Annotated in this window: 200 protein-coding genes, 2 pseudogenes and 3 riboswitches (2 of these 205 running past the window's edge); of the genes and pseudogenes, 101 read left to right on the top strand and 101 right to left on the bottom strand. The window is 67.5% G+C overall.

What is annotated here, in order from left to right:
- Both JTE92_RS02715 and JTE92_RS02710 read right to left on the bottom strand, forming a co-directional pair.
- On the bottom strand, positions 1-26 hold the start of the coding sequence (locus tag JTE92_RS02715; protein WP_063241984.1) for a DUF2628 domain-containing protein. 484 nt of this gene lie to the left of the window's left edge; only the first 26 of its 510 coding nucleotides appear in the window; it begins with the start codon at positions 24-26; the stop codon falls past the left edge of the window.
- A gap of 154 nt (positions 27-180) precedes the next feature.
- Positions 181-648, bottom strand: coding sequence for an MgtC/SapB family protein (locus JTE92_RS02710; protein WP_063241985.1), 468 nt, complete (start codon positions 646-648; stop codon positions 181-183).
- A 514-nt stretch (positions 649-1,162) separates the two neighbouring features.
- Here JTE92_RS02710 and JTE92_RS02705 point away from each other — a divergent pair.
- The 5 genes from JTE92_RS02705 to JTE92_RS02685 all read left to right on the top strand — a co-directional run bounded on the left by JTE92_RS02705 (position 1,163) and on the right by JTE92_RS02685 (position 6,752).
- Positions 1,163-2,332 (top strand): acyl-CoA dehydrogenase family protein, encoded by a 1,170-nt coding sequence (locus tag JTE92_RS02705; protein WP_063241986.1) that lies wholly within the window; start codon positions 1,163-1,165, stop codon positions 2,330-2,332.
- Positions 2,333-2,342: 10 nt separating this feature from the next.
- Positions 2,343-3,542: a CaiB/BaiF CoA transferase family protein gene (locus JTE92_RS02700; protein ID WP_063241987.1), complete on the top strand. Its 1,200-nt coding sequence runs from the start codon at positions 2,343-2,345 to the stop codon at positions 3,540-3,542.
- Between the two features lie 87 nt (positions 3,543-3,629).
- Entirely contained in the window at positions 3,630-5,012 is a 1,383-nt protein-coding gene (locus JTE92_RS02695; protein ID WP_063241988.1) for an MmgE/PrpD family protein, read from the top strand.
- A 10-nt stretch (positions 5,013-5,022) separates the two neighbouring features.
- A complete protein-coding gene (locus tag JTE92_RS02690; protein WP_063241989.1) occupies positions 5,023-5,847 on the top strand; it encodes an HpcH/HpaI aldolase/citrate lyase family protein in 825 nt (274 codons plus the stop codon).
- A gap of 38 nt (positions 5,848-5,885) precedes the next feature.
- Positions 5,886-6,752: an HTD2 family dehydratase gene (locus JTE92_RS02685; protein WP_063241990.1), complete on the top strand. Its 867-nt coding sequence runs from the start codon at positions 5,886-5,888 to the stop codon at positions 6,750-6,752.
- A 245-nt stretch (positions 6,753-6,997) separates the two neighbouring features.
- On the opposite strand, the gene JTE92_RS02680 is transcribed toward JTE92_RS02685, so the two are convergent.
- The 4 genes from JTE92_RS02680 to JTE92_RS02665 all read right to left on the bottom strand — a co-directional run bounded on the left by JTE92_RS02680 (position 6,998) and on the right by JTE92_RS02665 (position 12,352).
- Positions 6,998-7,348, bottom strand: a complete 351-nt coding sequence (locus JTE92_RS02680) for a hypothetical protein (RefSeq protein ID WP_063241991.1) — start codon at positions 7,346-7,348, stop codon at positions 6,998-7,000.
- A gap of 1,097 nt (positions 7,349-8,445) precedes the next feature.
- Positions 8,446-9,471 carry an IS110 family RNA-guided transposase gene (locus tag JTE92_RS02675; protein ID WP_063242165.1) on the bottom strand — a complete coding sequence of 342 codons (1,026 nt, stop codon included), beginning with the start codon at positions 9,469-9,471 and terminating at the stop codon, positions 8,446-8,448.
- A 288-nt stretch (positions 9,472-9,759) separates the two neighbouring features.
- Positions 9,760-10,731, bottom strand: a complete 972-nt coding sequence (locus JTE92_RS02670; RefSeq protein WP_063239637.1) for a Bug family tripartite tricarboxylate transporter substrate binding protein — start codon at positions 10,729-10,731, stop codon at positions 9,760-9,762.
- Between the two features lie 100 nt (positions 10,732-10,831).
- On the bottom strand, positions 10,832-12,352 hold the full coding sequence (locus tag JTE92_RS02665; protein WP_063239636.1) for a class I adenylate-forming enzyme family protein: 1,521 nt from the start codon (positions 12,350-12,352) through the stop codon (positions 10,832-10,834).
- A 312-nt stretch (positions 12,353-12,664) separates the two neighbouring features.
- Between JTE92_RS02665 and JTE92_RS02660 the strand changes: the two genes are divergently transcribed.
- From JTE92_RS02660 to JTE92_RS02645, 4 genes are all read left to right on the top strand, one after another.
- Positions 12,665-13,858 (top strand): acyl-CoA dehydrogenase family protein, encoded by a 1,194-nt coding sequence (locus tag JTE92_RS02660; protein ID WP_063239635.1) that lies wholly within the window; start codon positions 12,665-12,667, stop codon positions 13,856-13,858.
- Positions 13,859-13,871: 13 nt separating this feature from the next.
- Complete coding sequence (locus JTE92_RS02655; protein WP_063239634.1) at positions 13,872-14,999, top strand: acyl-CoA dehydrogenase family protein; 1,128 nt, start codon at positions 13,872-13,874, stop codon at positions 14,997-14,999.
- Positions 15,000-15,189: 190 nt separating this feature from the next.
- Positions 15,190-16,569: a DUF1329 domain-containing protein gene (locus JTE92_RS02650; protein ID WP_063239633.1), complete on the top strand. Its 1,380-nt coding sequence runs from the start codon at positions 15,190-15,192 to the stop codon at positions 16,567-16,569.
- A 535-nt stretch (positions 16,570-17,104) separates the two neighbouring features.
- Positions 17,105-17,995: a hypothetical protein gene (locus tag JTE92_RS02645; RefSeq protein ID WP_232353381.1), complete on the top strand. Its 891-nt coding sequence runs from the start codon at positions 17,105-17,107 to the stop codon at positions 17,993-17,995.
- 178 nt (positions 17,996-18,173) lie between these two features.
- Here the strand turns inward: JTE92_RS02645 and JTE92_RS02640 are convergent, their stop codons facing one another.
- The 19 genes from JTE92_RS02640 to JTE92_RS02550 all read right to left on the bottom strand — a co-directional run bounded on the left by JTE92_RS02640 (position 18,174) and on the right by JTE92_RS02550 (position 39,170).
- Positions 18,174-19,259: a 3-ketosteroid-9-alpha-monooxygenase, oxygenase component gene (locus tag JTE92_RS02640; RefSeq protein WP_063239632.1), complete on the bottom strand. Its 1,086-nt coding sequence runs from the start codon at positions 19,257-19,259 to the stop codon at positions 18,174-18,176.
- Between the two features lie 71 nt (positions 19,260-19,330).
- Entirely contained in the window at positions 19,331-20,572 is a 1,242-nt protein-coding gene (locus JTE92_RS02635; RefSeq protein ID WP_063239631.1) for an NADH:flavin oxidoreductase, read from the bottom strand.
- A gap of 28 nt (positions 20,573-20,600) precedes the next feature.
- Positions 20,601-23,033: an efflux RND transporter permease subunit gene (locus JTE92_RS02630; protein WP_063239630.1), complete on the bottom strand. Its 2,433-nt coding sequence runs from the start codon at positions 23,031-23,033 to the stop codon at positions 20,601-20,603.
- Between the two features lie 41 nt (positions 23,034-23,074).
- The gene (locus JTE92_RS02625; protein WP_063239629.1) at positions 23,075-24,046 is read right to left on the bottom strand and encodes a WD40/YVTN/BNR-like repeat-containing protein; all 972 of its coding nucleotides are present in this window, start codon (positions 24,044-24,046) and stop codon (positions 23,075-23,077) included.
- Between the two features lie 85 nt (positions 24,047-24,131).
- Entirely contained in the window at positions 24,132-25,337 is a 1,206-nt protein-coding gene (locus tag JTE92_RS02620; RefSeq protein WP_063239628.1) for an acetyl-CoA C-acyltransferase, read from the bottom strand.
- A gap of 14 nt (positions 25,338-25,351) precedes the next feature.
- The gene (locus JTE92_RS02615) at positions 25,352-25,807 is read right to left on the bottom strand and encodes a MaoC family dehydratase (protein WP_063239627.1); all 456 of its coding nucleotides are present in this window, start codon (positions 25,805-25,807) and stop codon (positions 25,352-25,354) included.
- Between the two features lie 152 nt (positions 25,808-25,959).
- Positions 25,960-26,763 (bottom strand): SDR family oxidoreductase, encoded by an 804-nt coding sequence (locus JTE92_RS02610; protein WP_063239626.1) that lies wholly within the window; start codon positions 26,761-26,763, stop codon positions 25,960-25,962.
- The gene (locus JTE92_RS02605; protein ID WP_063239625.1) at positions 26,760-27,962 is read right to left on the bottom strand and encodes an acyl-CoA dehydrogenase family protein; all 1,203 of its coding nucleotides are present in this window, start codon (positions 27,960-27,962) and stop codon (positions 26,760-26,762) included. The genes JTE92_RS02610 and JTE92_RS02605 overlap by 4 nt, the downstream gene beginning before the upstream one ends.
- Positions 27,959-29,107: an acyl-CoA dehydrogenase family protein gene (locus tag JTE92_RS02600; RefSeq protein ID WP_063239624.1), complete on the bottom strand. Its 1,149-nt coding sequence runs from the start codon at positions 29,105-29,107 to the stop codon at positions 27,959-27,961. The genes JTE92_RS02605 and JTE92_RS02600 overlap by 4 nt, the downstream gene beginning before the upstream one ends.
- An 11-nt stretch (positions 29,108-29,118) precedes the next feature.
- The gene (locus tag JTE92_RS02595; RefSeq protein ID WP_063239658.1) at positions 29,119-29,994 is read right to left on the bottom strand and encodes an SDR family oxidoreductase; all 876 of its coding nucleotides are present in this window, start codon (positions 29,992-29,994) and stop codon (positions 29,119-29,121) included.
- Between the two features lie 129 nt (positions 29,995-30,123).
- A complete protein-coding gene (locus tag JTE92_RS02590) occupies positions 30,124-31,275 on the bottom strand; it encodes an acetyl-CoA C-acetyltransferase (protein WP_063239657.1) in 1,152 nt (383 codons plus the stop codon).
- A gap of 29 nt (positions 31,276-31,304) precedes the next feature.
- Positions 31,305-32,384, bottom strand: a complete 1,080-nt coding sequence (locus tag JTE92_RS02585) for an acyl-CoA dehydrogenase family protein (protein ID WP_063239623.1) — start codon at positions 32,382-32,384, stop codon at positions 31,305-31,307.
- Positions 32,385-32,404: 20 nt separating this feature from the next.
- Positions 32,405-33,571, bottom strand: coding sequence for an acyl-CoA dehydrogenase family protein (locus JTE92_RS02580; RefSeq protein ID WP_063239622.1), 1,167 nt, complete (start codon positions 33,569-33,571; stop codon positions 32,405-32,407).
- Positions 33,561-34,346: an enoyl-CoA hydratase family protein gene (locus JTE92_RS02575; protein WP_063239621.1), complete on the bottom strand. Its 786-nt coding sequence runs from the start codon at positions 34,344-34,346 to the stop codon at positions 33,561-33,563. Before JTE92_RS02575 ends, JTE92_RS02580 begins: the two co-directional genes overlap by 11 nt.
- Positions 34,347-34,556: 210 nt before the next feature.
- Positions 34,557-35,636 carry an NAD(P)H-dependent flavin oxidoreductase gene (locus JTE92_RS02570; protein ID WP_084254653.1) on the bottom strand — a complete coding sequence of 360 codons (1,080 nt, stop codon included), beginning with the start codon at positions 35,634-35,636 and terminating at the stop codon, positions 34,557-34,559.
- Between the two features lie 8 nt (positions 35,637-35,644).
- Positions 35,645-36,535 (bottom strand): enoyl-CoA hydratase, encoded by an 891-nt coding sequence (locus tag JTE92_RS02565; protein WP_063239619.1) that lies wholly within the window; start codon positions 36,533-36,535, stop codon positions 35,645-35,647.
- Positions 36,536-36,542: 7 nt separating this feature from the next.
- The gene (locus JTE92_RS02560) at positions 36,543-37,343 is read right to left on the bottom strand and encodes a CoA-transferase subunit beta (RefSeq protein ID WP_063239618.1); all 801 of its coding nucleotides are present in this window, start codon (positions 37,341-37,343) and stop codon (positions 36,543-36,545) included.
- Positions 37,344-37,377: 34 nt separating this feature from the next.
- Positions 37,378-38,268, bottom strand: a complete 891-nt coding sequence (locus JTE92_RS02555) for a CoA transferase subunit A (protein WP_063239617.1) — start codon at positions 38,266-38,268, stop codon at positions 37,378-37,380.
- A gap of 5 nt (positions 38,269-38,273) precedes the next feature.
- Positions 38,274-39,170 (bottom strand): VOC family protein, encoded by an 897-nt coding sequence (locus JTE92_RS02550; RefSeq protein WP_063239616.1) that lies wholly within the window; start codon positions 39,168-39,170, stop codon positions 38,274-38,276.
- 189 nt (positions 39,171-39,359) lie between these two features.
- On the opposite strand from JTE92_RS02550, the gene JTE92_RS02545 reads away from it, so the two are divergent.
- A complete protein-coding gene (locus JTE92_RS02545; protein ID WP_063239615.1) occupies positions 39,360-40,226 on the top strand; it encodes an SDR family NAD(P)-dependent oxidoreductase in 867 nt (288 codons plus the stop codon).
- A 96-nt stretch (positions 40,227-40,322) separates the two neighbouring features.
- Here JTE92_RS02545 and JTE92_RS02540 read toward each other — a convergent pair whose 3' ends face one another.
- The 9 genes from JTE92_RS02540 to JTE92_RS02500 all read right to left on the bottom strand — a co-directional run bounded on the left by JTE92_RS02540 (position 40,323) and on the right by JTE92_RS02500 (position 50,797).
- Entirely contained in the window at positions 40,323-40,769 is a 447-nt protein-coding gene (locus JTE92_RS02540; RefSeq protein ID WP_063239614.1) for a nuclear transport factor 2 family protein, read from the bottom strand.
- 16 nt (positions 40,770-40,785) lie between these two features.
- Complete coding sequence (locus tag JTE92_RS02535) at positions 40,786-42,426, bottom strand: FadD3 family acyl-CoA ligase (protein ID WP_063239613.1); 1,641 nt, start codon at positions 42,424-42,426, stop codon at positions 40,786-40,788.
- A gap of 1 nt (position 42,427) precedes the next feature.
- Positions 42,428-43,471 carry a ferredoxin--NADP reductase gene (locus tag JTE92_RS02530; protein ID WP_063239612.1) on the bottom strand — a complete coding sequence of 348 codons (1,044 nt, stop codon included), beginning with the start codon at positions 43,469-43,471 and terminating at the stop codon, positions 42,428-42,430.
- A gap of 29 nt (positions 43,472-43,500) precedes the next feature.
- Positions 43,501-44,265 carry an SDR family oxidoreductase gene (locus JTE92_RS02525; protein WP_063239611.1) on the bottom strand — a complete coding sequence of 255 codons (765 nt, stop codon included), beginning with the start codon at positions 44,263-44,265 and terminating at the stop codon, positions 43,501-43,503.
- Positions 44,249-45,949, bottom strand: a complete 1,701-nt coding sequence (locus JTE92_RS02520; protein ID WP_063239610.1) for an FAD-binding protein — start codon at positions 45,947-45,949, stop codon at positions 44,249-44,251. The genes JTE92_RS02525 and JTE92_RS02520 overlap by 17 nt, the downstream gene beginning before the upstream one ends.
- Before the next feature lie 17 nt (positions 45,950-45,966).
- Complete coding sequence (locus JTE92_RS02515; protein WP_063239609.1) at positions 45,967-46,491, bottom strand: flavin reductase family protein; 525 nt, start codon at positions 46,489-46,491, stop codon at positions 45,967-45,969.
- Positions 46,488-48,242 (bottom strand): FAD-dependent oxidoreductase, encoded by a 1,755-nt coding sequence (locus tag JTE92_RS02510; protein ID WP_063239608.1) that lies wholly within the window; start codon positions 48,240-48,242, stop codon positions 46,488-46,490. The genes JTE92_RS02515 and JTE92_RS02510 overlap by 4 nt, the downstream gene beginning before the upstream one ends.
- Before the next feature lie 27 nt (positions 48,243-48,269).
- Positions 48,270-49,460: a flavin-dependent monooxygenase gene (locus JTE92_RS02505; RefSeq protein WP_063239607.1), complete on the bottom strand. Its 1,191-nt coding sequence runs from the start codon at positions 49,458-49,460 to the stop codon at positions 48,270-48,272.
- A gap of 185 nt (positions 49,461-49,645) precedes the next feature.
- On the bottom strand, positions 49,646-50,797 hold the full coding sequence (locus JTE92_RS02500; protein ID WP_063239606.1) for an LLM class flavin-dependent oxidoreductase: 1,152 nt from the start codon (positions 50,795-50,797) through the stop codon (positions 49,646-49,648).
- Positions 50,798-51,013: 216 nt separating this feature from the next.
- Between JTE92_RS02500 and JTE92_RS02495 the strand changes: the two genes are divergently transcribed.
- On the top strand, positions 51,014-51,358 hold the full coding sequence (locus tag JTE92_RS02495; RefSeq protein WP_063239605.1) for a VOC family protein: 345 nt from the start codon (positions 51,014-51,016) through the stop codon (positions 51,356-51,358).
- A 9-nt stretch (positions 51,359-51,367) separates the two neighbouring features.
- Here the strand turns inward: JTE92_RS02495 and JTE92_RS02490 are convergent, their stop codons facing one another.
- On the bottom strand, positions 51,368-52,555 hold the full coding sequence (locus tag JTE92_RS02490) for a helix-turn-helix transcriptional regulator (protein ID WP_063239604.1): 1,188 nt from the start codon (positions 52,553-52,555) through the stop codon (positions 51,368-51,370).
- Positions 52,556-52,975: 420 nt separating this feature from the next.
- On the opposite strand from JTE92_RS02490, the gene JTE92_RS02485 reads away from it, so the two are divergent.
- Genes JTE92_RS02485 through JTE92_RS02475 form a run of 3 tightly spaced genes read left to right on the top strand, consistent with a single transcriptional unit; the run spans position 52,976 to position 55,927 of the window.
- Positions 52,976-53,785: an SDR family NAD(P)-dependent oxidoreductase gene (locus JTE92_RS02485; protein WP_063239603.1), complete on the top strand. Its 810-nt coding sequence runs from the start codon at positions 52,976-52,978 to the stop codon at positions 53,783-53,785.
- Between the two features lie 58 nt (positions 53,786-53,843).
- On the top strand, positions 53,844-54,797 hold the full coding sequence (gene lipP1, locus JTE92_RS02480) for a LipP1 family hormone-sensitive lipase (protein ID WP_063239602.1): 954 nt from the start codon (positions 53,844-53,846) through the stop codon (positions 54,795-54,797).
- Entirely contained in the window at positions 54,794-55,927 is a 1,134-nt protein-coding gene (locus JTE92_RS02475) for a 3,4-dihydroxy-2-butanone-4-phosphate synthase (RefSeq protein ID WP_063239601.1), read from the top strand. Before lipP1 ends, JTE92_RS02475 begins: the two co-directional genes overlap by 4 nt.
- Here the strand turns inward: JTE92_RS02475 and JTE92_RS02470 are convergent.
- From JTE92_RS02470 to JTE92_RS02455, 4 genes are read right to left on the bottom strand one after another with little or no spacing between them, the layout of a single operon-like run.
- Entirely contained in the window at positions 55,872-56,888 is a 1,017-nt protein-coding gene (locus tag JTE92_RS02470; RefSeq protein ID WP_063239600.1) for a hypothetical protein, read from the bottom strand. The genes JTE92_RS02475 and JTE92_RS02470 overlap by 56 nt on opposite strands.
- A gap of 16 nt (positions 56,889-56,904) precedes the next feature.
- Positions 56,905-57,696: an SDR family oxidoreductase gene (locus JTE92_RS02465; RefSeq protein ID WP_063239599.1), complete on the bottom strand. Its 792-nt coding sequence runs from the start codon at positions 57,694-57,696 to the stop codon at positions 56,905-56,907.
- A 29-nt stretch (positions 57,697-57,725) separates the two neighbouring features.
- Positions 57,726-58,895 carry a sulfotransferase family protein gene (locus JTE92_RS02460; RefSeq protein ID WP_063239598.1) on the bottom strand — a complete coding sequence of 390 codons (1,170 nt, stop codon included), beginning with the start codon at positions 58,893-58,895 and terminating at the stop codon, positions 57,726-57,728.
- The gene (locus tag JTE92_RS02455) at positions 58,892-60,001 is read right to left on the bottom strand and encodes a DUF1214 domain-containing protein (RefSeq protein ID WP_063239597.1); all 1,110 of its coding nucleotides are present in this window, start codon (positions 59,999-60,001) and stop codon (positions 58,892-58,894) included. Before JTE92_RS02455 ends, JTE92_RS02460 begins: the two co-directional genes overlap by 4 nt.
- Positions 60,002-60,212: 211 nt before the next feature.
- Between JTE92_RS02455 and cysD the strand changes: the two genes are divergently transcribed.
- From cysD to JTE92_RS02435, 4 genes are all read left to right on the top strand, one after another.
- A complete protein-coding gene (gene cysD, locus JTE92_RS02450) occupies positions 60,213-61,109 on the top strand; it encodes a sulfate adenylyltransferase subunit CysD (RefSeq protein ID WP_063239596.1) in 897 nt (298 codons plus the stop codon).
- Entirely contained in the window at positions 61,109-63,028 is a 1,920-nt protein-coding gene (gene cysN / locus JTE92_RS02445; protein ID WP_063239595.1) for a sulfate adenylyltransferase subunit CysN, read from the top strand. The genes cysD and cysN overlap by 1 nt, the downstream gene beginning before the upstream one ends.
- A gap of 252 nt (positions 63,029-63,280) precedes the next feature.
- Positions 63,281-64,420, top strand: coding sequence for a helix-turn-helix transcriptional regulator (locus JTE92_RS02440; RefSeq protein WP_063239594.1), 1,140 nt, complete (start codon positions 63,281-63,283; stop codon positions 64,418-64,420).
- A 357-nt stretch (positions 64,421-64,777) separates the two neighbouring features.
- Entirely contained in the window at positions 64,778-65,248 is a 471-nt protein-coding gene (locus tag JTE92_RS02435; protein ID WP_063239593.1) for an SRPBCC domain-containing protein, read from the top strand.
- A gap of 332 nt (positions 65,249-65,580) precedes the next feature.
- Here JTE92_RS02435 and JTE92_RS02430 read toward each other — a convergent pair whose 3' ends face one another.
- From JTE92_RS02430 to JTE92_RS02415, 4 genes are read right to left on the bottom strand one after another with little or no spacing between them, the layout of a single operon-like run.
- The gene (locus tag JTE92_RS02430; protein ID WP_063239591.1) at positions 65,581-66,210 is read right to left on the bottom strand and encodes a TetR/AcrR family transcriptional regulator; all 630 of its coding nucleotides are present in this window, start codon (positions 66,208-66,210) and stop codon (positions 65,581-65,583) included.
- 20 nt (positions 66,211-66,230) lie between these two features.
- Entirely contained in the window at positions 66,231-66,608 is a 378-nt protein-coding gene (locus JTE92_RS02425) for a nuclear transport factor 2 family protein (RefSeq protein ID WP_063239590.1), read from the bottom strand.
- A 17-nt stretch (positions 66,609-66,625) separates the two neighbouring features.
- Entirely contained in the window at positions 66,626-67,411 is a 786-nt protein-coding gene (locus JTE92_RS02420) for an SDR family NAD(P)-dependent oxidoreductase (RefSeq protein ID WP_063239589.1), read from the bottom strand.
- A gap of 40 nt (positions 67,412-67,451) precedes the next feature.
- Positions 67,452-68,324: an alpha/beta fold hydrolase gene (locus JTE92_RS02415; RefSeq protein WP_063239588.1), complete on the bottom strand. Its 873-nt coding sequence runs from the start codon at positions 68,322-68,324 to the stop codon at positions 67,452-67,454.
- Between the two features lie 127 nt (positions 68,325-68,451).
- Here JTE92_RS02415 and JTE92_RS02410 point away from each other — a divergent pair, with 127 nt between their 5' ends.
- The 16 genes from JTE92_RS02410 (at position 68,452) to bcsR (ending at position 90,415) form a co-directional block, all read left to right on the top strand.
- Positions 68,452-69,243 (top strand): SDR family oxidoreductase, encoded by a 792-nt coding sequence (locus tag JTE92_RS02410; RefSeq protein WP_063239587.1) that lies wholly within the window; start codon positions 68,452-68,454, stop codon positions 69,241-69,243.
- A gap of 122 nt (positions 69,244-69,365) precedes the next feature.
- The gene (locus JTE92_RS02405) at positions 69,366-70,928 is read left to right on the top strand and encodes a DUF1302 domain-containing protein (protein ID WP_063239586.1); all 1,563 of its coding nucleotides are present in this window, start codon (positions 69,366-69,368) and stop codon (positions 70,926-70,928) included.
- Between the two features lie 63 nt (positions 70,929-70,991).
- On the top strand, positions 70,992-71,774 hold the full coding sequence (gene dmpE, locus JTE92_RS02400; RefSeq protein WP_063239656.1) for a 2-oxopent-4-enoate hydratase: 783 nt from the start codon (positions 70,992-70,994) through the stop codon (positions 71,772-71,774).
- A 59-nt stretch (positions 71,775-71,833) separates the two neighbouring features.
- Entirely contained in the window at positions 71,834-72,733 is a 900-nt protein-coding gene (locus JTE92_RS02395; RefSeq protein WP_063239585.1) for an acetaldehyde dehydrogenase (acetylating), read from the top strand.
- An 11-nt stretch (positions 72,734-72,744) separates the two neighbouring features.
- On the top strand, positions 72,745-73,770 hold the full coding sequence (gene dmpG / locus JTE92_RS02390) for a 4-hydroxy-2-oxovalerate aldolase (protein WP_063239584.1): 1,026 nt from the start codon (positions 72,745-72,747) through the stop codon (positions 73,768-73,770).
- Positions 73,771-73,850: 80 nt separating this feature from the next.
- Entirely contained in the window at positions 73,851-74,837 is a 987-nt protein-coding gene (gene surE / locus JTE92_RS02385) for a 5'/3'-nucleotidase SurE (protein WP_063239583.1), read from the top strand.
- 10 nt (positions 74,838-74,847) lie between these two features.
- A complete protein-coding gene (locus JTE92_RS02380) occupies positions 74,848-75,513 on the top strand; it encodes a hypothetical protein (protein ID WP_063239582.1) in 666 nt (221 codons plus the stop codon).
- A gap of 218 nt (positions 75,514-75,731) precedes the next feature.
- Complete coding sequence (bcsB, locus tag JTE92_RS02375; RefSeq protein ID WP_084254647.1) at positions 75,732-78,059, top strand: cellulose biosynthesis cyclic di-GMP-binding regulatory protein BcsB; 2,328 nt, start codon at positions 75,732-75,734, stop codon at positions 78,057-78,059.
- Position 78,060: 1 nt separating this feature from the next.
- Entirely contained in the window at positions 78,061-79,311 is a 1,251-nt protein-coding gene (bcsZ, locus tag JTE92_RS02370) for a cellulose synthase complex periplasmic endoglucanase BcsZ (RefSeq protein WP_063239581.1), read from the top strand.
- Positions 79,296-83,201, top strand: a complete 3,906-nt coding sequence (locus tag JTE92_RS02365) for a cellulose synthase subunit BcsC-related outer membrane protein (RefSeq protein WP_063239580.1) — start codon at positions 79,296-79,298, stop codon at positions 83,199-83,201. Before bcsZ ends, JTE92_RS02365 begins: the two co-directional genes overlap by 16 nt.
- 16 nt (positions 83,202-83,217) lie before the next feature.
- A complete protein-coding gene (bcsE, locus tag JTE92_RS02360) occupies positions 83,218-84,954 on the top strand; it encodes a cellulose biosynthesis protein BcsE (protein WP_063239579.1) in 1,737 nt (578 codons plus the stop codon).
- Positions 84,955-84,976: 22 nt separating this feature from the next.
- On the top strand, positions 84,977-85,189 hold the full coding sequence (locus JTE92_RS02355; RefSeq protein ID WP_063239578.1) for a hypothetical protein: 213 nt from the start codon (positions 84,977-84,979) through the stop codon (positions 85,187-85,189).
- Entirely contained in the window at positions 85,186-85,998 is an 813-nt protein-coding gene (gene bcsQ, locus JTE92_RS02350) for a cellulose biosynthesis protein BcsQ (protein WP_063239577.1), read from the top strand. Before JTE92_RS02355 ends, bcsQ begins: the two co-directional genes overlap by 4 nt.
- A complete protein-coding gene (gene bcsA / locus JTE92_RS02345) occupies positions 85,995-88,589 on the top strand; it encodes a UDP-forming cellulose synthase catalytic subunit (protein WP_232353382.1) in 2,595 nt (864 codons plus the stop codon). Before bcsQ ends, bcsA begins: the two co-directional genes overlap by 4 nt.
- A 42-nt stretch (positions 88,590-88,631) precedes the next feature.
- A complete protein-coding gene (gene bcsG / locus JTE92_RS02340; RefSeq protein ID WP_063239576.1) occupies positions 88,632-90,221 on the top strand; it encodes a cellulose biosynthesis protein BcsG in 1,590 nt (529 codons plus the stop codon).
- Positions 90,218-90,415 (top strand): BcsR/BcsP family cellulose biosynthesis protein, encoded by a 198-nt coding sequence (bcsR, locus tag JTE92_RS02335; RefSeq protein ID WP_063239575.1) that lies wholly within the window; start codon positions 90,218-90,220, stop codon positions 90,413-90,415. Before bcsG ends, bcsR begins: the two co-directional genes overlap by 4 nt.
- A gap of 388 nt (positions 90,416-90,803) precedes the next feature.
- Here the strand turns inward: bcsR and JTE92_RS02330 are convergent, their stop codons facing one another.
- From JTE92_RS02330 to JTE92_RS02305, 6 genes are all read right to left on the bottom strand, one after another.
- Positions 90,804-91,007: a CsbD family protein gene (locus tag JTE92_RS02330; RefSeq protein ID WP_063239574.1), complete on the bottom strand. Its 204-nt coding sequence runs from the start codon at positions 91,005-91,007 to the stop codon at positions 90,804-90,806.
- Positions 91,008-91,170: 163 nt separating this feature from the next.
- Positions 91,171-91,782, bottom strand: coding sequence for a hypothetical protein (locus tag JTE92_RS02325; RefSeq protein WP_063239573.1), 612 nt, complete (start codon positions 91,780-91,782; stop codon positions 91,171-91,173).
- Between the two features lie 296 nt (positions 91,783-92,078).
- Complete coding sequence (locus tag JTE92_RS02320; RefSeq protein ID WP_063239572.1) at positions 92,079-95,201, bottom strand: efflux RND transporter permease subunit; 3,123 nt, start codon at positions 95,199-95,201, stop codon at positions 92,079-92,081.
- Positions 95,202-95,214: 13 nt separating this feature from the next.
- On the bottom strand, positions 95,215-96,453 hold the full coding sequence (locus tag JTE92_RS02315) for an efflux RND transporter periplasmic adaptor subunit (RefSeq protein ID WP_371136895.1): 1,239 nt from the start codon (positions 96,451-96,453) through the stop codon (positions 95,215-95,217).
- A gap of 39 nt (positions 96,454-96,492) precedes the next feature.
- Positions 96,493-97,887 (bottom strand): TolC family protein, encoded by a 1,395-nt coding sequence (locus tag JTE92_RS02310; RefSeq protein ID WP_116386955.1) that lies wholly within the window; start codon positions 97,885-97,887, stop codon positions 96,493-96,495.
- Between the two features lie 444 nt (positions 97,888-98,331).
- Positions 98,332-99,489, bottom strand: a complete 1,158-nt coding sequence (locus JTE92_RS02305; protein ID WP_063239570.1) for an acyl-CoA dehydrogenase family protein — start codon at positions 99,487-99,489, stop codon at positions 98,332-98,334.
- A gap of 239 nt (positions 99,490-99,728) precedes the next feature.
- Between JTE92_RS02305 and JTE92_RS02300 the strand changes: the two genes are divergently transcribed.
- Positions 99,729-99,983, top strand: coding sequence for a hypothetical protein (locus JTE92_RS02300; RefSeq protein ID WP_063239569.1), 255 nt, complete (start codon positions 99,729-99,731; stop codon positions 99,981-99,983).
- Between the two features lie 15 nt (positions 99,984-99,998).
- Here JTE92_RS02300 and JTE92_RS02295 read toward each other — a convergent pair whose 3' ends face one another.
- On the bottom strand, positions 99,999-100,859 hold the full coding sequence (locus JTE92_RS02295) for a LysR family transcriptional regulator (RefSeq protein WP_063239568.1): 861 nt from the start codon (positions 100,857-100,859) through the stop codon (positions 99,999-100,001).
- 140 nt (positions 100,860-100,999) lie between these two features.
- Between JTE92_RS02295 and JTE92_RS02290 the strand changes: the two genes are divergently transcribed.
- Positions 101,000-101,233: an antitoxin gene (locus tag JTE92_RS02290; RefSeq protein ID WP_063239567.1), complete on the top strand. Its 234-nt coding sequence runs from the start codon at positions 101,000-101,002 to the stop codon at positions 101,231-101,233.
- A gap of 26 nt (positions 101,234-101,259) precedes the next feature.
- Here JTE92_RS02290 and JTE92_RS02285 read toward each other — a convergent pair whose 3' ends face one another.
- From JTE92_RS02285 to acnB, 6 genes are all read right to left on the bottom strand, one after another.
- Positions 101,260-101,565 (bottom strand): hypothetical protein, encoded by a 306-nt coding sequence (locus JTE92_RS02285; protein ID WP_232353383.1) that lies wholly within the window; start codon positions 101,563-101,565, stop codon positions 101,260-101,262.
- 304 nt (positions 101,566-101,869) lie between these two features.
- The gene (locus JTE92_RS02280; RefSeq protein WP_063239565.1) at positions 101,870-102,694 is read right to left on the bottom strand and encodes a class I SAM-dependent methyltransferase; all 825 of its coding nucleotides are present in this window, start codon (positions 102,692-102,694) and stop codon (positions 101,870-101,872) included.
- Positions 102,695-102,927: 233 nt separating this feature from the next.
- On the bottom strand, positions 102,928-104,271 hold the full coding sequence (locus tag JTE92_RS02275; RefSeq protein WP_063239564.1) for a PQQ-dependent sugar dehydrogenase: 1,344 nt from the start codon (positions 104,269-104,271) through the stop codon (positions 102,928-102,930).
- Between the two features lie 133 nt (positions 104,272-104,404).
- On the bottom strand, positions 104,405-105,109 hold the full coding sequence (locus JTE92_RS02270; protein WP_063239563.1) for a glutathione S-transferase N-terminal domain-containing protein: 705 nt from the start codon (positions 105,107-105,109) through the stop codon (positions 104,405-104,407).
- Positions 105,110-105,254: 145 nt separating this feature from the next.
- Complete coding sequence (locus JTE92_RS02265) at positions 105,255-106,025, bottom strand: hypothetical protein (protein ID WP_063239562.1); 771 nt, start codon at positions 106,023-106,025, stop codon at positions 105,255-105,257.
- A gap of 99 nt (positions 106,026-106,124) precedes the next feature.
- Positions 106,125-108,716: a bifunctional aconitate hydratase 2/2-methylisocitrate dehydratase gene (gene acnB / locus JTE92_RS02260; RefSeq protein ID WP_063239561.1), complete on the bottom strand. Its 2,592-nt coding sequence runs from the start codon at positions 108,714-108,716 to the stop codon at positions 106,125-106,127.
- Positions 108,717-109,785: 1,069 nt separating this feature from the next.
- On the opposite strand from acnB, the gene fliL reads away from it, so the two are divergent.
- From fliL to nadC, 8 genes are all read left to right on the top strand, one after another.
- Positions 109,786-110,280, top strand: a complete 495-nt coding sequence (gene fliL, locus JTE92_RS02255) for a flagellar basal body-associated protein FliL (RefSeq protein ID WP_063239560.1) — start codon at positions 109,786-109,788, stop codon at positions 110,278-110,280.
- 167 nt (positions 110,281-110,447) lie between these two features.
- The gene (gene fliM / locus JTE92_RS02250; protein WP_063239559.1) at positions 110,448-111,467 is read left to right on the top strand and encodes a flagellar motor switch protein FliM; all 1,020 of its coding nucleotides are present in this window, start codon (positions 110,448-110,450) and stop codon (positions 111,465-111,467) included.
- Positions 111,460-111,894, top strand: coding sequence for a flagellar motor switch protein FliN (gene fliN / locus JTE92_RS02245; protein ID WP_063239558.1), 435 nt, complete (start codon positions 111,460-111,462; stop codon positions 111,892-111,894). Before fliM ends, fliN begins: the two co-directional genes overlap by 8 nt.
- Positions 111,891-112,397, top strand: a complete 507-nt coding sequence (gene fliO, locus JTE92_RS02240) for a flagellar biosynthetic protein FliO (protein WP_063239557.1) — start codon at positions 111,891-111,893, stop codon at positions 112,395-112,397. The genes fliN and fliO overlap by 4 nt, the downstream gene beginning before the upstream one ends.
- The gene (fliP, locus tag JTE92_RS02235; RefSeq protein WP_063239556.1) at positions 112,394-113,215 is read left to right on the top strand and encodes a flagellar type III secretion system pore protein FliP; all 822 of its coding nucleotides are present in this window, start codon (positions 112,394-112,396) and stop codon (positions 113,213-113,215) included. The genes fliO and fliP overlap by 4 nt, the downstream gene beginning before the upstream one ends.
- A gap of 46 nt (positions 113,216-113,261) precedes the next feature.
- Positions 113,262-113,531: a flagellar biosynthesis protein FliQ gene (fliQ, locus tag JTE92_RS02230; protein WP_063239555.1), complete on the top strand. Its 270-nt coding sequence runs from the start codon at positions 113,262-113,264 to the stop codon at positions 113,529-113,531.
- Positions 113,532-113,571: 40 nt separating this feature from the next.
- Positions 113,572-114,369, top strand: a complete 798-nt coding sequence (gene fliR / locus JTE92_RS02225; protein WP_063239554.1) for a flagellar biosynthetic protein FliR — start codon at positions 113,572-113,574, stop codon at positions 114,367-114,369.
- A 238-nt stretch (positions 114,370-114,607) separates the two neighbouring features.
- A complete protein-coding gene (gene nadC / locus JTE92_RS02220) occupies positions 114,608-115,441 on the top strand; it encodes a carboxylating nicotinate-nucleotide diphosphorylase (protein ID WP_063239553.1) in 834 nt (277 codons plus the stop codon).
- 127 nt (positions 115,442-115,568) lie between these two features.
- Here nadC and JTE92_RS02215 read toward each other — a convergent pair whose 3' ends face one another.
- The gene (locus tag JTE92_RS02215; protein WP_063239552.1) at positions 115,569-116,114 is read right to left on the bottom strand and encodes a MarR family winged helix-turn-helix transcriptional regulator; all 546 of its coding nucleotides are present in this window, start codon (positions 116,112-116,114) and stop codon (positions 115,569-115,571) included.
- Positions 116,115-116,463: 349 nt separating this feature from the next.
- On the opposite strand from JTE92_RS02215, the gene phnN reads away from it, so the two are divergent.
- From phnN to JTE92_RS02200, 3 genes are all read left to right on the top strand, one after another.
- Positions 116,464-118,269: a phosphonate metabolism protein/1,5-bisphosphokinase (PRPP-forming) PhnN gene (gene phnN, locus JTE92_RS02210; protein ID WP_063239551.1), complete on the top strand. Its 1,806-nt coding sequence runs from the start codon at positions 116,464-116,466 to the stop codon at positions 118,267-118,269.
- A gap of 43 nt (positions 118,270-118,312) precedes the next feature.
- Complete coding sequence (locus tag JTE92_RS02205) at positions 118,313-119,305, top strand: tripartite tricarboxylate transporter substrate binding protein (protein WP_063239550.1); 993 nt, start codon at positions 118,313-118,315, stop codon at positions 119,303-119,305.
- A gap of 247 nt (positions 119,306-119,552) precedes the next feature.
- A complete protein-coding gene (locus JTE92_RS02200) occupies positions 119,553-120,650 on the top strand; it encodes a porin (RefSeq protein WP_063239549.1) in 1,098 nt (365 codons plus the stop codon).
- A gap of 60 nt (positions 120,651-120,710) precedes the next feature.
- Here JTE92_RS02200 and JTE92_RS02195 read toward each other — a convergent pair whose 3' ends face one another.
- The 7 genes from JTE92_RS02195 to JTE92_RS02165 form a co-directional block, all read right to left on the bottom strand.
- Positions 120,711-121,940: an RtcB family protein gene (locus tag JTE92_RS02195; protein WP_063239548.1), complete on the bottom strand. Its 1,230-nt coding sequence runs from the start codon at positions 121,938-121,940 to the stop codon at positions 120,711-120,713.
- A 95-nt stretch (positions 121,941-122,035) separates the two neighbouring features.
- Positions 122,036-123,010, bottom strand: a complete 975-nt coding sequence (locus JTE92_RS02190) for a threo-3-hydroxy-L-aspartate ammonia-lyase (RefSeq protein WP_063239547.1) — start codon at positions 123,008-123,010, stop codon at positions 122,036-122,038.
- Between the two features lie 127 nt (positions 123,011-123,137).
- Entirely contained in the window at positions 123,138-124,763 is a 1,626-nt protein-coding gene (locus tag JTE92_RS02185) for a methyl-accepting chemotaxis protein (RefSeq protein WP_063239546.1), read from the bottom strand.
- Positions 124,764-124,971: 208 nt separating this feature from the next.
- Positions 124,972-127,095: a catalase gene (locus tag JTE92_RS02180; protein ID WP_063239545.1), complete on the bottom strand. Its 2,124-nt coding sequence runs from the start codon at positions 127,093-127,095 to the stop codon at positions 124,972-124,974.
- A 255-nt stretch (positions 127,096-127,350) separates the two neighbouring features.
- Positions 127,351-128,853: a tripartite tricarboxylate transporter permease gene (locus JTE92_RS02175; protein WP_063239544.1), complete on the bottom strand. Its 1,503-nt coding sequence runs from the start codon at positions 128,851-128,853 to the stop codon at positions 127,351-127,353.
- A 10-nt stretch (positions 128,854-128,863) separates the two neighbouring features.
- Positions 128,864-129,325, bottom strand: coding sequence for a tripartite tricarboxylate transporter TctB family protein (locus JTE92_RS02170; protein ID WP_063239543.1), 462 nt, complete (start codon positions 129,323-129,325; stop codon positions 128,864-128,866).
- A 375-nt stretch (positions 129,326-129,700) separates the two neighbouring features.
- Positions 129,701-130,684 (bottom strand): aliphatic sulfonate ABC transporter substrate-binding protein, encoded by a 984-nt coding sequence (locus JTE92_RS02165; RefSeq protein ID WP_063239542.1) that lies wholly within the window; start codon positions 130,682-130,684, stop codon positions 129,701-129,703.
- A gap of 366 nt (positions 130,685-131,050) precedes the next feature.
- On the opposite strand from JTE92_RS02165, the gene JTE92_RS02160 reads away from it, so the two are divergent.
- Positions 131,051-133,063, top strand: coding sequence for an alkaline phosphatase D family protein (locus JTE92_RS02160; protein WP_063239541.1), 2,013 nt, complete (start codon positions 131,051-131,053; stop codon positions 133,061-133,063).
- Between the two features lie 56 nt (positions 133,064-133,119).
- On the opposite strand, the gene JTE92_RS02155 is transcribed toward JTE92_RS02160, so the two are convergent.
- Complete coding sequence (locus JTE92_RS02155) at positions 133,120-133,920, bottom strand: DNA-binding transcriptional regulator (RefSeq protein WP_063239540.1); 801 nt, start codon at positions 133,918-133,920, stop codon at positions 133,120-133,122.
- 141 nt (positions 133,921-134,061) lie between these two features.
- On the opposite strand from JTE92_RS02155, the gene JTE92_RS02150 reads away from it, so the two are divergent.
- From JTE92_RS02150 to dmpG (JTE92_RS02120), 7 genes are all read left to right on the top strand, one after another.
- Positions 134,062-135,000 (top strand): alpha/beta fold hydrolase, encoded by a 939-nt coding sequence (locus tag JTE92_RS02150; protein WP_063239539.1) that lies wholly within the window; start codon positions 134,062-134,064, stop codon positions 134,998-135,000.
- Between the two features lie 91 nt (positions 135,001-135,091).
- Complete coding sequence (locus tag JTE92_RS02145; protein ID WP_063239538.1) at positions 135,092-136,975, top strand: bifunctional 3-(3-hydroxy-phenyl)propionate/3-hydroxycinnamic acid hydroxylase; 1,884 nt, start codon at positions 135,092-135,094, stop codon at positions 136,973-136,975.
- Between the two features lies 1 nt (position 136,976).
- Positions 136,977-137,921, top strand: coding sequence for a 3-carboxyethylcatechol 2,3-dioxygenase (locus tag JTE92_RS02140; protein ID WP_063239537.1), 945 nt, complete (start codon positions 136,977-136,979; stop codon positions 137,919-137,921).
- 178 nt (positions 137,922-138,099) lie between these two features.
- Positions 138,100-138,891: a 2-keto-4-pentenoate hydratase gene (gene mhpD, locus JTE92_RS02135; protein WP_063239536.1), complete on the top strand. Its 792-nt coding sequence runs from the start codon at positions 138,100-138,102 to the stop codon at positions 138,889-138,891.
- 53 nt (positions 138,892-138,944) lie between these two features.
- Positions 138,945-139,961: a Bug family tripartite tricarboxylate transporter substrate binding protein gene (locus tag JTE92_RS02130; protein ID WP_084254646.1), complete on the top strand. Its 1,017-nt coding sequence runs from the start codon at positions 138,945-138,947 to the stop codon at positions 139,959-139,961.
- A gap of 20 nt (positions 139,962-139,981) precedes the next feature.
- Positions 139,982-140,932 (top strand): acetaldehyde dehydrogenase (acetylating), encoded by a 951-nt coding sequence (locus JTE92_RS02125; RefSeq protein ID WP_063239535.1) that lies wholly within the window; start codon positions 139,982-139,984, stop codon positions 140,930-140,932.
- A 14-nt stretch (positions 140,933-140,946) separates the two neighbouring features.
- On the top strand, positions 140,947-141,996 hold the full coding sequence (gene dmpG, locus JTE92_RS02120; protein ID WP_063239534.1) for a 4-hydroxy-2-oxovalerate aldolase: 1,050 nt from the start codon (positions 140,947-140,949) through the stop codon (positions 141,994-141,996).
- Here the strand turns inward: dmpG (JTE92_RS02120) and JTE92_RS02115 are convergent.
- The 3 genes from JTE92_RS02115 to JTE92_RS02105 form a co-directional block, all read right to left on the bottom strand.
- Complete coding sequence (locus JTE92_RS02115) at positions 141,974-142,870, bottom strand: GntR family transcriptional regulator (RefSeq protein WP_063239651.1); 897 nt, start codon at positions 142,868-142,870, stop codon at positions 141,974-141,976. The two genes, dmpG (JTE92_RS02120) and JTE92_RS02115, sit on opposite strands and share 23 nt — an antisense overlap.
- A 140-nt stretch (positions 142,871-143,010) precedes the next feature.
- Positions 143,011-143,619: a glutathione S-transferase gene (locus JTE92_RS02110; protein WP_063239533.1), complete on the bottom strand. Its 609-nt coding sequence runs from the start codon at positions 143,617-143,619 to the stop codon at positions 143,011-143,013.
- Positions 143,620-143,787: 168 nt separating this feature from the next.
- Entirely contained in the window at positions 143,788-144,741 is a 954-nt protein-coding gene (locus tag JTE92_RS02105) for a LysR family transcriptional regulator (protein WP_063239532.1), read from the bottom strand.
- Positions 144,742-144,861: 120 nt separating this feature from the next.
- Here JTE92_RS02105 and JTE92_RS02100 point away from each other — a divergent pair, with 120 nt between their 5' ends.
- The 8 genes from JTE92_RS02100 (at position 144,862) to JTE92_RS02065 (ending at position 154,252) form a co-directional block, all read left to right on the top strand.
- Positions 144,862-146,691 carry a gamma-glutamyltransferase family protein gene (locus JTE92_RS02100; protein ID WP_063239531.1) on the top strand — a complete coding sequence of 610 codons (1,830 nt, stop codon included), beginning with the start codon at positions 144,862-144,864 and terminating at the stop codon, positions 146,689-146,691.
- Positions 146,692-146,752: 61 nt separating this feature from the next.
- Positions 146,753-147,730: a Bug family tripartite tricarboxylate transporter substrate binding protein gene (locus JTE92_RS02095; RefSeq protein WP_063239530.1), complete on the top strand. Its 978-nt coding sequence runs from the start codon at positions 146,753-146,755 to the stop codon at positions 147,728-147,730.
- A gap of 1 nt (position 147,731) precedes the next feature.
- On the top strand, positions 147,732-148,280 hold the full coding sequence (locus tag JTE92_RS02090; protein WP_306431067.1) for a GAF domain-containing protein: 549 nt from the start codon (positions 147,732-147,734) through the stop codon (positions 148,278-148,280).
- A gap of 81 nt (positions 148,281-148,361) precedes the next feature.
- Positions 148,362-148,513: riboswitch (FMN riboswitch) on the top strand.
- Between the two features lie 75 nt (positions 148,514-148,588).
- Entirely contained in the window at positions 148,589-149,098 is a 510-nt protein-coding gene (locus tag JTE92_RS02085) for a 6,7-dimethyl-8-ribityllumazine synthase (protein WP_063239529.1), read from the top strand.
- Between the two features lie 182 nt (positions 149,099-149,280).
- The gene (locus JTE92_RS02080; protein WP_063239528.1) at positions 149,281-150,033 is read left to right on the top strand and encodes a DUF3348 domain-containing protein; all 753 of its coding nucleotides are present in this window, start codon (positions 149,281-149,283) and stop codon (positions 150,031-150,033) included.
- Positions 150,034-150,043: 10 nt separating this feature from the next.
- On the top strand, positions 150,044-152,920 hold the full coding sequence (locus JTE92_RS02075) for a DUF802 domain-containing protein (protein ID WP_063239527.1): 2,877 nt from the start codon (positions 150,044-150,046) through the stop codon (positions 152,918-152,920).
- Positions 152,917-153,567, top strand: a complete 651-nt coding sequence (locus JTE92_RS02070; protein WP_063239526.1) for an OmpA family protein — start codon at positions 152,917-152,919, stop codon at positions 153,565-153,567. Before JTE92_RS02075 ends, JTE92_RS02070 begins: the two co-directional genes overlap by 4 nt.
- Positions 153,560-154,252, top strand: a complete 693-nt coding sequence (locus JTE92_RS02065; RefSeq protein ID WP_063239525.1) for a DUF2894 domain-containing protein — start codon at positions 153,560-153,562, stop codon at positions 154,250-154,252. Before JTE92_RS02070 ends, JTE92_RS02065 begins: the two co-directional genes overlap by 8 nt.
- Here JTE92_RS02065 and JTE92_RS02060 read toward each other — a convergent pair.
- Positions 154,249-155,109, bottom strand: coding sequence for an amidohydrolase family protein (locus tag JTE92_RS02060; protein ID WP_063239524.1), 861 nt, complete (start codon positions 155,107-155,109; stop codon positions 154,249-154,251). The genes JTE92_RS02065 and JTE92_RS02060 overlap by 4 nt on opposite strands.
- A 122-nt stretch (positions 155,110-155,231) precedes the next feature.
- Here JTE92_RS02060 and JTE92_RS02055 point away from each other — a divergent pair, with 122 nt between their 5' ends.
- The 3 genes from JTE92_RS02055 to JTE92_RS02045 are packed head-to-tail and all read left to right on the top strand — an operon-like array spanning position 155,232 to position 158,079.
- Positions 155,232-155,981 carry a GntR family transcriptional regulator gene (locus JTE92_RS02055; RefSeq protein ID WP_063239523.1) on the top strand — a complete coding sequence of 250 codons (750 nt, stop codon included), beginning with the start codon at positions 155,232-155,234 and terminating at the stop codon, positions 155,979-155,981.
- A 49-nt stretch (positions 155,982-156,030) separates the two neighbouring features.
- Positions 156,031-157,035 (top strand): tripartite tricarboxylate transporter substrate binding protein, encoded by a 1,005-nt coding sequence (locus tag JTE92_RS02050; protein WP_063239522.1) that lies wholly within the window; start codon positions 156,031-156,033, stop codon positions 157,033-157,035.
- Between the two features lie 54 nt (positions 157,036-157,089).
- Complete coding sequence (locus JTE92_RS02045) at positions 157,090-158,079, top strand: Bug family tripartite tricarboxylate transporter substrate binding protein (RefSeq protein WP_063239521.1); 990 nt, start codon at positions 157,090-157,092, stop codon at positions 158,077-158,079.
- Between the two features lie 104 nt (positions 158,080-158,183).
- Here the strand turns inward: JTE92_RS02045 and JTE92_RS02040 are convergent, their stop codons facing one another.
- From JTE92_RS02040 to JTE92_RS02030, 3 genes are all read right to left on the bottom strand, one after another.
- Positions 158,184-159,170 (bottom strand): Bug family tripartite tricarboxylate transporter substrate binding protein, encoded by a 987-nt coding sequence (locus JTE92_RS02040; protein ID WP_063239520.1) that lies wholly within the window; start codon positions 159,168-159,170, stop codon positions 158,184-158,186.
- A 182-nt stretch (positions 159,171-159,352) separates the two neighbouring features.
- A complete protein-coding gene (locus JTE92_RS02035; protein WP_063239519.1) occupies positions 159,353-159,574 on the bottom strand; it encodes a DUF4147 domain-containing protein in 222 nt (73 codons plus the stop codon).
- 53 nt (positions 159,575-159,627) lie between these two features.
- The gene (locus tag JTE92_RS02030) at positions 159,628-160,713 is read right to left on the bottom strand and encodes a tartrate dehydrogenase (protein WP_063239518.1); all 1,086 of its coding nucleotides are present in this window, start codon (positions 160,711-160,713) and stop codon (positions 159,628-159,630) included.
- Between the two features lie 122 nt (positions 160,714-160,835).
- On the opposite strand from JTE92_RS02030, the gene JTE92_RS02025 reads away from it, so the two are divergent.
- Entirely contained in the window at positions 160,836-161,777 is a 942-nt protein-coding gene (locus tag JTE92_RS02025; protein ID WP_063239517.1) for a LysR family transcriptional regulator, read from the top strand.
- Between the two features lie 184 nt (positions 161,778-161,961).
- On the opposite strand, the gene JTE92_RS02020 is transcribed toward JTE92_RS02025, so the two are convergent.
- The 4 genes from JTE92_RS02020 to JTE92_RS02005 are packed head-to-tail and all read right to left on the bottom strand — an operon-like array spanning position 161,962 to position 166,944.
- Positions 161,962-162,267, bottom strand: coding sequence for a hypothetical protein (locus JTE92_RS02020; RefSeq protein ID WP_147318588.1), 306 nt, complete (start codon positions 162,265-162,267; stop codon positions 161,962-161,964).
- A gap of 32 nt (positions 162,268-162,299) precedes the next feature.
- Complete coding sequence (locus JTE92_RS02015) at positions 162,300-163,589, bottom strand: hypothetical protein (protein WP_063239516.1); 1,290 nt, start codon at positions 163,587-163,589, stop codon at positions 162,300-162,302.
- On the bottom strand, positions 163,586-166,462 hold the full coding sequence (locus JTE92_RS02010; RefSeq protein ID WP_084254645.1) for a metallophosphoesterase: 2,877 nt from the start codon (positions 166,460-166,462) through the stop codon (positions 163,586-163,588). Before JTE92_RS02010 ends, JTE92_RS02015 begins: the two co-directional genes overlap by 4 nt.
- A complete protein-coding gene (locus JTE92_RS02005) occupies positions 166,420-166,944 on the bottom strand; it encodes a contractile injection system protein, VgrG/Pvc8 family (protein WP_084254644.1) in 525 nt (174 codons plus the stop codon). Before JTE92_RS02005 ends, JTE92_RS02010 begins: the two co-directional genes overlap by 43 nt.
- A gap of 445 nt (positions 166,945-167,389) precedes the next feature.
- Between JTE92_RS02005 and JTE92_RS02000 the strand changes: the two genes are divergently transcribed.
- Positions 167,390-167,842, top strand: coding sequence for a DUF3597 domain-containing protein (locus tag JTE92_RS02000; protein ID WP_063239513.1), 453 nt, complete (start codon positions 167,390-167,392; stop codon positions 167,840-167,842).
- A 29-nt stretch (positions 167,843-167,871) separates the two neighbouring features.
- On the opposite strand, the gene JTE92_RS01995 is transcribed toward JTE92_RS02000, so the two are convergent.
- The 3 genes from JTE92_RS01995 to JTE92_RS01985 are packed head-to-tail and all read right to left on the bottom strand — an operon-like array spanning position 167,872 to position 171,910.
- Positions 167,872-168,372, bottom strand: a complete 501-nt coding sequence (locus tag JTE92_RS01995) for a TlpA family protein disulfide reductase (RefSeq protein ID WP_063239512.1) — start codon at positions 168,370-168,372, stop codon at positions 167,872-167,874.
- Complete coding sequence (locus tag JTE92_RS01990; protein ID WP_232353384.1) at positions 168,369-169,619, bottom strand: sialidase family protein; 1,251 nt, start codon at positions 169,617-169,619, stop codon at positions 168,369-168,371. The genes JTE92_RS01995 and JTE92_RS01990 overlap by 4 nt, the downstream gene beginning before the upstream one ends.
- 5 nt (positions 169,620-169,624) lie before the next feature.
- The gene (locus JTE92_RS01985; RefSeq protein WP_063239511.1) at positions 169,625-171,910 is read right to left on the bottom strand and encodes a TonB-dependent receptor; all 2,286 of its coding nucleotides are present in this window, start codon (positions 171,908-171,910) and stop codon (positions 169,625-169,627) included.
- A gap of 252 nt (positions 171,911-172,162) precedes the next feature.
- A riboswitch (glycine riboswitch) is annotated at positions 172,163-172,264 on the top strand.
- A riboswitch (glycine riboswitch) is annotated at positions 172,265-172,402 on the top strand.
- 54 nt (positions 172,403-172,456) lie between these two features.
- On the opposite strand from JTE92_RS01985, the gene JTE92_RS01980 reads away from it, so the two are divergent.
- The gene (locus JTE92_RS01980; protein ID WP_063239510.1) at positions 172,457-173,722 is read left to right on the top strand and encodes a D-amino acid dehydrogenase; all 1,266 of its coding nucleotides are present in this window, start codon (positions 172,457-172,459) and stop codon (positions 173,720-173,722) included.
- Between the two features lie 237 nt (positions 173,723-173,959).
- Here JTE92_RS01980 and JTE92_RS01975 read toward each other — a convergent pair whose 3' ends face one another.
- The 3 genes from JTE92_RS01975 to JTE92_RS01965 are packed head-to-tail and all read right to left on the bottom strand — an operon-like array spanning position 173,960 to position 176,046.
- Entirely contained in the window at positions 173,960-174,358 is a 399-nt protein-coding gene (locus JTE92_RS01975) for a Zn-ribbon domain-containing OB-fold protein (protein ID WP_063239509.1), read from the bottom strand.
- A 24-nt stretch (positions 174,359-174,382) separates the two neighbouring features.
- Positions 174,383-175,549 carry a thiolase family protein gene (locus JTE92_RS01970; protein ID WP_063239508.1) on the bottom strand — a complete coding sequence of 389 codons (1,167 nt, stop codon included), beginning with the start codon at positions 175,547-175,549 and terminating at the stop codon, positions 174,383-174,385.
- A gap of 38 nt (positions 175,550-175,587) precedes the next feature.
- Positions 175,588-176,046, bottom strand: a complete 459-nt coding sequence (locus JTE92_RS01965) for a MaoC family dehydratase (RefSeq protein WP_063239507.1) — start codon at positions 176,044-176,046, stop codon at positions 175,588-175,590.
- Between the two features lie 186 nt (positions 176,047-176,232).
- Here JTE92_RS01965 and JTE92_RS01960 point away from each other — a divergent pair, with 186 nt between their 5' ends.
- Entirely contained in the window at positions 176,233-177,156 is a 924-nt protein-coding gene (locus JTE92_RS01960) for a LysR family transcriptional regulator (RefSeq protein ID WP_063239506.1), read from the top strand.
- 11 nt (positions 177,157-177,167) lie between these two features.
- Here the strand turns inward: JTE92_RS01960 and JTE92_RS01955 are convergent, their stop codons facing one another.
- On the bottom strand, positions 177,168-177,686 hold the full coding sequence (locus JTE92_RS01955) for an Lrp/AsnC family transcriptional regulator (protein WP_063239505.1): 519 nt from the start codon (positions 177,684-177,686) through the stop codon (positions 177,168-177,170).
- A gap of 183 nt (positions 177,687-177,869) precedes the next feature.
- On the opposite strand from JTE92_RS01955, the gene mdeB reads away from it, so the two are divergent.
- Complete coding sequence (mdeB, locus tag JTE92_RS01950) at positions 177,870-180,572, top strand: alpha-ketoglutarate dehydrogenase (RefSeq protein ID WP_063239504.1); 2,703 nt, start codon at positions 177,870-177,872, stop codon at positions 180,570-180,572.
- A 144-nt stretch (positions 180,573-180,716) separates the two neighbouring features.
- On the opposite strand, the pseudogene JTE92_RS30315 reads toward mdeB, so the two are convergent.
- A pseudogene (locus JTE92_RS30315) lies at positions 180,717-180,977 on the bottom strand (MerR family transcriptional regulator); the annotation flags it as partial.
- A gap of 127 nt (positions 180,978-181,104) precedes the next feature.
- Here JTE92_RS30315 and JTE92_RS01940 point away from each other — a divergent pair.
- On the top strand, positions 181,105-181,323 hold the full coding sequence (locus JTE92_RS01940; RefSeq protein ID WP_063239502.1) for a DUF2188 domain-containing protein: 219 nt from the start codon (positions 181,105-181,107) through the stop codon (positions 181,321-181,323).
- 120 nt (positions 181,324-181,443) lie between these two features.
- On the opposite strand, the gene JTE92_RS01935 is transcribed toward JTE92_RS01940, so the two are convergent.
- Entirely contained in the window at positions 181,444-182,700 is a 1,257-nt protein-coding gene (locus JTE92_RS01935) for an oligosaccharide flippase family protein (RefSeq protein WP_063239501.1), read from the bottom strand.
- A 163-nt stretch (positions 182,701-182,863) separates the two neighbouring features.
- Positions 182,864-183,217, bottom strand: a complete 354-nt coding sequence (locus JTE92_RS01930) for a hypothetical protein (RefSeq protein WP_063239500.1) — start codon at positions 183,215-183,217, stop codon at positions 182,864-182,866.
- 455 nt (positions 183,218-183,672) lie between these two features.
- Between JTE92_RS01930 and JTE92_RS01925 the strand changes: the two genes are divergently transcribed.
- The 5 genes from JTE92_RS01925 to JTE92_RS01905 all read left to right on the top strand — a co-directional run bounded on the left by JTE92_RS01925 (position 183,673) and on the right by JTE92_RS01905 (position 188,578).
- Positions 183,673-184,236: a BON domain-containing protein gene (locus JTE92_RS01925; RefSeq protein WP_063239499.1), complete on the top strand. Its 564-nt coding sequence runs from the start codon at positions 183,673-183,675 to the stop codon at positions 184,234-184,236.
- Positions 184,237-184,587: 351 nt separating this feature from the next.
- Entirely contained in the window at positions 184,588-185,433 is an 846-nt protein-coding gene (locus JTE92_RS01920) for a TauD/TfdA dioxygenase family protein (RefSeq protein ID WP_063239498.1), read from the top strand.
- Positions 185,434-185,465: 32 nt separating this feature from the next.
- Entirely contained in the window at positions 185,466-186,524 is a 1,059-nt protein-coding gene (locus JTE92_RS01915) for a beta-keto acid cleavage family enzyme (RefSeq protein ID WP_063239497.1), read from the top strand.
- A 67-nt stretch (positions 186,525-186,591) separates the two neighbouring features.
- Positions 186,592-187,593 (top strand): tripartite tricarboxylate transporter substrate binding protein, encoded by a 1,002-nt coding sequence (locus tag JTE92_RS01910; RefSeq protein WP_063239496.1) that lies wholly within the window; start codon positions 186,592-186,594, stop codon positions 187,591-187,593.
- 13 nt (positions 187,594-187,606) lie between these two features.
- On the top strand, positions 187,607-188,578 hold the full coding sequence (locus JTE92_RS01905) for a quinone oxidoreductase family protein (RefSeq protein ID WP_063239495.1): 972 nt from the start codon (positions 187,607-187,609) through the stop codon (positions 188,576-188,578).
- Here the strand turns inward: JTE92_RS01905 and JTE92_RS01900 are convergent.
- Together JTE92_RS01900 and JTE92_RS01895 are read right to left on the bottom strand one after the other, a co-directional pair.
- Positions 188,565-189,665, bottom strand: coding sequence for an AraC family transcriptional regulator (locus JTE92_RS01900; protein WP_063239494.1), 1,101 nt, complete (start codon positions 189,663-189,665; stop codon positions 188,565-188,567). The genes JTE92_RS01905 and JTE92_RS01900 overlap by 14 nt on opposite strands.
- Positions 189,666-189,843: 178 nt before the next feature.
- Positions 189,844-190,014, bottom strand: coding sequence for a ribbon-helix-helix protein (locus tag JTE92_RS01895; protein ID WP_063239493.1), 171 nt, complete (start codon positions 190,012-190,014; stop codon positions 189,844-189,846).
- A gap of 161 nt (positions 190,015-190,175) precedes the next feature.
- Between JTE92_RS01895 and JTE92_RS01890 the strand changes: the two genes are divergently transcribed.
- The 11 genes and pseudogenes from JTE92_RS01890 to JTE92_RS01840 all read left to right on the top strand — a co-directional run bounded on the left by JTE92_RS01890 (position 190,176) and on the right by JTE92_RS01840 (position 199,911).
- On the top strand, positions 190,176-190,439 hold the full coding sequence (locus JTE92_RS01890) for an HPr family phosphocarrier protein (RefSeq protein WP_232353385.1): 264 nt from the start codon (positions 190,176-190,178) through the stop codon (positions 190,437-190,439).
- Between the two features lie 14 nt (positions 190,440-190,453).
- Positions 190,454-191,284: a fused MFS/spermidine synthase gene (locus tag JTE92_RS01885; protein WP_063239648.1), complete on the top strand. Its 831-nt coding sequence runs from the start codon at positions 190,454-190,456 to the stop codon at positions 191,282-191,284.
- Between the two features lie 39 nt (positions 191,285-191,323).
- The gene (locus tag JTE92_RS01880; protein ID WP_063239491.1) at positions 191,324-192,469 is read left to right on the top strand and encodes a DUF1275 domain-containing transporter; all 1,146 of its coding nucleotides are present in this window, start codon (positions 191,324-191,326) and stop codon (positions 192,467-192,469) included.
- A gap of 122 nt (positions 192,470-192,591) precedes the next feature.
- Positions 192,592-193,017, top strand: a pseudogene (locus tag JTE92_RS01875) (MotA/TolQ/ExbB proton channel family protein); the annotation flags it as partial.
- A complete protein-coding gene (locus JTE92_RS01870; RefSeq protein WP_169834826.1) occupies positions 192,965-193,426 on the top strand; it encodes a DUF1772 domain-containing protein in 462 nt (153 codons plus the stop codon). The pseudogene JTE92_RS01875 and the gene JTE92_RS01870, both read left to right, overlap by 53 nt.
- Before the next feature lie 294 nt (positions 193,427-193,720).
- Positions 193,721-194,665, top strand: a complete 945-nt coding sequence (locus JTE92_RS01865) for a histone deacetylase family protein (protein ID WP_063239489.1) — start codon at positions 193,721-193,723, stop codon at positions 194,663-194,665.
- Positions 194,666-195,195: 530 nt separating this feature from the next.
- Positions 195,196-195,975 carry an ABC transporter ATP-binding protein gene (locus JTE92_RS01860; RefSeq protein ID WP_063239488.1) on the top strand — a complete coding sequence of 260 codons (780 nt, stop codon included), beginning with the start codon at positions 195,196-195,198 and terminating at the stop codon, positions 195,973-195,975.
- Positions 195,976-195,977: 2 nt separating this feature from the next.
- Positions 195,978-196,682 carry an ABC transporter ATP-binding protein gene (locus JTE92_RS01855; protein WP_029043246.1) on the top strand — a complete coding sequence of 235 codons (705 nt, stop codon included), beginning with the start codon at positions 195,978-195,980 and terminating at the stop codon, positions 196,680-196,682.
- Between the two features lie 21 nt (positions 196,683-196,703).
- The gene (locus JTE92_RS01850; RefSeq protein ID WP_063239487.1) at positions 196,704-197,591 is read left to right on the top strand and encodes a branched-chain amino acid ABC transporter permease; all 888 of its coding nucleotides are present in this window, start codon (positions 196,704-196,706) and stop codon (positions 197,589-197,591) included.
- A gap of 14 nt (positions 197,592-197,605) precedes the next feature.
- On the top strand, positions 197,606-198,634 hold the full coding sequence (locus tag JTE92_RS01845) for a branched-chain amino acid ABC transporter permease (RefSeq protein ID WP_063239486.1): 1,029 nt from the start codon (positions 197,606-197,608) through the stop codon (positions 198,632-198,634).
- A gap of 56 nt (positions 198,635-198,690) precedes the next feature.
- The gene (locus tag JTE92_RS01840; protein WP_063239485.1) at positions 198,691-199,911 is read left to right on the top strand and encodes an ABC transporter substrate-binding protein; all 1,221 of its coding nucleotides are present in this window, start codon (positions 198,691-198,693) and stop codon (positions 199,909-199,911) included.
- A 254-nt stretch (positions 199,912-200,165) separates the two neighbouring features.
- On the opposite strand, the gene JTE92_RS01835 is transcribed toward JTE92_RS01840, so the two are convergent.
- Entirely contained in the window at positions 200,166-201,044 is an 879-nt protein-coding gene (locus tag JTE92_RS01835) for a LysR family transcriptional regulator (protein WP_063239484.1), read from the bottom strand.
- A 162-nt stretch (positions 201,045-201,206) separates the two neighbouring features.
- Between JTE92_RS01835 and JTE92_RS01830 the strand changes: the two genes are divergently transcribed.
- The 6 genes from JTE92_RS01830 to JTE92_RS01805 are packed head-to-tail and all read left to right on the top strand — an operon-like array spanning position 201,207 to position 208,397.
- Positions 201,207-202,328: a glycoside hydrolase family 88 protein gene (locus JTE92_RS01830; RefSeq protein ID WP_063239483.1), complete on the top strand. Its 1,122-nt coding sequence runs from the start codon at positions 201,207-201,209 to the stop codon at positions 202,326-202,328.
- A 27-nt stretch (positions 202,329-202,355) separates the two neighbouring features.
- Positions 202,356-202,796 carry a MaoC family dehydratase gene (locus JTE92_RS01825; protein WP_022538176.1) on the top strand — a complete coding sequence of 147 codons (441 nt, stop codon included), beginning with the start codon at positions 202,356-202,358 and terminating at the stop codon, positions 202,794-202,796.
- A 37-nt stretch (positions 202,797-202,833) separates the two neighbouring features.
- Complete coding sequence (locus JTE92_RS01820; protein ID WP_063239482.1) at positions 202,834-204,402, top strand: acyl CoA:acetate/3-ketoacid CoA transferase; 1,569 nt, start codon at positions 202,834-202,836, stop codon at positions 204,400-204,402.
- A 26-nt stretch (positions 204,403-204,428) separates the two neighbouring features.
- Positions 204,429-205,559, top strand: a complete 1,131-nt coding sequence (gene gbd / locus JTE92_RS01815; RefSeq protein ID WP_063239481.1) for a 4-hydroxybutyrate dehydrogenase — start codon at positions 204,429-204,431, stop codon at positions 205,557-205,559.
- A gap of 38 nt (positions 205,560-205,597) precedes the next feature.
- On the top strand, positions 205,598-206,713 hold the full coding sequence (locus tag JTE92_RS01810; protein WP_239477795.1) for an acyl-CoA dehydrogenase family protein: 1,116 nt from the start codon (positions 205,598-205,600) through the stop codon (positions 206,711-206,713).
- Positions 206,714-206,741: 28 nt separating this feature from the next.
- A complete protein-coding gene (locus JTE92_RS01805; protein ID WP_063239479.1) occupies positions 206,742-208,397 on the top strand; it encodes an acyl-CoA synthetase in 1,656 nt (551 codons plus the stop codon).
- Positions 208,398-209,422: 1,025 nt separating this feature from the next.
- Here JTE92_RS01805 and JTE92_RS01800 read toward each other — a convergent pair.
- From JTE92_RS01800 to JTE92_RS01765, 8 genes are all read right to left on the bottom strand, one after another.
- On the bottom strand, positions 209,423-209,740 hold the full coding sequence (locus JTE92_RS01800) for a Rieske (2Fe-2S) protein (RefSeq protein ID WP_063239477.1): 318 nt from the start codon (positions 209,738-209,740) through the stop codon (positions 209,423-209,425).
- Positions 209,741-209,744: 4 nt separating this feature from the next.
- A complete protein-coding gene (locus JTE92_RS01795; RefSeq protein ID WP_063239476.1) occupies positions 209,745-210,059 on the bottom strand; it encodes a YciI family protein in 315 nt (104 codons plus the stop codon).
- A 107-nt stretch (positions 210,060-210,166) separates the two neighbouring features.
- Positions 210,167-211,234, bottom strand: coding sequence for a maleylacetate reductase (locus JTE92_RS01790; RefSeq protein ID WP_063239475.1), 1,068 nt, complete (start codon positions 211,232-211,234; stop codon positions 210,167-210,169).
- A gap of 41 nt (positions 211,235-211,275) precedes the next feature.
- Positions 211,276-212,739, bottom strand: coding sequence for an aldehyde dehydrogenase family protein (locus tag JTE92_RS01785; protein WP_063239647.1), 1,464 nt, complete (start codon positions 212,737-212,739; stop codon positions 211,276-211,278).
- A 43-nt stretch (positions 212,740-212,782) separates the two neighbouring features.
- Entirely contained in the window at positions 212,783-213,808 is a 1,026-nt protein-coding gene (locus JTE92_RS01780; RefSeq protein ID WP_063239474.1) for a hypothetical protein, read from the bottom strand.
- 50 nt (positions 213,809-213,858) lie between these two features.
- On the bottom strand, positions 213,859-214,347 hold the full coding sequence (locus tag JTE92_RS01775; protein WP_063239473.1) for a cupin domain-containing protein: 489 nt from the start codon (positions 214,345-214,347) through the stop codon (positions 213,859-213,861).
- A gap of 127 nt (positions 214,348-214,474) precedes the next feature.
- Positions 214,475-215,455 (bottom strand): Bug family tripartite tricarboxylate transporter substrate binding protein, encoded by a 981-nt coding sequence (locus tag JTE92_RS01770; protein WP_063239472.1) that lies wholly within the window; start codon positions 215,453-215,455, stop codon positions 214,475-214,477.
- A gap of 61 nt (positions 215,456-215,516) precedes the next feature.
- A complete protein-coding gene (locus JTE92_RS01765) occupies positions 215,517-217,094 on the bottom strand; it encodes an alkaline phosphatase family protein (protein ID WP_063239471.1) in 1,578 nt (525 codons plus the stop codon).
- 177 nt (positions 217,095-217,271) lie between these two features.
- Between JTE92_RS01765 and JTE92_RS01760 the strand changes: the two genes are divergently transcribed.
- The gene (locus JTE92_RS01760) at positions 217,272-218,081 is read left to right on the top strand and encodes an IclR family transcriptional regulator domain-containing protein (RefSeq protein ID WP_084254643.1); all 810 of its coding nucleotides are present in this window, start codon (positions 217,272-217,274) and stop codon (positions 218,079-218,081) included.
- Positions 218,082-218,103: 22 nt separating this feature from the next.
- Here JTE92_RS01760 and JTE92_RS01755 read toward each other — a convergent pair whose 3' ends face one another.
- Positions 218,104-219,069, bottom strand: coding sequence for a LysR family transcriptional regulator (locus JTE92_RS01755; protein ID WP_063239646.1), 966 nt, complete (start codon positions 219,067-219,069; stop codon positions 218,104-218,106).
- A gap of 188 nt (positions 219,070-219,257) precedes the next feature.
- Here JTE92_RS01755 and JTE92_RS01750 point away from each other — a divergent pair, with 188 nt between their 5' ends.
- Positions 219,258-220,772 (top strand): CoA-acylating methylmalonate-semialdehyde dehydrogenase, encoded by a 1,515-nt coding sequence (locus JTE92_RS01750; protein WP_239477793.1) that lies wholly within the window; start codon positions 219,258-219,260, stop codon positions 220,770-220,772.
- Between the two features lie 79 nt (positions 220,773-220,851).
- On the opposite strand, the gene JTE92_RS01745 is transcribed toward JTE92_RS01750, so the two are convergent.
- A complete protein-coding gene (locus JTE92_RS01745; RefSeq protein WP_063239469.1) occupies positions 220,852-222,210 on the bottom strand; it encodes an MBL fold metallo-hydrolase RNA specificity domain-containing protein in 1,359 nt (452 codons plus the stop codon).
- Positions 222,211-222,564: 354 nt separating this feature from the next.
- Between JTE92_RS01745 and JTE92_RS01740 the strand changes: the two genes are divergently transcribed.
- The 4 genes from JTE92_RS01740 to JTE92_RS01725 all read left to right on the top strand — a co-directional run bounded on the left by JTE92_RS01740 (position 222,565) and on the right by JTE92_RS01725 (position 226,195).
- Positions 222,565-223,020, top strand: a complete 456-nt coding sequence (locus JTE92_RS01740) for a universal stress protein (RefSeq protein WP_063239468.1) — start codon at positions 222,565-222,567, stop codon at positions 223,018-223,020.
- A 31-nt stretch (positions 223,021-223,051) separates the two neighbouring features.
- Complete coding sequence (locus JTE92_RS01735; RefSeq protein WP_063239467.1) at positions 223,052-224,062, top strand: zinc-dependent alcohol dehydrogenase family protein; 1,011 nt, start codon at positions 223,052-223,054, stop codon at positions 224,060-224,062.
- Positions 224,016-225,401 (top strand): phosphoribosyltransferase family protein, encoded by a 1,386-nt coding sequence (locus JTE92_RS01730; RefSeq protein ID WP_232353386.1) that lies wholly within the window; start codon positions 224,016-224,018, stop codon positions 225,399-225,401. The genes JTE92_RS01735 and JTE92_RS01730 overlap by 47 nt, the downstream gene beginning before the upstream one ends.
- A gap of 302 nt (positions 225,402-225,703) precedes the next feature.
- Positions 225,704-226,195 carry a molybdopterin-binding protein gene (locus JTE92_RS01725; RefSeq protein WP_063239465.1) on the top strand — a complete coding sequence of 164 codons (492 nt, stop codon included), beginning with the start codon at positions 225,704-225,706 and terminating at the stop codon, positions 226,193-226,195.
- 263 nt (positions 226,196-226,458) lie between these two features.
- Here the strand turns inward: JTE92_RS01725 and JTE92_RS01720 are convergent, their stop codons facing one another.
- Positions 226,459-227,073 carry a nitrogen fixation protein NifQ gene (locus JTE92_RS01720; RefSeq protein ID WP_063239464.1) on the bottom strand — a complete coding sequence of 205 codons (615 nt, stop codon included), beginning with the start codon at positions 227,071-227,073 and terminating at the stop codon, positions 226,459-226,461.
- Positions 227,074-227,200: 127 nt separating this feature from the next.
- Here JTE92_RS01720 and JTE92_RS01715 point away from each other — a divergent pair, with 127 nt between their 5' ends.
- Complete coding sequence (locus JTE92_RS01715; RefSeq protein ID WP_084254642.1) at positions 227,201-227,584, top strand: winged helix-turn-helix domain-containing protein; 384 nt, start codon at positions 227,201-227,203, stop codon at positions 227,582-227,584.
- Positions 227,585-227,600: 16 nt separating this feature from the next.
- On the opposite strand, the gene JTE92_RS01710 is transcribed toward JTE92_RS01715, so the two are convergent.
- Positions 227,601-227,933, bottom strand: the 3' portion of a protein-coding gene (locus JTE92_RS01710) for a TOBE domain-containing protein (protein WP_063239462.1). The gene runs 96 nt beyond the window's last position; only the last 333 of its 429 coding nucleotides appear in the window; its start codon lies beyond the right edge, outside the window; its stop codon occupies positions 227,601-227,603.

Genomic DNA, 227,933 nt, shown 5'->3' with positions numbered 1-227,933 from the left:
GCATCGTCACGGATCGATGATTTCATGCCACCCTCCCCTGCCTGCTGCCTGCCCCGTCATCGCGGAACAGTGTCTGCACAGCATAGGCCGGTGCGCGCCGGCGCTGCGTGCGCTGGCGCGCATTGAAAGGAGATTGGGGCAAGCCGGTGGGAGAAGGCCGGCGTGCTGTCTCCCGCAGCGCTATTTCAAGCGCAGCAGGATCTGCAGGATGACCAGCGTGAAGATCGTGGCGATCACCGCCGTGGTGTCGCGCCCGAGGCCGGCTGCCACGCCGATTGCCGCCACCATCCAGACGCTGGCTGCCGTGGTCAGGCCCTTGATGTCGGCTTCGCTGTTCTGTTTCAGGATCGCACCCGCGCCCAGGAAGCCGATCCCGGCGATCAGCCCCTGCAGCACGCGGCTGATGTCCGCCAGCGGCACGCCCGCCTGCAGCGGCACCAGCACGAACAGCGCCGAGCCGAGCGCCACCAGCATATGGGTGCGCAGCCCGGCGGCCTTGCCCGAGGCCTCCCGCTCATAGCCGATCAGCCCGCCCAGCACCACCGCCAAGGTCAGCCGCACCAGGAGGCGGGTGGCTTCGCCGGCGTCAGGCAGATCGCTGAACTCGGCGCGGATGGCACTGTAGATTTCCGACCAGACCCCGTCCATCGCTCGCCTCCAGGTGCTTGGGTACAGACCTGAGCGTAGCACGCGCCGCAAGCCTATGGCGCCGGCCGCACGCCGATGCGGCTGCGCCTTACCGGTCCGTGCGGCGGCGTCCTACACGGCAAGCGGAACCTCCCCGACAGTCCCGCCGCGGCGCCGACCCTATATTGGAATCACCACGACTAGTGCAAAACAGGAGCTACACCATGCCCTACATCCTCGCCTGGCTACTTGGTGTCCCGGCCTTTGTCCTGATCCTGATCTGGCTGTTCGTACACTGATACCACCCCGCGGGGCCGCGCGCCCTGCCCTTCGAGCGCCCCGGAAACGGCCCCGAAACGCCCCCGCAACACCCCTGAAACGCCCGGCAGAGCCGGGCGTCTTGCATTGCGCAACCAGGTGCATAGCGCGCCGCAAGCGCTTCCGGCGGCCCTAAGCCGCTCTTTCGCAAATCCGAATTTCAGTGAGCAAGGGGGTCGGGAATAATGGCCCCATTCGAAATGGACGGGGCCTCCCCATGCTTGCAGAACAGGATCCGGAACTGCTGTATCCCGAAATCCGCGAGGCCGTGCGCGACCTTTGCGCCGGCTTCGATTCGGCATACTGGCAGCGCGTGGAAGCGCAGGAAGCCTTTCCCGAGCGCTTCGTGCAGGCGCTGACCCAGGCCGGCTGGCTGTCGGCCCTGATTCCCGAGACCTACGGCGGCTCGGGCCTGTCGCTGACCGCAGCCTCGGTCATCATGGAAGAAATCAACCGCAGCGGCGGCAATTCCGGCGCCTGCCACGGCCAGATGTATGTGATGGGCTGCCTGCTGCGCCACGGCTCCGAGGAGCAGAAGCGCCGCTGGCTGCCCGGCATCGCCTCGGGCGAGCTGCGCATGCAGTCGATGGCCGTGACCGAGCCCACCACCGGCACCGACACCACCAAGCTCAAGACCACCGCGGTGCGCCAGGGCGACAAGTACATCGTCAATGGCCAGAAGGTATGGATTTCGCGCGTGCAGCACTCCGACCTGATGCTGCTGCTGGCGCGCACCACGCCGCTGGACCAGGTCAAGCGCAAGTCCGAGGGGCTATCGGTGTTCGTGGTTGACCTGCGCGATGCCATCGGCAAGGGCCTGACCGTCAAGCCGATCCGCAACATGGTCAACCACGAGACCAACGAGCTGTTTTTCGACAACCTGGAAGTGCCGGCCGAAAACCTGATCGGCGAGGAAGGCAAGGGCCTGAAGTACATCCTCGACGGGCTCAACGCCGAGCGCATCCTGATCGCCGCCGAGTGCGTCGGCGACGGCTACTGGTTCGTCGAGCGCGCCAGCAACTATGCGCGCGACCGCATCGTGTTCGACCGCCCGATCGGCCAGAACCAGGCCGTGCAGTTCCCGATCGCGCGCTCGTACGTCAATGTCGAGGCCGCCAGCCTGATGCGCTACAAGGCGGCGCGGCTGTTCGATGCCGGCAAGGCGTGCGGCAAGGAAGCCAATATCGCCAAGCTGCTGGCCGCCGATGCTTCCTGGGAAGCGGCCAACGTCTGCCTGCAGACGCACGGCGGCTTCGGCTTTGCCGCCGAGTACGACATCGAGCGCAAGTTCCGCGAAACGCGCCTGTACCAGGTCGCGCCGATTTCCACCAACCTGATCCTGTCCTACGTGGCCGAGCACGTGCTCGAACTGCCGCGTTCGTTCTGAGGCTTTTTGCATGTCCCCCAATAACTCCAACGGCATCCGCCCGCTCGACGGCATCCGCGTGGTTTCGCTCGAACACGCGGTTGCGGCCCCCTTCGCCACGCGCCAGCTTGCCGATCTTGGTGCCCGCGTCATCAAGATCGAGCGTCCCGGCGTGGGCGACTTCGCGCGCGGCTATGACCAGTCCGTGCACGGCCAGGCCTCGTACTTTGTGTGGCTCAACCGGGGCAAGGAAAGCCTGACCCTGGACCTGAAGGATCCAGAGGCGCAGACCATCCTGCACCGGCTGCTGGCCGATGCCGATGTGCTGGTGCAGAACCTCGCCCCCGGCGCGGCCGCGCGCATGGGCCTGGACTTCGACAGCCTGCACGGCAAGTACGACAAGCTCATCGTCTGCGACATCTCGGGCTATGGCGACTCCGGTCCCTATCGCGACAAGAAGGCCTACGACCTGCTGATCCAGGCCGCCGCCGGCCTGGTGGGCCTCACCGGCGGCCCGAATGAGCCGTCGCGCGCCGGCGTTTCGATTGCCGACATCTCGGCCGGCATGTACGCCTACAGCGGCATCCTGTCGGCGCTGCTGCAGCGTGGCCGCACCGGCAAGGGCCTGCGCGTGCAGGTGACCATGCTCGAGGCGATGGCCGAGTGGATGAACCAGGTGCTCTACTTCGGCCACTACGGCGGCAAGGCGCCGGCGCGCTTCGGCGCTTCGCATCCGACCATCGCCCCGTATGGCGTGCATCGCACCGGCGACGGCAGCGTGATCTTCAGCGTGCAGAACGAACGCGAGTTCGCCAGTTTCTGCGAGATCGTGCTCGGCAACCGCGAACTGGCGCAGGACGAACGCTTCTCCAGCAATACGGCCCGCGTGCGCAATCGCCCCGAACTCACCGCCATCATCGAAGCGCGCTTCGCGTCGATGACCGTGGCGCAGGCCGAGGCCCTGCTGGACGAGGCGCAGATCGCCAATGCCCCGATGAACGACATCGAGGGCGTATGGAACCATCCGCAGTTGCAGGCACGCCAGCGCTGGCGCGAAGTGGCCACCCCGGGCGGTCCGATCGGCGCGCTGCTGCCGCCCGCCAACCTGTCGGGCGTGGAGCCTGTCATGGGCGACGTGCCGGCGCTCGGCGCGCACAGCCGGCAGATCCTGGCCGAACTCGGCTATGCCGAGGGCGACATCGCCGCGCTGGCCGACAAGCAGGCCATCTGAAATCCGAACACACGACGCCCGGCCATCTCGCACAGAGCGCCGGGCTTTTTCCCTTTCCACGAAACCCAATTCCGCATCGGAGCCTGCATGAGCCAAGCCGCAGACACCAACTACCCGACCCGCCAGCTGTGCCAGTTCCTGGCCGATTTCAAGCTGGCGGACGTGCCCGCGCCCGTGATCGAGCGCGCCAAGGACCTGTTCCTTGACTGGATCGCCTCGGCCATCGCCGGCAAGGACGCCCCGGCCGTGCGCCGCCTGCAGGAATTTGCCGCCGCCATGGGGCCGGACCAGGGCGACGCCGAAGTGCTGGTCGACCGCCGCCGCACGTCGCCCTACTTCGCCGCGCTGATCAACGGCGCTTCGTCGCATGTGGTCGAGCAGGACGACGTGCACAATGGCTCGGTGCTGCACCCGGCCGCGGTGGTGTTCCCGGCGGTCGTCGCCGCGGCGCAGGCCGAAGGCAAGACCGGTGCCGAAGTGCTGCTGGCATCGATCGCAGGCTATGAGGCCGGCATCCGCATCGGCGAGTTCATGGGCCGCTCGCACTACACCGTGTTCCACACCACGGGCACGGTCGGCACGCTCGCCGCCGCGGCCGCCGTGGCCAAGCTCTACAACCTGGATGCCGAAGGCATCAACCAGGCGCTGGGTTCGGCCGGCACGCAGGCCGCGGGCCTGTGGGAGTTCCTGCGCGACGCCGCCGATTCCAAGCAACTGCACACCGCCAAGGCCGCCGCCGACGGCCTGCAATCGGCGTGGCTGGCGCGCGCGGGCTTCACCGGCGCGAAGCAGATCCTGGAAGGCAAGCAAGGCATGGCCGCCGGCATGTCGAGCGACGCCGATCCCGCCGCGCTGACCGACGGCCTGGGCACGCGCTGGGCCACCGCCGAGACCTCGTTCAAGTTCTTTGCCTCGTGCCGCCACACGCACCCGGCCGCCGACGCGCTCAAGGTGCTGATGCAGCGCGAAGGCATCAGCGCGGACCAGATCGCCAGCGTCACCACCCACGTGCACCAGGGCGCCATCGACGTGCTCGGCCCGGTGGTCAACCCGGTCACCATCCACCAGGCCAAGTTCTCGATGGGCACGGTGCTGGGGCTGGTCGCCGTGCATGGCCATGCCGGCCTGGCGGAATTCGAGCAGCACGCGCTGCCCGACGCCAGGGTCGTCGACTTCCGCGGCAAGGTCACGATGGAACTCGACCAGGAAATCAACGCCGCCTACCCGCGCCAGTGGATCGGCCGCGTCACGGTCAAGACCACCGACGGCCGCACGCTGGCCGCCCGTGTGGACGTGCCCAAGGGCGACCCGGACAACACCCTGTCGCGCCCCGAGCTGGAAGCCAAGGCGCTGCAGCTGGGCGCGTTCCGCAACGGTGCCAGCGAGGCCGAGATGCGCGCCATCATCGCGCGCGTGTGGGCACTGGAGCAGGCGCCCAACGTCAATGACTGGCTGCCCGCCGCACGCTGAGGAACGCTGCATGACCACTGCCGTCACTTACCTGTTCGTTCCCGGCGACCGGCCGGAGCGTTTCGACAAGGCCGCCGCCGCGGGACCCGACGTGATGATCCTCGACCTCGAGGACGCCGTACACCCCGACGCCAAGCCCGCCGCGCGCGAGGCGATCGGCGCCTGGCTGGCGGGCAAACCCGCCGCGCGCGCGATGGTCCGCATCAACGACAGCGCCTCGCCCGCGTTTGCCGCCGACCTGGCCTGGCTGCGCTCGCTGCCGGCCGGCACGGCGCTGGCCGGGCTGATGGTGCCCAAGGCCGAAGACGCCGCCGCGCTGGCGCAGATCGCGCAAGCGCTGCACGCCATCAATCCGCAAGGTGAACTGGTCGCCATCATCGAGACCGCACTCGGCCTGCACCAGGTCGACACGGTGGCCACGGCCAGCGGCGTGGCGCGGCTGGCGCTCGGCTCGCTCGACTATGCCGTCGACCTGGGCTGCAGCCATACCCGCGACGCGCTGGCGTTCGCGCGCGCCCGCATCGTGCTGGCTTCACGCGTGGCCGGGCTGCCGCCGCCGGTAGATGGCGTCACCACCGCGCTGAAGGATGAAGCCGTGCTGGCGAGCGACGTTGCCTACGCGCGCGAACTCGGCTTTGCGGGCAAGCTGTGCATCCACCCGGCGCAGCTGGGCGCGGTGCGCGCGGGCTTCCTGCCCAGCGCGGAACAGCTGGACTGGGCCCGCCGCGTGCTCGAAGCCACCGCCAGTGGCAGCCATGCCGTGCAGGTCGATGGCAAAATGGTCGACCGGCCCGTGATCGAGCAGGCGAAACGCCTGCTGGCGCTGGCGCAATAGCGCCCCGCCTTTTCTGTCCAACCCGAACCCGCAAGCTCATGACTGACGCCACTTCCGAACTCGAACGCCTGCGCGGCTGGATCGGCCGCAGCGAAGCGCGCACCGAAACGCTGTCGCCCGAACCGGTGATCGGCCTGGCCGCGACCTTCGACCTCGACCCCGAGGCGGTTGCCGCCGGCCCGCTGCCGCCGCTGTGGCACTGGCTGTATTTCCTGCCGCGCGCGCAGCAGCGCGACATTGGCCGCGACGGCCACCCGCACCTCGGCGGCTTCATGCCGCCGGTGCCGCTGCCGCGACGCATGTGGGCCGGCAGCGAGCTGACCTTCAGCCATCCGCTGCATATCGGCGATACCGTCACGCGCACCTCGACCATTGCTGACGTGCAGTACAAGACCGGCCGCAGCGGCGAACTGTGGTTCGTCGCGGTCGACCATGAGCTGACCGTCAACGGCAAGACCGCGATCAACGAGCGCCACGACATCGTCTACCGCGCCATGCCGGACCCGTCCAAGCCGCAGCCGCCGCGCCCGCGGCTGGAGCAAACCGCGCAATGGCAGCGCACGCTGCAGGCCGACCCGGTCATGTTGTTCCGCTATTCGGCGCTGACCTTCAACGGCCACCGTATTCACTACGATCGCAGCTATACGCGTGACGTCGAAGGGTATCCCGGCCTGGTGGTGCATGGGCCGATGCAGGCCATGCTGATGCTGGACCTGGTGGCACGCGAGCAGCCGCAGGCGCGCGTGAAGCGCTTTGGGTTCCGGGGGCTGGCGCCGCTGTTTGACCAGGACACCATCACCGTTGGCGGCGCGGCCGATCCGGCGCAGGCTGGCCGGCTGGTGCTTTGGACGGGCGATGATGCTGGCGGGCAGGCGATGCAGGGGTGGGCGGAAGTGGAAGGTTAAGAGCCTGAAGCCTTATCCGCACCGCAGGTTTGCTCCCCTCTCCCGCTTGCGGGAGAGGGGCAGGGGGTGAGGGCAGGCGGTGGCATACCGCAGGCCTTACTTCGTCAGACACGCCCACCCTCACCCCAACCCTCTCCCGCAAGCGGGAGAGGGAGCACACAAACGGTCGGTCCAGTCCGGCGGTACCCACAATTGACACCAGCAGCGCCTGCCATCTCAGGGAATCAGCGCCCAACCTCGATTGGTTACCCGACCATCGCCTCCTCAATTCCCTCCGCGACTTGTTCTACCCTGTCGGCCAGCAATCCAAGTGAGGTCCGGCAGAGCTCTCGCAAGGCATCCAGCGTAGTCGCCTGCAAGGCTACGCTTCCTTCTTCCTGTGCGTCGCAATCGCTGTGTGTCACCAATGTCAGTACGCAGGCCGCGCCTCGCACAATCGCATCGGCTTGATCCAGCAGATTCAATAACAAGAGTTGCCGGGGGACAGGTAGCGCGTCCTCACGCGCTGCGCGCCGGGTTTCGGGACTGAAACGCGAAAGGGAATCATCTAGTCGAGGGGGAATGAAGGCGTCGGATTCGAGGGTGGATTGGAGCATTACTGACCTCCGTAAGGTAGTAGAGGTAACGTTATCCAGGTTCTCACTCCCGGCTCCTGCTGTGTCAGGAGCCCAGCCAGTCTAGAGCCGCTTGCCGTTCACAATCAAGGCGCAGATTGTGAAGGATCGATACATCAAGGCAATTGACTATGCCTGGATGGCATTCAATGAGGTTCTTGTCGTCTGCTTGTGGTGCTGGTGACATGTTGTCGCAGTTTGAACCGCCTGGTTCCGCCCTCCTGGGCGGGTCACTTTTTGGCCGAGCGCCAAAAAGTAACCAAAAAGCGCGTCGCCTGCGGCTGGCTGAGCCAATTTGGTGCTTCTGGTGATATTGGCGATTTTGGTCTCAGTGAGGCGTGGTCGCGATTCCAGCCTGCTACGCCAAGTGAGTGAGTGTGGGTGCCTGACGAATCCCCACTTTGAACAATCCCCAGGACGGGCGTAGGCCGCCTGCTGCCTGCGGTATCGCGTCATCGCCTACGGCTGCGCTGCGCGCGGCTCAGTCTCGCGGGTGAGGTGCCCGGGCACAAACCCGCATCGCTTCGCTCGCTAGGAGTGGCGGCAATGGCCGGGGCGAGATCGGCCGCTCTGCCACCTTGGGCCCGCGCACAGCGCAGCCGAAGGCGTCTCACCGATATCCCGGGTAGCAGGCGGCCTACGCCCGGCATGGGGATCGTTCAAGAGCCGGTTAACGCCAGGCACAGGCCCTGAATCACCTGGCGTTAGCAGGTTCGAACGGGCACCCAAGCCAAACGGAAATCACCACCGCCTGAACCACCCACGCCGCCAAATTGATAGCCAGCCGCTCAGGCGACGCGTTTTTTGGTTACTTATATGAACGCGCCCCGGTTTGCAAGGTAACGCCAACATCAGGCTTGGACAGGATTGGCTGCAGACTTATATCCGGCCTTGCGATGCAGGCCATGCCTGCGGGCCCTGATGGATTTCACCGGGGAGTGTCCCTATCTTTTTGCCGTGCTTTGAGCACCAGTAACCAATTGAGCTTGCACTCCCGCGGTCCAACCTGTTTTGCCATCACGCTGACATTACCGTCGCAACCTGTGGACGGGTTCCTTCCTTGCTAGCTCAGCCTGCCGTCAGGCAGGCCTGACCGAGACGTAGTCTCGGTCATAGGCCCGATCGTGGGTCAACAGGGCCCAGATGGTACGCACCGTCTTGTTGGCCAAGGCAACCGCCGCGACGTTCTTCGGCCGTCGCTGCGCGAGCAGCAGGCTCCAGCCCGGCTGGTTCTTTCTGCGCAGGTGACTCAGCACGACCCGAGCGCCATGAATCAGCAAGGTGCGCAGGTAGGGGTCGCCGCGTTTGCTGATGCCGCTCAGCCAGACCTTGCCCCCGGTGCCGGTCTGTTTGGGCACCAGGCCAAGATACGCCGCCAGTTGCCGCCCGGACTTGAAGGTGCGCGCGTCGCCAATGGTGGCGACCATGGCCGTGGCGGTCAGCATGCCGATGCCAGGAATGGCCAGAATCGTTTTGCAGGCCCGATTCTGCCGACCCCAGGCATCAATGCGTTGATCCAGGCGAGCTATCTCTCGATCGAGCCCTTCGATGCTTTGCAATTGCTCATGCACGAACTCGAACAGCAGGGGCGGCACGCCCCGTTCGATTTCGTCCATCCCTTGTACGATTTCCTTCAGGCCAGCTCGCAGCCCGGGACGGATCCGGATCCCGAATTCGAACAACATGCCGCGCAGCTGGTTGACCAGCATGGTGCGCATCTTCACGCGCAGTTGGCGCATGGCGTGCAGGCCGAGCACACATTGTTGGGACTCGGTCTTTGCTGCCACGACCGGCATGCCCGGCTGCTGGACTGCGGTCCAGATAGCACGGGCGTCGGCCGCATCGGTCTTGTTCGTCTGCACGAACGGTCGCACGTACCGGGCGTGCAGCAGCACCGGCTCATGACCCAAGGCTCGCACTTGGCGGGCCCACCAGTGCGCACTGCCACACGCCTCCAGCGCGATGCGTCCAGGCTCGCGATTCGCGAGGAACTCCAGCAGCTTGGACCGACTGAAGCGACGATTGAAACACTTGCCCGAAGGCTCGACCCAATAGAGCTGGAAGACAGTCTTTGCAATGTCCAGACCGTAAGTCGTAGTATTCATCTCGGGTCCCTCCATCCTCGCGTGGTTGGTCACACTCCCACTCTGGCACATCGATGCCGTTTCGTGAGGGGGGACCCACCTACCCTGTCACGTTTCCCGGATGCATAACCGACTACCGGCACCTTTGATCGCAGGCCGGGGCGCGTTCATTCCATCTTTTTGGCGCTCGGCCAAAAAGTGACCCGCCCAGGAGGGCGGAACCAGGCGGTTCAACGGCCGACAACATCAAATCAAAGGCGCCATGCACGGGCACGGCGAAAGGACGCCGAGCTAACCGTAGCGCCCCCTTCAATCCGCCTGAATCCCCGCCTTCTTCACCACCCCGCCCCACAACGCCAGCTCCCGCTGGATCCGGTCCCCCAATTGCTTCGGCGTGCTGACATTAACGTCATAACCGCCCGCCGCCATGCGCTGGCGATAAGCCGGATCGTCGCCGATGGCCTTCTGCGCCTTGACCAGCTTGTCCACCACATCCGCCGGCAGCTTCTGCGGCCCCACCAGCGCATACCAGCCAGTCAGGTCATAGTCCTTCTGCCCCGACTCGATCATGGTCGGCACCGTAGGCAACGCAGGATTACGCGTCTTCGACGTGACCGCCAGCGCCCGCACCTTGCCGCCGTTGATATGGCCGATGGCGGTACCGGTGATATCGAACATGAACGTCACCTTGCCACTCATCACGTCCGCCATCGCCGGCGAGTTTCCCTTGTACGGCACATGCAGCATCTTCACGCCATTCATCTGCGCCAGCAGCTCCGCCGACAGGTGGTTCGACGCGCCCACGCCGGCCGAGCCGAACGAAACGTCCTGCGGATGCTTGCGCGCGTAGTCGACCAGTTCGCCAACGTTCTTGGCCGGGAAATCCTTGTTCACCAGCAGCACATTGGTGTAGTCGGTGATCAGGCCGATGTAGGTAAAGTCCTTGACCGGGTTGAAATTGACCGAACGCTGGATCAGCGGAGTCATGGTCATGGTGGGGCTGGCGACGAAGTACAGCGTATAGCCGTCCGGCGTTGCCTTGGCGGTCATGTCGGCGGCGATGGCGCCGCTGGCGCCGGCGCGGTTGTCCACCACCACCGGCTGCTTGAGCACGCGGCCGAGTTGCTCGGCGTAGATGCGCGCGGCGGTGTCGACCGGACCGCCAGGGGCGTAGCCCACCAGCAGCTTGACCGGCCGCGACGGATAGGCGTCCGCCGCCCAGGCCGCGCCCTGCAGCAGCAGGGTCGTGGTCAGTGCCGCGAGTGTGGTCCAGGTCTTCATTGTTGTCTCCTCCAGATAGGGCTGAAATGCCCGGGCTGGCGTATCGAACCAGCCCGGTAAAAGAATTCGGGTAAATGAATTCGGGTAAAGGGATTCGGGCTCAGTCCAGCAGCGCGCGCAGCGGCTGCTTGAGCAGCTTGCCGCTGGCAGTGGTCGGAATGACGTCGACGGTGCGGATCTCGGCCGGGCGCTTGTACGGTGCCAGGCTTTCGCGCAGGTAGGCGTCGAGCGCCTTGGGATCGACACTCGCGCCTTCCTGCGTCTCGATAAAGGCGACCACCTCCTCATTGCCGTCGCTGGCGGGGCGTCCCACCACCGCCGACTGGCGCACGCCGGGGAAGGCGTTGATCACCGACTCGACCTCGATCGGATAGACGTTGAAGCCCGAGCGGATGATCAGGTCCTTGGAACGGCCGGAGATAAACAGCGCGCCGTCGGCGTCCAGGTAGCCAAGGTCGCCGGTATTGAGCCAGCCACCGGGCAGCAGCGCCTCGGCGGTCTGCTCGGGGTTGCGGTAATAGCCGAGCATCACGCCCGGGCCGCGCACGCGGATCTGGCCGCGCTCGCCGGCAGGCAGCAGCGTGCCAGCATCGTCGGTGATCTCGATCTCGACGCCTTCGACGATATGCCCGGCCGAGCAGTCGGCGCGCGGCGCGTCCATGCGCGTGATGAACAGCGAGCCGGCATATTCGGTGATGCCATAGCCGTGGTGCAGCGGCTGGCCGAACAGCGCCTCGACGTCGCGCTTGAGCGTGGGATCGAGCGGCGCGCCGCCGGTGTAGAGGTAGCGCAGGCGCGGATACCTGCCCGGGCCGGCGCCATGCGCCGCCGCCACCGCCAGGATGCGCGTGAACATGGTCGGCACGCCCTGCAGGATGGTGACGCCCGGCGACGCCAGCGCCTCGAACACGTCGTTGCCATCGAAGCGCGGGCGCATGAACAGGCTGGCGCCGGCGTACAGCGTGGCCATCAGCACCGTGGCGATGCCGAAGATATGCGACATCGGCAGTGCCCCGTAGGCCACGTCCGCCTGCCCCATGTCGCGCGAGGTGGCGGAGATGCGGGCAAAGTGCGTCAGGCCGGCGTGCGGCACCATCACGCCCTTGGGCGCGCCGGTGGTGCCCGAGGTATAGATCAGCGTGGCGACCTGGCGCGCCTGTGCGCTGGCCACACGTTCCGGCGCGCTGGCAGCGCGCAGTGCGAGCACGCCGTCGGCAAAGACGGGGCAAGCGCTGGCTTGCGCGCCGAGCCGCGCACCATGCGCGGCGGCCACGTCGGACACGTGGCCGGTGAACAGCATCAGCGCCGGCTGGGCGTGGTCGCGGATATTGTCGATCTCGCGCGCGGACAGGCGCGCGTTGACCTGGATCGGCCAGGCATGCAGCACGCTGCAGGCGAACAGCGTCACCACCATCTCGTTGCAGTTCTCGCCGACGACCATGACCCGGTCGCCCTCGCCCACCCCCTGCGCCACCAGCCAGTCGCGCGCTGCTTCGATGCGCTGCCACAACTCGCCATAGCTGATCACGGCGCCGCTCTCGAACAGGCAAGGCGCGGCCGGCGTCTGCGCGGCCCAGTGGCGGGGGATATCGTGGATATATTCGGGGCGGAAGGACGACATGCGGCTGGGCTCGTTCGGGATACGGCTGGGTTAGCGATGCTTGCCGGCGGCAAATGCGCGGGAATGCACCCCGACGCACTTGAGCAGGCCGTGCCAGTTTGCGCCAAGGCCGCGCGCCGCGGTATTTGGAATTGGCTAAGGCCGTGTTCGTCCGCGCCCCACCCGGCTCAGGTGGTTCCGCCGGCACGAAGGGCGACTTTATGATTGATAAAGCAATGAAGAACGCCCGCGTCCTACAATCGGCCGGCACACCTAGGGCTGCAACCAGTAGCTTGCCGCAACGGGCCGCCCGCGTAACAAGGGGACATTCAGATGGATTTGCGTTTCACCGCCGAGGAACAGGCCTTCCGCGAGGAAGTCCGCGCTTTCGTGCAGGCCAAACTGCCGGAAGACATCCGCAACAAGGTGCTCAACCACCAGCGCGTGGAAAAGGACGACTACGTCCGCTGGCACCGCATCCTGCAGGCACAAGGCTGGGGCGCCCCCACCTGGCCCACGCAATGGGGCGGCACCGGCTGGACCGCGCTGCAGCGCCTGATCTTTGAAATCGAGACCTTCCGCGCCGGCGCCCCGCGCCTGCTGCCGTTCGGCCTGACCATGATCGGCCCGGTGCTGATGAAGTACGCCAGCCCCGAGATGCAGCAGCGCTTCCTGCCGCGCATCCCGGGCGTGGAAGACTTCTGGTGCCAGGGCTACTCCGAGCCGGGCTCCGGCTCCGACCTGGCCTCGCTGAAGACCCGCGCCGTGCGCCGCGGCGACAAGTACATCGTCAACGGCCAGAAGACCTGGACCACGATGGCCCACTTCGCCGACTGGATCTTCTGCCTGGTGCGCACCGACCCCGAGGCCAAGGCGCAGGAAGGCATCTCCATGCTGCTGATCGACATGAAGTCGCCCGGCGTGACGGTGCGCCCGATCAAAACGCTCGACGGCGGCCACGACGTCAACGAGACCTGGTTCGAAGACGTGGAAGTGCCCGTGGAGAACCTGGTCGGCGAAGAGAACCGCGCCTGGACCTACGCCAAATACCTGCTCGGCCACGAGCGCACCGGCATTGCCGGCATCGGCCACTGCCACCGCGAGCTGCGCCAGCTCAAGCACTACGCCAGCCAGGCCACCGACGGCGCCGGCCGCCCGCTGATCGAAGACGTGCGCATGCGCGACAAGATCGCCCGCGTCGAGATGGACATCATGGCGCTGGAAATGCTGCTGCTGCGCGTCGCCACGCAGGCCGCCGGCACGCCCGGACCGGAAGCCTCGATCGTCAAGATCCGCGGCTCGGAGGTGCAGCAGGACCTGGGCATGCTGATGATGGAAGTGGCCGGCCCCAACGCCTGGCCGTATTCGCCGGACTGGCTCGAGGCCGGCGCGACGCAGCCGGTGTCCGGCCCCGAGTGGGCCGCCCCCGCCGCCTCCACCTACTACGACATGCGCAAGACCTCGATCTACGGCGGCGCGACCGAAGTGCAGAAGAACATCATCTCCAAGATGATCCTGGGTTTCTGAAGGGATAGCTGACATGGACTTCACCTACAGCGAAGAGCAACAGATGCTGGCGGACAGCCTGCGTCGCTTCATCGATACCGAATACACCTTCGAGGCGCGCCGCAAGAGCGCGCGCCAGGGCGAAAGCCTGGATCGCGGCGTGTGGAACAAGCTCGCCGAAATGGGCGTGCTGGGCCTGACCGTGCCGGCGGATTTCGGCGGCTTCGGCGAAGGCCCCGCCAGCCAGCTGGTGGTGCAGCGCGAACTGGGCCGCGGCCTGGTGCTGGAGCCGGTCACGCCCAGCGGCGTGATGGCCGCCGCCACCCTCAACGCCTACGGCAGCGACGCGCAGAAGCAGGAATGGCTGCCCGCGATCGCCTCGGGCGAGCGCATCGTCACGCTGGCCTACCTGGAGCCGACCACGCGCTACCGCCCGGAATCGGCCCGCGCCAGCGCCGAACGCAGCGCCGACGGCTACGTGATCAGCGGCACCAAGAGCGTGGTCTGGCACGGCGCGGCCGCCGACGCCTACCTGCTCACTGCACGGGTATCCGGCAGCAACGAGATCGCGCTGTTCCTGGTCCCGCGCGACAGCAAGGGCCTGGACGTGACCGCCTACCCCACCATCGACGGCCTGCGCGCCGCCGACCTGTCGCTGCAGGATGTCACCGTGCCGGCCAGCGCCCTGGTGGGCCAGGCTGCCGACGGCCTGGCAGCGCTGGGGGTCGGCCTGGAGCACGGCATCGCCGCGCTGTGCGCCGAAGGCGCGGGCGCCATGGAAAAGCTGATCGAGATCACCGGCGAATACCTGGGCACGCGCCAGCAGTTCGGCAAGCCGCTGGCCACCTTCCAGGCACTGCAGCACCGCATGGCCGACATGCTGGTGCAGAAGGAACTGGCGCTGTCGATGGCCTACGTGGCGGCGCAGGCGCTGGACGAAACCGATCCTGCCGCGCGCCGCCGCATGCTGTCGGCCGCCAAGGTAACGGTCGCGCGCGCCGGGCGCTTTGTCGGCCAGCAGGCGGTGCAGCTGCACGGCGGCATGGGCATGACCGACGAGCTGTCCGTGGGCGACTACTTCAAGCGCCTGACCATGCTGGACCAGCTGCTGGGCGACAGCGACTACCACCTGCAGCGCTTCGGCGAAGTGATGGAAGCCTGATCCCCGCGGCCGCTGGCCGCAACGTTGCAATGAGGCCGGGTAATTCCCCGGCCTTTTTTTGTTTACACCTCGCTCCGCAGGCTAGGGAAATCCACTAGTCCGTTCCAACGATTCCCGGCCGCGGCGCCATCACTACCCTGTGAGCACAGGCACGGGCGTCGCCGGCCATTCCCCTAGGAGCGAGACTGCAATGACATCCACTACACATAGACTGCTGCGCGGCAGCCTGCTGGTGACCAGCATGGCACTGGCCGCGGCATCGTGGGCGAAGGTCACCCCGGAAGACCTCAAGCAGCTTGACGGCAACCTGACGCCGATGGGCGCGGAGCGGGCCGCCAGCAAGGACGGCGACGTGCCCGCATGGGCCGGCAAATGGCTGGGCACGCCGCCGCACGTCAAATACCAGCGCGGCGAACGCTATCCCGACCCGTACGCCGACGAAAAGCCGCTGTTCGTCATCACCGCGCAGAACATGGCGCAATACGCCGAACGCCTGACCGACGGCCAGAAGGCGCTGTTCAAGAAGTACCCCGACACCTTCAAGATGCCGGTGTATCCGAGCCATCGAGACTTCCGCTACGAGGAAGCGGTTTACAAGGACATCCGCACCTACGCCACGACCGTCACCATGACGGGCGATGCCAACGGTCTCAAGGACGCCGGGCCGCAGGTCCCCTATCCGATTCCGAAGACGGCCATGGAGCTGCTGTGGAACCAGCGCTTCTCGTCGGCCGTCGGCACCGAGAAGGCGCAGTACGACCAGGCCGTGGTCTACCCCAATGGCTCGATCGCGTGGGGACGGGTCTCGTACAGCATCCTCTCGCCGCGCAACAACGGCAAGTTCGACCCGCACAGTGCACTCAACGAGCGTTCCTTCTTCCGCACGGCGACCGACCTGCCGCTGCGCGACCGGGGCCAGGTAATCGTGGGTTATGCCGTGTGGGACCAGGAAGGCTCGGACACCAACCGCACCTGGATCTACAACCCGGGCACGCGGCGCGTGCGCCAGGCGCCGGAATTCGGCTTCGATCAGCCCCAGGGCCCCGGCGGCTTCCGCACCGTGGATGACGATCGCCTCTTCAACGGCTCCGGCGAACGCTACAACTGGAAGATCGTCGGCAAGAAGGAGATCTATGTCCCGTACCACAACTACAAGCTGCTGAGCACGTCGATCAAGTACAAGGACCTGCTGACGAACGGCCACGCCAGCCCCGACGTCATGCGCTATGAACTGCATCGCGTGTGGATCCTGGAAGCAACACTCAAGTCCGGCTTCCGTCACCAGTATGCGAAGCGCGTGCTGCATCTCGACGAAGACGGCTGGCAAGCCCTCGCGGCCGACAACTACGATGCCCGCGGCCAGCTGTGGCGCACCAACCTGCAGGCCTCGGTCTACGCCTACGATGCGCGCCGCTATCATCCGACCGCGGTGTTCTACCACGACCTGATTTCCGGCGCCTACTTTGCGGACCGCCTGACCAACGAAGGCCCGATGTTCCAGCTGAACAACAGTCCCGAGTTCACCGAAGCGTTCTTCTCGCCGGACGCCGCGCGCGGGTCTGGTACCTGATCGCATCGCTACTGCCAGCCAGGTGCGCATTCGTCGCGCCCGGCGCCGTCCCAAAGGGCCCGCGGGCCCTTTCGTGCCTCTCCGCCGCGCCTCTCCGGCGCACACACCCGCCGCAACGGCTCACGCCCCGCCGCCATTCCCAACGCGTCGCTGCCAGCAGCGTTCCGTTCGATGTCAAAGCCTGGCGGCTCCGACTGGCCAGGGCAGACATGTGCTGCGGGCTGATCCGCTCAGACAAGCTTACGCCCGCCTCCCCATCGCCGTTGTGACAGGACCGTGTTGGTGGCCTCGCCACGTAGGGCGTGGATGAACCAAACAAAAACAGATATTTCGGTTCCGCTTTGAGAATCTTCTGACCGAATTTCCGTGCGTTCTTGTACAGGATGAAACTCAAAAAGGCATGACAAACACCTTCCTGCCTTCGATGCGATCGGGAGAGTACTTCATGAAGCCATCCAGAAAATGTATGCTAAAGCGACACCAAAAAGCGCTTTATTGCCGACATCTGGCTTGAACAATTTACGAGCCAGCCCGCATGATCCCAATGACTATCACTCAGGCAACCATATTAATGGCCTTGCTTTCAGCTTTGGCAAGAGCTGGCCTGAATGTCATAGACCGACACCAGATAGGCATCAACAACATCTCAATCCGCACCATCAATTTCTGGAACAACGTCATTCCCGGCATAATTCTTACTGCCGCCTCAATAGCAACTGTTGGCTCGGAATTTCTGGTGGCCCTCTTTGACTGGCGCCCCATGCTGTTTGCCGCTTTGGCGCAGGGAGTAGCGTACGCTTTCTCGTACGGATTTCGGAATCTGAACGTAAACCAAGTTACGGTAGCGGCAAAATTCTCCGACCTGGGAATCCCGCTCGGATTATTCCTGACGACCGGCGATTGGAGCTGGCATTCGTACTGGTTCTCCGTCGCAACGACGCTGGTTTGCATCCCGATCCTGTGGGTCGGAAATGCAGCGAGAGCTGGTTCGATATTGGTGGTCGGCATGGTTCTATGCGTGGCGCTGGTAGCGCAAGCAAGCCTTTCGCCCCTGCTGACAGGCACCCTGGATGACTACGATTCAGGAAAATTCCTGGCCTTTACTACGGCGGTCATTGTTTGGCGGGCACTCTGGAGTCTGGCGCCAGCCTTTCATTTGGCACGAAGTCGAGATTTCTGGCACACCCGTTTGCTAGCTAGTCCCGCATTCATTCTGAGATGCATCCTGACGATTGCCACGCAAGTATCATTTGTCGCGGTGATGACCAGCCCGGCCTCGGCGGTAGCCTGGCCAATCCTGAACTCGACAGGCCTGCTCGCAATGCTCATATCAGCCAGCGTATTGAAAGACCAACAACCGGCGAATGAAAGAATAATAGTAGCGTTGATTTTTGTTCTGTCGGTCTTTCGATTTTCGAGTCAGTAGCCCGGATGGCTGCCCAGGTTCAGCGCTACGCTGTCCGGGCCAAGACGTCATCATCATCTGCCTGGCGCTGGGCCGGTGGCGCGCCAGCAGCATGCGCCACCAAACCCAGGCATTGCGCCAGATGGCAAGCCCAGGCACTACGGCACGGATGCCCCCAAGCAAGCCAGGAAAATTCGCTTCACCCCTCGAACACGTGCCGAAGCACCGGCGGCTCGATATTGCCCGGGTTCAGCTCGAACACGCGCCGCGCCACGCTGGTGGGCCGCACCTGCTCCACGTCCGTGTAGAACTGCTGGTACCAGTCGCGCATCTGGTAGATCGGCCCGTCGCCCTCGCACAGCAGCGGGTTGTCGATGCGGATCTTGCTGTCCCAGATCGCAACGTCCTCATAGAAGGCGGCGCGGGCCTGGTCGACGTAGGCTTGTGCCATGGCGCGGTTCTGTTCGTCGCCCAGCCCCGGGATCTTCTTCACCAGCACACCGTAGCGCAGCACGAAGCTGTTCAGGTCGATCGGCACATGGCAATTGAGCAGGACAGAATGAATCTCCTGGTCGCCCATGCGGCCGCTCATATCTGTGATGTGGTAGGCCGGACCGAAGTACGTGGACAACGCCGTCAGCTGCGCATCGCCCGAGAGCCGGGCACTGCGACCGATCATCAGCTGCGTGGCCTTGTGGTCTTCGAACAGGTTGGCGAAGTAGTCGACCGGGGAGCCGTGGACGGTGCCGAAGTGCGCCATGTCGGAGATGTTGTCGACCAGCTCCCTGCAGTTGGTTCGGATCACCATCTCGTCCATGGCCCATTCCGACCACTCCGGCGAGAAGCACGCGTCGATGCGCGGGATCGCCACCTCCGGCGGCGCCGGGCGGCCCTCGGGGTCGTGCCAGATAAACAGCAGCCGGTTCTGCTCGCAAGTCTGCCACGCGCCGACGCGCGCCTTGGGCGGCACGCGCTTGCAATAGGGGATCGACTTGCAGCCGCCGTCGCCGCCCCACTGCCAGCCGTGGAACGGGCATACCAGGTTGTCGCCCTGCACGGTGCCGGTGCTGAGGTCCGCGCCCATGTGCGGGCAGAAGCCATCGATCACGCGGATGGCGCCGGTCGAGTCGGCGAACGCCGCCAGGCGCCGGCCGAAGATGTCCAGTGTGTGCGGCTTGCCGTCGCGGTAGGCGTCGGCGAGGCCCAGGCAATGCCAGCCGCGCGCGTACCGGGCCTCGGGCGGGCGCGATTCGATCTTGTAGCCGCTGATGCCGGTTTGGCTCATGGTGTCTCCTTGAAATCCCGTGGGAACTTCAAGATAAGAGCCTCCGGCCACAGCCTCATCGTCCCATCGGACTACTGCAGTGCGACCAGGCGCGTCAGCGCCGGATCGTTGCCCGGGCCATGCACGCAGCTGACGCCGGCGGGATCGTAGATCCTGGCCACGCAGCCATTGCAGCTGTCGCAGGCCGAGCGCCGCACCGTGCCGCCGCGCCAGTTGTCGACCAGCGCGGGATCGTGGATCAGCGCGCGTGCCAGCGCGATGCAGTCGAATCCTTCCGCCATCAACTGCGCCACGTTGTCGAGCGACTTGACGCCGCCGACGTAAGCCAGCGGCATGCGCACCGCCTGCCGCACCACGCGCGACGCCTCGATGAAATACAGCTCGCGGAAGGCCAGGTCGCGCGGCGTGCTGCGCTCGAGCATGGTGATGCCGAAGCGCGCCAGCGCGGTCGGGGCCGCGGCCTTCATCTGCGCCGTAGGCATCGGGCTGCCGAACAGCACCCACGGGCTTTCCACGTTGCGGCCGCCGCTGAGCGTCAGCAGGTCGGCCCCTTCCGCCTCCAGCATGCGCGCGGTCACGGCGGAATCCGCGGGCTGGTTGCCGCCCGGCACGCCGTCGCTGACGCTGAGCTTGCAGCAGACGGCCAGTCCGTTGCCAACGGCATCCTTGACCTGCCGCAGCACCGCGGCCGGAAAGCGGGTGCGGTTCTGCACGCTGCCGCCGAACGCGTCGCGCCGCCGGTTGCTCAGCGGCGACAGGAACTGGTTGAGCAGGTAGCCGTGGCCCATGTGGATCTCGACCGCGTCGAAGCCGGCCTCGCGCGCCAGCCGCGCCGCCGCGGCAAACTGGCCGGCCACGCGCGCCATGTCGGCCTCGCGCATGGCGCGCTGGAAATACACGCCGTGCATCATGCCGAAGGCATTGATGCCGGACGAGGCGCTGACCGGCGCGCGGCTGCCGCCGTGGCGCATGGTGGTGAACGAGCCCGCATGCGTGATCTGCAGGCAGGCCGCCGCGCCTTCGCGATGCACGGCGTCGGTCAGCACGCGCAGGTGCGGGACTTGTTCAGGCCGCATGCTGAGCTGGTGCGCGAAGGTCAGTCCGTCGTCGGCCACGGCGGCGTAGGCCACCGTGGTCATGCCCACGCCGCCGGCGGCGAGATCGCGATGGTGCCTGACCAGCGCCTGCGTCGGCAGGCCGTGCGGCGTCATGCCCTCATTGGCGCCCGCCTTGATGAAGCGGTTGCGCAGCGTCAGCGGGCCGAGACGCAGCGGCGTGAATGCCGGCGCAGCGGATGCCTGGCTATCGTGCATGCTGTCTCCCCGGATTCTTCCGCGACGTTCAGGCCGCATCGGATTTGAGGGCATGCGCCGGCGGCGTCGTGTCTGCGCCTGCTGCAACACCTGCCGCCACGCGGGCGCGCTCCTCCTGCTCGACACCCAGCCACGCGGCCAGCGCCGGCAGCAGCGACACCGCGCCGAACAGGTTCACCAGGAACATGAAGGCCAGCAGGATTCCCATGTCGGCCTGGAACTTGAGCGCGGCAAAGGCCCAGGTGCCGACCCCGATGCACATCGTCAGCGCCGTGAACAGCGCCGCCGAGCCGCGCTGGCGCATCGCCTCGGCGAAGGCCTGCGGCAACGCCTGTCCTTCCTCGCGGATCTGGTGCTGGATGCGCTCGTACAGGTAGATGCCATAGTCCACGCCAACGCCAACGCCCAGCGTGATGACCGGCAGCGTCGATACCTTCAGGCCGATGCCGAGGCGCGCCATCAGCGCGTTGCACAGCACCGACACCAGCGTCAGCGGCACGATGATGCACAGCACCGCGCGCCACGAGCGGAATGTCAGCAGGCACAGCAGCGTGATCGCGCCAAAGATCGCCAGCAGCATCGCCACCTCGGCCTCTTCCACGGCCTCGTTGGTGGCGGCCATCACGCCGATATTGCCGCCTGCCAGCCGGAACGCGACATTGGCCGTCTTGTCGGCGGCGGTAAAGCGGCGGATCTCACGGACGATATGGGCAATGGTCGCGCCCTCATGGTTGGCGGTGTAGATCAGCACCTGGATCGCCTGGCAGTTGGACGTGTTCATGCCGTTGTCCGGGTCGTAGGCCTTGGCGCCCTGGCTCAGCCCCTCGGCGCTGCGCGGCAGCGCCTCCCAGCGCGGGTTGCCCTCGTTGTAGGCGCCGATCACCACCTTGGCCAGCGACGACACGCTCACCACCGACTGCACGCCGGACACGCCGCGCATATGCATCTCGAAGCGCTCCACCGCGCTCATCACCGGGTAGTGCAGGCAGCCGTCGTCGAAGCCGGTCGGCTCCACCACCACGGTGAGCGCATCCGAGCCGATGTTGTACTGGCTCACGATGCTGGCGCTGTCGCGGTTATAGCGCGAATCCGCGCGCAGCTCCGGCGCGCCGCTGCCGACATCGCCGATCTTCAGGCCGCGCGATTCGATCGCGCCCGCCGCCAGCAGGGCGAGCGCGGCGACGAAAACGCCGAGTGCCGGTGCCGGACGCGCCAGCGCGCCGAACTTGTGCCACAGCCCGCCGCCACCGTGCGCGCGCCGCGCCTGCGACCGTGCCAGCGCCGACGGCTCGAGCCGCGTGTACGACAGCAGGATCGGCAGGAACACCTTGTTGGTCACGATCATCAGCAGCACGCCCAGGCAGGCGGTGATGCCAAGTTCGCGCACGATATCGATCTCGATGCGCATGATGACCATGAAGCCCAGCGCATTGGTCAGCAGCGCCACCGTACCGGGGATGAACAGCTTGCGGAAGGCCGCGTTGGCGCTCTCCAGCGGGCTGTGCCCCTGCACCACCTCCTGCTTCCAGGCATTGGTCATCTGCACCGCGTGCGAAACCCCGATCGAGAAGATCAGGAACGGCACCAGGATCGACATCGGGTCGATGCCATAGCCCAGCAGCGGCAGCAGCCCCAGCAGCCAGCCCACCGGCAGCAGCGCCACCACCAGCGCCAGCACGGTGATGCGCAGCGAACGCGTGTACAGCCACAGCAGCAGCGCCGTGACGGCAAACGCCAGCGCGAAGAAGCCCATCACGCCGGCGATGCCCTCCTCGACATCGCCCACCAATTTGGCGAAACCGACGACATTGACTTCCACGTCCTGGCCGCTGAACTGCGCGCGGATCTTCTCCAGCTGGCGCGCGACGGAGCCGTAGTCGATGGTCTTGCCGGTGGCCGGATCGGTCTCGCGCAGCTCCGCGCGGATCAGCGCGGACCTGAGGTCATTGCTGACCAGCCGGCCGATCTGCCCGGAGCGCGCCACGTTGCGCCGCACCTTGTCGAGCTCGTCCGGCGCGCCGGAGAAGCGCCCCGGCACCACCACGTCGCCGCGGAAGCCTGCCTCGGTCACCTCGGTGTAGCGCACGTTGGGCGTAAACAGCGAGAACACGCGCGAGCGGTCCACGCCCGGGATGAAGAAGACTTCATCGGTGGCGTGGCGCAGCTTGTCCATGAAGGCGGCGTTGTAGATGTCGCCGTCGCCCTTCCAGCGCAGGCTCACCAGCACCGTATTGGCACCGGAGAAGGTGTTCGCATACTTGGTGAACACCTGCATGTACGGATGCTGCAGCGGGATCATCTTGTTGAAGCCGGGATCGAGCCGCAGGCGCGTGGCCGAGCAGCCCAGCGCCACGGTCACGGCCAGGCACAGCAACAGCAGCAGGCGGCGCCGGTGCATCAGCACGCCGGCGCAGGCATCGACGAAGCGGCCCAGGCGGCCGGAGGATTGGGGGCGGGTCATGATCGTTCTCGCGTTCGGTCAGGCGGGGTTCAACCGGGGGTTCAGCGATTTGCGGCGAGCGTGGCGCCGGCAAGGCCGCTGCTGCCCCCCAGCGCCAGCGCGTCCTTGCCGGCGGGCACCAGTGCGGCCAGCGTCTGCGGACTGCCGGCCGGCAACGGCGCGAAGTGGCGTCCGCCATCCGCGGACATCACCAGCGTGCCGCCCTGCCCGGCCAGCACGATGCGGCCATCGGGCAACTCGGCGCCACCGAAGAACGAGGTCCGCAAGCCGGTCTCCGCGGCCTGCCAGGTGGTGCCGAAGTCGTCGCTGCGCAGCGCATTGCCGCGCATGCCGAAGGCCAGCCAGGCGCCGTCGCGCAGCGGCAGCACGCCGTACAGCGAGCCTTCATATGGGGTCTTGACCGGCTCCCAGCGGCTGCCGCCATCCGCGGAGCGCAGCACCAGCCCGGCTTCGCCGACCAGCATCAGGCGTCCCTGCCCGTCGCCGGCGATGGCGTTGAGGTGGCGGTCCTGCATGGCCGAGTTGACATTGAGGGCAGCCTCTTCCCAATGCCTGCCCTGGTCGCGCGAGACCAGGAAACGGCCGAAGCTGCCCACGGCGAACCACGGCCCATTGCGCTGCGCCAGGGCACCCAGCAACGGGTCGGACGATTGCGCGTCGAAGGCGACCTGCTGCCAGTGCGTGCCGCCATCTTCCGTGCGCAGGATCAGGCCGCTGTGGCCGACCGCGATGCCATGGCGGCTGTCGGCGAAGGCCACCTGCGTCAGCGTGGCGCCCTGCGGCTTGTCCACGGCGGCCACGCGCCAGTCGCGGCCCTGGTCATCGCTGAACAGGATCTTGCCGCGCTCGCCCACGGCCACCAGGCGCTCGCCGGCGCGGGCGATGCCGTTGACCTGCAGGCCGTCGGGGCGCAGTGCGGTGGCCGGGAACGGCGGCAGCGCGCGCGGCGCGAAGGCCCAGACCGCGGTGGCCAGCACCGCCAGCGACATGGCGAGGCCGATCAGTCGTTTCATGATGTCTCCTCCGTGTGGAGTGGTGTGCGGATTGTTTGCTCCCCTCTCCCACTGGCGTGGGAGAGGGGAGCAAACCGGCGGGTCGCTAAGGCAATACGTCAAACAGCGCAGCAGCACCCATGCCGCCACCGATGCACATCGTCACCACCGCCTGCTGCACGCCGCGGCGGCGGCCCTCGACCAGTGCATGCGCCGTCATGCGCGCGCCCGACATGCCGAACGGATGCCCAACCGAGATCGCGCCGCCATTCACGTTCAGCCGCGCATCCGGGATACCCAGTTTCTGCTGGCAGTACAGCACCTGGCAGGCAAAGGCCTCGTTCAGCTCCCACAGGCCCACGTCCGCCACCGTCATGCCATGGCGCGCGAGCAGCTTCGGCACGGCAAACACCGGACCGATGCCCATCTCGTCCGGCGCACAGCCCGCCACCGCCATGCCGCGATAGCGGCCCAGCGGGCGCAGGCCACGGCGGCGCGCCTCGTCCGCGCTCATCAGCAGCACCGCGGCGGCGCCGTCAGACAGCTGCGAGGCATTGCCGGCGGTGATGTGCTCGCCCTCGGCCACCGCCTGCCCGCCGCTCCAGACCGGCTTGAGCGCCGCCAGGCTTGCGGCCGTGGTATCGGGCCGGTTGCATTCGTCCTGCGCCAGCGTCACGGTCTCGTGCCCGGTCAGTGCGCCGGCCTTGTCGAACAGCGCGCGGCGCGTTGCCAGCGGCACGATCTCGTCGTCGAAGGCGCCGCGCCGCTGCGCCTCGGCGGTGCGCTGCTGGCTGCGCCAGGCGTAGGCATCCTGCTCGGCGCGGCTGATGCCGTAGCGGCGCGCCACCACCTCGGCGGTCTCGATCATCGCCATGTAGGCGGCCGGCTGGCGCGCCAGCACCGCTTCGGACTGGGCGCGGTAGCCGTTCTTGTGCTTGTTCTGCGTCAGCGAGATCGACTCCGCGCCGCCGGCCACGATGATGCCGGCCTCGCCGCACTGGATCGCGCGGGCGCCCGCGGCGATCGTCATCAGGCCCGAGCCGCACATGCGGTCCATGGTCATGCCGGGCACGCTGTCCGGCATGCCGGCCGCGACCGCGCACAGGCGGCCCAGGTTGTAGCCCTGCGTGCCCTGCTGCGCGGCCGCGCCGATCAGCACGTCGTCCACCTCGGCCGGGTCCACGCCGGCGCGCTCGACCACCGCGCGCACCACGTGGCCGCCCAGCACCGGGGCTTCGGTATCGTTGAAGGCGCCACGGAACGCCTTGCCGATGGGAGTGCGCGCGACGGCGACAATGACAGCTTCATTCATGCTGGATTCCTGTTTCAGAAGTAGTAGCGGCTGATCGTCTCGGCCACGCAGGCGGGCTTGGCTTCGCCTTCAATCTCCACCGTCATGCGCACCACCGACTGCACGCCGCCCTGCAACGGCTCGGCTCGTATCAACTCACCCACGCCGCGCACGCGGGCGCCCACGCGCACCGGCGCCGGGAAGCGCACCTTGTCGCAGCCGTAGTTGACGCCGAACTTCATGCCTTCGACCGTGACCAGCTCGGGCAGGAACTGGTTGACCAGCGCGAGCGTCAGGTAGCCGTGGGCGATGCAGGCGCCGTAGGGGCCTTGCGCGGCGCGTTCGGGGTCGACGTGGAGCCACTGGTGGTCACCGGTGGCGTTGGCAAACTGGTTGACCTGGTGCTGGGTGATGCGGGTCCAGGGGCTTTCTCCGAGAGGTTGGCCGACGGCGGCGTGGATGTCCTGTGCGGAGCGGAAGATTCTTGGCATTGCTGTTTCCAACTGTGTTTCCCCTGCCCATGGGCGCGAGGCTTACCGACAAGCCCCGCATCCCGCTTGTTTGCTCCCCTCTCCCGCACGCGGGAGAGGGGAGCCTTTGCCAGCGGTGGTGGCTAGCGTCAGCGTTTTTACGTACCGCCGACTCAAGCCCGCTGACTACTCACCGGCAGCACCTCCCCCGTCATGTACGACGCATAGTCACTAGCCAAAAACACCATCACATTGGCCACCTCCCACACCTCCGCCGCACGCCCGAACGCCTCGCGCTCGCTCAGCTGGCGCAGCAGGTCCGCCGGCGCCGACTTCTTCAGGAAGTCGTGCAGCGCGATGCTCGGCGCCACGGCATTGATGCGCACCCCAAACTCCGCCGCCTCCATCGCGCTGCAGCGCGTCAGCGCCATGACCCCGGCCTTGGCCGCGGCATAGTGCGACTGCTCCTTCTGCGCGCGCCAGCCGAGCACCGACGCGTTGTTGACGATGGCGCCGCGCCGGCGCGCCTGCATATGCGGCAGCATCGCGCGCGTCATGCGGAAGGTGCCGGTGAGGGAAATATCGATCACGCGCGACCACTCGGCATCGTCCATATCAACTAGGCGGCGCGAGCCGCCCAGGCCGGCGTTGTTGATCAGCACGTCGGTACCGCTGAGCGCTTCTTCGGCGGCGGCCACGAGTGCGCGTACCTGCGCTTCGTCGGACACATCGCACAACTGGCCGTGGATGGCTTGCAGGCCGGTTTCCGCGCGCAGGCGTTCGACCGCCTCGTCCAGCCGCTTCGGATGGATGTCGGAAATCATCAGCGCCCGGCAGCCCTCCTCCGCACAGCGGCGCGCGGCGGCAAAGCCGATGCCGGCACCCGCCGCGGCGGTGATCAGGACGCTCCTGCCCTCGAGCAACTGGTGGCCGGGCACATAGGCCGGGACTGCGGTGGTTTCAGTGTTCAGGATCATGACTGTCCTCGGGCCTCGCGCGGCATGCCCAGCCCGCGTTCGGCGATGATGTTGAGCTGGATTTCGTTGGTGCCGGCGTAGATGGTGTCGGCGCGCGAGAACAGCGCCATCTGCTGCAGCCGCGTGCGGCGCGTGTCACCGTGGTCCAGCACGTTGGCGAGCGGGCCCAGCACGTCGAGCGCGAGCTGGCCCAGGTCGCGGTGCCAGTTGGACCAGTAGTACTTGTAGATCAGCGCCTCGCGCTGCAGCGCGGTGCCGCCGTCCTGACCGGCCTGCGCGGCGCCGGCCAGCATGCGCAGCGCATTGGCGCGCATCACGCGCAGGCCGGCCCAGGCGCGCGCGATGCGCTGGCGCACCAGTGCGTCGCGGCTGCTGCCGTTGTCGCGCGCGGCCTGCGCCACCCATTCCAGCTCATGCGTAAACTGCATCTGCTGGCCGAGCGTGGAAATGCCGCGCTCGAAGCCGAGCAGCGCCATGGCGATGCGCCAGCCGTCGCCGGGCTCGCCCAGCACGTCGGCGGCCGCGGCGCGCGCACCGTCGAAGAACACCTCGTTGAATTCGGCGCCGCCGCCCATCTGCCGGATCGGGCGGATCTCGATGCCGGGCTGGTCCAGCGGCAGCATCAGGAACACCAGCCCCTTGCTGCCGTGCGAGCCCGGCGCGCAGCGCGCCAGCACGAAGATCCAGTCCGAATCGTGCGCGAGCGAGGTCCACACCTTCTGGCCGCTGACCAGCCAGTCGCCGCTGGCGGCGTCGCGAACCGCGCGCGTGCGCACATTGGCCAGGTCCGAGCCCGCGCCGGGTTCCGAATAGCCCTGGCACCAGAAGGTGGTGCCGTTGCGGATGCCCGGCAGCAGGCGCGCCTTCTGGTCTTCGGTGCCGAACGCGATCAGGGTCGGGCCGATCAGCCCTTCGCCGATATGGCCCATGCGGCCCGGGCCGCCGGCGCGCGCATATTCCTCGTGGAAGATCACCTGCTGCATCACCGGCAGCCCGCGCCCGCCATGCGCGCGCGGCCAGCCCAGCCCGGTCCAGCCGCCCTCGGCCAGGCGCCGTTCCCACGCCTTGCGCAGTTCGGGGAAGGCCTCTTCGTCGCCGGGGCCGCCGCGGTGCTTCAGGCAGGCGAACCCGCCGGCCAGGTTGGCGGCCATCCACTGCGCCACCTCGGCGCGGAATGCCTGCTCTTCATGCGCGCTCATGCTGTCCTCCAGGCTTGCGGGCCATGGTCCGCGAGATATGCGAGCGCCGCGCGGGCGCCGCCCAGCCAGTGGCCGGCAGCCTGTGCGCGCTTGAAATAGAGCTGGGGGTCGTATTCCCAGGTGAAGCCGACCCCACCATGCAGCTGGATGGCCTCCTGCGCACAGAAGCGCAGGGCATCGTCGGCGGCGACGGAAGCGGCGGCGATTTCGAGGCGGGCATGGTCGGCAGGCTCCGATTCCCACGCCTGCGCCGCGCCATACACCGCCGAGCGCGCGGCCTCGACCAGCACCATCATCTGCGCGCAGCGGTGCTTGACCGCCTGGAACGAAGCGATCGCGCGGCCAAACTGGATGCGCTCCGACGCATAGGCGACGGTCAGGTCCAGGCATTGCTGGGCCGCGCCGAGCTGCTCCGCCGCGAGCATCAGCTTGCCGTGCCACCAGGCCCGGGCCAGGCCCTGCGCCGCGTCGTTCCCGCGTGCCAGGCAGGCACCTGGCGCAACGGACAGGCCGTCCAGTCGCAGCGACGCCAGCGGCCGCGTGCGGTCGAGCGTGTCCAGCGGCGCCAGCACGAAACGCACATCCCGCGCCAGCGCAGCGGGTTCCAGCAGGAACAGCGCGGGCGAGCCGTCATCGAGCCGTGCCGGCACCAGCAACCAGTCGGTGCCGCAGGCATCGGCGACCTGGGCGGCGCTGCCGTGCAGCACGAAGCCGTCCGCGCCTGCTTGCGCGGTGATCGCGACACCGTCGTAGTGCCAGCCGCCATCGTCCGGCAGCACTGCCGCGGCGCGGCACTCGCCAGCAGCCAGGCGTTCCAGCCGCTGCGCGCTGTGTGCGGCGCTGCCCTGCAGCCACGGCGCCGCCACGCAGGCGGTGGACCAGAACGGCACGCAAGCCAGGCGCTGTCCCAGTTGCTCCTGCAGCAGCACCAGCCCGGGCGCGCCCAGGCCGGCACCGCCCGCAGTTTCGGGCAGCGCGATGCCGCACCAGCCAAGCTCGCCCGCGATCGCGCGCCACAGCGCGTCGTCGTGCGCCGGCCCTGCCTCGGTCACTCGCCGCACCGCCGCCGGGTCGCTGTGCGCGGCAAGGTAGTCGCGCGCGCTGTCGCGGACCATCTGGTGTTCGACAGAAATGGAGAAGTCCATGGCCGTCGCGCTCAGGTTCCGTAGACCGGCTGGGGCGGCTGGGCCTGCGCCAGCAGTCCGGCCACCGCCGCGCCGACTTCCGCCGGCTGCCAGCGTGCGCCCTTGTCGGCCTTCGGCCCGGTGCGCCAGCCGTCGGCCATGGACACCATGCCGCCAGCCGCCTCGAACATGCGCCCGGTGACCTGCGCCGAGTCCGCGCTGCCGAGCCACACCACCAGCGGCGCAACGTTGGCCGGATCGTAGTAGTCGAAGCCGCCTTCCGGCGCCTTCATCATGGCGGCGAACACCTGCTCGGTCATGCCGGTGCGCGCGGCCGGCGCCAGCGCGTTGGCGGTGATGCCGTAGCGGCCCAGTTCGGCGGCCTGCACCAGCGTCAGTGCGGCAATGCCGGCCTTGGCGGCGGCGTAGTTGGACTGCCCGACCGAGCCCTGCAGGCCCGCGCCGGAGCTGGTGTTGATGATGCGCGCGTCGACGGCGCGGCCAGCCTTGGCCGCATCGCGCCAGCGCCTGGCCAGCAGGTTGGCCAGGCAGAAGTGGCCGCGCAGGTGCACGCGCATCACGTCGTCCCAGTCCGCCTCGGTCAGGCTGACGAACATGCGGTCGCGGCAGATGCCGGCGTTGTTGACCAGCACGTGTACCTCGCCGAAAGCTTCGACCGCCGCATCGACGATGCGCTGCGCGGTGGCCAGTTGCGTGATGTCGTCATCGCTGGCCAGCGCGGTGCCGCCGGCCGCGCGGACTTCCGCGCAGACCGCCTCGGCCGCCTCGCGCCGGATGTCGTTGACGACCACGTTGGCGCCCTCGGCGCCGAAGGCCAGCGCATAGGCGCGGCCCAGCCCGCCGCCGGCACCGGTGATGATGACGGTGCGTCCGTCGCAGATTCCCATGTCCATACCCCTTGCGATCAGGCAAAAATGGCAATCGTCATTCCCGCGCAGGCGGGAATCCAGCGTCTTTCAGGCCATCCGATAGCCGTTGAAAGTCACTGGGTCCCCGCCTGCGCGGGGACGACGACCTTACAGCCGTTCGATGATGGTGACGTTGGCCAGGCCGCCGCCCTCGCACATGGTCTGCAGGCCATAGCGGCCACCGGTGCGTTCGAGTTCGTGCAGCAGCGTGGTCATCAGGCGCGCGCCGGTGGCGCCCAGCGGGTGGCCCAGCGCAATCGCGCCGCCGTTGGGGTTGGTGCGCTCGGGCGCGTAGCCGGTCTCGGCCAGCCAGGCCATCGCCACCGAGGCGAAGGCTTCGTTGATCTCGACCACGTCGATATCCGCCAGGCGCAGGCCGCTGCGCTCCAACGCGCGCTTGGTCGCGGGAATCGGCGCCGTCAGCATCCACAGCGGGTCATCGCCCATCACGCTCATATGCGCGATGCGTGCGCGCGGCTTGAGCTGGTAGCGCTTGAGCGCATCCTCGGAAACGATCAGCAGCGCGGCGGCGGCATCGGCGGTCTGGCTGGACACCGCGGCGGTCAGCGAACTTCCCGGCATCAGCGGTTCCAGCGCGGCCATCCTGGCCAGCGTGGTATCGGGGCGCGGCGTCTCGTCATGCTTCACGCCCTCGCACGGCACGATCTCGCGGGCGAAGCGGCCGCCCTCGATCGCGGCCGCGGCGCGCTGGTGGCTTTGCAGCGCATAGGCTTCCATCGCCTCGCGCGAAAGCTTCCAGTGGTCGGCAATGCGCTGCGCGGCGTGGAACTGCGATACCGGCGCATCGCCGAAGCGCGCCTGCCAGCCCTTGCTGCCCGAGAACGGATCGGCAAAGCCCAGCGCCTGCCCGGCCAGCATGGCCGACGAGATCGGGATCTGCGTCATGGTCTGCACGCCGCCGGCGATCACCACGTCCTGGGTGCCGCTCATGACCGCCTGCGCGGCAAAGTGCACGGCCTGCTGCGACGAGCCGCACTGGCGGTCCACGGTCACGCCCGGCACCGTCAGCGGCAGGCCGGCGGCCAGCCACGCGCTGCGCGCGATATTGCCGGCCAGCGGGCCGATGGTGTCGACGCAGCCGAACACCACGTCGTCGTAGTCTTCCGCGGGAATGCCGTTGCGGCGCACCAGCTCGGCCAGCACGAAGCCGCCCAGGTCGGCGCCGTGCACGTGCGACAGTCCGCCCTTGCGGCGCCCGGTGGGCGTGCGCAGGGCATCAACGATATAGGCGTCTTTCATGGTCATGGTTCTCCTTGGGATCGGGCAATTCAGGCAAACGTGGCGCCGGCGCCGAGGGCATGCTCGCCGTCCAGGATGTGCGCGCCCAGGCGCGCCTTGTGGAAGGCCCGGTCGCCCCAGCTTCCCGCCAGGGCCCAGGCACGCTTGGTGAAGATCTGCAGGTCCAGCTCCCAGGTGTAGCCCATCGCGCCATGCACCTGGATGGCCTGGCGCGCCGCGGTCCATGCGCAGCGCGCGGCCGCGACGCGGGCATGCGAGACATGCATTCCTGCGTGTGGCAAGCCATGCGCCAGCGCCGCGGCGGCGCGCAGCAGCACCGGCTTGGCGAACTCGAGCTGGATCGCCACGTCGGCCAGCAGGTGCTTGACCGCCTGGTAGGCGCCGATGGCCTTGCCGAACTGCTTGCGCTGCGCGCTGTAGTCGATTGCCAGGTCGAGCATGCGTTGCGTCAGGCCGAGCTGCTGCGCGGCCACGCCGAGCGCGCCGCGGTTCAGCGCCATGTCCCACAGGCCAGTGCCGGCGGGGATCAGCTCGGTGTCCGGGGCCGGCGTCCACGACAGCTCGAACAGCCGGCGCGACGGATCGAGGCCGGTGCGCGCCGTCAGCGTGGCCTGGTCCGGCCGCAGCAGGTGGACGGCGCCTTCGTGCGCGCACAGGATGGCGTCGGCGACATGGGCGTCGGCCACCAGCCGCTCCTGCGGATGGGCGACCGCGATGCGGGCATCGCCGGCGGCGATGCGCTCCAGCAGCGTGGCGCAGCGCTCGCGCGCCGATGCATGCGGCGCCGAGTGTGGCCCGAGCGCTAGTGCATCGCGCAGCAGGCCGGCCGCCACCAGCGCCGTGTCAAGCAGCGGCTCAGGCAGCGCGAAATAACCGCAAGCCTGCGCCAGCGGCGCCCATTCCACCTCGCCCAGCCCCAGCCCGCCCTGCTCCTGCGGCACCATCAGCGCGGTCAGCCCCTGGTCGGCAAGCTGGCGCCACAGCGCGTCGGAGCGGCCGGTACCGGTGCTCCACAGCTCGCGCGTCAGCTCGGGCGTCATCTCGGTCATCAGGAAGCGCCGGATCGCCTCGGCAAACTGTTCCTGCTCTTCGGTCAATGCGAAATCCATGGTGTTTCCCCCGGGTGCCGTCATGCGCGCGGCATGCCGAGCAGGCGCTCGGCGACGATGTTGCGCTGGATCTCGTTGGTGCCGGCATAGATCGGCCCGGCCTGCGAGAACAGGAAGCCATCCAGCCAGTGGCCGAGCGAACCCGGGGCTTGCCCGGCGGGCGCGACTTCTGCGGCCTGCCCCAGGATGGCCAGCGCGGTATCGTGCATATGGATGTCCAGCTCGGACCAGAACACCTTGTTGGTGCTCGACTCCGCGCCGATATGGCCACCCTGCACCAGCCGGCTCGCGGTGGCGTAGGTGGACAGCGTGTAGGCTTCGGCGTCCATCCACGCGCGCAGCACCGCGTCGCGCAGCGAGGGATCGCGGTCCGCCGCCTCGCGGTTGGCCTGGTACAGCCTGACCAGCGCGCGTGCGGTCTCCTGGAAGCGGGCGGGCGAACGCAGCATCAGTCCGCGCTCGAAGCCGGCGGTGGCCATGGCCACCTGCCAGCCGGCGCCTTCGGCAGCCAGCCGGTTCTCCACCGGCACGCGCACGTCGTCGAAGAAGATCTCGGCAAAGCCGGTCTGGCCGTTGAGCTGGCGGATCGGGCGCACGGTGATGCCCGGCGTATCGAGCGGCACCAGCACGAAGGTCAGCCCGTGGTGGCGCGTCGAGGCCGGGTCCGTGCGGAACAGCCCGAACAGCCAGTCCGCCCAGACCGCCCGCGTCGACCAGATCTTCTGGCCGTTGATCACATAGTCATCGCCATCGCGGATCGCGCTGCAGCGGATCGCGGCCATGTCGGAGCCGGCGTTCGGCTCGGACCAGCCCTGCGCCCAGATATGCTCGCCCGAGGCCATGCGCGGCAGGAAGCGCGCCTTCTGCGCCGCAGTGCCGAACTCCATCAGCGTCGGCCCGAGCAGGAAGATGCCGTTCTGGTTGACGCGCATCGGCGCGCCGGCGCGCCAGTACTCTTCCTCGAAGATCAGCCACTCGATCAGGTCGCAGCCGCGCCCGCCCAGTTCGGCCGGCCACGTGACCATGCTCCAGCGGCCCTGGTTGAGGGTGGCTTCCCAGGCGCGGTGCTGCGCAAAGCCTTCCCCGGTGTCGAAGCTGGCCAGCGGCGAGCGCGGCACGTGGGCGGCCATCCAGTCGCGCACCTCCGCGCGGAAGGCGCGCTGGGCGTCGGTGTATTCAAGCTGCATCGCGCTCTCCCTGCGCAAAACTGGCTTCGCGGCCTTCGACAAAGGCGGCGCGCGCCTCGCCGGAATCGGCGCTCATATAGGCCTGCAGCGTGAAGCCCTGCTCCCAGCGGTACTTGTCCTCCAGGTTGCCGTCTTCCACGCCGTTGAGCGCTTCCTTGGCGAGCTGCAGCATGGCCGGGCTCTTTGCCGCGATCTGGCGGGCCAGCGTCATGGCCGCGTCGCGCAGCTCGGCACGCGAAACCACGCGCTCGACCGCGCCGAGCCGGTACGCCTCGGCGGCATCGATCATCTCGCCGGTGAAGTACATCGCCCTGACCTTCTGCACGCCGAACATGCGCCGCAGGTGCGCGCCGCCGCCCATGGCGCCGCGGTCGATTTCCGGCACGCCAAAGCGCGCGCAGTCGGACGCAACGATGATGTCGGCGGCGCCGCAGATGCCGATGCCGCCGCCCAGCACGAAGCCGTGCACGGCCACGATGACCGGCTTGGGGTTGCGGTGCACGGCGCGGAAGGTGGCGTAGTTGCCGGCGTTGACCTCGACGATGCGCTCGGGGTGCGCGGACAGCTCCTTGATATCGACGCCCGCGCAGAAGCCGCGCCCTTCGCCGCGCAGCACGATCACGCGCACGGCGGGGTCGGCGCCGAGGCGGTCGATGGCGGCGGCCAGCGCGTGCCAGCCGGCGTTGTCGAGCGCGTTGACGGGCGGATGGTCGATCACCAGTTCGGCGATGCCGTCGGCGGTGTCGATGCGGAAGGGTTGGTCCTTCGGTTGCATGGTGGATTTGCTTGTCATGTTGTTGATGCGTTGGTTCGACTTTGACGGCTCGCTGCGCCGGAAGCGCCTGCCCTCACCCCCTGCCCCTCTCCCGCATGCGGGAGAGGGGAGCAAACCAGTGGCGCTTGCAACGCTTACTGTCCTGTTCGATTCCGCCGGGGTTCTCCCTCTCCCGCGCGCGGGAGAGGGCCGGGGTGAGGGCCGGGCGCATCAACGAAGCGCAGCCTGCCGCAGTGCCAGCGCCTCCATCCGGGCTCGCGCCTCGGTGACCATCCCTGCCACGATCCGTTCGCACGACTCGATCGCCCCGATTGCCGCCGCTGCCTGCCCGCTGGGCAACACGCCTTCATCCGGGCACCCCTCCACCATCGCGCGCTGGATCAGCACCGGCGCGTTGGCGGCCATCAGGGTCTGGGCGGCGCTGTAGTCCTGCGCGCGCATCGCGCGCCAGGCAGTCGCCAGCATCTGTGCGCTGCGCATGCCGGTGCGCGCCTGCCATTTGCGCGCGGCCGACAGCGCCAGCCAGGTGCGCCGCCACGGGCCGGCTTTCTCCAGTTCCAGCAGCAGCGTGTTGTCGATCATCCGCTGCGGCAGCCCGTCAATGGCCAGCGACACGCGGATCTGGCCCGGATCGCGCACCTTGACGTAGCGCTCCAGCGTCTGCGCCGGCACCGGCGATTCGGCCGACATCAGGAAGCGCGTGCCCATGGCCACGCCGGCCGCACCGTAGGCCAGCGCCGCGGCCAGCCCGCGGCCGTCGAAGAAGCCGCCCGCGGCCACCACCGGCACGCTGACGCTGTCCAGCACCTGTGGCAGCAGCAGCGTTGTCGGCGTGCCGCCGGTGTGGCCGCCACCCTCGCCGCCCTGCACGGTGACCACGTCCGCACCCATCTCCACGGCCCTGGCCGCATGCTTGGCGGCGCCGACCGTCGGCATGCAGACGATCCCCGCCGCTTTGAGCCGGCCAACCATCTTCGCGTCCGGGCCGCGCCCGTAGCTGACCGCGCGCAGCCGGTGGCGGATCGCCATCTCGATCACTTCGTCCGCGTTCGGCTGGAACATGTGGAAGTTGATGCCGAAGGGCCGGTCGCTGAGCGCCTTGACGCGCAGGATCTCCTGCTCGACCTCGCCGGGCGGAATGGTTGCGCCGGCGAGGAAGCCGAACGCCCCGGCATTGCCGCTGGCGGCGACCAGCTTCGCGTCCGCCACCCAGCCCATCGCGGTCTGGACGATGGGGTAGCGGCAGCCCAGCAGGTCGCACAGCACGGTGTGCAGGCTCGCGTTGCTCATGCCCGTGCTCATGCTTTCTCCTCGCCGCCGGTGCGTTGCGACGCCGCCATGGCGCGCGCGTCATAGCCGCCGAGCTTGTCGCCGCTGACCAGCTCGTTGTGCGCATGCGCGAAGTGGTGCCAGGCAAAGACCGCATCCATCGCCGTGCGCTTTCCCTGCAGGTCTTCCACATGGTTGACCGCCTGCTTGGTCAGCGTCAGGCCCAGCCGCGGCATCTGCGCGACTTTGGCGGCCATGCCGTAGGCGGCGTCCTCCAGTGCGTCGCGCGGCACCACGCGGTTGACCATGCCCATGCGCTCGGCGCGCTCCGCGCCCATGCGCTCGCCCAGGAACAGGAACTCCTTGGCGATGCGCGGGTGCAGTTCGTAGGCATGCGCGAAGTACTCGACGCCCGGAATGCCCATGCGCACCACCGGATCCGCAAAGAAGGCATCGTCCGAGGCGACGATCAGGTCGCACACCCAGGCCAGCATCAGGCCGCCGGCAATGCAGGCGCCGTGCACCATCGCAATGGTCGGCTTGGGCAGTTCGCGCCAGCGCCGGCACATGCCGAGGTAGACCTCCTGCTCGCGCGCATAGAGGAACTCGCCGCCCGGCTTGTTGACGTGGTCGTACCAGAGCGAGGCGCGCTCGAACGACTCGTTGATATCGCGGCCCGGCGTGCCGATGTCGTGCCCCGCGGAGAAATGCTTGCCGGCGCCGCGCAGCACGATCACCTTGACCGCGTCGTCCGCGGCAGCACGGCGATACGCCTCGTCCAGCGCATACGTCATTTTGGAGTTCTGCGCGTTGTGGAATTGCGGCCGGTTCATGGTCACGGTGGCGATGCCGTCCGTCACCTGGTAGAGCACCTCGGCGTTCGGGCCCAGGCTGATGGGTTCGATGGCAGGCGATTTCATGTCAGTCTCACGCGCGTCCGGAAGGGTTGCCACGCACGATCGTGGCGCGCAGGTTGTGCGGATCGAGCTGGGCCATCAGCCGCAGCTCTTCCGGCGTCGGTGCCGCCGTTTCCGACAAGGCTTCGCCGGCGGCATTCGCCAGCGCAAAGCCGGTGGCCGCCTGCACCTGCTCAAACCTCACGCCGGGGTGCAGCGAGCGCACGCGGATGGCATGGGCAGGCCCGCTGAAATCCATCACGCACAGGTCGGTGACGATCACGCGCAGGTCGACGAAACTGCGCATGCCTTCGATCTGGCGCGCCGGGTTGTAGCCCGCGCTGCAGACCATGTCGACTTCACCGCCGACAAACGCGCGCGTGCTGTGCCCCGGCACGAAGAAGGAGTTTGCGTGGTGGATGCTGTTGCCCGGGAAACCGCGCGCGCCGAGCAACTGCGTCTTAGGCTGCGCATGCGTGCCGCCCAGGCAGGAGATATTGGCCTGCCCGAAGCGGTCGATCTGTGTCGGCATCACCAGCGCGTGGCGGCGCCCGCCCCACAGGCAGTCGAATACGCGCGCATAGCTCATCCAGCCGCTGGCGCGGACCTTGAAGCCGGCCTCGCGCGGACCCAGCGGCACCGGCGTTTCCACCAGGTAGGCCTCGCCGTCGGTCATCAGCAGCCCGGGGTTGTGCGCAAGCCGCGCCAGGCCGGCGGCGATGCGCGGGCCGGTGCCGATGCCGGTGGCCAGCACCTCGCCGTCGTCGCTCCAGGCGCGGGCGGCGGCGGCGATCATCAGCTCGGCGCGGGTGAATTCATAAGTGGCGCTCACGGTCGCTCCTTGGTTGGCGAGTTGGTTGGCGAAGTCAAAGAACCGGCAGCGGCAGGTCGTGCACGTGGCCGAGCCCGCCGATGCGCTCCAGGTAGGCCGCTTCGCTGGCGCCCACCACCTCGTCGCGGTACGCGCGGAAGCCGTCCTCGGCCTCGGCGCTGGCGCAGTACGCCTTCAGCGCCGGCAGGTCCCAGCCATAGGCGGGTGCGCAGGACGTGGGATGGGCACCGGCGGGCGCGTGCACCACGCCCGTTACCAGCGAGCGTTCGAAGGGGTTGTTGCGGGCGTGCGCCAGGTCCTCCTCTTCAAGACGCGGATGCAGCGTTTCACAGCTCACATAGCAGCGCCGCGCGGCGCGGGCGAACCATTCATCGAAGAACGGATCGGGCCCGTCGATGCGGGTGTTGCCGAGCACATCGCTCTCGTTCACATGCAGCAGCGCCGCGTCGAGCTCGATCGCCGGCATCGCCACCAGCACCTCGCCATCGGCATAGGGCGAGCGCACGGTCTTCAGCCGCGGATTCCTCGCCAGCACGTCGGTGCCCAGCGATGCGCGCGTCGGCAGGAACGGCAGCCGCGCCGCCGCCGCGCGCAGGCCGAGCTGCAGCATGCCTTCGTCAAGCTCGGTCACTTCCAGCGCGCCGCGCTCGCGCGCCTGGCGGAAATATGGCTCGAGCGGGATCACGTCGAGCGAAACAAAGCCGAATACCAGCCGGCGCACCTTGCCCGCGGCGCACAGCATGCCCACCTCGGGGCCGCCATAGGCGACCACGGTCAGGTCCTTCAGCGGCGAGCGCAGGATCTCGCGCACCAGCGCCATCGGTTTGCGGCGCGGGCCCCAGCCGCCGATGCCGATGGTCATGCCGTCGGCGAGCTGGCCGACCACGTCGGCCGCGCTCAGGGTCTTGTCCATTGTCTTGGTCATGGTGTTTAGCGGTATCCGATGCTGAAGTCGTGTCCCCACAGGCTGACGCGCGTGGCTTCGTAGGCGGCGTGGTGGCCCCAGTCCACCACCAGTCCGCCGTGTCCGTATTCGAGGTCGAAGCCGCCGGGGGTCTTCATGTAGAAGGAGGTCATGCGGTCGTTGCAGTGCTGGCCCAGCGTGGCGGACAGCTTCACGCCGTGCTGCTGCACGCGGTCGAGCGCGCGCCCCACCTCGGCCATGTCAGGCACTTCGGCCATCACGTGGATGCAGCCGGCCTCGGACGGCATCTCGAAGATCGCCAGGCTGTGGTGGCGGCCGTTGGCGCAGTGCAGGAAGTGGATGCGCTTCTCCGGCTCATTGGGATCGCTGGTGAAGCGCACGCGGTAGATGTCGGACAGGCCGAAGCCCATCACGTCGCGCAGGAAGGCGTAGGTCCGGTCGAAGGCCGGCGCGGGCAGCACGGTGTGGCCGGCGCCCATCGGATCGGTGATGAAGCGCGGCACGCCGACCGGCGAGACGAAGCGCAGGAAGTCCGAGCGCATGCCCCACGAAATCTCGTGGCGGTTGCCCGACGGATCGGCAAACCAGGCCATCGCCTGCACGCGGCGCTGGGCCAGTTCGTCGGCGCTGGCATGCACCACTTCCACGTTGGCCTGCCGCAGCGTGTCGAGCGCGTGGCGATAGGCCAGCTCGTCGGCCAGTTCCCATCCCGATGCGAAGTAGCGGTCGCGCGCACCCGGCACCACCAGGTAGCGGTAGTCGCGCTCATCCATCTTCACGTACAGCGCGCCGCCGGGGGCGCCGGAGCAAGTCATGCCAAGCACCTGCTCCGCATAGTGCCGCCATTGCCCCAGGTCGGTGGACTCGACCACGATGTAGCCAAGTGCACGGATATCCAACATGCCGGTCTCCACTGGTTCGTTGCGATGGAGCCGATTCTTTCGCTTGCAGTCCGGCGACGCATCGTCCTGGCGGACTAGCCGGGATTTCCTGCCACAGGCGCTGTGGGGTCTAGTCCGAACATGTGATGCGCGGTGTCGCTATGCGCCGCACGCTTGAGGCGGCACAAGCCGCTTACAGGAGGAGCAGACATGAAGGAGTCAGGACAACCGTGCGTTGCCGTGGTGACCGGCGCATCGCGCGGCGCCGGACGGGGCATTGCACTGGCGCTCGGCGCGGCAGGCGCTACCGTGTATGTCACCGGGCGCACCGAGCTGGAAGGCAGTACGCCGCTGCCGGGCACGATCCACGCCACGGCGCGCGAGATCGATGCGCTGGGTGGGCGCGGCATCGCTGTCGCTTGCGATCATGGCGACGACGAGCAAGTGGCGGCGCTGTTCCGCCGGGTGCGCGACGAAGCAGGCCGGCTCGACATCCTGGTCAACAACGCCACGTTCTTGCATGACGAGCTGATCGTGCCAGGGCCGTTCTGGCAGAAGCCGCTGGAAATGGCCGGCATCCTCGACGTGGGCCTGCGTTCGGGCTACGTGGCAAGCTGGCATGCGGCTCCGATAATGGCGGCGCAGGGGCGCGGGTTGATCGTGTTCACCTCGTCGTTCGGCGCCAATTGCTATATGCATGGGCCCGCGTACGGAGCGCAGAAGGCCGGCATCGACAAGTTCGCCCATGACATGGCGGTCGACCTGCGCCCGCATGGCGTGGCGGCGGTCTCGGTGTGGATGGGGCCGCTGCGCACCGCGCGCACGCAGCGCGTGTGGGAACAGCATCCCGACAAGTACGCGTCGTTCGCCACCGTGGCGGAGACCCCTGAATTCACCGGGAAAGTCATTGCAGCGCTGTATCGCGATCCTGGGCTGATGGAGAAATCGGGCCAGGTGCTGATCGCGGCGGAGGCGGCGCTGGGGTATGGGATTGTCGATGCGCAGGGGGTGCAGCCACCTTCGTACCGGGAGGTGCTGGGTGGCCCGCCGGCGGTGCATCCGGCGATCGTGGAGTAAATGGCGATCGGGCTAGCCATCACCCCACGCATACGCTCCCCTCTCCCGCAAAGCGGGAGAGGGGAGCAAACAAATACAGCGCTACCTGCCGCAGCATTAACTGCCCTGCGACAGCAACCCCGTCGTAAACACCGTCGAGCGGATCAACCACGCCCTATCCACCCGCACATACTCATCCGCATAGCGCCCGGTCAGGAACGTACGCGAGCCATTGGCATCGTCCAGCGCCAGGTACGCCAGATCCCAGCTGCCCTGCGCCGTATCGGCATCCAGCACACGGATCTCCGACGCCCCCGCAAAATGCATCTCCCGCAGCGTAGTCCGGCACGCCAGCTCCACAAAACACTGCACCAGCGCATCACGCCCGGGAAAGCTGCCGATGCGGTCATAGTGGATATGCGCGTTGTCCGGCACGAAGCAGGCCCGCATGGCTTCGGTATCTTTGTCATCGCACGCCCGCAGGTAGCGCAGCTTGAGCGCCCGGATCGCATCCGCGGCTTCCAGCCGTGCAAGGCGGTCGGCAATGCCGGCAATCTCGGTCATGGTCAGTCCCCGTTGATCAGGCTTCACGCAGCTGATACTTCAGCACCTTGCCCGCCGCGCTCACCGGCAGCGATGTGACGAACTGCACCTCGCGCGGCACCTTGTAGTTGGCCATGTGCCTGCGCGCCCAGACGATCAGGGTCTCGGCATCGAGGCGCGCGCCATGTCGCAGCACCACGTAGGCCCGACCGACTTCGCCCAGGCGCTCGTGCGGCATGCCCACCACCGCCACCTGGGCCACCGCCGGATGGGCCGTCAGCAGCTTCTCCACCTCGGCCGGATAGCAGTTGAAGCCGCCGACGATGAACATGTCCTTGATGCGGTCGGTAATGCGCAGGTAGCCGCGCGCATCGAGCGTGCCGACGTCGCCGGTATGCAGCCAGCCGTCGGCGTCGATGGCTTCCGCCGTCGCCGCCGGCAAGCCGAAGTAACCCTGCATCACGTTGTAGCCGCGCACCAGCACCTCGCCCGGCTCGCCGGTCGCGACCGGCTGTCCCTGCGCATCGACGCAGCGCAGCTCGATCCCCGGCATGGCGCGGCCGGAGGTGCCCGCCACCGTTTCGGCATCGTCGCCGGCGCGGGTCAGCGTGGCAAAGCCGCACGATTCAGTCAGGCCGTAGCCAGTAATCACGGTGTCGAAGCCCAGTTCCTCGCGCATGCGTTCGATCAGCACCGGCGCGATCGCCGAAGCGCCGGTCACCGCAACCCGCAGCGATGACAGGTCGAACTCGCGCAGCCGCGGCGCGTTGAGCAGCGTCTGGTAGAGCGTCGGCGGCCCCGGCAGCACCGTGATGCGCTCGTTCTCCACGCGCGTCATCACGGCATCGGCATCGAACACCAGGTGCGGCAGCACCGTGGCCCCGCGCGACAGCGCGGCAAGCCATCCTGCCTTGTAGCCGAAGGTATGGAAGAAGGGATTGACGATCAGGTAGCGGTCCCCGGCGCGCACGCCCGTGATCGCGGCCCAGCCGTCGATGGCGCGCAGGTTCTGCGCGTGCGCGCTCATCACGCCCTTGGGCCGCCCGGTGGTGCCCGAGGTGAACATGATGTCCATCGGCGTGTCGCCGCGCACGCCGGCCTCGCGCTGCGCGAACGCCGCCATGTCCACCTGCTGCGCCAGTCCAAGGAAGCCATCCCACGCCAGCTCGCCGTCGGCCAGCGCCCTGCCCTGCCCCGGCCGCAGGATCACCAGCCGCTCCAGCGTGGCGGGACGATGCGGCGCCAGCATCTGCGGATAGCTTTCGCCGAGGAAGTCGTCGACGCAGACCAGCAGCCGCGCGCCGCTGTCGGCCAGCACGGCGCCGGCTTCGGCGCCCTTCATGCGCGTATTGAGCGGCACCAGCGCGGCACCCACGCTGTGCGTGGCCAGCGCCGCGATGATCCATTCGGAGAAATTCGGCGCCCATACCGCCACGCGGTCGCCCGGCTGCACGCCGAGCGCCATCAGCGCGCGGCCCGCCTCGATCCGGCAGGCATCCAGCGCGGCGTAGCTCAGGCGCAGCCCGTCCTCCTGGATGGCGATACGCTCGCCGTGGCGTAGCGCCGCGCGCCGCACCAGCTCGGGTATGGTCGCGGGGATATCCTCGTTGGCGGCTGCTTCCGGGGCGTCCTGGCCGGCCAGCACCGCAATGTCGTCGATGGTGTCAGATGGGGTCATGTCAATCCGGAAACTTCAGGTGGAGTTCGTCGCTCGCGGGGCGCGCCTGGCAGGCCAGCGTCCAGCCCGCGTCGAGGTCGGTGCGGTCGAGCACATGGTTTTCGCCGAGCGTCACGTCGCCCTGCGTCACCTGGCACATGCAGGCGCCGCACAGGCCCGCGCGGCAGGAACTGGGCGCGGACACGCCTGCGCGCTGCAGCGCATCGAGCACCGTCTCGTCGGGCGCGACATTGAGCTGGTGGCTTGCGCCGTCGAGCTGCACGGTCAGCGCCGCGCCGCGCATGGCGGCGGGCTCGAGCGGGACAGGCGCCACCGCCGTCTTCGCCGCCGCTACATCCGGCAGGGACACGAAGCGTTCCACATGCAGCTTGCCGCGCGGCACGCCAAGCTGCTGCAGCGCCGCCTGCGCCGCGTCCATGAACGGGCCCGGCCCGCAGACAAAGCACTCGGCCAGGCTCCACGGCCGCACCAGTTCCTCGATCTGGCGCTGCGTCGGCGGCCCCTGCACGCTGTCCAGCCAGTGGATCACGCGCAGCCGGCCGGGGTGGCTGTTCGCCAGTTCGCCGAGCGCCTCGCGGAAGATGACGGAGCGCTCGTCGCGGTTGGCATAGACCAGCGTCACCGCGCCGCGCCCGTGGCGCAGTGCCGCCCTGGCGATCGACAGCACCGGCGTGATGCCGCTGCCGCCGGCCAGCAGCAGGAAATCGCCATGCAGCGTGGGCGGGGTGAACACGCCGGCCGGAGGCATCACCTCGACCGTATCGCCCGCGCCAAGGTGGTCGCAGATCCAGTTGGAAACGCGCCCGCTTTGCACCCGCTTGATCGTCACGCGCAAGGCATGGTCGACCTCGGGCGTGCTCGACAGCGAATAACAGCGCTGCAGCGGCACGCCGTCGACGGGCACGCGCAGCGTCAGGAACTGGCCGGGACGGTAGGCAAAGGCGTCGCGCAAGCCGTCAGGCAGCGCGAAGACCAGCGAATGCGCCTGCTCCGTTTCCGTGATGACTTCGGCGATCTGCAGCCGATGGAATTGCACTGGCGCCATGGATGTCCTTCTATAGCTGAGGTGCGGCGTCAGGCCACGCCCATGATGGTCTGCGCGTTGTCGATGCGCAGTTCCGCGCCGTTGATGAAGCGCGATTCGTCCGACGCCAGGAACAGCACCAGGTTGGCCACGTCGCGCGGATGGCACATGCGCTGCATCGGCTCGGCGCCGCCAACCTCTTCCGGCAGGGCCGCCGCGCCGCCCGGCAGGAAGGCAGCGGTCATCGGCGTGAGGATGCCGTCGGGATGGATCGCATTGCAGCGGATGCGGTAGCCGCTCTGCTTGCAATGGCCTGCGACGGCACGCGTCAGCGCCGCCACCGCGCCCTTGCTGGCGCTGTAGGCGCAGAACGCCCCCATGCCGCCCAGTGCCGCCACCGACGACATATTGACGATGCTGCCGCCGCCCGCCTTCATCGCAGCCACGCCGTACTTGCAGCCGAGGAAATAGCCGTCGGCGTTGATGCGCATGACGCGCTGCCATTGCTCCAGCGTGGCGTCCTCGACCGAGCCCAGCATCAGGATGGCAGCGTTGTTGACCAGCACGCTGGGCGCGCCGAAGCGCTGCCCGGTGCGCGCCATCACCTGCTGCCAGCCGGCTTCGCTGGCAATGTCGTGCGGCACGAACAGCGCGGTCTCGCCGATCTCGCGCGCCAGCGCGTGGCCCGCTTCCTCGTTCAGGTCGGTCAGCACCACGCGCGCGCCTTCGCGGGCCAGCAGCAGGGCGTCTTCCTTGCCGACGCCGCTGGCGGCCCCGGTGACGATCGCGATCTTGCCTTCAGTACGTCGGCTCATGGGTAATCTCCTCGTTGGTGTGTGCCTGCCGCTCGCCGGCGGGCTGTTGTGTCAGGTGGCGGCCGGCATTGCGCCCCGACCAGATGCAGTCGGCAAGCGACAGGCCGCTTACGTAATGATTGGAGGCGATGCCCACCGCGGTCCGGCCGACGGCATAGAGGCCCGAAATGGGGGCACCGCCTGCGACGGCCAGCACACGGCCGCTCGACTCTTCCACAGACAAGCCGCCGAGGGTGATCGCCGGACAGGGGAAGACGCGAGAGTTCGCCGAGATGTCGATGGCGAGCCATGGCCCGGCCTCCAGCGAGGCGCACATCGGCGCGGACTTGCCGGCCGGGTCGGGAATCTCTCCGCGGGCAGCGGCGCTGTAGGCGTCGACAGTGGCGCGCAGTGCGGCGGGCGGCATGCCCAGCTTGCCGGCCAGCGCCTCGATGCTGGACGCACGCCTGGCGCCGGCGAGCAGCAGCATCGCCGCGGGCACGGCCTGGAACGCCCACAGGCGGCCGCCCAGGCATTCACGCAGTGCGGCGCGCGCCAGCGCGCGGTTCAGGATCAGCCAGGCACGCCCTCCATGCCGCTCGCAGATGGCGTGGCCCAGCGTGGCGCCATAGGTTTCCTCGTTGCCGATGCGCGTGCCCTGCGCGTCGACCACGCAGCCGCGCGCCCACTCGAACGGCGGATTGATAAAGCGCCAGGCCGACACACGCTCCAGGTGCCGCGTGGCCGCGCCCGCCGACTCGCCGAGCCGGATGCCGCTGCCATCGCATCCGGTCGCGCCCAGACGCCAGTTCTGCAGGTACTTGCCGGCGTGGCGCGCCACCATGGTGCGGTTGAAGATAAAGCCGCCGGTGGCCAGCACGACGGCGCGGGTGCGCACTGCCACGGGTTGCGCATGGCGCAGCTCGAGCTGCAGCAGGCGCTGGCGCAGCAGGTCGGCAACGCCCGGCATGGCGTTGTGCAGGCGCTCGGCCAGCCGCGCCAGGCGCGCGTGGCGCCTCTGGTGGCGTCCAGGCGGCACCTGCCACAGCTCGATGCCGATGACTGCGCCGTCCTTGCCGACGATCAGCCGGCGCGCCGCGGCCTGGCGCATGACCGTGATTTCCGCCCGGGCCTCCACGGCAGCGCGCAGCGCGCCATACAGCGTGCGGCCGGACATGCCGGGGCCTTTCACGCGGTGCCCGCGCGGCGCCGGCGCGGCGTGCTGCGCGTACGCGGGCACGGCTTCGTTGCCGGAGTAGTAGAGGTAATACGGCTGCGCCGGATACGATGTCTTGCGCGGCGGCACGGTGGCGGCAAAGCGCACGCCCACGTCTTCCAGCCAGGCCAGCATGTCGCGGCTGCGCTCGCAGAAGGACTGCAGCGTGGCCTCGCTGACGACGCCGCCGGTCTCCTGGCGCAGGTAGTCCGCCATCGCCTGCGGCGTATCGGCATAGCCCGCGGCGGCCTGGTAGGACGTGCCGCCGCCCGCATACACCACGCCGCCGCTCTTCGCGCTGGCGCCGCCGCCTTCGAAACGCTCGGCGACGATCACGCGCGCGCGGCCGCGCGCCGCTTCCAGCGCCGCGCAGGCACCCGCGGCGCCGAAGCCCACCACCACGGCATCGCAGGCGGCCTGCCACGGATGCGCGTCGGGGTCATCGAGCCGCAGCGGCGCGTAGACCGGCGTGACGGAATCGGGATGCATGCTGGCGCCTCCGGGGCTCAGGCGGAACACAGCGCGCGCAGCGGCGCGGAAGTCGTATAGGCGCCATCGACATAGACCAGCGGCGACACCTCGCCCGCCAGCCGCACCTCGCGCAGCCGGCCGATGAAGACGGCGTGGGTGCCATAGTCGAAGCGGCCGTCCTGCCGGCACACCAGGTTGGCCTGTGCATTGCGCAGGCATGGCACGCCGAGCAGGTCGTCCTCCCACTCGCCGCTGGTGAAGCGTTCCTCGCCCTTGAGGCGGCCGCTGCAATCGACCGCGATGTCCTGGTGGTCGGCGGCCAGCAGGTTGATGCAGAAGTCGGTGCCGGCATCGAGCGGCGGGTAGATCGACGAGTTGCGGTTGATGCAGATCAGCAGCGATGGCGGATCCGCCGACAGCGAATCGACCGCCGTCACCGACATCGAATAGCGGCGCTCGCCATCGCGGCAGCTGACGACCGCCACCGAGCGCGCCATGCGGCGCATCGCCTTCAGCATGTCGTCGCGCAGGGTCGGGCTGGTTTCCGGATTGGCGCTCATAGGGCCTCCTGTACGGGTTGAGCGTGGGGCGCGGCGGTGGGCTGCCGCGCTTGCTGCGCGATCGCGTCCGCAGCGATATAGCCGAAGGTCATCGCGGGCCCGAGCGTCGAGCCCGCACCGGGATAGCTGGTGCCCATCATCGAGGCACTGGTATTGCCGATGGCGAACAGCCCGGCGATGGCGCTGCCGTCCTCGCGCAGCACGCGCGCGCTGGCGTCGGTCACCAGCCCGCCCTTGGTGCCGATATCGCCGGCATCGAGCCGCACGGCGTAGAACGGTGCCTTGCCGATCGGCGCCAGGCACGGATTGGGGCGCACCGCCGGGTCGCTGTAGTAGGTATCGAACAGGTTGTCGCCCTTGCCGAATTCCTCGTCCACGCCGGTGGCGGCGTAGCGGTTCATGCGGGCGACGCTGCCGGCGAGCCCGTCGGCGTCCACGCCGATCCGCTGCGCCAGGTGCGCCAGCGTGTCGGCGCGCACCAGGATGCCGGACAGGCCGGCCGGAATGCTGCGGTCCGGCATCACCGAGCCGGGCAGGATCGGCCCGCACGGGTACTTGTGGCGGAAGGTGGCGTCGAACACCATCCATGCCGGCACGCTGCAGCCGGTCTTGTCGTGGTCGCGGTACATGGCCGGCACGAACTCGGAATACGGCGCGGCCTCGTTGACGAAGCGCCGGCCCTGCCCGTTCACCACCAGGCAGCCCGGCATGGCGCGCTCGATAAAGAGCGCGCGCTGTTTTTCCTCGCCCTGCACCTGCACGGTAGGCGCGCCCCACACATGCGACATCAGGGCGACACCGGCGCCGGCGGCCTGCCCCGCGCGGATCGCATCGCCGGTGTTGTTGGGCGGCGTCGCGCTCCAGCCCGCCTGCGTCGGCTGCGGCAGGTATTGCTCGCGCATGGCCTGGCTGCGCTCGAAGCCGCCGGCGGCCAGGATCACGCCATGCAGCGCGCGGATTTCCAGCACCTGCCCGTTTTGCACGGCGCGCACACCGCGGACCGAACCGTCTTCGATGACCAGGTCTTGCAGCGCTGTATTGAGCCACAGCGGGATCGCGCGGTCCATCATTGCCCGCCGCAGGCCGCCGGCCAGGCTGTTGCCGAGCGTCAGGCGGCGGTCGCGCCGGGTCTTGCGGCGCCAGCCGAAGTCGAGCCAGTAGCGGGCGAACTGGCGCACCGCCAGCCCGAACCAGCCCGGCGAGCGGCACAGCAGCGCGTGCGCCTCGCCGGAGGTCACGGCCACGCGGCCGCCCACCAGCGTACCGGGCGACGGCGGACGCAGCCGGTCGAACTCCTCGCGCAGGCGCGCACCGTCGAACGGCATCGGGTCGAGCGCGCGGTAGCCGGGCATCGCGCCGGGCAGCTTCTGGAAGTAGTCGGCGTAGCGCGGCAGCGTGTAGTAACGCACGCCGGCCTGCTGCTCCAGGTATTGCAGCATGCGCGGCGCCTGCTCGAGGTAGGCGCGGATCCGCCGCGGGTCGCCGTCGTCGCCGGTGCAGGCGAGCACATACTCGAGCGCCTTGGCGTAGTCGTCCTGCCCGCCCGCCGGCGCGATATGGTGGTTGAGCGGGATCCAGATGCCGCCGCCGGACACCGCCGAGGTGCCGCCGTACTGGCCGCTCTTCTCCAGCACCACCACCGACAGCCCGCGGTCGGCGGCGCGGCAGGCGGCCAGCATGCCTCCGGCGCCCGAGCCGACCACCACCACGTCAAACTCCCTGGCCTGCATGCGCGCTGTGCTCTGGGTCATGATGGGTTCCCTTGCCGGTGCGCGGCTTCAGATGAAGAAGTCGGTGTTGGCGCGGCCCATCATCACGCCGCCCAGGTTCTGGCCGAAGCGGTCCAGGTTGTTGGCGTAGTGGGCGCGCGCCGCGTGCAGGTCGAGAAAGCGGCGCACCATCGGGTTGGAGCGGTAGATGCCGTTGCCGCCGGCATAGCGCAGCAGGCTGTTGGCAAGCTGTGCGCAGCGCTCGGCCACCTGCGACGACTGGTAGCGGAAATGCAGCCGTCGCGGCGTCTGCACCTGGCCGCCTTCGCGCGCAACGGCCAGCAGTTCGTCGAAATTGCGTTCGAGGACGGTGCGCATTTCGTCGACGGCGACCTGGGCATTGGCGCAGGCCAGCTGCGCGCCGCCGTCCTCGGCGGTCTTGCTGCCGCCGTTGCTGCTGACGCGGCCGTCGGCGTAGGCGACGAAGTCGTCGAGGGTGCCTTCCAGCGCGCCGATGCACGCGGTGCACACGGCACGCACGAAGATCTGCGCGAACGGCAGGCGGTACAGCGGTACGTCATTCACCGCGAGGCCCGGGCTGGTACCCATGGCGCCATCGACGGCGCGGTGGGTGCGGTAGTCGGGGACGAATACGTCATCGACGACGATATCGTGGCTGCCGGTGGCGCGCAGGCCCAGCACGTCCCAGTTGCGCACGATCCTGTAGTCGGAGCGCGGCAGCAGGAAGGTGCGGTAGTCGTAGGCGCCGCCCGGTTCGGATGGAGGCACCAGGCCCCCGAGGAAGATCCAGTCGCACAGTTCGCTGCCGCTGGAGAACTTCCAGTGGCCGGAGAAGCGGTAGCCGCCTTCGACCGGGGTGACCTTGCCGACCGGCATGTAGGTCGAAGCGATCAGCGTGCCGGGGTCGTTGCCCCACACTTCCTTCTGCGCGCGTTCGTCGAACAGGGCGAGCTGCCAGTTGTGCACGCCGACCACGCCGTAGACCCAGGCGGTGGACATGCAGCCTTTGGCCAGCGCCATCTGGATGCGGAAGAAGGTCTGCGGGTCGAGTTCATAGCCACCGTAGCGGCGCGGCTGCAGCACCTTGAAGAAGCCCGCAGCCTGCATTTCGGCGATGGTCTCGGCGGGGATGCGGGCTTCGGACTCTGCCTGGGTGGCGCGTTGCGCCAGCACGGGGATCATCTGCTCGGCGCGCGTGATCAGGCGTGCGGCCAGTTCCTTGTTGTTGTCGTGATGCACCGCGGTCTCCTTTTCGCTTTGTGTTGGGGCTGGCGTTGATGTTTGCATCGGGCGGGCGGGGCGCCATCGTCTGATGGGACTAGCTGTTTTGTGCGGCACTTCGTTGATGCGCCTGCCCTCACCGCCGGCCCCTCTCCCGCAGGCGGGAGAGGGGAGCAAACCCTCGGGGAGCAAACGTTCTGCGTTCACGCCACCGCGCTCAGCTTGCGGCCCTGCTTGCGGAAATGCGGGATCACGTGCTCGCCGATATTGCGGATGGTCTCCATCTGCGCCCACTGCGGCACCGTGCCCATCTGGCAGATAAACAGGATCTCGTCCGCGCCGGCATCGATCAGGCGCTGCACGTAGCCGATGCAATCCTCCACCGTGCCGTAGGCGTGGTTGGGGTTCAGCATCATCATCGACGGGTCGCTGAAGTCCACCGAGACCTTCTCGGAAGCAAACTTTGTGTTGATGACAGCCTTGCCCTGCGCGTCGGTCGCCGTGACATGCTCGTCGTCCCATGCTGACGGATCCGGGCGCTCGCCGCCGGCATACCAGTACGACAGCGACTCCATGAAGTACCGCTGCCCCTTGATGCCGATCTTGCGCGCGGCCAGGCCGTCTTCCAGCACGATGGTCGGGCACAGCGCCGCCAGGTGCTGGTGCGGGCGGAAGCCCACCTGGTCCTCGGCCTTGCGGCTCTCCCACGCGGCGCGATAGATCTCGTTCTTCTTGGCCACATCCTCGGGGCCGCCAAAGCCGAGCACCAGGGCACCCATGCCGCGCGCGCCTGCGCGCTGCAGCGTATCGGCATTGGTGCAGGCCAGGTACATCAGCGGGTGCGGGTCCTGGCGCGGCTTGGGGTGGATCGGGCGGCGCGGGATCTTGATGAACTCGCCATCGTGCTCGATCTCGTCCTGCGTCAGGATCTTCGGGATCAGGTACATCGACTCGTCGATCATGGGGTGCAGGCTGTTCAGGTCGTAGCCGAACGTACCCGCTTCCTGCTGCGTGCCGCCCTTGCCCACGCCGAAGTGCACGCGGCCGCCGGACAGGATGTCGAGCGTGGCGATGCGCTCGGCCACCTTGACCGGATGGTTCATCGCCGGCGGCAGGCACACCACGCCGTGGCCGATGCCGATGCGCTGCGTGCGCCCCGCGACAAAGGCGAGGAACGTCTCCGGCGCGCTCATGTGCGCGTAGTTGGTCAGCGCGGTGTGCTCGACCGCCCAGATCACGTCGAAGCCCATGTCCTCGGCCAGCACCACCTGTTCCATGATTTCATCGAACACCTTGTGGTCGCCGGCGCGCGAGGCATCGACGGTCTGTGCTTCATAGATCAGCGAAAAACGCATTGCAGTCCCCTTCCCTGGCATTGATGGTTCAGGACCGCTGCCGGGACGCCGCCGGTTGCCGCGCCTCGGGCCGGAAGCGGCCTGTGTGCTTGCAGTGTGGGCGGCGCAAGGCGTTGCAACATCGTCTGATTGGATTATGAGCAGTGCATGGCCCATCCCTATCATGGACCGCGGGCAACGATGCCCGCTTTTGACCATCGAAAGGACCAGGACACCATGCAAGCCAGACTGCTGCTCTACCCCGTCGCGGACATCGACGCCGCGCTGCCGTTCTTCACGCAAGGACTCGGACTCGCCGTGAAGTTTCGCGACGGCGATCGCTATTGCGCGCTGGACGCGGGCGCGCTGACGCTTGCGCTGGTGGCCGGCGAGGAACGGCCGGTTGGCCAGCCTGCGCTCGCGTTCAAGGTGGATGAGGGGGAAGAGATCGCCGCGGCGATTGCGCGGCTGGTGGATGCGGGGGCCAGCGTGACGCTGCCCGCGGCGCAGGGCCCGCATGAGACCCGCGCGGTACTGCAGACCCCGGAGGGCTTTGCGCTGGTGCTCAGCGCAAAGCCCTGACGCCTGGCCTTAGCCCAGCGAAATCACGCTGCTCAGCAGCATGCGCACCAGCGTGGCCTGCCGGGTCACGCCGGTCTTGGAGAAGATCGCGCGCAGGTGCGCGCGTGCCGTGTTCTTGCTGATGCCGAGTTCGTCGGCGGCTTCGTCGAGCGTGAGGCCGTTGGCAAGCTGCAGTGCAAGCTGCGTCTCCGCCGGCGTGAAGTCGAACAGCTGGCGCACCACATCGTGCGAGGCCTGCGAGCGCCGCTCCGGATCGCGGATAAAGACCACGCAGGCCGGGCGCTTGCGGTTGTCCTCCGACCACTCGCTGAGCGGAATGGTGCGGATCAGCACGCCCAGCCTGGCGCTGCCGGACGGACGCGTGATCGACATCGCCTCCATCACCGCCGGCGCGGTGCCCAAGTGCCCCATCATCGCCTGGCGCAGCGACCGCTGGAACTTGCGGTTCTCCTGGCCGTACTCCACGTCCAGTCCGCCCTTGGCAATGCGGATGCCGTCCTTGGCGCCCAGGATCTCGTCGGCCGCGGCGTTGGTCTTGATGATGGCGCCGGTCTCGTCCAGGATCACCATGCCGACCAGCATGCGGTCGATGGCACTGGCATAGACGGTGCGTTCCGACTCCACCACGTCGAGGCGCGAATGCAGGTCCACCGCGCGCTTCAGGTGCGGCAGCAGCGCGGTGCACAGCGCCTTGTCCGCGGCCGAGAAATCGCGGCCCTCATGCTTGCGGCAGACACGGAAGCGGCATTCCACGCCGTCGTCGGTACGCAGGTCCGCGCCCAGGATATAGCGGATGCCGATGTCCTTGAGGAACTGCAGGTAGATCTCGCTCTGGCACCAGACGCCCGGCCCCAGGTGCTCGTCGATGGTCACCACGCGGTCCGACGGCAGGCCGATAAAGGGATCGAGCGCGTAGTAGTAGTTGTTGTAGGAGGTCTCGCCCGGCAGCGTCGAGCCACCGTGCTCCGAGGCATTGATCATGAGCCCGCGCCGGTCCGTGGCGGGCGAGCGCAGGATCAGCGTGACGTAGTTGGCGTCGAGCTGCCTGCGGATCTGCTCCAGCGCCTTGCCCCACGGCACCTGCTCCATCGGTCCCTGGTAGATATTGCCCAGCAACGCGCTGAAGTCAGACAGCGACACCGTCGTCTGCGCGAACAGGTGCGCGGCTGCCTGGTTGTGGCTCGCCTCCATCAGCATTTCCTCTGTCTCCATTGTGGCGTGCGCAGCGCACCGGACGTGCCGGTCGGCTGGCCTTCCTGTGCGGGCTCTGTGGCCCTTTTTTGTGCCCCGATTATAGGGACGGCGCAGGGCTCGCGGCTTGCCCCCTGCCTTCATGGTTTGCCCTAGTCCACGCCGGCATGGCACGCATGCCGGACTAGTCCCGAGGGACAGGCCAATCCTCACGCGCCGGCGGCGCGAACACATACTCCAAACAGACTAAGGACAGACCCATGGCCGGCGCGGCGCGGGCAAACCCCTAGATGCCATATGGCGCCATGTGGCGCTGCCCTACCCAAACAGACGATGCCGCGCCGCCGCGCCGCCGCTACAAGTCAGCCATGGGCGGCGATCCGCGCTGCCCGTCATTCCCGATTTCTTTCACGGAGAACCACGACCATGGCGGCAAACCCGCGGCAGCAGGCCGCAGTGATCACCGGTGCGGGCAGCGGCATCGGCCGCGCGCTGGCACACGCATTGGCGGCGCAGGGCTATGCGCTGGCACTGGCGGACATCGACGCCGACGCGCTGGAGGCGACGCACGCGGCGCTTGCCGGCCAGGGCGCCATCGCGATCGCGGTCCCGACCGACGTATCCGACTTGCGGCAGATGGAGCACCTGTGCGCGGAAGCCTTCCTGCGCCTGGGCCGTGTCGACCTGCTGGTCAACAACGCCGGCGTGCTGGCCACCGGCCGCTGCTGGGAGCTGGCGCCGGAGGTATTCGAGCGCGTGCTGCGCATCAACCTGTGGAGCGTGCTGCACGCGCTGCGCTGCTTCGTGCCGCGCATGGCGGCGCAGGGTTCGGGCCATATCGTCAATGTGGCGTCGATGGCCGGCCTCGCGGTCGGACCCTGGCTGGCGCCTTACACGCTGTCCAAGCAGGGCGTGGTAGCGCTTAGCGAAGGACTGGCGCTGGAGCTGCAGGCGGCCGGCCTGCCCATCCGGGTGTCGGTGGTCTGCCCCGGCCCGGTCGCCACCGGCATCGCCGCGGGCCTGGACGGCGCCGGGCCGCAGGAGGTGAACCAGATGAACGGTGCGCTGCGCAGCGGCATCGCCGCCGGCATGACGCCGGACGAGGTCGCGCGCGTGATCCTCGATGGCGTGTCGGCCGGCCGCTTCTGGATCCTGCCGCACGAGCAGGCGGCGCACGCCGCGCTGGCGCGCGCGCAAGGCATTGCCGCCGGCAGCCAGCCGGCTTTCACGCTCTGACATTGCGCCCTGAAACTGCGCTCCGAACTTGAACCCTCAACGGCAACCGGGAGACACCATGCCGCTCGACCCCCAGGCCCGCGCCATGCTTGATGCGATGGCCGCCATGCCCAGCCCCGACTTCTCCACGCTGCGCGCCGCCGACTACCGTGCCGCGCTGGCGGCCATGCCGGGATTCGCGCCCGGCGATACCATCGCCGCGCAGCACGACCTGACCCTGGACGGTGCGGCCGGCCCGCTGCGGGCGCGCCTGTACCGGCCGGACGACAGCGCCGCGCTGCCGCTGGTGGTCTATTTCCACGGCGGCGGCTTCGTGCTGTGCGGGCTCGACTCGCATGACAACATTTGCCGCAGCCTGGCGCGCCGCAGCGGCGCGCTGGTGCTGTCGGTCGACTACCGGCTCGCGCCGGAAGCGCGCTTCCCGGCCGCCGCGGAAGACGCGGTAGCGGCGGTGCGATGGGCGGCTGCGCATGCGGCGCAACTGGGTGCGGATCCGGCGCGGATCGCCGTGGCGGGCGACAGCGCCGGTGGCAACCTCGCCGCCGTAGCCTGCCAGCAGCTGCGCGGCAGCGGCATCGCCCTGCGGCACCAGCTGCTGCTCTACCCTTACCTGGACTGCACCGATGCCGCGACCGGCAGCGCCAGCTACCGCGAATGCGCAACCGGCTACTTCCTGAGCGCAGCGGAACTGGACTGGTATCGCGCCCAGTACCTTGCCAATCGCGCCGATGCCGAGGACGTGCGCGCCAGCCCGCTGCGCCAGCGCGACCTGCATGGCTTGCCACCGGCCACCATCATCACCGCCGAGTACGACCCGCTGCGCGACCAGGGCGAAGGCTACGGCGAAGCGCTGCAGCGCGCGGGCCACAGCGCCACCGTGCGCCGCTGGCCGGGGCAGTTCCATGGCTTCATCAGCATGCAGGGCGTGATCGATGCCGCCAGCGACGCACTGGATGCGGCCGCAGCGGCGCTGCGCCACGCGTTCGGCAGCAGCCGGCAGGAGGCAGCATGAGCACGGCCAACGCCTTGCCGCCGATGGCCGACGTGCTTGCCGCACTGGCCGCTGGCCAGCGCGTGGTGGTGATCGAGGACGAGACCACCGAGGCCACCGGCTGCGTGCTGGTGGCCGCCGAACGCACCACCGAGGCCGACGTCAACTTCATGGCCGCCGAGGCGCGCGGCCTGGTCTGCATGGCCATCACCGAGGCGCGCCGCGACCGGCTGCAGTTGCCGCCGATGGCCGCCAGCCAGCGCCAGCGCGAGCGCTACACGGTGTCGATCGAAGCGGCCACCGGCGTCAGCACCGGCATTTCCGCGGCGGACCGGGCGCTGACGCTGCGCGTGGCGGCAGCGGCGCGCGCCCAACCGGCAGACCTGGTCCAGCCGGGACACATCTTTCCGGTGGTAGCGCAGGCCGACGGCGTGCTGCGCCGCGCCGGCTTTGCCGAGGCCTGCTCCGACCTGCCGCGGCTGGCCGGGCGTGTCGCCGCCGGCGCCTATGCGATGCTGCTTGATGACGACGGCGACCTGCTGCGCGGCCCCGGCCTGCTGGCCTTTGCGCAACGCCACGGGTTAGCCGCGGTCTCGATCAGCGGGCTGATCCACCACCGGCTGCTGACCGAAGGCGCGCTGCGCCGTACCCGCTCGACCGGGCTGGATACGCCGTTCGGGCGCTTCACCGTGCACGCGTACCACGACGCCCCTGCCGACGCGCTGCACCTGGCATTGGTGCTGGGCGAGCCCGATCCGTCCAGGCCGGTACTGACGCGCGTGCAGGCGGTGGAAATGCAGCGCGACGTGCTGGCCTTCGGCACGCCGGCTCAGTCCACCTCTCAGCCCGCCTCTCAGCCCGCCTGGAACCTGGAACGCTCGCTTGCCCGCATCGGCGTTGAAGGCTGCGGTGTGCTGGTGCTGCTGGACGAGCGCGAATCACCGCAGCAGCGGCTGGCGCGGCTGGCGGCGCCGCCTGCCGCCGCGCCGGCGCCGGCCTTCGCGCAGCGCGCGCTGGGAGTGGGGGCGCAGATCCTGCGCGATGTGGGCGCGCACAAGCTGCGCCTGCTCAGCCATCCGGTGCCTTACCGCGCGGTCACCGGCTTCGACCTGGAGGTGACGGAGTTTGTCCCGCCGGGCCAGCCTGGGTGAGCGGCGCGCCGAAGCAGTCGGCAAAGCTGCGCGTAAAGCGCTCCACTTCGGCGTCGGGCAGGTGGTTGATGCCGCCGGCCAGGCGCCGGCCGCCGCCGGTCTCGAAGGCGCGGCAGAAGTCGGCCGCGCCGGTGATGCTGTGCGCGGGCACGCGCACGCTGACCGCAAAGCCGCCGCCGGATTTGGGCGACAGCAGGCCGATCGCATCGCCGGGACGCCCGCGCACCAGCTCGTTGGCCAGCACACCGATCGCGCGCCGTGCCCACGGTGCGTCCGGCAGCACCAGCAGCGCCGCGCCGGGGACTTCATGCACGGGCGACAGGCGGCGCGCCTGTGCCATGTCGTCCTCGTAGCCCTCGCACAGCAGCGTGTAGGTGGCGCACTGCGCGGCGAAATCCAGCGGGTCGGCGAACGCCAGCATGTGCTGCGCCAGCTCGGCGGGATCGCAATGCAGGTCTTCCACGCACTCGCCATACGCGTTGTAGTTCAGGCAGGTGCCGAGCCGTTCCAGCATCAGGGTTTCGCGCGCGTCCAGCCGCGCCAGCGCCGCCATTGCGCGCGCCACGTCGCCGAGGTTGTCGCCAAAGGCGGCGGTGATCGCCCAGTGCCGGTGGCGCCCGTCGAGATGGCGGTCGACCAGGATGCTGGTGCAGACCGCCGCGCTTTCGTCGATATGCGCGCGCAGACCGGCATGCGACGGCAGCTCGCCGGCGTGGTGGTGGTCAAAGTAGTCCACCTGCGCACCGGCGGCGAGCAGCCGCAGCAGCCCGTCGCGATTCTGTTCGAGCGAGATGTCCAGCGCCGTCACGGTATCGCCGGCGCAGGCGTCGATCCGCTCGAGCAGCCGGATATCGCGCTTGACGCCGGTGACGAGCGTCGCATCGCCAGGAGATGCAAGGCGCAGCTGCTGCAAGGCGCACAGGCCGTCGGCGTCGCCGTTGAAGGCAAAGTAGCGTGTCATGGCAATTGGTCGGTGATCAGGGCATGAAGTCGCCACCGTTGGCATCCAGCGAGGCCCCGGTGATCGCACGGGCGTAGTCCGACACCAGGAACAGCGCCGCGCGCGCGCAGTCGTCGTCGGTCGGCATCCGGCCCAGCGCGATCTGCGCGGCCACCGGTGCGATGATAGCGTCCTCGGCGACCCCCTGTTCGGCCGCGGCGTGGCGCACATAGCCCTGCACCGGCGCGCCCCACATCCAGCCCATGAAGATGCTGTTGGCGCGGATGCCATGCGGCCCCAGCTCTCGCGCCAGGTACTTGACCGCCACCGCCAGCGCGCCCTTTGAGGCGGCGTAGCCCGATTCGCCGGGCATCGGCTTGCGCGTGGCCTGGGTGTTGATCATCACGATGGCGCCGCCGCCCTGCGGCTTCATCAGCGCGGCCACCTCCTGCGTCAGCGTCATGGTGCCGAAGACATTGGTGTCGAACACCTGGCGCCAGACGTCCAGGTCGGCTGCTTCCACCGGCTCGGGGAAATTGCCGTGCTGGAAGGCGCTGTTGACCAGCGCGTCGATGCGGCCGAAGCGGCGCACGGTCTCGCTGGCGAGATGGCGGGACTGGGCGCGGTCGGTGATGTCGGTCACCACCTTCAGCACTTCACAGTCGGCGCCCAGTGCATCGATGCGGGCCTGGGCCTCGTCCAGCTTCGCGGCGGTGCGCGCGGCGATGGCAACGGCGCGGGCGCCCTCGCGCGCGGCCTCTACCGCCAGCTTGATGCCCAGACCCGGGCCGATGCCCGATACGATCACGATCTTGTCTTTCAGCAGCATGTGGATGTCTCCTCGGTGTGTTTTCGGTATCAGTCGCGGCTCAGCACATGGCGTGCGCGATAGCCGGCGAAATCGCGTGCCAGCTGTGCCTGGCTCAGCCCGAACTGCTCGGGCGTATAGGCGTGCGCCGCGCGCCGGTTGCGCGGATTGCTTTCCATCCATGCCCACATGCCGGCGCGCGCGGCCTCGGTCAGCGGCATGCCGGCGAAGCGATAGACCGCCTGCGCCACGCCGAAGGGATCGCGCACCGTATCCTCGAAACGCACGTCGAGGAAGCGGCCGGCGGGCATGGCGTCGCGCACGGCCATGGCGTGATCGGTGCCGCGCCGCATCTGTTCGCTCCATTGGCGGCCTACCGCGACCGGATCCGGCGCATCGGCGTACATCTTCCACAACGTATGCGCCATGCTGGCCATCGACGGGATGGTCTGGACCGGATCGCGGTGGGTCAGCACCACCTGCGCGCCCGGGAACACCCGGAACAGGACTTCCAGCGTATGCAAATGCTGCGGGGTCTTCAGCACCCAGCGCTGCGCGGTCCCCTCGCCGCGCTGGCGCTTCTGCCACTGCAGGAACTGCAGTATGGTCTTCAGGTAGTCGTAGACCTCGGTGCGGTCCTGGCACGCCAGCCAGCCGGTGTAGCCGGGCACGTTGGCGTAGGAGTCCATTGCGCACAGGAATGAATGCTCCATCAGCATGAATTCCTCGTCGGCGGCCATGGCGTCGAGCGGATGGATGGCGAGGATGTCCGGGATGAAGCGGATCATCTGCGCCACTTCGTCGCGCGCCAGCGCAATGCGCCGGCTGGCATCGCGCACGTCCTCGCCGGGCAGCGGCGCGGGGTAGCGGGTTTCCCACCACGCCGCCGAGCAGAAGCGCGCGTCGGTAGCCAGCATGCGCTGCAGCAGCGTGGTGCCGGTGCGCGGCAGCCCGACGATGACCAGCGGGTCTTCCACGCGCTCCTGCAGGATCCCCGGATGGCGCCGGCAGTAGTCCTGGATCACCAGCCGGTTCACCAGCTGGGCCTGCAGCTTGGCTTGCAGCAGTTGCTCGCCTTGCTGCGAGAGGCCGGCCTCGCGTGCCAGCGAATCGGACAGCACGTCCAGGGCCTCGCGGTAGTTGCCCGGGCCGAAGTCGGCCAGGCCGCCGGCCTGCTCGCTCGCCTGCGCAAGCAGGCCCTTCACGTTGATGCCATTCATGCGTTGTTCTCCCTGAGCGATGCGAGCTTGACCACGCGCGTGCGCGGATGCGCCGGCTGCGCCGCGCCCACCCAGCGCCAGCACATGGTGCCGTTGCGATGGCCGGCGGTCTCCAGCCAGTTGGACAGGCCCGGATCGCCCGCACTGAGGATGACGGTGACGCCGCCACCGGCATCGAGCCGGGCGCCGTGCTTGTTGATGCAGATGTCGTGGTAGCGGTAGTCGAGCGACTCCATCCAGTAGTTGTTGATCTGGAAGTTCCAGAACTCGCAGTCCGGCACCCGGTCGACCTCGACCACCAGCGCCTCGTCATCCGCGAGCTGCCAGCAGGAGTGGTAGTAGAAGATGTTGGGATCGCCGCCCGCCGCCTGGCACACGGCCTGGTCCGCGGGCGGCAGGGCGTTGACGTGGCCACCGTAGCCCCTGGCCCAGTCGGCAAAGATGCGCGCGGTGCTTTCGACAAAGCCGGCGGCGCGCAGCAGGCCGCCGTGCAGGCGCTCGGCGCTCAGCGCGGGCGGCTTGCCGTTGCCGTCAACGCGTTCGATATGCAGTTCGGCCGGGATCTCTGCCTTGCGGTCGAGGAAGGTCTGGCGCACCACCAGCGCATTGGTGGCCGGCTCCATGCGCACCCAGTTGCCCTGCTGCGGCTGAGCGCCGAGGACGATCTCGAAGCTGCCGTCCGCCGCCACCGCCAGCTGGCTGCTGTCGATAAAGCCGGTCTGGACCATGCGTCCATCGGTTTCGTAGCCACCCTTCTGCGTGCCGAAGCTGAGGTACGCCACCGTGCCGCGCCGGCCGCGGATGCGGTACGCCGCATTGCCGTCCAGGCGCGCGTAGCGGTACAGGTTGTCCGGATTGTCCGCGCCGATCTTGGCGGTCTCGTGCGACGGCGAGAAGAAGCCGGGAAACGCCGGATCGGCGAACTCCACATGCATCTCCAGCGCAATGCGCAGCAAGCGGCTCAGGTAGCGGAAGCCCTCGGCGCGCGTGAGCGCGTCGGTCGGCGCTTCGGGGCGCAGGATCTGCTGCCCGCTGCGCTTGAGCACTTCGCAAAACTCGGCCCAGGTGTGGCCGCTCAGCAATTGGTCTTCGGCGGAGGTCGCCATCTGCCTGCTCCCGTGGTTCGTCGGCGAAGCAACGATACCCAGTGCAGGCCCAGCGCTTCCTCGTCCGGGCGGACTAGGAATTGCATGCCGCGGCCCGCGATTTCCTAGTCCGCCCGGACGAAGTGGCGCGGGGCCCCGGCTCGCTACCTTGTGGCCATGCCAGGCCACCGCGAGATCCGTGCATGGGCCGGCAAACCAAGAGGAGAACCCGATGTTGACCCACCTGGAGCAACTGGAGGCGGAGAGCATCCACATCATGCGGGAGGTGGTGGCGGAATGCGAAAACCCCGTCATGCTCTATTCCATCGGCAAGGACAGCGCCGTGATGCTGCACCTTGCGATGAAGGCCTTCCATCCCGCGCGGCCGCCGTTCCCGCTGCTGCATGTCGATACCACGTGGAAATTCCGCGAGATGATCGCGTTCCGCGACCAGACCGCCGACCGGCTCGGCCTGGACCTGCGCGTGCATATCAACCCCGAAGGGGTGGAGCGCAATATCAGCCCTCACGAGCACGGCTCGGCCGTCCACACCGACGTATGGAAAACGCAGGGCCTGAAGCAGGCGCTGGACCACTACGGCTTTGACGCCGCTTTCGGCGGCGCGCGCCGCGACGAGGAAAAGTCGCGCGCCAAGGAGCGGGTGTTCTCGGTGCGCACCGCCCAGCACCGCTGGGACCCGAAGATGCAGCGCCCCGAACTCTGGCGCCAGTACAACACCCGCAAGCGCAAAGGCGAGAGCCTGCGCGTGTTTCCGCTGTCGAACTGGACCGAGCTCGATATCTGGCAATACATCTACCTCAACGACATCCCGATCGTGCCGCTCTACTTTGCCAGGGAGCGTCCGGTAGTCGAGCGCGACGGCACGCTGATCATGGTCGACGACGAGCGCCTGCCGCTGCGCCCCGGCGAAACGCCGCGGATGCGCAAGGTCCGCTTCCGCACGCTGGGCTGCTACCCGCTCACCGGCGCGATCGAGAGCGAGGCCGACACGCTCGGCGGCATCATCCAGGAAATGCTGCTGGCGACCACGTCGGAGCGCCAGGGACGGCTGATCGACAGCGATTCGGCCGGTTCGATGGAGAAGAAGAAGCAGGAGGGATATTTCTGATGGAAACCCTGATCGACACCGCACCGGAACTGGTGCCAGAAGCGGCGCATGACGACATCGCTCACTACCTGCGTGCGCAGCAGAGCAAGGGCCTGCTGCGCTTCATCACCTGCGGCAGCGTCGACGACGGCAAAAGCACGCTGATCGGCCGGCTGCTGTATGAGTCGAAGATGCTGTTCGAGGACCAGCTGGCGCAACTCGAGGCCGACTCGAAGAAGATGGGCACGCAGGGCGACAGCCTCGACTTCGCGCTGCTGGTGGACGGCCTGGCCGCCGAGCGCGAACAGGGCATCACCATCGACGTGGCCTACCGCTTCTTTGCCACCGACAAGCGCAAGTTCATCGTCGCCGACACGCCGGGGCACGAGCAGTACACCCGCAACATGGTCACGGGCGCGTCCACCGCCGACCTGGCCATCCTGCTGGTGGACGCGCGCCGCGGCGTGCAGACGCAGACGCGCCGGCACAGCTACCTGGTGTCCACGCTGGGCATCCGCCGCGTGGTGCTGGCGGTCAACAAGCTCGACATGGTGGACTATTCGCGCGAGGTCTATACGCGCATCGAAACCGAGTACCGCGAATTCGCACGCCAGATCGGGCTGGCCGATATCACCTGCATCCCGATGTCGGCGCTGCGCGGGGACAACATCACCGCGCCCAGCGCCAACACGCCGTGGTACCAGGGCCCGACGCTGATGCAGCACCTGGAAACCGTGCCGATCGACAGCGCACCCGTGCAGGACGAGTCGTTCCGGCTGCCGGTGCAGTGGGTCAACCGGCCCAACCTGGATTTCCGCGGCTTCGCCGGCACCGTCAGCGCCGGCGAAATCCGCCGCGGCGACCGGGTGCGCGCGCTGCCCTCGGGCCGCGAAAGCCGCGTGACCGCCATCGTCGGCGCCAATGGCGAATGCGAGCATGCGCTACGCGGCCAGGCGGTGACGCTGACGCTGGCCGAGGAGATCGACGTGAGCCGCGGCGACGTGCTCGCGTGCGCGGAAGACCCGCCCGCGGTAGCCGACCAGTTCGAAGCCACGCTGGTGTGGATGAGCGAGGATGCGATGCTGCCCGGCCGCCCCTACCTGCTCAAGCTCGGCACGCGCACCGTGGGCGTGACGGTCGCGCAGCCCAAGTACAAGGTCAACGTCAACACGCTCGAGCACCTGGCCGCGCGCACGCTGGAACTCAACGAGATCGGGGTGTGCAACCTGCACCTGGACCGGCCGGTGGCGTTCGACCCCTATGCGCGCAGCCGCGAGCTGGGCGGCTTCATCATCATCGACCGCCTGACCAACAACACGGTCGGCGCCGGCATGCTGCACTTTGCGCTGCGCCGGGCGCAGAACGTCCACTGGCAGGCGATCGACGTAGACCGCCGCGCCCACGCCGCGCTCAAGCACCAGTCGCCGCGCATCGTCTGGTTCACCGGGCTGTCCGGCGCGGGCAAGTCCACCATCGCCAACCTGGTGGAAAAGCGCCTGCATGCGCTCGGCCACCACACCTATCTGCTCGACGGCGACAACGTGCGCCATGGGCTGAACAAGGACCTGGGCTTCTCCGAGGCCGACCGCGTCGAGAACATCCGGCGCGTGGCTGAAGTGGCAAGGCTGATGCTCGATGCGGGGCTGATCGTGCTGGTGTCGTTCATCTCGCCGTTCCGCTCCGAGCGCGAGATGGCGCGCACGCTGGCAGGCGACGGGGAATTCGTCGAGGTCTTCATCGATACGCCGCTGGCGGTGGCCGAGCAGCGCGATCCCAAGGGCCTGTACCGCAAGGCGCGGCGCGGCGAGCTGAAGAACTTCACCGGCATCGATTCGCCGTACGAGGCGCCCGACCGGCCCGAGTTGCGCATCGACACCACCGCCGACACGGCGGAGCAGGCGGCCGAGCGAGTCGTGGCGTGGCTGCGGGACAGGCCTTAGGCTGAATGGACGATGAGGTGGTGAACGGTATCGATACGATGGAAACGGGAGCGAACAGCCGGTATGCGAAAGCATTGATGCTCGCCACCGTCCGACACATGCGCCCCCCTCTCCCGCGTAGTGGGAGAGGGGTGGGGGTGAGGGCCGGCGCTTCCACGAAGTGAGGCGCTGTCATGCTTGCCATGCGCCAGCCCTCACCCCCGGCCCCTCTCCCGCAAGCGGGAGAGGGGAGCAAACCGTCGCACCGCCACGATGCCGTCAGCCCCCCTCCAGGCCGCCGAACTCAGCGCCCTGCTCGCCCAGCTCTACCAGGGCCCCACCGAAGCCGTGCCCTGGGCCGGCTTCCTTGAAACCGTGCGCCAGCGCCTCGACGCCGTGTTCGTCACGCTGGTGCTGCGCCATCCCGCCACCGACCGCCCGGGCCTGATCGTCAATGCCTCCGCCTACGGCCCGCACCTGCCGGGCGAGCCCTCGTACAGCGAGCAGTACTACGCGCTGTGTCCCTTCCTCGACCTGCATCCCGACCGCCTCTTCAGCGCCGATGAACTGTTCGGCGAAGCCGGATGGCTGGCCCACCCGTTCTATACCCAGTACCTGGCGCCGCTGCGCCTGCGCTATATCCTCGCCGCCAATCTCGTCACCGCCGACGGCGTGGAATGCGCCCTGTTCATCAGCCGCGGCGAGGCGGGCCAGGATTTCGGCGCCATCGAGAAGGCACTGCTGCAAGGCCTGCTGCCGCACCTGAAGCGCGCGGTCGACCTGCATGCCGCGCTCGACCTGCTGCAATCCGAGCGCGCCCTGTACGCGGAAGCCGTGGACCGGCTGCTGGTCGGCACCATCATCCTCGACGAGCACGGCAAGGCCATCCGCAGCAACGACGTCGCCAGGCGCCTGCTGCAGGCACGCGACGGTCTCTATCTGTCGGACGGCACGCTGCACGCACACTGCCCGGTGGAAAACCGCCGCTTCCGCAAGATCCTCGAAGACGCTGCGCAGGCCCACGCACTGGCCACCTCGCGCAGCGAAGTCACGCTGCTCAGCCGTCCCGCGGCGGCCACGCCGCTGAGCGTGCTGGTGCGGCCCATTCCGCTCAGCTACCGCACCGAAGACAAGGCCCGCCGCCCCGCGGTCGCGGTATTCATCCGCGACCCGGCCGGGTCGCCGCGCAACACGCACGCCAGCCTGCGCAAGCTGTTCCACCTGACGCCGACAGAGATCGAGCTGGCCTTGCTGATGGTCGATGGGCTGACGCTGGATGAAGCGGCAGTCAGGCTCGGCGTGAAGAAGAACACGGTACGCGCGCACCTGCGGGGGATCTTTGCCAAGACCGGGGCGACCAGGCAGGCGGTGTTGGTGAAGATGCTGTTGTCTAGTGTGGTGGGGATGGGGTGAGGCGCCCGGAAAGACCCGCTACATACGGTAGCGCGTGGCACTCCGTCGCAGCGCCGGTCCTCTCCCCCGGCCCCCTCTCCCGCAAGCGGGAGAGGGGAGCAAACACACCGGCGATAGCGCCAGGCGAGCGCAGCGACGCGTTCTGTGCCAGGGCCCCTGACCTGAGATACTGCCGGCGCGCAGCGCAGCCGCAGGCGTTCCTACGTTGCCGCCCGCGGCAGGGGCCACCCACAGCTTTGGGCTCGTTCAATCACCATCATCATCGTCCACCCAGACTCGTCCATTCAGGGTATGCGCCCCGCACAGCCCAGCCCTAGTGTTGGATTCCCAAACAAAGAAATGAAAGGAGACGACAACATGGCCAAGCCAGAAAACCTGGTCACCTCGATCACCGTGGAAATCGAAGCCCCCGCCTCCCTGGTATGGGAAGTCCTGACCGACTTCCCCCGCTACGCGGAATGGAACACCTTCTGCCCCGGCCTGGAAACAACAGCGAAGCTTGGCGACATGGTCCACATGCAAGTCCGCATCCCTGGCACCGGCCAGATCATCCCGGTCAACGAATACCTCGTGGCGTGGGAACCGGAACGCCTGCTGTCGTGGGAGCAACGTCCCACGGACGCAAACAAGGACGCCGCCCGCCGCGACCAGTACATCGAAGCAATCGCCCCCGCCCGCACCCGCTACTTCACCACCGACCTGTTCCTGGGCCTGAACGCCGAAACCATCATGCGCGAACACGGCGCCTGGGTAAAACAGGGCTTCGACCAGGTTGCAAGAGACGTCAAGGCGCGCGCTGAAGCGCTGCACGCGCAGCGTCAGCGCTGACCGACGGCGTGGAAGACAGCCCCGCCGCCGTCATTGCGGCGGGCGCTGGCCAAGTATCACCATGGCCGCAGCGCCCCGGCTGCGCACGCAGGCAGCATCACACCCATCCGGACCCGTGTCGGCCGCACGGACTTCATCATGACCGCCGTACGCCACGGCGACCCCATTCCCGCCGGCAAGCACCCAGGCCGCGGCCAGGCCGCCCCCCACCGCGGCCAGCCCGGCCGCCCAACGAAATCCGAGCCGCTTCATCGCTGTCTCCTCCGCACCCTTTCCGGGTCCTTTGACAGCATCGTAGGCGGCGCCCGCCGCCGGCTCTTCGTCCGAGCAGACTAGGGGGTATCCCGAGGAAATGCCGGAGCGCCGGCGCCATGCCATGCACCGCGTTGCATACCCGGCGCGGCATACAGCCGCGCCAGCGATGCCGCGCACCCGGACAAGCCGGACGGCGCCAGCTGCAGCGCATGGGCACTCAGCAAGCCCCACAGGTGCGCGACCAGCAGGCCGGCCTGTGCTGGCTCGGCCATCCGGACCGCCAGCGCGTTGCGCAAGGTATCGGCACCCCGCAACACGCGCGCGCGCAGCGGACACAGCTCGCAGGCGGTGCCGCACTTGTGCTGCAGCAGGAACGCCAGCAGGCTGACATGGCGTGCCATGCCGTCGTCATCGAGCAATGCGGCAAGCGCGGGCTCCAGCATGTCCGTGGCCGCGCCGGCGTGGTGCCGGGCAGCAAGCGGCGCGAGCCGGTCGGCAAGATCCGCTTCGGCACAGGACAGCAGCGCCCCCATCAATGCGGCGCGCGAGCGGAAATGGGCATACACCGCCCCGCGCGTCATGCCGATGGCGCGGGCCACATCCTCCAGCGTGACGCAGTGCACGCCGCGCTGGCGCATCAGCTGCTGCGCGCTGGCAAGAATGCGCCCGCGCGTGGCAACAGCATCGTCGCGGCTACGCCGGACCATCGCTGCGGTTGCCGCCGTTCTTACACGAAATGCACGTCGTCCGGCCCCCAGTGGGCGCGCATGCCCTGGATGCGCCCGTCCGCGCCGAACGTCATGATGTCGGTCACGTCGATGCGTGCCGGCTTCCCCTCCAGGCGCGCATGCACTGCAAAGGTCAGCGCGGCGGCGTTGCCGTGCGAACCGCGCGGCGGCGCCACCACCTCCAGGCGGGCGCCGAGCGAGGTGGCGTGCTGGTAGAAGGCAAGGATGGCCGGCTTGCCGGCAAGCGGCTGCGCGCCGACCGGGTCTTCCACCGTGGCATCGTCCGCGTAGAGCGCGGCGACACCTTCGGCATCGCCGGCATTGAAGCGTTCGACATAGGCAAGCAGCGTGGCTTTCATCGCGGCGCTATCGGGCATCGTGCTCTCCTTGTCCGTCAGCGTGCGGTGTAGCCGCCGTCGATCACCAGCTCGGCGCCGGTGACATAGCGTCCGGCATCGGAGACCAGGTACAGGATGCCCGCCGCGATGTCGCGCGGCTGCCCGACCTTGCCCATCGGCGTCTGGCTGCCGAGGTAGCCGAACAGCGCCTCGCCCTGCCCCGAGACCTGGGCCACGTGCTCGAGCATTGGCGTGCGGATATAGCCGGGATGGATAGAGTTGGCGCGAATCCCCTTGGCCGCATAGAGCATGGCATCGGTCTTGGCCATCATCCGCACCGCGGCCTTGGATGCATGGTAGGGCGGCACGTCCGGCCCCGCGGCAATGCCATACATCGACGACACGTTGACGATGGCGCCGCTGCCGGCGCGCTCCATGTGCGCAATGGCATGCTTGGTGCACAGGAAGGTGCCGGTCACGTTCACCGCCATCACCTTCTGCCATTGCTCCAGCGCCACCTGGTGGGTCGGTTCGTTCGGGCCTTCGATGCCGGCGTTGTTGACGAGGATGTCCAGCCCGCCGAAGCGCGCCGCCACCGCATCCAGCACGCGTGCCACGTCGCTTTCGCTGGTGACGTCGAGCTGCCAGAACGCGGCCTCGCCGCCCGCGCCGCAGATGGCCTCGGCGGTGGCCTTGCCGTCCGCTTCCAGCACATCGAGCACGGCCACCTTCGCGCCGGCGGCCGCCAGCACACGGGCGGTTTCCGCGCCGATGCCGCGCGCGGCGCCGGTGATGGCGGCTACCTTGCCGCGCAGGTCGAACAGGCTATACGGGTATTCCATGGTGTCTCCTCGGGTGTCGTTGTATGGGTATGGGCGCCAATTATGCCGCGACGGCCGGCGCGGTATCGGCGAGGAAGCCGAGGCATTCGCGATTGAAATATGCGGCATGCTCGACCATCACCCAGTGGCCGCAGCGGTTGATCATGACAAAGCGCGCATCGGCGCAGCCGCCGAGGAACTTCATCGCGCCCGAAGCAGGATTGAACTGGTCCTCCATGCCCCAGAAGCCGAGCACCGGGCATGCGATCTCGCCCAGCCGCGCGGTCAGGTTGGGCACGCTCATGGTGGCCAGCACCTCGCGCGGCTGCTCGCGGCACACCGCCATGCGCTCGTCCACCAGCGCGTCGGTGACCAGGCTGGCGTCATGCACCAGCAATTGCAGCAGCTGCCGCATGGTGTCCGGATTCATGTGCCCGCCGGTGAACAGCGACACCATGCGCTGGATGCCTTCCATCTGGAAGTAGGTCTCGCGCTCTTCCACGCCGCCCGGGGCCATCATGACCAGCCGGCTCACATGCTCGGGATAGTCCAGCGCGTACTTCAGCGCAATCGCGCCGCCGAGCGAATTGCCGACCAATACGCAGCGCGGCAGCTCCAGTGCCACCAGCTGCTCGCGCAGCGCGGCGACAAAAAAATCCAGCGTGTATTCGACGTCATCCGGCTTGGACGACAAGCCATAGCCGGGCAGGTCCACCACCACGGTACGGAAGCCCGCCGCGGCGAAGGCCGGCACGTTGAAGCGGAAGTTGCTGTGCCCGCTCGCGCCCGGGCCGCTGCCGTGGATAAAGACCACGGGTTCGCCGCTGCCCGCGTCCAGGCAGTGCAGCCGCAGGCCCCCGGACATGGTGACGAAGCGCCCGACCGGCAGGTTGGGATGCAGGGATGAAGGCGGTTGCTGTGGCGTAGCGGACATGAAAGCGTCTCCCGTGGAATCGTCCAGCGATATTGCGCAGCCATGGCCTGCCGGGCATCGTTCATTCGGACTACGAGCGATCCGGCCACTTCTCCTACGATGGGCCCTCCATGCATCAGGGGGACCCATGACAGGATTCGACTACACCGGCCAGGCCGTGCTGGTGACCGGCGGCATGCGCGGCATCGGCCGCGCCATCGGCGAGGCTTTCCTGCGCGCCGGCGCGCAGGTCTTCGTGTGCGGACGCACCGCGCCCGCGCACGACGGCGAACTGCCGAGCGCAGACGGGCGCAGCGCCCGCTTCATCGCCGCGGACATACGCGACCTCGAACAGGCCGATGCCATGCTGGCCGAGATTGCGCAGGCCAGCCCCACGCTGGACGTCGTGATCCACAACGCCGGCGGCTCGCCGTACGCCCTGGTCGCCGAAGCCTCGCCACGGCTGCTGGAATCGGTGATCCGGCTGAACCTGGTGGCACCGCTGCAACTGGCGCAGCGTGTCAATGCCCGCATGCAGCGGCAGCCCGGCGGCGGCACGCAGTTGTTTGTCGGCAGCGTCAGCGCGCTGCGGCCCTCGCCCGGCACCGCGGCCTATGGCGCCGCCAAGGCCGGCATCCTCAATGCGGTGCGCACCCTCGCGGTGGAATGGGCGCCGCGCGTGCGCGTTGCCGCGGTCAGTCCGGGCATGGTGCTGACCGACACCTCGCGCGACCAGCACTACGGCGACCCCGAGGCACTGCGCGCGATGGCCGCGACAGTGCCGCTGGGCCGCCTGGCACAGCCCGATGACATCGCCAATGCATGTCTGTTCCTGGCTTCGCCGCAGGCGTCGTATGTGTCCGGCGCCAACCTCGTGATCGATGGCGGCGGCGAACGTCCGGCCTTTCTCGACGCCGCGTCGCTGAACCGCACTGAGTAGGGAATCCGCCTAGTCCGTTCTGCCGATTTGTGCAGGTCTCCCCCTCTCTACGCTTGCGGCCAGATGCGCGCCATTCGAAGTGCCAGGCCATGCACCACCACCGAAACCAAGGGGAGACCACCATGCACCAACCACCACGCGGCCCCGTGAAGCGCCGCAGCCGGCTGCGGCCGATCGCCGCCGCGGCCGCACTGGCCACGCTGCTGGCGCCGTCGGCACAGGCCGGCGACACGATCGACTTCGGCCGCGATACCACGCTCGACTACAGCGTCACGGCGTCCTACGGCGCAGCGGTGCGCACCGGCCACCGCAGCGACACGCTGCTGAGCCCGGCGAATATCAACGGCGACGACGGCGACCGCAACTTCAAGCCCGGCGACATGATCGCCAACCGCGTGTCGCTGCTGGGCGAGGCCCACCTGCGCCACGGCGCCTTCGGCGCGCTGCTGCGCGGCAGCGTGTTCTACGACTGGGCCTACCGCGGCACCAACTCGAACAATGCGCCGTTCACGGTCAACCACAGCGGCCCGTTCAACCAGTTCACGGAATCGGCGCAGGACTACCATGAGCATCGCGCCCAGCTGCTCGATGCCTATGTCTACGGCACCACGCCGATTGGCGGCACCCAGCTGAGCTTCAAGCTGGGTAACCAGGTGGTGGCATGGGGCGAGAGCCTGTTCTTCGCGAATATCGCGGGTGCGCAGGGGCCTGCGGATGCCACCAAGGCCTTCGTGCCGGGCGCCGAGGTCAAGGACATCCTGCTGCCGGTGCCGCAGGCCTCGCTGCAGCTGCAGGTGACGCCGTCGTTCAGCCTGGTGGGCTATTACCAGTTCACCTTCAAGCCGAACCAGCTGTCGGCGCCGGGCAGCTATTTCAGCACCAGCGACGTGGTCGGCCCGGGCGCGGAGTTCATCATCGGGCCCGGCTTCCGCATCCCGCGCGGGCCGGACATCCGCCCGTCAGACTGGGGACAGTGGGGCGTGGGCGCGCGCTGGCGCGTGTTCGAAGGCACCGAACTCGGCCTCTACCAGCTGCGCTACCACGACAAGAACCCGAGCGTGGTGACCTCGCTGTTCCCCACGCTGCAATACCAGGAGAAGTTCTTCGGCGGCATCAACCTGACCGGCGCCAGCTTCTCCACGCAGGTGCTCGGCGCCAACATCGCCGGCGAGGTCAGCTACAAGGACGGCATCCCGATGCTGGTGGACGTGGCCGGCTCGCCCACGGCCTCGCGCGGCAAGGCGCTGCAGGGGCAGCTGTCCGCGATCTACTCGGTGGGGCCCACCTTCCTCGCCAACTCGCAGACGCTGCTCGGTGAAATCGCTTACCTGCACGTGCTGAGCGTCGATCCGGTGATGGGCTTCAGCCAGCTGACCAACACGCGCAACTCGGCGGCGTTCCAGCTGGGCTGGTCGCTGACCTACAACAACGTGTTCGATGGCTGGGACATGACCGTGCCGCTGACCTACGCGCACCAGTTCAGCGGCCGCTCGGCGGTGGCCGGCGCCTTCGGCACGCTGATGGGCTATGGCGACCGGCGCGCCAGCGTTGGGGTGACCTTCAAGTACCTGAACAACCTGGAGCTCAACCTGACCTACGCCGCGTTTATCGGCGGGCCGAGCATCACCAACCGTCCGCTGGCGGACCGCGACTACGTGGCCTTCAACGCCAAGTACTCGTTCTGACGCCTGCTTCGCCCCGAGCTGCCGCGGCACGTTGCCGTGGCAGCGCAACCGCTCCGCATCGCCATGCACGCCGACCAGATCGCCTCACTCAGCCACGAACTCCACCACGCGCTCGTTACGCGCTCGCCCGTGCCGCCGCTCAGCGGCCGCGGGCTCAAGCTCGATGTCAGCGACGCCTACCGCATCCAGCAAGGCTTCATCGCCCACCGGCTCGCCGCGGGCGACCGCATCACCGGCAAGAAGATCGGCGTGACCAGCCAGGCCGTGCAGCAGATGCTCGATGTGCACCAGCCGGACTTCGGCATCCTCTTGCAGAGCATGCACTACGCCGCGGGCCAGCCCATTCCGGCGCACACGCTGATCCAGCCGCGCGCCGAGGGCGAGATCGCCTTCTTCCTGCGGCGCGAGCTGCGCGGGCCGGGCGTGACGCGCGAGGACGTGCTCGACGCGACCGAGTCGGTGGCGGCGTGCTTCGAGATCGTCGACTCGCGCATCCGCGACTGGCGCATCCGCATCGAGGACACCGTCGCCGACAACGCCTCCTGCGGTGTCTACGTGCTCGGCGGCGAGCGCGTCAGCCCGCACGCGCTCGACCTGGCCGCCTGCGCGATGACGCTGGAGAAGAACGGCGAATGCGTGGCCACGGGCCTGGGCAGCGCCGCGCTCGGCCATCCCGCCGATGCGGTGGCCTGGCTGGCCAACATGCTGGGCAGCTTCGGCATCCCGCTGCTGGCCGGCGAGGCCATCCTGTCGGGCTCGCTCGCGGCGCTGATCCCGGTCCAGGCCGGCGACCGGCTGTCCATGCATATCACCGGCATCGGCGGCTGCAGCGTCGCGTTTTGCTGATTCCCTTGCTGACTCCCTTGCTGACTTCCTGATTCCTTCCACTTGCCACGCGAGACACCATGAACAAGATCCGATGCGCCCTGATCGGGCCCGGCAATATCGGCACCGACCTGCTCTACAAGCTGCGCCGCAGCGACATCCTGGAACCGGTCTGGATGGTCGGCGTGGAGCCGTCATCCGAGGGCCTGGCGCGCGCGCGCGAACTCGGCCTGAAGACCACCAGCGACGGCATCGACGGCCTGCTGCCGCACCTGGAGGCCGACGATATCCGCATTGCCTTCGATGCCACCTCCGCCTACGTCCACGCCGAGCACTCGGCCAGGCTGACGGCGCGCGGCGTGCGCGTGATCGACCTGACGCCGGCGGCGATCGGCCCGTTCTGCGTGCCGCCCGTCAACCTCGAGGCCCACATCGGCAGCAACGAGATGAACGTGAACATGGTCACGTGCGGCGGCCAGGCCACCATTCCGATGGTGCATGCGGTGTCGCGCGTGCAGCCGGTGGCCTATGGCGAGATCGTGGCGACGGTGTCGTCGCGCTCGGTGGGGCCCGGCACGCGCCGCAACATCGACGAATTCACGCGCACCACGGCGGGTGCGATCGAAGCCGTGGGCGGCGCGCGCCAGGGCAAGGCCATCATCGTGATCAACCCGGCCGAGCCGCCGCTGATCATGCGCGACACCATCCACTGCCTGACCGACGAGGCGCCCGACGTCGCGGCGATTACCGCGTCGGTACACGACATGATCGCCGAGGTGCGCAAGTACGTGCCCGGCTACACGCTGAAGAACGGCCCGGTGTTCGACGGCAAGCGCGTCTCGATCTTCCTGGAGGTCGAGGGCCTGGGCGACTACCTGCCCAGGTACGCCGGCAACCTCGACATCATGACCGCCTCCGCCGCCCGCACCGCGGAGTGCATCGCCGCCGCGATGCTGTCCACCGCCACCACCACTGCCTGAGGAGCCACGCCATGGGCCAACGCATCACCCTGCACGACATGACCCTGCGCGACGGCATGCACCCGAAGCGCCACCAGATCTCGCTGGAACAGATGAAGGGCATCGCCCGCGGCCTGGACGCCGCCGGCGTGCCGCTGATCGAAGTGACCCACGGCGATGGCCTGGGCGGCGCCTCGGTCAACTACGGCTTTCCGGCGCACAGCGACGAAGAATACCTGCGCGCAGTGCTGGGCGAACTGAAGCATGCACGCGTGTCCGCGCTGCTGCTGCCCGGCATCGGCACCGTCGACCATCTGCGCATGGCGCACGACATCGGCGTGCAGACCATCCGCGTCGCCACCCATTGCACCGAGGCCGACGTGTCCGAGCAGCATATCGGCATGGCGCGCCGGCTTGGCATGGATACCGTGGGTTTCCTGATGATGGCGCACATGGCGCCCGTGGAAGTACTGGTGCAGCAGGCGCTGCTGATGGAACGCTACGGCGCCAACTGCCTGTACATCACCGACTCGGCTGGCCACATGCTGCCGCACGACGTCACCGAAAAGCTGGGCGCCGTGCGGCAGGCGCTGCGTCCCGAAACCGAACTGGGCTTCCACGGCCACCACAACCTCGCCATGGGCGTGGCCAACTCGCTCGCCGCGATTGCCGCCGGTGCCACGCGCATCGACGCCGCCGCCGCGGGACTGGGCGCCGGCGCGGGCAACACGCCGATGGAGGTGCTGGTGGCCGTGTGCGAGCGCATGGGCATCGAGACCGGCGTCGATGTGTTCCGCATCGCCGATGTGGCCGAGGACCTGGTCGTGCCGATCATGGACCACCCCATCCGCATCGACCGCGACGCGCTGACGCTGGGCTATGCCGGCGTGTATTCGTCGTTCCTGCTGTTCGCCAAGCGCGCCGAGGCCAAGTACCGCATCCCCGCGCGCGAGATCCTGGTCGAGCTGGGCCGGCAGCGCCTGGTGGGCGGCCAGGAGGACATGATCGAGGACACCGCGATCACGCTGGCGCGCGCGCGGGGATTGCTCGCGGCATAGGACTTCTGCTTGTTGCCTCGCCCTGGCGCCGCGGCCATGCAGCGCCTTTCCTATCCATCAGAAACAGGAGACTGGTTTCCATGCCTAGACTTCCCGCCCCCTTGCGGCTGAGTCTCGCCGCCGCGGCCCTGGCCGCGGCGGCCAACCCCGCCCACGCGCTCAACGTTCTGCTGACCAATGACGACGGCTGCGCCGCGCCCGGCATCACCGCCGTGCGCAAGGCCTTGCAGGATGCGGGGCACCGCGTCATCACGGTTGGCCCGGCCAGCAACCAGAGCGGCTCCGGTGCCGCCTACGCCGTGCCCGACGGGCGCACGCGGCTGGTGGTGGAACCACTCGCCGGCGGCGCCGACACGTACTGCGTGCACCGGGTCAAGCCCACCTACGTGGCCGGCGGCGCGCTCGATGCCACCAACGCCGACTACATCGGCAGCGGCTCGCCGGTCGATGCCACCGCCATGGGCCTGAAGATCGTCGGCCCGGAAAGCGGCTTCACGCCCGACCTCGTCGTTTCCGGCGCCAACTTCGGCGAGAACCTGTCGGACTCGATCCCGCATTCGGGCACGGTGATGAACGTCCTGTTCGCCGCCCGGCGCGGCGTGCCGGCCATCGCGCTGAGCGTCGGCGTCGACTTTGCCGAGGCGCGCAGCGGCTTTCCCGCGACGCTGGCCGCCTTCCCCAAGGCCGGGGCCTTCCTGGCCCGCGTGATCGCCAGCCTCGAAGCCACGCGCACGCCCGGCCAGCCGCTGCTGCCGGTGGCGCATCCGCTCAGCATCAACTACCCGATCATCGCCGGCGGACAGGCTCCCGCCGGCGTACGCCTGACCATGCCGGGCACGGTGGATTCGTTCACCACCGCATACAAGCGCAATGCCGACAACACGGTGTCGATCGAGGCCGGCGCAGCGGATGCCGAGTTGAAAGCGCTCGCCCGCACCGCGGAGACGCCGGCCTTCCTGGCCAAGTTCATCACCATCTCGCCGCTCGACGTGGATTTCCGCCCGACGCCGCTGGCGCGCGGCCTGTTCAACCGCTCGCACCGCGACCTGGCCGCGCTGGCGCCCTGAGGACGACATCATGGGCAAGCAACCCGGAAAAAACTGGCGCCATCTCGTGCTCGCATGCGCGGTGGCAGCCCTGGCGGCATGCGGGGATGACGAATCGCGCGACCTCAGCGGCACCGCTGCGGTCGGCGCAGCGCTGGCGGGCGCATCGGTGCAGCTGCGCGACACGCAAGGCCAGGTGCGCCAGGCGACAACCGACGCCAGCGGAGCCTTCCGCCTGGCCCGCGTGGCGGAAGGCGCGGTGATGGTGCGATGCGACGGCGGTCTTGCACAGGGCGAGGCCAACCGGCAGCAGCTGCACGGCCTGGTGCTGGCGGGGCAAACCATCAACTGCACCCCGCTGACCGAGCTGGCACTGTGGAAGCTGCTGGACGGGCCGCCGGCGCGCGTCTTCGACAGCTTCGGCCCGGAGCACGCGGCGCGCCTGGCCGCCGACGCCGTCGCGGCGGCCGAGCAGGCGGTGCTGGAGGCGCTGGCCGAGGGCGCCGGTGTCGATATCGATCCCGCCGCCGTCCCCCGCCGCTGGCATGACACGCCGCTCGCGGCCGGCAACCCCGGCGACCCGCACGATGCCGCGCTCGACGCCATGCGCGAGGCGATATCCGACCAGGCAGCGCTGGACCTGATGGGAGAGATGGTGGTGCACGGCGTGTGCCGGGCAGACAACACCTGCGGGTAGGCGGCTCGCCGCAGTAAAGCGCGGGCGCTTGCCGTGCGCAGGTGCCGGTGCTTCTCCTACAAACCCGGAGCGGAAATGTCCCCTTTGGCAAGAGGGTGGCATTTCCGCTTTTTTTATTCGTTGTTGAATCTTTTTTAGAGTATTGGCGCGATGTGGAGCCCGCGGTGCCTTTACAGCTACACTGGCCCGACCGTATTCCGCCGGAAGCCGTACAGCCCATGACCCGCTCCGTCCCGCTCCGCTTCCGCCGGCCCCCGCTATGCGCCGCCAGCCTGCTCGCCCTGTCGTGCCTGTCATGGCCGGCGGGCGCGCAAGCTCCGGCCGCGGGCGCCGCGCCGCCCGTGCCTGCCGCGACGCGGCCGGCCACGGTTGCCGGCACTGCCACAACCGCCTCGGCCAATACCGCCACCCACGTCCTGACCCTGCGCCAGATGGGCGCCTACGGCCCGATCGCGCTGCGCGGCGTGGATCACGCGCGCCGGCTCGATATCGGCGTGCGGCTCGATGAAGTGGTCACGGCGGCCAGGCTGAAGCTGGCCTTCAGCTATTCGCCGGCGCTGGTGTTTCCGCTGTCGCATATCAAGCTGACGCTGAACGACGAAGTCATCGCCACGCTGCCGCTGGAAGAAAAGGAAGCCGGGCGCCTGGTCACGCGCGAGATCGATATCGACCCGCGCTTCTTCACCGACTTCAACCACCTGCGCGTGCAGCTGATCGCGCATTACACGCTGGACCATTGCGAGGACCCGCTGCACTCGAGCCTGTGGGCCGACATCAGCCCGGCGACCACGCTCACGCTCAATACCTCGCGCGTGACGCTGCCGGATAACCTGGCGCTGCTGCCGGCGCCGTTCTTCGATCGCCGCGACAACCGCCGCGTGACCGTGCCGTTCGTGCTGCCGGCCGGCGCCGACGGCGCAACGCTGCGCGCCGCGGGCGTCGCGGCGTCATGGCTGGGCGCGCTGGCCGCCTGGCGCGAGGCGCGCTTCCCGGTGGCGCGGACCGTGCCGGCCGGCAGCGACGCCATCGCCTTCGTCACACCGCAGACCATCCCGGCAGGCCTGAACCTGTCGGCGATCGCGAGCCCCATCGCCGGCCCTACCGTCAGCCTCATGCCCAACCCCGCCAGCCCGGACCGCAAGCTGCTGGTCGTAGCCGGGCGCAATGCGCAGGAACTGCAGACCGCGGTCAATGCCCTGGTGCTGGGCAAGGCGGCCATGGCCGGCAACAGCGCACGCGTGGAGTCGGTGGACATCGGCAAGCCGCGCCGGCCCTATGACGCGCCGGCGTGGGCGCCGACCGACCGCCCGGTGCTGTTCCGCGAACTGGTGCCGGACCCGCAGGACCTGCAGGTCGCCGGCAGCAACCCGAACCCGATCCGCGTCAACCTGCGCGTGCCGGCGGACCTGTACGACTGGACCCGCAGCCACGTGCCGCTGAACCTGCGCTACCGCTATACCGCGCCGCCCACCTACAACGACTCGGTACTGAGCATCGACATCAACGACCAGCTGGTGCGCTCATACCGCCTGCGCCCGCTGGCCAGCACCGACGACCACAACGTGGTCAGCGTGCCGCTGCTGTCGGGCACCACCGCGTCGGCATCGCAGCGGGTCGGCATCCCGGCGTTCCGCGTCGGCAGCAACAACCAGATGCAGTTCCAGTTCCATATCGATTCGCAGAAGACAGGGCTGTGCACCTCCACCGCGACCGACGTGGCGCGCGCGGCGATCGACCCGGACTCGACCATCGACTTCAGCCGCTTCTCGCACTACACCGGGCTGCCCAACCTGGCGTACTTCGCCAACAGCGGCTATCCCTTCACCCGGCTGGCCGATCTCGCCGACACCGCCGTGGTCGTGCCCGATGCACCGACCGCGACGGACCAGGAAGCGCTGCTGTCGCTGCTGGGCCATATGGGCAAGTGGACCGGCCTGCCGTCGCTGCGCGTGACGGTGGTGCCGACGACGGAGCTCGACAGCGTGCGCGACCGCAACCTGCTGCTGATCGGCACCGGCAGCGGCGCCGCCACGCTGGAAAAATGGGGCAAGTCGCTGCCGCTGCTGATCGCGCGCGGCAAGACCGAGATTTCGCTGCGCGACCAGCGCACCGGCGTCTGGTCGAACTGGCTGGCCGGCGTGCGCGAAGACCCGGTCACGCCGGTCGGGCGCGCCATCCTGTCCGCCGATGGCCCGGTGGCGGCGCTGGTCGGCTTCGAATCGCCGCTGGCCGACGGCAACACCGTGGTCGCGCTGACCGCCACCGAGGACCGCCGCGTGGCCGATGTGCTGGACGCCCTCGAGAACCCCGGCAAGGTGGCACAGATGCGCGGCGACCTGACCGTGATCCGGCAGGACCAGGTCGATGGCCTGCGCCTGGGCGAGCGCTACTACGTCGGCGACCTGCCGTGGTACGCGCGCATCTGGGTGCGGGTGTCGGCCTTCCCCAGCCTGCTGGCGATCGGCGGCCTGCTGGCCGGGCTGGTGGTGGCGCTGTCGCTGTTCTGGACACTGGGCAGGCTGGCGGCGCGGCGCGGCGGGAGCTGACATGCGGCGCACGCTGACAGGCCTGGGCCGATGGCTGGCGGCCGGCGCGCTGGCCTGTGCAGCGCTGGCCCCGATCGCCGCTACGGCCGCTACTGCCGCTGCTGCCGCTGCTGCCGCGCCCGCGCCGGCCTGCAAGTGGGCCGACTGGGATGCCTTCCGCCAGCAGCTGATGAGCGCCGACGGGCGCGTGATCGACCGCAGCTCGGAGCAGCAGGCCACCGTTTCCGAAGGCCAGGCCTACGGCCTGTTCTTCGCGCTGGTGGCCAACGATCGCGCGAGCTTCGACAAGCTGCTGGCCTGGACCGAGAACAACCTGGCGCAGGGCGACCTGGTCTCGCACCTGCCGGCTTGGATCTGGGGCAGGCTCACGCCCGAGCAGGCGGCCAGCGCCGGCCATCCGGCCAACCCCGGCAACCCGGGCAGCGGCTGGGGCGTGATCGACAGCAACCCGGCATCCGACGCGGATTTGTGGATCGCCTACGCGCTGCTGGAAGCGGGCCGGCTGTGGCAGGAGCGCCGCTTCACCGCGCTCGGCACCTTGCTGGCGCGGCGCATCCTGCGCGAGGAAACCGCGCTGCTGCCGGGCCTGGGCCGCACCGTGCTGCCGGGACCGCAGGGCTTCAGGCTGGGCGACAAGCGCTGGCGCCTGAACCCCAGCTATGTGCCACTGCAGGTGATGCGCCGGCTCGCCGCCGCGCTGCCGGAAGAACCGGCGTGGCAGCAGATGGTCGGCACGTCGGCGCGGCTGATGCTGGACACCGCGCCGCGCGGCTTCTCGCCCGACTGGGTCGAATATGAAGTTGGCCGCGGCTTCCTGCCCGACGCGGCCACCCACGCCGAAAGCGCCTACAACGCGATCCGCGTCTACCTGTGGGTCGGCACGCTGCCGGCCGACGAGCCCCAGCGCGCCGCGCTGCTGCGCACCTTCACGCCGCTGGCCGACTATGTCGCGGCCAGGGGCTACCCGCCCGAGCGCATCGACACCCAGACCGGGCAACCGGGGCCCAACGCGGGCAACGGCGGCTTCAGCGCCGCGGTGGCGCCGTACCTGGCCGCGCTCGGCCGCGCCGACCAGGCCGCCGCGCAGGTGCGCCGCACGCGCGAGCTGGCGCAGCGCGAGCCCGGCGGCCAGGCCGGCTATTACACCCACGTGCTGACGCTGTTCGGGCTCGGCTATCTCGACGGCCAGTACCGTTTTGCCCGGGACGGCGCGCTGCTGCCCGCTTGGAAGACCGGATGCCCCGCGCGCTGAACCCGATCCTGCTGCCGGCACTGTTCGGCGCCGCCGCGGTGGCGCCGATGGCGGCAGCGCCGGCGCTGGCCCAGCAGGCCCAACAGGCCCCTCAGGCCCCTCAGGCCCCTCAGGCCCCTCAGGCCCCTCAGGCCCCTCAGGCCCCTCAGGCCGCCAAACCCTCGCCCGAGCTGGCGCAGCTGCTGTCCGCGGCGCGCATGTGGGAAGCCAAGAACCGCGCCGACGTGGCGCGCGGCATCCTCGACAAGGCGCTGCTGATCGATCCTGGCCAGCCAGACGCGCTGATGCTGATGGGCCTGATCGAGCTGCGCTCCAACCGCCCGCTCGAAGCCGAGAAGATCCTGCGCCGGCTGCGCCAGGCCAACCCGGGCCACCCCGCCACGCTCGAACTGGAAGACGCCTGGCGCATCGCCACGCGCGACAAGGCCGAGATGGCGCGCATCCGGCTGCTGGCGCGCGCCGGCAAGTCCGACGAAGCCATTGCCCGGCTGCGCCAGCTGTTCCCGCGCGGCGCCCCGCGCGGCGAGCTGGCGATCGACTACTACCGCATCCTGGCCGGCACACCCGCCGGGCGCACCGCCACCATTGCCGAGCTGCGCACGCGCGTGCGCCAGGACCCGGACGACCTGCGCCTGCAGATGGCACTGGCCAGCCTGCTGACCGACCGCGAGGCGACGCGCCAGGAAGGGCTCGGCATCCTGCGGCGCATCGCCCGGCGGCCCGACGGCGACCGCAAGGGCGCGCTGGAGATGTGGCGGCGCACGCTCTACAACGTCAGCGACGATCCCGCGTACTACAAGTGGTACGAGGCCTACCTGCAGGAAGTGCCGGACGACGAGGCCGCGCGCCAGACGCTGGCCGAGCTGGGCAAGCGCACCACCGCACACCAGCGCGAGCAGGCCTACCAGGCGCGGCGCGAGGGCGAAAAACAGCTGGCGCGCGGCAATGTGCGCGAGGCCGAGACCGCGCTGGAGAGCGCCAACCGCAAGCGCCGCAACGAAGGCGAGACGCTTGGCAACCTGGGGCTGGTGCGCCTGCGCCAGGGACGCCACGACGAAGCGCGCGAGTTGTTCACGCGCGCCGCCGAGCTCGATCCCGGCAACCGCGGCAAATGGCGCAGCCTGCAGGGCACCGCCACGTTCTGGGGCACGCTGGCGCGCGCGCGCGAGGCCAATGCCCAGGGCAAGCCGGCGCAGGCCGAAGCGCTGGCGCGCCAGGCGCTGCAGCAGCAACCGGACAATGCCAATGCGCGCGCCATCCTCGCCGACGCGCTGATCGCGCAGGACCAGCCGGCCGAGGCCGAGCGCCTGCTGCGCGCCAACCTTGCCGGCCCCGAGCCCGATATCGGCAGCCTGCGCACGCTGGTCAGGCTGCTCAATGAAAGCGGGCGCGGCGACGAGACCGGGCCGCTGATCGCCAGCACCGCCAGCCGCCTCAAGGGCTCGGCCGACGAGCTGCGCAGCCTGCGCGCCGAACTGCTCGCGCTACAGGGCGAACAGCTGCTGGCGCAGCGCAAGCAGGGCCCGGCGCTGGCGCTGCTGGAGGAATCGATCCGGCTGGCGCCGCAGGACCCGTGGACGCGCTTCACGCTGGCACGCGCCTACCGCGACCTGGGCCTGCCGGCGCTGGGCCGGCGCGTGATGGACGAAGGCGTGGTCGCCGCCGGCAACGCCGAGATGCGCTATGCCGCGGCGCTGTACCTGAATTCGGTCGACGACATCGACGCCGCCAGTGCGCTGCTGGCTGGCGTGCCGGACGCCGAACGCTCCGACGGCATGCGCCGCCTGTCCGGCAACCTGGCCGCGCAGCGCCTGCTGCGCGAAGCGCGCCAGCTGTCCGCGCAGGGCCGCGAAGACGAAGCCATGGCCCGGCTGCGCGCGGCCGCGGCCGAGGTGCCCGACGATCCGCAGATGCTGGCCTCGGTCGGGCGCGAATGGATCGCGCTGGGCCAGCCGGACACCGGCCTGAAGCTGGTCACGGACTGGCTCGACGCGCATCCGGACGATCCCGCCATCGACGTGCGCATCCGCTATGGCGAACTGCTGGCCGCGGCCGGGCGCGACGAGGTGCTGCGCGCCTGGATCGCCGACGTGCGCGCGCGTCCCGGCCTGAACGCCGCGCAGCGCGCCGACCTCGACGACCAGTCGCTGCGGCTGGCGGTGCGCGAAAGCGACCGCCTGATCGCCGGGGGCGATTTCGCCGGGGCGCAGCGCACGCTGATGGCCGTGCCCGCAGCGCAGCGCAGCGAGCGCCGCTGGCTGCTGGCGCTGGCCGACCTGCGCGAGGCCCGGGGCGACTATGCCGGCGCCGCCGACGCTGCGCGGCAGGTGCTCGCGATCAACCCGAGGGACGCCGGCGCGCGGCTGATGGTGGCCAACATGCTGGAGCGCCAGGGCGACGAGAAGCAGGCGCTGGAGATCGTGCGCGCGGTGCTCGCCGATACCCCGGAGGACGACATCGACACGCGCCTGTCGATCGCGCGCCGCTTCACCGCGATGCGGCGCGAGGATGAGGCGCTGGCGGTGGTCGGCCCGCTGCGCCAGCGCTATCCCGAGCGCGCCGACATCGCGGTGCAGGCCGGGCGCATCGCGCAGTCGCGCGGCAACTTCGACGAGGCCGCGGCGCGGTACCGCGAGGCGCGCGTGCTGGAGCAGCGCGAGGGCGTCAGCCCGAGCGCCGAAGGCACCGAAGGCACCGCGGCCGGCCGCGCGCTGGCCTCGCTCGAAGCCCGGCGCGAAGGCCAGGTGGCCTCCGCGGTGCTGTTCTCGCACAAGACCGGCGATCCCGGCATCTCGCGCCTGCTGGCGACCGAGATCCCGCTGTACGTGCGCATCCCGCACGGCTACACCGGCCACACCTTCTTCCATGCCGACACGGTGCTGCTCGAAGCCGGCACGCTGCCCGCCGACAACCTGTCCGCCTCGCGCGACTTCGGGCGCATCCGCGCGCTCGGCAATACCGGCCTCGGCCCCATCGGCCAGAACGACCGCGGCGTGGCGCTGGCCGCCGGCTACGAGTTCAACGGCGCCTACAACAGCTGGCGTGCCGACATCGGCACCACGCCGCTGGGCTTTTTGCGGCAGAACCTCGTCGGCGGGGTGCGCTGGCGCGGCGAAATGGGGCCGGCGTCGACCACCATCGACGTCTCGCGGCGCGCCGTCACCAGCAGCCTGGTGTCGTACGCAGGCGCCACCGATCCCGCCCATGTCGACCCGGCCACCGGCGTGGTCACGCCCGCGGCCACCTGGGGCGGCGTGGTGCGCAACGGCGTGCATGTGCGCTATGCGCGCGACGTGGGGCGCTTCGGCCTGTTCGCCGATCTGGGCTACGGCATCTACACTGGTCACAATGTCCTGACCAACCGCGAGTTCACCGTGCGCACCGGCTTCGACGTGCCCGTCTTCGTGCGGCGCGACCAGCGCCTCACCAGCGGCCTGGTGCTGAACTACTGGCGCTACAGCGAGAACGACCGCTTCTACAGCTTCGGCCACGGCGGCTACTACAGCCCGCAGCGCTACCTGTCGTTCGGCATCCCGCTGGACTGGACCGGGCGCCGCGACAAGCTGTCGTGGCGCGTGCGCGGCTCGGTGGGGCTGTCGAGCACGTATGAGAAGTCGATGCCGTACTACCCCACCGATTCCCGGCTGCAGGAACGCTCCGGCAATGCCACCTACGACGGCGGCTCCGGCGGCGGCTTCAGCTACACCATCGGCGCGGCCATCGAGTACCGCTTTGCCCCGCACTGGGTAGCCGGCGCGGTGTTCGAGATCGACCGCTCGCGCGACTATGCGCCGAACCGCGCGCAGGCCTACGTGCGCTATGTCTTCGACAAGCAGCAGGGGCCCGTGCCCTACCCGCCCACGCCGGTGCGGCCTTACTCTACCTACTGAGCCACATAGCCACGCCATGAACGACGCTAGCCGCCCAACCGCCCCGCCGCCGCGCTCGCGCAGGAAGCCGCGCGCCTGGCTGCAGGCGCGCCCGGCGCTGGCCATCGATGCGCTGCCGCCGGCGCTGGCAGCGCTCGAGCCCACCGCCGTGCACGTGGTCTATGCCGACGCCACGCCCGCCCGCGACGCGCTGTTCTGGCAGAGCGCGGCACGGCTGCTGCGCGCGCGCACCACGGTGCTGTCCCCGCGCGAACCGGCCGGGATCGCCGACATGCTGCGCGCGCACGGCCTCGACATCGAACGCTCGCGCACGCTGCATCCGCGCGCCAACATCTGCACGCTGCGCGGCGTGCCCGGCCGCTCCGGCATCGCCGTGCTGACTGAAGCGCTGCAGGCCGTGGTGGACCAGTGCGGCGCACAGGGCAGCCAGTTCCTGGTGGAAGGCGCGCCGGGATATTTCCGCTGGGACGACCCGGTCGCGCTGGCCGATGACGGCGAGCTGCTGGCACGATGGTGCAGAAGCAACAGCTGTGGCGTGCTGCTGGTGATGGCGCCGCCCGGCGATACGGAGGCGCTGCAGCTGGCGTCGCTGGCGGGATTCCACCGGCATTTCGCCGGCGTGGCGCGGCTGGCGCAGCAGCACGGGCACTTTGTCTGGGAAGTCGGCTTCTGGCGCCACAAGGACGCGATCCTGCCGCCCGAGGTGGTGCCGCTGCGCTTCTCGCCGGTGGACCGGGGCCTGGTGGCCGGCAGCGGCGCGGACGACGCCATCGCGCCCGGCGAGGCGCCCACGCTGCTGGCTCCCGACGAGGACCGCATCATCGTCAGCCGCGCAGCGGTGCTGCGCGAACGCTGGATCCCCGCGCACTGGCAGGTGGTCGACGACAATGCCGCCGCGGTGGCCGCCGCTGCCGGTGCGGTCGCCGCCACCGTCGTGCTGCACTACGGCCAGATCGCCGAGCTCGAGACCCTGGCCAGCCAGGTGCACCAGCTGCGCCACGACGGCGGCAAGGCGCTCAAGATCGTGGTGCGCGAGGACCACGAGATCCTGCGCCAGCGCTACGAGCTGCTGATGATGACGCTGGGCGCCAGCCTGGTGATCCACCGCAACACGCCGTTCGCGCGCGTGCAGACCATGATCGAGGCGATCCAGGGCCAGGTGTTCTCGCGCCCGATCCTGCCCGACTACAAGAGCGCCCTGTCCGCGGTGGTGGCCACCGCCGCCACGGGCTACGTGCCGCCCGCCGACTTTATCTCGCTGGTGCGCACCACGCTCGAGCGCAGCAGCGTGATCCGGCTGCCGCACGTGCTGCTGGAACTGCCGCTGCTGCCCGAGGTGGCACATGTCGACGCGCTGCGCGCGTGCCAGATGCAGGATGCCGGCGACCTGTGCACCGCCGGCAGCAACGCGGTCTACGCCTTCTTCTTTGCCTGCCGCATGGAGAACATAGAGACGGCTTGCCGCCATGTATTCGTGCGGCCGATGTCCGAGCTGTTCGGCGGCGAACTGCGCTGCGGCGATGCCGAATCGATCCTGGGCTCGCTCAAGCGGCTCGAAGCCGATATTGCGCAGCGCCCGGTGCAGGACTACAGCGGCTGGCTGGCCAGCCAGCCCGATCCGTCGCCGGTGGCGGCGCCGGCAGAACTGCCGCCGCAGGACGCCCCGATCCCGCTGCCCGCGACCTCGCGCGCGCGCCGTGGGCGGCGCGCGCAGCCGCAGGCGTTTGCCATCCCGCTGAAACCGCAACGCTAGGCAAGACCGACAGGAAACCACCATGGACGTGTTTCTCGGCTATTTCATCTGGGGACTGATTTTGGCCGTGCCGGTGGCCTGGGTCGTCTGGCACTTCCGGCTGCTGCGGCTGCTGCCGCGCTGGCGCCTGCCGCGCGCGCGCCGCGCCGTGCGGCTGCCGCCCCAGCTGCAACCGGTGGTGATCCGCGGCCGGCCGTGGCGCGGCGTGCACGGAGAGCGCGGAGAGCGCGAATGAAGACCGTGGCCATCGTCTCGGCCGTGGGCGGCGCGGGCCGCACCACCGTCACCGCCGAACTCGCCACGCTGCTGGCCTGGCACGGCCATCCGGCGCTGGCCGTCGAATGCGACCCGCGCGGGCTGCTTGGCTTCCACTTCGGCCTGCGCGCACCGGCGGAGGCAGGGCTGTGCAACACCGCGAACTGGAGCGAGGCGGGGCAGCGCAGCGACGACGGCGTGCTGTTCGTGCCGTGGGGCGATCCCGGCAGCGCCGCCGATCAAGGCCGCATGGCCGAGCGCCTGGAGCGCGAGCCGCACTGGCTGCGCAACCTGCTGGCCCAGGTCGACCTGCCGGCCAATGCGCTGGCGCTGGTCGACAGCGCGCCGTGGCCGTCGCCGTATGCGCGCCAGGCCATCGCCGCGGCGGATCTCGTGCTGGTGCTGGTGCCGCCGCAGCCGCAGACCTGCGCCACGCTGCCGCCGCTGCGCGCGGCGCTGCGCGATACCGGCACGGCTGTCGCCTACGCGGTCACGCGGCTGCAGCCGGCGCGCCAGCTCCATACCGATATCTCGGTGCTGCTGCGCGCCACGCTGGACGGCGACCTGCTGCCCTACGACGTGCATGAGGACGCCGCCGTGCCCGAGGCCTTCGCCCGCGGCGAGAGCTTCTGCCGCAGCACGCCCTACTCGCAGGCGGCGCATGACCTGCAGGGACTGGCCTCGTGGGTATCGGGCTGGAGCCTGCTGGCCGTGCGCGGCAAGGCCGGTCCCGACAGCGTGCGCGACATGGGCGCCCGCCCGATGGCCGCCGAGGCCGACCGCACATGATGCGCGCGCTGCTGCCCCTGCCGCTGCGCCGGCGCGTGGCCGACTGGTTCCAGGCGCTGCGCCGCGCGCTCGCGCGAGAGCTGGGCGTGGCCGCCGAGGCCCCGGCGAGCCTGTGGCTGCTGCGGGTGTTCTTCCGCACCCCGCCGCGCGGGCGCCCCGACGTGGCGCTGCTCACCGCCAACTGGGTGCGGCGGCGCCTGCGCCAGCGCCTGGACATCCCGCGCCACCAGTACGGCGCGGGCATCTGGCTGCACCGCGCGCTGCTGCGGCCGCCACGCGCGCTGGTGCCGCTCGCCGCCGACGTGCACGGTCGCCGCAGGCCGCAGGCGCCGCCCGAGCCCAGCGCGCTGCGGCGCTGGTTCCGGGGCTGGCTCGAGCCGGTCTACTTCCGCGCCAAGCGGCTGCGCCGGCGGGTCCTGGCGCGGCTGCCGCGCATCGACTGGAAGCGCGTGGGACTACGCCTCGAGTCGCTGTCGCCCACCTTGTCCGGCGTGCCGTGGCTGATGCCGGCGCTGCTGTCGCTGGCCGCCGCCGCGGGGATCCTGCTGTGCACCACGCCGCTGCCGCTGCGCGACCAGTTCCTGCTGGCCATGCTGATCATCCTGGGGCTGCTGGTGCTGCGGCGCATCCCGGGGCGCGCCGCCACGCTGACCATGGCCGCGCTGTCGGTATTGATGGCCGGCCGCTATATCTGGTGGCGTATCACGAGCACGCTGCAGTTCGAAAACGTGCCGGAGGCGGTCTTCGGCTACCTGCTGTTCGCGGCCGAGGTCTATACCTGGATCGTGCTGTTCCTGGGCTACGTGCAGACCATCTGGCCGCTCAACCGCCAGCCGGCGCCGCTGCCACCGGATCCCGCCTCCTGGCCCACCGTCGACGTGCTGATCCCCACCTACAACGAACCGTTGCGGGTGCTGCAGCCAACCGTCTACGCCGCGCTGGGCCTGGACTGGCCGCCCGAGAAGCTGCGCATCTACATCCTCGACGACGGGGCCCGCGACGAGGTGCGCGACTTCGCGCGCGACGCCGGCGTGGGCTACCTGGCGCGCACCGAGCACGCGCACGCCAAGGCCGGCAATATCAATTCGGCGCTGCGGCACACGCAGGGCGAGTTCGTCGCGATCTTCGACTGCGACCACATGCCGGTGCGTTCCTTCCTGCAGATGACGATGGGCGAGTTCCTCGCCGACCCCAAATGCGCGATGGTGCAGACGCCGCACCATTTCTTCTCGCCGGACCCGTTCGAGCGCAACTTCGATACCTTCCGCCGCGTGCCCAATGAAGGCAGCCTGTTCTACGGGCTGATCCAGGACGGCAACGACTTCTGGAACGCCACCTTCTTCTGCGGTTCGTGCGCGGTGATCAAGCGCGCGCCGCTGGAAGAAGTCGGCGGCATCGCGGTGGAGACCGTGACCGAGGATGCCCACACCGCGCTGAAACTGCATCGGCGCGGCTACAACAGCGCCTATATCCGCATCGTGCAGGCCGCCGGGCTCGCCACCGAGAACCTGGCGGGCCATATCGGCCAGCGCATCCGCTGGGCGCGCGGCATGGCGCAGATCTTCCGCATCGACAACCCGATGTTCGGCAAGGGCCTGCATTTGTTCCAGCGCCTGTGCTACACCAACGCGATGCTGCATTTCTTCTACGGCATACCGCGGCTGATCTTCCTGACCATGCCGATCGCGTACCTGTATTTCGGGCTGCATGTGATCCACACCTCGGCGGTGCTGATCATGGCGTACGTGCTGCCCTACCTGTTCGTCGCCAACGTCACCAACTCGCGCCTGCAGGGACGCTACCGGCATTCGTTCTGGGCCGAGGTCTATGAATCGGTGCTGGCGTGGTACATCGTGCTGCCGACCACCATGGCGTTCATCAACCCGAAGCTGGGCAAGTTCAACGTCACGGCCAAGGGCGGACAGATCCAGGAAGAGTATCTGGACTGGACCATTTCCAAGCCTTACCTGGTGCTGCTGGCGCTGAACGCCATCGCACTGCTGCTGGGCCTCGGGCGCATCCTGTTCGATCCGGCCTTCGAGCCCTCGGCGATCATCATGAACCTGGGCTGGGCGCTGGCCAACCTGGTGATGCTGGGCGCGGCCATCGGCGTGGCGCGCGAGGCGCGCCAGGTGCGCGTGTCGCACCGCATCCCCATGCGCGTGCCGGCGACGCTGCTGCTGCCCGATGGCCGCACGCTCGCCTGCAAGACCGAGAACTATTCGCTCGGCGGACTGGGCCTGGCGCTGCCGGTGGAGGCCAGGGTCGAGCCCGGCACGCACGTGGGCGTGTGCCTGTCGCGCGGCACCCGCAGCTACCACTTTCCGGCGGTGGTGACACGCAATGCCGAGCGGCAGATGGGCGTGCGCTTCGACGGCATGGACGCGCGCACCGAGCAGCAACTGATCCAGTGCACCTTCGGCCGCGCCGACGCCTGGATCCACTGGGTCGACGAACAGCCGGTGGACGTGCCGCTGCGCGGCCTCAAGGAAGTGATCGAGATGGGCTACCAGGGGCTGCTGCGGCTGGTCGATGCATTCCGCGGCGCCACCACGGCACTGGCCGGGCGCGTGCGCCCGCGCCGGCTCTGACCTCAAACACAACGCAAACGCGGCCACGCCACGCTTCGGACAATGGGCATCTGGAACCTCTACTTCATCGCCAAGCTGTACCTGTTCTTTATCGGCCGGCTGCATCCGCAATGGCTGCTGAACCTGCTGTTCGCGCTGCTGCTGGTGGTGCGCATCCGCCATCCGGCGCTGTCGGCGCTGCGGCACGTGCTGGCGGTGGCGGCGGGCGCAGCGCTGATGTACCGCGAGTCGGACCTGCCGCAGTTCTCGCGCGTGGTCTCGCAGTTCGCCAACCTGCAGGCGTTTACGCCCGCGTACATGCTGGAACTGGCGCAGCGCGTCGTCACGCGCGAGATGCTGCTGGTTGCGCTGGCGTCACTGGTGATCTTCTGGCTCGTGAACCGCTGGGTGCGGGTGACCACGCTGGTGCTGGGCGCGCTGGTGGCGGTGCCGCTGTGGCAGGCGCTGTACGATGCCGGCGGGCCGGGCGGCATCGCGGACGTTCGCGCCGGCACCGCGACCGCGGCATTGACCACGGGCGCGGCGCTGGCCGGTGGCGGCGCCGAGGTCGCCGCAAGCGGCCCGGATGCCCGGCTGGCGGCGTTCCGCAGCCAGGAAGCGCTGCGCCAGGTCGGCTTCCCGCGGCTGGCGGCCACGCCGCAGACGCAGTACGACGTGATCGTGCTGCATATCTGCTCGCTGTCATGGGACGACCTCGACACGGCGCGCGCGCGCGACAACCCGCTGCTGCAGCGCTTCGATTTCCTCTTCACCAATTTCAGCTCCGCGGCCAGCTACAGCGGCCCGGCGGCGATCCGCGTGCTGCGCGCGGCCTGCGGCCAGCCCGAGCACAAGGCGCTGTACGACCCGGCGCCGGGCCAGTGCCACCTGTTCCAGGCGCTGGCGCATGCGGGCTTCTCCACCCGCATGCTGCTCAACCACGATGGCCACTTCGACAACTTCCTGAAGGAAGTGCAGAAGGAGATCGGCGTCGACGGCGTTGCGCCGCCCCCCAACACCGGCCTGCCGGTGGCGATGCGCTCGTTCGACAACTCGCCCGTCATCGGCGACTTCGACGTGCTGCAGCGCTGGTTCCGCGATCGCCAGCAGGCCGGCGGCGGGCCGCAGGCGCTGTACTACAACACCGTGACGCTGCACGACGGCAACCGCATGACCGACAACCGGCTGTCCAGCCTGGAGTCCTATCCGCTGCGGCTGTCGCGGCTGCTGGGCGACATCGACAAGGTCATCGAGATGGTGGCGCAATCGGGCCGGCGCGCGGTGATCGTGTTCGTGCCCGAGCATGGCGCGGCCCTGCGCGGCGACGCCAACCAGATCGCCGGCATGCGCGAGATCCCGACCCCGCGCATCATCAACGTGCCGGTGGGCGTCAAGCTGGTGGGACTGCCCAGGCCCAACGAACGCACCGTCACCATCGATGCGCCCAGCAGCTACCTGGGCCTGTCGCAGCTGCTGTCCAACCTGGTTGCCGAGAACCCGTTCGCCGCGCAGGCGCCGGCCCTGGCCAGCTATGCCAGCGACCTGCCGCAGACGCAGATGGTCGGCGAGAACGAGGCCACCGTGACCATGCGCGAAGGCAACGGCTATGTCGTGCGCACGCCGGACGGGGTCTGGATCGAGGGCAAGCCATGAAGCCGGCCAACGCACGCGGGCTGCCGCTGGCACGCAGCGATATCGACGTGCTGGGCGGCGAGGTCGCCGGTTTCGACCCGCGCCGCTATTTCGACCACCAGGAACAGCGCGCCGCGCAGGCGGCGGCGCGGCGCTGGCCGCTGCTGGCGGGGCTGCTGGGGTATGGCGCGGAGGCGCCGCGGCGCGACGCGTGAACGCCGCGGCTGCCCGCCTTACGGCGTGCCCGCCGTTGCAATGGCCTCCGCTGTCGTCCGGTCAGATCACCAGCGGCCCCTCTGCGTGCCACACCATGCACATCAGCGCACCGCATTGCATATAGAGCTAACGCCTGCTTGAAGCAGTGCGGGCCACTCTCCACGTCGTGGGGATAGTCAAAGGCCCCTACCTGTTTGCTCCCCTACCCAGGAACCCTCGCTGATCTTTTGATTTTATTAGTACCACCAAAGAATCAAAGGCCACCGTCATTCCCGCGCAGGCGGGAGAGGGAGCACACCATCGGCACACAACGTCCGGCGAAAACTCAAAAAAGAAGGCGGGACACCCCCAAGGGCGTCCCGCCTTTTGCTGCCATGACAAGCCGGCTTACCAGCGCGAGTCGTTCTCCCACGCCTTCATTTCTTCCTCGGCGCGTTCCTTGGTATAGCCATAGCGCTCCTGGATACGGCCGGCGAGCTGGTCGCGCTTGCCGTTGATCTGCGCGATGTCATCGTCGGTGAGCTTGCCCCACTTTTCCTTGATCTTGCCCTTGGCCTGCTCCCACTTGCCTTCAACCTGGTCCCAGTTCATGCTGTGCTCCTTCATGCGGGGCGGACGGGCCCCACCAGGGGCCGCCCGTCAATGCGTCGATGAATGGTCCGCCAGTGGCTGGCGGGCGGCCCGGCTGGGCCGTGTCGGCGACAGTGCCGGCATGTGCTGCCTGCCGGCCTGTTTTCCGCCTTGCTTGCCGTACTTACTTGCCGTACTTGGCCTTTACGTCAGCCTGGCACTTGTCCTTGGTATCGCCGGACATGGCATCGCAACGCTCCTTGTCAGCCTTGTAGGCGGCGTCGGTGGCGTCCTTCCTGGCCTCGGCACGGGCTTCCGCTACATCGGTGCGCGAGCCGGTTGCCGCGGCCTTGTCGACCTTGGCTTCGGCCAGGGCCTTCTCATGGGCTGCCTTGGCGTCCTTCTTGCAAACGTCCTTGTCGTTGCCCGTCTTGTCGTCGCACATTTCCTTGGCGACGTCATAGTCACGGTCGGCCTTCACTTTCTCGGCCTTGGCCATGGACTTCTGCGTGCCGTCGCGCCTGGCTTCGGCCTGGGCCTTGGCCACGTCGCGGTCGCGCTTGGCTTCCGCCTTGCACACGTCCTTGGCGTTGTCCTTCATGCCGTCGCACTTGGTGGTGGCAGCCTTGTAGTCCGCGTCAGCCTGTTTGGCCGCAGCATTGTAGTCGGCGCGGGCGCCGGTAGCGGCCGTGGTGGATGGCGGCGTACCGGGCGCTGTCGCTTGCGCCAGGGCATAGCCCGCGGGGGCCGCGACCATCATCGAACACACTGCTGCAGTCAGCCATTTCTTCATCATGTCGAGCTCCTTTCCAGTTGATTGCGTAGTCGTACGCATAGTCGTACGCATAGTCGTACGCATAGTCGTACGCACTAAGGGTCGTACGCATTAAGGGGCCGGCGGCGATGCGCTGCTGGCCACGCCGTATGTACAGCGTAGGCGGCAGGGGTAATGGGAAGCAGGCGTTGGGCTCCGAAAGGCGCGTCAGACTATTCCGACACCAGGGTCCGGGGGCGGCACTTGCGGGAGATCGCGCGTGAAGAAGGCTCCCCTCTCCAGCTCGCGGGAGAGGGGAGCGCACCAACCGGAAAGCCTCAGCCAGCAATCGACGTCGTCAGCTTGTTCTCGTCAGGCGCTTCGCCTTCTTCGTCCGGCCAGTTGCGGCCGACCATCCATTCGTACAGCGTCGGCAGCACGATCAGCGTCAGCACCGTGGCAGTGATCAGGCCGCCGATGATGACGATGGCCAGCGGGCGCTGCGTCTCCGAACCGATCGCGCGCGAGACCGCCATCGGGAACAGGCCCAGCATCGCCAGCAGCGCGGTCATCAGCACCGTGCGCAGCCGGTCCATCGAGCCGGTCAGCACGGCCTGGCGCACCGGCATGCCCTCGTCGCGCAGCTGGTTGAAGTAGGTCACCATCACCACGCCGTTGAGCACCGCCTGGCCGAACAGCGCGATAAAGCCGATCGCCGCCGACACCGACAGCGGGATGCCGGTCAGGAACAGCGCGAACACGCCGCCGATCAGCGCGAACGGGATGTTCGAGATGATCAGCGTCGCGCTCTTGAACGACTTGAACGCGTTGAACAGCAGCAGGAAGATCATCAGCACCGACAGCGGCACCACGATCGCCAGCCGCGCCATGGCGCGCTCCTGGTTCTCGAACTCGCCCGACCAGCTGATCTTGACATCGTCGGCCCTGACGTTCTTCTTCACCAGCGCCTGCATGTCCTTGACCACGCTGCCCATGTCGCGGTCGCGGATGAAGATGCCGATCGAGGTGGTGCGCTGGCCGTTCTCGCGGCTGATGTTCATTGCGCCCGAGGCCGCGCGGAACGTCACCAGCTGCGACAGCGGCACCTGCGCGCCGTCGGCGGTCTGCATGAAGATATTGGGCAGGTTGGGCAGCTCGCGCTCGGACGGCTTCAGGCGCACCGCCACGCTGAAGTGGCGCTCGCCTTCCCACAGCTCGGTGGCGGCCTTGCCCGCCAGCGCGGTCTCCATCAGGTCCTGCACGTCGGCCACGTTGATGCCGTAGCGCGCGGCCTGGGCGCGGTCGAACTCCAGCACGTACTGCGGCAGCTCGCCGTCGCGGTCGATGAAGGCGCGCATCACGCCCTTGACCGACTGCACGTTGGCCAGGATCTGGTCGGCCACCTTCTTGTTCTGCTCAAGGCTGTCGCTCTGCACCTTGATCACGATCTGGCCCTTGATCTGCGAGATGCTTTCCAGGATGTTGTCGCGCACCGGCTGCGAGAAATTGGGCTCGATGCCGGGCAGCTGGCGCAGGTGCCTGTCGATCTCGCCGATGATGGCGCGCTTGTTCAAGCCGTCGCGCCATTGCTTCTCGGGCTTGAGGTCGACCAAGACCTCGACGGTGTTGATCAGCTTGGGATCGGTGCCGTCGTCGGGGCGGCCCACCTTGGAGATAGTGGTGTTGACCTCCGGCGTCTTGCGGATCACGCTGCGCAGCAGCCGCGCCTGGTCGCGCGCCTCGTCGATCGAGACCGAGGCCGGCAGGTCGAAGCTGACCCACATCGAGCCCTCATCCAGCTCGGGCAGGAACTCGCTGCCGAGGAACTTGCCCACGCCCACCGTCGCCACCAGCAGGCCCAGCGCGGCGCCCACCACCAGCTTCTTGTGGTCGAGCGCCCAGCCCAGCATGGGCTCGTACAGCCGCTTGCAATGGCGCACGATGAAATTGTCGTCGTGCGCGATGTTCTTCGTCAGCAGCAGGTGGCACAGCAGCGGCACCAGCGTCAGCGAGAGGATCAGCGAACCGATCAGCGCGCCCGTCACGGTATAGGCCATCGGCGCGAAGATCTTGCCCTCGTGCCGCTGCAGCGTAAAGATCGGGATGTGCGCGGCGATGATGATGACCATCGAGAACACGGTCGGGCGGCCCACTTCGGTCGTGGCCTGCAGGATCGCGTGCAGCCGCGCCTTGCTGTCGCGGATCTGCTGCGCCTTGAGCTCGCCCAGGCGCTTGAAGATGTTCTCGACCACGATCACCGCGCCGTCGACGATGATACCGAAGTCCATCGCCCCCAATGACAGCAGGTTGGCCGGGATGCCGACCCAGGTGAGCCCGATGAAGGTCGACAGCAGCGCCAGCGGGATCACCAGCGCCACGATCGCCGCGGCGCGCACGTTGGCCAGGAACAGGTACAGCACCGCCATCACCAGCAGCGCGCCTTCGACCAGGTTGCCGAACACCGTGTGCAGGGTCTTGTCGATCAGCGTGGAGCGGTCGTAGTACGGCACGATCTTCACGCCCTTGGGCAGGATCTGGTCGTCGAGCAACTCGATCTTCGCCTTCAGTGCCTCCAGCACCGCCGACGGGTTCTCGCCCTTGCGCATCACCACGATGCCCGAGACGATGTCGTCTTCGTCGTCCTGGCCCATCAGGCCCTGCGGCGGCGCGCTGCCGACCTTGACCTCGGCAATGTCCTTGACCAGGATCGGCGTGCCGTTGTTCTCGGCCACCACCACACTGGCGATGTCGGCCGAGGTGCGGAAGCTGCCCAGCGAGCGCAGCAGGAACTGCTGGCGCCCGTGCGCGACCGCGCCGCCGCCGGCGTTGGCATTGCCGCGCTGCAGCGCGGTAAAGAGCTCCGACAGCGAGATCCCGGCGTCGCGCATGCGCGCCAGGTTGGGGTTGACCTCGTACTGCTTGATGGTGCCGCCGATCGTCACCAGGTCGGCCACGCCCGGCACCTGGCGCAGGTTCTTCTCGACCACCCAGTCCTGCAGCGTGCGCAGCTCCTGCGGCGTATAGCCCTTGCCGGTCAGGCGGAAGCGGAAGATCTCGCCGATCGCGGTCGACAGCGGCGCCAGGTCCGGGTGCACGCCGTCGGGCAGGTCGACGCTGCGCAGCCGCTCCAGGATCTGCTGGCGCGCGGTCACGTCGGTGGCGCGGTCGTTGAAGGTCACCATCATGAACGACAGGCCGAACTGGGTGTGCGAGAACACCCGCACCGCGTTGGGCGTGCCGGCCAGCGCGGTCTCGATCGGGATGGTGACCTGCCGCTCGACTTCTTCCGCGGCGCGGCCAGGGTACAGCGTGATGACGTTGACCTGGATGTCGGAAACGTCAGGGAAGGCCTCGATGGGCAGGTTCTTGAACGCGGCCAGGCCGCCGCCGACGAAGATGAGCAGGCCCAGCCAGACAAAGAGCTTCTGGTGCAGGGCAAAACTGACGATGCGCGAGATCATGTGGCGGCCGTCCTCACTTCTTGTCGGCCGCACGCGCCGCATTGACCGCTGTGGCATCGCGCAGGATGTCCTGCAGGTAGAGGTTGCCCTCGGTCACCACGGTCTCGCCTTCCTTCACGCCTTCCAGCAGTTCGGTGGTGCCGGGCATGGTCACGCCCACGCGCACCTGGCGGCGCTCGAAGGTGTTGGGGGCGGTGCGCACGAAGACATAGTTGCGGTTGTCGGCCAGGAACACCGCCTTGGAAGGCACGGCGATGCCTTCGAACGAGGCCGCGGGCATGCGCGCCGTGACGAACATCTCGGCCTTCAGGCGGCGCCCGGGATTGGGCACACTCAGCCGGACCTTGATGCTGCGCGCGGTCGGGTCGACATAGTCGGCGATCTTGACCACGGTGCCGGTGAAGGTTTCGCCGGGGTAGGCGGCAGTGACCACCTGCACGGTGACGCCGTCGCGGAACAGGCTGAGGTCGGATTCCCCGGCATCGACCTGCGCCCACAGCGTGGTCGGGTCGGTGATCAGGAACAGCGGCGCGGCGGGCGGCTGGTCGGGGCGCAGCTCCATGCCCTGGTTGATGTTGCGCTCGACCACCAGGCCGTCGATCGGGCTGCGCAGCGCGAAGCGCTGGTTCACGCCGTCGCTGCCTGCCGCAGCGCCGTACTGGCGCAGCGCCGCCTGCGTGCGCTGCAGGTCGGCCGCGGCGCGCGCGGCGTCGGCCTGCGACTGCTCCAGTTCCTTCTGCGCGATGATGCCGGCGCCGTACAGCTCGCGCTGGCGCGCCAGCGCCTTGGCCGCGACCGCGCTGTCGGCGGCGGCCTTGCGCGCGTCGGCCTGGGCCACGCCGAAGTCCGGCGAGGTCAGGCTGGCCAGCGGCTGGCCGGCCCTGACGGTGGCGCCCGGCTGCACCAGGATCTCGGTCACGCGGCCGGCAAAGGGCGTGGACACGCGCACGGTCTTGTCCTCGTTCCACACCAGCCGGCCCGGCAGGTTCAGCATGCGCTCGCCGCCGGACCGGGCGGGTTCGCCGGCAATGCCGGGCAGCGATTTCACGCTGGCCGGAAACTGGATGGTGTTGCCGCTGACCTTGGGATCGTCATCGGGCCTGGGCGGCTCGGACTTGCCGCAGGCGGCGAGCACCAGCGCGCACAGCGCCACGGCGCAGACGGCAGACAGCCGTGCGGAATCGGAATCGGCGGGAAAAAGTGAACGACGGGTGCAGGACGTGCGGCGGAACATGCGTGACAAGTGAGACATGAAGAATGCGCGGGAACTGCGGGTTCAGGGACGTGCCTGTCAGGGAACCTGCGAGGCCACGGGCGCGCCCGTGGTGGCAGAGGTCTTGGAGGTCTTGGAGGTCTGTAAAGCGGCGCGGTAGGCCGACAGCGCCTTGGCGTAGGCGCCCTGCGCTTCGACGGCGTCGAGCCGGGTCTGGCGCAGCGCGCGGCGCGCATCGAGCAGGTCGAGCACGCCGGTGGCGCCCTTGCTGTAGGCGAACTCGGCGCTGCCGGCGACGCTTTCCGCGGCGGGCAGCACCTCGTCGCGCATCTGGCGCAGCGACTGGCGCGCGGTGTCGAGCTGGCTGCGCAGCCGGTCGATTTCGTTGCCGGCCTCCAGCATCACGCGGTTGCGGTCGTCCAGCGCGGCGTAGTAGTCGACTTCAGCGCGGCGCGCCTCGCCGCCGTTGCGGTGGCGCACGAACAGCGGGATCGACAGGAACACGCCGAAGCTGTTGCCGCTGCCATAGGAGTTGGTGGGCGAGACCGGGTAATGCTCGGCCTGCGCCCCGATGGTCACGTCAGGCACGCGCCCCGCGCGGGCCAGGTCGCGCGAGGCGGCGGCCGCGGCCAGCCGCGCCTCCGCGGCGGTCACGTCGGGGCGGTGCTCGAGCAGGTAGGGATCGGGTTGCGGTGCCGGCGTATCCAGCGCAGGCCAGTCGGCGACCAGCCGGTTGTCGGACAGCGTGCCGGGCACCCCCATCGCCTGCGCCAGCGCGGCCTTGTCGCTGTAATGGTCGGTCATGGCCTGGCGCATGTCGCTCTGCGCGCGCAGTACGTCGAGCTGCAGCTTGTTCACGTCGGCACGCGCCACGTCGCCCGCCTTCAGCCGCGTTTCGCTGGCCTGGCGGGTGCGTTCGTACAAGGCCAGCGTTTCCCTGAGCACCGCCACCCGTTCCTGGCTGACCAGCGCCTCGAAGAAGGCCTGCTCGACCAGCGCGGTCTGCTGCGCCACCACGGCCTGCACCGCCTCGCCCGCCGCGGCGCTGGCCTTGCGCGCGGCGTCCACGCGCAGGTTGCCCTTGTTGGCGGTTTCGATCAGCTGGTCGACGCGCAGCGTGGAGTCCACCGTCTTGCTGCGCAGGTTGCCGGCGCCGACGCCGGCATGCGGGTTGATGTTCTCGACCCCCAGGCTCAGCACCGGGTTGGGCCGCTGCGAGGCGATCTGCACATCGGCCTGGCTGGCTTCCACGCCGCGGCGCGCGGCCATGATGGTGCGGTTGCAGCGCAGCGCGTCCAGGCGCGCCTGGGCCAGCGTCAGCGCGGCGCCGGCGGGCGGTGGCGTGCAGGGCGCGGCGGCATCGGCAGTATCGGCTGAAGGCTGCGGTTCGGCGGCAATGCTGGCCGCGGGTCTGGCGAGAACACCCAGCAGGAGCAGGGTCCCCGCGGCGGCACGGGTAAATACAACGGGCACGGTCAGTCTGGCTCGGTTCGAAAGCGGTTGGCGGTTGGCGGTTGGCGGTCTGCGGTAAACGACCGTGTCCGCCAGGCGGTGCACCGACGGATGAATTTTCATTCGTCGAGGCAGCTGCCTCCGCGGTCGCCCGGCTGGGCCGTCTTGCCGCGCCCGCGCCTGCTGTCCCGATGCTTCAAACACCACCCGGACACGATCTCCCGACGGCATTCAAACCGAATCGCTTTACAAACGGCTTTCATATTGCTGACAAAAGCCTTTAACTGCGTGAAAACACTAGCGATGCACTAAGTTCCGTTCAGTTAGCCACCGTCGTTCCCGCGCAGGCGGGAACGACGATAGTGTTGATACTCCATGAAAAACGGCAAACGGCCCGGAAATCGCCGACGCAGAGATCGGCAACTTCCGGGCCGTGATTCAGCCCTGGCGCTTGGGTGGCAGCGCTTATGCCTTGACGCGGTCGTCCAGCCCGAGGCTGCGCCCGATGATCTCTTTCATGATCTCGCTGCTGCCGGCGTAGATGCGCGAGATCCGCGCATCGGTGTACATCCGGCAGATGCGGTACTCCTCCATATAGCCGGCGCCGCCGTGCAGCTGCACGCCCTCGTCCACCACGCGCCCCTGCAACTCGGAGGTCAGCAGCTTGGCCGACGCCGCCGTCTCCACCGTCAGCGTGCCGGCGTTGTGCTGCAGCACGCACTGGTCGACAAAGGTCTGGATCGCGTCGAGCTGGGCGCGCAGCTCGGCCAGCTTGAAACGCGAGTTCTGGAAGGTGCCGATCGGCCGGCCGAAGGCCTTGCGCTCCTTGACGTAATCCAGCGTCAGGTCGAATGCCACCTGCGCCGACGCCATGTAGCCGCAGGCGCCGATCAGGCGTTCCTCGGCCAGGTGCCGGGTCAGGTAGCGGAAGGCCTGGCCGGGCTCGCCCAGCACGTTGGCCTTGGGCACCTTGACGTTGTCGAAGAACAGCTCCGAGGTGTCCTGCGAATGCAGGCCCATCTTGCGCAGCTTGCGGCCGCGCTCGAAGCCCGGCATGCCGCGCTCGACGATAAACAGCGTCAGGCCGTGGCTGCGCTCGGGGTCGGTGCGCGCCACCACCACCACGTAGTCGGCCAGCTGTCCGTTGGAGATATAGGTCTTGGCGCCGTTCAGCACCCAGTGATCGCCGCGGTCCTCGGCGCGGGTGCGGATGCCGGCCAGGTCGGAACCGGTCTGCGGCTCGGTCATGGCGATGGCGAAGATGGCCTCGCCGCGCGCCGCGGCCGGCAGCAGGCGCAGGCGCTGCGCTTCGTTGCCGATGCGGCCGACATACGGCGCCACCAGGCGCGAATGGAGCGTGCCGAAGAAGCCGGAGTCGCCATGGCGCGCGTTTTCCTCGATCAGGATCTGCTCATAGCGGAAGTCATCGACGCCGGCGCCACCGTATTTTTCGTCGGCCCACATCAGCAGGTAGCCCTGCTCGCCGGCCTTGCGGAACACCTCGCGGTCGACACAGCCCTGCTCGCGCCAGCGCTCGCCGTGCGGCCCGACCTCGCGCTGGTAGAAGCGGCGGGCGGATTCGCGGAAGGCGTCGTGTTCGGCTTCGAAGATCAGGCGTTGCATGGCTGGAGTCCCTTTTGGTGTGGTTCGGATCGGTCGAGTGTCTGCCGTGCCGCCCGGCTCAGGTTCGTCGGAAAAGATGATTTTTCTACAGGCCGCGCGCACGCGTTGCTGCCGGCGGTTTGGCACCACGGGCGTTTCAGTGCAAATTTATTGATATGAAGCGACGATAACTTTCATTTACCCGCGGGCATGCTTTGTGCCGATACTGGAAGCACACCTATTCGATGGAGCGGGAAACCATGGAAGCCGTCCTCTGGATTGCGCTGGCGCTGGCGCTGGTCGCGCTGGGAGGCAGCGTCACCTGGCTGATCGGCACGCGGGTACCGGAACCGGTATTCGAGCGCGTGCAGCGGCATGGCCGTTTCGCGGGCCTTGAACCCAGGCCGCCGCGCCGGCCGCGCGGCGGCAAGCGCGTGCGGCAATACCGGCTGGTGCCTGCAGGCACGCCCGGCTGGGCGGGGCTGGCGGCGCAGCCCGTGCCAGTGCGCGCCTGATGCCGGTGGCTCCGGCTACAGCGGCACGTCCCAGCGCTGCGACCAGTCAGATTCTTCGCGCACGATATCGCGCAGGATGCGCACGGCCTCCTGCGTCGTGCCGGCTGGCGTCCTGGCGCAAACCAGGAACACCGGATACGAGAATTCCGATGCGCGCTCGACGCGCTCCAGCACGCCGCTGTCCAGGTAACTCTGCACGACGCGCGTACGGAAGTAGCCGCTGCCGCCGAACTGCAGGATGTACTGCAACGCCAGCGGCCCCAGGTTGAAGTACAGCGATGCGCGCGCATGCTGGGGCAGCACGCTGTCATGCTGGCGCCGGAACTCCGGCCCCCAGTCGACGTAGACATAGGGGCCGTCGCGCTGGGTCGAGCGGATCAGGATCAGCTTCTCTTCCATCAGCGTCTCGACGTGCACGCCGGGCGCATATTCCGGCTGGTACACCAGCGCCGCATCGAGCGTGCCCGACTGCAGCTTGTACTGCAGCGCCTCGCCCTCCCCCACTTCGGCGCGCACCGCCAGCGCCGGCATCTGCTGGCGCAGGCGCGTGGCCCACAGCAGCACCAGCGGATTGCCCAGGCTGATCTCGGCGCCGAAGCGGAACAGGCTTTCCAGCCCCGCCGGCAGCGGCAGCTCGCGGCACGCCGCCTCCCAGGTCTGCACCAGCTGGCTGGCATAGCCGAGGAAGCGCTGGCCGTCGGCAGTCAGGCGCGCGCCGGCCTTGTTGCGCTCGAACAGGCGGCAGTTCAGCTGTGACTCCAGGCTCTTGATGCGGGCGGTTACCGCGGTTTGCGTGACGTGCAGCTTGTCGGCTGCCGCCAGCAGGCTGCCGGTACGCACGACTTGCAGGAAGGTGCGGGCGAGTTCGATGTCCATGGTCGGAGCTGCGTTGGGCCGGTGTGACGCATTGTAGGCAGATCCCAATCGAGAAACGGAAATCGTCTACTTCATCGCGGACAAATCGCACTGCCGAGCATGGTAACTTCACTCGTGGACTGATGCGTTAGGACCCGAACATGAACATGACCCGAATCATTCACGACCACACTGGCCAAACCATAGCCATTCCTGCTGAACTCGCGTACGCCAACGAGGATCTGACGCTGCAAATCGAGCGTATCGGCGATGAGTTGCGCATTTGGCCCTCGTCTTCGCACTTAGCCGGCCTGCTTGCAGTGTTTACCAGCTTTCCGCCGGACTTCCTGATCGAGGGACGCGGTGACCAGACGGAGTCCAAGCGAACCTTTTAGGCGGACGATTCCCGCGCGGCCCCCGCTCAACGGACCGGCGGCTTTGCCAAGGCCGTTCGCACCGCCGCGCCGGCATCTCCGCCAGCCGGCCCACGCATCTCGCGCGGCTGCCGCAGTGGCGCGATGCCTTCCGGTTCCTGCCATGCCACGCCGTTGTCATAGCCAGTGGACACGGCCTCCAGGTAGCCGGGGGCGAATTTCTGTTCGGGGGTGACAGCCGCGGCCGCCGGGGCGGCGGGCTGCGGGGCCTCGGCCTGTGCGCAGGCGACGCTGTTCAGGCACAGCCCCAGTACGCGCAGCAGCACGACGGCGCGGCGCGTGCGGTGCAGCATTTTCTTTTGCGGGCGCGATGCGGCCTGCCCGCGTTGGCAGGGGGATTGGGGGTTCATCGGTGTTCTCCGGGAAGCCATTGCTGGCGGGTAGGGCAACGAGCATCGGCGCCGCGCTCGCTGCCTAATTCCGCAATGACCGTGCCACCACCACTACGCCGCCTGCAGCGCGGTGTGGGGCACTTTCCCGGGCCTTTCCAACGATCACTCGTTGGCGCCAGACCGACGAGCAGCGAAAAGCTGTCGGTATCCGTCCAACACCAGCCGCGACTCGGGGCAGGGGCAGGTATACGAGCCGTCGCCAAGTTCAGGGCTTCACCGCAGCGGCCAGCACCGCCGGCATCGGCACCTCGAAGCCGCTGCCGCGCATATAGCCGGCGACCGTACCGCGCAGCACGGCCCGGATCTCGTCGCGCGCCCGCGGGGTCTGCGCGCGCAGCGTGGCGGCCGCGCGCACGGTGCCCTGCGCCAGCGCATCGAACAGCTGGTCCGGCGTGGAAAAGCGCCACACCTGGTGCACGTGCCGGCACGACGCGGCGATGAAGCCGGCCTGCTGCAAGGCGCTGCGGCACTGGTTGGGATCGCTGAAGAGAAAGAAATTGGGCCCCGCCGGCAGGTCGACCTCCATCGAGCCATAGGCGCGGATGGCGGCATAGACCGCGCCGAAGCCCACCGCGCGCTCGGGGGCATCCCACACCGTGAACGCGATGCGGCCGCCGGGGCGCAGCACGCGGAATGCTTCGCGCAGCGCGGCATCGGGATCGGACAGGTGGCACATGCCGAAGCCGTTGACCACCGCATCGAAGCTGGCGTCGCCGAAGGGCAGCGCCTGCGCGTCGGCCTGCTGGTAGTGGATGTCGGGATAGAGCTTGCGCGCCAGCTGCAACTGCGCCAGCGAGAAATCGATGCCGATGGCCTCGGCGCCGCGCCGCACCGCCGCCGCGGCGATATGGCCCGAGCCGCTGGCGACATCAAGCACGCGCAGCCCGCTGCCGGCGCGCGCCTCGTCCAGCAGCGCCTCGATCGATTGCCGGGTCACGTGCGACAGGTGCTCCTGGTAGCGGCTGACGACCTCGGGGTCCTCCCAGCCAGCGAGCTCAAAGGCGCGAAACGAACCTCCGGTGTGATCCATGCCCCCTCCCCGGCGTCGGTGTCCAGGCTGCGGTTTGCGCGGGGGCGAAGCAGGCACGATTGATGCGCCGCGCCCCCATCCAAGCGAAGTATAGTCAGCGCGGCGCCGGCGCAATGGCCAGGCAATGGTCAGGCAATGGCCTGGCAATGGGCCGCGCGGGATCGCGGCAAACTGCGGCTCGGATCAGTCTGGCGGCGCCGCCGCGCCGGCGCTGGCCGGCATGGGCACAGCCTTTATTTCGCCCCGCTCACGCGCCAGATGACATTGCCGACGTCGTCCGCCACCAGCAGCCCGCCGCGCTTGTCGATCGCCACGCCCACGGGCCGGCCGCGCGCATTGCCTTCGCCGTCGACAAAGCCGGTCAGCACGTCGAAGGGCGCGCCGTTCGGGCGGCCGTTGCTGAACGGCACGAAGATGACCTTGTACCCTGCCAGCGGCCGCCGGTTCCAGGATCCATGCTGGCCCACGAACATGCCCTCGCTGAAGCGCGCCGGCAGGCTGTTGCCGGTGGCAGCCGCGAGCCCCAGCGCCGCGGTATGCGCGCCGACCGCGTAGTCGGGCACGATGGCCCTGGCCACCAGGTCCGGCGCCGGCGGCTTGACGCGCTCGTCGACATGCTGGCCGAAGTAGCTGTACGGCCAGCCATAGAAACCGCCGTCGCGCACCGAGGTGATGTAGTCCGGCACCAGGTCGCTGCCGATCTCGTCGCGCTCGTTGACCGCGGTCCACAGCGCGCCGGTGACCGGCTCCCACGCCATGCCGTTGGGATTGCGCAGGCCGCTGGCAAAAATGCGGTGCGAGCCGTTCCTGGGATCGACCTCCCAGATGGCGGCGCGGCCCGCTTCCTTGTCCATGCCGTGCTCGGCCACGTTGCTGTTCGAGCCCACCGTCACGTAGAGCTTGCTGCCGTCGCGGCTGGCGATGATGTTCTTGGTCCAGTGGTGATTGAGCGGCCCGCCGGGCAGGTCGACCACCTTCTGCGGCGCCGCGGCGATCTGCGTCTGGCCGGGCTGGTACGGGAAGCGCAGCACCGCGTCGGTGGCAGCCACGTAGAACTCGTTGCCGACCAGCACCATGCCGAACGGCGAGTTGATGTCCTTCAGGAATACCGAGCGCTGGTCGGCGACGCCATCGCCGTTGCTGTCGCGCAGCAGCGTGATGCGGTTGGCGCTGGGCGTGCCGGCGCCGGCGCGCTTCATCATCGTCTTCATGATCCAGCCCTTGATGCCCTTGCCGTCGTCGGGCTTGGGCGGGGCATTGCTCTCGGCCACCAGCACGTCGCCGTTGGGCAGCACGTAGACCCAGCGCGGATGATCGAGCTTGTCGGCGAAGGCGGTCACCGCCATGCCCTCGGCCGGCACCGGGCGCTGGCCTTCGGCCCAGCCGACCGCGGGCGCGATCTTGACGGTGGGGATGGCAGTCTGGTGCGGCGGCGGCAGCTGCGGCGTGGGTCCGAAGCCGGCCTCGGAGGGCAGCTTGGCCGATTCGCCGCACGCGGCCAGCGCCGCGGCGGCACCCGCCAGCAGCGCTGCGCCGCACCGGCGGGAAGAAGACGGGAAGGGCTTGGGCAGCGGCATGGTCCGGACTCCTCGGGCAAGGCAGGATGCGCCTGCTCCTGGACTATAGGATGCGTGCCGGCGGCCCCTCTGTAGGCATCCGGGAAGGCCCGGTGTAGGACAATGCCCACGCCGGCCCACCGCATGCCGGCGCTCAGCCCCGATGCGGCGTATCCAGCCCCTTCACCACTGCCGGACGCTGCACGAACGCGTCCAGCACGCGCCGCACGTTGGCGAAGTCCTTGAAGCCGACCAGGTCGCCTGCCTCATAGAAGCCGACCAGGTTGCGCACCCACGGGAAGGTGGCGATGTCTGCAATGGTGTACTCGTCGCCCATGATCCACGCGCGGCCGGCCAGGCGCTGCTCGAGCACGTTGAGCAGGCGCCGGCTTTCCGCCACGTAGCGGTCGCGCGGGCGCTTGTCTTCATAGGCCTTGCCGGCGAACTTGTGGAAGAAGCCGACCTGCCCGAACATCGGGCCGATGCCGCCCATCTGGAACATCAGCCACTGGATGGTCTCGTAGCGCCGCGCCGGATCGGCCGGAATCAGCTTGCCCGACTTGTCGGCCAGGTACAGCAGGATCGCGCCCGATTCGAACAGCGGCAGCGGCTTGCCGCCCGGACCGTTGGGATCCAGGATCGCGGGGATCTTGTTGTTCGGGTTGAGCGACAGGAATTCCGGTGAAAGCTGGTCGTCGGTGTCGAAGCGCACCAGGTGCGGCTCATACGGCAAGCCGGTCTCTTCCAGCATGATCGATGCCTTGACGCCGTTGGGCGTCGGCAGCGAATAGAGCTGGATGCGGTCGGGATGCTGCGCCGGCCATTTGCGGGTGATGGGAAAGGCGGAGAGATCGGACACATGGCCTCCAGTTGCGCGATGGCCGCGGGGGCGGGCACACCGGGTTGTGGGGAAATCGGGGAATCCAGGAAACGCCGGAAGTCCCGAGAAATCCCGATGATAGCCCGCCGGCCAGGACGTTGCTGACGGCGCACTTCCGCGTTCGTCATGCCTGGCGGTCTGGGTCCTGGCGGTCATCCACCGGCAGCCCCGCGCCAAGGCCCAGGCCCACGCCCATGCCGCCGCTCACGCCCATGCCGCCGCCCGCGCCCATGCCCTTGTTGCCGCCTCCCTGCCTGCCGCCGCCGGCCCCGGCCGCACCGGCCTCGCCCCTGCCATGCGCGGTGCCGGGCCTGGCCGGCCCCTGGCGTGGGATGGACACGTCCGCCGGCACCGGGTCCAGTGCCAGCACCTCGCGGATGAAGTTGCGCAACGACACCACCAGTTCGGCGGTATGCACCGGACGGCCCTCCACCAGCTCGCGCGCCGCCGCGGCCGCCAGCCGCACCTGCTCCTCCGTGCCCAGCAGGATGATGTCGGACAGGGCCGCCTCGACGGCATCGCGGATGCGGCGGGCGCGGTCGGTGGCGGGCAGCGCTTGCCGTGCGCCCGATGCCGGGGATGGCGCGGCTGGAGAAGATGGCGCGACCGCGGCATCGGCGGCATCGGCCGTATCCGCGGCATCGGCCTGGCGCCGCAGGTCGCGCAGGTGCGTCGGATCGACGGCGAGGTTGCCGGTAAAGGAACCGCCCAGCGTCTTGTACGCGGCGATCAGCGTGCGCAAGCGCTCGTTGATCTGCCGGTTCTCGCGTTCGCGGCGCTGCTGCACGGTCTGCATGACCAGCAGCCGGATGCCCACGCCGATCAGCGTGATGACGGCCAGGCCCACCACCGTGGTGAGCAAGCCCTGCCAGGAACTGAAATCCAGGTTTCGCACGTGCAGTCTCCAGGGGTGACGGAACTCTGTTGTCAGCAAGCAAAAAAGGGCCCCGCAAACGCGGGGCCCCGAGGTCATGCCTGACTGCCGTGCTGGCGCTTACACCGTCACGCCGTCGGCCACTTCCTTGAAGTCCTCGATCTGGTCGAAGTTCATGTACTTGTAGATCTTGTCGCCATTCTGGTTGATGACGCCAATATCGGCCATGTACTCTTCCTTGGTCGGGATACGGCCCAGGCGCGAGCAGATTGCCGCCAGTTCGGCGGAACCCAGGTACACGTTGGTGTTCTTGCCCAGGCGGTTCGGGAAGTTGCGGGTCGAGGTCGACATCACGGTCGCGCCTTCGCGCACCTGCGCCTGGTTGCCCATGCACAGCGAGCAGCCCGGCATTTCGGTGCGGGCACCGGCGGTGCCGAACACGCCGTAATGGCCTTCCTCGGTCAGCTGCTTCTGGTCCATCTTGGTCGGCGGGGCCACCCACAGCTTGACCGGGATGTCGCGCTTGCCTTCGAGCAGCTTGGAGGCTGCGCGGAAGTGGCCGATGTTGGTCATGCACGAACCGATGAAGACTTCGTCGATCTTGGCGCCGGCCACGTCCGACAGGGTCTTCACGTCGTCCGGGTCGTTCGGGCAGGCCACGATCGGCTCGTGCACGTCGGCCAGGTCGATCTCGATCACGGCGGCGTACTCGGCGTCGGCGTCCGGCTCCAGCAGCTTCGGATCGGCCAGCCACGCTTCCATGGCCTTGATGCGGCGCTGCAGGCTGCGCGGGTCCTGGTAGCCCTGGGCGATCATCCACTTCAGCAGCGTGATGTTGCTGTTGATGTATTCAATGATCGGGTCCTTGTTCAGGCGCACCGTGCAACCGGCGGCCGAACGTTCTGCCGAGGCGTCCGACAATTCAAACGCTTGCTCGACCTTCAGGTCGGGCAGGCCTTCGATTTCCAGGATGCGGCCCGAGAAGATGTTCTGCTTGCCTTGCTTGGCCACGGTCAGCAGGCCTTGCTTGATCGCGTACAGCGGAATGGCGTTGACCAGGTCGCGCAGGGTCACGCCCGGCTGCATCTGGCCCTTGAAGCGGACCAGCACCGATTCCGGCATATCCAGCGGCATCACGCCGGTGGCGGCGGCAAAGGCCACCAGGCCCGAGCCTGCGGGGAAGCTGATGCCGATCGGGAAGCGGGTGTGCGAGTCGCCGCCGGTGCCGACGGTATCCGGCAGCAGCATGCGGTTCAGCCACGAGTGGATCACGCCGTCGCCCGGGCGCAGCGAGATGCCGCCGCGGGTGCTGATGAACTCGGGCAGCGTGTGGTGGGTCTTGACGTCGACCGGCTTCGGATAGGCGGCGGTGTGGCAGAACGACTGCATCACCAGGTCGGCCGAGAAGCCCAGGCAGGCCAGGTCCTTCAGCTCGTCGCGGGTCATCGGGCCGGTGGTGTCCTGCGAGCCCACCGAGGTCATCTTCGGTTCGCAGTAGGTGCCCGGGCGGATGCCCTTGCCTTCGGCCAGGCCGCAGGCGCGGCCGACCATCTTCTGCGCCAGCGTGAAGCCGCGGCCGGTATCGGCCGGGTTCTGCGGCAGGCGGAACAGCGTCGACGGGGCCAGGCCCAGCGCCTCGCGGGCCTTGGCGGTCAGGCCACGGCCGACGATCAGCGGAATGCGGCCGCCGGCGCGCACTTCGTCAAACAGCACGTCCGACTTGACCTTGAACTCGGCGATCACGGCGCCGTTCTTCAGGGCCTTGCCTTCGTACGGGCGCAGCTCGACCACGTCGCCCATTTCCATCTGGGACACGTCCAGCTCGATCGGCAGCGCGCCGGCGTCTTCCATGGTGTTGTAGAAGATCGGGGCGATCTTGTTGCCCAGGCACACGCCGCCGAAGCGCTTGTTCGGGATGAAGGGGATGTCTTCGCCCGTGAACCACAGCACCGAGTTGGTGGCGGACTTGCGCGAGGAGCCGGTACCGACCACGTCGCCCACGTAGGCAACCAGGTGGCCCTTTTCCTTCAGCGATTCGATGAACTTGACCGGGCCGCGCTTGCCGTCTTCTTCCGGCTGGAACGCCGCGCCGTCGCGCTTGTTCTTCAGCATCGCCAGCGCGTGCATCGGGATGTCCGGGCGGGTGGTGGCGTCCGGGGCCGGCGACAGGTCGTCGGTGTTGGTTTCGCCCGGCACCTTGAACACGGTGATGGTCAGGCTTTGCGGGACTTCCGGGCGGCTGGTGAACCACTCGGCGTCGGCCCAGCTTTGCAGCACGGCCTTGGCATTGGCGTTGCCCTTGTCCGCCTTTTCCTTCACGTCATGGAAGGCGTCGAACATCAGCAGGGTCTTCTTCAGCGCGTCGGCGGCGACGGTGCCGACTTCGGCATCGTCCAGCAGCTCGATCAGCGGCGAGATGTTGTAGCCGCCCAGCATGGTGCCCAGCAGCTCGGTGGCCTTGGCGCGGGAAATCAGCGCGCACTGTTCCTTGCCCAGCGCGACGGCGGCCAGGTACGAGGCCTTGACCTTGGCGGCGTCATCCACACCGGCGGGGACGCGGTTGGTGATCAGCTCGACCAGGTTCTGCTCTTCGCCGGCGGGCGGGTTCTTCAGCAGTTCGATCAGCTCGGCCGTCTGCTTGGCGGTCAGGGGCAGAGGAGGGATACCAAGCGCGGCGCGCTCGGCCACATGTGCGCGATAGTTTTCAAGCATGGGAACCTGCTGAGTAATTAGGTTTTGAAAAACTTCCTTTGACGTCGCGATTGTAGTCGCTTGGGGGGCGTCGGTCAAATGTCTTATATCTTATATAAGAGTTGATTGTTGAAAATCCTTAGAAATCAATGGGGTTTTGGATAGAAGACTTTGTAGGGTTACATGGGGACTACCTGAGTAGAGCAGTAGGGATTGTTGTATCGGAGGATGTGGCCTTGGCTTGGTATCTGGCAGATATTTGATATGCCTTGGTTTCGCCCCTAAAGGGGCGAGTCACTTTTGCCCGAGCGGCAAAAGTAACCAAAAGCGCGTTGACGCGCCCTGCGGGCGGCCACTCTTATCGTAGTGGGCAGGGCTTTCGTACGGGGCTGGGCTTCGTTGCAGGGCGGGACTGCCTGACGCCCTGGTGCGCCACGATGGCCGATTGTGTGCTCCCTCTCCCGCGCGCGGGAGAGGGGAGCAAACAGGCGGAAGATAAAGGATTCAGCCCCCGCGATAGCGCCAAGCGAGCGCAGCGACGCGTTCCGTGCCAGAGCTCCTGACCTGAGATGCTGCCGGCGCGCAGCGCAGCCGCAGGCGTCCTTGCGTTGACGCCAGCAGCAGGGGCCACGCCCAGCTCTGGGCGCGTTCAACAATCGCGTCAATCCCAAGCCACCGTGGCGCACCACGGCGTCAGGCAGTCCCGCCCTGCAACGAAGCCAAGCCCCGTACAAAAACCCAGGCACACTACGTTAAGAGTGGCCGCCCGCAGGGCAGTAAACGCGCTTTCTGGTGACTCTTTGTCGCTCGGACAAAGAGTTACCCGCCCTTTAGGGCGGAACCGGGCGCATCAACCACCACCAGATACCAGCCGCAGACATACCCCAGCCAAAAACCCCCAAACCTCAAGTTCCCACCCCACCACACGTTAACCCCCCTGCAGGCGCGCACCACAAAGCGCCCGCTGGCGTAGCCATGCCTGCTCCCTTTCCGCTCAAACGGCCAAGCTGAAAGGGTTTCCCCCTTTTTTTCGGCCCTTTGCTGGCCTGCGATTCCGGAAGAATGGCAGGCATTCCGACACAGGCTTCTCATGGCGAACACGGCTTCCCCTTCCCGGACTGGCAGCAACACAGGCAAGCGCGGCCGGCTGCTGCTGATCGGCGGCGGCGTGCTTGTCCTGGCACTGGGCGCCGGAGGCTTTGTGCTGGGCAGCGTGCTGAGCAACGGCCAGCCGGCGGCGCCCGCCGCGCCCGCCGCCCCGGTCATTCCGCCGCCGATCTTCGTGCCGCTGGATGCGTTCACCGTCAACCTGAGAAGCGAGGACGGCGACCGCTTCCTGCATACCGGCCTGTCGCTGAAGGTGGCGGATGCGGAGACGCAGGCGCGCCTGGCGCAGTACCTGCCCGAGGCCCGCAGCCGCATCCTGCTGTTGTTGTCGGCACGCCAGCCCGCGGACCTGGCCACGGTCGAAGGCAAGCGCAAGCTGGCCGACGACATCCGCACCACCATCGCCCAGCCCTTCGCCACCGGCCTGCCCGGCCAGCGCGTGCTGGATGTGTTGTTCACCTCTTTCGTGGTGCAGTAAGCGCCCGCTTGCGCCCTGCCCGCCCGCCAACCGATATGAAACTGTCCGCCGCCACCCAGCAACGCCCCGCCCCCGCATGCCGCGGGGCACGGTGATGCGCACCTGGCCGCGCCGCAACCGTTTCATCCACAACGCCGCATAGAGCCGCAAAAGGGGCAGGACACCAGATGGCCTACGACAAGTTCCTCTCGCAAGACGAGGTCGACGAGCTGCTCAAGGGCGTATCCGGCGAGGCCGATACGCCCAAGGCCAGCGAGCCGGCGCTGGACGACAGCGGGGTGCGCCCGTACAACCTGGCGACGCAGGAACGCATCATCCGCGGCCGCCTGCACACGCTGGAGATCATCAACGAGCGCTTTGCCCGTTCGCTGCGCTCGGCACTGTTCAATTTCATCCGCCGGGGCGCGGATATTTCGGTCGGCAGCGTCAGGATCGAGAAGTTCGGCGATTTCGCCCGCAACCTGCCGATGCCGACCAACCTGAACCTGGTCCACCTGAAGCCGCTGCGCGGCACGGCGCTGTTCGTCTACGACCCGAACCTGGTGTTCCTGGTGGTGGACAACCTGTTCGGCGGCGACGGCCGCTTCCACACCCGCGTGGAAGGGCGCGACTTCACCCAGACCGAGCAGCGCATCATCCAGCGCATGCTGGAGCTGACGCTGGCCAGCTACGGCAGCGCCTGGCGCACCGTGCACCCGATCGAGACCGAGTACATCCGCTCGGAGATGCACACCAAGTTTGCCAACGTCGCCACGCAGAACGAAGCCGTGGTGACCACCGCCTTCCATATCGAACTGGGCGCCGTCGGCGGGCAGCTCCACGTGTGCCTGCCGTACGCGATGATCGAGCCGCTCAAGGACCTGCTGATGAATCCGCTGCAGGACGAGAAGGAAGTCGACAAGGGCTGGGTCAACCAGCTGTCAAGGCAGCTGCGCGCGGCCGAAGTGGAACTGGTCGCCGAGTTCGCGCACCTGCAGAGCACGGTGGCCGAGGTGCTGGCGCTGCGCGCCGGCGACGTGCTGCCGATCGAGCTGCCGGAGAAGATCTTCGGCAAGGTGGACGGCGTGCCCGTGATGCAGTGCGGCTTCGGCACCATGAATGGCCAGTACGCGCTGCGGGTAGAACGAATGATCAATCACCAGGACGGCCAATCCCACCTGGACACCGAGGACACCGATTATGAGTGACGGCTTCGAGGACAAACCGGTCGATCCGATGGACGACTGGGCCAGCGCGCTGGCGGAGCAGACCAGCGCCACAGCTGCCGAGATCCCGGCCGCGGCGCCCGCGGCCACGCCAGCCGCCGCCACCGTCTTCCAGCCGCTGGCCAAGGAAGCGACCAGCGGCTTCCACAACGATATCGAGATGATCCTCGATATCCCGGTGCAGCTGACGGTCGAGCTGGGCCGCACCAAGGTGCCCATCAAGAACCTGCTGCAGCTGGCACAGGGCTCGGTGGTCGAACTGGACGGGCTGGCCGGCGAGCCGATGGACGTGCTGGTCAACGGCTACCTGATCGCGCAGGGCGAGGTGGTGGTGGTGAACGACAAGTTCGGCATCCGCCTGACGGACATCATCACGCCGTCCGAACGCATCCGCAAGCTGAACAAATGACCGTCCGGAAGTACCCCACGCGCGGTGCTGGCCGCCTTTGGGCGGCTGGCGCCAGTCTCGCCGCGCTGATCCCGGCGCTGACCCCGACGCTGGCACTGGCCGCCGACGACAAGCCGGCACCGGCCATCAGCGGCGCGGGCAGCCTGGCGCAGGCAGGGCTGGGGCTGTTCGCCGTGATCGCGCTGATCCTCGGCATGGCCTGGCTGGCCCGGCGCGCCGGGCTGGTGCGCCACGCCACCGGCGGGGTGATGAAGGTCGTAGGCAGCACCATGCTGGGCGCACGCCAGCGGCTGGTGCTGGTGGAAGTCGGCGATACCTGGCTGGTGCTGGGCGTCAGCCCCGGCGAAATCCGCCCGCTGCACAGCATGCCGGCGCACACCGCCGGCAGCAGCTCCGCCAACCCGCTGACCCCGGCACACGCCACCGGCATGCCGCAACCGCCGACCGGCGGCACCTTCGCCGAGAAGCTGCTGCGTTCGCTGCAATCCCAGTTCAAGTCATGAATTCCCTGCGTGCCGCATGGCGGCGCCGCTTCCGGCCCGCGCGCCTCGCCGTGGCCGCGCGCTGCAGCCCGTTGTCGATTGCCCTGCTCCTGACGCTTGCCGCCGCCGTACTGGCATTGGCGCCAGCGCCTGCGTGGGCGCAGCAGCTGCCCGGCGTGGTCAGCAAGCCCGCCCCGGGCGGCGGCCAGATCTGGTCGCTGCCGATCCAGACGCTGGTGCTGCTGACCTCGCTGTCGTTCCTGCCGGCGGCGATGCTGATGATGACCGGCTTCACCCGCATCATCATCGTGCTGGGCCTGCTGCGCAACGCGCTGGGCACGGCCACTTCGCCGCCCAACCAGGTGCTGGTGGGACTGTCGCTGTTCCTGACCTTCTTCGTGATGGCGCCGGTGCTGGACCGCATCTACAACGACGCCTACAAGCCGCTGTCGGAAAACAGGATCAGCCTGGAAACGGCCGCCGCCAGGGCCGCCGAGCCGCTCAAGGCCTTCATGCTGCGCCAGACCCGCGAAAAGGACCTGGCGATGTTCGCGCAGATGGCCAAGGCCCCGGAAATGCAGGGCCCGGAAGAAGTGCCGCTGAGCATCCTGGTGCCCGCCTTCGTCACCAGCGAGCTGAAGACCGCGTTCCAGATCGGCTTCACCATCTTTATCCCGTTCCTGATCATCGACCTGGTGGTTGCCAGCGTGCTGATGGCGATGGGCATGATGATGGTGCCGCCGGCAACCATCTCGCTGCCGTTCAAGCTGATGCTGTTCGTGCTGGTGGACGGCTGGCAGCTGCTGCTGGGGTCGCTGGCGCAGAGCTTCATGAACTGAGGCCAGTTGCCTCGCCCTTCGCATTCCTATCCGCAGGATCCGAGCCATGACCCCGGAAACCGTAATGACCATCGCCACCCAGGCGATGAAGATGACCCTGCTGCTGGCCGCGCCGCTGCTGCTGGTGGCGCTCACCGCCGGCCTGGTGGTGAGCCTGTTCCAGGCCGCGACGCAGATCAACGAGATGACGCTGACCTTCATCCCCAAGCTGATCGCGCTGTTTGTCACCATGGTGCTGGCCGGTCCGTGGATGATCAACACCATGGTCGACTACATGCGCGAGGTGTTCCAGAGCATCCCCGCGCTGGCGCACTGACGCTCTCTCCTTTCCGCTTCCCCCCTTCCGACAGACTGCCGTGGTCGAATTCACTTCAGCCCAGCTCTACGGCTGGCTCGCGGCATTCCTGTGGCCCTTCTTCCGCATCCTGGCGCTGATCGGCACCGCGCCGCTGTTTGGTGAATCGACCATCCCGCGGCGCGCCAAGATCGCGCTGTCGGCGATGATCGCAATGGTGGTCTCGCCCACCATCGCGCAGCTGCCGGCGGCGCCGGTGTACTCCTTCGAGGGCCTGCTGATCATCCTCAACGAGGTCGGCATCGGCCTGGCCACCGGCTTTGTCATGCGGCTGGTCTTTGCTACCGTGCAGCAGGCGGGCGAAATCATCGGCCTGCAGATGGGCCTGTCGTTCGCCTCGTTCTTCGACCGCTCCGCCGGCGGCCAGACCATGGTGCTGTCGCGCTTCCTCAATATCATCGCGGTGCTGCTGTTCCTGGCGCTGGACGGCCACCTGATGATGCTGGGCGCCCTGGTCGACAGCTTCAATGGGCTGCCTGTTGGTGGCAACCCCGGCGGCACGCCGCTGTCGGCGGGCGGCGCCATGGCCGTGGCGCGCGCCGGCGGCATGGTGTTCGCGTCGGGCATGCTGCTGGCGCTGCCGATGATCGCCGCGCTGCTGACGCTGAACCTGGCCATGGGCATCCTGAACCGCGCCTCGCCGCAGTTGTCGATCTTCGCAGTGGGCTTCCCGGTGACGCTGTCGGGCGGCTTCCTGGTGCTGATGCTGGTGATGCCGCAGATGGGCACCTACATGCAGCACATGATCGAGGCCGGGCTCGAGTCGATCGGCACGGTGCTGGGGCAGTTCGGGCGCTAGGCGCGGGCAAATGATGGACACCTGCGCGCCCTGTGCAGGGCACTGCTGCCGACTACTGCGCCTTCAGGTCTACTGCCTTGGCAATGGCTCGGCGGGCGTGGTTCCCGCAGTGAAATCCTGCACATTATCTTAGAGGTCGAATATTTCTTGACACGGGGTGGCAAGGCGCTAATATTACGCCATGTACTTCGATCTCTAAGTTTATTGAGGTACGCAACCACCGCTCAGGAGCCCTCACATGTACGACCTCTTTGCCACCGACAAGCTGATCGACCTCTGGCTGACCGAAGACATCGGCATCTGCGACTTGACCGTCCAGACCATGATCGAACCGGGTGAGACCGGCACCTTCTGCATGAACGCCCGCGAGCCGATGATCATCGCCGGCATCGACGTGGCGGCACGTATCTTCGCCCGCTACGATCCCACGCTGTCTGTCGACGTGCGCGTCGCGGACGGCGACAAGGTCGCCAAAGGGGCGGTGCTGCTGAACGTGAGCGGCAATGCGCGCAGCGTGCTGACGGCCGAGCGCACCGCGCTGAACATCATGCAGCGCCTGTGCGGCATCGCCAACCTCACGGCCACCTATGCCCAGGCCATTGCGCATACCAAAGCGCGCCTGATCGACAGCCGCAAGACCACGCCAGGCCTGCGCGCGCTGGAAAAGCATGCGGTGACCTGCGGCGGTGGCCTGAACCACCGGCTGAGCCTGGACAATGGCGTGATGATCAAGGACAACCACATCTCTGTGTGCGGCAGCATCGCCGCCGCCGTCGAACGCGTGCGCCGCAAGCTGCCGGTGCTGACGAAACTGGAAGTGGAATGCGACCGGCTGGAGCAGGTGCACGAGGCCCTGGCCGCCGGTGTCGACGTGATCATGCTGGACAACATGTCGGTGGCCGACATGAAAGAGGCCGTGCAGATCGTCAATGGCCGGACCAAGGTCGAGGCCTCGGGCGGCATTCGCCTGGAAACGATCCGGGCCGTGGCGGAAACCGGCGTGGACTACATCTCGACGAGCAAGATCACGCAGTCGGCACCGGCCGTGGATATCGGACTGGACGACGCCTGACGCATCGCGCCTGCCTGGGCCCCGGGGCCCAGGCGCCCCGACATCGGTTTCACGCCTTCTACCCAAGGCATTCACCCTCGCCGGCCTGGCCGACGGGGGCCTTTTCATTGGCGCCAGCCGACTGCCGCTACAGGTCCGACAGCAGCCGCCCCACCTCCTGCGTGGACGGCACCCGCCGGCCGTTCTCAGCCGACGCGATCTCGTCGGCGACCAGGCGCTTGGCGATCGTGATCAACACGCGGCGCGTGGTCAGCACATCCTCTTCGCTCACGCCCTCCACGCTGAGTTCATTGACCTCGGTGGCCAGCGGTTCGAGCTTGCGGCGCAACGCGCGCCCGGTCTTGCTCAGGAACACGTGCACCTTCTTCCTGTTGCCGGGAAGGTGCGTGCGTTCCACATAGCCCAGCGCTTCCAGCGCCTTCACCGCCGCAAAGGTGGTCGGCTCGGTCACGCCGGCCCGCTCGCTCAACTCGCGCTGCGACAGGCCGTCATGGCGCCACAGGATACGCAGGATGGTCCAGTGGCCGTATGAAACCGAATGTTCCGCCAGGCGCAGTTGCAGCGCCCGGATATAGGCGCGCGCGGCGTCCTTTACCAGGTGGGCAAGCCGTTCTTCATCGGCTTCATCCGGCGGCGTGATGTTGACCGGAGCATCCGGCTTCCTTGTGGCCATAGTCGTGACGGGAAATGAAAGGTATGCATGCGGCACCATGATGCGGTGCAAGCGACAGTGCACATGATAGCGCCTCGCGCGCTCGCGCATCCGGCACCACGCCCGGACCGCCCGCCCCCTCTATGTAGTATTCACTCCATTAGTGCACCGTGCGCGCTGCCGATGCATGAGGCACCGGCAGCGCGCATGCGGTTACCCGTGTTTTCCCCTACGACCATGCGAATCCCGCGTACACACTGGATTTGCGGGGGATGGCCCATTGCTTGCATTACCTTAGACATCGAACTTATCTTGACACCCACCCGGCCGGTGCTAGCATAGCCATACAACTTCGACATCTAAGGTAATCATGAAGGCAACCGGCACATTCTTTCTCGTTGTGGGGCCCAGTGGCGCTGGCAAGGATTCCCTGATCGACGGTGCGCGCGCCTCGCTCGATGACGACTATGTCTTCGCACGGCGCGTCATCACGCGCCCGGGCGGGTCGGCCGGCGAGGATCACGAGGGCGTTACGGAAGCCGAGTTCGCACGGCGCCAGCGAAGGGGCGAGTTCCTGGTCACCTGGGACGCACACGACCTTCGCTATGGATTGCCCATGTCGCTGATGCGCGAGCTGGAACGCGGGCGCAACGTCGTAGCCAATGGCTCGCGCGGCGTCGTCGCCGACCTCGCCGCCCGCTTGCCGCGCTTCGTGGTCATCCTGGTGACGGCACCGCAGGAGGTGCTGGCACAGCGCATCAGCGCGCGCGGACGTGAATCGGGCGACCAGGTCGCCAGGCGGGTGGCGCGAGCGGGAGTATCGATGCCTCCCGAGGTCGCCTGCATCACGGTGTCAAACGACAGCACGCTGGAAGCGGGCATGGCACGCTTTGTCGAAGCGCTGCAAAGCGGCACCAGTGCATCCGCCACCAGGCAGCCGGCCAGCCGCGCCAACCTCATGGCCAAGCTGCGCGGCGAGCCGCTCGACGAAGCTGCCTATGTTGCCGTGCTGCAAGACGCCATCGCCGGGCGGTACACCGAGGCAGAGCTGACCGACTTCCTCATTGCCGCAACCCGCACGCTGACCGACGCCGAAGTGGTGGCGCTGGCACGCGCACGGACGGCCTTCACACCCCGCATCGACTGGGACGAGCCGCTTGTCGTCGACAAGCACTCAATGGGCGGCGTTCCCGGCAGCCGCATCACGCTGGTGGTGGTGCCGATTGTCGCGGCGTACGGCCTGGCCATGCCCAAGACGTCATCGCGCGCGATCACATCTGCTGCCGGCACTGCCGATGCGATGGAAACCATCGCGCGGGTCGACCTGACGCACGAGGACGTGCGCCGATGCGTGGCGCAGGCGCGCGCATGCATTGCGTGGAACGGACGCCTGAACCATTCCGTGATCGACGACGTGATGAACGCGATCACCCGGCCCCTGCGCCTCGATTCGCGACGCTGGTCGGTGGCATCGATCCTGTCGAAGAAGTTCACCGCCGGCGCGACCCATGTCATCGTCGATCTGCCCTTCGGGCCGCAGGCCAAGCTGGCGACGCGCGCCGACGCCGAGGCGCTCGGCGCACTGTTCGAACACGTCGGCAAGGGACTGGGCCTGCACGTGCGCGCGCTGGTCACGGACGGCAGCCACCCGATCGGCCGTGGCATCGGCCCCGCGCTGGAAGTGCGCGACGTCCGGCTGGTGCTCGACAACGATCCCGCGGCTCCCGCGGACCTGCGTGAAAAAGCCCTGCGCTTTGCCGGCGAGATCATCGCCTTCGATCCCCGCGTGGGCTGCGCCGAACAGGGCATGCGCATTGCGGCTGCGCTGCTGCACGAAGGCAAGGCGAAGGCCGCGTTCGACCGGATCGCCGCAGCGCAGGGCATTCGCTCCCGCCCGGTGGCGCCGGGTACGCATACGCGGATCGTGGCCGCCACCACGCGGGGCCAGGTGACGGCCATCGAGGGCTTGCAGATTTCCGGCGTGGCGCGCGCTGCCGGGGCACCGCGCGCCGCGGGCGCAGGCATCGACCTGCTGTGCACGGTCGGTGCGCAGGTGGCGCCGGGGCAACCCCTCTACCGTATCCACGCCGACTCCGCTGCAGCACTTGAGGCGGCAGCGGCACTGGTCCGCGTTGGTGGCGAGTGCCATCAGGCAGTGCGTATAGATCCCGATTGACCAGCATTTCCCCTTCCTTCAACCTAACCGACGAGGCATATCCATGAGACCCCTATCCGTCGTCAACAGCCTGGCATCGCTCCTGTTTGTCGCAGGGAGCCTGGGCACCCTGCCCGGGCGCGCCGAGGCCAATATCGCCAGTACCTTCCCGCAGAAGCCCATCCGCATGGTGGTGACGTTCCCGGCCGGAGGCGGGACCGATTCCCTTGCGCGCCTGATCGGGGCGGACATCAGCAAATCGCTGGGGCAGCAGGTAGTCGTCGACAACCGGCCGGGCGCCAGCGGCAATATCGGTGCCGAGTTCGTCGCCAAGAGCCCTGCCGACGGCTACACGCTGCTGATCGTCAACAGCAGCTTCGCCATCAACCCGAGCGTCTTCAAGAAGCTGCAGTTCAACCCGAAGTCCGATTTCAGCGCCGTCATCACCTTTGCTTCGGTGCCGTCGGTGATCGCCGTGCCATCGCTCTCGAAGATCCGCACCTTCAACGACTTGCTGGCGACGGGCAAGAGCGCCTCACCCCCCAGCTATGCCTCGTGCGGTAACGGCACGCCCCAGCATCTGGCCGGTGAATTGCTGAAGGTCTCGGCAAGGATCGCTATGCTTCACGTGCCGTACAAGGGTTGTGCACCCGCCATCGCCGACGTGCTCGGCAACCAGGCGGATGTCAGCATCAATACGCTGACCAACACCATGCCCTACCTGAAAAGCAACAGGTTGCGCGCGCTGGCCGTCACGTCGAAGGCACGTTCGCCGTTCCTGCCCGACGTGCCGAGCGTGAGCGAGCTTGGCATCCCCGGCTATGACGTCGACCAATGGTTCGGCATCCTGGCCCCGGCGAACACGCCGCCCGAAATCGTGCAGAAGCTGAACACGGAAATCGCCAGGGCCATCGCCAAGCCCGAGGTCAGGTCTTCGCTGGAGCAGCTCGGCTTTGCCACGACCACGAGCACCCCTGCCGAATTCCAGAAGCTGGTGACCTCCGATATCGATCGCTGGCAGAAATTCGCGACGAAGATCAATCTGCTCGTCGACTGACCATCCCGGGGCACCGGCCAGGTAACAGCAGGCCCCTCCCCCCGACATCCCGACCCCGACATCCCGACCTGGATCGTTCCTGCACGGGCGCATACCGGCCCCCGTGAGCGCGCGTTCGTCCCTGCGTCCTGGCATCGTCCGTCAGGCAATGGCCGCGTGCGCCCGATTCCGGGCGGGGGGACAGGACTTTCGACAGCGACCGGCGCATCCAGTACCAGAACACAAGAAGTACAAGAACATCGACAACATGAGCCAACACCATTCCCTGCTTCGACACATCATCCTGGCCGCCGGCATCCTCGCCGCCGGCGCCGCGCAGGCGCAAGCCTCGGTCACGCTCTATGGCGTGGCCGATGCCGGCATCGAGTTCCTGACGCACGCCGATGCCAACGGCAACAGCCTGACGCGCATGACATCGGGCAACCTGTCCGGCTCGCGCTGGGGCATCCGCGGCAGCGAAGACCTCGGCGGCAGCGTGCAGGCACTGTTCGTGCTCGAGAATGGCTTCGACATCGACGCCGGCACCGCCGCGCAGGGCGGGCGGCTGTTCGGGCGCCAGGCATTCGTCGGGATGTCGTCGCCATATGGCCGCGCGACGCTGGGCCGCCAGAACAATATCCTGTATGACATCCTGATCCGCTACGATGCCATGGCGGTGTCCCCGCGCTATTCGGTCTTCATGATGGATGCGATGACCGCCGGGCGCTACGACAACACGGCCAAGTACGTCGGCAAGTTCGGCGCACTGACGGTCACGGGCCTGTACTCGTTCGCGCGCGGCACTTCGCTGGGCGGCGGCGCGGTGGCGGGCGAGGTGCCGGGCGACATGAAGAGCGACCGCGCGCTGAGCGGCGGCATCGAGTACAGCGCCGGCAACGCCGGCTTCACGGTGATCTACGACGAGCAGCAAGGCACCGCCGGCATCGCGGGGCAGAATTCCTCGCAGAAGGACCGGCGGCTTGCCGTTGCCGCCGCCTACCGGTTCGCGAACGCCAGGGTGTATGCCGGATACCGCTGGCTCAATGGCGACATCGGCGCCACGGCCGCCGTGCCCGCCCGGCGTACCGACCTGTTCTGGATCGGCGCCGGCTACCAGCTCACCCCCGCGCTGTCGCTCAGCGGCGCTGGCTATCTGCTGAACGACCGGCGCCGCAACGGCGACGCGTGGAGCACGGCCGTGCTGCTCGACTACGCATTGTCCAGGCGCACCGACGTCTACGCCCAGGTGGCATACATCCACAATGACGATGGCTCGCGCATCGGCCTGAACGGCGCCTCGGCGTCCATCGGCCCGGCCGGCACCAGCCAGTTCGGCGCCGTGATGGGGATGCGCCACAAGTTCTGAGGAAGCGCTGCCCGCGCCCCGCCAGGCAAACGCGATGCGCGAGCGCCTGGCGCCTGCCCCTCACCCCTTCACGCACACCACCTGCCGCAGCGTATGCACCACCTCGACCAGGTCCGACTGCGCCGCCATCACCGCATCGATGTCCTTGTACGCCATCGGGATCTCATCGATCACCGCGGCGTCCTTGCGGCATTCCACCCCTTCGGTGGCGTGCTTCTGGTCGGCCACGGTGAAGCGGCGCCTGGCTTCGCTGCGGCTCATGGTGCGGCCCGCGCCGTGGCTGCATGAGCAGAACGATTCCGGATTGCCCTTGCCGCGCACGATGAAAGAGCGCGCGCCCATCGAGCCGGGGATGATGCCCAGCTCGCCGGCGCGCGCACTGACCGCGCCCTTGCGTGTCACCAGCACTTCCTTGCCGAAGTGATGTTCCTTCTGCACATAGTTGTGGTGGCAGTTGACGGCTTCGAGCCGTGCCTGGAACGGCTTGCGCAGCACGCGCTGCGCCGCGGCCAGCACCGCTTCCATCATCAGCTCGCGGTTGCGGCGCGCGAACGCCTGCGCCCACGACACCGCGAAGACATAGTCCTCATAGTGCTGCGAGCCTTCGGCAAGGTAGGCCAGGTCGCGATCGGGCAGGTTGGCCAGGTGGCGCCGCATGTCCTGCTGCGCCAGCGTGATGAAGGTGGTGCCGATGGCGTTACCCACGCCGCGCGAGCCGGAGTGCAGCATGAACCAGACCGCTTGCGACTCGTCCAGGCAGACCTCGATAAAGTGGTTGCCGGTGCCGAGCGTGCCCAGGTGGTTGCGGTGGTTGGTGCGCGCCAGCTGCGGATATCTGTCGGTAATGCGGCGGAAATCCGCGGCCATGCCCGCCCACACCGCGTCGACGTGCGTGGGCACCGAGCCCCAGGCGCCCTCGTCGCGCCGCCCGCCCTGCGCGGTGCGGCCGTGCGGCACGGCATGCTCGATCGCGCTGCGCAGCGGGCCGAGGTTGTCGGGCAGGTCCGAGGCGGTCAGCGAGGTCTTTACCGCCATCATGCCGCAGCCGATATCCACGCCCACCGCGGCCGGGATCACCGCGCCCACGGTCGGAATCACCGAGCCGATGGTCGAGCCCTTGCCGAGGTGCACGTCCGGCATCACCGCCAGGTGGCGGAAGATAAACGGCATCTGCGCGGTATTGAGCAGCTGCCGGCGCGCGGCGTCTTCCACGGGGACGCCGCGGGTCCACATCTTTACCGGCTTGCCGGCGCCGGTATCGAGAACGTCATAGTGCTGCCTGGCCGTCATGGTCTGGTCCTGCTTTGGCGTTGCGTTGCAGGTTAGACGGCGGGGTGCCGGACGGATTCCGGAGAACGCAAGGCAGAACGCAAGGCAGTCGCGGATCAGCCTGCCTGCCCCTGCAGGAAGCCGGCAAAGCTGCCCAGGTCGACATTGCCGCCGGAGACGATGATGCCCACGCGCTTGCCCCGCACATCGAGCTTGCCGTGCAGCACCGCGGCGGCGGCCAGGCAGCCGGTGGGCTCGACCACGATCTTCATGCGGCCGGCGAAGAACTTCATGGTCTCGACCAGCTCGGCATCCGAAACCGTGACGATATCGGTCACCAGCTCGCGGATCACCGCGAAGGTATGCTGGCCCAGGAACGGCGTCTGCGCGCCATCGGCGATGGTGCGGGGGGTGTCGATGCGGACGATCTGGCCGCTGCGCAGGCTGCGCTGGCCATCGTTGCCGGCCTCCGGCTCCACGCCATACACCGCGCAGCCGGGCGCCATCGCGCTGGCCGCCACCGCGCAGCCCGACAGCAGCCCGCCGCCGCCCAGGCATACCGCCAGCATGTCCAGCGGACCGGTCTCTTCCAGCAGTTCCTTGGCCGCCGTGCCCTGGCCGGCCATCACGTGGGGATGGTCGTACGGCGGGATCAGCGTCATGCCGCGCTCGGCCGCGATGCTGCGGCCCAGCGCCTCGCGGTCGTCCTTGTAGCGGTCGTACAGCACCACCTCGGCGCCGTAGCCGCGGGTCGCTTCGATCTTGATCGCGGGTGCGTCCTGCGGCATCACGATCACCGCCCGCACGCCCAAGAGCCGTGCCGACAGCGCAATCGCCTGCGCATGGTTGCCCGACGAGAACGCCAGCACGCCACCGGCCTTCTGCTGCGGCGTGAACCGGGCGATGGCGTTATACGCGCCGCGGAACTTGAAGGCGCCGATGCGCTGGAAGTTCTCGCACTTGAAGAACAGCTGCGCCCCGGTGGCCGCATCGGCGGTGGAGGAAGTCAGCACCGGCGTGCGGTGGGCCGCGTCGCGGATGCGGTCGTGGGCGGCGGCGATGTCTTCGAAGGAGATCGGCAGATTGGGCATGGTGGCGGCGGAAAATGGGAAGCGGGACAGGCAAGTCTACCCGCCCCGCGCCGCCCACGCACCCGCCGGTTTGCTCCCCTCTCCCGCTTGCGGGAGAGGGGCCGGGGGAGAGGGAGTACGGCGGCGCTTACGCCGTCGCCATCGCACCCACCACTCGCCGCGCCAAACCCGGCGCCCCGACACGCCCGCCACCCTCGCCCGGCAGCCTGAAGAACGCCACCACCTCGCTCAGCTCGCGGCCCTGCTCTTCCAGCGCGCGCGATGCCATGGCGGCCTCGTTCACCAGCGACGCATTCTGCTGCGTCACCTGGTCGATCTGCACGATGGCCTGGTTGACCTGCTCGATGCCGCGGCTCTGCTCGGCCGACGCGGTGGCGATGTCTTCCACGATGCCGGTCACGCGCGCCACCGCCTGCGTCACCTCGGCCATGGTCTGGCCGGCTTCGCTGGCAAGCGACGAGCCGTCCTGCACCTGGCGGCCCGAAGCCTCGATCAGTTCCTTGATCTCCTTGGCCGCGCCCGACGACCGGTGCGCCAGCGCGCGCACCTCGCTGGCCACCACCGCGAAGCCGCGCCCCTGCTCGCCCGCGCGCGCCGCCTCGACCGCGGCGTTGAGCGCGAGGATATTGGTCTGAAAAGCAATGCCTTCGATGATGCCGGTGATCTCGGCAATCTTGGCCGAGCTGGCGCTGATGTCCTGCATGGTGCCGACCACGCGCTGCACGGTGGTGCTGCCGCGCTGCGCCACCTCGGCGGCGTTGCGCGCCAGCTCGCTGGCCTGGCGCGCGTTGTCGGTATTCTGGCGCACGGTCTCGGTCAGCTCTTCCATGCTGGCCGCGGTCTGCTCCAGCGACGCGGCCTGCTCTTCGGTACGGCTGCTCAGGTCCGCATTGCCGGCGGCGATCTCGCTGGTCGACAGCGCGATATTGGCACTGCTGGCGCGCACCTGCGTGACGGTGGCGGTCAGGCGCTCGTTCATGTCGCGCAGCGCCGCCAGCAGGCGGCCGGTTTCGTCGTTGCGGTCCACCACGATGCGCACACCCAGGTTGCCCGCCGCGACCGTGTCGGCCACCTCGACGGCGCGTTCGATCGGCCGCGTGATCGCGCGCGTGACCAGGACCCCGCCCGCCGCGGCAATGGCCGCCGACACCAGCGAGATCAGGATCAGCAGGTTGCGCTGGTGCTCATAGTCGGCTTCCAGCTTGCGTTCCATCGCCTTCTGGCGTGCCTTGGTGAAGTCCGCGTAGGCGTCGGTCGCCTTGGTCAGCGCCGCCAGCAGCGGACGGCATTGCTTGTCGATGCGCGATACCGCTTCCTCGACCTTGCGCTCCACCGCCAGGCCGACGATGGCGGTGGCCACCGTGCCGTACTGCGCTTCGACCCTGGCCACGTCCTCGACCAGCTTGCGCGCTTCGTCGCTGGCATCAGCCTGCCGCACCATCTCGTTGAGCCGCGCCAGCCGCGCCTGCACGTCCTGATGCGCGCGCAACGCCTCGGCCTGCTCGCGCTCCAGGTCGGCCGGGTCCGTCACCAGCACCAGGTTGCGTGCCGCGATGGCGCGCCGGTCCACCGCGCTGCGCACCTGCGCCGCCACCTCGGCACGCGCGTTCAGCCCGTTGAGATAGCCGTTGAAGCCCTCGGTGGCATCGCCCAGCGCATGCAGCGAATACGCCGAAACCACGAGCACCACGCCCGCCAGTGTGCCGAATCCCGCCAGCAGCCGCGTGCGGATAGACAGATTCTTCAAAGCCATGATCGCTCCCCTTGCCCGTCCGGTCAGACGTTGCGGTGCCTAACGGCCCCCGGGGCGGCGAACTGATCCCTACGAGAGTAGGGAGATAGGCAGACAAAGTAGCCCCTGTCCTGTCCGTATGCGTCCGATTTCACAAATGCGTGTGCCCCCCGGCGCGGGGACAACGCCAGCGCGAGAGGCGCCGGCGCTGTATGGCAGTCCCGCCTGGCTACGCCAGCATCCGCACCTGCGGCTCGCGGTCCCACTGCCGCGTCTTGGCCGCCGCGATAAAGCGCGCGGTATCGCTGGCCGGCACCACCCCGTGGTCGGGCTTGAGGCTGGCCCGCGCCAGCAGTGCGTTGCCGCCGTCATCGGCGGCAATGGCCTTCAGGTGCGCATAGGCAAAGCAGACAAAGTCCAGCGCGGCGCTTTCCTGCGCCAGCTGCGCCGCGCCGTCGGCGGACAGCACCACCGCCACCGCGTCGAACATCACCGACGGGGTGCCGGCAAGCTGGCCGTCCGCAGCCAGCTTTGAGCCATCGGCCAGCACGGCGCCGCCGACCTTGGGCGCGACGATCTTGACCGTGGCGCCGGCGGCGATGACTGCCTGCCGGATGGCCTCGACGGTGGCGCCATCGGAGCCATCGGCAACCAGGATGCCGACTTCGCGCCCCTGCAGCGTGTCTTTCATGCGGCCGATGATCTGCAGCGCCGGCGACGGCGGCAGGTCCTGCACCGGCATGGCGGACGGCAGCGGATCGGGCAACTGGTCCAGCGCCAGGCCATCGGCGACGCGCCGGCCCAGTTCTTCGTCGACATTGCGCAGGTGCCCCACCATGCGCTCGCGCACGTGCACATGCTCGACCTTGGACAACTCGAACACCAGTGCCGAGGCGATATGCGCCTGCTCCGCGCGGGCCTGGCTGCGGAAGAACAGGCGCGCCTGGCTGTAGTGGTCGGCGAAGCTCTCGGCGCGGATGCGGCCCTTGTCGCCCTGCTCGGGCACGCGCGCGCTGGGGAAGCCCAGGTCCGGCGCCTCGCGCGGGGATGCGTCGTCGAGCGAGCTGGGATCATAGGCCACGCGTCCGCGCGGCACCTCCATCTGCATCTTGCCGTCGCGCTGGTGGTGGGCGAACGGGCACTTGGGCGCGTTGACCGGGATCTGGTGGAAGTTCGGCGAGCCCAGCCGCAGCAACTGCGTATCGAGGTAGGAGAACAGCCGCCCCTGCAGCAGCGGGTCGTTGGAAAAGTCCACGCCCGGCACGATATTGGCCGGGCAGAACGCCACCTGCTCGGTCTCGGCAAAGAAATTGTCGGGCCAGCGGTCGAGCACCATGCGGCCGATGATCTTCAGCGGCACCGTCTCTTCCGGGATGATCTTGGTGGGGTCGAGGTGATCGAACGGGAATTTCGCCGCGTCGTCCTCGGTAAACAGCTGCACGCCGAGTTCCCACTCGGGGAAGTTGCCCGCCTGGATCGCGTTGAACAGGTCGCGGCGATGGAAGTCGGGATCGGCGCCGGCGATCTTGACCGCCTCGTCCCACACCGTCGACTGCAGCCCCAGCTTGGGCCGCCAGTGGAACTTGACGAAGGTGGAGTTGCCCTGCGCATCGAGCAGCCTGAAGCTGTGCACGCCAAAGCCTTCGATCATGCGCAGCGAGCGCGGGATGGTGCGGTCCGACATGATCCACATCACCATGTGCATCGACTCGGGCGTGAGCGAGATGAAATCCCAGAAGGTGTCGTGCGCGCTGGCCGATTGCGGGAAGCCCCGGTCCGGTTCCATCTTGACCGAGTGGACCACGTCGGGAAACTTCATCGCATCCTGGATGAAGAACACCGGGATGTTGTTGCCGACCAGGTCCCAGTTGCCCTCCTTGGTATAGAACTTGACCGCGAAGCCGCGCACGTCACGCGGTGTGTCGACCGAACCGGCGCCGCCGGCCACCGTGGAGAAGCGGGTAAAGACCGGCGTCTTCTCCCCGACTTCGGTGAGCATCCTGGCAGTGGTGTAAGGCGCAAGCGACCCGGTCAGCTCGAAGTAGCCATGCGCGGCCGAACCGCGTGCGTGGACGATCCGTTCCGGGATGCGCTCATGGTCGAAGTGTGTAATTTTTTCCCGCAGGATGAAATCTTCGAGCAAGGTCGGCCCACGCGGATTGGCCCTGAGCGAGTTCTGGTTGTCCGGAACAGGAATGCCTTGTGCGGTGGTCAGCGGCGGATGGCTGCCGCCGGCGGTCTGGTGCAGTTCACCGCCGGTGCCGCGCCGGGCGTCGCCATAACCCGCCGGCGTGCCTGCTGTCGTCTGGCCTGCGGCGTTGTTTGCCCTGGGCTTTGCTGGTTTGTCGGCCATATCGGTCTCCTTGCGCTGGTAGTTGGAGGACGGGAGGAATGGGAACCTTCGCGATCGGTGCTCGCTATCGGATAGATAGTTGATATCTATTGAGGGCTTTATGCCGATAACAAGATCATCCAACTGTCAGCAATTGCCGCGCCTGCCGCTGCTCCGTGCCAGCCTTCTGGCTGGTGAAAATTCTGCCGACGAAAAAAACCGGCACGCAGGCGGCGATGCCTGCGTGCCGGCGTGAGGAAGGGCCTGACCGCTGCCCTATTCCTCCTGGAAAGCCTCCTCCCGCTTCGCCTTGATCGACGGCAGCGCCACCACGGCCACCAGCGCCGCGGCAGCGATCAGCAGGCCCAGCGACAGCGGGCGCGTGGTGAACACCGAAAAGTCCCCGCGCGACAGCAGCAAGGTGCGGCGGAAGTTCTCCTCCATCATCGGCCCCAGCACGAAGCCCAGCAGCAGCGGCGCGGGCTCGCAGCGCAGTTTGTGGAAGATGTAGCCGATCAGGCCGCACGCGGCCGCGGCGAAGACATCGAAGACCGTGTTGTTGACCGAATAGACGCCGATGCAGCAGAACGTCAGGATCGCCGGGTACAGGAAGCGGTACGGCACGGTCAGCAGCTTGACCCAGATGCCGATCAGCGGCAGGTTCAGCACCACCAGCATCAGGTTGCCGATCCACATCGAGGCGATCAGGCCCCAGAACAGCGCCGGGTTGCTGGTCATCACCTGCGGGCCGGGCTGGATGTTGTGGATGGTCATCGCGCCCACCATCAGCGCCATCACCGCATTGGGCGGGATGCCCAGCGTCAGCAGCGGAATGAACGAGGTCTGCGCCGCGGCATTGTTGGCCGACTCGGGCCCCGCGACGCCTTCGATCGCGCCCTTGCCGAATTCCTGCGGATACTTCGACGCCTTCTTCTCCAGCGAATACGCGGCGAAGGAGGCCAGCGAGGCGCCGCCGCCCGGCAGGATGCCCAGCGACGAGCCCAGCACGGTGCCGCGCAGCACGGCCGGGATCATGCGTTTGAAGTCTTCCTTGTTCGGGAACAGGCCGGTGACACGGTCGGTAAAGGTCTCGCGGTGCTCCTTCTGCTCCAGGTTGACGATGATCTCGGCAAACCCGAACAGGCCCATCGCGAGCGCGGTGATGCTGATGCCATCGGTCAGTTCCGGCACGTCGAAGGAAAAGCGCGCGGCGCCCGAGTTCACGTCGGTGCCGACCAGCCCGAGCAGCAGGCCCAGCACGATCATCGCCACCGCCTTGACCAGCGAGCCCGAGGCCAGCACCACCGCCCCGATCAGCCCGAGCACCATCAGCGAGAAGTACTCGGCAGGACCGAACTTGAAGGCCAGCTCCGACAGCGGCGTGGCGAACGCGGCCAGGATCAGCGTGGCCACGCTGCCGGCGAAGAACGAACCGATCCCCGCCGTGGCCAGCGCCACGCCGGCCCGGCCGCGCCGCGCCATCTGGTAGCCGTCGAGCGTGGTCACGACCGCCGACGACTCGCCCGGCAGGTTGACCAGGATGGCGGTGGTCGAGCCGCCGTACTGCGCGCCGTAGTAGATGCCGGCCAGCATGATCAGCGCGGCCACCGGCGGCAGCGTATAGGTGATCGGCAGCAGCATGGCGATGGTGGCCAGCGGCCCCAGCCCCGGCAGCACGCCGATCAGCGTGCCGAGCACGCAGCCGAGGAAGGCATAGGCCAGGTTCTGCAGCGACAGCGCGGTGGAGAACCCGAGTGCGAGATGACTGAGCAGTTCCATCGGATGTCTCCTAGTTGGTGAAGATCGCCGGCCACACCGGCATCTGCAGGTTGATGCCGTAGACAAAGGCAACCGTGCTGATCGCCACCAGCACCACCGCGTTCAGGATGGCGCCCTTCCAGGTGAATTCATGGCTGGCCATCGACGACACCAGCACCAGCGCCAGCACCGACAGCACCATGCCCAGCGGCTTGAGCACCAGGCCGAACAGCACCACCGAGCCGAGGATCCACAGCAGCGTCTTGATGTCCCAGCGGGCCATATGGTCGGCCTCGCCTTCCTTCGACATGGCGCCGAGCGCCACCACCGCGCCGAGCAGCGCCAGCACGATGCCGAGCCAGAACGGGAAATATCCGGGGCCCATCCGGGCCGCTGTGCCCATGGAATAGCCACGGGCGACGAAGGAAAAACTCAGGCCGACGACGATGAACATCAGGCCGGACAAGAAGTCGGTTTGTTTGCGTATGCGCATGCAGGATCCTTGAAGCTGGGGGGCGACAGAAGGCGCCAACGGGGTGGCGCCGGCTTCTGGAGCCCGAACAATACATCATGTCGTGATATATTTTCAGGCCTCCAAGGGTTATTACTTAGGAATCGGGCAGCACGGCAGCCGCTTACGACACGTCAGCGATCACCACTGCGCCGAGACAATGAAGACATGAAGACGCATGCGGGCCGCAACCGTGAGGCACGCTGCCGCGGCGAGAAAGATGTGGGAAAGGAGGTGGGAAAGGAGGTGGGAAAGGAGGCGGGGGAAGGCCGCGCAGGCACCCGCGTGAGCGCGGGTGCCTGCGGTGTGAGGGGAGGCCAGCACGGGGCTGCGGCTGCGCAGCGCAGCCCGAAGCGTCTAAGCCTTGCGCCAGACCGGCGAACCGGAGATCGCGACCTTGCGCGGCAGGATCTGCTGCGCGGTGAAGGCATCCGCAATGCGCTGCTGTTCGGCCAGCGCCGCGCCGTCGACGGTGCGCACCGCGTAGCTGCGGCGCGCGTTGGCGGCCTCGACCGTGGCCGCATCCAGCCCGATCAGCGGCGCATGCCAGCGCGCGGCCTCGGCCGGATTGCGCTTGACCCACTCGCCGGCGTCACGCAGCGCATCGAAGACCACGTCGAGCACTTCGGCGTGCGCACGCGCATACGGCGTGGCGGCCAGGTAGAAGCGGCGGTAACTGGCCAGCCCGTCGCCATCGCGCAGCACGCGCGCATTGGCCTGGCGCTGCACCGCGGACAGGAACGGATCCCAGATCGCCCATGCCGCCACGCTGCCGCGCTCGAAGGCCGCGCGCGCGTCGGCCGGGCTCAGGTACACCGGATCGATATCGCGGATCGACAGGCCCGCGCGCGCCAGCGCTTCAAGCACCAGGTAGTGCGCGCCGGCGCCCTTGGCAAACGCGACGCGCTGGCCTTTGAGCTGCGCCACTTCGCGGAGCGGTGAATCGCCGCGCACGACAATGGCCTGCGCCTGCGGCGAGGGCGTCTCGCTGGCGTAATAGGTCAGGTCCGCGCCCGCGGCCAGCGCGAACGGCGGCACCGCATCGGCCACGTCGGCGCTGAGGTCGAGGTTGCCGATGTTGAGCGCCTCCAGCAGCGGCAGGCCGGAGGTGAATTCGTACCACTGCACCGCCACGCCCTTCGGTGCCAGCGCTTTCTCCAGCGTCTGCCGCGACTTCAGCAGGATCATCAGCGTGGAGGACTTCTGGTAGCCGATGCGCAGCGGCGCCGGCTGGTGCTGCGCACGGACTGAGCCGGTCCACGCGCCGGCCGCCGCGGCAACGCCCGCGGCGGCTGTGGCCGCGAGCAACTGGCGGCGGCGGGCGTTGTATCGGGAATTCATGGTTGCACTCCGGCAATGGCAAAGAGGGCCAGCATAATCACGGGCGATGCGCAAGCCAACGAACAATGTCGCGCAAGCTTATGCATCCGGCGCGATCCGCTGCATCGCGAACCGGCGGCGAAGGACTATGCGTATGCGCACCTCGGGAATCTAGTTGCCATGCACGACTGGCAAGTCCGTGCACAATGTATCGCGGCACCAGTCATCCTTTTCCTATATCGATGTCGGCGCTTCACCGACAGCGAAGACAGAAGGCGGCCACTAGTATCCATGCATCAAGCAGTCTCGCCCCCCACAAAGAACTGATGCCCTCTCCGGCGTCCGGGCTGCGGCTGCGTTCCGCAACCCGAGAGAAGGAGAACGATCATGGATCGACGCCAGTTCCTGAAGTGGGGAAGTTTCATGACCGTCACGATCGCCACTGGCGGCCTGACTGCCTGCGGTGGCGGCGGTGACGACGACGAGCCCGATACCGGCAATCCGGAAAACTTCAATTTCGTACATGGCGTCGCCTCGGGAGACCCCAAGCCTGACAGCGTGGTGGTGTGGACCCGCGTCGAAGGCAACAACGGCAAGCGGCCCGTGGTGGTGCGCCTGCAAGTTTCGACCCAGCAGGACTTCCCGCCGCAGTCGCTGCTGGTCAACGAGCCGCTGATGGCCCGTCCGGAATGGGACTACACCATTCGCAACAAGGTCACCGGACTCACTGCCGGCACGCGCTACTACTACCGCTTCCTGCTCGGCAATCGCCCCAGCACCGTGGGCCGCACACGCACCGCCGCGGCCGCCGGCACGCCGCTGTCGCAGCTGCGCTTTGCCTTTGTCAGTTGCCAGGACTGGAACGCCAACCACTGGGCCGGCATGGAAGAACTGGTGCAGCAGGACCTGGACTTCATCGTCCACGTGGGCGACTACATCTACGAAGCCGTGCCCGGCGGCTCGCGCGCCGGGCTGGTAGAAGACCGCCACGCCGCGCTGCAGTTGCCCAACGGCACGGTGCTGCCGGACGGCAGCGCCTACGCCACCACGCTCGACGACTACCGCTACCTGTACCGCAGCTACCGCAGCGACACGCGCCTGCAGGCGCTGCACGCGGCCTTCCCGATGATCGCGATCTGGGACGACCATGAGTTCTCCGACAACTGCTGGCAGGACCGCCAGACCTACGACTCGGACGACGACCTGACCCCGCGCACCGCGCGCCGGCGCGCCGCCAGCCAGGCGTGGTTCGAATACCTGCCCGCCGACGTCAGCCTCGACACCAGCAACCCGTCGTTCCAGAACATCCAGATCTACCGCGCCTTCACCTTCGGCAACCTGGCCACGCTGCTGATGACCGACGAGCGGCTGTACCGCGCCGACCACGTCATCCCGGAGGAATCCACCGGCCGCGCGGTCGGCAGCCTGTACTTCGTTCCCGCTGCGACGCTGGCCGCCACCGAGGCGCAGAAGATCAGCGAAGCCGGCAATGCGCTGACGCCGGTGTCGATGCTCGGCGACGCGCAGCGCGCGTGGTGGCAGGACCGTGTCGGCGGCGCCAATACGACATGGAAGCTGTGGGGCAACCAGCTGTCGCTGCTGCGCATGCAGGTCGATATCACCAAGGCGGTCGCCGACCTGATCGCGCGGGCGCTGGTGCAGGCCAACAGCGCACTGTCATCGCTGCAGTCGGCCATCGCCAGCGCGCTGGAAAGCGACCTGGCCGCGGCCAGGGCGGCCGGCACCTATGCCAACCTGGCGTACACCGCACTGCGCAACGTGCTGTCGCAGGCCGGCATCGATGCGACGGCTTTCGATGCCAATATCCGGCCGCTGATCGAAAGCCAGCTCCCGGCGATCGCGCTGCTCGACCGCTTTATCCTCAATGCCGACCAGTGGGACGGCTACAACGCCGAACGCAAGAACCTGATGGCGTTCCTGAAGGCCAATGGCGTGCGCAACGTGGTGGCGCTGAGTGGTGACATCCACGGGTTCTTCAGCGGCCAGGTCATGGACGACTACGACGCAGCCTCGCCCACGCCGGTGATGGTCGACCTTGTGACTGCGGGGTTGTCGAGCAATACGCTGCTGAGTTCGTTCCGGTCTATCGTCGACAACGATCAGGCATTTGCCGCGTTGCGCGAGCTGGTTTACAGCGAGGTGGGCGGCGTGCTGGTCAACGCGTTCGACAACACGCTGCGGGCCTTCAATTCCTGGATCCGCCACGCCGACACCAACGCGGAAGGGTACGCGCTGGTGACGCTGACGCCGGACAAGCTCAGCTGCACGTTCCATACGCTGAAGTCCGTCAGCGGCGGCGTCGCACCGGCGCTGCCGGCGACCGCAAGCACGCGGGTGCTTGAAGTGGCGGCAGGCACGGCGGATGTGAATGTGCTGTAGCGGGATGGGCGCGGTACGGTGTACGGTGGGTGTATTCAGCTGCTGCGCCAGTCCGCTCAGGCGTCAGCCAGGCCCGCTGCGATCTTGCCGGCAATGCTGGCCAGCGGCGCCACAAACTTCGCCTCCGCCTCCGCTGGCTTGAGCGCGCGCGACAGGTAGACCACGTTCAGGCTGCCGAGCACGCGTTCCCCCGCGCGCAGCGGCACGGCGATGGCGCTGATATTGCGCTGCTCGCTCCAATCCCCATGGTTGGTGCTGAAACCGTCCTGCCGCACACGCCTCACCAGGTTCTGCACAAACTGCGCATCGCTGGCGAGCGCAGCCTGGTGCTCGCCGCCGGCACCAGCGCGCAACATCGCGACGATGCTCTCCTGTTCGGCCTCGGTGCAGTTGGCAAAGTAGGCGCGCCCCGACGCCGTCAGCAGCATCGGGAGGCGTCGCCCGACCATGGCGCGATGGAACGACAGCGGGCTGAAGCGGTGCGTGGTCTCGCGGATGATCATCGCGTCGCCGTCGGGCGTGGTCAGGTCGGACGGCCACACCACCTGCTGCAGCAGTTCACCCATCAGCGGCGCGGCGGTGGTGGAGATCCACTCGTCGTCGGTAAAGCCTTCGCTGAGCGCGCGCACCTGCAGCGTCAGGCCGAAGGTGTCGTCGGACTCGCTGCGCCGCACGAAGCCCTCTGCCACCAGCGTCTCCAGCAGGCGCCGCACCGTGGTGCGGTGCAGCCCCGTCTCCTGCGCCAGTTGCTGGGCCGTTGCGCGGCCGCTTTCCATCCGGTTCAGCGCGCGCAGCACATCCAGGCCGCGCGTCAGTCCCCTGACATTGGCGTAAATGGCATCCCTCTGTAGCGCCATGAAAAATCCTTTTAAATCAATGTTGTGCACTCCTTGCACAGTTTGCACATTTTTTTTGCCGCGGGCAATGCGGTCTCTAGACTTCCGTTCAAAGCAAGCCCCCCGAATGCAGGCACCCTGCACAGAACCTGGAGACAACCGATGTCGACGCAAGCCGTCCGGGCCACCGCCCCAACCCCTTCCCCCACTGCCGCCAAGCCCTTCCAGAGCATCTGGACCGACCTGCGCGGCGTCAGCTTCACCCAGGGCTGGCTAGATGCCGGCGGCATCCAGACGCGCTACCTGCACGCCGGCGACCGCGGCAAGCCCGCGCTGATCCTGCTGCACGGCGTCGGCGGCCACGCCGAAGCCTATGTGCGCAACCTGAAGGCGCACGCCGAGCACTTGGACGTCTGGGCCATCGACATGATCGGCCACGGCTGGACCGACAAGCCGGACGGCCCGCGCGAGGTGTCGGCCTATGTCGACCACGTGATCCGCGTACTCGATGCGCTCGGCATCGAACGCGCCTCGTTCAGCGGCGAATCGCTGGGCGGCTGGGTCGCCTCGCAACTGGCGATCGACCATCCCGGGCGCGTCGAGCGCCTGGTGCTGAACACCGCCGGCGGCTCGCAGGCCGACCCGGTGGTGATGGAGCGCCTGAAGACGCTGTCGATGCGCGCCGTCGAAGACCCGAGCTGGGACTTCATCAAGGCGCGCGTGGAATGGCTGATGGCCGACAAGTCCAAGGTCTTCGACGACCTCGTTGCCACGCGCCAGGCGATCTATGCGCAGCCCGGCATGGTCGAGGCGCAGCGCGGCAACATGGTCCTGCAGGACATGGAGACGCGCCAGCGCAATATCCTGCGCGCCGGCGACTATGGCCGCATCCAGGCGCCGACGCTGGTGCTGTGGACCTCGGACGATCCCACCGCCGATGTGTCCGAAGGCCGGCGCATCGCCACCATGATTCCCGGCGCGCTGTTCACGGTGATGGATGGCTGCGGCCACTGGCCGCAGTTCGAGGATGCCGACACCTTCAACCGCATCCACCTGAACTTCCTGCTCGGCAAGCCGGTGCCCGAGGCCACCACGGTCTGATGCGCTACGCGCATCCCTGACAACCGGGCTACGCGCATCCCTGACGGTCCGGGCCGCGCCCGGACACCCACAACACAACACGGAGACAGACATGACCCACGCCATCGCCATGGCGGGCGGCGACGCTCGTCCCGACGCTGTCGATTGCGATGTCGCCATCGTCGGTGCCGGGCCGGTCGGCCTGATGATCGCCAATATTCTCGGCCTGCAGGGCGTCAGCGTGGTGCTGGTGGAAAAGCTCGCGCAGATCATCGACTACCCGCGCGCCATCGGCCTCGACGACGAAGCGCTGCGCGTATTCCAGTCGGTCGGCCTGGCGCAGACGCTGCTGCCGCACACCACGCCCAACCACTGGATGCGCTTCGTCACCGCGGGCGGGCGCTGCTTTGCGTCGATCGAGCCGCGCACCGACGAGTTCGGCTGGCCGCGCCGCAATGCCTTTATCCAGCCGCTGGCCGACCGCATCCTGTTCGAGGGCCTGCAGCGCTTTCCGCATGTGCGCACGCTGCTCGGCCACGGCGTGGCGTCGTTCACGCACGACGAGCACGGCGTGCAGGTCGATGCCGCCGACGAAGCCGGCCGGCCGGTGCGCATCCGTGCCGCCTATATGGTCGGTGCCGACGGCGGCAACAGCCTGGTGCGCCGCACGCTCGACATGCCGTTCGAAGGCCGCACCAAGCCCAACCAGTGGATCGTGGTGGACGTGCGCAACGACCCGATCGGCACGCCGCACATCTACATGCACTGCGACCCCGAGCGGCCCTATGTGTCGGCCGCGCTGCCGCACGGCATCCGCCGCTTCGAGTTCATGGTCATGCCGGGCGAGACCGAGGAAGAACTGTCGCGCCCCGAAAGCATGGCCGCGCTGATCCGCAAGGTCGTGGCCGACCCGGACAAGGTCGACTACATCCGCAAGCGCGTCTATACGCACAACGCGCGCCTGGCGCGCGACTTCCGCGCCGGCCGCGTGCTGCTGGCGGGCGACGCCGCGCACATCATGCCGGTGTGGCAGGGCCAGGGCTACAACAGCGGCATCCGCGACGCGAGCAACCTGGGCTGGAAGCTGGCGATGGTGGTCAAGGGCCAGGCCGGCGATGCGCTGCTCGACACCTACACCGCCGAGCGCCGCGCCCATGCGCGTTCGATGATCCACCTGTCGGAGGTGGCGGGCGATATCTTTGCGCCTGCCAGCCGTGCGGGCTCGGCGCTGCGCGATGGCCTCACGAAAGTGCTGAACCGGTTTCCCTCGGTCAAGCAGTACTTTGTCGAGATGCGCTTCAAGCCGATGCCGCGCTACGAGCAAGGTGTCGTGCTCTTGCCCGAAAGCCGGTGTGACACGCGTCCGGGCCTGCTGGCCCGCTGGCTGGAGCGCTCGGGCAACTCCGCGCTGGGCCGCCTGCTGGGCCTGATGAGCGAAAAGCGCGAATCGCTGGCCGGCCGGCTGGTGCATGGCCGCGACCCGGCCGGCAACTCGCCGGTGGGCCGCATGTTCATCCAGCCGCTGGTACGCACCGAAGCCAATACCGTCGAGCGCCTCGACGACGTGATCGGCAACCGCTTCGCCATCCTCGGCTGGGGCACCGATCCCACCTTCGGCCTGACGGCGCAGGCGCGTGCGGTGTGGCGCCAGCTCGGCGGCGTGTTCGTGCTGGCCAAGCCCGATCCGCAGCTCGACTACCGCGACGACGTGCCCGCCGGCGTGCTCGCCGTGGGCGACGTGCACAACCGGCTCAAGGACTGGTTCGGCAACCAGCCCGGCTCGGTGGTGCTGCTGCGGCCCGACCGCTTTGTCGCGGGCATGTGCTCGCCGCAGCAGGTCTCGGACTCGGTGGTGGCGCTGGCGTGCAAGCTGGCCTTGCGCACGCCGGCTGCCGGGGAAGCCGAGAAAGCCGACACCCGTGCCGCCGCCCGCGCCGCAGCGCCTTCGTATGACGCGCAGGCCGCCGCCGTCCGGCAGCTTGCCGCAGGAGCCTGACATGCCGATCCGTCTCGAATGCCTGTCGCACACCCCGCTGCACGGCTACTACGACCCCGCGCCGGCAATCGTGGCCGAGGTCGAGCGCATGCAGGCCGCGGCGCGCGCCCGCGTCGAAGCCTTCGATCCCGAGCTGGTGGTGGTGTTCGCGCCCGACCACTACAACGGCTTCTTCTATGACGTGATGCCGCCGTTCTGCGTTGGCGTGGCGGCCAGCGCCATCGGCGACTTCAACAGCCTCGCCGGTCCGCTCGACGTGCCGCAGGACGTGGCGCTGGGCCTGGCCGAAGCGGTGATGGCGCAGGACCTCGACGTGGCGGTGTCGTACCGCATGCAGGTCGACCACGGCTGCGCGCAGGCGCTGGAAGTGCTGACCGGCGCGCTCGACCGCTACCCGGTGATCCCGGTGTTCATCAACTCGGTCGCGCCGCCGATGGCAAGCTGCCGCCGCGCGCGGCTGCTGGGCGATGCCATCGGCCGCTACCTGTCGGGCCTGGGCAAGCGCGTGCTGGTGGTCGGCTCCGGCGGCATCTCGCACGAGCCGCCGGTGCCGGAGATTGCCGGCGCCAACGCGGAAGTGGCGGAACGCCTGATCGCGGGACGCAACCCGCCGCGGGCTTCGCGCCAGGCGCGGCAGGAGCGCACCGTGGCCGCCGCGCGCGCCTTTGCCGGCGGCGACAGCCCCCTGCATGCGCTCAATCCCGACTGGGACCGCGCGTTGCTGGCGCTGCTCGCCAGTGGCGAACTGTCCCGCGTCGACGGCATGACCAACGACGGCATCACGCGCGACGCCGGCAAGTCGGCCCATGAGGTGCGCACCTGGATCGCCGCCTTTGCCGCGCTCGCCGCGAGCGGCGCCTACCGCGCCGAACTGGACTACTACCGCCCGATCCCGGAATGGATCGCCGGCTTTGCGCTGATGCACGCCGCGCCTGCACGCTACTGATGCCTGCAAAGATCGCGACGACGCTTCTCGCTTGTCGTCCCCGCGGAGGCGGGGACCCAGCGTCTTTAAGACGCTGGATTCCCGCCTTCGCGGGAATGACGGTAGTTGTCCTCATGTTGTCGCGACGATGAAAAGCCTTACGAACGCACTCCCCTGAATCCATCGCAAGGACACAGCCATGCCCGACCAGGAAACCATCCTCGCCCTCGCCGCCCGCCTGCGCGAAGCCGAACGCACGCGCGCGCCGGTGGCGCCGCTGCGCAGCGAGATCGCCGCCGACGACGCAGCCACCGCCTACGCCGTGCAACGCGCCAACGTCGCCGTCTGGCAGGCCGGCGGGCGCCGCGTGGTCGGCCGCAAGATCGGCCTGACCTCGCCCGCGGTGCAGCGCCAGCTGGGCGTCGACCAGCCCGACTTCGGCACCCTGTTTGCCGACATGGTCTACGGCGACGACGAGCCGATCCCGATGGCGCGCACGCTGCAGCCCAAGGCCGAGGCCGAGGTGGCGCTGGTGCTGCGCCGCGACCTCGACGTGGCCGATGCCACCGTGCTCGACGTGCTGGGCGCGGTGGACTACGTGCTGCCGGCGATCGAGGTGGTCGGCAGCCGCATCGCCAACTGGGACATCTCGTATGTCGACACGGTGGCCGACAACGCCTCCAGCGGGCTGGTCGTGCTGGGCGCCGTGCCGGTGCCGCTGGCTGGCCTTGACCTGAAAGCGGTGGAGATGGAAATGCGGTGCGGCGCCGAACGCGTCTCGCACGGCAGCGGCGCCGCCTGCCTGGGCCATCCGCTCAACGCCGCGGTGTGGCTGGCGCGCAAGCTGGCCAGCCTGCGTGACCCGCTGCGCGCGGGCGACCTGGTGCTGACCGGGGCGCTCGGGCCGATGGTGCCGGTGCAGGCCGCCAAGACCTACGAAGCGCATATCACCGGGGTTGGCACCGTGCGCGCGAAGTTCGCCGACAGCTGACACGCCCCCCGGAAGCTTTTTGAAGCCATAACGACAGAGACACGGAGACAACCATGCAACGCCCCCATCGCACGCATCGCACGCATCGCCTGATTGCCAGGCTGCTCGCCCCCTTCGCCATCGGCGCCGCCCTGGTCGGCAGCGCCGGCGCGGCCACGGCGCAAGCGCCCGCCTTCCCCAACCGCCCCGTCACCATCGTGGTCCCGTTCCCGGCCGGCGGCATCACCGACATGATCGCGCGCCAGGTTGCGCAGCAGATGCAGAGCGACCTCGGCAAGCCGGTGATCGTGGAAAACCGCCCCGGCGGCGGCGGGCAGATCGCCGCGCTGGCGATCAAGCGCGCCGAGCCGGATGGGCACACGGTATTCGTCGCGGCCACCGAGATGTTCGCGATCAACCCCGGCCTGTACCGCAATTTCTCGTACGAGCCGCTCAAGGACTTCAAGCCGGTGACGGCGCTGGCGGCATCGCCGCTGGTGCTGGTGGTGCCGCAGAACAGCCCGGCCAATTCGGTGAAGGACCTGGTCGCGCTGGCAAAGTCGCGCGCTGACGGGGTCAACTACGCGTCCCAGGGCATCGGCTCGATCGGCCACCTGCTCGGCGGCCTGTTCGGCGACAAGACCGGCGGCAAGTTCACCCACGTCGCCTACAAAGGCTCCGCGCCTGCGCTGCAGGACGTGATGGCGGGCCAGGTCGACATGATGTTCGACCCGGTCATCACCACCTCGCCGCTGATCAAGGGCGGCAAGGTCAAGGCGCTGGCGATTGCGTCGGGCAAGCGCTCGCCCAGCCTGCCCGACGTGCGCACGCTGGCCGAACTGGGCGTGCCCGGCCTGGATGCCGGCGTGTGGTTCGGCATGGTGGTGCGCAGCGGCACGCCCGACGCCGTGGTCGCACGGCTCAATGAATCCGCGCTGAAGGCACTGAAGGCGCCGGAAGTCGCCAGGCGGTTTGCCGACCAGGGCCTCGATCCCATGCCGATGAGCCCGCAGCAGTTCGGCACCTTCCTCGCCAGCGAAAGCACGCGCTGGACCCCGCTGGTCAAGGCCAGCGGCGCCAGCGTCGAGTAACCCATCCAAGGAGAATCCCTATGACGCGCAAGCTCAAAGCCGCCATCATCGGCTCGGGCAATATCGGCACCGACCTGATGATCAAGATCCTGCGGCATGGCCGGCATGTCGAGATGGGCGCGATGGTCGGCATCGACCCCGCCTCCGACGGCCTGGCCCGCGCGGCCCGCATGGGCGTGGCCACCACGCATGAAGGCGTGGCAGGGCTGGCCCGGCTGCCGGTGTTCGGCGACATCGACATCGTCTTCGACGCCACCAGCGCCGGCGCGCACGTGAAGAACGATGCGTTCCTGCGCGCGCTGCGCCCCGCGCTGCGCATGGTCGACCTGACCCCGGCGGCGATCGGCCCGTACTGCATCCCGGTGGTCAACGGCGCCGCGCACCTGGACGCGCCCAACGTCAACATGGTCACCTGCGGCGGCCAGGCCACCATCCCGATGGTGGCGGCGGTGTCGCGCGTGGCGCCGGTGCATTATGCGGAGATCGTCGCCAGCATCTCCAGCAAGAGCGCCGGGCCCGGCACGCGCGCCAATATCGACGAATTCACCGAGACCACCTCGCGCGCCATCGAGCAGGTGGGCGGCGCGCGCCGCGGCAAGGCCATCATCGTGCTGAACCCGGCCGAGCCGCCGCTGATCATGCGCGACACGGTGTACTGCCTGAGCGAGCCGGCCGACCAGGACGCCATTGCCGAATCGGTGGCGCGCATGGCCGCCGACGTGCAGCGCTACGTGCCGGGCTACCGGCTCAAGCAGGCGGTGCAGTTCGAGGAAATCGCCGCGGATGCGCCGCTCAATATCCCGGGGCTGGGCCGCCTTGCCGGCCTGAAGACCACGGTCTTCCTCGAAGTCGAGGGCGCCGCGCACTACCTGCCCGCCTATGCGGGCAACCTGGACATCATGACCAGCGCCGCGCTGAACACCGCCGAGAGCATGGCCGAAGCCATGCTGGCCGAGTCCGCTGCCGCCTGAACCGGAACCAAGCCATGAGCACCGACAAGACACTCTATATCTCCGACGTGACGCTGCGCGACGGCAGCCACGCCATCCGCCACCAGTACAGCGTGGCGCAGGTCCGCCAGATTGCCGCCGCGCTCGACCAGGCCGGCGTCGATTCGATCGAAGTCGCGCACGGCGACGGGCTGCAAGGCTCCAGCTTCAACTACGGCTTCGGCGCGCATACCGACCTGGAATGGATCGAAGCCGTTGCCGACGTGGTCAGCCACGCCCGGATCGCGACGCTGCTGCTGCCCGGCATCGGCACCGTGCACGACCTCAAGGACGCCTACCAGGCCGGCGCGCGCATCGTGCGCGTGGCCACGCACTGCACCGAGGCCGACATCTCGCGCCAGCATATCGAGGCGGCGCGCGACCTGGGCATGGAAGCGGTCGGCTTTCTGATGATGAGCCACATGACCACGCCGCAGCAGCTGGCGCAGCAGGCGAAGCTGATGGAGAGCTATGGCGCGACCTGCTGCTACGTGGTCGACTCCGGCGGCGCGCTGACCATGGACGGCGTGCGCGAGCGCTTCCGCGCGTTCAAGGACGTGCTCAAGCCGGAAACGCTGACCGGCATGCATGCGCACCACAACCTGAGCCTGGGCGTGGCCAACAGCATCGTCGCGGTGGAGGAAGGCTGCGACCGCATCGACGCCAGCCTGGCCGGCATGGGCGCGGGCGCGGGCAATGCGCCGCTGGAAGTCTTCATCGCCGCCGCCGGGCGCATGGGCTGGCATCACGGCACCGACCTGTACCGGCTGATGGACGCCGCCGATGACCTGGTGCGCCCGCTGCAGGACCGGCCGGTGCGGGTCGATCGCGAGACGCTGGCGCTGGGGTATGCGGGCGTGTACTCCAGCTTCCTGCGCCACAGCGAAGCTGCCGCGGCACGCTATGGCCTCAAGACGGTCGACGTGCTGGTCGAGCTGGGGCGCCGGCGCATGGTGGGCGGGCAGGAAGACATGATCGTCGACGTGGCGCTGGACCTGCTGAACCAGCCGCCGAACCAATCGGCTACGGCTCCAGCAGCCGGCTGATCTGCGCCAGCGCGTTGAGCGTGTGCAGCAGGTGCTCGCGCATCGCCTGCGAGGCTTCCTCGTTGCGCCCGCGCGCTAGCAGGTCCAGCACGTGCAGATGCTGCCTGGCGTGCTCGGGGTAGCGCTCGCGGTCGCGCATCGAGCGGTAGGACAGCAGCCGGCGCACGCGGTTGACGCGCCGGATGGTGTCGATAAAGAACGGGTTGCCAGACGCCTCGACCAGCGTTTCGTGGAAGCGGACGCCGCGCTCGTGCAGCTGGTCGGCGCTGTCGGTCTCGATGCCGCCTTCCAGCAGGTGGCGCTCGGCGGCGCGCAGCCGCTCGATGGCCTGCGGCTCGAGCCGGTAGGTGGGCTCGAGCAGCGCGGCCGGCTCCAGCGCCAGCCGCAGCCGGTACGACTGCAGCAGCGAATCGGGCGTGGTCAGCATCGACGAGAACGCCCAGCCATAGCCAGGCTTGCGCTCGCCCCACCCCTCCTGCGCAATCCGCTTGAGCACGGTGCTGAGCTGGGTGGCGGTCAGGCCGTAGTGCTGCCGCAGATGCTGCTCGGAGACCTGCGTCTCCAGTGTGCCCTGCAGCAGGTCCTCGGCGATCTGGAAATACGCCGCGGTGGCCGGGTCGGGCTCGACCAGTCCCAGTTGCGAGGCAAACTCCGCGGCCGGCGCCGCCACCGGCTGCGCCAGGAAGAAGCCGCGGTTCTTCTCGCGCGTGAGCACGCCCTTCTCGTGCAGCAGCGCGAGCGCCTCGTTGACGGGCGAGCGCGATACGCGCAGCTTGTCGGCCAGCATCTGCGCCGGCAGGTGCGCGCCGACCGGCAGGCCTTCGGCCTGGATCAGCGCAACGATCTGGGTGGCAATGGATCGGTCGTGGTTCATGGTCTGCGGCCATGGCGCGGCTTGCATTTGTCGCCGGGGCGCTGCCTGTGTTGGCGGCGTCACCCGGCGGAGCCGGCCAGGCGGGAGCGATGGGTGCGCCAGAAGCTTACCGCAATCCGGAGACCGGCTCCCCCGAGCTGTCATGCGTGGGGCAGCGCGCTGAACGCAGGAAAGCTTTCGAGCTGCGCCGCGAGCGCCGCCAGCGCCGGGTGCGCTGCCCGGTCGACGTGGCCGGGCAGCAGCGCCTGGGTGAAGGTCCACACCACGCCGGCGGTCAGCGTGGCCTGGCTCACGGCCGCCTCATCGGCCGGTACCGGCATGCGGGCGATCTCATCCTCGAGCAGGGCAAAGGCACTGGCACGCTGGCCGTCGACGCGCTCCACCCACGGCTGGTGCACCTTCTCCGCCGGCCGCAGGTTGTGCTCGTACACGTGCTGCACGGCCTTCTCGCTGGCCGCCAGCGCCAGACCGATGGTGCGCAGCGCGCGCTGGCGCTCTTCCAGTGCCCCCGGCATCAGGCTGCGGCCGGCGAGCGCTTCGGCGTAGTCGATGATCAGGGTCGAGTCCATCAGCACCACGCCGTTGTCGCACACCAGCGACGGCGCCTTGACCACCGGGTTGATGGCGCGGAACTGGTCGAAGGTGCGGAACACCGAGATGGATTCGTGGGTGAACGGCAAACCCAGCAGGCGCAGCGTGATGGCGGCACGGCGCACGTAGGGGGAATCGAGCATGCCGATGAGTCGCATGGGTATGGCTCCGGGTTGGGTTGGAGATGGTACGGGAGACGAGGCTGACTATGATCGCCGAGGCGCGCAAGGTGCGCCAGCGCTTTGCTCCCCTCTCCCGCGCAGTGGGAGAGGGGAGCGTATGCGGGAGGCGGAAGCAAGCTCTGATGACTGCGCAGTCCCGGCGCCCTACCCCTCCTCCCACCGCAATTTCCCCAACGCCGCCACCAGCGATACCACCACGTCGTCCTCCAGCGCCTGCCGCCGCCACATCACCCCCACCGGCGGCAAATCCCAGCTCAGCGCATGCGGCAGGACCGCCGCGCCCCCGCCTTCGACCAGCTCAGCAGCCACCGCGCGGGGCACGATGGTGGTGGCCGCCGCGTGGTTGCGCAGCAGCGTGGCCATGGTCTTGATCGAGTAGGTCTCGACGATGGGCACCGGCTGCGCCACGCCGGCCACCGCGAAGATGGTGTTGATGGTGCGCCGGATCGGCGTGTTCGGCGGCGGCAGAATCCAGTCGCGCCCGGCCAGCCGGTGCCAGTCGAGCGGCCCGCGCCCGAGCCGGCCGGCGGCCGCGGCGGGCACTACCAGCACCGGCTCTTCGCGATAGAGCGGCTGCTGGGCGATGTCCGCGCCGGGTGCGTAGAAGGTCCGCGCCACCACGCAATCCAGCTCATGCTCGCGCAGCGCCGCCACCAGCTCGTCGGTGGTGCCCTCGCGCACCAGCACCGAGACCCGCGGCGACTGCGTCAGGCCGAAACTGCAGGCGGCATCGAGCACGGTGCGGCTGATAAACGGGATCACGCCGATGCGCAGCCGCCCCGACATGCCGGCACCGATCGCCGCGAGCTCGCGTCCCAGCGCGTCGGTATCCGCCAGCGTCAGCCGCGCATGCGCCAGCACCGCCCGGCCCGTGGGCGTGGGCTCCAGGCCGCGCCGGGTGCGGATGAACAGCGGCACCATGAAGATGTCCTCGATCTCGCGCAGGGATTTGGTGACGGCGGGCTGCGACAGGTTCAGCTCGGCCGCCACGCGCGACACCGAGCGCTGGCGCTCCAGTGCCAGCAGCAACGGCAGGTGCCTGAGGCGCAGGCGCGAGACGAGGTTGTGGACCAGCTTGTCGGGGGCGGCGATGGGCACAGGAATCCTGCAACGGGGCGTGAATGTCGTATTACCAAATGGTAATACAACGATAACCAATCAGACGCTCACGGTTATTTCCCGATCCTATACTGGCTCGCATCACCGGAGCTGCAATCCATGTTCACTACCCGCCCCGAAATCGTCGGCACCTTTGGCGTTGCCGCCTCCACCCACTGGCTGGCCACGCAAACCGCCATGGGCGTGCTCGAACGCGGCGGCAATGCCTTCGATGCCGCGGCGGCGGCGGGCTTTGTGCTGCAGGTGGTCGAGCCGCACCTGAACGGCCCTGGCGGCGAAGTGCCGATCCTGTTCTGGAGCGAGCGCGAGCGCCGCATGCGCACCCTGTGCGGCCAGGGCCCGGCGCCGGCGCTTGCCGATCCCGCGGCGCTGCGCGCGCAGGGCCTGGAGCTGGTGCCGGGCATCGGCCTGGTGCCCGCCACCGTTCCCGGCGCCTTCGGCGCGTGGCTGACGATGCTGCGCGATCGCGGCACGTGGTCGCTGGCCGACGTGCTGGCGCCCGCCATCGGCTACGCGCGCGACGGCTTCCCGCTGGTGCCGCGCATCTCGCGCGCGATCCTGGCGGTGCAGGCGCTGTTCCGCGACGAATGGCACAGTTCGGCGGCCACCTGGCTGCCGGACGGCAAGGTGCCGCGCCCCGGCAGCCTGCATACGCTGCCGGTGCTGGCCGATACCTACACCCGCATCGTCGAGGAAGCCCAGCGCCGCAGCAACAGCCGCACCGGCCAGATCGATGCCGCGCTGGATTGCTGGTACCGCGGCTTCGTCGCCGAGGAAATCGACGCGTACTGCCGCAACACGCCGGTGCGCGACACCACCGGCGACAAGCACACCGGCCTGCTGCGCTACGACGACATGGCCGGTTGGAGGCCCGAGGAAGAGGACCCGGTCACGCTCGACTTCGGCCGCTACACGGTGGCCAAGTGCGGCATCTGGAGCCAGGGGCCGGTGTTCCTGCAGCAGCTCGGCATGCTGCGCCACGCCGGGCTGGCGCAGCATGCGCCCGATTCCCCCGAATTCGTGCACCGAATCGCCGAGGCCACCAAGCTGGCCATGGCCGACCGCCTGGCCTGGTACGGCGATCCCCGCTTCGCACACAGCCCGCTTGCCGCGCTGCTCGACGACGGCTACCTGGCCGCGCGCGCGCAGCGCATCGGCGAGCGCGCGGCGCTGGCGATCGATCCCGGCACGCTCGATGGCATGGCGCCGCGCCTGCCCGACCTGGGCGTGGCCGAGCGCACGCTGCGGCAGGCCGACGTACGCTTCGGCGTGGGCGAGCCGACCTTTGCCGAGCTGCCGCCGGTAGCCGAATGGGCCGAACGCGAGCTCTTTGTCGGCGACACCTGCCATATCGACGTGATCGACCGCCATGGCAACATGGTCGCCGCCACGCCGTCGGGCGGCTGGCTCTCGTCGAGCCCGACCATCCCGGCGCTCGGCTTCGCGCTCAATACCCGCCTGCAGATGACCTGGCTGGAGCCCGACCTGCCCAACACGCTGGCCCCCGGCAAGCGCCCCTGCACCACGCTGTCGCCGTCGCTGGCGCTGCGCGACGGCGAGCCCTACATGGTGTTCGGCACCCCCGGTGGCGACCAGCAGGACCAGTGGTCGCTGGCATTCTTCCTGCGCCATGCGGTCCATGGCATGAACCTGCAGGAAGCGATCGACGCGCCGGCCTGGCATATCGACCATTTCCCGGGCTCGTTCTGGCCGCGCCAGACCGTGCTCAACCGCATCAGCGTGGAATCGCGCTTCCCGGCGGCAACGCTGGCGGCGCTGCGCGAACGCGGGCACGAAGTCCGCGTGGGCGAACCCTGGTCAGAAGGCCGCATGTCGGCCTGCTCGCGCGAACGCGACGGGCGCGGGCGGCTGGTGCTGCGCGCCGGGGCCAATGCGCGCGGCATGCAGGGCTATGCGGTGGGCCGCTGACGATTCGATGACATGAGAGCGGACCGCAACAGGTCCGCGCCAGTACCAAGGAGGAAGGAAAATGCGCGCAGTACTGAAAACCCTGCTGGGCGGCGTCGCCGCGCTGGCGATGTGCCTGGCGGCCCCGGCCGGCGCCAGCGAGCCCTGGCCGCAGAAGCCGGTCACGCTGATCGTGCCGTGGGCCGCCGGCGGCTCGACCGATATCCTCGCGCGCGTGCTGTCCGAGCACCTGACGCGCTCGCTCGGCCAGCCGGTGATCGTCGACAACAAGCCGGGCGCTTCCGGCAACATCGGCTCGGCCATGGTGGCCCGTGCCAAACCCGACGGCTACACGCTGCTGGTGGGCTCGATGAGCACCCACGCCATGAACCCGGCGCTGATGCCCAACATGCCGTTCCGCGGCGTGGATGACTTCACGCCGCTGGGCCTGCTGGCTTACGTGACCAACACCATGGTGGTCCATCCCTCGGTGCCGGCGCAGAACGTGAAGGAACTGGTGGCCTACGCCAGGGCCAATCCGGGCAAGCTGGCCTACGCCAGCGCCGGGCCGGGCTCCACCAACCACCTCAGCGCGGTGCTGTTCGAGAAGATGGCCGGCATCCAGATGCTGCACGTGCCGTACAAGGGCGGCGCGCCGGCGGTGGTCGATACCGTTGCCGGGCAGACCCAGCTGCTGTTCTCGGCGGGCACGCAGACGCTGCCGCACGTCAAGGCCGGCAAGCTGCGCCTGCTGGCCGTGACCGAGAGCAAGCGCTCGCCGCTGCTGCCCAATGTGCCGACCGTGGCCGAGACCCTGCCCGGCTACGAGCTGGCGGTCTGGTACGGCGCCTTCGGGCCGAAGGACATGCCCGCCGAGCTGACGGCGCGGCTCAATCGCGAGATCAACGCCGTGATGGCGCTGCCTGAAGTGAAGGCCAAGATGAACGCCATCGGCGTCGAAACCGCGACCTCCACGCCGCAGCAGTTCGCCACCATCCTGCGCCGCGATGCCGACCGCTATGGCAAGCTGATCCGCGAACTCGGCATCCAGGGGGAATGAAGTGAGCCAGGCAACGCACCCGGCCCCGCAAGCCGGCGCGCCGCTGGAAGACGCCGGCTCGCTGATCGCGCAGGTCAACCTGCTGTGCGACGCGCTGCGGCAGGCGCGCGAGCCCGCCGCGGCGCTCGACGCGATCGGCGCGGCCACGCTGCGCACGCTCGGGCCGGGGCTGCTGACGATCAATGCCTGGCATGTGCAGACGGCGCGGATCGAACGCCTGTGGTCCTCCGACACCGCAGCCTACCCGGTCGGCGGGCACAAGACCAAGGGCGACAGCCCGTGGCGCCGGCAGTTGCTGGAGCGTGGTGAGGTCTTTGTCGGCGAGGGCGATGACGCGCTGGCGGCGGTGTTCGATGACGTGCAGGTGATCCGCAAGCTCGGCTGCACGGCGGTGGTCAATGTGCCGCTGGGCCACCAGGGCTCAGTGGTCGGCACCTTCAACTACCTGGCCGATCGCGCCATCTGGTCGGCCGCCGAGGTGGCGGCGCTCAGGCTGCTGGCGGCGCTGGCGGTGGCGCCGGTACAGGCGCTGGCGGCTGCGCGCACCTGACGACAGCATCCGCCAACACCGAACGCCACTCTGCGGTATGATTCCCCCGCCGCGTTGAAAGCTCAACGAAGCACAGCGCGGCAACGTTCTCAGGGCAGGGTGAAAGTCCCTACCGGCGGTGAAGGCGTCTGACGCACGAGCCCGCGAGCGCCCGGCATGGCCACATGCCGGGGTCAGCAGATTCGGTTCAAATCCGAAGCCGACGGTGATAGTCCGGATGAAAGAGAGCGAGCAAAAATGCCCCCGTCTTCACGGGGGCAAGTCTCGTGCGCCCTGATTCTGGCCAACTCCATCCGTACAGGAACACCATGAATCAGCCTGTCTCCGCTTTCCAGCGCGCCACCGCACCCGCGGCCGGCTTTTCCCTCCCCGAAGGCAAGCGCATTGCCTACATCCATGCCCAATGGCATGCCGATATCGTCAATCGCGCCCGCGACGCGTTCGTGGCCGAAATGGCAAAGCTCGGCGTCACCGCGGACGCCATCGACATCTACGATGTTCCGGGGGCTTTTGAAATCCCGCTGCACGCGCAACGGCTTGCCAGGTCCGGCAAGTACGCCGCCATCGTCGCCAGCGGCTTTGTCGTCGACGGTGGCATCTACCGGCATGAATTCGTCGCCGATGCCGTCATCAGCGGCCTGATGCGCGTCCAGCTCGACACCGAGGTCCCTGTGTTCTCGGCCGTGCTGACCCCGAAGAGCTTCCACGAGCACGACGAGCACCATCGCTTCTTTGCCGAGCATTTCGTGGTCAAGGGCCGCGAGGCGGCGCAGGCCTGCGTCCGCACGGTCGCGTCGCTGCAGAAGCTGGCGGCCTGATGCGCTGAAGGGCTGTGCCGCGCGGTTCATGTCCGCGGCATGTCCAGGAATCATGAACCGCCGGATTTGCTGAACGGCACGGCTCGCCCGTGGCGGCATCCGTTGCCGCCGCTCCCCACCCCCGGATACTGCCGCCCGCCTCCCCGAGGCGTGTAAACTGCTGGCTTTTTGAATCCGGCGGTATGTCCCAAGAGCCCCGGCGCACAGGTTTCAGCGGTCCGACGCTAGTCCGGCTGCTGGCGCGCCTGACCGACGCCGACGCCCCACCTCCTGCAACGTCACTTTCGGGCCAGCTGAGCCAATGGCTGGGCTGGCCAGATGCGATCGCCCTGTCGGCGGCGCTGAAAGCCGGGTCGGCCGCGGTGCCAGCCAACCCGCGTGCCTGCGGCGCCACCGCCGAAGAGCAGGAGTGCGCGCGCGTGCGCGGCGCGCTGGCCGATGCCATCGCCGGGGACAATGCCCTGGCCGCGCGCCGCCGCGGCCCTGGCCGGCCGTCGGCGCTGGCCGAGGCCATGGATGCGCAGGTGGACTACGCCATCTACCGCCACCGCTACGTGTCGCAGCAGCAGGCCATGGAGACCGCGATCGGCGCGTTGCGCGGGCGGCTGCGGGCCGCCTTGTCGACGCGCGCGCCGGACATGGCCCGGCTGGCGATGGTCGATGCCGTGATGGAGCGCGTGCTGGGCGCGCGCGAGCAAAGCGTGCTCGGCAGCGTGCCGACCCTGCTGGAAGGGCATTTCCAGCGGTTGCGCCAGGCCGAAGCCGCGGCGCTGGCCGAGGCCCAGGCCGCCACAAAGCCGGCCGCCGCAGCCCCGGTCGCGCCCGGCGCGTGGCTGGCCGTGTTTCGCAAGGATATGCAAAGCGTATTGCTGGCCGAGCTGGAAATACGCTTCCAACCCGTCGAAGGATTGCTCGCCGCCCTGCGCGGCAGCTGACCAGGACACCATGAACCGATACTTCTTCCATCTTGTTGTTTTCCTGGCGGGCCTGGCGGCCGTGTGCTGGATCGCCGCAGGCTATGCCGGCTCGAATGCGCTGGCGTTGTCGGTCACGCTGCTGATCGGCGCCTGCTACGTGGCCGGCGCGCATGAGCTGATGCGCTACCGGCAGGGCACGCTGGGGCTGGCGCAGGCGGTGCAGGGGCTGTCCGAGGCGCCGGCAAGCCTGGATGGCTGGCTCGTGCGCCTGCCCGCGGGGCTGCGCAACGCCGTGCGCCTGCGCGTCGAGGGCGAGCGCGTGGCGCTGCCGGGGCCGGCGCTGACGCCGTACCTGGTCGGCCTGCTGGTGCTGCTGGGCATGCTCGGCACGTTCCTCGGCATGGTGTCGACGCTGCGCGGCACCGGCATGGCGCTGGAAACCGCGACCGACCTGCAGGCGATCCGCGCGTCGCTGGCGGCGCCGGTGAAGGGGCTGGGCTTCGCCTTCGGCACCTCGGTGGCCGGCGTGGCCACGTCGGCCATGCTGGGGCTGCTGTCGGCGCTGTGCCGGCGCGAACGCGTGCAGGCCGCGCAGGCGCTCGATGCGCGCATCGCCACCACGCTGCGCCTCTATTCGCGCAGCCACCAGCGCGACGAGTCGTTCCGCCTGCTGCAGCGCCAGGCCGATGCCATGCCGGCGCTGGTCGACCGGCTGCAGGCCATGATGGCGACCATGGAACAACAGAACCAGGCCATGGCGGAGCGCCTGGCGGCCAGCCAGGAAGCCTTCCACGGCAAGACCGAAGCGGTCTACACCCAACTGGCCGCCTCGGTCGGGCAATCGCTGAAAGACAGCGTCGCCGACAGCGCGCGCGCCGCCGGCACGGCGATCCAGCCGGCCGTGGAAGCGACCATGGCCGGCCTGGCGCGCGAGACCGCCGCCATGCGCGACGCCGTCACGCAGTCCGTGCAGCAGCAGCTCGAAGGCATCTCGGCGCGCTTCGAGACCTCGACCGCCGGCGTCGCCGGGATCTGGAACGAGGCGCTCGCCAGCCAGCAGCGCAGCAATGAAGCCCTGACGGGCGAACTGCGCGGCGCGCTCGACGGCTTTGCGCAGGCGTTCGAGCAACGTTCGGCCGGCCTCATCGCGCAGGTGGCGGCACGTCTGGAAACCACCTCCGCCAGCACCGCGCAGGCGTGGACCGAGGCCCTGTCGCAACACGCCCGCACCGGCGAGAAGCTCGCCGCCGACAACCAACAGGCGCTGGCCGCCGCCACGGCGGCATTCGAACAGCAGGCGGTATCGCTGGTGCGCACCGTGGGCCAGTCGCACGCCGACCTGCAGGCGGGCCTGGCATCGCATGACGAACAGCGCTTGGCCGCGTGGGCCGGCACGCTCGGCAGCATGACCGAGGCGCTGCGCCAGCAGTGGGACCAGGCCAGCGCGCAGGCCGCGAGCCGCCAGCAGGAGATCTGCACGGCGCTGGCGCAGACCGCAAACGATATTTCCGCCCAGTCGCAGGCGCATGCCAGCGGCACCATCGCCGAGATCGACCGGCTGGTGCAGGCCGCCGCCGACGCGCCCAAGGCCGCGCTGGCGCTGCAGGCCGAGCTGAGCGCACGCGACGAGCAACGCCTCGCAGCCTGGACCGACGCGCTTGGCAACATGGCCGCCGGACTGCGCGGGGAATGGGAACAGGCGAGCGCACAGGCCGCGAGCCGCCAGCAGGAAATCTGCGCCGCGCTGGCGCAGACCGCCAGCGACATCTCGGCCCAGTCGCAGGCCCACGCCAGCGGCACCATCGCCGAGATCGACCGGCTGGTGCAGGCCGCCGCCGACGCGCCCAAGGCCGCTCTCGCGCTGCAGACCGAACTGAGCACGCGCGACGAACAACGCCTCGCCGCCTGGACCGAAGCCCTCGCCGCGATGGCCGCCACGCTGCGCCAGGAATGGCAGCAGGCGGGCGCGCAGACCGCCACCCGCCAGCAGGAAATCTGCGCGGCACTGGCGCAGACCGCGCAAGCGATTTCCACCGAAACACAGGCGCACGCCAGCGGCACGCTGGCCGAGATCGAGCGCCTGGTGCAAGCCGCCGCCGAGGCACCCAGGGCCGCCGCCGCGCTGCAGGCCGAACTGGCCGCGCGCGACGAACAGCGCCTGGCCGCCTGGACCGGCCACCTCGACAGCATGGCCGCCTCGCTGCGCGAGCAATGGGAACAGGCCGGCAGCCACAGCGCCAGCCGCCAGCAGGAGATCTGCGACACCCTGGCGCAGACCGCGCGCGACATCACCGCGCAGGCCGAGGCGCACGCCAGCAGCACCATCGCCGAAGTCGCGCGCCTGATGCAGGCGTCCGCCGAAGCGCCCAGGGCCGCGGCCGAAGTCATCGCCGAACTGCGCCAGAAGCTCACCGAAGGCATGGCCCGCGACAACGCCATGCTGGAAGAGCGCAGCCGCATGCTGGAAACGCTGGGCACGCTGCTCGACGCCGTGAACCACGCCTCCACCGGCCAGCGCGCCGCGGTCGACACGCTGCTGGCGACCACGTCCGAGCTGCTGGAACGCGTCGGCGGCCGCTTCACCGAGCAGGTCGAGTCCGAGACCGGGCGCCTGGCGCAGGCCGCGGCGCAGGTCACCGGCAGCGCCGTCGAGGTGGCGAGCCTGGGCGAGGCCTTCGGCGTGGCGGTGCAGATGTTCAGCGCATCCAACGACAAGCTGTCCGAGCAGCTGCAGCGCATCGAGGCCGCGCTCGACAAATCGATGGCGCGCAGCGATGAGCAGCTGGCCTACTACGTGGCGCAGGCGCGCGAGGTGGTCGACCTCAGCATGCTGTCGCAGAAGCAGATCCTGGAAGACCTGCAGCAGCTGGGCGGCCGGCAGGCAGCGCGCGCAGAGGCGGCATGAAGGACGACTACATCGACGCCGGCGTCGAGCCGACGGTACCGGCCTGGGCGGTCTTCGGCGACCTGATGTCGGTGCTGCTGGGCGCGTTCGTGCTGGTGCTGCTGGGCGTCATCGGCGTGCAGCTCGAGCTGTCGGCGCGGCTTGAGGACGAGGTGCGTCAGCGGCAGGAAGAGGCGCAGCGCCGCCAGACGCTGGAGCAGGCGCTGGCCGGCCCGCTCGCCGCCGGGCGCGTGACGCTGGTGAACGGGCGCATCGGCATCAGCGGCAGCGTGCTGTTCGCCCTGAACTCCGACCAGTTGCAGCCCGAGGGCCGCGAGCTGCTGCGCAGCCTGGCCGCGCCGCTGTCGGCCTACCTGCGCACGCGCGACGAAATGCTGATGGTCAGCGGCTTCACCGACGACCAGCAGGTACGCGAGGGCAACCGCCGCTTCGCCGACAACTGGGAGCTGTCGGCGCAGCGCGCGCTGACCGTGACGCGCGCGCTGATCGATGCCGGCGTGCCGCCCGCTTCGCTGTTCTCGGCGGGCTTCGGCTCGCAGCAGCCGGTCACCGCCAATACCGATGCCGGGAGCCGCGCGAAGAACCGGCGCGTGGAAATCGCGCCGGTGCCGCGCGTGACCATGGGGACGGGGAAGCCTCGTGGCTGAAGACGTGGCCGCAAGCGCGCGCGCGCAGCTCGACGCCTGGCGCGACAGCGATGCCGCCGGCGTCGACCCGGTGCGCTTCCGGCTGATCGAAGCGCTGGCACGGCGTTCGGCCAGCCATGACGGCGCGGTGCGACAGATGCTGGATGCGCGGCTGGCGGCGCTGGTCGACAGTTATCGCGAAGCCATCGCGCAAGATGCTGCGGGGCGCGAAGCCGCTGCGGCAACGGCACAGGATGCAACCGCGGAAGCGGCCGGCATGCTTGCCGGCCTGGTCAGCTATATCAAGGCCAATACGCGCGCCGCGGGGATCGACTCTGCACCAGGCGCCTCTGCGCCGCGCGCCTCTGCGCCGGTGCGCGCCGTGCGTCCCGAGCCCGCGCCGGAACTGGTCGACTATTTCCGCGACACGTGGTCGCGCGTCAGCGTGAGCCGCCAGTTGCGGCAGTCGCAGGCGCAGTTGCCGGGCAATGCCGGGCCGCTCAATTCCGACCACCTCGTGCATCGTGCGCTGACGCTGATGCACGAGCTGTCGCCGGGCTACCTGGAGCAGTTCTTTTCGTATGTCGAGGCGATGGCATGGCTGGAACAGCTGCATCGCGGCGGTGCCCCGGCAGAGAACGAAGCGGTGCGGGCCACGAGCGCGAAGAAGACCACCCGCAGCAAGCCGCGCAAGGCGGCAAGTTAATCCGCCGCCCCCGGCGCGATCGCAAACCCATACAACGCCGCGGCATTGCGCCAGCGCAGCGCTTCATTCAGCGAAGCATCCGCCGGCGCGGTGCCAGGCCAGCCGCTGAGTTCACTGCATTCCCCTGCCCGTTCGGCAGCTTCATGATTGGTCCACGGCCAGTCGCTGCCCCACAGCAGCCGATCGGCACCAACCACTTCCAGCCACCGCTGCGCCAGTTCGCGCCACGCCCCCGGCGCCACCAGCCGGTATGGGGCGCTGCATTTGACCCACACCTGCCGACGCTCGCGCACCGCCGCGGCGACGCTGAACACCGGGTCCGCCACGCCCGCTGCGCCCGGCCTGCCAAAATGGTCCAGCACCACCGGCATGTCGCCTTCGCTCAGCGCGGCATCCAGCTCGGCATCCAGCGCGGCCAGCACCGTGCTGCCGTCGCCGTTGTCGGTATGGAGTTCGACGTGCCAGCCCAGCGCAGCGATACGCGCGAACAATGCGCGCCACGGCGCTGTGCCGATGCGCCGCCAGCCGGGATCGCGATAGAGGTTCAGCCGGATGCCGCGCACGCCCGCGTCGTCCAACTCGCGCAACGCCGCATCGGATACGCCGGGATCGACCACCGCGACGCCGCGCAGCCGCGCCGGCATGGTGCGCAGCGCCGCCAGCAGCGCGGCGTTGTCGGTGCCGAGGAAGCTGGTCTGCACCACCACCCCGAACGGGTCGCCAAGCCCTCCGGCCAGGCGCTGCCACTCGTGCAGCGAGGCGGCATACGGGGGCCGATAACGGGCGGCGGGCGCTGCCGGGCCGGCATCGAAGATATGGAAGTGGCAGTCCACCACCGGCGTTGCGGGTTGATTCATCTGTCTGCCCTGCTGTGTCCGCGGGTAATCCCGGATAGGGGAAGCAAGCCCGCGTCAGTATTCTAGTCCTCTAGAGGACATAAATAACAATTTAGCACGGCTCCAGACCGACGGACAACCCGATGGCAGACATTGACCTGCTTCAAAAAATCACCAGCGCGGCCGGCCTGAGCCGGTATGGCCAGATCGCCGCGCAGCTCCAGGCGCGCATTGTTTCCGGCGACTGGCCGCCGGGCGAGGCAATTCCCGCCGAGGGCGCCTTGGCCAAGGAGTTCGGCATCGCGCTGGGGACGATCCGGCAGGCGATCGCCGTGCTGGTGCAGGAAGGACTGCTGGAACGCGTGCAGGGCCGGGGCACCTTTGTGCGCAAGGGCCTGAGCGGCGCCAGCCTGATGCGCTTCTTCCGCTTCGGCGGCGCCGACGGCGCCACCGCGGTGCCGCGCTCGGAAATCCTGTCGTGCCGCGCCGTGCGGCTGGACAAGGCCATGGCGGAACGCTTCGGGCTGCCATCCGGAGCGCGCGGCCTGGCGATCACGCGCCGCCGCTGGCTGGACGACAAGCCGCGCCTGCTGGAATCGATCTGGCTGCCGCTGCCGCGTTGCGAAGCGCTGCAGCAACTGCCGGTATGGGAATGGGGCGACCTGCTGTATCCGCTGCTCGGCAGCCAGTGCGGCATCACCGTGCATCGCGCGGTCGACGAGGTCACCTTCCGCACGCTGGCGCATGACGAGGCGGATTTGCTGGAACTGCCGGATGCGCACCCGTGCGCGGTGGTGACCCGGCACGCCTTCGACCTGCGCGGCACCTGCATCGAATACCGGCTGACCCGGGGCGATGCCTTCGCTTTTCGCTATACCGCGGACATCCGCTAGCCCGTCCGCTAGTCATTCGATACCGATCCGCATCCGAGGAGACCGTTTCATGCATTCCATCAAGGCGATGGCCGCGGCCATTGGCGCCGCCGCCATCCTGCTGCCACTGCTGCCACTGCTGCAACCTGCGCCGGCGCAAGCCGCCGAGAGCGCGGCCACATGGCCGTCGCGGCCCATCACCATCGTGGTCACGTATCCGCCAGGCGGCGGCGCCGACCTGATGGCAAGGCTGATCGCGCCGGGACTCGGCCGCGAACTCGGCCAGTCGGTGGTGGTGGAGAACCGCCCCGGCGCCGGCGGCCAGATCGGCGCGGCCTATGTCGCCAAGGCGGCGCCGGACGGCTACACGGTGATGGTCGATGCCTCTTCCTACGCCGTGAATCCCAGCCTCTATGCCAGGCTGCCCTACGATCCGGCCAAGGCGTTCAAGCCCGTTGGCGTGCTGGCGCGCTATCCCAACGTGCTGGTCTCGACGGCCAGCTTCCCGGCCACCAGGGTCGGCGACGTGCTGGCGATGGCGAAGCAGAACCCTGGTTCGGTGGCGTTTGCCTCGTCCGGCAATGGCTCGGCGCAGCACCTGGCGGGCGTGCTGTTCGAGCAGCGCGCGGGGGTGGACCTGCTGCACGTGCCTTACAAGGGCGGCGGCCCGGCCATGACCGATGTCATCGCCGGGCAGGTGCCGCTGTTCTTCGCCAACGTTGCATCGAGCCTGCAGCACATCAAGGCCGGCAAGCTCAAGCCGCTGGCGGTCACCAGCCACCAGCGCACCAACGCGCTGCCGGGCGTGCCGACGATGCAGGAGGCCGGCGTGCCCGGCTATGAAGTCTATGAATGGAACGCGGCCTTCCTGCCGGCGGCCACGCCCGAGCCGATCGTCGCCAAGTTTGCCGAGGCGTTGCAGAAGGTCATGCACAGCCCCGAGACACGGCAGCGCGTGGCCGAGCTGGGCGGCGAGGTGGTGGCCGCGCCGCCGGCACAGGCGCAGCAGTTCATCGACGGCCAGGCCCGGCTGTGGGCCAGGGTGATCAGGGACGGCAACGTCAAGCCCGAATGATCGCGGGCAAATGCTTCCTGCGCGACAACAGCTGAGACATTCACGGAGACTCACATGACCCGCATCAACCCCACCCGGCGCCAGCTGCTGCAAGCCACCGCGGCACTTGGCGCCGGCGCCCTCTTCCCCACGCCAGCCCGCGCCCAGGCGTGGCCGGCCAAGCCGGTCCGGCTGGTGGTGCCGTTCGCGCCGGGCGGCAGCTCGGAAATCGTCGCGCGCTCCACCGCGGCGGAACTGACCAAGCTGCTGGGCGTGTCGGTGTTCGTGGAAAACAAGCCGGGCGCCGCCGGCAATATCGCCATGGGCGAAGTGGCGCGCGCAGAAGACAACCATACGCTGATCCTCGGCCACATCGGCACGCTGGCGGTCAATCCGTACATCTTCCCCAGGCTGCCCTACGATCCGGTCAAGGACTTCCGCCCGATCTCGCTGCTGTCCAAGGTGCCGAGCCTGTACGTGGTGCATCCCGACGTGCCGGCGAAGAACCTGAAGGAATTCGTGGCGCTGGCCAAGAGCAAGCCGGGCAAGCTCAACTACGGCTCGGCCGGCAACGGCAGCGCCGGGCACCTGGCTTTCGAATACCTGAAGGCGGCGACCGGCACCTTCATCACGCACGTGCCATACCGCGGCAGCGGCCCGCAGATCACCGACCTGCTGTCCGGGCGGCTGGAAGCGGCCTCCGTGGGCGCGCCGGCGATCCTGCAGTTCATCAAGACCGGCAAGGTGCGCTGCATCGCCACCGGCACCACGCAGCGCATTCCGCAGCTGCCGGATGTGCCCACCGTGGCCGAGCAGGGCTATCCCGGCTTCGAAATGACGCAGTGGTATGGGCTGCTTGCGCCCGCGACGCTGCCGCAACCGGCGGCGGACAAGCTGGCGGATGCGACCATCAAGGCGGTAAAGAGTGCCAGCTCGGTCGAGCGCCTGAGCGCCGATGCGGCCATCGTGGTAGGCAATACGCCGCAGGAGTTCGCGCGCTTTATCGCGCAGGAGCAGCAGCGCTGGAAGCCGATCATCGCGAGGGCGCAGATCAAGCCGGATTGAGCTGGCGTCTGCCGTGACCAACCAACTGTGTGCTCCCTCTCCCGCTTGCGGGAGAGGGGAGCAAACCAGCAGTGATGTTCGGTCTACTAGTGATGAATCCGGGCTCACTCGATCGTCACCTTCCCGTCCTTCACCAGCTTCGCGAACTTCACCGTCTCGTCCTGGATGCGGCGCGCGAATTCCTTCGGCGTGCTGGTCATCGGCTCGGCGCCGATGGCCTGCATGCGCTGCTGGAAGTCCGGCGATCTCACGATCCTGACGATCTCGGCGTTGAGGCGCGTCACGACCGGCTCCGGCGTGGCGACCGGCGCCATCACGCCGAACCACGTGCCGATGTCGAAACCCTTCAGGCCGGCTTCTTCCAGCGTGGGCACGTCCGGCAGCACGCTCGAACGCTTCGCCGTGGTCACCGCCAGCGCGCGCAGCTTGCCCGACTTGATGTGCTGCAGCACGGGCGTCAGCGTGTCGAACGACATGGTCACCTGCCCGCCCAGCAGGTCGGTCGTCAGCGGACCGCTGCCCTTGTAAGGCACGTGCAGCAGCGGCGCGCCGGTGGCGGCCTGGAACTGCGTGCCGATCAGGTGCTGCGCGGTGCCGTTGCCGTTGGAGCCATAGGCGAACTCGGGCGAGGCGCGCTTGGCCAGCGCCACCAGCTCGCTGACATTCTCCGCCGGGGTCTTCGCCGCGTTGACCACCAGCACATTGGGCACCATCGCCACCGGGGCCACCGGCGCGAGGTCTTTCTCGAAGCTGTACGGCAGCTTCTTGTACACGCTGGTGGCGATGGTGTGGTGCACCGCGCCCATCAGCAGCGTGTAGCCGTCCGGCTTGTTCTTGGCGACATAGTCGGCGCCGACCGTGGCGCCGGCGCCGGGGCGGTTCTCGACGATCACCGGCTGGCCGAGGCTCCTGGAAAGCTGGTCGCCCAGCGCGCGCGCCAGCACGTCGGTGGTGCCGCCCGAAGGGAACGGCACGACCAGGGTGATTGGCTTGGCCGGCCAGGCTTGCGCCATGGCGCCACCGCTGAGGGCGAAGCCGGCAGCGGCCAGGGTCAATGCCGATACGCGGCGCAGAATGCCAGTTGCACGCATGTCTTGTCTCCTGTCTGATGGTTTTTCAGCAAGCCTTCATGGCTTGTCTGTCGGTTGCTGCTTCGGCCGCTGGCACAGCTGTCGCAGCTGTCGCAGCGCTTTGCTGCCGGCAGCGCGCGTCAGCACGATCGCGCGACAGTCATTGACGGGACCGTCGTTGGCGGCCAGCGCGTCCTGCGGGTTCAGGCCGGCGCGGCTTCGACGATCTCGATGCGCGAGCAAGGCACCGCGTAGCCGTAGCGCGTGACCACCGGTCCTTGCAGCGCTTCCTGATGTCCAGGCCACGCCGCTTCCAGCGCTGCGGCCATGGCCGCCGCGGCCTTGCCGGCACCGATGACGATGGTGCGGCCGCGCGGCGGTGTGAGCAGGTGGCGCGCCAGCGTGCGGGAGAAGGGAGCGTTCACGACCGCTTGCAGCTAGTGGCTGACGCGCTGGTGCCTGAACGCTGCGTGCCAGCTCAGGCGGCCTTGACCTGCTTGCCAGTCAGCAGTTCGCACACGGCTTGCGTCACCTGCGCGGTGGTGGCCTTGCCACCCAGGTCGCCGGTATGCAGCGCGGGATTGGCGGTAACCGCCTCGACCGCCTCCATCACACGCTGGGCCGCGGCGTGCTCGCCCAGGTGCTCCAGCAGCATGACCACCGACCAGAACGTGCCGACCGGATTGGCCAGGCCCTTGCCCATGATGTCGAAGGCAGAACCATGGATCGGCTCGAACATCGACGGATAGCGGCGTTCCGGGTCGATATTGCCGGTCGGGGCGATGCCCAGGCTGCCGGCCAGCGCCGCGGCGAGGTCGCTGAGGATATCGGCGTGCAGGTTGGTGGCAACGATGGTGTCGAGCGACTTCGGGCGGTTGACCATGCGCGCGGTAGCGGCATCGACCAGTTCCTTGTCCCAGGTGACGTCCGGGAAATCCTTGGCCACCTGCACCGCGACCTCGTCCCACATCACCATGGCGTGGCGCTGCGCGTTGGACTTGGTGATCACCGTCAGCTGCTTGCGCGGACGCGATTGCGCCAGCTTGAAGGCGAAGCGCAGGATGCGTTCGACGCCGACGCGGGTCATCATGCTGACATCGGTGGCGGCCTCGATCGGATGGCCCTGGTGCACGCGGCCGCCCACGCCCGCGTATTCGCCCTCCGAGTTCTCGCGCACGATCACCCAGCTCAGGTCTTCCGGCGCGCAGCGCTTGAGCGGCGCGTCGATGCCCGGCAGGATGCGGGTCGGGCGCACGTTGGCGTACTGGTCGAAGCCCTGGCAGATCTTCAGGCGCAGGCCCCACAGCGTGATGTGGTCGGGGATATGCGGGTCGCCGGCCGAGCCGAACAGGATCGCATCCTTGTCGCGCAGCGCGTCCAGGCCATCGGCGGGCATCATCACGCCGTGCTGACGGTAGTAGTCGCCGCCCCAGTCGAAGTCTTCGAACTCGAAGCGGAAATCGGCACCGGCGGCGGCCAGCGCTTCCATCACCTGGCGGCCCGCGGGTACCACTTCCTTGCCGATGCCATCGCCGGGGATGGTCGCGATGCGGTAGGTCTTCATCTCTTGTCTCCTGGTCAGAATCCGCGTGTATGCGCGATTGCGTGGAACGGATTCTGGGCCGTGGACAAGGTTTTGGATCGCTTGTAGAGTTAAACCATTCTTAACCTGAGATTAAAGCTGGCATGGCATCGTCCGCAGGGATCCAGCCGTCGGAACTGGGCTTTTTCACGTCGGTGGCCACCGCCGGCAGCCTGAGCGCGGCCGCGCGCGATCTTGGCATCACCACCGCGGCGGTCAGCAAGCGGCTGGCACAGATGGAGGCGCGCATCGGCATGCCGCTGGTCACGCGCACCACCCGGCGCATGAGCCTGACGCCCGAGGGCGAGGTCTACCTGGAGCACGCGCGGCGCATCCTGAGCGAGATCGAGGATCTAAACCAACTGCTGACGCGTTCCAAGGGCAGGCCGAGCGGCCTGCTGCGCGTCAATGCCACGCTGGGGTTCGGCCGCATGCACGTGGCGCCGGTGATTTCCGAGTACGTCACGGCCTATCCCGAAGTCGACGTGCAGCTGCAGCTGTCGGCCGACCCGCCGCCGCTGAACGAAGACGCGTTCGACGTCTGCATCCGCTTCGGCCAGCCGCCCGATGCGCGCATCGTGGCGCGCAAGCTGGCGCCCAACCGGCGCCTGCTATGCGCTTCGCCCAGGTACCTGCGCGACCACGGCATCCCCAACACGCTGGCCGACCTGCGCCGCCACAACTGCATCGGCATCCGGCAAGGCAGCGACGCCTATGGCGTGTGGCGCCTGACCACCGGCAAGGGGGCCAAGGCGCGTACCGAAACCGTGCGCGTGCGCGGCAACCTGACCACCAACGACGGCGAGATCGCGGTCAACTGGGCGCTGGAAGGCCATGGCATTTTGATGCGAGCCGAATGGGATATCGAGCGATTCCTGCGCAGCGGACGGCTGGTGCAGGTGTTGCCGCAGTACGCCACGCCGGAGGCCGACATCTACGCGGTCTATCACCAGCGGCATCAGCTGTCGTCGCGGCTCCGGTTGTTTGTGGAGTTCATGGAGGAGAAGTTCAGTGAGTTTGGGGAGCGGGCAAAGGTCGCTGGCTGAGAGAGTAGCCTGCAACGACCGATAGCCAAATGACCTCCATGCAAGCCGGCCTCTGCGTCTTCGCCCGCCGACCATGAAGAAGGTGTTTCCTTGACGGGTTCCTGGTGGAGCAGCTTCAAACTTGCCTGGTCTAGCGCCGCCGCACGCCTGTCGTCTTGGCGGCCATCTGCTGGATGGGACAGAACTATCGTACCGAGTGCCAGGCATCACGAAATGCAAGATTGATGTACAAGAAGACCACCAATGCTGCTGCTACAACCATACCAATCAGTAGTAGCGGAATCGAATAATTGCGTTTGCTTACTGCGCGGAACAGAAAAAGCACCGTCGCAAATCCACTAATAAACGATATCATAATAAAAGACAAACTAAATTCATGCGACATCGATCCATAGAAAATGGAGACTGCAATTGCCGGTATCGCCAATAGCATCCCGATGTTGAACGAGGCCGTACGTGATGGATCAGCATTCTTTTGTTTTTTATTCATTCTTGTTACCCTGCTTCAGATAGCATTAATCATCAGAGTGAAACATTGCTTCTCGTGGTCACGATCTTCTGACCGGTGTAGCGCACCAGTCCACTTGCGTCGAGCTTCTGCACCTGGACGCCGGTAAAGTCGATGGCCTTGACGATGGCGGTATCGCGCAAAGTCAACGAGCCGATCTTGCTAGTGACGAAGCTGGCCTTTTCGCCTTCGTACCGGTCGATCAGGACGCTGGCCGATTCGAGCATGAGTGAAGCATTGGGGATGGTGCAATGGCGAATGACAGTGGAGTCATAGCCGCCCATGATCTGACAGCCTCGGGAAATGTTGGTCAGCTTGTTGTCCACTACGTCGTTCACTCCCCAATCATCCCGCCCGCATTCGATATTCTCCAGGACAACGGATCTCAGGTTCTTTTGATTCTCAAGCTCAACAAGGCAATCTAGCGAGCGATAGCGTGTTTCGTATCCCTCCGGGCTGATGCTGATACCTCGGAACTGGCTGTTGCGAATGGTAATGGAGCGCGCATTGGCGAACATGTTGATCATGGCTCCCGCCTGTACGCCCTCGATCAGCACGTCGCCCTGCACATCGGAAAGGCCGACTTCGAGGATGTCGAATTTGCTGTTGCGGATGGTTAGATTGGTAATGGACGAGCGGGACAATCTTGTCCGCCCCCTAAAATGACAGTTGTTGATGGAGACCGTGGCGTATTCCCATTTGCCCTTGTCAAACGTGCCGTTGCTCATATTGACATTGCCAAACCTGCAGCCCCGGTAGCTAACGACACCATTGCCTTTGACGCTCATATAGTGTCCAGTACAGCGCTCATATGAAACATCCCCGTTGAGGTAGACGGCTCCGTATTGATTCACGTCCGGATTCTTGGCGCCAAAATCGCATTCCACGAAGCGCACGTTCTTGCTCGTTGCACCAGCCATCAGGTAGGCGCCCCCCAGGGTGTCGCTGCGCACAAAGAGCACACCCTCGAAGTGATAGGCCTGAAAGTTGGATCCCGGAAACTGACAGTGCTCGAACACGCAGTTTCTGATCCGGCTCAGGTGGATGACGCCATAGAAAATGCAGTCGTAGAAGTGGATGCTCTCCCACTCTTTTTCATAGAAGTCGGTGCCACCCACGCCGAAGTCGGCACCGCTGATTCTCAATCGCTGCTCGCCTAATGCCGCACGGCGCTTGGCGGGATCCATCAGCAATGCATACTCATGAGGCATGGCCTCGATGTTCTTGGCAGTCATACGTGTGCATCCGGTGGTAGTGAGGCTGACCATGCCGAGCATGGTCAGGAACTGGCGGCGGCTGGTCATTGGTTGTCTACGCGGGTGGCGTCATCCTTGCTGGGGTATCGACTCTTGCTCAGCGTCTCGCTCAGCCAATCCCAATCCGGCACCTCCCCTTGCTCGCCAAGCCGCCGGCGCAGCATTGGGACACGCCCGATACCCGTCTTCCGTGTGGTGAAGTCAACCGGGAAAAACCACGGATCAAGCTTGAAATGATCCGCCGGAAGCCCTTTAGGCGCCTGGAGCTTGACCTCGCAGAACCAGCGGGTGGTATTCGCTAGAAGTGGATCTTGTAGCGCAGCGATTTCAGGCTGTCTGCCGGCTGGCAGTGCCATCTCATAAATGCCGCTTTGCGGTGCCGCTGCCGGGCTTTCATAGGCTGAGCCCCGGGAAAGGTGGCGGAATTTGAGCGTAGTGTCGAATGGGATCCATGTGGCCCCGCCTGGCTGATCCGGAGTTCTGCCAAAACCCCACAAGCGAACAGATGCAATGCAGCCCAACCGGTGCGTTTTCGGGCCGACGACCATGAAGAAGGTATTCCCCTTGGCATGCTCCCAATGGAGCACCCGCTCGACCTTGCTGACCTGCATATAGTCCAGCGCCACCGCCAGCCGCGGCTGCGCGCTGCCCTTGGCATAGGCAACCTGGCGGAAGGGGATTTTGGCCGATGGATCGTAAAGGGTGCCGGAAGGCGGAGTGAGAGTCCAGCCGCCCAGTTCGTGGTTCAGGTTCTGCACGCCAATCGGTCCGCCGCAGGAGCTGACGATGAACTTTGTCTTTCCAGCCTCGCTGGTATTGGCCGGATGTGCAGGCTGCAGCCCCGGATCAAAGGCGCTCTCTATCGTCACGGTGTTGCCGCTGATTGTTGTGGTATAGATCCCTGCGCGGTGTGAGTGACCGCTGAAATGCACGCTCACTCCCGCCTTTCTGGTCTGATTGACGCAGTTCTGAAAGAACCAGTCCAGCTTGCGCTCGCAGGTTCCCATGTTGTTGAAGTTCCAGCCCCCATTGTTCTCGCCGGCCAGGACTGGCTTTCCCTTGCCATAGGCGGGCACGAACTGGCGGTTTCTGTCAGAGAATGCCACCTTGTTGTCATAGTTGACGAACGTGAAGTGGGAGAAGAGCAGCAACTGCGCTTGATACCGTTCTCGCGCCAGATATCGGGTCCAGTCGAGCAGGTAATGCTGATGATCACTGATGGCGCGGGTGGACCGCGGCAGAATGCCGTAGCTCTGCTTGTCCGCGCGCATCGGCACGGCGCCGCTCAGGTTCATGTATTCTTCTCCCTCGCCCCAATCCAGGCCTAGCAGGCATTGCCGGCCATAGACGTGTCGCCAATCCGAGAGTGGAGTGAAGAGGGAAAAGAACCAGTCGCACTGCTTCCGGTCGAAGTTCTGTGACGTCAGTGCCTGGCCATAGGTCGGGCCGTAGGCGAGGCAAGCTTCGTAGATTGTGAGGTTGTGGTCGGCGGCAATGCCGTCATTCGCCTTGGCCTCATCCCAATCGCTGGCGCGATCGAAGTCGTTGTAGGCGCTGACGGTGCCCGCAGCCGTGGCCAGTATCCCTGGCTCGATCTGCCGCTTTCCGTGGGGGCCCTTGAGTGAGTTGGTGGCTTCCAATGCGCCCATTGCCATTACCCAAGCGTTCTCGCGTGGAGAGATGCCATAAGGTACCTGGTACGCCTCGTGGTTTCCGGTTGTGAGAAACACAGGCAGGTTCCATTGCTGATAGGCATGGCGCACCAGCGAATAGACCAGCATGTCATCCAGACCGCGCTTGTACAGGCCGGGGTTCTGAATGTTGTTGAGCACATTGAAGGCGCGCCATTGGGCACCAATGCTATTCGGGGGGATGGCGTTCGGGTCGAGGTTGCGGTTGAAATCCAGCAGGTCTCCCGTGATCACCAATACGTCCGCCTTCGTCGCCTCATCACCATCGGCGAAGGCTTTCACCAATTGGTACAGACCGATGAAGCTGTTGCACAACCTCGATGCCGGTGGCTCAGCAGGCGTTCCGGGGGCTGGCTGCCCGCCAGGCTGCTCCAGCAGGTACGCGGGGGATTTGGCCAGGGTATTCTGACGAACATTGACGTGGACATCGGACAGGTGCCCGACCCTGAGCGCGGCGGCGTTGCTGCGGATGACCGGGTGCCAGGCCATCAAGCGGTGCCTGGCATCAGTCTTGTGTGCTGGTAGAGCCGTTGGCGAAGGAGGCTCCGACAGGTCGAACTCGAAGAGTGTCGGATAGTGCCGGCGGTTCGGATCCTTTCGCTCGGCGTCGAGGAAATCCAGAATGACCTGATCCTGATACTCCCAAGCTTCCACGCCTTTTACCTCGGGCCTGACCGCGTACGCTTTGGGCACCGGTACCATCCAGGCGAAGGTGCACATCTTGCCGAGGTCAGGCGAGTCCGGCAGCTTGGACAGATCGATCTCAATCTCATAGATATCGGTCAATGCCACTCCGGTGGAATACTGCGCCACCGTGGCACTGCGCAGGATCGCCACCGGCTCGCCCAAACGGTTCGCAATTAATCCGCCAGCGAACTTGCCAACGTTCCAGACCCGGACCGCCCCCATTGCCTTGGACGCTGCCTTGCCATCCCGGAACAGCATGGCGTCCTTAGGCTCTTTCTTGATTTGCTTGCCACTTTGGAGAGGATAGAGGCGCAGGTGGCGATCCACGAAGACCGGGCCGTACGGAGCCTCGCAGATCGCCTCGCCAACGCAATTTTTGATGCCGTCGTCTTTTGCTGGCTTCGCACCGAAATACCGTCTGGCGATGGCCTCGGCCGCAATGAAGATGCTGCACTTGGTCTGCCCCGGCTGCAGAATGAGCGGAGTACCCAGGTTAGGGCTCAGAATGACAGCGCGGATCGGCGCCCTCTCCTCGCAGTCCACGCAGCCCTCAATCTTCGGCTCGTAGGTAACGTTGGTACAGGCAATCCGCACCTTCTCGGCGGCAGTGTCTTGTAGTCGGTGGTCAGTGTGGCGAGCCACAGCCACGGTCGCAACGTGAAGCGATAGAGCGCGTGCCGTCCCACGATGAACGGGCCCTGCACTTCGTGCACGATGCCGGTGATCTCGCGGGTGCCGGCGCCAACGTTGCCGGCCAGGCCGGTACCAGTGCCCTCAAGCTCGATCTCGACGGTGAGTTCCTTGCCCTGCATCGCCTGCAGATCAAGATTCGCTTCCGGGCCGAAACACGCGTGCCGATTGTCAGGGGTCTTGAGTTCGATCTCGTAGGCGAAGAGGGTATTGATTCCATCGCGCCCCGTCAGCCGGGAAATGTTCAGGGCCGATTGCCCAAGAACTACCGGCAGGCCAGTGCCCTTGACCATGACGGCACGTGACGCGTGGAACGGCAAATCTCGAACGCCCATGGTTCCGATCCTTGCGGTGAGTCAGATAAGGTCTCGACAAGGACTGCCAGGTCCCGCCAACTTGGCCGGATGATAATCGCAAATCACGGCCGGAAAAAATGCAAACAAGTGCAACGCGGCTTAATAAAGCGAATTTTATATTCTAAATAATCTTATTAAGCTCGGATTATTCCTATCTGACACCAGATTAATTTCCCATGCATAGACAGAAAAATCCCAGGATCGTGATTCTGCGAATTCGATATTACGAGGCGAGGCTGATCCGGTGTTCGAGTAGATATGGCGACAACGCCGGCGCGTTCGGCAAGTAGCCAAACGTGCCCGACTGACCTGGCATACATGCAGCATTTACAACCGCACTGGCTCCGGTTACTCAGCAGGCGCGGCCTGCGTGGATGGTGCAGTTTGTGCATGGCGCTGGTCTCCACACCACCAGGAGGTCACCATGAGCATCTTCAAGGACATACTCAACAAGCTGCTGGGCAGGGCGAAGCCTGCTGCCACGACCTCAGGCACCCCCACTGGCACGCCAGCCCCTGCGGGCTCGGCACCCACGCCGTCAGGCGCGTCTCCCGCATCGGCAGGCGGCACAGCGCCCGCGGGCAGCGCGGGTCAGGCCACGGCCAAACCCGCGCCACTGTCCGGCGTCGACGTCGAATCGATCATGGACAATCTGGTCAAGGAGAGCGGGCAGACGCTGAACTGGCGCACGTCCATCGTCGATACCATGAAGGCGCTGGGCATCGACAGCAGCCTGGAGCACCGCAAGGAACTGGCGCGCGAGCTGCACTACAGCGGCGACATGAATGACTCCGCCGCGATGAACATCTGGCTGCACAAGCGGTTGATGCAGGAGCTGGCCGCCAACGGCGGCAAGCTGCCGGCGGATTTGTCGTAGGAAATCCGTGAGCGGGTCGGCGGCTACCCTCAGCCGCCGATACCAGCCCAGCGCAGGTGCTTGTCCCAGTCGGCGTCGCTGATCACGCCGGACACGCCCTGCCGCTGGCCGTCGGCGCGATAGAAGTACGTGCGCGGCATCTCGCCCATCCAGTCGGGATCGACCGCGTAGCGCAGCCTATCCTGCGGCTCGTTGCCGAACATCCACGCGTTGCGCGTCAGGTTGACGCGCTTGAGCAGCTGCTGCACCTGCGGCAGCGCATCGGGCCGGTCCATGGCCAGCGTGACCACGCGCAGGCCGCGATGCTTCGCCTGCAGCTTGCCGATGGCCTCGAAATTACGCTTGCAGTAGACGCAGTCGAGCGACCACACCACCAGCACGAACGGCTTGCCCTGCTGGCTGGCACTGAGCTGCGCGGCACTGGCAGATTCGAAGACCGACACGCGTTCGGCCGCTTGCGCCATGCCGGCCACGCCGAGCGCGATCGCGGTGCCTGCCAGCGTGGCGACGAGTTTGCGACGCAATGTCATGCGCCCTCCTGCACCAGCGGGAAGACCTGGAAGCCTTCGGCCTCGGTGCGCCACAGCACGTAGGCGCGGCCGCCGTGCTGCAGCAGGTGCGGCTGGTCCGAATCGCGCGCGGTGCCGGCGAGCTGGCGCGTCTGCCAGGTCTTGCCGCCGTCCTGCGACAGCATCGCCGAGAGCCGAGTCTGCTGGCCGTCGAACGATTTCCACGCCACCACGATGCGATGGTCGTCGAGCGCGACGATATCGGCATGCTGCGCGCGCGGGTCGTCCAGCGGACGCTGCGCCAGCAGCTTGCCATCCCGGAAGCGGCCGACCGATACCGTCGGCTTGCCTGCCTTCACGTTGAACCAGACCATGTGCAGCGTGCCGTCCGGCGTCACCACGGCGCCCGGGCCGTGGTGCGGGCAGGCGTCGATGCGCCAGTCGTCGAAGGTCGCGCGCTGCATCGGCGCGGGCGTGCCGTCGGCGCCGAGCAGTGCCACCGCGTGGTCGCGCGCGTTGGGCGGGAAGACATGGCGCCATAGCGCCAGCATCTTGCCGTCCGGCGTCGGCGCGAGCGCGATGCGGCAGCATTCGCAGGACTGGTCGGCGATCTTGTAATCGCCCTGGAAGCTCTTGCCGTGGTCGGCAGAGACCGCGTAGTAGATCGCAGCGCCGGCATAGGGCTGCTTGCGCGCTTCGGCGGCGACCACGTCGCGCTTGTCGATCCAGCTGACGAAGACGCGGCCGGCCGGGTCCACCGCGATTGCGTCGAAGCGGTGCGCGATCTGGTCGCGGTTGGCATGCACGGTCACTGGCGCGGCAAAGGTCTTGCCGCCGTCGGTGGAGCGCGCGAAGCGGATAAAGCCGGTATAGGGCTTGGGCAGCGGCTGGGTCCAGGTGATGTAGATCTCGCCGTCGCGCCCCGCCGCCACCTTGGGCCGGCTGTCGTGGTCGGCCGCGACCGGCTCGGGCACGCGGTTGACGTGCTGCACCGGCCCGAAGCTGCGGCCCTGGTCGGTCGACGCGCGCACGGCCACGTGCTGGCCATCCTTGTAGGCGATCCACAACCGGCCATCGCGATCGAAGGCGGCGCCGGTGCCGAGTTCGCTCATCGCCTTCGGCGCCGGACTTTGCGCACCATGGCCGGCATGGTTGCCATGGGACTGCGCCATCGCGGCGAACGCGGTGCAGGCGATCACGCCGGCGGCAAGGAAGCGGAAGCTGCGGCGCAAGCGCTGCAGGGGAATGGTCAGGATCGGACTGGTCACTGCACTCAGAAGGAAAGCTTGGCCTCGGCGTAGAACGTCCGACCCGGGTACGGGTGGTAGACGAAGTAACGCTGGTCGGTCAGGTTGTCGATGCCAAGCCCGAGACGCACGTTCCTGGCGGGCTTGTAGGTCACCTTGACGTCGAAGGTCAGGAAACTGCTGGTGCCGCCGAAGGTGTCGGGATTGACGTCGCTGTTGTCGAGCGTATTGTACTGCCGCCCCGAATAGGTCATCGCCAGCGTGCCGGCCCATGCCGGCGTGAAGCGGTAGGTGCCGACCAGGTTCGCGCGCCACTGCGGGATGCGATAGAAATACTTGCCCACCGATGCCGGGTTGTTGGCGTTCTCCAGCGTCTTCGAATGGTTGTACGCGCCGCTGGCCGACAGGTCGAAGCCGCTGAACAGCACGTCGCGCCCGTCATAGGCCAGCTCGATGCCGCGCGTGCGCACGCGGTCCACGTTCTGGAAACTGGTGACGGTGGGGAACACCGTGGTATTGGTCTGGCTGACCAGCGCATCGCGGATGTCGTCTTCATACACCGACACGCGGAAGTACGACCGGTCGACCGTGCGTTCGAAGGTCAGGTCCTTCGAGAACGAGCGTTCCGGCTTCAGGTTGGGATCGTTGTTGATCAGCGAGGTGCCGGTGATGCGGCCCTGGAACAGCTCGGCGACGGTCGGGTAGCGGTAGGCCTGGCCCAGCGAGAGCCGGCCCAGCCAGTCCTGCCCGATGGCCTTTTCCAGCGCCAGCTTGGGCGACCAGTTGGACTCGCTGCGCACCGGGTAGGCGACATCCACGCCCGGCTGGCTGCGGCTGCCATCATAGGCGCGCCAGTGTTCCCAGCGCACGCCCGGGATCAGCTTCCAGTCCTCGGCGAAGTACCACGCGTCCTGCGCGTACAGCGCCTGCGTCTCGGTCTTGCCGGCAAAGGCGTTGTTGAACGCGGAGATGGTGGCGGCCTGCCAGTCTGAGGTGTTGTAGGTGGTGTTGCTGAGCCGGTAGTTGTCGTAGTGGTAGCCGAGGGTGACCCAGTGGCCGCCCTTGAGCTGCTGCGGGCGGTAGTCGGCCTTCAGGTCAAGCGTGCGCCAGCCGGTACCGTCGCCATAGGTCACCGTGCCCGGGCCATTGCCCGCGGTGCTGGCGGTGCGGCTGATGTCCTTGCTGACATCGAACAGCGATGCCACGCCGGAGAAGTTCCAGCCGGTCTCGTTGCGCGTGCGCAGCGACAGGCCGTAGAGCCAGCGCGCGTCTTCGCCGTTGCTCGGGGCAAAGGCGTTGGCCGGAATCACGTATTGATAGCCGCCGATATTGACCGGGCCGTTCGACACCACGTTGCCATTGGCATCGCGCAGGTAGCTGCCGGTGCTGTTGGAACGGTCCTGCTGCCAGTAGGCGGCCGTGAACTGTGCCTGCAGGGTGTTCGTGATGTCATAGCCCAATTTGACCTTGAATTGATCTTGGACTGTGTGCGTAACGCCCTCGCTATTGACACCCATTACCACCCGATCGCGACCCGTCTGGTCCTGATCGAAATAGGCACCGGATACAGCGACATCCGTCGCATTGGCGGGCCTTGTCGAACGCGCCGCGGTGTAAAAGCTCAGCGGCTGGCTCTTGCTGTCCTGCCGGTCGACGCTGACCAGCCACGAGAACGGCCCGACGCGGTCGCCCACGTAGGCGTTGGCATGCACGCCGTTGAAATTGTCGTGCGTGCCGTACAGGTTGAAGCGCTGCGTGAACAGCTGCACGCTGGCATCGCCTTCGAACTTCTCCGGCGTGCGCGTGCTGATCAGCACGGTCGCGCCCAGCGAGTTGCCCGGGTACAGCGCCGAATAGGGGCCATACAGCACGTCGACGCGCTCGATCTCGGCGGCGTTGACCAGCGACCAGCGCGGGGGGAAGGAGAAATCGGAGCCCAGCAGGTTGGACAGCAGCAGGCCGTCGGCATAGACCAGCCCGCGCGCCGACTGGCGCGAGCTGGTGCTGCGCACCGAGATGATCGAGTTCATATCGCCGATGAAGCGCTTGCGCACGGCGAGGTTGGGCGCGTACTTGAGCGCGTCTTCGGTGTTGACCACGTTGAAGTCCGCCATGCGCGCGGCGCTGATGCCGTAGGCGGGCGATGGCGTATTGGGCGGCGTGGCCGGCGTTTCGCCGCGCTCGGTCTTCGCCGAGACCACGACTTCCTGCAAGGGCTGCGGCGCGCTGACGGGTTCATCCGGCTGCGCGCCGGCGATGCCGGGGCCCATCAGCGCGGCCGAGGCGGCCAGCGCGATCCGATTTCTTCTCACTGGAATACCTTTCTGTTCTTTTGCCTCGCCGGCCGGTGCGCCGTATCCGGCTCGTGTTACGGCGCACTTCCTCCGCGTAGCGAGTGCTGACATTCTAGGGGGCGGGCCGGTTTGACGCAGTGCGACATAGCGCCGCGCCGGTACGGAAGCGACTCGACCCATCCATGCGAACACGCCTGGCTCCATTCACGTTTACCCGCATATCCACATGCGGCCTTTGTCTCTAGATTTGCCCGGATTGGCGTTCGCGCCAACGTGATGCTGGGAGAGACTGATCCGGCGGCAGCCGCCGCGGACAGCGCCGAAGGAGCAACCGCCCCGGAAACTCTCAGGCAAAAGGACCGGTATCACGCGTCACAGCACTCTGAAGAATGCCGCCATCGTCAGCCGGCATACCGAAGGAGCAAGCGGCCCCGCCTCCGGTACCCCCGGTACCCCCGGTACCACCGGCGACTGTCGTGAATCTCTCAGGTCAGGAACAGAGGGGGCGTCCGCCACGCATGTCGCGTGCGGGCTCCCACCCCGACGTTTCTGGACTGCCAGATCATGAAGACAATCGCCGTCATCGGCGGTGGCATCACCGGTGTCACCACGGCCTACGCGCTCGCCCGGCGCGGCTTCTCCGTCACCCTGTTCGAGCGCCATCGCTACGCCGCGATGGAAACCTCGTTCGCCAACGGCGGGCAGCTGTCCGCCTCCAACGCCGAGGTCTGGACGCACTGGTCCACCATCGTCAAGGGCCTGAAGTGGATGCTGCGCAGCGACGCCCCGCTGCTGGTCAACCCGCGGCCGAGCTGGCACAAGCTGAGCTGGTTCGCCGAGTTCATCGCCTCGATCCCGCACTACCGCCGCAACACCATCGAAACGGCGCGCCTGGCCATCGCGGCGCGCGAGCACCTGTTCGCGTGGGCGGCGCAGGAAGGCATCGACTTCGACCACAAGCCTGAAGGCATCCTGCATATCTACCGCGACAAGGCGGGCTTCGAGCACGCGGGCCGCGTCTCGGCCCTGCTGGCGCAGGGCGGGCTGGAACGCCGCGCGGTGACGCCGGCGGAAATGCGCGCAATCGAGCCGACGCTGGCCGGCACCTACTACGGCGGCTATTTCACCGAAAGCGATTCGACCGGCGATATCCACAAGTTCACCAGCGGACTGGCCGCCGCCATCGAGCGCATGGGCGTGCGCTGCCGCTACGGCGAGGACGTGCGCAAGGTCACCACCGATGGCCGCAGCGCCAGCGTGACCGTGCAGCAAGGCGCGGACAGCGCCACCTCGACCTTCGACGGCGCGGTGATCTGCGCCGGCACCGCCAGCCGCGCGCTGGCCGCCGGGCTGGGCGACCGCGTCAACATCTATCCGGTCAAGGGCTATTCGATCACGGTCAATTTGAACGACGCCGCGAGCCAGGCAGCGGCGCCGACCGTCAGCCTGCTCGACGATGAAACCAAGCTGGTCACCAGCCGCCTGGGCGATGACCGCTTCCGCGTGGCCGGCACCGCGGAGTTCAACGGCTTCAACCGCGACATCCGCGCCGACCGCATCCGGCCGCTGGTGGAATGGGTGCAGCAGTGCTTTCCGGGCGTCAGCACGCGCAGCGTGGTGCCGTGGGCGGGGCTGCGGCCGATGCTGCCAGATATGCTGCCGCGCGTGGGCCGCGGGCGGGCGCGCTGCATCTTCTACAACACCGGGCACGGGCACCTGGGCTGGACGTTGTCCGCGGTGACGGCGGATATGGTGGCCGGGGTGGTGGCGCAGGCGCTGGAAGCGCAGAAGATGGCCGTGCCGGGTGGGATGGTGTTAGGGAAGGCCTGAGCGGCTGACAGCAGATTCAGCCGTGACGGCAGCGGGATTTCAAACCCAAACTACCGCCCCTTGCGGACGCTCCCCTCTCCCGCGAAGTGGGAGAGGGGTGGGGGTGAGGGCCGAGCGTCAACGGAGTGAAGCGCGTCGCGATTGCGAGCGCCTGCCCTCACCCCCTGCCCCTCTCCCGCATGCGGGAGAGGGGAGCAAACCAGCGACGCGCGTTGCGCACGTCGCCTGGCCTCAGCTTCAAGCCGGCGCAAACACCGGCACCGGCGCCCCATCCACGCTGGGCGCGAACTTGACCTTCACCTTCTGCCCGATGCGCACCGCATCGAGATCGCAATCGACGATATGGGTCATCATGGTCACGCCCTCGTCCAGCGTCACATAGGCAATGCAATACGCCTGCGGACCGGCCTTGCGCGTGACGCTGTACGAGTAGATGGTGCCGCGGCCGCTGGCGGTCTTCCAGACCGTATCGCCCATGCAGAACGGGCACAGCGTGCGCGGATACCAGTGCGTCTTGCCGCATGACTGGCAGTGCTTGACCAGCAGCCGGCCTTCGCGCGCGGCCTGCCAGAATTCGATGTTGTCGGGCTGTTCGTCCGGGGCCTTGTAGGCCATGGGAGTGTACGGGGTCGTCATGTCAGTTGCTCCGGCGATCGTTCATCATTCGCGCTCGAGGATCAGGGTGGCGCTGCCGTGGCGCGAGCCCAGGTAGCCGCCGGTGCCTTGCGCCAGCGCCAGGTCGCAGTTCTTGACCTGCACCGCCGGGTGCGCCTCGCCGCGCAGCTGGCGCACGGCCTCGATCACCTTGGTGATGCCGCCGCGGTTGGCCGGGTGGTTGTTGCACAGGCCGCCGCCATCGGTATTGAACGGCAGCTTGCCGACGCCCGAGATCAGGTTGCCGTCGGCGACGAACTTGCCGCCCTCGCCCTTCTTGCAGAAGCCCAGGTCTTCCAGCTGCATCAGCACGGTGATGGTGAAGCTGTCGTAGATCGAGGCGTACTTGATGTCGGCCGGGGTCACGCCCGCTTCCGCGAACGCGGCCGCGCCGGAGAACTTCGCGCCCGACCAGCTCAGGTCGACCTCGCCGCCGAGCTGGCCCTTGACGTATTCGCCGGCGCCCAGGATCTTCACCTTCGGACGCTTGAGCGTGGCCGCGATCTCGGGCCGCGCCACGATCAGCGCGCCGCCGCCGTCGGACACCACGCAGCAGTCGAGCTTGTGCAGCGGGTCGGCGATCAACGGCGAGTTCAGCACCTCTTCCACCGTGACCACGTTGCGCAGCATTGCGTGCGGGTTGTGCTGCGCGTGGTGCGATGCAGCCACCTTGACCCATGCCAGCTGCTCGGGCGTGGTGCCGTACTCGTACATATGGCGCATCGCCACCATCGCGTACAGGTTGACGGTGACGGGATTGAACGGCGCCTCGAACGGCGCGTCCGGCAGGTTGGCGCCCCAGTTGCGCGCCTGCGTGCCGGTCGAGCCTTCCGAGCGCGGCCGGCCCGCCAGCGTGATCAGCGCCACGTTGCACTTGCCGGCGGCAATGGCCTGCGCGGCATGCGAGACATGCACCAGGTAAGCGGAGCCGCCGGTGTCGGTGGAGTCCACATGGCGCACCTTCAGGCCCAGATAATCGACCATGTTGGTGGCGCCCAGCCCCGGCGCATCGCCGGCGCAGAAATAGCCGTCCACGTCCGACAGTGACAGGCCGGCATCGGCCAGCGCGCCGCGTGCGGATTCCGCATGCAGCTGCGCCACCGACTTGTCCGGGGCCTTGCGGGTCGGGTGCTCGTAAGCCCCGACGATATATGCCTTGCCTTTGATGCTCATGGGAGTCTCGTCCTGCTTGGGATGGATATTGGGTAAGTTCAGAAGCGCATCAGCACCAGCCAGGTCGCCACCATGGCCGGCCGCTCGCTGCCTTCGACCTGCATCTCGACCTTCCAGTGGCAGCGCACTTCGCCGGGGCGGACATCGTCGAGCTGCTGCAGCGTGAACGCGCCGCGCACGCGCGCGCCGGCCGGCACCGGGCCGGTGAAGCGCAGCCGGTCGAAGCCATAGTTCAGCGCCAGCTTGCGGCCCGGGAAGGCAAAGCACTGCCCGAACGCCGCCGACACCATCGACAGGATCAGGAAGGCGTGCGCGACCGTGCAGCCGTAGGGCGAATCCGCCGCGGCGCGCTCGGGGTCCACGTAGATCCACTGCCGGTCATGCGTCAGCTCGGCAAAGGTATCGATGGCGTCCTGCCCGATGGGGAAGTACTCGCTCACCGCGGCCGGCGCGGCGCAAAGCGCACGCAGGTCGTCGAGCGATGCAATGCTGTGCATGAGGGGTCCTGAATCTTGAGGCTGTACCGCGGCTTTGCGCTCGAGTGTAGCGACGCCGCCGAAGCGGCGTCCAATATCGTTTGCCGCGCGATTGATAAGCATTGTTTATCGGCCCAGCCGGCGCGCGCGGTTGCCCGGGGGACGCGCGGCGCACTAAGATGTGGCTCCCGCATCCTCGCTGACCCCATGGAACTGCGCCGCATCCGGCACTTCGTCGTGCTGGCCGAGACCCTCAATTTCCGCCGCGCGGCAGAACGCCTGCATATCGCCCAGCCCGCGCTGACGGTCTCGATCCAGAAGCTCGAGTCGGAGCTCGACGCCACCCTGTTCGTGCGCGAGCCGCGCGGCGTCACGCTGACCGCGACCGGCCGCGCCGCGCTGGCCGAGGCCCGGCGCATCCTGTTCCATGCCGGCCAGTTCAGCGAGCTGGTGCAATCGGCAAGCAGCGGCATGGCCGGCACCTTGCGGGTGGGCTTTGTCGGCACCACCACGTCGCACCTGCTGCCACGGCTGGTGACGCGCTTTCGCAATGAATACCCCGGCGTCGAGCTGGTGCTGCGCGAAGCGACCTCGACCCGCATCATGCAATGGCTGGAAGACGAGGCGCTGGACGTTGGCCTGGTGCGCACGCCGCTGCTGGCGCCGGGCAATACCGCGCTGGCGCTGCTGGAGCGCGACCGCTTTGTCGCCGCCCTGCCGCGCAGCCATCCGCTGGCGGGCAAGCCCGCGCTGACGCTGGCCGACCTCGCGCAGGAGCGCTTTGTCATGTACGAGCAGGGCGAAGCGTCGGGGCTGCGCAGCGCCGCGCTGTCGGCGTGCCAGATGGCCGGCTTCCAGCCGCGCGTCACGCAGGAGGCCACGCAGGTGCAGACCGTGCTGGCGCTGGTGGAGAGCGGGCTGGGCGTGGCCCTGGTGCCGTCGATCATGCGGCGCTTTGCCAACGACCGCATGGTGATCCGCGACCTGGCGGGCTATCCGGACAGTGCCGGTATCGGCCTGGCGCTCACCTGGCTGCCGGCGCACGACAGCCCGGTGGTGCGGCATTTCCGCGAGGTGGCGTTATCGGAATTCGCGGCGGATGGCGGCAACGAGGAGCGTGGCGCGCCGTAGCCCGCAGCAGGCTATTCGCCCTCTTCTTCCGCCACGCTCAAGGTCAATCCGCCCGCCGGCAGCGGCAGCGCCGTGCGGTACCGCACCTGCTTCAGCGCGAAGCTCGAGCGGATATTGGACACGCCCGGGATCTTGGTCAGCTGCTCCAGGATAAAGCGCTCCAGGCTCTGCATGCTGGGCACGACCACGCGCAGCAGGTAGTCCGCATCGCCGGTCATCAGGTAGCACTCCATCACTTCGGGCCGCTTGTCGATGGCCGCCTCGAAGCGGCGCAGCGCGTCTTCCACCTGCTTTTCCAGGCTGACCTGGATAAACACATTGATGCGCAGGCCCAGCGCCTCGGCATTCAGCAGCGTGACCTGCTGCTTGATCAGTCCCATTTTCTCCAGCGCCTTGACGCGGTTGAAGCAGGGCGTCGGCGACAGGTTCACAGCGCGCGCCAGCTCGGCATTGGTGATGCGGGCGTTCTGCTGCAGCTGGTTGAGGATGGCGATATCGATGCGATCGAGCTTGAGCGAGGTGTCGTTCATGGCGTAACAATTCTTGATTCTGTCGGTTTTGGAGAATTTTTATACTGTGACACCCCGTCAAGGCAAGGTAATTCAGACACATTCTCTGCGGCTCCAGGCGTAACCTTGTTGGCATCGGCGGGCTTTGACGGGCATGCCGCCACAGACAAGCCACAGACAAGCAACATGGACAGGAGCGGTGCCATGACTAACCTGGCAAACGGTGTGCAATCGATGCTCGCGCTGCCTTCGGCCAACGAGGACAGCGATCCCCAGGAAACGCGCGAATGGCTGGACGCGCTCGAAGGCGTGCTGGCGCATGCCGGCAGCGCGCGCGCCAGCTTCCTGCTGCGGCAGCTCGCGGCGCATGCCGCGGCGCAGGGCCTGCCGCCGCCCGGCGCCGGCCCGAGCGCCTATGTGAATACGATCCCCGTGCAGGCGCAGCCGCCCTACCCCGGCGACCTCGAGATCGAAGCCCGGCTGGGCGCGGCGCTGCGCTGGAATGCGCTGGCCATGGTGGTGCGCGCCAACCGCGCCTATGGCGAGCTGGGCGGCCATATCGCCAGCTATGCCTCGGCGGCCGATCTGTTCGAAGTCGGTTTCAACCACTTCTTCCGTGCCGACAGCGCCGAACAGGGCGGCGACCTCGTCTATTTCCAGCCTCACTCGGCGCCCGGCGTCTACGCCCGCGCCTACCTGGAGGGCTTCCTCGACGAAACCCACCTGCAGCACTACCGGCGCGAGATCGCGGGCCCGGGCCTGTGTTCCTACCCGCATCCCTGGCTGATGCCGGACTTCTGGCAGTTCCCGACCGGCTCGATGGGCATCGGCCCCATCAATTCGATCTACCAGGCGCGCTTCATGCGCTACCTGCAGAACCGCGGGCTGCAGCCGGCGTCGTCGCGCAAGGTCTGGGGCTTCTTCGGCGATGGCGAGATGGACGAGCCCGAGTCGATCGGCGCCCTGTCGCTGGCCGCGCGCGAGCAGCTCGACAACCTGGTCTTTGTCATCAACTGCAACCTGCAGCGGCTCGACGGGCCGGTGCGGGGCAACGGCCGCATCGTCGACGAGCTCGAAGCGCTGTTCGCCGGCGCCGGCTGGAACGTGATCAAGGTGCTGTGGGGCTCGGACTGGGACGAGCTGTTCGCGCGCGACCGCTCCGGCGCGCTGGTGCGAGCCTTCGCGCAGACCGTCGACGGCCAGTTCCAGACCTTCTCCGCCAACGACGGCGCCTACAACCGCGAGCATTTCTTCCAGCAGAACCCCGAGCTCGCCGCCCTCGCCGCGCACCTGAGCAACGACGACATCGACCGCCTGCGCCGCGGCGGCCACGACCTGCGCAAGCTGCACGCCGCCTATGCGCGCGCCATGGGCCACCGCGGCCAACCCACCGTGATCCTGGCCAAGACCATGAAGGGCTTCGGCATGGGCACGGCTGGCCAGGGGCGCATGACCACGCACCAGCAGAAGAAGCTGGAGCTGGAAGACCTGAAGGCCTTCCGCGACCGCTTCCAGCTGCCGCTGTCGGACGACGACGTCGCCAACGTGCGCTTCTACAAACCCGCCGACGACAGCCCGGAGATGCGCTACCTGCACGCACGCCGGGCCGCGCTCGGCGGTTACCTGCCGCGGCGCCGGCGGGCCGCGACCACCGCGCTCACGGTGCCGCCGTCCGGCCAGTGGGCCGGCTTCGCGCTGGCCGCGGACGGCAAGGAGATGTCGACCACCATGGCCGTGGTGCGCATGCTCGGCAGCCTGCTCAAGGACGCCGCGCTGGGGCCGCGCATCGTGCCGGTGGTTGCTGACGAGGCGCGCACCTTTGGCATGGCCAACCTGTTCCGGCAGGTCGGCATCTATTCGCCGCTGGGCCAGCGCTATGAGCCGGAAGACCTGGGTTCGATGCTGTACTACCGCGAATCCACCGGCGGGCAGATCCTGGAAGAAGGCATCTCGGAGGCCGGCGCGATCTCGTCCTGGATCGCCGCGGCCACCGCCTACAGCGTGCACGACCTGCCGATGCTGCCGTTCTACATCTACTACTCGATGTTCGGCTTCCAGCGCATCGGCGACCTGATCTGGGCCGCTGCCGACCAGCGCGCCCGCGGCTTCCTGATCGGCGCCACCTCGGGCAAGACCACGCTCGGCGGCGAGGGGCTGCAGCACCAGGACGGCACCAGCCACCTGGCCGCGTCGACCATCCCCAACTGCCGCGCGTGGGATCCCGCCTTTGCCTATGAAGTGGCAGTGATCGTGGAGCACGGCATGCGCGAGATGGGCGAGCAGCAGCGCGACGTCTTCTACTACGTCACCGTCGGCAACGAGAACTATGCGCAGCCGTCGATGCCGCAGCCGGCCGATGCCGTGCGCGACGGCATCCTGAAGGGCATGTACTCACTGACGCCCGAACGGCGCGATGCCAGCCAGGTCGACCTGCTCGGCGCGGGCGCCATCCTGCCCGAGGTGATCGCCGCCGCGCGCCTGCTCGAAGACGACTGGGGCGTGGTGGCGCAGGTCTGGAGCGTGACCAGCTTTACCGAACTGCAGCGCGACGCGATCGCCGTGGAACGCAGCAACCGCCTGAACGACGCGCATGCCCGCTCGTATGTCGAGACGTTGCTGGACGGATCGGACGGCCCGGTGATCGCCGCCACCGACTACGTGCGCGCGGTGCCGGAACTGATCCGCGCGTGCGTGCCGGGACGCTACGTGACGCTCGGCACCGATGGCTTCGGCCGCAGCGACACGCGCCAGGCCTTGCGCGCGTTCTTCGAGGTGGACCGGTATTCCGTCGTGGTGGCGGCACTGCGGGCGCTGGCGGATGACGGCAAGCTGCCGCCCGATGCGGTGCGCGCGGCGCGGGAGCGCTATGGCAAGCCGGCGGACAAGGCCGCGGCATGGCAGGTCTGATCTGACTCGACGTTCGCAGCCAACGTGTCGATCAAGGGGCAGCATTCCTCGGTGCCGTTGGCGCGGCATTGCCCGATCAGGGTTCTTCAGTTCGGCGCGCATCCGCAGCAGATTCCGCAGCCTTTCCTCCACCAGGCCGAGCTTTCGCTCGGCCAGTGCACGGGCCGTGCTGCACTGGCCATGGTTCTGCTGCAGCAGAATCCGGACTTCATCCAGCGTGAACCCGAGCGACTGGGCCTGGCGGATGAAATGCAGCCGCTGCAGGCTCTGTTGCGAATACTGGCGAATGGCGCCATGGGCGCGCTCGGGCACCGGCAGCAGCCCGCACCGATGGTAGTAGCGCACCGTCTCCACGCCAACACCGGCCGCCCTGGCCAGCTTCCCGATCGTCAGTGTGTGCTCCATCGCTTGACTCCGTACCCCGGTACGGACCTAGGCTACGCGAACGCTGCACTTAAGGGAAGGAGGATTGCATTTCGACCGCAAAACGACAGCGGCCGCCATCCGTAGCGGTAACTCTTGAAAGGTCATCATGCAATCGCGAATCATTCGTGTTCTTCCCGCGGAACATGGCTGGGTACTGGAGTTCAGCGGCCTCGATATCAAGCCCCAGAGGTTTCCAACCATGGAAGCGGCAATCGCGGCCGGCTGGGACGTGGCCAGGCGGCAGAGCGCCGAATTGCACATCCATCGTCATGACGGGGAAATGCCTCTGCGCGGCGCGTGCTGCGACGAGCAACAGGAGCCGTAGCGGTGATGCCGCGCAACGGCGCACCTGTCAGAGTGTGCAACGGAAGCAACGGGGGAAGCACCAGAGAACGGTTTCGCAACGGCAAGTCCATGGAACTCCGGCCTGCCGTTCGGCCGACTGTCACGCAGCCTGCTGCGCTGCCGCCATCGGTTCGCGCGATCGGATAAAAAACCCGACGCCCGCCATCACCGCCACAGCGTTGCCCGCGACATAGCCATAGACGGCGCCACGTGCCCCAAACATCGGGATCGCGATGAGGTCGACCACGATCATGGTGGACAGCACCAGAAACCATTTCTCCACCAGCCAGCGCGGTTTGCGCAGATAGACCACCAGCAGCGTCAGCGCGGCATCCAGGAACACCAGCCCGGATGCCATCGCCGACAGCCTCAGCAGGTCAGCTGCGGCCTCATAGTGCTCACCATAGATCAGCGCAATGATCCAGGGTGCGCAGAAAGCAAGCACCGCGCCCCCGACGATGCCCGCCACCAGCATGCCGGTGGCGACGTACAGCACATTGCGGCGTGCCCGCGCAAGAGTCGGCTGGGCATAGACCATCATCGGTGCAACGGAGCTTGCCACGATCGAGCCGAGCATCATGAAGTTATCCAGCACCTGCATGGAGGCGGCATAACCGCCCAGCTCGAACAGGCTGATGTGCGGCTTGAGCAGGAGTTGATCGATACGCTTGGCCAGCAACAGCAGCATCAGGCTGACCCAGAACACCGCCCCGTCACGCAGCAGCCTCCTGGCCAGACTGACGTCGATGCTCACCGCGACGCGAGGGCTGCGCTTGCGGTAGTAGCGGGCAAGCAGCGACGCGCATATCATGGCCTCGCCGGCGAACACCCACGCGAAAGCCGGCGCCGCGCGGGATCCCGCCAGGTAAAGCACCCCGATTGCCGCCACCCGGAAAGCCAGGCCGACCATGCCGAATACAACACCGGGCCGGCTGTCGGTGCGCGACTGCAGCCACGCCCTGACGGTCCCGAAGGGTTCGTAGAACAGGATGGGTATGCCAATGATGATGGCGGTCAAGACGATGACGTCGTTCTTCTCCGTCAGCGCCACGACCGCCATCACGATCAGATAGCCCGCGATGGCTGCAGCTTCGCGCAGGGCAAACACATGGACAAGCAGCCTGTGCTGGGCTGCGGGAGCCCGGTCGGCAACCAGTCGCGGGACGACCACTTCGGCCCCACAGATCAGTGCAATCGATGAAGCAATCAGCACCAGCGACTGTGCATACTGGAACGCGGCAAAACCTTCCGGCCCGATGGCACGCGCGATCATGCCGATACTGGCAATTCCGAACACTACCTGCAGGCCGCGCTCCAGCACCAGCCAGAGGACGTTCCTTGCGATCTGAATACGCATTGCTAAGCACTCCCGGGCAATCCACGACAATTGGATAGCCGGCGCGGCCGCAGCGTGCAGGATGCAAGGCCATATCAGTAGCGCGCGCCGGTAAGCGAGCCTTTCGTCCAGGTCTTATGGGGAAAGGCAGGCCGGCTGTGTCGCGCACGGCAACACGCCGGGGTCACCGGACCGGACGCGGGGGCGGATGCGGGAGGTGGGAGTAGGGATCGGGGGGCGCGGAAGCGAAGAATAACGGCGCCGTCTGGCTGCGCGTGGAAGCGGGCGGCTCCGGCAGGTCCGGCAACGCCGCGCTCAGGCTTGTGCCGTAGTCGAAATCCAGTTGATGCGCAAGCGATTCGCCGCCGCCACTCTGGTGGATGGTCCCGTCCTTGTCATGGTGATGCAGGACATGCCGTGCATGCTCCACCATATGCTCGAGCATACGATCCGGGGCATGCGTGAGATGCCGCCACGGTGCAGAAAGCACCTGCAAGGGCAGGATCAGCGCGAGAAGAAAGACCACAATGCGGGACATGGGGAAGATTCTAGGCCGGCGCCGTCAGGGGCTTCGGCGCGCTTTGAGCGGTAACGCACCAACTGCGGCCGCTGCGAGGATCTACCCGTTTTCAGTGCCCTGTCTTCTCGCCCTGTCTTCTCGCCCTGTCTCTCCCACTATGTCTCGCCCTGTATCTCCTGCAAATGCAAATGCTTCGCCAGCAAGCGCCATCCCCTTTGCAAAAAACGCCGCGTTGGGGCCGAAGCCACCTCTGCAGTGTGGTCGCGACTGACGAGTGAACCGCAGTCGACTTTGACCACGACACCTGTTTGCCTGCGTTGCCTTCGCAGATTCCGGTGCATGCGTTGCCAAGGCGGACGGACCGGCCCTTCACCGCCGGTACAGAATTTGCAGCAGCCCGCGCATGTCCGTGCCGCCCTTCGCCGCATTCCTCCGGAGGGCGCACGTCGTCCGTCCACGATTTGGAGAAAGACATGAACCAGGGCATGAACCGACGCAACGAGCCAGACTACCGGGGCGGCTTCTCCGACGAAGAGGTCTATGCCGGCGGCTTCGGCGAAAGCAACTTCGGCGTCTATGACGCTGACCGCCGCGGCGGTGGTACCTCCGGCGGCAAGCGGGCCGGGCCGAAGGGCTATCAGCGTTCCGACGAGCGCATTCGCGAGGATGTCTGCGAGCGCCTGATCGAATGCCGCTACCCCGTGCATGACGTGGCAGTCGACGTCGCGTCCGGCGTCGTGACCCTGACAGGTTCGGTGCGCGACCGCGGGCTGAAGTACCGCATCGAGGAAATCGTCGATGACACCTTCGGGGTGAAGGAAGTCGACAACCGCCTGCGCATTGGCGCGCAATCGGGCACGGCGCCGTCGCAGGGCGCCGCCAGACCCGGCAGCACGGGAGGCGGGGGAATCAGCGGGCTGAGCACCTCCAGCGTCACCACCGAAGGATCTTCCAGAGGCAGCGGCGCGGTCTCTCCGGACAAGGCCGGCACGCTGGCGAGCGGGACGGATACGGTGGGCGGAGCGAAAACGGGTTGAGGCACCATCCGGCACAAACGATGCTTGGCAGCTAATGCCGTTCAGTTAACCACCGTCGTTCCCGCGTAGGCGGGAACCCAGTGACTTTTTGTCCCCCATCGGGGGGCTTTAAGACGCTGGATTCCCGCCTGCGCGGGAATGACAGTAGTGAGATTGATACCTTAACTGAACGGCATTAATGCCTGGCAGCGGCCGTGCGGGGCGCTGCCAGGCAGGGCTCATTCCGGATGTCCCAAATTAACAAACGAATGTCCCAGTAAAGCAAGCACACCCCCTTCGATCGCCCGATACTCCATCTCCATGCAGGCCAAGACCTGTACGCAGATCCACCAAACTGCTGGAGACATGGAAATGGAGATCAGGCAGATCACCCCGGCCATCGGCGCCGAAATCACAGGCGTCCATCTCGGCGACGCGGCGCGTGACCCGGCGCTCTTCGCCGACATCAAGGCAGCGCTGCTCAGGCACCGCGTGCTCTTCTTCCGCAAGCAGGACATCACGCGTGCCGAGCACGTCGCGTTCGCCAGCGGCTTCGGCAAGCTGGAAGACCATCCCGTGGCCGGCAGCGACCCCGATCATCCGGGGCTGGTGCGCGTCTACCGCAGCGACAACCCGCACAGCTACGAGAACAACTACCACTGCGACGGCCTCTGGCGTCCGAACCCTGCCATGGGTGCGGTGCTGCGCTGCGTCGAATGCCCCGAGATCGGCGGCGACACCATCTGGGTCAACATGGTAAAGGCCTACGAGGAACTGCCTGACGACATCAAGGTGAAGATCGATGGGCTGCGTGCCCGCGCCAGCATCGAACAGAGCTTCGGTGCGGTCATGACGCCCGAGGCGCGCGCGAAGCTCGCGCAGGACCATCCGCCGGCGGAGCATCCGGTCGTGCGCACGCATCCGGAAACCGGCGAAAAAGTGCTGTTCGTCGGTGCCGGCTTCTCGACCTACTTCACCAACTACAGCACGCCGGCCAACGTGCGTCATGGCATCGACAAGGCGCCCGGCGCGGCGCTGCTGCTCAACTACCTGATCAGCCGCGCCACCATCCCCGAATACCAGGTGCGCTGGTCGTGGCAGCGCGGTGACATCGCCGTATGGGACAACCGCTGCACGCAGCACTACGCGCTCAACGACTACTTTCCCGCGCCGCGCAAGATGGAGCGCGCGGCCATCGTCGGCGACATCCCCTACTGAACCGAATCCGCCTTGCGACCCGGAGACTCCCCATGAACTTCCTCGATGGCCACCTCTTTCCCGAAAACCAGCAGCCGCTGATCATCACGGCCGCACCGTATGCCCCCGGCTGGCTGCCTTCAGATTTCCCCGAAGACATTCCGGTCACCATGGAGGCCCAGATCCAGAAGGCCGTGGACTGCTACAACGCCGGCGCCACCGTGCTGCACCTGCATGTGCGCGAACTGGACGGCAAGGGCTCCAAGCGCCTGTCCAAGTTCAACGAACTGATTTCCGGCGTGCGTGCCGCGGTGCCCGACATGATCATCCAGGTGGGCGGCTCGATCTCCTTCGCGCCGGAGGATGAAGGGCAGGCAGCCAAGTGGCTGTCGGACGACACCCGCCACATGCTGGCCGACCTGGATCCCATCCCGGACCAGGTCACGGTGACGGTCAATACCTCGCAGATGAACGTTACCGATCATGCGGAAGACGCCGACTTCCGCGGCACCTCGCGCCAGGACATGGCGCTCTTCGACGCCTACAAGAACATGACGGTGCCCGCCAATCCCGGCTGGGTGGAAGAGCATGTGCGCCGGCTGACTGCCGCCGGCATCCAGAGCGAATTCCAGTGCTACAACATCAACAGCCTGGAGTCGGTGGAGCGGCTGATGCGGCGCGGCTTCTACAAGGGCCCGCTGAACCTCAACTGGGTGGCCATCGGCGGCGGCATGGACACGCCCAGCGTCTACAGCCTGGCCAACTTCGTGCGCGCCGTGCCGGACGGCGCGGTGGTGACGGTCGAGAGCAATGTGCGCAACGTGCTGCCGGTCAATACGATGGGCATTGCCATGGGCCTGCACGTGCGCTGCGGCACCGAGGACGTGCTGTGGAACCCGCGGCGCACGGCGAAGCAGGGCACGGTGGACCAGATCGAGCAGCTGGTGCGCATCTCCCGCGAACTCGGCCGTGACATCGCCACCGCCAAGGAGGCACGCGAGATCTGCAGGATCGGCGTCTTCTACGACACGGTGGAAGAGTCGCTGCAGGCAAACGGCTTCGCGCCCAACCGCAATGGCGGCACCCAGGGCTACCTGCGCAAGACCCAGTAAGCCGCACTTCCCCCGTTGACACGGCCCGCCCACAGGGCCGAGGGGACACAAGACAAGGAGACAAGCCATGAAACGCTTCCCCCAGACCAGGCGCCGCGCGGTTGTGCTCGCGCTTGCCCTCGGCGCGCTGCTGCCTGCCGCCCCGGCGGTGCACGCCGCCCCGGCTGCCGAGTGGCCAACCAAGCCCGTGCGGATACTCGTCGGCGCGCCTCCCGGCGGCACCGCGGACATCCTCGCACGGCTCTTTGCGCAGGAGCTGCAACGGCCGCTCGGACAGCCCGTGGTGGTCGACTACAAGGCCGGCGCGGCAGGAACGATTGCCGTGCAGAACATGCTGTCCGCGCCGCGGGACGGATATACCTTGCTGCTGATCCAGAAGGGCATCGCCTCGGAAGTGCCGCAAGCCATCAAGGTGTCCTACGACCCGTTCAAGGACATTGTCCCGCTGGTCCAGCTCACGCGCCAGGGCCTGGTCCTGGTGGGCAATCCCGGTCTTCCCGCGAAGAACCTCGCCGAGCTGGTCACGTACGTCAAGGCGAACCCCGGCAAGATCGATGTCGCGAACTTCGGCATTGGCCTGCGCGGCCATACCATCGGCGTCCAGTTCAACCGCCTGGCGGGGCTCGATACCGGCGCGGTGAGCTACAGGGGCTCTCCGCCGGCCTTGCAGGACATCATGGGCGGCCAGGTTCCGCTGATGTTCGACGGCCCGGCGACGTCCATGCCGTTCATCAAGGCGGGCAAGCTGCGAGCCTTCGCGGTGGCCTTCCCGCAGCGGATCGCCGCGCTGCCCAACGTGCCCACGTTTGCGGAACTGGGCTATCCGGACCTCAGCGAGGTGGGCTGGATGGGATTGTGGGCGGCCCCCGGCTTGCCGCCGGCCGTGGTCAGCAAGCTGCGCGAGGCGACGCTTGCCGCCATGCAAGCGCCCACGCTGCGGCGCAAGATCGAAGAGCTGGGCATGGAGGTCGGCACGCCGGCCACGCCGGACGAACTCGCCAGGGACGTGCGCGAGTCATACGAACGCCAGGGCAAGCTGCTGCGTTCGATTCAGTTCAAGCCGGAATGACACAGGAGACAGCATGAAGGCGGTACGAGTACTACCGGGCGCGGAGGGTGGCCGGCTGGCCGTGCAGGACATCCCCACGCCGCAACCCGGCCCCGGCGAGGTGCTGGTGCGCGTACGCGCATCGGGCATCAACTATGGCGAAATCAAGTACATGCGGGAACACCGGACCGGTGCCCCGATGACGGCCGGCGTGGAGTTCGCCGGCGAGGTCGCCGGCGTCGGCGAGGACGTCAGTGGCTGGCGCGAAGGCGACCGGGTGATGGGCCACGGGCGCGGCTGCCATGCGCAGTATGTCGTCGCGGCGCCGCTGGCGCTGATGCCGGTGCCGCCCGAGGTATCGTGGGCCGACGCGGCCGCGTTCCCCAATGTGTTCATCACCGCCCATGACGCCCTGGTCAGCAACGGCGAGCTCAAGGCCGGCGAGACGGTGTTCATCAACGGCGCCTCGGGCGGGGTCGGCATGGCCGCGGTGATGGCCGCGTCCGCGCTCGGCGCGAGGGTGATCGCTTCCTCGCGCTCGGCGGCCAAGCTGGAGCGGCTGGCAGGCTATGGCGTCGATGTCGGCGTCAATGCGTCGTGCGAAGCGCAGGTCGAGGCCATCATGGCAGCCACCGACGGACGTGGCGTCGACGTCATCATCGATACCATCGGCGGCACGGTCTTCGAAGACCATATCAAGAGCCTGGCAGTCAAGGGCCGCCTGGTCAACCTGGCGCGGCTGGGCGGCGCCAGCATGGCCCGGCTCGATCTGAACCTGCTGTGGCACAACCGGCTGAAGCTGATCGGCGCCACCTTCCGCACGCGCACCGAGGCCGAACGCCTCGCCTGCGTGCAGGCCTGCGCGCGCGACCTGATGCCGTTCTTCCGCGAAGGCAAGCTGCGCCTGCCGATCGACCGCACCTTCCCCATGGATGCGATCGGCGAGGCCTATGCCTACATCGAACGCAGCCAGCATATGGGCAAGATCGTGCTTATTGCCGACTGACGGCAGCTCCTGTGCGCCGGCGACCCGCGCCGGCGCGTTCCGCTGCGGCCTGATCGGCCGCCTGCAAACGCCATTGCGTGACGCTGCAGCCGAAGCTCGCGCGGAACCAATGGCTGAAACTGCTCTGGTTCGAGAATCCCAGCAGCCCCGCGATCTCGCCAAGCGGCAGGTCGCTCTCCTGCAGGTGCCGCCTGACCAGCTCGGTACGAACCTCGTCGAGCAAGGCCGAGAAGGTCAGCCCGTCGACGATGAGATGGCGATGCAGCGTGCGGCGGTCCACGCGAAGATGCCGCGCCACCTGCTGGGCGGTACAGCGCCCGCCGGGCAGCAGCGCCATGATCAGCTCGCGGCACGCCTCGCGCATGCCCTCGCCGCGCTGGCGCAGCGATGCCTCAAGGTAGTCCCGGGCCAGCTGGATGGCCCCGGAATGGTCGGGCGTGCGCGGCGTGTCCAGGTCGGCCGCCGCGCAGACCATGCCATTGAATGGCTGGTTGAACATCGGGTTGCGGCCGAAGAAGGCACGGTGCGCCGCCATATCCGCCGGCGGCCGGTGCGTGAAGCAGACCTGCTGCGGCCGCCACTGCGGCCCGATCAGCTCGCGCAGGATCCGGAACATCATGGCCACGCTCAACTCCATCGCCTGCCGCGTGGCCGCGCCCGGCCCCGGCAGCAGGTCTTCACGGATGACCACGGTCTGGCCGGTCTCCTCGATGCGCATGACGAGCGAGGTGCTGATCAGCTTCAGGTAACGGCACAAGGCATCGAGCGCCTGCCTCGGCGAAGGCTCCTCCTTCAGCACCAGGCTGATCGGCCCCAGGTTGGAAAACGTGCGGCGCGCCGCCAGCCGGAGCGCAAAATCCTCCGTGCCCGTGGCGCTGGCGGTGAGTTCGAGCAGCTCGCGCAGTGCCCTGCTGGGAATCAGCGCCTGCGGGTCCCTGAGCAGCCGCGCGGACAGCCCGGCCTTGCGCAGCAAGGCCCCGGGATCATGCCCGAGCGACTCCGTCAGCTCGATATAGCCGCTCAGGCTGGCGCTGCGGACGAGTCTTCCGACGTTTCCGACGTTTCCGACGTTTCCGACGTTTTGCATGGCGAGGGCCCGGCGTGCGCGGGGGACCGCGCCGGGATGTTGGTGTGAGGCAATGGGGCGGTGTGCGGGATGGGGGTCTCGCACGCGGATGCGTGAAGTATGCCTCAAGCGAAGGCCGGTACGCGGGCGCCGGCGCTCCCTGCCGCGTGTCACCCACGCTCCGCATCGGCGCAGGCGCTCAGCGCTTCGGCCTGGTGGCGTAGTCCACCTCGTGCTCCTGCAAGTAGTCGCGAATCAGCTGGCGAACGACTTGCGATGGGGTCTGGTCTTGTGCGGCACACAGCGCCTCAAAGGCCTTCTTCTTCACCGGGTCAATCAATACGGTCAGGCGTGCGGTCCTGGATTCCATGCGCTCTGGATTATCATTTCATGATAATAGTATTATCATAGTATACGACTATGAGACTCCTGCTGAGACCCCCTGCGCGTCCCGCCGCCGCGACGACGCGCATGCCAGTTCAGCTGAGGGGTTGAGGTGCACTATTTCTTGATGAGGGATCAGTGGTAGAAGTGACGATCGAACTCACTGCGAGGGACGCGTTTCAGGGACGGAATTCCGCGAGGCTGGCCTTCACGGCCAATCAGTTCGAGTGCGAGATCGTGCTCGCCAGCGGCGCCTGGGTTGCAAATGCCAAGAATGTGATGGAGGTCATGCGGCTGTCTGCCCGGGCGGGCACGCACATCCGAATCCAGGCGACCGGGCCGGACGAGGCGGCTGCCCTCGTCACCATCGCGGCATTGCTGAGAGGGGAAGCGCTCCCCAAGTCTCTCTGATGGGAGCCGACAAGATGCAGGCCGACCGCTCCTCGTTCGAGGCCTACCTGAAATTCCTGGCCGAGGCGGCCAACGACGGCACGCCCCAGGTGCTGGAAACCCGGCACGCGCTGTCGCTGCATTTCGACGCACTGGCCACCCAAAGCCTCATGTCGCGCAAGGATCCCGACAAGCTCGTGCTGGGTTACACCCGGACGATGATGGGATTCCTGCTGCTGCACCCGACTCCCGCCAGGATCTCGATGATCGGCCTGGGTGGCGGCTCACTTGCCAAATACTGCTACCGGCATCTCGCCAATACCAAGGTTGTGGCAATCGAGATCAATCCGGAGGTCATCGCCTTGCGCGAGCAGTTCCAGATCCCAGCGGACGACGAACGACTCGAGGTGGTCTGCGCGGATGGCGCCGAGTATGTCGCGAACCAGGATGCGCGCCCGGACGTCATCCTGGTGGACGGCTTCCTGGCCGACGGCATGCCGGTACAGCTTGGCACCGCGGACTTCTATGCCGCCTGTCATGCACGCCTGGCCGATACCGGTGTGCTGGTCGCGAATTTCCTCGAGAGCGATCCCGATATCCCGCTTTACCTGGAGGAGGCCAGTACCGCCTTCGGCCAGTCGATGTCCCTCTCCCTTGCCGAAGACAGTGCCAACTACACGCTGTTCGCCTGGAAAGGACCGCACAAGCTGCCCTCCCTGGATGCACTGCTGGCGCGTGCGCGCATCCTGGAAACCGCGCATCCCCTGAACCTGACCGGGGCAGCCCGACGGTTGAAACGCGGCGAGCGCGTTGCCTCGGATCGTGCCTCCTGGCCCAAGCCGGCAAGGCCGCAGATCCGGTACTGACAAGCCCCTTCCTGCGCAAGCCTCCCGATCAACGCAACCATGCCAATCCTGTACTTGCGCAAGCTGACCGGAAAGGAGCGCAGCCCCGGAAGCAACCGGCAACTGGCCTGTTACCTGGCCTTTGTTGCCGGCGCGACCAATGCCGGGGGCTTCCTGGCGGTGCACCAGTACACCTCGCACATGTCTGGCATCGTGTCCGCCATGGCCGACAACCTGGCTCTGGGCAGTCTCTGGCTAATGCTGGATGGCCTGGGAGCCCTGCTGTCATTCCTGGCAGGTGCCGCCTGCTCGGCGGTCCTGGTCAACTGGGGGCGCCGCGAGCGCCTGCAAAGCGAATACGCATTGCCGCTCATGCTGGAAGCCACGCTGCTGGTGTGTTTTGGCTTGCTTGGAAGCAATCTCGAGCACCACGAATGGCTGTTCGTGCCGGCAACGGTCATGGTGCTCTGCTTCATCATGGGCCTGCAAAATGCCTTGGTTACCAAGCTGTCGAATGCCGAGATCCGCACCACGCATGTGACCGGCATGGTCACGGACATCGGCATCGAACTGGGGAAGCTCTTCTTCTGGAACCTGTCCAGAGACGACTCGGGCAAGCCACCAGTGCTCGCCAATCGGCACAAGCTACGGGTACTCCTCACGCTGGTCACCCTGTTCTTCGCCGGAGGCGTCATCGGCGCCTTGGGCTTCAAGCACATCGGGTTCAGCGCCACGCTTGCGTTGGCAACCCTGCTGCTCGCCCTTGCGGCAGTCCCGGTGCTGGACGATGTCCGTCTGCACTTGTGGCGCAGGGACCTGCTGCATCATCTGGTCGCACGCTCCCGGCGCTGGGCTCGCACAGTCAGAAACGAGGCGCACGCCGTGTGGCTGGCCGCACAAGATCCGCGCACGCCATGGTATGCGAAAGCGCTCGCCTCGCTGATCGCCGGCTATGCCTTGTCGCCCATTGACCTGATTCCCGATTTCATTCCCGTGCTTGGCTATGTTGACGAGGTAGTGCTGGTGCCTCTCGGCTTGTTGCTGGCAATACGGTTAATTCCGCTTGAAGTGATGCGCCAGCATCGCGCAACAGCCGCAGCGGCCCCCAACCGCCCCGTCAGCCACGTTGCTGCACTGGTGATCGTGACGCTCTGGGCCATTGCCGCAGTATCGGCATCGGTCTGGCTCGTGCGACATCTCCCTTGACGGGAAGGCGCCGTCCATGCCCGTTCTGCTTGCAATGTCTCTGCTTTCCTAGATCGTCATTCTCGCCAAGGTGCTGGATTTGGTCCGTCTCAGGCAGATGGCACGCCATGCAGAACTGCGCTTTTGGCGGCCTGTTCGGTACCGTATGGAGCATCTATCATGCATTGATCGGCATCGGGATGTCAGGCATTCCAACGGTTGACAAGGTCACCGGCCCGGTTGGTGAAGCGTTGATCATGACCGCATTCGGCTTGGCCGTCGCCATTCCAGCCGTGCTGGGCTACAACGCACTGAATCGAGGCAACAAGGTCGTCATTGGCAAGCTCAACCGGTTTGCGTTCGAGTTGCACGGCTACTTCCATACAGGCGCATGCGTGCGTTCCATCCCCCGTCCGGCCAACGATGGCGTCATGCGGTTCGCTGCTCCGCTTGTGCATCCAAGGGGAAGCCATGAAAGTACTACGGTTCCTCGTGATCATGCTGACGGCGCTCAGCATGAGCGCAGCCGTGGCCCATCTTTTGGAGATGCCGGCCAAGCTCAACTATGACGGCGCGCTGTGGCTTAAGCTCCTGCAGACTCTCTACCCCACCTTTGGGAAGGTCTCTGGCGTTTGCGAGATTGGAGCGGTCATCGCCTGCCTGGCGCTAGTTGCTGTAGTTCGCAAGCGCCGGAGAGCATTTCGTTGGACATTGCTCGCCGCATCTTGCCTTGCCGCAACCCACGCAATCTTCTGGATCTGGGTCGCTCCAGTGAACACTGCGCTAGTCCCGCTGTCGCCAGAAACGCTACCTGCCAACTGGGAACGTTGGCGAGACCAGTGGGAGTTCGCACACGCCGCACGTGCGATCCTTCAGATTGTCGCCCTTGCTGCATTGGTGGTTTCTGTTCTTACCGAGCTGCCAACGACTGCCCGGGACTCTGAAGAAAGACCTGGCCTGAATGAGCCAGGCGCCTGACAACCGATTGCAGCGGACATCGCTGCGACGCCGCCACTCCCCCGGCCCTTCCCAACCAGTTTGATTCAGTCGGATGAAAACGTTCGATTCATGACTTCATGGGTGAGCTATTTGCGGGACAGGACAGCCCCCAGACCTCAACTATGCAATCGGTCTCCCGGCTCGCCGGGTGATCGTGGCGAAGCGATCACACCTCCTGATATATTGAATATCTGATAGGATCGCCGTGACCAACAACGTAGGCCCGGTGTGCGATCACGGAATGTCGCCGGTTGAAACCGAGTACAGCCGAACATGACAACTACGATTATTTATACCCACGCCGCGTGTCTCGAACACCGCCCCGGGCCGCACCATCCGGAGTCGCCCGAACGCCTGAAAGCCGTTGTGCAGGCGTTGCGAACGCCCGAGTTCGCAACGCTTGAATGGCGCGATGCGCCGATGGGCACCGTCGAGCAGCTGCAATTGATCCACGATCCGTATTACATCGACGAGATCGCGCAAAGCGCTCCCAGCCAGGGATACGTGCCGCTGGACGGGGGCGATACGGTCATGTCGCCGGGCTCGTGGGAAGCCGTCATGCGTTGCGTCGGTGCTGCTTGCGCGGGTGTCGATGCGGTGATGGACGGTCAGGCGCGTAACGTGTTCTGCGCGACGCGGCCGTGCGGCCATCATGCTGAACCGGCCAAGGCGATGGGCTTTTGCATTTTCAACCAGGTGGCAATCGCGGCAGCCTACGCCTATCAGGTCCGCAAACTCGAGCGCGTCGCTGTGGTCGATTTCGATGTACATCACGGTAATGGGACCCAGGCAGCATTCTTCGACCGCCCGGAGCTGTTCTATGCATCCAGCCACCAGTCGCCTTTCTATCCTGGTACCGGCGCCCGGTCCGAGACAGGGGTGAACCACAATATCGTCAACGTTCCGTTGCCGCGCGGCTGTGAGCCGGCGCAGTTCCGTGCCGCGATTTCCGCCCTGGTGCTTCCCGCGCTAAAGGCGTTCGCCCCCGAAATCCTCATCGTCTCCGCGGGATTCGACGCGCACCGCCTGGATCCCCTCGCTGGCATGAACCTGGAGGACAGTGACTTCCATTGGATCACCCAGGAACTGATGCAGATTGCCGACGAGACGTGCGACGGCCGCATCGTATCGATCCTGGAAGGGGGCTATAGCCTCGACGCATTGGCCACGAGTGCGAGGGCGCATGTCAGCGCTCTGATGCAGCTCGATGCCGAGTGAACAGACGGCGTTGCGGCCGCATTCAGCGCCGATAGTACGTCGTCGCCCATGACGGCCGGTCCGGGATTCGTCATGACACTGTCAAGCGTTAGCGCTGCAGCAGGAACTGAAGATTTCCGGTTGGGCTTCTCCCTTCGGCCGTCGCTTAGCGGCCATGAAGGGTCATTTGCCTTCACCAACGCGCGGACGTTTGTGCGTCCGCTTCGCTCAAGCAACAGACCCTTGTTCGCATTCGTTTCTGTCGCCTCTGTGGCGCTTCGACATGGCCTTCGTGTCCTAACGTCTCAGAATCTGTGGTTGATGGGTAAAGATCACGGATCGGCGGGGGTATTGAAGCGCCAGGACCGCTTCCAGATTGTCCTCGGCCTGGATCTTGAATACTTCGTCGCCACAATCCGCGAGGCGTGCGAACTGCGCCGCCTCCGACATATATACACAAAAAGTGTCAATGACTGACAAATAATATATTGGACGTGATCTAGCTGCGGCCATATTCTCCAGCAGACCCAACAACGGGCGCGGAAATGACCATGGCAAGCAATCTCATTCTTGAAACCGTCGGACTGAGGAAGGAGTTCAAGGGATTTGTCGCCGTAAACGACGTCAGTCTCAAGGTCAGGCGTGGGCACATCCACGCACTGATCGGTCCGAATGGTGCAGGCAAGACCACCTGCTTCAACCTCCTTACCAAGTTCCTGGATCCCACGCGCGGCACCATCCGGTTCAACGGTGCCGAGATCACCGGCGACAAGCCGGCGCAGGTCGCACGCCGGGGCGTGGTGCGCTCCTTCCAGATCTCGGCGGTGTTTCCGCACCTGACCGTGCTTGAGAACGTGCGTATCCCGCTGCAGCGCAGGCTCGGGATTTCCTTCCAGTTCTGGCGCTCGCCGAAAGTCCTCGCATCGCTCGATGACAGGGCCATGGCATTGCTCGCCGACGTCGGACTGGAGGACTTCGCCGACATGACGACCGCCGAGATGCCGTACGGCCGCAAGCGCGCGCTGGAAATCGCCACCACGCTGGCCCTCGACCCCGAGCTGATGCTGCTCGACGAGCCTACGCAGGGCATGGGCCACGAAGACGTTGACCGCGTCATGCAGCTCATCAAGAAGGTCTCGGCCAATCGCAGCATCCTGATGGTGGAGCACAACATGAAAGTGGTGTCCGGCATCTGCGACGCCATCACGGTGCTGGCGCGCGGCAGCGTGCTGGCCGAGGGCACGTACGCGGAAGTCTCCGCCAACCCGCAGGTCATCGAGGCCTATATGGGCAGCGCTGATGCCGCGCTCGCTGCGCCGGGAGGGCATTGATCATGGCGACGGAATACCTGCGGGTCACCGACCTACATGCCTTCTACGGCGAATCGCACATCCTGCACGGCATCGACTTGCTGGTGAACGAGGGAGAGTGCGTGACCCTGCTCGGCCGCAACGGGGCAGGCCGTACCACCACCCTGCGCGCGATCATGGGCCTGACGGGGCGGCGCGCCGGCTCGGTCATGATCGACGGCCGCGAGGCAATCGGCATGCCGGCCCATCGCATCGCGCGTCTCGGCGTCGGCTTTTGCCCGGAAGAGCGGGCGATTTATTCCAGCCTCTCGTGCGAGGAGAACCTCCTGCTGCCGCCGCAGGTGGGTGGCGGCGGGATGAGCCTCGACGAGATCTACGCGATGTTTCCCAACCTCCACGAGCGGCGGCATAGCCAGGGCACGCGGCTCTCGGGCGGCGAGCAACAGATGCTGGCGATGGCGCGCATCCTGCGCACCGGGGCGCGGCTGCTGCTGCTGGACGAAATCTCCGAGGGACTGGCGCCGGTGATCGTGCAGAAGCTCGCCCAGGTCATCCGCGACCTCAAGGCAAAGGGCTACACGATCGTGCTGGTGGAGCAGAACTTCCGGTTCGCCGCGCCGCTGGCCGACCGCATGTACGTGGTGGAGCACGGCCAGATCGCCGCGGAGATCCACCAGCACGAGATTCACGAGAAGCAGCACCTGCTCCAGGAACTCCTGGGTGTCTGAGACCGCTGCGGAGGAGACAACATGACAACGATTCTGGGAGTCCCGCTACAGGGGCTGTTGGGGCAACTCGTACTCGGGCTGGTAAACGGCTCGTTCTACGCGATTCTCAGCCTCGGGCTCGCCGTGATCTTCGGCATGCTCAACATCATCAACTTTGCCCACGGCGCGATGTTCATGGCGGGCGCATTCGTCGCCTGGGCGGGCCTGGAGTATCTCGGCATCAGCTACTGGTGGTCGCTGCTGGCGGCGCCGGTGCTGGTCGGGCTGACGGGTATCGCCATCGAGCGCGGCCTGCTGCGGTGGCTGTACAAGCTCGACCACCTGTACGGGCTGCTGCTCACCTTCGGGCTGGCGCTCATTATCGAAGGCCTGTTCCGCTTCCAGTTCGGCGTCTCGGGGCAGCCGTACTCGATTCCCGACGAGATGGCCGGCGCCTTCAACCTCGGCTTCATGATCCTGCCGAAATACCGCGCGTGGGTCATCGGTGCCTCGCTCACAGTGTGCCTGCTGACCTGGTTCACGATCGAGAAGACCCGCCTCGGCGCCTACCTGCGCGCCGCCACCGAGAACCCAGGCATTACCCAAGCCTTCGGCATCAACGTGCCGGTGATGGTGATGATGACCTATGCCTTCGGCGTGGGCCTAGCCGGGCTGGCCGGCGTGCTGGCGGCACCGACGGGGCAGCTAAGTCCGCTGATGGGGTCGAACCTGATCATCGTCGTGTTCGCGGTGGTGGTGATCGGCGGCATGGGTTCCATCCTTGGCGCGATCGTCGCCGGACTGGGGCTGGGCGTGGTCGAAGGACTGACCAAGGTGTTTTATCCAGAGGCGTCGGCCACGGTGGTTTTCGTGATCATGGTCATCGTGCTGATGGTTCGGCCGGCAGGCCTGTTTGGCAAGGAAAAGTGAGGTCGAGTATGAAAATGAGAAATCTTGGCTACGGTGTCCTGCTGCTGGGCGCGCTGGCGGCCCCGGCCGTGCTCTATCCGGTGATGCTGATGAAGGTGCTGTGCTTCGCCTTGTTCGCCTGCGCCTTCAACCTGCTGCTCGGCTATACCGGCCTGCTCTCGTTCGGCCATGCGGCGTTCCTGGGCACGGCGGCCTATATATCGGGCTATGGCATGAAGACCTGGGGGCTCACCCCGGAACTCGGCCTTCTGCTCGGCACGGCCGTCTCGGCTGCCGCGGGCTTTGTCGTCGGGGCGCTCGCTATTCGCCGACAGGGCATCTACTTCGCGATGATCACGCTTGCTTTGGCACAGATGTTGTACTTCCTGTTCCTGCAGGCGCCGTTCACAGGCGGCGAGGATGGCATGCAGGCCATTCCGCGAGGCAGGCTGTTCGGCCTGTTCGACCTGGCGTCGGACCTGCGCATGTACTACTTCGTGCTGGCGATCTTCCTGTTCACCTTCTGGCTGATCCACCGCATCATCCATTCGCCTTTCGGCCAGATTCTGAAGGCGATCCGCGAGAACGAGGCGCGCACCACTTCGCTGGGCTACGACGTCGCGCGCTACAAGCTGCTGGCCTTCGTCCTCTCGGCGGGCCTGGCCGGCCTTGCCGGGGCCACCAAGACCCTTGTCTTTCAGTTTGCCACACTGACCGACGCGCACTGGCACACCTCCGGCGAAGTCGTACTGATGACGCTGTTGGGCGGCCTTGGCACTGCCTTCGGCCCGGTGGTGGGCGCGGGCATCGTGGTCGCCATCCAGAACGCCTTGGCGGACAAGGTCGGTTCCATGATCACCGTGATCATGGGGAGCATCTTCGTCGTGTGCGTGCTGGCGTTCCGCCGCGGCATCGTCGGCGAGTTGAACGCGTTGTGCCAGAACATCGTGGGCAACCGCCGCGGCCGGCCCGCACCGCGCCACGCTGCCGTGCCGGCACCAAGTCATGACGAAACGCCCGCCGGAGCAGGCGTGCATGCCCGGCGCGCGGAAGGAAAGGCATGAAATCGAGCGCTGAACGGAACACCCCATATACATCCCCACAGTAGAGGAGACACAGGATGAACAATCGCATCAAGCTGCTTTCGCTCGCCGCGCTGCTGGCGGCCTCGACGGCGCAGGCCGAGATCACGGACGGCGTGGTCCGGATCGGCGTGCTCAACGATCAGACCGGCGTTTATGCCGGGCTGGCTGGTTCCGGTTCGGTCTGGGCCGCGAAGAAGGCGGTCCAGGACTTCGCGCCCGAGAAGCATGGTCTGAAGGTGGAGATTGTGGCCGCCGACCACCAGAACAAGCCGGACGTCGGGGCGAGCATCGCCCGCCGCTGGTTCGACGTGGACAAGGTGGACGCTATCGTCGACGTGCCGACCTCGTCGGTCGTCCTGGCGGTCAACCAGGTGGCCAAGGAGAAGAACAAGGTGATGATTGTCACCGGCGGCGGCACCTCCGACCTCACCGGCAAAGCCTGCACGCCCAATGCCATCCACTGGGCCTACGACACGTGGGCACTGGCGAATGGGACGGGCAAGGCGGTTGTCAAGTCGGGTGGCAAGAGTTGGTTCTTCGTGACTGCCGACTACGCCTTCGGCCACTCGCTCGAACGCGATACCGAAGCTGTCGTCGTCAAGAACGGTGGCAAGGTTCTCGGCAAGGTCCGGCATCCTTTCCCGGGCAACGATTTCTCCTCCTACCTGCTTCAGGCCCAGGCCTCGAAGGCACAGGTAGTGGGCCTGGCCAACGCCGGGGGCGACACCATCGGCGCGGTCAAGCAGGCCGCCGAGTTCGGCGTGACCGCCGGCGGTCAGAAGCTGGCAGGCCTGCTCGTCTTCAGCAGCGACGTCCAGGCGCTCGGCCTCAAGGCCGCACAGGGTCTGTTGCTGAGCGAGACCTGGTATTGGGATATGACCGACGAGAACCGCAAGTTTGGCAAGGAATTCGCCACTGCCAACAACGGCAAGTTCCCGACCATGGCGCAGGCGGGCACGTACTCGGCTGTGATCCACTACCTGAAGGCAGTGACGGCGATGAAGGCGGATGGCGACGGCAGCGCCGTGGTAGCGAAGATGAAGGCGATGCCCACCGACGACAAGCTGTTCGGCAAGGGCAGCATTCGCGAAGACGGCCGGAAGATCCACCCGCTCTATCTGTTCGAGGTGAAGAAGCCGTCGGAATCGAAGTATGCGGGCGACTTCTACAAGCTCATCGCCTCCATTCCCGCCAACGAGGCGTTCAGGCCGGTGGAAGAAGGTGGCTGCCCGCTGGTTGGGAAGAAGACGTCATGAAGATCTAAACGCCCCTTTGTCCGATGCGCGCAGCACGTCGGTCGGCAGCGCTGCTATCGAGCGGTTCCGGTGCCCCGTGTGTTATCAGAACTTCGTCTCAAGCCCGTTGCGGGCAGCCCTGGCCGACGGCAACTCGCTGGCGCCCGGCCGCCACGTACGGCTGCTGCCTATTGCCGGCATCGCCGCGCGACTGAACGTCCGCGCCATTCTCCGGCCCTCGCCAACGTTACAGCGGGCGAGGCCCGGGGGAACCTTCACAGCATGCTTTTCGCCGTCTCGATGAAAGCCGTCATCAGCGGCGTTGGGGTGCGCTGGCTATAGCCGAGCATGATCTCGACGGTTGGTTGCCGGCCTTTGATCGGCTTGTAGACGACGTGGTCGAACTTCATCTGCCGGACCGATGCCGGCACGAAGCCGATGCCCGCACCGGAGCTGACCAACCCGACCAGCGTGTAGACCTGCCCCACTTCAGACACGACCTTCGGCACGAAACCCGCCGACGCGCACATGCGCATGTTCATGGCGTGAAAGTCCGGCGCCGCCTCGGGCATGTACATGATGAAGGGCTCCTGCGCGCAATCCTTCAGCGAGATTGACTCCGCGTTCGCGAATGGGTGCCTTGCCGGCACGGCCAGCACGAATGGCTCTTCGAGGATGGTTTCCCACGTCACGTCCTCGAGGTCGGGCACGGGCCGCATGAAGGAGATATCCGCGTCACCCCGCCGCAGCGCTTCTGCCTGTTCGACGACCGGAAACCAGCGCAGCAGGATCTCCACGGAGGGAAAACGCTTTCGGTAGGCGCGCAGGATGGGCGGCAGCAGCGTATAGGACGTGTGCTCGAAGAAGCCGATCGTCAGCCGGCCAGTCTCACCGCGATGCGCGCGCTGCGTCTGGACGACCGCACTCTCGGTAGCGCGCAGGATCTGCCGCGCCTGCTCCAGGAAAATGCGACCCGCCTCGGTCAGCTCCACGTGCCGACGCGAGCGGTTCAGCAGTGTCACATCCATCTCCTCCTCGAGTTGGCGGATCTGCAGGCTCAGCGGCGGCTGGGCGATGTGCAGGCGCTCGGCCGCCCGCGTGAAGTTGAGTTCCTCGGCGACGGCGATGAAGTAGCGGAGGTGGCGAAGGTCCATCGCTATATCCTGCGAGTATAAAAGAGCGATCAATTATATATTGGACACTAGTTTGTGCAATCCCTACGATTCCATGCATACCCGCTCCGCGCTCCACCCCTGCCGGTCCGCAAGGCTGGCACCGGAGGCCGGACAAGCCAATGTACCCATGGAGACAAAGATATGGATTCCAGACTGACCGATGATGCGCTAGATCGCATCCTGCAACGCATCGATGCAACGATCGCGCAGGACGAGGCGGGCTTTCCGCATTATGGCAATCCGGCCGACGGCACCTGGACACGCTCCCCGGCCGGCGACTGGACCGGCGGCTTCTGGGTCGGGATGCTGTGGCTGGCTGCCTTGCGCACTGGCGATCAGAAGTACCGCGACAGCGCCCGCATGTGGTCCGCACGGCTGGCGCCGCGGGTGGCGTCCAAGTCGGTATTCAAAGGATTCCTCTTCTGGTACGGCGCGCAACTCGGGGGCTCGCTGCTGGCCGATCCGCAGGCCGCGGGGCTCGCCCTCGACGGCACGCGTGGCCTGGCGGAAATGTACAGCGAAGCGGCCCGCCTGATCCCGCTCGGCACCGAGGCCGAGGAGGCCTCCAGCGTGGGGACGAGCGAGGCCAACATCGATGCGATTCCGGGCACCGTGGCGCTGCTGCTGCGGCATGACGCCGCGCTCGGCACGGGAGAGATCGGCCGCCAGCACCTGCGCCAGCACATTGCCCTGTGCGTGCGGGAGGATGGCTCGGTTTGCCAGTCCGCCACATTCAACGCCGCCGATGGCTCGCTCGTGAAGCGCTACACGCACAAGGGCATCCATGACAGCAGCACCTGGGCCCGCGCCCAGGCGTGGGGCATGCTCGGCCTCGCACAGGCGCTGTCGTGCGGCGAGCAGGCGTTCAAATCCGACGCGATCCGCGTGGCAGATTGGTGGGTCGCGCACCTGCCCGCCGACCGCGTGGCCTTCTGGGATTTCGACGATCCCGCCATCCCGCACACTAACCGCGACACCTCGGCCACCGCCATCGCCGCCGCCAGCCTCCTCAAACTGGCCGCGCTTGTCCCGGAGCGCGCGGCGGTCTACCGCCAGGCTGCCGTCGACAGCATCGAGCAACTCGTGACCCGCTACCTGACCCCAATCGGTCCAGACGATGAACGGCAGCCTGGCATCCTCACCGGCGGCTGCTTCAACAAGCGCAATGGCGTCGCCATGGATAACGAGCTGGTTTGGGGCGACTACTTTCTCCTCGAATCCCTGCTCATTCTCGCGGGCAGGATCGACGCCACCCAGGTCTGAACCCCAACCCACTTCCGGAGAACCCACATGTCCGACATCAAGATCCCGCACGAAGGCAACGTATCCACCCTTATTGGCACGCACACCAGCTACACCCGCACCCTCGGCGAGTACGACATCTATGCCTTCGCCGGCATCAGCGGTGACAACCACCCCAACCACATGGACGACGAATACTGCAAGCGCATGGGCTTCGGCGGCCGCATCGCGCAGGGCGCCATGATGGTCGGTTTCATCGCCGGCGCCGTGACCAAGTATCTCGACATGATCCAGCGCCCGGCGGTCTCCTACGGCTACGACAACGTGCGCTTCACCAAGCCCGTTCGCATCGGCGACACCCTCACCGTGAACTACCGCATTGCCCGCGCCGACGACGAGAAGAAGCGCCTGTGGGCCGAGGCGACGCTGCTCAACCAGCGGGGCGAGACGGTCTGCGTCGGTACCCACATCATCCATTTCCAGGCCTGAGCCCGGGCTGCGAGCGGCGAGAAAGGTGAGAGATCGCATGAGCAAGATCTGTACTGCGGCGCAGGCCGTTTCGGATATCCGGCCCGGCCAGAGCGTGGGTAGCGTGGGCGTGATCGGCTGGCTGACGCCGGACGCGTTGTTCCAGGCGCTGGCGCAACGCTTCCACGAGACCGGGTCGCCTCGTGACCTGACCTTCTTCTTCCCGGTCAGTGTCGGCGACGGCATGGGCATCCGCGGCATGGATCACGTGGCAGTCGAAGGGCTGATGAAGCGGATCGTGTCGGGCAACTTTACCAATGCGGTGAATCCGGCCACCGGCAAGCGCCCCGAGTTCATGCGTCTGATCCGCGAGAACCGGGTGGAAGCCTACTGCTGGCCGATCGGCGCCACCATGCACTGGCTGCGCGAAGTCGCCCGGCGCAGCCCAGGCTACCTGACCCGCATCGGCCTCGGCTCCTACATCGACCCGCGCCAGCAGGGCGGCAAGTACACGGCGCGCGCCACCGACGACCTGGTGCGGGTGCAGGAGCTGGACGGCAAGGAATACCTGTTCTATCCGAGCTGGCCGCTCGACGTGGGGTTCCTGCGTGCCACCAGTGCCGACGAGGACGGCAACCTGAGCTTCGAGGACGAGCCGATCACGTCGTGCGCGCTGGCCATGGCGCTGGCGGTGAAGGCGTCAGGCGGCACCGTGATCGCACAGGTGCGCAAGCTGGTGCCGCGCCACGCCAGGCCGGCGCACGCGGTGCGGATTCCCGGCGTGCTGGTGGATCGCGTCGTGGTGGAACCCGACGCCATGATGACCACCGACATCCGGTACGACGATGCCTACCTCGGCGGCCAGCTTTTCGACGGCCGCGCCTCGGACCGCCTGCCGCCCGGCGCCGACAAGGTGATCGCCCGGCGGGCGGCCCGCGAAATCAGACCCGGCGAGGTCAGCATCTTCGGCTTCGGTGCTTCTTCCGACGTGCCCACGGTGATGATGGAAGACGGACTGTTCGCCGACGGAGGCCTGCGTCGCTACAGCTTTACCACCGAGCACGGCCCCTTCGGCGGCGTCGTGATGAGCGGCTGGCAATTCTCCGCCAACAAGTATCCGGAGGCCTTGATCGATGGCCCGTCGCAGTTCGACTTCATCGACGGCGGCAACTGCCCGATGGCGGCGCTGGCCTTTGCCCAGTTCGACCGGGGCGGAAACATCAACGTCAGCCGCTTCGGCGCGGCCAATCCAGGGCCGGGCGGCTTCATCGACATCGCCTACAACGCGCGCAAGCTGCTGTTCACCGGCACCTTCACCACCGGCGGCCTCGTCGCCGACACCACCGACGGCTTCCTGTCGGTCGGGCGTGAGGGGAGCGTGCGCAAGTTCGTCGAGCGCGTGGACGAAATCACCTATCCACTGGGGCGCAACGTGGCCGAGCGTGGCCAGGAGGCCAAGGTCATCACCGAGCGCGCAGTCTTCTCGGTGGCGCCAGACGGACTGGTGCTGGAGGAGGTTGCGCCCGGCATCGACGTCAGGTCCCAGGTACTGGACCTGATGGCCTTCCCTCCGGTGCGCGTGGCGGAGCCGCTTCCGCGCATGGACCCGACGCTATTCCGCGCCTGACGCATCGACATATCTACGAGGAAAACATGGCTGTCATCAACTACCTGACCACCGTTCACATCGACTTCGGCGCCATCCGGATGCTGGGGGCCGAGCTGCAGCGCCTGGGCATCCAGCGACCGCTGATCGTCACCGACCGCGGCATCCGCGCCGCCGGTATCGCCGGCAAGGTGCTCGACGCCCTGGGCCCGGATTGCACCCCCACCGTCTTCGAGGACACCCCACCCAACCCGACGGAAGCCGCCGTGTCCGCCGCGACCGGCCTTTACCTGGGCAATGGCTGCGACGGCATCGCGGCCGTGGGCGGCGGGTCGCCCATCGACCTGGGCAAGGCCACTGCGCTGCTGGCGACCCACCCGGCACCGCTGCAGACCTACGCGGCGGTGGAAGGCGGCGCGAGCCGGATCACCAGCCGGGTCGCCCCGCTGGTGGCCATCCCGACAACCGCGGGTACCGGCAGCGAAGTGGGCCGGGGCGCGGTCATCGTCATGGAGTCCGGCCGCAAGCTCGGCCTGCTTAGTCCGTTCCTGCTGCCGAAGCTCGCCATCTGCGACCCCGAACTGACGCTGGGCCTGCCGCCGGCCCTGACCGCCGCAACCGGCATGGACGCCATCGCCCACTGCATCGAGACCTTCCTGGCGCCGGCCATCAACCCGCCCGCCGAAGCGATCGCCCTGGACGGCCTGCGCCGCGGCATGGCCAATATCGGCAAGGCCACCGCCGACGGCTGCGACCGCGACGCGCGCTGGAACATGATGATGGCCGCCATGGAAGGCGCGCTGGCCTTCCAGAAGGGGCTGGGCGCGGTGCATGCCCTGTCGCACCCGCTGGGCGCGGTGCCCGGCGTCTCGTTGCACCACGGCACGCTGAACGCCGTGCTGCTGCCGGCCGTGCTGCGCTTCAACAAGCCGGCGACCCAAGCCAAGCAGGCCGCACTGGCACAGGCCATGGGCCTGCCCGCCGGCGGGGACCCGGCTCAGGCCATCAGCGAACTCAACGCCGGTCTCGGCTTGCCGGCTGGTCTCGGCGCCATGGGCGTGCCGCGTGACGTGTTGGAGGACATCGCGGTCGCCGCCACGAAGGACCACTGCCACGCCACCAATCCCCGCACTGCCACGGTCGACGACTACCTGGCGATGCTGCACGAATCGTATTGAGGAGAAAGACGATGTCATACATCGCAGAACACCACGAGATGATCCGCGAGGCGGTGCGCCGTTTCGCCGAGGAAGAGATCGCACCGGTCGCCCACCGGTTGTGGGAAGAGGAGAGTTTTCCCTACGAGGTCTGGCGCCGGGCCGGCGAACTGGGGTATATCGGGCTGCCGTACCCTGAAGCCTGGGGAGGCAGCGGCGGCGACTGGCTTGGCTTTGCCATTGCGCTGGAAGAGATCGCCCGCGTCGATTGCGCCGTGGCGGTAGCCATCATGGCCAATTCGACGGCGGCCAGCCTGCTCAACAACTACGGCACCGATGACCAGAAGGCGCGCTTCCTGCGGCCGATCCTGGCGGGCACGCAGGTCGGCTGCATCGGCCTGACAGAGCCGAACGCCGGCTCCGATGCCGCCAATATCCAGACCCGCGCAGTGCTGAAGGATGGCTGCTGGGTTATCAATGGCGCCAAGACCTTCATCAGCAACTCGGGTTCCGAGATCACCGGCCCGATCGTCATCGCGGCGGTGACGGGAATCCGGCCCGACGGGCGCAAGGAGATATCGAACTTCATCGTGCCGAACGGTACGCCCGGCTTCAGTCATGGCAAGAAGCTGCACAAGATCGGCTGGCGCGGATCGACCACATTCGAGCTGTTCTTCGAGGACTGCGCCATTCCTGCCAACCACCTGCTCGGCGAGGTCGGGGCCGGCCTCAGGCAGACCTTGTCACAGGTGAGCACCGGCCGCATCCTGATCGGAACGCTGGGCCTGGGCATCCTGCAGGGCTCGCTGGAACGCTCTGCCCGCTACATGAGCGAGCGCACAGCGTTCGGCAAGACGCTCGACCAGTTCCAGTCGCTGCAGTTCAAGCTGGCCGACATGGCGACCCACGCGCACGCTGCCCGCCTGATGCTCTACGACGCTGCGGTGGCCAAGGACGAGGGCCGGCCCTATGATCGGCAGGCCTCGATGGCAAAGCTCTTCGCAACCGAAAAGGCCATGGAGGCGGCCCACCAGGCCGTGCAGATCCACGGCGGCAACGGGATCATGACGGAGTACGCGGTATCCCGCGCGTTCGGGGATGCCAAGGTGCTCGAGATCGTTGAGGGAACCTCCGAGATCCAGCGGATGATCATCTCCCGCGACGTAACGCGCTGACGCACGGCTGCAGCCAGTGAGGCAATCCATGGAACACGTCGAACACAGCGCGGATGGGCTGGAGCGCAGCCCGGTCAACTTCGTGCCCCTGACGCCGATCTCCTTCCTGCGCAGGACGGCCGAGGTCTACCCTGAGCGTACAGCCATCGTCTACGGCGAGCGCCGCACGAGCTGGCGGGCAATGCTGGACCGCAGCCGCCGCCTCGCGTCGGCGCTGGTGGCCGCCGGCGTCAGGCCTGGCGATACGGTGGCCGTGATGGCCGCCAACACGCCGGAGATGCTGGAGATGCATTTCGGCGTGCCCATGAGTGGCGCCATGCTGAACACGTTGAACGTGCGCCTGGACGCGGCCGCCATCGCCTTCATGCTCAGGCACGCGGAGGCAAAGGTGCTGGTCACCGACACGGAGTACGCTGACGTAGTCGAAGCCGCACTGACGCTGCTCGACGACAAGCCGCTGGTGATCGACATCATCGATCCCGCCGTCGAAGGGGGCCGCCGGCTGGCGGATATCGAATACGAGGGCTTCCTGGCCGGGGGCGATCCGCACTGGGAGGGCGGCGAGCCCGCCGACGAATGGCAGGCCATCGCCCTCAACTATACCTCCGGCACCACAGGCAACCCGAAGGGCGTGGTCTACCATCATCGCGGCGCCTATCTGGCTGCGCTGTCGAACATGCTCGACTGGGACATGCCCCGGCACGCCGTCTTCCTGTGGACGCTGCCGCTGTTCCACTGCAATGGCTGGTGCTTCGCCTGGACGCTGGCGGCCAACGCCGGTACCAGCGTCTGCCTGCGGCGGGTGGAGGCCGCCGCCGTGCTCGATGCGATTCGCGAGCACCAGGTCACTCACTACTGCGGGGCGCCGATCGTGCATGCGATGCTTGCCCACGCACCCGAAGCGTGGAAGGCGGGCATCGGCCATCCGGTCCACGGCCTCATCGGCGGCGCCCCCCCGCCGATCCCGGTGATCGAAGGCCTGATGCGCATGGGGATCAGGATCACCCAGATCTACGGACTCACCGAGGTCTACGGCCCCGCGGCGGTTTGCGTGGAGCAGCCCGAATGGAAGGACCTCGGCATCGGTGCGCTGGCGGAACGAAAAGGACGGCAAGGCGTCCGCTACACCGCACAGGAAGGCATGGCCGTGCTGCATCCCGAAACCCTTGTGCCGGTGCCGCGGGACGGGAAGACTATCGGCGAAGTCATGTTCCGCGGCAACATGACGATGAAGGGCTACCTGAAGAACCCCGAGGCCACGGCGGAAGCTTTTGCCGGCGGCTGGTTCCACTCGGGTGACCTCGCAGTCGTCTGCCCGGATGGCTATGTACAGATCCGGGACCGTTCCAAGGACGTCATCATTTCCGGCGGAGAGAATATCAACTCGCTGGAGGTGGAGGAGGTGCTCTACCGGCACCCCGCGGTGCGCGTGGCAGCCGTCGTCGCCCAGCCGGACGAGCGTTGGGGGGAGACGCCATGCGCCTTTGTCGAAGTCGTCGATGGCGCCAGGGTCGGCGAGCGCGAACTGATCGAACATTGCCGCGCCCACTTGGCGCACTTCAAGGCGCCGAAGAAGGTGGTCATCGGCCACCTTCCCAGGACGTCGACCGGCAAGATCCAGAAGTTCCTCCTCAGGCAACGAGCAAGCTCCGGCGCTCACCGGCCCGGCCACGAACCGGCGTGAGTTCCCTCGTGAATGTTTTTCGGTGGCCCGCCGGGCCTGCTCTCCACATTCGGGATATCCGTGAGCGCCCGGTCGTGGCGGAGCAGAAGACTCGTGTCCGGCATCGCATCGGCAGCGAAGACCGGTTGATCGACCGCCTTGGCGACATCTTGCGCGAGATGCGTGACTGGCGCGGTGCTACCGCACGGCAGGCACGGCATCTGTCCAGGCGCCACGGTATCGGATACCAGGCCGCGCTGCTCCTCCTCTATCGCGCGGAGATGCATTCAGCGTGCCCGAGGCGCATGGTGATCTGTCTAGCTGCGGCGGTGGAACTTGGCATTGACTTGAGCGGCTTCCCACCTGGATGCGGAATCGAAGAGGCAGAGTTGTCTTCGGAACTTCGGGTCATGTATTGGGCGACCTTACGGAGGGGCGCGGGGCGGAAATGGAGCCAGTGGCCGGGTGATGGCGCCGGACAAGCATGAGTACAGGGTAATTTCGGATGGTGGTCGGCTGAGTCCGCGGTGGTAAGCGGCCGTAGGCATGGCAACCTGTAACAGCTGCCACGATCCTTTTTCTGCCGTTGGCGCGCTGATTGCCGAATGACTGAAATGGCGACCATCTGCCGAAGCAGCAGCAGGCGGATGACCGTTGGACAAGGATAGCCGTCATCGTGTTGAGGAAGACTCGAACGGCGCAGATGGGTCGCTTTGAGACGGCCGCAATTCCCGGGCGAGCATCTGTCCGAGCCCATCCACAATCCGTCGTAGATTGTTTACTCCCCCGCATCGAGCAAACTACGCAAGCATCCGAAGAATGCTCAAAATCTCCGCCGTTCTGTGCCCCCCCGTGAACAACGCCAAGGCAGCAAGAAAGACCAGGAAAGCAACCGTCCGGGCCATCGGTGACCGAGCCTCTGCTCCTGAACGGACCAGCGGGGCACCATTGACGAGCATCGCAAGCGCCGTACGGTGCCAGCAGCGCCGGGCGTTCTCATTCCCATGCTCCTGCCATTCCGGGTCTGGCCATCCTGCGTCCCTCGACTAACACAGGCACACCCGCCCCTCGATGACCTGCACGGCCAGCGGTGACAGCGCCGCATCGCGGCACGGGCCGTCGATGCAGACGCCGTCGGTAAAGCGGAACAGCGCGGAATGATGGGCGCACATCAGCACCTCCGCGTCATACGTGCAGATGGTGCCCGGCTCGAAATCCAGCGGGATGGAGAAGTGGGGACATCGATTGATGTAGGCCCAGACCTGTTGCCCCCGCCGGACCACGATGACGCCCGGGTCACGGTCGATCACGCGAGCGCCGCCGTCGGGCACGGCATCGAGATGGCAGAGCATGGTGGTGTCCATATCCTCACACCTCGCGCCCGGGGTTGCCCAGGCTCCAGTTCCACGGACGTATCTCCACACGTTCAAAGATGCCGGCGTGCATGTAGGGATCCTCACTGACGAAGCGTTGGACGTCGTCGATGTGCTCGGCCTCGATGACCAGCAGCGTGCCGTTCATCGTGCCGGACCGGGCATCCAGCGTCGGGCCACCGAGCCGCACGGATACGCCGTGCCCGCTCGCGGCGTTGCGCAGATAGGCGCGATGGGCGGGGCGCACGCGCTCGCGCACGGCCAGCATGGCCGGCTTGTCGGTGGCGAAGATGGCATAGAAGCGGGACATGGCGATCAGCCTTGCGAGGTCGGGTCGAGGACGAAGTGGTGGCGCGCATCGCGGGACGGCCCATCGAAGCCGAAGCGCCGCGCCGGCGGATGGTCGGCGGGCCGCATTCAGGCCGGGCCTTCGCCGCGCCAGGCACGTCCGAGCAGCGCGCGAACCGCCTCGCGTTCGACGCGCCTGGGGTTGTAGTACGGATTGGTGCAGGCCAGCGTGGCGGCCTCGTCCAGCCCTTCCTCGGGCATGCCGATGGCCGACAGCGCCGTGGCGATGCCCAGCGACTGGTTCAGCCTGAACAGCAGCGGACCGGCGTCCTGTGCCCGTTCGCCGCCCAGCGCCCGCGCCACGCGTTCCAGCGCATGCGGCGCGGCGGCGTGATTGTAGTGGGCGGTATGCGGCAGCATGACGGCATGCGTCTGCGCGTGCGGCAGGTTGAAGCGACCGCCCAGCGTATGGCAGAGCTTGTGATGGATCGCCATGCCGACCGTGCCCAGGCAGGCGCCTGCCAGCCACGCACCGTACAGGGCGCGGCCGCGTGCGTCGATGTCGTCCGGCCGTTGCACCACACCGGGCAACGACCCGGCCAGCGCGCGGACCGACTCCTCCGCCATCAGGCTGATGATCGGATTGGCGTCTTCGGCATACATCGCCTCGACCGCGTGCGCCATCGCGTTCATGCCGGAGGCGGCGGAGACATCGGCCGGCAAGGTCAGCGTCAGTTGGGGATCGTAGACAACGGTGCGCGGCAACACGCGCTGGTCGCGGCCGGTCTTCTTCAGGCGCCCTTCGGTCAGTCCGTAGATCGGCGTGACTTCCGACCCCGCGTAGGTGGTCGGGACGGCAATGATGGGCTGCCCCGAAACCAGGGCGATGGCCTTGCCGAGCCCGATGGTGGAGCCGCCGCCGACCGCCACGTAGCAGTCGGCACCCAGCCGCGCGGCCTCGTCCCGGGCGGCTAGCGCCACCTCGGCCGGCACGTGCATCACCGCCTGGCTATAGACGCCCGCCGAGCACTCTCCCAGCAGCGCCGCCACGCGCTCGCCGAGCGGACGCTGCTCCGGCGTGGTGAGCACCAGGGCGCGCTGCGCGCCGAGCCGCTTCACCTCGTCGGGCAGCGCCGCCAGCCGACCCGGCCCGAAGACCACCCGCGACGGCGTGGCCTGGTAGACAAACGATTCCATCCCCCCTCCTGACTCCTGACTCATTGAGCTGGCCGAATGCTTCAGCGCTTGAAATGCGGCGGTATCGTGGCGTCCACGTTGACCCATACCGACCGCGCCTCCGTGTAGTCGTGCATGGCCTCGAAGCCCATCTCGCGACCGTAGCCGGACTGGCCCAGCCCGCCGAACGGGCTGCCGGGGTTCACCCGCTTGTAGCAGTTGATCCAGCACATGCCGGCATGGATGCCGTTGGCCATTTTGTGGGCGCGGCTCAGGTCGCGCGTCCACAGGCCGCTGCCGAGGCCGTACTCGGTGGCATTGGCGATGGCCAGCGCTTCCTCGTCGTTGCCAAAGCGCAGCACGGTGACGAAGGGACCGAACACTTCTTCCTGCGCCACGCGGTCGTGCGGCCCGGCCTCGACGATGGTCGGCTCGACGTAATAGCCCTGCTCCAGCCCCGCCAGCGCCGGCGCCCGGCCACCGGTCAGCACACGGCCGCCCTGCTCCCGCGCCACGCCGGTATAAGACAGGACCTTGTCGCGATGCTGCGCCGACGTCAGCGGGCCCATCTCCGTATCCGGATCGAGCGGATTGCCCAGCCGGATCGACGCCGCCAGCTTGCCGAAGCGGTCGAGGAACTCGTCGGCGATGCGTTCATGCAGCATCAGCCGCGAACCCGCGATGCACGCCTGCCCCTGGTTGTGGAAGATCGCCCAGGCGGCGCCGTTGATGGCTGCGTCCAAATTCGCATCCTCGAACACGATGTTGGCACCCTTGCCGCCCAGTTCGAGCTGCACGCGCTTCAGGTTGCCCTTCGACGCCTCCACGATGCGCCGGCCCGTGGCAGTCGAGCCGGTGAAGGCAATCTTGCCGACCCCCGGATGCTCGGCCAGCCGCTGGCCCGCCGTGTGGCCGTAGCCCGGCACCATGTTGACCACGCCCGCCGGAAAACCCACTTCGGCCATCAGCTCGGCAATCCGCAGCGACGACAGCGGCGTCAGCTCGGACGGCTTGATCACCACGGTATTGCCGGCCGCCAGCGCCGGGCCCATCTTCCAGCTCGTGAACATCAGCGGAAAGTTCCACGGCACGATCTGGCCGACCACGCCGATGGGGGCGCGCTGCACGTAGTTGAGGAAGCCGGTCTCCACCGGGATGACCGAGCCCTGCAGCTTGTCGGCCATGCCGCCGAAGTAGCGGAAGCAGGCGGCGGTGCGCGGCACGTCGAGGGCGCGGGAGTCGCGAATCGGATGCCCGGTGTCGAGCGATTCGAGCTGCGCCAGCTCCTCCGTGTGCGCTTCGATGGCGTCGGCCAGCTTCAGCAGCAGGCGCCCGCGCTCGGCGGCAGCCATGCGGGACCAGGCGGGAAACGCGCGGGCAGCGGCCTCGACGGCGAGATCCACATCGGCCGCCTCGGCAGCGGCGATCGAGGTAATGAGGCTGGCGTCGTGCGGATTCAGCACGTCGATGGTGCCGCCGGCCAGCGCGTCGACGAAGCGGCCATTGATGAAGAGCTTGTTCTGCATGATGCGATATTCCATGTGTGCTTTTAAGGCAAGGCGCGGACGGTCAGAAATCCACCGGATATGGCTTCAGTTCCCCGCTCTCGTACCGCTTCGGCAGGTTCGGCGTGGCGTTCTCCCACACCAGCAGCATCGAGCGCCTGGTCGAGTATCCCTGGTGGCGGATGTCGGCCGGCATTGCGCAGATGTCGCCGGCACGCATGGTGATGCGGGCGCGGGGCGAGCCGGTGTTCTTGTCGCCGATGTCCCATACGATCTCGTCGGACAGTTGCAGGAACCACTCCACGCGATCGTTGCCATGGAAGACCGGCAGGATGAATTCCTCCGTGGTCGGGCAGAACAGGCTCTGGCCGCACACCGACGTGACCGACGGGTTCCACGTCACGTCGGAGCGCGACAGGTACTTGAACAGGTTGAACGCGTGAAGCTGGCCCTCAAAGCCGGGTTCGACGTGGACAGCGGGCTCGTCCTGCGCAACGTCGAGGAAAGCGCGATTGACGGGCAAGTCGTCGCGCAGCGGGGAATCGTCCGGCAGCCCAGGCATGCGGCGCGTGGCGATGCGCGTGCGCTCGATGGCGGCGGCGTTGTCGCCGTGCTTGTGGCCAAAGGCGCTGCCGGTTTCCTCGGGGGCAGCGAACGGATCGAAGCCTTCGTTGGTCCAGTCGTGCAGAATGGCCTTGAAGGTGGCCATGATGACCGGGGTGTCGAAAGTCTCAGTGTAGTCGACGCCCGCGTCCTTCATCACGCCGTTGAAGGCGCCGGCGTACATGTCGACCTTGCCATAGTGGTTGCGCGTGCCGAACACGTGGTCGAAGTTGACCCAGCCGTAGAAGAAGCCCCAGGCCACGTCGCGCATCATGGCGCGCAGGAAGGCGTCGGCGGGAATGGCGTGCGTACGGAACTGGCCGTTGACGGGCCACTGGATGGTGGCGAAGTAGGCGTCGCGCGAGAAGCGGAAGGCGCCGAGGGTGAAGTCGCGATAGCCGGTGACGGGGTCGGGGGCGCCGGACTGGACTTTATCGGCGCCGAAGGTGGCGGCTTGGGGCTTGTCGGCGACGTCGAGCATGGCCATGGTGTGTCTCCTGAGTTCTTTGCTGGGGATGTGGAATCAGTGCGGGCAGTTCATTGCAGGCAGATTTGCGCCCACTTCTGCACGGACAGCACACCGAGCTTCGACTGCACGAGCAGCGTGCACGGCTTGGTCGCGCTGAAGCGGTACGCGCAGCCAGCCGGCAGCAGGCTCTGGTGGCCCCTGCCCAGCACCACGTGGCCCATCTTGCGGCCCACGGGCTCGGCCAGCGCCGCGCCGTCCGCGGCGGCGGGAGCTGCATCCAGCTTGACGAAATCCACGCGCACCTCGCCATCCATCGAAATCACGAATTCATCGTGCGAGCAGGCGAACCATGCCGACTGCCCTTGCGCACGCGCGGCTTCCACCACGTACTCCAGGTTCTTGCCGACCACCACGCGCTCGTACGGTGCCGAGGTTGCGGCCACTTCAAAGACGTTGGAAAACACGTAGTGGCGGGCATCGCCCTGGGTCACTTCGATGCCGCCCTTGCGGTAGTTGTCGAGGGAACCGAATACGGTCCGGGACATGGATGTCGTCATGGATGTCTCCTGAGTTGAGGGGTACGCCGCCGGTGAATGTCGGTCGTGCGCTTGCGTTTGCGTTTGCGGTTGCGGTTGCGGTTGCGGTTGCGTTTGCGTTTGCGGTTGTCTGTGGCGATGGCCGGGATCAGTCCAGATACACACCCACCCGGCGAATCACGGCCTGCCACTTGGCGGTGTCGGCTTCAATCTGCCGGGCCAGCGCGGCGGGCTGGTCCGGCGCAGGGTCGAGATCGTTGGCGAGCAGCTTCGCGCGGACCTCCGGCAGCTGCACGATGCGGCCGATCTCCTCGTTCATGCGGCGCACGATCGGGCCCGGCGTGCCCTTGGGCGCGAGCAGCAGTTCGCTGAAGCTCGCGTCGTAGCCACTGACACCGGCCTCGGCCATGGTCGGCACCTGCGGCGCCAGCGCCGAGCGCGTGGAACCGGATACCGCCAGCCCGACGAGCTTGCCGGCCTTGACCATTGGCGCGACCACCGGCGATGCCAGGTATCCGCACGGCACCTGTCCGGCCAGCACGTCCTGCATCGCGGGCGACGGCCCCTTGTACGGCACATGCGTCATCCTGATTCCTGCTTGCGCGACGTACATCTCCATCGCCAGATGGCCCGGTACGCCGGGGCCGCCGGACGCATAGGTCAATCCCTCCGGCGTGGACCGGGCCTTCTTTGCCAGGTCGGCAACGGACCGGATCCCCGACGACGGCACACAGACCAGCATCTGGTTGAAGCGCGCAAGCGTAATCACGGGCGTGAGGTCGCCGGGCTTGAAGTTGAGCTTGCGGTAGATCGCCGGATTGACCGTCAGGATGGTGTCCGGGCCTTGCAGGAAGGTGTAGCCATCGGCCGGCGACTTGGCGACCACGTCGGCGCCGATATTGCCGCCTGCGCCCGGCCGGTTCTCCACCACCACCGGCTGCCTGAGCGACCGGCCGAGCTTGTCAGCGACCAGTCGCGATGCAATGTCGCCGGGCGATCCGGCCGGGAATGCCACGACGATCCGGATTGGCCGGCTGGGCCAATCGGCCTGCGCGGCTGCCGGCGGCGCGATCGCGAACTGGCAGACGAGTGGGCAGGCAAGGGCAAGTGCCAGGCGTAGGGGCTTCATGTTGTCTCCTGATGGGTTTCCTGATGCCGGGCGGCTCTCTGGCGGCCGCTACCGGATATTGCTACCAGCGGCCGATATGGATGCCGACCTCTTCCTCCTTGCGCGTCCATCCGGCCATGGCGTCGTGGCTGATCGTCGGATGGATGCGGCGATTGCGCAGCCAGTCGAACAGGCGCTGCTGGAAACGCTCGCGCACCGCCGCGTAGGCGGGATCGGCGCCGAGATCGACGAACTCGTCCGGGTCGTTGCGCAAGTCGAACAACTGCGGGCGCAGCCCCTCGAAGTGCACGAATTTCCAGTCGTGATCGCGCACCATCGTCATGTGGCAACCATGCGCCGGACGGCCGATCGGTTCCCGCACGAAATCGCGGAAGGCGTAGTCGTTCTCGGCGAACACCGCGTCGCGCCACGCGTCAGGCGATTCGCCGCGCAGCAGCGGCGCGAGCGACCGGCCTTCCACGACGTGGTCGGGAACGGGCAGCCCGTAGGCGTCGAGAATGGTCGGCACCAGGTCGATGGCCTCCACCAGCCGCGATTCCACATGCCCGCGCGCGGCGTTCACGCGCGGGTCGTAGATGATCAGCGGCACCTTGGCCACGCTGTCGTGGAAGAGTTCTTTCTCGCCCAGGTAGTGGTCGCCGAGGTAGTCGCCATGGTCGCTCGAGAAAATGATCATGGTGTCGTCGAAGCGGCCGGTGCGTTCGAGATACCCGAACAGCACGCCGAGCTGGTCGTCGAGCTGTTTGATCAGGCCCATGTATGTGGGGATGACGGTTTCGCGTACCTCCGCCCGCGAGAAATTGCGGCTCACCTCGCAGTTGCGAAAGCCCTGCAGCACGGGATGCGCGTGATCCAGTTCGCCCGGATGCTGCCTGACCGGCAGCACATCCTCCGGGCCGTACATGGCGTGATATGGCGCGGGAGCCACGTAGGGCCAGTGCGGCTTGATGTACGAGAGATGCAACACCCAGGGTTGATCGCCGCTCTGCTCGATGAAATCGATGGCGCGGCGCGTCATGTAAGGCGTCTCAGAGTCTTCCTCGCGCACCCGGGCGGGCCGCCTCGCGTGGCGCATGTCCCAGCCCGACAGGACTTCCCCGTTATCTCCGGCGGCCGAGTTGGCATGGTCGTGCCACGGGTTCTCGCCGTCGTAGCCACGCGCGCGCAGGTAGGCGGTGTACTGGTGAGTCTCGTCGGCAAAGCCCGGCGGCCAGATGCCGTCGTCGCGCTCGAACGGCTCGAAGCCGCCTTGCGCAACGAGCACGCCTTCGGCACTGCGCGGATCGATACCGAGGCGCCTGATGCCGGCCCGGTCGGCCTCCACATGCGTCTTGCCCGCTACCGCGACGCGCACGCCGTGCGGCCGCAGGAAGTCGCCAAGCGTCATCTCGCCCACCGGCATCGGCACGAAATTCCAGACGGCGCCATGGCTCGTCACATACCGTCCCGTGTAGTAGGACATGCGCGACGGGCCGCACACCGGCCCCTGGACAAACGCGTTGGTGAAGCGCACGCCGCGGCTGGCGAGGCGATCGATGTTGGGCGTGTGCAGGCGGGGATGGCCATAGCAGGAGAGATAGTCCCAGCGCAATTGATCACACATGATCCAAAGGACATTGCGTACGTGTTGCGCTTCCATCTCGACGTCTCCTCTTCGCTTTCGTGTTGAAGCGGTCAGACCCGCTTGCCGTGCCGCCGCTGCATGCCGCCGCCATGGCCAGAACAATATTTCCTGCAGCTGGGCTTCTCAAGCGGCTTCTGCTAGAGTTTCACCGGGTGAAACCTACGGGCGGCGCGTCCCCAGGGGAGACAAGGAATGTGGGATCCGAAGGTCAAGACGATCACGGCGCTGGATCGGGGACTGGCCGTGCTCGATGTGGTCCGCAGCACCGGGAGCACCAGCCTGCAGGCATTGCACGACGAAACGGGACTGCCGAAGGCGACCCTGCTGCGCATCCTGGTGACGCTGGAGCGCCGCGCCCTGATCTGGCGGCGCATCGCCGACGGGCACTATTGTCCCGGCAGCCCGCCCCAGGGAAGCCGGCGGCAGTCCGAACTGACCGACCGGCTGGCCCAGTTTGCGGCGCCCGAACTGGACCGGCTTCAGGCCGAGATCCTGTGGCCCTCGGATCTCGCGATCCGGCGCGGCAACGCCATGGTGCTGTGCGAGACGAACCGGGCCGAGTCGTACTTCATGATCCGGCGTGACAGCATTGGCTTCCAGGTCAACATGCTCCGCTCCGCGGTGGGACGGGCGTATCTGGCCTTCTGCCCGGAAAAGGAGCGCGAGACGATCCTGGCGGCCCTGCGCCGCAGCCGCCGGGGCGGCGACGCGATCGCACGGGATGCGGCAAACCTGACCCGCTCGATCGAGCACACGCGGCGGCGCGGCTACGGCGTGCGCGAGCAGGGATTCGGTGGCGACTACGACAAGACGCGCACCGAGGCCAACGACCGGCTGGAGGCGCTGGCCGTGCCCATCATGGAGGAGAAGGGACGCGTGTACGGCTGCGTCAACATCGTCTGGATCCAGGGCGTGCGCACGCTCGACCAGATGGTGGCGCAATGCCTGGAGCCGCTGCGGCGCAGCGCCGACGCCATCGCGCGGAAGATGTCGGCTCGATAGTGGGCGGGCCTGGCCGTTACCATCAAATCAGTTTGGGAGGCGTCGACGTAAAGCCCTGCGAAAAGGTCTCTCGCAAATAGTCCACAAATACCTGCGACACCCGTGAGGCGTGGGCGGAGTATGGGCGGATGGCGTAAAGCCAGTCCCCGAATGCGCCGGTGGAGCGCCACTGCGGCAAGATTTCGACGAGCCGGCCTGTTTCCAAAGCGGACTGAGCACTGAAGTCCGGAAGGAGGGCGATGCCCAGGCCTTCGATCGCGGCATCGCGCAGGGCTTCGCTGTTATTGACGGCGAAGGGGCCGGCAACGGGCACCGTCACGGGATCAGCGTGCGTGGCATTGGGCTCGGCAACCGCAGGGACGAATGTCCAGGTGGCCATTCCCTGCAGCCGTGGATAGTGAAGGCATGCATGATCGGCCAGCGCTTGCGGCGTCTCCGGAGCCCCCCTGCTGCGCAGGTAAGCACGGCTTGCCACCAGAACAACGCGCGTTGCCGCGAGCGTCCATGCCACATGGGTCTCCGGCGGGACGGACGTATGCCTGACCGCGATGTCAAAGCCCTCCTGGGCCAACGGTCGCAAACGATCCGACATATCGAGTTCAAGCTGGATCTGCGGATATCGGCGCAGGAAATCTGGCAGGCGAGGCACCAGCTGCTGCCTGGAGAAAGCCACCGGAGCGGTCACGCGAAGGAAACCTCTTGGCACCCCAGCCAGGTCGCGCACATTGGCGTAGCCGGTTGCGATCTGCTCGAACGCGCCGCGCATGGATTCGACCAGTTGCCGTCCGGCATCGGTCAGGGTCGCACTGCGGGTCGTCCGCTGAACCAGCGCAATCCCGGCAGCCTTCTCGAGATCCGCAATGTGCTGGCTCATCGACGCCTTGCTTACGCCAAGGCGCGCGGCAGCCTTGCTGAAGCTGCCCTGCTGGTGCAGCACGACCAGCCAGTGCAAGTGCTCCCAGAGTTCCTCGACGTTGTCTTTTCGCATGCAACCCCCGTTAATCGCCACATCGATCCCGTGACATTTCATATCTATAACATGGTGGTAGCCAAATTTCCTGAACAATGAGTTCACCGCCGGAGGACTACCCTCTGGTTTGCGCCGTCCATACACTCCAGGCATCGACCACGCGGCGGGCATTCCGAACCGCCGCCCGGCACTGACAGGAGATGCCCGTGACTGCGCCGTACACCGACCCCGCAGATGTGATCCATTTTGTTTCCGGCGAGCCGTACGAAGGCAACGGCACGCGCTCGCAGGCGGTGTTCAATCCCGCCACCGGCGCGGTTTCGCGCCAGGTCCGACTGGGTACGGCCGCGGACGTTGATGCCGCCGTCGCATCCGCCGTTGCCGCGTTTCCGAAGTGGGCCGATACCCCGCCCATTCGCCGGGCGCGTGTCATGCTGAAGTTCCTCGAACTGATGAACCGGAACAAGGACGAGCTGGCCGCGATCATCACGGCCGAGCACGGCAAGGTGCTGAGCGACGCCGCCGGCGAAGTCAGCCGCGGCATCGACATCATTGAGTTTGCCTGCGGCGTCCCTCAGTTGCTCAAGGGCGACTTCACGGACCAGGTTTCGACCGGCATGGACAACTGGACGATGCGCCAGCCGCTGGGTGTTGTCGCGGGCATCACCCCGTTCAACTTTCCTTGCATGGTGCCGTGCTGGATGTTCCCCGTCGCCATCGCCACGGGCAACTGCTTCATCCTGAAGCCAAGCGAGCGCGACCCATCGGCATCGCTCTTCATGGCCCGCCTCCTCAGGGAGGCAGGACTTCCCGATGGCGTGTTCAACGTCGTTCAGGGTGACAAGACCGTCGTCGACGCCCTGCTTCAGCATGACGATGTCAAGGCCGTGAGCTTCGTCGGGTCGACTCCCATTGCGAACTACATCTATGAAACCGGCGCCAGGCTCGGCAAGCGGGTCCAGGCCCTGGGTGGCGCGAAGAACCACATGGTGGTGATGCCCGACGCGGATATCGACCAGGCAGTCGACGGACTGATCGGGGCAGCATATGGCTCGGCAGGCGAACGCTGCATGGCCATCTCGGTGGCGGTGCTCGTGGGCGACGTGGCGGACAAGATCATGCCGAAGCTCGCAGCGCGCACGCGCGAGCTGGTCATCAAGAACGGCATGGAGGCTGACGCAGAGATGGGCCCGGTCGTGACGGGGCAGGCGCTGGAACGCATCGAGAACTACATTGCGCTCGGCGTGGAAGAAGGTGCCACGCTGCTCGTCGATGGCCGCAACTACAAGGTGCCTGGCCACGAGCAAGGGTTCTTCACTGGCGGCACGCTGTTTGACAACGTGACAACCGGCATGCGCATCTATCGGGAAGAGATTTTTGGTCCGGTGCTGTCATGCGTGCGAGTGGATGACTTCGCGCAAGCCGTGAAGCTGATCAACGGGCACGAATTCGGAAACGGCGTGGCCTGCTACACACGGGATGGGCAAATTGCCCGCGAGTTCGCCCGCCGTATCGAAGTGGGCATGGTGGGCATTAACGTACCGATCCCCGTGCCGATGGCGTGGCATGGCTTTGGCGGCTGGAAGCGTTCGCTGTTCGGCGACATGCACGCCTATGGCGAGGAAGGCGTGCGCTTCTACACCCGCCAGAAGAGCATCATGCAACGCTGGCCCGACGATACGGCTCGTGGAGCCGAGTTCGCGATGCCCACCGCGAAGTGATTGGATGGCACGGGGAGGGATCGAAGCGAGGCGAGTACGGCAAGCCTGGCATCGACCCCGGCGACAAGTGCCGGCGTGATCAATCGAGCGGATATGACCGCCTGTACTCCGGCATGGTCACTGTCCACTGCAGGTCCCGCTCGATGTGCTGGCGCAGGGCGTCGCTCGCCTGCGGCTCGCCATGCACGACGAACGTACACCGGGGCGCCTGGTGAAAGCCGCCAAGCCAGGTCATGAGCTCGCCAGCGTCGGCATGCGCGGACAGGTGCTCCACTTGCTCCACGGTGGCGCGCACGGCGATGTCCTTGCCATGCAGGCGGATCTCGCGCCGGCCCGCAGCCAGCGCCGCGCCGCGCGTACCCGCCGCCTGGAAGCCGGACAGCAGGATGGTATTGCGGGGATTCGGCCCGTAGGCAGCAAGATGATGCACCACGCGGCCGCCGGTCGCCATGCCGCTGCCGGCAAGGATGATTTTCGGGCTGTGATCCTGGTTCAGCCAGATCGACTGTTCCATGCTCTGCACCGGCGTCGCAAGGTTGCAGGCAGCGGTGCACGCCTCGCGGCTGATACGCAATTCTTCCGGATGCAGAGAGAAGATGGTGGTCGCATCAATGGCCATCGGGCTGTTGAGGTACACCGGCACGTCCGGGATGCGCTTGAGCTCGCGCAGGCGGTGCAGGCAGTAGAGCAAGCTTTGCGTGCGCCCGACAGCGAAGGCCGGAATGATCAAGCTGCCGCCGCGGCCTACCGTCCGGCTTACGATCTCGCCAAGGGCGTCCAGCGGGTCGTCGTCCGGATGACGCCGGTCACCGTAGGTTGACTCCACCAGCAGGTAATCCGCCTGCCGCACCATTTCCGGCGCGCGCATGACAATGTCCTGCTGCCGCCCCAGATCCCCCGAGAAGACGATGCGCTTGCCCCCGGCATACAAGGTGACAATCGCCGAACCGATGATATGTCCGGCCCGGGTGAATTCGGCCTCGACGCCGGGAACGACCTGGAAGCGCTTGCCGAACTGTGTCGGCTGAAGCCGGCGCAGCGACCGTTCAGCGTCGGCGCCCGTGTAGAGTGGCAAGGCGGGCCGGTGGCGGGAAAATCCCTTGCGATTCGCATAGGCAGCGTCCTCCTCGGCAAGGTGAGCGCAGTCCGGCAGCAGGATGCAGCACAGCTGCGCGGTGCCCATCGTGCAATACACGCTCCCCCGAAAGCCGTTTCGCACCAACAGCGGCAAATAGCCGCTGTGGTCGATGTGGGCATGGGTCAGCACCACGGCGTCGAGGTTGGCCGGATCCAGCGGCAGTGGGTCCCAGTTGCGCAGGCGCAGGTTCTTGTATCCCTGGAACAGGCCGCAATCGACCAGTATCCGGCGCCGGCCGGTATCGAGCAGGTACTTTGAGCCGGTGACCGTATCGGTCGCGCCGAGAAATTGCAGTTGCATGGCGGTTTCCTTTGACGCCAGAGCGAGGCAGCCGATGACGGCACGGGGACGCTGGCCATTACCGCAAGTCTAGGAAACAGCATCCCTGGACGCTTGATCCGGATCAAGGATCGCCAGCACTGTCGATGACGTGTCCAGCGGCGCTGGACGACAGGTGCAGCAGGCGGCGCCGACCGAGGGCGCAGCCGTCCGGGAATGGGAACTGGCAAGCGCATGGGCACGGCACCAGCCTGCCCGCGATGCTGCGGCCACACCTTGGTTTGACCAATATCAAGCTCCATCCAACGCCGCCGTCTAGGCTGAACGCATCGAATCCAGACGGGACTATGCAGTCCCCCCTCACAGGAGCATCGCATGTACCAGCGCATCCTGCTCGCCGTGGACGGCAGCCACTCCTCCGACCTGGCGCTCAGCCAGGCCATCGCCATCGCCGCGGCAACCGGCGCCGAAGTCAAGGCGTTATTTGTGGTCGATGACAGCGATGTGTACTTTGAGGCGGGCTATTTCGATCCCCGCGAAGTGGCGAACCAGCAAATCTCGTACGGCGGCAAGGCGCTGGACGCTGCGACGGCACGCCTCAGCCAGGCGGGAATCCGATGCCATGCGCAACTGGACGAGAAGCCGGTGGCTCCGGGCCGGATCTCCACGACCATCGCCGTCGAAGCCGACAAATGGAATGCCGACATGATTGTCATGGGCACGCATGGGCGGCGCGGCGTCAGGCGCCTGCTGATGGGCAGCGTAGCGGAAGGCGTTCTGTCCCAGACCAGCAAGCCCCTGCTGCTGGTCCGCAGCGAGATCGAAGGCTGATCCACGCCCGGGCGCCGAGAAGGACCTCGCCATGCCAGAGACCATGCGAGCCATGCAATATGCGGGCGCGGGGCAGCCCCTGGCACTGGTGCGCGTGCCAGTACCCGAGCCCGGGCCCGGCGAGGTACGCATCGCTGTTGCTGCTTGCGGCGTATGCCGGACCGACCTGCATATCGTCGATGGCGACCTGCGCCATCCCAAGCCGGCGCTCATCCCCGGACACGAGATCGTTGGACGGGTGGATGCCTGCGGAGCGGGTGTCACCGCCTTCAGGCCGGGCGACCGCGTGGGTGTGCCATGGCTTGGCCATACCTGCGGCCACTGTCGCTACTGCCTGCGTCATCACGAAAACCTCTGCGATGCACCGCTCTTTACGGGCTATACGCGCGATGGCGGCTACGCCGAGTATGTTGTCGCAGACAGCAAGTATTGCTTCGGGATTCCGCCTGCCTACGATGACGAGCACGCTGCCCCGCTGCTCTGTGCCGGCCTGATCGGCTACCGGACGCTGCGCATGGCGGGTCCTGCCGCCGATGCACGTCGCCTTGGCATCTACGGCTTTGGCGCAGCCGCCCACCTGGTGTCGCAGATTGCCGTGGCACAAGGCCGGGAGGTCTTCGCGTTCACCCGCGCGGGCGACACCGGCGCCCAGCAGCTGGCATACCAGACCGGAGCCTGCTGGGCCGGCTCAAGCGATCACCAGCCTCCCGCGCTCCTGGACGCCGCGCTGATTTTCGCACCGGTGGGCGCACTGGTGCCCAAAGCGCTGCGCGCCGTGGACAAGGGGGGCACCGTTGTCTGCGGCGGCATTCACATGAGCGATATTCCAAGCATGCCTTACGAGCTGCTTTGGGAAGAAAGACGCCTGTGTTCCGTCGCCAACCTGACGCGCGCCGACGGGATCGCGCTGATGGAAGTCGCCGCCCGCACCTTGCTGCATACACACACCACCGCCTATCCGCTGGAGCAGGCCAATGCAGCGTTAGCCGATCTGCGTGACGGCCGCATTTCCGGTGCCGCGGTCCTACAGATTGATCATTGATTCTCTTCCGTTCCCAATGCGCCCTTATCAAACACGTTTTCAGACCCGTGAACATGCCGGAACGGAACTGGCGCGGGCTCTGCGTGCATATCGGGGAACCGGCGCCCTGGTCCTGGCGATCCCTCGCGGTGGGGTGCCAGTCGGGCGCGTCGTCGCCGACGCGCTGGACGCCGAATTCGACCTTGTGATGGCGCGCCGCATCGTCCCGGGGGTGGCACTGGACGACTCAGGCATGACCTGGTGCACGGGCGAAGCGAACGCGCATGGCGACGCCGACAGCCAACGTGACGCCCAGTTCGACCAGCTTCGCAGGCAACGCGCGGTTTACAAGCCGGTTCGCAAGCAGGCGGATCCGGGCGGTCGGGTGGTGATTGTCGTGGATGACGGCCTGGTGAGCGGCGCGACGATGTATGCGGCCCTCTCCAGCCTGCGCAAGCGGCGGCCCGCCCGGCTCGTCTGCGCGCTTCCGATCGCCGCAAGGGCGGGACTGGACAGGATCCGCGCGCTGGCGGATGAAGTCATCTGCCTGGATACCCCGGATTGCATCGAAAACCTTGCGCATTTCTATCACGAGTTCAGCCTGGTCACCGACGATTTTGTCCGACAGGTGACGGCGATGCAGCCGGCGCAACCCCCGGGCCATGCCCGGCCAGGTGCGGACACGCGCGTGCCGGCAATCAGCAGGGCGATGCTCATTCCGTACCAGACGACTTGCCTGCGGGCAATGTTCGAAACCGCCCCGAACCCCATCGGGGTCGCGGTGATGGTTCATGCCGGTGGCGCGCAACGCCGCGATGCCCGCAGTCATTACCTGGCACGCAAGCTGCGCGCGAATGGATTCGCTACCGTGCTTGTGGACCTGCAGCCCGACCGCCGCTTCGACGACGCGCCCGAGTCGGATGTCGATGAATTGGTGGCAAGGTTAAACCAGACGCTGAGCTTCCTGCACGCGGGAACGCCCTGCGCAGACCTGCCTGTCGGCTTGCTTAGTACCGGCACCGCCGCAGCGGCGGTCTTGCGCTCGGCCGCGTGCAGCGCCGCAGAACTTCGCGCGGTGGCCTGTGTTGCGGGGCGGCTGGACCTCGCAGGTACCGCCAGCCTGCAGCGCCTCGAGATCCCTGCCTTGCTGATCAGTGCAAGCGGCGATCCAAAGAGCATACAGATCAACAATCTTGCGTTTGAGCAGATGCATTGCCCGCGGCAGTTGAGGATCATCCCAACCAATGGCCGCGGATTCGAAGACCGCAAGGCGCTGGAAGACGTCGCAACGCTCACGGTGGGCTGGTTCAAGAGACACCTTGCGACGCAATCGTGTTCCAGGCTGGGGTACGGCGGATGACCTGTGGCGGCCGGGCATGACGCTCCCTGGGAAATCCCCAACCCGTTACCGATAACCTTCATGTCATTCCGAACATGACCATTCGCCGTCCGCTATGTCACAATGTATATAACGGTTCGGGACGTAGAGGGCTTCGGGAACAATGGCATGCCAAGGGAGTTGGTCGATTCGCATCTGGTCCGCGTTTTACACATGCTGCTCACCGAGCGCAGTGTTTCGCGCACGGCGGCGCGGCGTTGTCGTCGATGTGGCTCGGGCACTGGTGCCGCGGCACGCAGTGCCAATCCAGAGGAAACGGCGATATGCGAGCTGATTCGACAAGCCAGGCCATCCACCACTATTCCGACAGTCTTTCAATAGATGGCATCCTGCCGCATGGGCGCCGGTACGAACGGGAAGACCTGCTGGACCTGGCGGGAACGCATAGGGGACCCGTCACCATCGAATGCTTCTCCGGCCGCCATATCCGGACAGTCAGTCATCTGCGCGGCGTCCTGTTGACCGACTTGCTTGACGCGGCGGGCATGCAATCATTGCCGCGCTCCCAGTGCAAGCGACTGGTCATTGCCGTCATGGCCGGCGACGGCTACGCGTGCCTGTTCAGTTGGCATGAGTTGTATAACTCGGATATCGGCAACGGCGCGATGCTGTTGGTGGAGCAAGACGGGGACCTGCTACCTGCCACGGCGGGAGGCCTGCAGTTGATTTCGCTGCAGGATCGGCGCCTGGGTCCCAGGCAGGCCATCGCGGTCAACCGGATTGCCGTTCGCGACTGGCAGACAGCCTTGCGCTAATCGCCGGAGTCCATCCCGTAGCCGATGACGTCTGGTTCCCCCAGCCCGCCCCTGCCGACCACATCACGGCATGGCGCGCACTCGTACAGCGCGGGCAATGCCACCAAGGGATCGGAGGAGGCCGCGCGGTATAAGGCCTGAAGCCGATGGAAATCTCTTCCGCGTCGGGGCCCGAAGCGACTCAGGGCACACGGGGAACCCGGGCCGGCACCATCTTGCTCGCCGGCCTGGGGGAGTTCATCGCATATCCGGGATTGTTCCTCTCATGGCCGCTTTGCCGAGGGCAATATGGGCACCGCCTGCGCCTGGTCCAGCCCCGGCTCCGGTCCATGACAGTTGGCGAACTGGTCGCAGCCACTGCAGGAAGGCTCCGGGCAGGGATGCAGGTCCAACCGCTCACAAACTCGGTGATAGAAGAACTTCTTCCATTTCATGTCCGTGGTGTTGGCAAGGAACACCGGCTCGAACATCGCGCGCAGCAGGCCCGATACATCCTCGCGCCCTGACAATCCCATGTCCTGCCACAGGTGCGTCCGGCCGAAGCATCCGCAGGCGAGGGCGTGCGCTGCCCAACGCACCAGTTGGCTATCGTGGCCGGCAGACCGCCCGCTCCAGAGCATCTCCACCAGATCGCCAAATTCGCAAGGCAAGGCGCCTGGGTCCGCGGCTGGGACGTCAGGTGCCCAGCCTGCTGCTGCCGCACCGGGGAAACAGGTGTCCAGCATCTGCCGGAATTCGTCCGGCGGCAACCCCAGCCACTGGGCGAAACGTGGCAGGCAACCGGCGCCGGCGCTTTCCAGCACACCCGACAGCGCACGCGACACCGGGTCGCCGGGGTGCGCGGCAAAGGCATCGAGCAGGAGAAGGGAACAATTCATGAGCGAAATATAGCGTCGTATATAACGGCGGTCAAACGCTCGATCGTGCGACCAAACATGCCTGGAACCCGGCGCCGTCATCACACCCGGACGCCGTGGAACCCGGGCATTGCAGTACACTTGCGCGATGGTTAAACGTCCATTGCCCCGCTCCCGTACCGTTGTCGGCAAGCCCAAGGTCCGGTTCCGGATGCGCGTGACGGTGGCCGACGTGGTCGCCGTCGGTCCTGGCAAGGTGGACCTGCTCGAGGCCATCCGCGAGCATGGTTCGATTTCGGCCGCGGCACGCAGCCTCGACATGTCGTACCGGCGCGCCTGGCTGCTGCTGCAGGAAATCAACCAGTCGATGCGGCGGCCCGCCGTGCTGTCCGAACACGGCGGCGAGCACCGCGGCGGCAGTACGCTGACGCCGGAAGGCGAAGACGTCATCCGGCTCTATCGCGCCATCGAAGCGCAGGCCTCAGCCGCCTGCTCCGCCGAAATCAAGGCATTGCTGAAGCTGCTGGCCTGACGCCTGTTACACCCGGTCAGCCATCTACCGCCACGATCACGCTCGACGCCTTGAAGATGGCGGCTGCAGGCTTGCCGACGACCAGCCCGAGCCGCTCAGCGCTGCTATTGGTGATGATGGCGGAGATCGCCAGACCCGTATCGTCGGTCACGGTCACGTCCGTGTTGACTGCCCCCTTGGTGACGTTGGTGACCTTGCCACTGATCGCGTTGCGCGCCGATACCTTGCTGACATCGACGTCTACCATGACGATCACCGAGCTGGCCTTGACCATGGCAACAGCCTTCTTGCCTGATGCAAGCCCGAGGCGCCTGGCGCTTTCGCTGGTCACCGTGGCAACGATTTCCTG

The sequence above is a fragment of the Cupriavidus oxalaticus genome (assembly GCF_016894385.1).
Classification (GTDB): Bacteria; Pseudomonadota; Gammaproteobacteria; order Burkholderiales; family Burkholderiaceae; genus Cupriavidus; species Cupriavidus oxalaticus.
This window is presented reverse-complemented; position numbering and strand designations above follow the sequence as displayed.

What these genes read in the sequence shown, in the direction of transcription:
- JTE92_RS02645 (WP_232353381.1), top strand. Translation starts at nt 17,105, where the DNA reads ATGATCCCAATGACTATCACTCAGGCAACCATATTAATGGCCTTGCTT.
- JTE92_RS01910 (WP_063239496.1), top strand. Translation starts at nt 186,592, where the DNA reads ATGAAACGCTTCCCCCAGACCAGGCGCCGCGCGGTTGTGCTCGCGCTT.
- JTE92_RS01755 (WP_063239646.1), bottom strand. Translation starts at nt 219,069, where the DNA reads ATGCGAAAAGACAACGTCGAGGAACTCTGGGAGCACTTGCACTGGCTG.
- JTE92_RS02655 (WP_063239634.1), top strand. Translation starts at nt 13,872, where the DNA reads ATGGACTTCACCTACAGCGAAGAGCAACAGATGCTGGCGGACAGCCTG.
- JTE92_RS02545 (WP_063239615.1), top strand. Translation starts at nt 39,360, where the DNA reads ATGAAGGAGTCAGGACAACCGTGCGTTGCCGTGGTGACCGGCGCATCG.
- JTE92_RS01715 (WP_084254642.1), top strand. Translation starts at nt 227,201, where the DNA reads ATGGTTAAACGTCCATTGCCCCGCTCCCGTACCGTTGTCGGCAAGCCC.
- JTE92_RS02500 (WP_063239606.1), bottom strand. Translation starts at nt 50,797, where the DNA reads ATGCGTTTTTCGCTGATCTATGAAGCACAGACCGTCGATGCCTCGCGC.
- JTE92_RS02675 (WP_063242165.1), bottom strand. Translation starts at nt 9,471, where the DNA reads ATGAATACTACGACTTACGGTCTGGACATTGCAAAGACTGTCTTCCAG.
- JTE92_RS02125 (WP_063239535.1), top strand. Translation starts at nt 139,982, where the DNA reads ATGACGCGCAAGCTCAAAGCCGCCATCATCGGCTCGGGCAATATCGGC.
- JTE92_RS01745 (WP_063239469.1), bottom strand. Translation starts at nt 222,210, where the DNA reads ATGCAACTGCAATTTCTCGGCGCGACCGATACGGTCACCGGCTCAAAG.
- bcsE (WP_063239579.1), top strand. Translation starts at nt 83,218, where the DNA reads ATGAACGACGCTAGCCGCCCAACCGCCCCGCCGCCGCGCTCGCGCAGG.
- JTE92_RS02355 (WP_063239578.1), top strand. Translation starts at nt 84,977, where the DNA reads ATGGACGTGTTTCTCGGCTATTTCATCTGGGGACTGATTTTGGCCGTG.
- JTE92_RS01835 (WP_063239484.1), bottom strand. Translation starts at nt 201,044, where the DNA reads ATGGACCTTCGCCACCTCCGCTACTTCATCGCCGTCGCCGAGGAACTC.
- JTE92_RS01880 (WP_063239491.1), top strand. Translation starts at nt 191,324, where the DNA reads ATGCCAATCCTGTACTTGCGCAAGCTGACCGGAAAGGAGCGCAGCCCC.
- JTE92_RS02405 (WP_063239586.1), top strand. Translation starts at nt 69,366, where the DNA reads ATGCACCAACCACCACGCGGCCCCGTGAAGCGCCGCAGCCGGCTGCGG.
- JTE92_RS02660 (WP_063239635.1), top strand. Translation starts at nt 12,665, where the DNA reads ATGGATTTGCGTTTCACCGCCGAGGAACAGGCCTTCCGCGAGGAAGTC.
- JTE92_RS02045 (WP_063239521.1), top strand. Translation starts at nt 157,090, where the DNA reads ATGACCCGCATCAACCCCACCCGGCGCCAGCTGCTGCAAGCCACCGCG.
- fliP (WP_063239556.1), top strand. Translation starts at nt 112,394, where the DNA reads ATGAATTCCCTGCGTGCCGCATGGCGGCGCCGCTTCCGGCCCGCGCGC.
- lipP1 (WP_063239602.1), top strand. Translation starts at nt 53,844, where the DNA reads ATGCCGCTCGACCCCCAGGCCCGCGCCATGCTTGATGCGATGGCCGCC.
- JTE92_RS02080 (WP_063239528.1), top strand. Translation starts at nt 149,281, where the DNA reads ATGTCCCAAGAGCCCCGGCGCACAGGTTTCAGCGGTCCGACGCTAGTC.
- fliO (WP_063239557.1), top strand. Translation starts at nt 111,891, where the DNA reads ATGACCGTCCGGAAGTACCCCACGCGCGGTGCTGGCCGCCTTTGGGCG.
- bcsA (WP_232353382.1), top strand. Translation starts at nt 85,995, where the DNA reads ATGATGCGCGCGCTGCTGCCCCTGCCGCTGCGCCGGCGCGTGGCCGAC.
- JTE92_RS01770 (WP_063239472.1), bottom strand. Translation starts at nt 215,455, where the DNA reads ATGAAGCCCCTACGCCTGGCACTTGCCCTTGCCTGCCCACTCGTCTGC.
- JTE92_RS02330 (WP_063239574.1), bottom strand. Translation starts at nt 91,007, where the DNA reads ATGAACTGGGACCAGGTTGAAGGCAAGTGGGAGCAGGCCAAGGGCAAG.
- JTE92_RS02430 (WP_063239591.1), bottom strand. Translation starts at nt 66,210, where the DNA reads ATGGTCCGGCGTAGCCGCGACGATGCTGTTGCCACGCGCGGGCGCATT.
- fliM (WP_063239559.1), top strand. Translation starts at nt 110,448, where the DNA reads ATGGCCTACGACAAGTTCCTCTCGCAAGACGAGGTCGACGAGCTGCTC.
- gbd (WP_063239481.1), top strand. Translation starts at nt 204,429, where the DNA reads ATGGCTGTCATCAACTACCTGACCACCGTTCACATCGACTTCGGCGCC.
- JTE92_RS01885 (WP_063239648.1), top strand. Translation starts at nt 190,454, where the DNA reads ATGCAGGCCGACCGCTCCTCGTTCGAGGCCTACCTGAAATTCCTGGCC.
- JTE92_RS02325 (WP_063239573.1), bottom strand. Translation starts at nt 91,782, where the DNA reads ATGATGAAGAAATGGCTGACTGCAGCAGTGTGTTCGATGATGGTCGCG.
- JTE92_RS02280 (WP_063239565.1), bottom strand. Translation starts at nt 102,694, where the DNA reads ATGGATCACACCGGAGGTTCGTTTCGCGCCTTTGAGCTCGCTGGCTGG.
- JTE92_RS02580 (WP_063239622.1), bottom strand. Translation starts at nt 33,571, where the DNA reads ATGCAGCTTGAATACACCGACGCCCAGCGCGCCTTCCGCGCGGAGGTG.
- JTE92_RS02540 (WP_063239614.1), bottom strand. Translation starts at nt 40,769, where the DNA reads ATGACCGAGATTGCCGGCATTGCCGACCGCCTTGCACGGCTGGAAGCC.
- JTE92_RS02180 (WP_063239545.1), bottom strand. Translation starts at nt 127,095, where the DNA reads ATGGCCGACAAACCAGCAAAGCCCAGGGCAAACAACGCCGCAGGCCAG.
- JTE92_RS02140 (WP_063239537.1), top strand. Translation starts at nt 136,977, where the DNA reads ATGCCGATCCGTCTCGAATGCCTGTCGCACACCCCGCTGCACGGCTAC.
- JTE92_RS01765 (WP_063239471.1), bottom strand. Translation starts at nt 217,094, where the DNA reads ATGGAAGCGCAACACGTACGCAATGTCCTTTGGATCATGTGTGATCAA.
- JTE92_RS01725 (WP_063239465.1), top strand. Translation starts at nt 225,704, where the DNA reads ATGCGAGCTGATTCGACAAGCCAGGCCATCCACCACTATTCCGACAGT.
- phnN (WP_063239551.1), top strand. Translation starts at nt 116,464, where the DNA reads ATGAAGGCAACCGGCACATTCTTTCTCGTTGTGGGGCCCAGTGGCGCT.
- JTE92_RS02165 (WP_063239542.1), bottom strand. Translation starts at nt 130,684, where the DNA reads ATGAATTCCCGATACAACGCCCGCCGCCGCCAGTTGCTCGCGGCCACA.
- JTE92_RS02025 (WP_063239517.1), top strand. Translation starts at nt 160,836, where the DNA reads ATGGCATCGTCCGCAGGGATCCAGCCGTCGGAACTGGGCTTTTTCACG.
- JTE92_RS01810 (WP_239477795.1), top strand. Translation starts at nt 205,598, where the DNA reads ATGATCCGCGAGGCGGTGCGCCGTTTCGCCGAGGAAGAGATCGCACCG.
- JTE92_RS02475 (WP_063239601.1), top strand. Translation starts at nt 54,794, where the DNA reads ATGAGCACGGCCAACGCCTTGCCGCCGATGGCCGACGTGCTTGCCGCA.
- JTE92_RS01830 (WP_063239483.1), top strand. Translation starts at nt 201,207, where the DNA reads ATGGATTCCAGACTGACCGATGATGCGCTAGATCGCATCCTGCAACGC.
- JTE92_RS02415 (WP_063239588.1), bottom strand. Translation starts at nt 68,324, where the DNA reads ATGTCCGCTACGCCACAGCAACCGCCTTCATCCCTGCATCCCAACCTG.
- JTE92_RS01960 (WP_063239506.1), top strand. Translation starts at nt 176,233, where the DNA reads ATGGAACTGCGCCGCATCCGGCACTTCGTCGTGCTGGCCGAGACCCTC.
- JTE92_RS02000 (WP_063239513.1), top strand. Translation starts at nt 167,390, where the DNA reads ATGAGCATCTTCAAGGACATACTCAACAAGCTGCTGGGCAGGGCGAAG.
- JTE92_RS02150 (WP_063239539.1), top strand. Translation starts at nt 134,062, where the DNA reads ATGTCGACGCAAGCCGTCCGGGCCACCGCCCCAACCCCTTCCCCCACT.
- JTE92_RS02555 (WP_063239617.1), bottom strand. Translation starts at nt 38,268, where the DNA reads ATGACCAAGACAATGGACAAGACCCTGAGCGCGGCCGACGTGGTCGGC.
- JTE92_RS02685 (WP_063241990.1), top strand. Translation starts at nt 5,886, where the DNA reads ATGACTGACGCCACTTCCGAACTCGAACGCCTGCGCGGCTGGATCGGC.
- nadC (WP_063239553.1), top strand. Translation starts at nt 114,608, where the DNA reads ATGTACGACCTCTTTGCCACCGACAAGCTGATCGACCTCTGGCTGACC.
- JTE92_RS02100 (WP_063239531.1), top strand. Translation starts at nt 144,862, where the DNA reads ATGTTCACTACCCGCCCCGAAATCGTCGGCACCTTTGGCGTTGCCGCC.
- JTE92_RS02690 (WP_063241989.1), top strand. Translation starts at nt 5,023, where the DNA reads ATGACCACTGCCGTCACTTACCTGTTCGTTCCCGGCGACCGGCCGGAG.
- JTE92_RS02440 (WP_063239594.1), top strand. Translation starts at nt 63,281, where the DNA reads ATGCCGTCAGCCCCCCTCCAGGCCGCCGAACTCAGCGCCCTGCTCGCC.
- dmpG (WP_063239584.1), top strand. Translation starts at nt 72,745, where the DNA reads ATGGGCCAACGCATCACCCTGCACGACATGACCCTGCGCGACGGCATG.
- JTE92_RS01920 (WP_063239498.1), top strand. Translation starts at nt 184,588, where the DNA reads ATGGAGATCAGGCAGATCACCCCGGCCATCGGCGCCGAAATCACAGGC.
- mhpD (WP_063239536.1), top strand. Translation starts at nt 138,100, where the DNA reads ATGCCCGACCAGGAAACCATCCTCGCCCTCGCCGCCCGCCTGCGCGAA.
- JTE92_RS02215 (WP_063239552.1), bottom strand. Translation starts at nt 116,114, where the DNA reads ATGGCCACAAGGAAGCCGGATGCTCCGGTCAACATCACGCCGCCGGAT.
- JTE92_RS02365 (WP_063239580.1), top strand. Translation starts at nt 79,296, where the DNA reads ATGCCCCGCGCGCTGAACCCGATCCTGCTGCCGGCACTGTTCGGCGCC.
- JTE92_RS02570 (WP_084254653.1), bottom strand. Translation starts at nt 35,636, where the DNA reads ATGAGCAACGCGAGCCTGCACACCGTGCTGTGCGACCTGCTGGGCTGC.
- JTE92_RS01760 (WP_084254643.1), top strand. Translation starts at nt 217,272, where the DNA reads ATGTGGGATCCGAAGGTCAAGACGATCACGGCGCTGGATCGGGGACTG.
- JTE92_RS01790 (WP_063239475.1), bottom strand. Translation starts at nt 211,234, where the DNA reads ATGGAATCGTTTGTCTACCAGGCCACGCCGTCGCGGGTGGTCTTCGGG.
- JTE92_RS02205 (WP_063239550.1), top strand. Translation starts at nt 118,313, where the DNA reads ATGAGACCCCTATCCGTCGTCAACAGCCTGGCATCGCTCCTGTTTGTC.
- JTE92_RS02050 (WP_063239522.1), top strand. Translation starts at nt 156,031, where the DNA reads ATGCATTCCATCAAGGCGATGGCCGCGGCCATTGGCGCCGCCGCCATC.
- JTE92_RS01905 (WP_063239495.1), top strand. Translation starts at nt 187,607, where the DNA reads ATGAAGGCGGTACGAGTACTACCGGGCGCGGAGGGTGGCCGGCTGGCC.
- JTE92_RS02625 (WP_063239629.1), bottom strand. Translation starts at nt 24,046, where the DNA reads ATGAAACGACTGATCGGCCTCGCCATGTCGCTGGCGGTGCTGGCCACC.
- JTE92_RS02665 (WP_063239636.1), bottom strand. Translation starts at nt 12,352, where the DNA reads ATGTCGTCCTTCCGCCCCGAATATATCCACGATATCCCCCGCCACTGG.
- JTE92_RS01820 (WP_063239482.1), top strand. Translation starts at nt 202,834, where the DNA reads ATGAGCAAGATCTGTACTGCGGCGCAGGCCGTTTCGGATATCCGGCCC.
- JTE92_RS02110 (WP_063239533.1), bottom strand. Translation starts at nt 143,619, where the DNA reads ATGCGACTCATCGGCATGCTCGATTCCCCCTACGTGCGCCGTGCCGCC.
- JTE92_RS02290 (WP_063239567.1), top strand. Translation starts at nt 101,000, where the DNA reads ATGAACATGACCCGAATCATTCACGACCACACTGGCCAAACCATAGCC.
- JTE92_RS01740 (WP_063239468.1), top strand. Translation starts at nt 222,565, where the DNA reads ATGTACCAGCGCATCCTGCTCGCCGTGGACGGCAGCCACTCCTCCGAC.
- JTE92_RS01775 (WP_063239473.1), bottom strand. Translation starts at nt 214,347, where the DNA reads ATGACGACATCCATGTCCCGGACCGTATTCGGTTCCCTCGACAACTAC.
- fliN (WP_063239558.1), top strand. Translation starts at nt 111,460, where the DNA reads ATGAGTGACGGCTTCGAGGACAAACCGGTCGATCCGATGGACGACTGG.
- JTE92_RS02600 (WP_063239624.1), bottom strand. Translation starts at nt 29,107, where the DNA reads ATGGACTTCTCCATTTCTGTCGAACACCAGATGGTCCGCGACAGCGCG.
- JTE92_RS02630 (WP_063239630.1), bottom strand. Translation starts at nt 23,033, where the DNA reads ATGACCCGCCCCCAATCCTCCGGCCGCCTGGGCCGCTTCGTCGATGCC.
- JTE92_RS01805 (WP_063239479.1), top strand. Translation starts at nt 206,742, where the DNA reads ATGGAACACGTCGAACACAGCGCGGATGGGCTGGAGCGCAGCCCGGTC.
- JTE92_RS02705 (WP_063241986.1), top strand. Translation starts at nt 1,163, where the DNA reads ATGCTTGCAGAACAGGATCCGGAACTGCTGTATCCCGAAATCCGCGAG.
- bcsB (WP_084254647.1), top strand. Translation starts at nt 75,732, where the DNA reads ATGACCCGCTCCGTCCCGCTCCGCTTCCGCCGGCCCCCGCTATGCGCC.
- JTE92_RS02515 (WP_063239609.1), bottom strand. Translation starts at nt 46,491, where the DNA reads ATGAGCGCCAATCCGGAAACCAGCCCGACCCTGCGCGACGACATGCTG.
- JTE92_RS02485 (WP_063239603.1), top strand. Translation starts at nt 52,976, where the DNA reads ATGGCGGCAAACCCGCGGCAGCAGGCCGCAGTGATCACCGGTGCGGGC.
- JTE92_RS01865 (WP_063239489.1), top strand. Translation starts at nt 193,721, where the DNA reads ATGACAACTACGATTATTTATACCCACGCCGCGTGTCTCGAACACCGC.
- JTE92_RS02565 (WP_063239619.1), bottom strand. Translation starts at nt 36,535, where the DNA reads ATGAAATCGCCTGCCATCGAACCCATCAGCCTGGGCCCGAACGCCGAG.
- JTE92_RS02465 (WP_063239599.1), bottom strand. Translation starts at nt 57,696, where the DNA reads ATGCTGCTGAAAGACAAGATCGTGATCGTATCGGGCATCGGCCCGGGT.
- JTE92_RS02320 (WP_063239572.1), bottom strand. Translation starts at nt 95,201, where the DNA reads ATGATCTCGCGCATCGTCAGTTTTGCCCTGCACCAGAAGCTCTTTGTC.
- JTE92_RS02055 (WP_063239523.1), top strand. Translation starts at nt 155,232, where the DNA reads ATGGCAGACATTGACCTGCTTCAAAAAATCACCAGCGCGGCCGGCCTG.
- JTE92_RS02550 (WP_063239616.1), bottom strand. Translation starts at nt 39,170, where the DNA reads ATGTTGGATATCCGTGCACTTGGCTACATCGTGGTCGAGTCCACCGAC.
- JTE92_RS02195 (WP_063239548.1), bottom strand. Translation starts at nt 121,940, where the DNA reads ATGACGGCCAGGCAGCACTATGACGTTCTCGATACCGGCGCCGGCAAG.
- JTE92_RS02030 (WP_063239518.1), bottom strand. Translation starts at nt 160,713, where the DNA reads ATGAAGACCTACCGCATCGCGACCATCCCCGGCGATGGCATCGGCAAG.
- JTE92_RS02425 (WP_063239590.1), bottom strand. Translation starts at nt 66,608, where the DNA reads ATGCCCGATAGCGCCGCGATGAAAGCCACGCTGCTTGCCTATGTCGAA.
- JTE92_RS02695 (WP_063241988.1), top strand. Translation starts at nt 3,630, where the DNA reads ATGAGCCAAGCCGCAGACACCAACTACCCGACCCGCCAGCTGTGCCAG.
- JTE92_RS01935 (WP_063239501.1), bottom strand. Translation starts at nt 182,700, where the DNA reads ATGCGTATTCAGATCGCAAGGAACGTCCTCTGGCTGGTGCTGGAGCGC.
- JTE92_RS02530 (WP_063239612.1), bottom strand. Translation starts at nt 43,471, where the DNA reads ATGGCGCCAGTGCAATTCCATCGGCTGCAGATCGCCGAAGTCATCACG.
- JTE92_RS02510 (WP_063239608.1), bottom strand. Translation starts at nt 48,242, where the DNA reads ATGACCCAGAGCACAGCGCGCATGCAGGCCAGGGAGTTTGACGTGGTG.
- JTE92_RS01975 (WP_063239509.1), bottom strand. Translation starts at nt 174,358, where the DNA reads ATGACGACCCCGTACACTCCCATGGCCTACAAGGCCCCGGACGAACAG.
- JTE92_RS02490 (WP_063239604.1), bottom strand. Translation starts at nt 52,555, where the DNA reads ATGCTGATGGAGGCGAGCCACAACCAGGCAGCCGCGCACCTGTTCGCG.
- JTE92_RS02650 (WP_063239633.1), top strand. Translation starts at nt 15,190, where the DNA reads ATGACATCCACTACACATAGACTGCTGCGCGGCAGCCTGCTGGTGACC.
- JTE92_RS02435 (WP_063239593.1), top strand. Translation starts at nt 64,778, where the DNA reads ATGGCCAAGCCAGAAAACCTGGTCACCTCGATCACCGTGGAAATCGAA.
- JTE92_RS02380 (WP_063239582.1), top strand. Translation starts at nt 74,848, where the DNA reads ATGGGCAAGCAACCCGGAAAAAACTGGCGCCATCTCGTGCTCGCATGC.
- JTE92_RS02395 (WP_063239585.1), top strand. Translation starts at nt 71,834, where the DNA reads ATGAACAAGATCCGATGCGCCCTGATCGGGCCCGGCAATATCGGCACC.
- JTE92_RS01915 (WP_063239497.1), top strand. Translation starts at nt 185,466, where the DNA reads ATGAACTTCCTCGATGGCCACCTCTTTCCCGAAAACCAGCAGCCGCTG.
- JTE92_RS02095 (WP_063239530.1), top strand. Translation starts at nt 146,753, where the DNA reads ATGCGCGCAGTACTGAAAACCCTGCTGGGCGGCGTCGCCGCGCTGGCG.
- JTE92_RS02185 (WP_063239546.1), bottom strand. Translation starts at nt 124,763, where the DNA reads ATGGCTTTGAAGAATCTGTCTATCCGCACGCGGCTGCTGGCGGGATTC.
- acnB (WP_063239561.1), bottom strand. Translation starts at nt 108,716, where the DNA reads ATGCTTGAAAACTATCGCGCACATGTGGCCGAGCGCGCCGCGCTTGGT.
- JTE92_RS01720 (WP_063239464.1), bottom strand. Translation starts at nt 227,073, where the DNA reads ATGAATTGTTCCCTTCTCCTGCTCGATGCCTTTGCCGCGCACCCCGGC.
- bcsR (WP_063239575.1), top strand. Translation starts at nt 90,218, where the DNA reads ATGAAGCCGGCCAACGCACGCGGGCTGCCGCTGGCACGCAGCGATATC.
- dmpE (WP_063239656.1), top strand. Translation starts at nt 70,992, where the DNA reads ATGCACGCCGACCAGATCGCCTCACTCAGCCACGAACTCCACCACGCG.
- JTE92_RS02495 (WP_063239605.1), top strand. Translation starts at nt 51,014, where the DNA reads ATGCAAGCCAGACTGCTGCTCTACCCCGTCGCGGACATCGACGCCGCG.
- JTE92_RS02590 (WP_063239657.1), bottom strand. Translation starts at nt 31,275, where the DNA reads ATGAAAGACGCCTATATCGTTGATGCCCTGCGCACGCCCACCGGGCGC.
- JTE92_RS01940 (WP_063239502.1), top strand. Translation starts at nt 181,105, where the DNA reads ATGCAATCGCGAATCATTCGTGTTCTTCCCGCGGAACATGGCTGGGTA.
- JTE92_RS02605 (WP_063239625.1), bottom strand. Translation starts at nt 27,962, where the DNA reads ATGAGCGCGCATGAAGAGCAGGCATTCCGCGCCGAGGTGGCGCAGTGG.
- JTE92_RS02085 (WP_063239529.1), top strand. Translation starts at nt 148,589, where the DNA reads ATGAATCAGCCTGTCTCCGCTTTCCAGCGCGCCACCGCACCCGCGGCC.
- JTE92_RS02155 (WP_063239540.1), bottom strand. Translation starts at nt 133,920, where the DNA reads ATGGCGCTACAGAGGGATGCCATTTACGCCAATGTCAGGGGACTGACG.
- JTE92_RS01845 (WP_063239486.1), top strand. Translation starts at nt 197,606, where the DNA reads ATGAGAAATCTTGGCTACGGTGTCCTGCTGCTGGGCGCGCTGGCGGCC.
- JTE92_RS02470 (WP_063239600.1), bottom strand. Translation starts at nt 56,888, where the DNA reads ATGACACGCTACTTTGCCTTCAACGGCGACGCCGACGGCCTGTGCGCC.
- JTE92_RS02200 (WP_063239549.1), top strand. Translation starts at nt 119,553, where the DNA reads ATGAGCCAACACCATTCCCTGCTTCGACACATCATCCTGGCCGCCGGC.
- JTE92_RS02615 (WP_063239627.1), bottom strand. Translation starts at nt 25,807, where the DNA reads ATGCCAAGAATCTTCCGCTCCGCACAGGACATCCACGCCGCCGTCGGC.
- JTE92_RS02130 (WP_084254646.1), top strand. Translation starts at nt 138,945, where the DNA reads ATGCAACGCCCCCATCGCACGCATCGCACGCATCGCCTGATTGCCAGG.
- JTE92_RS02300 (WP_063239569.1), top strand. Translation starts at nt 99,729, where the DNA reads ATGGAAGCCGTCCTCTGGATTGCGCTGGCGCTGGCGCTGGTCGCGCTG.
- JTE92_RS02455 (WP_063239597.1), bottom strand. Translation starts at nt 60,001, where the DNA reads ATGGCGACCTCCGCCGAAGACCAATTGCTGAGCGGCCACACCTGGGCC.
- JTE92_RS02060 (WP_063239524.1), bottom strand. Translation starts at nt 155,109, where the DNA reads ATGAATCAACCCGCAACGCCGGTGGTGGACTGCCACTTCCATATCTTC.
- JTE92_RS01870 (WP_169834826.1), top strand. Translation starts at nt 192,965, where the DNA reads ATGAGCGCAGCCGTGGCCCATCTTTTGGAGATGCCGGCCAAGCTCAAC.
- JTE92_RS02145 (WP_063239538.1), top strand. Translation starts at nt 135,092, where the DNA reads ATGACCCACGCCATCGCCATGGCGGGCGGCGACGCTCGTCCCGACGCT.
- bcsG (WP_063239576.1), top strand. Translation starts at nt 88,632, where the DNA reads ATGGGCATCTGGAACCTCTACTTCATCGCCAAGCTGTACCTGTTCTTT.
- fliL (WP_063239560.1), top strand. Translation starts at nt 109,786, where the DNA reads ATGGCGAACACGGCTTCCCCTTCCCGGACTGGCAGCAACACAGGCAAG.
- mdeB (WP_063239504.1), top strand. Translation starts at nt 177,870, where the DNA reads ATGACTAACCTGGCAAACGGTGTGCAATCGATGCTCGCGCTGCCTTCG.
- JTE92_RS02535 (WP_063239613.1), bottom strand. Translation starts at nt 42,426, where the DNA reads ATGACCCCATCTGACACCATCGACGACATTGCGGTGCTGGCCGGCCAG.
- JTE92_RS01855 (WP_029043246.1), top strand. Translation starts at nt 195,978, where the DNA reads ATGGCGACGGAATACCTGCGGGTCACCGACCTACATGCCTTCTACGGC.
- JTE92_RS01895 (WP_063239493.1), bottom strand. Translation starts at nt 190,014, where the DNA reads ATGGAATCCAGGACCGCACGCCTGACCGTATTGATTGACCCGGTGAAG.
- JTE92_RS01780 (WP_063239474.1), bottom strand. Translation starts at nt 213,808, where the DNA reads ATGGCCATGCTCGACGTCGCCGACAAGCCCCAAGCCGCCACCTTCGGC.
- JTE92_RS02295 (WP_063239568.1), bottom strand. Translation starts at nt 100,859, where the DNA reads ATGGACATCGAACTCGCCCGCACCTTCCTGCAAGTCGTGCGTACCGGC.
- JTE92_RS02525 (WP_063239611.1), bottom strand. Translation starts at nt 44,265, where the DNA reads ATGAGCCGACGTACTGAAGGCAAGATCGCGATCGTCACCGGGGCCGCC.
- JTE92_RS02700 (WP_063241987.1), top strand. Translation starts at nt 2,343, where the DNA reads ATGTCCCCCAATAACTCCAACGGCATCCGCCCGCTCGACGGCATCCGC.
- JTE92_RS02075 (WP_063239527.1), top strand. Translation starts at nt 150,044, where the DNA reads ATGAACCGATACTTCTTCCATCTTGTTGTTTTCCTGGCGGGCCTGGCG.
- JTE92_RS02585 (WP_063239623.1), bottom strand. Translation starts at nt 32,384, where the DNA reads ATGGATTTCGCATTGACCGAAGAGCAGGAACAGTTTGCCGAGGCGATC.
- JTE92_RS01965 (WP_063239507.1), bottom strand. Translation starts at nt 176,046, where the DNA reads ATGCACAGCATTGCATCGCTCGACGACCTGCGTGCGCTTTGCGCCGCG.
- JTE92_RS02595 (WP_063239658.1), bottom strand. Translation starts at nt 29,994, where the DNA reads ATGGGAATCTGCGACGGACGCACCGTCATCATCACCGGTGCCGGCGGC.
- JTE92_RS01970 (WP_063239508.1), bottom strand. Translation starts at nt 175,549, where the DNA reads ATGAGCATCAAAGGCAAGGCATATATCGTCGGGGCTTACGAGCACCCG.
- JTE92_RS02015 (WP_063239516.1), bottom strand. Translation starts at nt 163,589, where the DNA reads ATGACCAGCCGCCGCCAGTTCCTGACCATGCTCGGCATGGTCAGCCTC.
- JTE92_RS02575 (WP_063239621.1), bottom strand. Translation starts at nt 34,346, where the DNA reads ATGCAACCGAAGGACCAACCCTTCCGCATCGACACCGCCGACGGCATC.
- fliQ (WP_063239555.1), top strand. Translation starts at nt 113,262, where the DNA reads ATGACCCCGGAAACCGTAATGACCATCGCCACCCAGGCGATGAAGATG.
- JTE92_RS01930 (WP_063239500.1), bottom strand. Translation starts at nt 183,217, where the DNA reads ATGTCCCGCATTGTGGTCTTTCTTCTCGCGCTGATCCTGCCCTTGCAG.
- JTE92_RS02305 (WP_063239570.1), bottom strand. Translation starts at nt 99,489, where the DNA reads ATGCAACGCCTGATCTTCGAAGCCGAACACGACGCCTTCCGCGAATCC.
- JTE92_RS01840 (WP_063239485.1), top strand. Translation starts at nt 198,691, where the DNA reads ATGAACAATCGCATCAAGCTGCTTTCGCTCGCCGCGCTGCTGGCGGCC.
- JTE92_RS01925 (WP_063239499.1), top strand. Translation starts at nt 183,673, where the DNA reads ATGAACCAGGGCATGAACCGACGCAACGAGCCAGACTACCGGGGCGGC.
- JTE92_RS01955 (WP_063239505.1), bottom strand. Translation starts at nt 177,686, where the DNA reads ATGAACGACACCTCGCTCAAGCTCGATCGCATCGATATCGCCATCCTC.
- JTE92_RS02160 (WP_063239541.1), top strand. Translation starts at nt 131,051, where the DNA reads ATGGATCGACGCCAGTTCCTGAAGTGGGGAAGTTTCATGACCGTCACG.
- JTE92_RS02640 (WP_063239632.1), bottom strand. Translation starts at nt 19,259, where the DNA reads ATGAGCCAAACCGGCATCAGCGGCTACAAGATCGAATCGCGCCCGCCC.
- dmpG (WP_063239534.1), top strand. Translation starts at nt 140,947, where the DNA reads ATGAGCACCGACAAGACACTCTATATCTCCGACGTGACGCTGCGCGAC.
- JTE92_RS02520 (WP_063239610.1), bottom strand. Translation starts at nt 45,949, where the DNA reads ATGCATCCCGATTCCGTCACGCCGGTCTACGCGCCGCTGCGGCTCGAT.
- JTE92_RS02070 (WP_063239526.1), top strand. Translation starts at nt 152,917, where the DNA reads ATGAAGGACGACTACATCGACGCCGGCGTCGAGCCGACGGTACCGGCC.
- JTE92_RS02635 (WP_063239631.1), bottom strand. Translation starts at nt 20,572, where the DNA reads ATGCACGATAGCCAGGCATCCGCTGCGCCGGCATTCACGCCGCTGCGT.
- JTE92_RS01800 (WP_063239477.1), bottom strand. Translation starts at nt 209,740, where the DNA reads ATGGACACCACCATGCTCTGCCATCTCGATGCCGTGCCCGACGGCGGC.
- JTE92_RS01900 (WP_063239494.1), bottom strand. Translation starts at nt 189,665, where the DNA reads ATGCAAAACGTCGGAAACGTCGGAAACGTCGGAAACGTCGGAAGACTC.
- JTE92_RS02190 (WP_063239547.1), bottom strand. Translation starts at nt 123,010, where the DNA reads ATGCCCAATCTGCCGATCTCCTTCGAAGACATCGCCGCCGCCCACGAC.
- JTE92_RS02285 (WP_232353383.1), bottom strand. Translation starts at nt 101,565, where the DNA reads ATGCTGCACCGCACGCGCCGCGCCGTCGTGCTGCTGCGCGTACTGGGG.
- JTE92_RS02275 (WP_063239564.1), bottom strand. Translation starts at nt 104,271, where the DNA reads ATGCCGCTGCCCAAGCCCTTCCCGTCTTCTTCCCGCCGGTGCGGCGCA.
- JTE92_RS02020 (WP_147318588.1), bottom strand. Translation starts at nt 162,267, where the DNA reads ATGAATAAAAAACAAAAGAATGCTGATCCATCACGTACGGCCTCGTTC.
- JTE92_RS02170 (WP_063239543.1), bottom strand. Translation starts at nt 129,325, where the DNA reads ATGCGCATACGCAAACAAACCGACTTCTTGTCCGGCCTGATGTTCATC.
- JTE92_RS02040 (WP_063239520.1), bottom strand. Translation starts at nt 159,170, where the DNA reads ATGCGTGCAACTGGCATTCTGCGCCGCGTATCGGCATTGACCCTGGCC.
- JTE92_RS01850 (WP_063239487.1), top strand. Translation starts at nt 196,704, where the DNA reads ATGACAACGATTCTGGGAGTCCCGCTACAGGGGCTGTTGGGGCAACTC.
- JTE92_RS01980 (WP_063239510.1), top strand. Translation starts at nt 172,457, where the DNA reads ATGAAGACAATCGCCGTCATCGGCGGTGGCATCACCGGTGTCACCACG.
- JTE92_RS02670 (WP_063239637.1), bottom strand. Translation starts at nt 10,731, where the DNA reads ATGAAGACCTGGACCACACTCGCGGCACTGACCACGACCCTGCTGCTG.
- bcsQ (WP_063239577.1), top strand. Translation starts at nt 85,186, where the DNA reads ATGAAGACCGTGGCCATCGTCTCGGCCGTGGGCGGCGCGGGCCGCACC.
- JTE92_RS02420 (WP_063239589.1), bottom strand. Translation starts at nt 67,411, where the DNA reads ATGGAATACCCGTATAGCCTGTTCGACCTGCGCGGCAAGGTAGCCGCC.
- JTE92_RS01735 (WP_063239467.1), top strand. Translation starts at nt 223,052, where the DNA reads ATGCCAGAGACCATGCGAGCCATGCAATATGCGGGCGCGGGGCAGCCC.
- JTE92_RS01860 (WP_063239488.1), top strand. Translation starts at nt 195,196, where the DNA reads ATGGCAAGCAATCTCATTCTTGAAACCGTCGGACTGAGGAAGGAGTTC.
- JTE92_RS02610 (WP_063239626.1), bottom strand. Translation starts at nt 26,763, where the DNA reads ATGATCCTGAACACTGAAACCACCGCAGTCCCGGCCTATGTGCCCGGC.
- cysN (WP_063239595.1), top strand. Translation starts at nt 61,109, where the DNA reads ATGGAAACCCTGATCGACACCGCACCGGAACTGGTGCCAGAAGCGGCG.
- JTE92_RS01795 (WP_063239476.1), bottom strand. Translation starts at nt 210,059, where the DNA reads ATGTCCCGCTTCTATGCCATCTTCGCCACCGACAAGCCGGCCATGCTG.
- surE (WP_063239583.1), top strand. Translation starts at nt 73,851, where the DNA reads ATGCCTAGACTTCCCGCCCCCTTGCGGCTGAGTCTCGCCGCCGCGGCC.
- JTE92_RS02115 (WP_063239651.1), bottom strand. Translation starts at nt 142,870, where the DNA reads ATGAACCACGACCGATCCATTGCCACCCAGATCGTTGCGCTGATCCAG.
- JTE92_RS02175 (WP_063239544.1), bottom strand. Translation starts at nt 128,853, where the DNA reads ATGGAACTGCTCAGTCATCTCGCACTCGGGTTCTCCACCGCGCTGTCG.
- cysD (WP_063239596.1), top strand. Translation starts at nt 60,213, where the DNA reads ATGTTGACCCACCTGGAGCAACTGGAGGCGGAGAGCATCCACATCATG.
- JTE92_RS02315 (WP_371136895.1), bottom strand. Translation starts at nt 96,453, where the DNA reads ATGTCTCACTTGTCACGCATGTTCCGCCGCACGTCCTGCACCCGTCGT.
- JTE92_RS01995 (WP_063239512.1), bottom strand. Translation starts at nt 168,372, where the DNA reads ATGACATTGCGTCGCAAACTCGTCGCCACGCTGGCAGGCACCGCGATC.
- JTE92_RS01785 (WP_063239647.1), bottom strand. Translation starts at nt 212,739, where the DNA reads ATGCAGAACAAGCTCTTCATCAATGGCCGCTTCGTCGACGCGCTGGCC.
- bcsZ (WP_063239581.1), top strand. Translation starts at nt 78,061, where the DNA reads ATGCGGCGCACGCTGACAGGCCTGGGCCGATGGCTGGCGGCCGGCGCG.
- JTE92_RS02410 (WP_063239587.1), top strand. Translation starts at nt 68,452, where the DNA reads ATGACAGGATTCGACTACACCGGCCAGGCCGTGCTGGTGACCGGCGGC.
- JTE92_RS02460 (WP_063239598.1), bottom strand. Translation starts at nt 58,895, where the DNA reads ATGAATGGCATCAACGTGAAGGGCCTGCTTGCGCAGGCGAGCGAGCAG.
- JTE92_RS02680 (WP_063241991.1), bottom strand. Translation starts at nt 7,348, where the DNA reads ATGCTCCAATCCACCCTCGAATCCGACGCCTTCATTCCCCCTCGACTA.
- JTE92_RS02710 (WP_063241985.1), bottom strand. Translation starts at nt 648, where the DNA reads ATGGACGGGGTCTGGTCGGAAATCTACAGTGCCATCCGCGCCGAGTTC.
- JTE92_RS02005 (WP_084254644.1), bottom strand. Translation starts at nt 166,944, where the DNA reads ATGGGCGTTCGAGATTTGCCGTTCCACGCGTCACGTGCCGTCATGGTC.
- JTE92_RS02620 (WP_063239628.1), bottom strand. Translation starts at nt 25,337, where the DNA reads ATGAATGAAGCTGTCATTGTCGCCGTCGCGCGCACTCCCATCGGCAAG.
- JTE92_RS01825 (WP_022538176.1), top strand. Translation starts at nt 202,356, where the DNA reads ATGTCCGACATCAAGATCCCGCACGAAGGCAACGTATCCACCCTTATT.